Raw genomic sequence first — 175,989 nt, forward strand, 5'->3', positions numbered from 1 at the left:
GCGTTTGGGTGTGGTGGTGACCTTTTTGGCGGTGATGGAGTTAATCAAGGAATCACTGGTAGAAATTGTTCAGGGTGAAGCCTTTGGGCCTATTCACGTTAAGGCTCGTGTTCAGTAGGCAATACGGCCCCCGCCCGATTAATTGATTGAGAGTGTGTGATAGACAATGACCATGGAATCCAAGCAGCTGCGGAATATTATCGAAGGCGCGCTTCTGGCTGCGGGTGAGCCGCTGAGCCTGGCGCGACTGAATACGCTTTTTGAAGAGGACGCCGCGCCAGCCAAGGAAGAGTTGCTTGCCGCTCTGGAGCAGATTGGCGCCGATTGTGAAGATCGAGGCTTTGAACTCAAAGAGGTCGGGTCCGGCTGGCGCTTTCAAGTACGCGCCGAGACGGCACCCTGGGTCAACCGTCTGTGGGAGGAAAAGCCGCAAAAATATTCCCGTGCGGTGCTTGAGACTCTCGCCTTGGTGGCGTACCGTCAGCCCATCACCCGGGGCGATATTGAAGAAATTCGGGGCGTCGCGGTTAGCTCCCACATTATCAAGAGTCTGAGTGAGCGTGACTGGATCAAAGTGGTCGGTCATAGAGACGTACCGGGGCGCCCGGCGCTCTACGCCACAACCCGTCAGTTTTTGGATTATTTCAACCTGAAGAGCCTGGATGAGCTGCCTTCTTTAGGTGATATTCGCGACCTGGAGGAGATTAACAATCTGCTGGATTTGGGCGACGCCGCCTCAGATCAGCCATCGGACGAGCCACAAGGAGAGGAAATGGACAATTCAGATCCGCACGCGGTTACCGATTCCCAAGACATTCCTGACGAGCCCGGTCAACCGGAACAACCGGAAATTCCTGAGCAGCCCGAGAAGCCAGAAGTGCCCGACGAGCCGGCGCCAGAGCCGGAAATCACCCCGGAGCCGGACAATCCGGAAATCCCGCGCCAGCCCGTAACCCCCGAGGCCCCTGAATCACCGGAAATACCGGAAGTAGGGCCAGAAGACACCGATCCCACCAAAACGGTGGATAGCGAGGAGCCCCACAGCGCGTAAGTGCTGCCACCCCTATGACTAAGCAACCTCGTAGTAAATCAGCGAAGCCCGACGTTGAATCCCCTTCGTCGGATGAGAAGCTCCAAAAAGTTTTGGCGCGTGCCGGCCTCGGCTCGCGGCGTGAAATGGAGAAGATGATCGAAACCGGTCACGTTCAGGTAAACGGTCGCCCCGCGCGCCTGGGTGATCGCGTCACCGCCACAGACAAGATTTTTTTCCGCGGCCAACGGATCCTGGTCAGTCAGCAGGTGCCGCGCCGTCGGGTACTTCTGTACAACAAGCCAGAAGGGGAAATCTGTTCCCGTTCCGACCCCGAAGGCCGGCGTACCGTATTTGACAGCCTGCCGTCCCTAAAAGGCGAGCGCTGGGTCTCCGTTGGGCGTTTGGACTTCAATACCAGCGGACTCCTGTTGTTTACCAATGATGGCGAGTTGGCCAACAAACTGATGCATCCCTCGTCCGTGATCGATCGGGAATACTTGGTGCGTATCCAGGGCCACGTCGATGATGAAATGAAACGGCAACTTCTGGAAGGGGTGCTGCTGGACGATGGCGTGGCGCGCTTTACCGATATCGTGGAAGGCGCCGGGGAGGGCCAAAACCGCTGGTTTTACTGCGTGGTTATGGAAGGTCGAAACCGGGAGGTTCGCCGTTTATGGGAATCTCAGGGCGTGAAAGTCAGCCGGCTAAAGCGCGTGCGGTACGGTAATATTTTTATCCCTTCCCATGTCCGCGTGGGTCAATGGACGGACTTGAACGACAAGGAAATTCGAGATTTGTGCATGACCGCTGGGCTCGACGATCTGCCTAAAGTCAAAGCGCCCACGCCGGAAGAAAAGCGCCAACGTGAACGTCACGAAAAACGTTTGCGCTCCTCAACCGGTCGACCCCCGCGTAAGCCACCAGCCCGTAAAGTCTGATATTAACCTGCCCGGTTCATGACCGGGCAGGCGTGTTTAACTGGCGTGTTCAGCCAGAGCGCCGCTCTCCGTCTTAATGCAGTTGCGGCCGTGGGCTTTGGCTTTATAAAGCGCTCGGTCGGCACGTTCAAACAGGGCGTCCACGTGTTCTTGCTGACCGGCGTTTCGGGTACTGATGCCGATGCTGACGCTGATACCCGGTTGCGCGTCAGTGGGTAGGGCGTTCACCTCCGCACGGATTCGTTCGGCGATGATTCTCGCCCCTTCCTGATGAGTGTTGCTTAGCAACACTACGAACTCCTCCCCACCATAGCGGAAACTCATGTCCGTCGAACGGCACACGTTTTTGATGGTGTCCGCAACTTGACGCAAAATCTGATCGCCATAGCTGTGACCCAAACTGTCGTTGATGCGTTTGAAGTGATCCAGGTCGATGGCGAGCAGAGACAGCTCGCGTTGATGACGCTCCGCCAATTGCAGTTCCCGATGCAGGGTATTGTCCAGAGCAGCGCGATTACCCAAGCCGGTTAGCGTATCTACCAGCGCCAGGCGCATGGCATTGTGGTAGTTCAAGGCATTGCGTAAGGGAAACACCACAGTACCAAGGAGCTCTTCCAGTACTCGGCGCTCACTTTCGCTGAAGCGCCGGTCGCGGCTGAAAATCAGCTGCCCCAGCGTTGTTTGCTCGCAGGTTAGGCTGTAATCACACCGGTGCCGCCCCGAGCTGCCAAACACCTCTCTCTCGCCGCACTCTGCGGGCAGGTACTCGAGGCCTGTGACGGAGACGAAGTTGGGGAGTTGGTTGAAAAACAACTGGAGAATTTTTTGGCAGCTTAAAGTGGTTTGCAGACTTCTGGCTAGCGCGAGGTGCGCTAGGGCTGTGTCGGCTACCGATGGTTCTTCCCTACTACTATTGGTGGAAGGGTAGGAGGAGAGACCGTGCAGCTCTTTAGCCATGGAATTATCCCGTTCTTGTTTGTTTTTTGCTGGTTTCCTAAAGCCCGCAGTGACCTAATTGGAAGTCGCGGATCGGTCCCAATGCTGAACAGTGTTATTTCTTCCGGAACTGCTCAAAGTCGCCTTGGAGTATTCTCAGGTGGATATACAGCAAAATGGCGGCCAACTCTGCTTTTTATAAAAAAAGAGTATAGTTATCAGTATGTTAAAAGGGTTGTGGATTGATTTCAAGGATTGGCGCGACATAAGCTTGGCGTAGTTTTGGCCGCCAGGCGGAATAATCTTGCCGCCTGTCAAAGAATTGTCGGGGTTTAGGAAAGCATGATTAGCTTAAAGATTCTCCATGAACGCTGGGAGGGGGCGATTGGGTAAGCTATTCCGTAAACGCGGTGGATACATCCTTGTAGCTCCCGCGCACCTTCCATGGCGCGAGGGTTACGGAACAGCTTCCCCAACCACCCCTGGTGCCTGTAGAGGTTGTTTGTGCTACGTCGGGTTGGGTTGTGGAGATGCTGTAAAACTTCGTAGGTCGTTAAAGGCACAGACGAGGGCCACCGCGCTTCCGAAACTCCGCCCCTGTAGCCGCCGGTACTCAACGGTACGCTGAGCTAACTAATTGAACCCTTTCAGGGTAAAGCACGATATGCCCATAGGTTCTCCATTTGGCGACTCATGAACGCTGACAGGGGGTGGTTGGGTAAGCTATTCCGTAAACGCGGTGGATACATCCTTGTAGTTCCCGCGCGCCTTCCATGGCGCGAGGGTTACGGAATAGCTTCCCCAACCACCCCTGGTGCCTATAGAGATTGTTGGTGCTAAGACTCGGGTTGAGTTGGGGTGAATCTTTTGAACTTCGTAGGTCGCTAGAGGCACAGAGGCGGATGCAGGGGGCGGAGTTTTGGAACCTTCGCGTCATGGCGACTGCATGGATGCAGGAGGTAGGGCAACGGAAGAACAGTTGCCGCAATGGCGCGCAGGAGCCACACGGACGTGTTCACCGCGTTTCCGAAACTCCGCCCGCTGTAGCCGTCGGTCTTCAGATTTACGATGAACTATGAACAAGCTCAAGTCAGCGCAGCTACTGGGCTTCTTCTTCCGCGGGTAGGAAGACGCTAACGCACAGGCCGCCTTCCGGCAGGTTGCGGGCCTCTATGCTTCCTTGATGCAGCGCTACGCTGCGCTGGGCGATGGCTAGGCCCAACCCGTAGCCGCCGCTTTCCCGGTTGCGAGCTTCGTCGGTGCGATAGAAAGGTTGAAAGATATCTTCCAAACTCTCTTCAGGAACCCCGGGTCCGGTATCGCAAATGGCGACTAAGTAGGCTTTTTTGTTTGGGACGAAGCTAAGCTCCACCCGAATTTCTGAATCACGGCTGGTGTAATGGACGGCATTGCGCAGAATATTTTCAAAGACGCCTACCAGCATATTGCCGTGCGTGGCCACCAAGGCTTCACCCAAATCGGTCAGCACCAGCAAGCGCACTTTTTTGCGTTCGGCTTCACCCTGGTAGTTTTCCACCAGCGTGTCGAGTAGCGAACGCAAATCCAAAGTGTCATCCAACTCCCAGCTGCCACTTTCGTGAACGGGCAGTGCCAAGATATCGGAGATGACATCGCCTAAATAATCAGCGGCTTTTTTCACCCGATCCAGCTCCCGGTCGACGCTACCGTCGCTGCGTTGTTTGGCGAGTCCCAGCGCTACTTGTAGTCGGGCGAGTGGCGAGCGCAATTCATGGGAGACGTCCTTGATCAGCCGTTTTTGCTCAAACATGGCTCTTTCGAGGCGCTCGGTCATGTGATCGAAATCGAGTCCCAAACGGGCAATTTCGTCTCTGCGGCCGGCGAGTTGAGGACTTACCCGAACGCTCAGATCACCGTTGGCGATACGATGAGTGGCTTTTTGCAGGGTATTAATGCCCCGAGAGAAGAAGCGGGCCAAGAAGAAACAGGCAAAGCCACAGATTAAAATCGACACCAGCAGAAGCGGCCAGATGTTGCGCAGGAATAGTTGTTGAATGACATCGACGTCCCTGGCCTGATCGGCTGTGGAGGAGAGGGTGACGACCTTCACTCGTTCACCATCATTGAGGGACAAGTAACGGCCGAAAATTTTTCGATGCTCGTCAGTCACCTTGCCAAAAGGACTGTCTTCAGTGAGTCGCGGGAGCAGCTCAACGACGCCCGGTGGCAGGGGGCGGCCCAGCAGGTCCTCTTCCTGGGCATTCACAATATAAAAATATTGAGTGGACCACACGGGCATAGCTTCCATATCGCCAGCCAGCTCGGTGGTGTTGCGATTGATGGCCGAACCGACCATTTGAAACAGCAGCCGGCGGGCCGGCTCGTATTCGCGGTCGTATTGATGCTTGTGCAGCTTGCGATCCGGGGTCAGGTCAAACCAGTGCACAATGACATTGGTAGACACAATGATCAGCGCCGTGATGACCCAGAAGGTGAAAAAGATTTTTAGGTACAGTCGTGTCATTGGGTGCTGTTGTCGCTGACAGTAAGCATGTAGCCGGCACCCCGGACATTGATGATCAGGTCCTTGTGAGCACCGGCGGCGGTAAGCTTTTTGCGAATATTGCTGACATGAACATCTATACTGCGGTCATAGGGCGTCAACTTCCGGTTGAGCGCCTGCTCAGTAAGTTCTTGTTTGCCAATCACTTTGCCCGCCTGGCGCACCAAAAGTTCCAGAACGCTGAATTCTGTGCCGGTTAGGGGGATCTCGATATCCTGCCAGGTGGTGGTACGGCTGCCCAAATGCAGGCTGATGCCTTCGGCATTGAGACGTTCGGCAGAGCTGCCCGTGGGCGTGTGCGGGGAGGTGCGACGCAATACGGCGCGCACTCGGGCCACCAGTTCACGGGGGTCACAGGGTTTGGGGAGGTAGTCGTCGGCGCCGATCTCCAGGCCTACAACACGATCAATGGTGTCGCCTTTGGCGGTGAGCATCAAAACTGGGGTGCTGTACTGTTGGCGCAGTTCTTTGAGTACTTCAAATCCGCTGCGAATAGGAAGCATTACGTCCAAGATTATGACGGCGTAGGGCGCTTTATTCACTTGTTCCAACGCAGCTTGGCCGTCGTGTGCCAAGTCGACACTAAAGCCCTCGGCGGTGAGGTATTCCTGCAAGAGCTGACAGAGCTCTTGGTCGTCATCTATCAGTAACAGCTTGGCCATAACCTACCCGTGTTGTCATAATTTGGCATTCACCGAAGCAAGTGTGCTACAGACTGTCGGTGCTGTCATGACTTGCGGTGGCATTTAACCATTCTTAACACAGGTCTGCTACTTGTCCGCCTTTAGGCTTGGGTCGATTGGGTTCGCCGGTCGGAGGGTGCAACTTAGCTTTCCCGGCTCAATTCTCTTAATTGGCACGCTGGGTCTGACGGAAAGTTTTGTACTTTAGTTGAGCGCTACGGGTGGGTTAGGTACTCCCAGACACGCCGTAAACCCTTCCCTGGGGGCTTGACGCAGACGTCCTGTCTGCGACAGTCCGGGAGCACCTAACCCACCCTCCGCTGTGCCACTTTGCTAAATCCGGGAGATTAGGAAATTGGTATTCTAAGCAGCAGGGTGGAGCAATCAAAGCAACCAGAACCAAGAGCTTAGCGGCACCAATCGGTTCGAAGGGTTAGGGGAGTTACCTCCGGGACCGTCCTCAACACATTCGATCAAAGTACTGGGCTCATCGTTCGAAGCCTCCATTGCTGAATGTGGCGCAGGTAGATTGTTGGGTTTCGCAAGCTCAACCCAACCTACGCGATAGGAATTACAATGGTTTCGCAGAGATCGGCTGGGCTTGTAGCCAGAACTCCTCACGACATCTTATTTCCCCAAGTCCTTAAGAGTGGCACAGCGGAGAGTGGGGTAGGTGCTCCCGGACTGTCGCCGACATGGAGGTCGCGGTGCGGCGTTCCGACGCCAAGTCTACAAGGACGTATTTACGGCGTGTCCGGGTGTACCTACCCCACTCGTAGCACTCGGCTAAAGCACAAAACTTTCCGCCGGACCCAGGGTGACTGCCTTAATCAAAGTTCTAACTCCCGGACCGTCCCAGATAAGAGGTCTGAAAAACAAGGAACCCTTTGAATACTCGATAGGTAGGACTCTTGCGTGGTTCCGGCAATATTGGGAGAATCCGCACTCTGTTCAGGAGGCGTGAGGTAACTGTGGGCGAGATTGGATTGTTTTTTGGTAGTGACGACGGGAATACCGAGCGCGTGGCTCACTTAATTCAGCAGTGTTTCGGCGACTCAGTGGTGGACGTTTATGACATTGCCGACGCCACCCAACTGGAGTTTGGGCACTACCAGCAGGTGATTTTGGGAATCCCCACGTGGGACTTTGGACAAATCCAATCCGATTGGGAAGAGTTCTGGGATGATATCGCCGCCGTGGACTTTTCCGGTAAACAAGTGGCGCTGTTTGGACTTGGCGACCAATTTGGTTATGGCGACTACTTCCTCGACGCCATGGGCATGCTGCACGACGTAGTGGTCTCATCCGGCGCACAAATCGTGGGTCACTGGCCCACCGAAGGTTACGAGTTTGACGCATCGAAAGCGGAAATACCCGGCGCTGGGGAATTTGTCGGTCTGGGCATTGACGAAGATCAACAGGAAGATAAAACCATTGAGCGGCTAAACCAATGGTGCGCACAGATTCATAAAGAGTTTGGATTGACCACCTCTTTGCATCCCCTGGAGGAGTGAATGGCTAAGGGCGATCTGGCGACGGTTCGGCCGCAAACGGCCGCTGAAGAGCTGGCCAATACCCTGAGCCATTTTGTCGGATTGCTCGCGGCCATCGTCGCTTTACCTTTTCTCATTTCGCGCGGTCTGACGCTGGGTGATCCCGCGTTTCTGGTGGGCGTTTCGGTGTTTGGCGGGGCAATGATTGTCCTGTACTTTTGCTCCACTTTGTACCATTTTCTACGACCGGGGCGGGCCAAAGACGTTTGTCAGATAATCGACCATTCGGCTATCTACCTGTTAATCGCCGGTACCTATACCCCGTTTACCCTGGGCGCCCTTAGTGGTCCCTGGGGTTGGACGTTGTTTGGTGTGGTCTGGGGTTTGGCGGCCCTGGGTATGGTGTTAAAAGCCTTTAATTGGCTCAACCATTCGGTGTGGTCCACGGGGTTGTATCTCTTGATGGGCTGGTTGATTCTGGTGGCCCTGCATCCGTTGACCCGAGTCGTGCCGTTGCCTGGGATCTTGTGGTTGGTGGGCGGGGGCTTGGCTTACTCGCTGGGAGTCGTTTTCTACGTCCTGGACAGTCGTATTCGCTTCGCCCACTTTGTTTGGCACTTGTTTGTGCTCACAGGCACCTTGTGCCACTATTTTGCGATTTTGTGGTACGCCCACTAAGTTTCCGCGACGAATACGGCTCGTACCGGAGCGGGGTGGCCCTCCACCGTTCGGCTGGAATCTTCAGGGTCCAGGAAGTCCGATAGTGACTGAAAGCGCATCCAGTCGGTGGCTCGTTGCTCATCTGGGCGTGTGGTGGAACTGTCCACCAAGCGTGCGTTTTTAAAACCCAGCTTGTTCATCCATGAGAGTAAACTTGGGCAGCTGGGAAGAAACCAGACATTGTTCATTTTGCCGTAGCGCCCCTCTGGAACCAGCACCTCGCCTAACTTGCCTTCGATGACCAAAGTTTCCAGAACCAGCTGACCGCCGGGCCGCAGGGCTTCTTTGAGTTCGCGCAGGTGATCCATAGGCGAGCGGCGGTGGTAGAGCACACCCATGGAAAACACCGTATCGAAGGCCTGCATATCTGCCGGTAAGGCTTCGATTCCCACGGGTAACACATCAATCGGGTAGTGGCGCCCCGCCAACTGTTTAATGGCCTGGAACTGCACCACAAAGCGAGGTGAAGGGTCTATGCCGATGACCCGGCGTGCTCCTTCGCCCAGAGTACGCCAGCAGTGATAGCCATTGCCGCAACCGACATCCAGCACCAAGCGGTCCTTCAAGGGTGCCAGATGAGGCTTCACCCGGTCCCACTTCCAGTCCGAACGCCACTCAGTGTCCAGATGAATGCCATAGAGCCAATAAGGGCCTTTGCGCCAAGGGATAAGCCCTTCCAGAGCCGTGCGCAGCGCCGCTCGCGTGGCGTCGTCGCAGTCGTCAGGGCGCCCCACGGTTACGCTGCCGTCCAGTTCCACAACCGAAGGTTGGAGGTCAGGCAACTGGGCCAGTGACTGGCGCCACTTGGGCAAATCCCCATAGCGCTGCTCGCTAAGACCGGCGGCTAGCTGCTTCGGTAATTGGGCTGCCCAGTCCGCCAGGTCCGTGTGGGGCAGGGCGTCGAGTAAGTCTTGATAATATTGAATCATTGACACACGGCTACTTAATGGCGATCAGAGAGGCAAAATTAAAACACTGAAACCAGACGTCCACACTGCTAAAGCCGGCGGCACGCAGGCGATCCCGGTGGGTCGCGAGTGACTCGGGAAGCAGTACTTGTTCCAGAGCAGAGCGCTTTTGGGCGATTTCCAACTCGCTGTACCCGTTGGCGCGTTTGAAGTTGTGGTGCAGCTCAATCATCAAATCGTTGTGGACTTGATCCTCAAACACCACTTTCTCCGAAAGAATCAGTACGCCACCCGGATTCAGCCCTTGGTAAATCTGCTCCAAAACAACGAGGCGTTGGTCCAGAGGGACAAACTGCAAGGTGAAATTCAGTACGGCCATACTCCCATTGGTTGGTTGCAGTGACTGAATGTCCGCGCAAATCAGCTCCACTTCGGGTTCTGCCGGATCTGCCGCCAGAACTTGTTGGCAGCGCTCGATCATCGCCGGGGAGTTGTCCACAGCGACTATTTTGACGTCCGTGGCGCGAATGCGGTGCCGCATCGCCAAGGTGGCGGCGCCCAGAGAGCAGCCCAGATCGTAGCACCGGCTGCCGGACAACACATAACGCTCCGCCAGATCGCCAATCATATTGATAATGGTTGCGTAGCCAGGTACAGAGCGCTTGATCATATCGGGAAACACGTCCACCACGGCCTGATCGAAGGCGAAGCGGCTGACTCCCGCCAAGGGGTCGGCATAAAGCCTGTCGGATCGGTACTCGGGCATTGGGCTTCCCCTGGGCCATTGGTTTGGGCGCATTATAGAGCATGGGCCCTTAGCCGTCAGGGTCAATTCATCCGTCTTCCTTGGGGAAAGTGAGCTATTCTGACACTATTGATGTGCGGTAGAAGAGGGTAATCAATGGCTTATGCTGGTTACGGCAAGCTGAAGGTTTTGATTGTGGACGATTTCGATAACTTCCGCATGACCGTCAGTAAAATGCTGCAGGAGTTTGGCGTACGGGACGTGGACACGGTGGGTAATGGCCAGCAGGCCTTGCACCAATGTAAAGACAACCAATACGACCTGATTTTGTGTGACTACAACTTGGGTAAAGGTAAGAACGGTCAGCAAGTCCTTGAGGATTTGCGGCAACGCCGCTTGCTCGGCAACCAGTGTCTGTTTGTGTTGGTATCGGCCGAGTCCAGTAAGAATGTCGTTATGGCGGCATACGATTGCGAGCCGGACGACTACCTGGCTAAGCCAGTTACCACGAAAGCACTGCGTCAGCGGCTGGATCGATTGCTGTTGCGCCGCGCCGTATTGGCGCCCATACACAAGGCCATCGACGGTGGCGATTTGGATACCGCGATCGGCCTGTGCCAGAAAGAAATTAAATCCGACAGCCGTTATGCCGGCGCCTGCCAGAAGTTACTGGGGCGTTTGTATTGCGAGCGTGGCGATTATGATTCCGCGGAAATGGTCTACCAGAAGGTGCTTGAGCAGCGCTCGCTGGATTGGGCGTTGGTGGGATTGGCTGAAGTGAAAAAAGCCCAAGGCGATTTGTTGGGCGCTCAGCAATGGTTGGAAGAGGCCGTTTCCACCAACCCTTTTTACATGAAAGCTTACGATCTGCAAGTCGATATCCTGCGCGAACAAGGCTCCACCGAGCGTCTTCAAGACGTGCTGCAGGAGTCTGCGGCGGCTTCCCCATTATCAATCTTACGGCAACAACAATTGGCCGATATCGCCATGGCCAACAACGACATGATTACCGCGGCGAGTGCCTACAAACGCTCGGTACGGCTCGGTGAGCATTCCTGCTTTGAGCGGGGAGGTGACTACCTCAACCTGGGGCGAACCGCCGCCGGTTTGTGGCACCAAGACAGAGATAAAGCTAAAGCCATTAGCCGCGATGCCGTCAAGGCGCTGGGAGAATACGACCAGCGTTTTGGAAAAAGCCCCGAGGACAAACTGCAGCGGATGTTGGTGGAGAGCCAGCTCTACTCCGGTCAGGGTGATACGGCTAAAAGTGAGCAATTATTGGCGGAGGCCGAAACTTTGCTGCAGTCTGAACCCATCAGTCGTGTGGATACTGAGATTGAACTGGTGCAGGCTTATCATGCGTTGGGTCAAAAGGAAAAGGCACAAAAGCTGCTGCGTGAGTTGGTAAAACGCCATGAGGGAGACGAGAATCAACTGCAGAAGCTCGATCATTTGCTAGAGGTTCCAGCGAGCAATAAAAACCGAAAGCTGGTGGCCGAAATCAATAAAAAGGGAATTGCTTGCTACGAAGCAAAAGAGTATGTCGGTGCTATTGAGCATTTTGCGCTGGCGCTGAGAAAGTTTCCGCACCACTTGGGCGTTCGACTGAATATGGCACAAGCCCAGATCGATCAGATGGAGGCCCAGGGCATCACCGAATCCACACTGGCTGAAGCGAGTGTAACCTTGGATTTCGTTGGCAAACATATTGATGCCAGGCATGAGCAATTACAGCGCTATCGACAGTTGCAGGATCTGCTCAAGCAATGTGAGCGAAAAGGTTCTGCTTAAACTCGGAGTAAAGTATGTACGATGACCCTAACGGCCGAGCCGACAAAGATCAGGTAAACACATTGGATTTCAGCTTCGTGTTAGCGTCCAGTGTTCACGACATGAAGAATTCCCTCGGAATGCTGCTGAATTCTCTGGAGGTTATGGTCCAGGAGGCGCCACCCCAAAATGACGCGCAAAAGAAGTACTTTTCCACGCTTAGCTATGAGGCCTCGCGCATAAATAACGAACTTGTGCAGCTTCTGGCGCTGTATCGTATGCAACATGAAAAGATCATGGTGCAGGTGGATGAGCATGTTGTTGTTGATGTCATTGAAGATCAATTGGCGCGTAACGATATGCTTTTTCAAACGCGTAACGTGCAAGTGGATGTGGTGTGTGACCCAGAGCTGCGTTGGTATTTCGACTGTGATCTGATTGGTGGCATAATCAATAATATCTTAGTAAATTGTGTGCGTTACTCGCGCCAGCGTATGGAGGTTCGTGTACAGGTGGTCGACCGTATGCTGTGTCTTGCGATAGCGGACGATGGTCGAGGCTACCCGCAGGCGATGCTCGACGCGCCCTTGCTTGAGAATGCCGGCGTTTCTTTTAGTACCGGCAGCACAAATTTAGGTTTACTGTTTGCCCATCGGGTAGCGGCTTTGCATCACGCGCATGGACGGCAGGGCTACATACACTTGGCTAACGAGGGGCCGTTAGGCGGCGGGGTATTGTCGCTTTATCTGCCCTAAATGGCTGGAATGGATTATCCAACCACAGGTACAGCGGCAATGCTAAAACTTCGCGATCCCAAGAACCGATACGGTGCCATTTGGCTGGTGGAGCCCGGCGTCAAAGTGGGTAGAAAAGCCGGTAACCACTTGGTTATCAACAGTCCAGTCGTTGCGGATTGCCAGTTTGAGATTCGGGTCAAGGGCGATCAGCTTATTTTAAAAAACTGCGCCCCTGATCACCCGTTAAACGTCAATGGCCAACCAGTGGCAGATGGCTATGTACTGCGGGAAAAAGACCTCATAGCGTTTGGCGAGATCGAGTTGCAGCTGGTTGACCCCAAGAAATCCGCGCCGTCCCTTAGTACGAAAAAAACGACTTGGACACTTAAAGCCAATAGTGTAGCGCTGGGTGGGCGAGTGTATCCAGTGCGTAACCCGACTCTTGTAGGCCGCTCCAGTGAGTGTGATATCACATTAGCCGTGGCCCATTTGTCCCGCCGCCATGCCCGCCTGGAAATCCAGGATGGGCTCCTGTACGTTAAGGACCTGGGCTCCGCCAATGGCACCTATCTCAATGGCGTAAGAGTATCCGAGGCGCGGGTGCGGCGGGGTGATGAGCTGTCCTTTGATACGTTGAGTTTTGGTGTCATTGGTCCCGTTGAAGATTTGGGCCGAACCAGCGTGCGGGCGATGCCTTCCAAAATTTCTGTACCTCCGAGGCTGCAGAGTCGACCGCAACCGGCTCCATCTGTCGAACGGCTCAGCACGGCTCATGCCCCGATCCATCGGTCTCGCCCGGTCACTCACTTGCCGCCGCGATCTTCCGTCGAAGTCTCGGGCCCGGGGCGCGCTTCCAGTGGTTCTGGCCGGCTGTGGTTGACGCTTTTAGTGCTGATTGCGTTGAGCTCCGTGCTCAGTTACCGCTATTGGCTTTAGCGCTGACGCCCCCCTTTTTTGTGGCGCGCCTGTTGCTCTTTTACCCGACCTGGATGTGTGGGTTACCATAGCCACTTAAGGGGCTGGCCGACTTTTCTGTTCTTTATGTGCGCGGAAACATAGCGGAGAACGGGTCAGCCATCTCGCGGACAACAGTCGATTGCGTTAACACATGAAGCAGATAATCCTTTACACGACGAGCGGTTGCCACCTTTGTGAACAAGCGCGCGCCTTAGTTGAACCGCATTTGGCCTCGCGGCGCCTATGGTTGAAAGAGGTGGAAATTGCAGATTCGGATGACTTGATTGAACGCTATGGTGTGCGGATCCCCGTCATTGCCGTGGCTAATTCGAACGCGGAACTGAACTGGCCATTTGACAGCCAGGAGTTGGAGGAATTTGTCCGGCGTCAGGTGCAAACTTAGGTTGCAGCCCTGTTCAGTGCGGACTCAATTGCGGCTGATGGCCATATTATCCATGGTGTCAGATACCCAGGCGAGGGCATCTAGGTACATGTGCGAGAGCACATCCGGCGTGATCTGTTGTTTTTCTAAGTAGTTCCAGTCGATCAGGTCCCACTCTCCGCGCTCGTAGTGTGCAACGATATTCAGAACCACACCTTCATCCCCTTCGTGTTTCAGTAATGCGGTCGTGATCTCTGGGCTGAGTGAAATGTTGGTTAGTAGGGATTCGAGCGGTACATCCATGAATGCGTCCAAGGTGGATAGCAAGCCAACCGTAAAGAACGTGTCGCATCGGGCTCCTTTGTGGCCAGCTTGAGCGATCGTTTCGCACATGCGAGCCCTGGTGAGCGCTGCCACGCTGAGCTCCAAGGGTTTATCTCCCAGGTTCGCCATGGCTAACAGGTTGACCCAATTTTTGATGATATTCATGCCCAGAAGGGTGATGGCCTGACGTAAAGATTCAATGGTGCGGGGAAGGCCAAACGCTGCGGAGTTCACCAGCTTCAATAGTTTATAGCTCAGCATGGGGTCCTGAGAAATCAGGCGTTCCACTTGGGTTGTCGAAACGTTCGGGTCGTGCAGTACGCTGAGTAACTGAAGGACGGCTTGTTTGCTCTCAGCAACCTTGCGCCCCTTGATGATTTTTGGGCGCGCGAGAAAATACCCCTGAAACAAATCGAAGCCCACGCGCTTACAAAACTCCAGCGTTTCGTACGTTTCCACTTTTTCCGCCAGGAGGATTTTTCCTTTCGGTTTCAAATAATCAATATGCTCTTGGAGCTGGCGCTCATTCAGGGCGAGCACGTCGAGCTTTACGATGTCGGCATAGGGGAGCAGAAGTTCAGTTTCAGGGCCCAGCACGAAGTCATCAAGGGCAATGGTGTAGCCCTGGTCCTTTAAAATTTTAAGGCTATCCAGCATTTCGGCATCGATTTGTTGGCCTTCCAGGACTTCAACGACCAACTGACTGCGATCAAACGGCGGCGGAGTCAGTAGCAGAGTGCGGGTGAAATTGATGTAAGCCTGGTGCTGCCCGACCACGTTGGCAATGGACAAGTCAGTGAAGGTATGCAGAATGACTTGGGAGCTAGCCCTGTCGCCATTATCGAAGATGGCCTGGTTTACATCGCTGGTCCGACACAGTAACTCATAGGCGACCACCTGCATTTTCCGATTGAAAATCGGCTGACGGGCTAACAGAGGGAGTAGCTCAGACATTGAAGTTACTGCCAAGTCCAGTGCAAAGTTAGAGCGTGAGCCCAGGGAAGGTTATACGACGGAGTGCCGACCGTCATAGTAGAGGCTATCGCCATCTCTGCCAAGGGTTTGGTGTCGATTGTCGTTTCGGATCTGGCCGCCACTGTGCAACTTCGCATTACACAGTGGGCAGCCGGGCCAGGTTACAATCGATTTTGAGCTTCTTCGGGGGTGATGACCGGGCTGAGCTCTCCCAGTCGATAGCCGTAAATAACGGAGAAGGCTAAGACGTTTTGCACATAGCCGCGGGTTTCTTGGAATGGAATGGTTTCGATCCAGACATCGTAGGGAAGCTTCCGCTCAGTGGCGCCGAGCCACTGCCGAACACGGGTGGGGCCGGCGTTATAGGCGGCGGCGGCCAAGATCCGGTTACCATTAAACTCGTTGAGCAGCTGGTGCAAATAACGGCTACCCAGGTCAATGTTAGTTTCCGGACTTAACAGGTCGTGCTTACGGTAGGGGATGCCGGCCCGCCGTGCCGTATATTGGGCTGTGGTGGGCATGAGTTGCATCAGCCCCAAAGCGCCGGCAGGGGAGCGAGCGTCGGCCATAAAGGCACTTTCCTGGCGGGCGATGGCAAACAAAAGATGCGGATTGATAGACGTTGCTTCGGCGGCAATGTCCATCTGCTCCCGGTAGGCCAGGGGGAAACGCATTTGCAAGTCGTCCCAGGAGCGGGCACGAATGGTGGCCTGAATGCCGGTGCGGTACCAACCCCAATGCTCCGCTAGCTTGCCAGCGGCAATGACGGATTGGGCATCCAGTGTCCGCGTGGTGTGGAACCACTCCCGGCTGGCATTGGTTACGTCTCCTGTTAGCAGGAGTTCACGCGCACGCGTTATGCCAGGCATTTGCTCTACGTTTTTCAGCATAATCTCGGTCACTTCCACCGGGCGGTCCAGCAACCGATATTCATAACCCAGAATGTCCGCTGACAAGAATCCGTAAAAACCGCGTGTCGCGGCCACCATCGCGTACAGATCTCTGGCGCTTGGGCGGCCTTGTTCCGGTTCCAGCTCCAATTCTTCCATCAGGCGTGCGCGCCAGTAGCGCCAGCGATCTGTCTGCTGACTGGCTTCCGGCAATTGTTCAAGCCAATTATAGGCACTTTGCCAATCCTGCTGGCGTAAAGCATTTCGAATCAAACGTTCAGTGAGATCGTCGCTTGTTAAGTAGGGGCTCTGCGCCAGCAGTTTTTCAGCTTCGCCATGCCTGTTTTGGAAAACCAACCGTGTGGCAATGTGCTGCTGTATTTCCAGTCGGTCATGGTCCTCAAATAACTGCTGAGCGTCGTAGCGATGCCACAGATGCAGAGCTTTGGGGGCATCACGACGGGCCAATCGATCCAGTCCATGCAGAATGATTTCGCGCATCTGGGGAGATTGGGTACTAAAACGACCCATTTGACTCAGGCGGTCGGGGTTGAGGTCAACTTCTCGGTAGAGTGCAGCCAGGCGCTGCTGCTCCTCGGACATGAGTCGTCCCACGTAGGCGGCCAAGCCCCGATTGCGAGCTTTTAGAGCTTTGCTGTGGCGCTCCCAGGCGATTTCTGGCGTGAGCCGGCCAGCTTCCATCCAGCGTGCAAACAACGGATCGCAGGCGTTTGGCTGGGATTGCCCGACATTCCACAGTGGCGCCACTTCATCCAATGCGCTGATGTCGTCATTGTGTAGGCGTGCGAAAAGTTGGTAACAGTTAAGGCGCGTGTCTCTGAGGTCGGCATGGTAGAACTGCCGGTACTCGTCCCAACGCTCTTGTCCGGCAAGGTGGTGTAGCCAGCGCTGGCGGAGCTGTTCGCCCAGGTAGCTGTACGGATGCTGATACAGAAAATTAGCCACTTCGTCGCTGGTGAGCCGGCTCAGGCTGCGGGTCATTTCCTGATATTGCAGGTAGGGCAACAGTGGGTAATCTTCCAGCTCGGCGGCTAGGCTTTGATAGCGCTGCATCTGCCGTTGGCCCAGGGCGCGCTGGGCTTCAAGGTAAGTTTCGCGTTGTTTCTCTAAAGTGGAAAGCGCCGAGCCTTCCTCGGCCTGGACGCCATGAACGGCCCAAAGGGAACTGAAAAATGCCAGGGCAGCCCAGGTTCCCCGGTAGCTTCGTCCAGCTCTCAAAATCGCCCACATTGACTATACCTCAGCTGTGTGACCTGTTATTGAATCTTTATTTTAGACGCTCGTCGCTTGCGGTGACGGTTATTTCGCCGGAGTATTTTTCCCCTGTGAGAGGGGTCCCAAACCCTGTATGATGCGCGTCGAGGCGTCTGGGCACCCGAGTGCCGAAAGTGTTCATGAGCATAGCAGCCTCCGCGTTAAGCCGCCAGCCCCTCCTAAGCTAATTCTATTTTTAAAAGTAGCCCCTATGCCCCTGATTAATATCGAAAAAGCTACCTTGAGCTACGGATTACAAGTTCTGCTCGATGGCGTAGACCTCAGTATAGAGCGCGGTCAGCGGTTGTGCCTGATCGGGCGCAACGGCACGGGTAAATCCACCCTGTTGAAAGTTCTGGCGGGTGAGGTTGATTTGGACAGCGGCACCGTCAGCCGCGATCCGGGTATCCGCATGGCGCGTCTGGAGCAGGATCTTCCCGAAGCGGATGATCGGCTCGTGTTTGATGTGGTCGCCGATGGCCTGGAAGGCATGGGCGCCTTGTTGAGTGAATATCACGCTTTGGCGATGCGTGGCGACGAGAACAGCCTGACCCGGATGGCTGAGCTGCAACAGCAAATCGAAGCCCGCGATGGTTGGCAGCTTCAGCAGCAAGTGGATACTGTGTTGACGCGCCTCGACCTGCCAGGGGACCGCTACATGCGTGAACTCTCCGGTGGTTGGCGTCGGCGGGTGGCTCTGGCCAAAGCGCTGGTGCTGGAGCCCGACTTACTGTTGCTGGATGAGCCCACCAACCACCTGGATATTGCCGCCATCGAGTGGTTGGAGAACCAGCTGCTGAACTACACCGGTGCTCTGGTGTTTATCACGCACGATCGCTCTCTGCTGCAAAATTTAGCCACCCACATCGCTGAGTTGGACCGGGGCCACCTGCGTACCTGGGCAGGAGACTACCAGCGTTATCTGGTGTACCGAGAGCAAGCGTTAGCCGAGGAGGCGCGCCACAACGCCCTGTTTGACAAGAAACTGGCCCGGGAAGAAACCTGGATTCGCCAAGGAATTAAGGCGCGCCGGACTCGTAATGAAGGGCGTGTACGCGCTTTGAAAGCGTTGCGGGAAACACGCACTCAGCGGCGGGAATTAATCGGCAGCGCAAAATTTTCCATCAGCTCTGGGGAGAATTCCGGGAAATTGGTGGCGGAGCTCAAGCATGTCAGCTACGGGTTTGCCGATAAGCAGATTGTGCGTGACTTCTCCACTGTCATTATGCGCGGCGACCGTATCGGCCTGGTGGGCGCAAACGGGGCGGGCAAGAGCACCCTGTTGAAGCTTATTTTGGGCGAGCTGGAGCCGCAGGAGGGCAGTGTCCGTCTGGGGACCAATCTGGCCGTGGCCTATTTTGACCAGCTGCGTGATCAGGTGGATCTGGATAAAAGCGCGGTGGATAACATCGCGGAGGGGCGTGAATACATTGAGCTCAATGGCCAGTCCCGACACATTATTTCGTACTTGGGGGATTTTTTGTTCACCGGCGAGCGCGCGCGCACACCCTTGCGGGCGATGTCCGGGGGTGAGCGCAATCGGGTTTTGCTAGCGAAGCTGTTCAGCAAGCCGGCCAACTTGTTGGTGTTGGACGAACCTACCAACGATTTGGACGTGGAAACCCTGGAGTTGCTGGAAGATATTTTGATGGACTACGACGGCACCGTGTTGTTGGTGAGCCACGACCGAGCGTTTCTCAACAATATCGTTACCAGCGTTATCGCCTTTGAAGGGCGCGCACAGGTACTCGAGTATGTGGGCGGCTATGACGACTGGCTGCGTCAAGGCGGCCGCTGGACGGAAGAGGGGCCTGAAGAGGGCGCGAAGGATGAGACACCCACGCCAGTGGCCCCATCCAGCGCGCCGAAGCGGCCCAAGGCTAAGAAATTAAGCTATAAGCTGCAGCGCGAGTTTGAGGAGCTACCCGGACGCATCGAGGCATTGGAAGAGCAGCTCAGTACACTGCAAAAGGAAGTCGCTGAACCGGATTTTTACTCAGGTTCAGCGGAGGATATCGACGCTCATATGAAACAGTTGGCGCAACTGGAACATGAGTTGGAGCTCTGTTTCGAGCGCTGGGCAGAGCTGGAAGATTTGCAGCAGGACGACGCTTAGTTATCTGGAGTGGTGGGCTGTCTGACCAACACCGCCAACACATCACAACCAGCGCCGTGCAGCACACTGTTGGAGGTGGAGCCCAGTAACAGTGCAAAGCCTTTCCGCCCGTGGCTGCCCACAATGATTAAGTCAGCGTTCTCCTGAGCGGCCAGGTAGTGCAGTTCGGTGGCCGCCTGACCCACCAGTACGTGTTCTTGTTGCACGGGGTGTTTGACCAGTTGGCACAAGCGTCTCAATTCCTGTTCGGCTTTGAGTTGAAGCTGTTCCTGGACTTCCGAGAGGTCGACCGGCATGTCCCCGCCGTAGGCGAAGGTCAGCGGCTCTATCACGTGCGCAACACTGAGTGTGGCGCCACAGGCCCGCGCCAAATCCCCGGCTCGTTCCAGCACTTGGGAGGATTCGTCGGAGAGGTCTAAACCGGCGATAATGTGTTTGTAACAGGGCATCGTTTTCACTCCCGTGTGTCGAACCTAAAAAGACAGGTAACCAAAGAAACCACGTGATTATACTAGCACGATGTTACCTCGGATATTCACGCGCCGTGGGGGTATCTGCTGATCAGCTTCCTGCAGTCGAGACACTATGAATATTTGGATTTTGGCGACGCTAATTGGGGTCATTGCAATGGCCTTTGGTCCCGTCATGATGTTGCAGCCAAGTCGCGCTGAGCGTCGCCAGGCTGACCTGCGCAACCGAGCCATGAAGCGGGGCATCAAGGTGTCCATAGGTGCGCTACCCAGGCAGGCCACGGACCTTGATGCACCTGAGCAGATGGCCATTTACCGCTTGCCCAAACATCATACCCGCGTACCGGAACGACGTTGGCTGCTGGTGCGAGCCGCCTACGACCACGAGCAACACTTTCTGCAGCGCTGGGCCTGGCAGGATAGCGGCCGCCCAGATCCGGCGGAAATGGACTGTCTGGAGCAATGTGTTCCAGAGCTGCCCACCTCGGTGCTGGGAATAGGTGCAGACTCGGATGGCTGGTACTGCTATTGGACCGAAAGTCGCGAAGCGGGGGAGCTGGAGCAGCTGTGCGAGATGCTGACGGCTCTGAGTAAGGCTCACGCTGGGTTGTAGCCGATTTCAGGCATCAGCTCTGGGCTTAGTGCCTTACGTTCACCCAGGATGATTTGGCTGAGCTCCTGGATCATCTGGCTCCGTTGCGGGTCCGGGTGAGCATGCCCGACCAGGAGGCTTTGCGCTTTCTTATAAAAGGACTGCCCAACTGAGTAATCGCCGCGCCGAATGGCTTTGTGGCCTTGGGCGACAAAGGAAATCACACTGATCATCAGTTGCGCCCAGGACAGTTGTTTCAGATAGAGGTCCAGTGCTTCGCGCTCAAGCTGGCCCCGCGTATGCTGGCGGCGTAGCAGCTCCCCGGCTTTCTGTAAGCCCTGTTGAGCGCGGGCAATCTGGCTGTCACTTTCCCGAAGGCGATTCAATGCTTGCGGTGTGTCCCACTCGGCCTCTCGCGCTTGTGCTTGACGCAGGCGCGCCTCCCAAGGCTCCGGGCTGTTGCGCTCGTAAAGGCGGATCTCCTCCAATAGGGTCATTACCTCCTGGTTCACGCGGCGCGCGACGTCCCGCTCTGGAAGAGTGTCTTCCAGGCAGATCAGTATCTCTTCCAGATCCTGCAGCTGAATGCGCAGACGCTTACGCCGCAGCTGGCTGCGTCGTTGACGCTTCTGCCAACGGTCAGCCAGGTGGGCCCCTATGAGCGCCAAAAGAATCACTACCAACAGCAGTGTGATCGAAAGCATGAGTCGGATCCGGTCCCAAAAAGGTCAGGGTTAAAGCAGATTTTGACGCCATCAGTGGAAAAATCCTAGCGAGAATTTCAGATCCGCGCCAGGACTCCGCAAACCAGGTTCTTGTTAGCGTAAAAAACCATTTAATATCAATAAGATACAACTCGTATGAAAGGTGCGGGCCCAGCTTGGTTAGAGTCGTTGCAAAACCTCCGTGAGACGCTGAAATCTATCCCTGCGACCTATCGGCTGGCGGTTACTGACTTGACCCTGAGGGAATCAGGTCTTATATATGCGCACCTCTGAGCCTGTTTTATTACAGATTAGCTCACTCCGTAGGCACCAGCTCGCCCATTGACGGGGGTGTTCGGTCGGCCCAATTCACTGTTACGGGAATATAAGAAGAGCGCTATGGGGAAATCCTTAGTTATAGTCGAGTCGCCCGCCAAAGCGAAGACGATCAACAAGTACTTGGGCAGCGACTTCGTGGTCAAGTCCAGTATTGGTCATATTCGCGACCTCCCAACCAGTGGTGGCTCCAAGCCGGTGGACCCCAAAGAGCGTGCGCGCCAAGCCGCCCAAACCCGAAAAATGGCACCGAAGGAAAAGGCCGCCTACAAAGCGAAGAAGCAAAAACAGCAGTTGATTAACCGTATGGGCATTGACCCTGAACACGGTTGGGAGGCGCACTACGAAATCCTCCCAGGCAAGGAAAAAGTAGTCGATGAACTCAGGAAGCTTGCCGCTCGCGCTGACACCATTTATCTGGCGACGGATTTGGACCGCGAGGGGGAGGCCATTGCCTGGCATCTTCAGCAGGCGATCGGCGGCAATGAAGATCAGTACCGCCGGGTGGTGTTCAACGAGATCACCAAAAGTGCGATCCAAAACGCGTTTAAAACCCCAGGCCGTATTGATGAAGACCGGGTTCAGGCGCAGCAGGCACGGCGTTTCCTCGACCGAGTTGTTGGTTACATGGTGTCGCCCCTGTTGTGGGAGAAAGTGGCCCGTGGGTTGTCCGCTGGCCGGGTTCAGTCAGTAGCGGTTAGGTTGGTGGTGGAGCGCGAGCGGGAAATCCGCGCGTTCGTCCCAGAGGAGTACTGGAGCCTGTTTGCCGAGCTGCGCGCAAACGATAATAAAGACGTGCGCTTTGAAGTTAAAAAGCATCGCGGCGAAGCATTTAAACCCATCAACGAAAGCCAGGCCATGGCGGCCGTTGCGGACTTAAAAGAAAGTCATTATGAGGTAGTCGATCGGGAAGATAAGCCCACCCGTTCCAAACCGCCTGCGCCCTTTATTACCTCGACTTTGCAGCAGGCCGCCAGTACCCGGCTCGGGTTCGGGGTGAAGAAAACCATGATGATGGCGCAGCGCTTATACGAAGCGGGCTACATCACCTACATGCGTACCGACTCCACCAATCTCAGTAAAGAGGCGGTGGAAAACTGCCGGGAATTTATTCTCGATGAGTATGGCAAGCCCTACCTGCCTGAAAACCCCGTAACCTATTCAAGCAAGGAGGGCGCGCAAGAGGCGCACGAAGCGATCCGTCCTTCCAGTGTCGGTATTCGTCCCAACCAGTTGAGCGGCATGGAGCGTGATGCCGAGCGGCTGTACAATTTAATTTGGCAGCAGTTTGTGGCCTGTCAAATGAGCCCTGCCGAATTTACCAGTACCTCAATCGTGGTCAAAGCCGGTGAGTACGAACTGCGCACTCGCGGCCGAGTTATCCGGTTTGACGGCTTTTTGAAAGTCCTGCCGCCCGTGGCCAAGAAGGACGAGGATGTGGTGCTTCCCGATCTGAAAGTCGGGCAAGACCTGCCGCTGACCAAACTTGACCCGAACCAACATTTTACCAAGCCACCTGCGCGTTACAGTGAAGCGAGTTTGGTGAAAGAGCTGGAAAAACGCGGCATAGGCCGTCCTTCTACCTACGCATCCATTATTTCGACCATTCAAGATCGCGGCTACGTGCATCTGGAAAACCGCCGTTTCTATGCAGAAAAGATGGGGGATATCGTCACCGAGCGGCTGGTGGAGAGCTTTGATGACCTCATGGACTACGGCTTCACCGCCAACATGGAAGAATCACTGGATGAGGTTGCCCAAGGGCAGCGCAACTGGCGGCAAGTGCTGGATAACTTTTACGCGAACTTCTCTAAAAAATTGCAGCAGGCGCAAAGCACAGAAAACGGTATGCGCAGTAACAGTCCCACGGATACGGACATTGCCTGCGATAAGTGCGGCCGGCCCATGCAGATTCGAACCGGCAGTACAGGTGTGTTTTTGGGTTGCTCCGGCTATGCGCTTCCGCCCAAGGAGCGCTGTAAAAATACCATGAATCTCGTCTCCGGCGATGAAGCGGTGGATGCTGATGCGGACGAAGAAGCCGAGTCTCGCTTGCTGCGTACCAAACGTCGTTGCAAGCTGTGCAATACGGCCATGGACAGTTATCTCCTGGACGAAAAGCGCAAGCTCCATATTTGCGGCAACAATCCCGATTGTCCCGGTTATGAAGTGGAGGAGGGCACCTTTAAATTAAAAGGTTACGAAGGGCCCACCCTGGAGTGCGACAAGTGCGGCAGTGAGATGCAGCTTAAAACTGGCCGTTTTGGCAAGTACTTCGGTTGCACCAACAGCGAGTGTAAAAATACCCGCAAGTTACTCAAGAGCGGCGAAGCAGCACCACCGAAAATGGACCCAGTGCCCATGCCTGAGCTTAGCTGCGTCAAAGTGGACGACCACTATGTGTTGCGCGATGGCGCTTCGGGACTGTTTCTCGCCGCAAGCCAGTTTCCCAAAAACCGGGAGACGCGTGCACCGCTGGTTGAAGAGCTTCTGCCGCATAAAGATGAGATCGATCCCAAGTATCGCTTTTTGTTTTCCGCTCCCACTAAAGACCCAGATGGGAATAAGACCCTAGTGCGTTTTAGCCGTAAAACCAAAGAGCAATACGTGCAGTCAGAAGTCGATGGCAAAGCCACTGGCTGGAAAGCGTTCTACAAAAACGGCAAGTGGGTGACCAATGAGAAATAGCCTGGCAGCTGACGCCAGGCTCGTTTAAACGGGAGTGGGGATGATGAGTGCGACCAGCCTGGGCATGGTCAACCAAAAGCTGGCGTATGCGCGCGCCGTCTTGGCGCAGCTGGACGGGCTGCCGGAAGGAAGCGCGAGCGAACGACTGCAACGCCAGGCTCTTCTGGATGCTGGCGCGTTCCACCTGATGTGTGCCTACAGCCATTATCTGCGCGAATTGGGTGAAAATTATGCGCTGACCCAGGTTGCTGGCATTCATAATGAAAGCGATTTGCACAAAGCCCTAATGGCTCAAGGCAAGTCCCCGGCCGAAGTACGTGAGCTTCAAGAGCTGCGTCGCCAGCCGGCCAGCTGGCTGACTCAACTACATGCCAGCTATGCCGCCTGCTGGCAGTTTCCCGAGAAACCGACCGCGCATCAGGATGCAGCCCGCATTCAGGCTGTTGACCTGGAAGCGGTGGCCGCGCCCTTACCGGTCACTGCCGAGCGCTTGCAGACGGCCTACCGAGCGCTTAATGAGTTGATCGTTAGGCAGAGGGAAAGCACCACCGAGTGGTAGTGTCCAGTCGCGCATTTCCCCTTGGCATGGTACAATCAGCCCCACATTGGTGCCTGGCGATTCAGCCTGGTGTGCGGAGTTTTTATGTCATCACCCCTTTACGAAATTGTTGAGTTGGCCAATGGCGACGTGGTGTTGCAGCGCGCCGATGAGCAAGGTGAACCTCTGGTCAGCATCCGCTTTTCCACTGAATCCCTTTCGTACATGCAGCAGGGAAAGTTTGACGTTGCCAAAGCGATGATCGAAGCGGGTATGGAAGCGGCCAGTGATTTGGCCGATGAAGGTATGGAAGACTTTATGGGTGAATTTAAAGACAACGAAACGCCCGTTTATCACTGATATTCAGCACGGGTGCTTGCACCTGCCCTCGTAGCCGAACCTACTCCCGAAGCCAGATAAGTTACTTTCCCACCTTTTTGAGTTGGCGGGTTGTAAGTTGTACGGGATTGGTCGCTAGCGCATTCTCAGCATCAATCCCTGGCACTCTCCGCGCTGAGCAGCTCCCTCCAATAAGTGCATTTCCCGCTTTGTCAGCTTGCCAGGAGCGGCAATGACCGTATGACTGTTGCCCTTGGCCAGTGCCTCCCAGACGATCCAGCGAGCATCGTGCTGGTCATTAATGTGAATTAAGCGGATGCGAGTGGTGTCGACGCCATAGCGCTCCAGCAAGCCGCGATCAACTGGGCCGGGGCTGATCCAGGTCAGCCACCGGTCTTGGCAGCTCCGGCTCAGGTGCGCCACCATAGGCAGTAGGAGTTGGGTTTGGTCCGGTGCGTTCTGAGTCAGAACCAGCTCGGTGATACCGCCTTTGGCGAGCGGCTGGGGTGCGCCATGCAAGCTTGCATTAATCACGACGAATCACTCCCACGCTCAGCCCCTCGATGGAAAACTCCTGGTCCCTGAGGTCTACTTCAATCACATCAAAATCCGGGTTTTCCGGCCACAGTTCGACCTGCGCCCGGTTGCCAATCCGCTTAAAGCGCTTTACCGTGACTTCCTCGCCAATGCGCGCCACTACGATCTGTCCATTGCGGGCCTGCTCGGTACGATGCACGGCTAACAGATCTCCGTCGAGAATGCCGGCATCCTTCATGCTCATACCGTTCACGCGAAGTAAAAAGTCGGCGCGGGGATTGAAGAAGCTGGGAGGCACATCGCAGTAATCTTCGATGTGTTCCTGGGCGAGAATGGGGTTGCCGGCGGCAACTCGGCCCACCAGGGGGATCCCCTGTTGGGTGTCTGGGAGCCTTATACCGCGAGAAGCTCCCGGGATAACCTCAATGGCGCCTTTACGTGCCAAGGCCTTAATGTGCTCCTCCGCCGCATTGGCCGATTTGTAGCCCAGGATACGGGCAATTTCGGCCCGAGTGGGCGGGTAGCCGGTTTCTTCAGCATAGGTTCTGATTAGCTGTAAGACCTGTTCCTGTCGACTGGTGAGGTTGTACATGGCGTCCCCCAAGTATTTTCTGTGTTTTTGTACAGTTAGTGGGATTATATACAGTATTGGGCGGTGTGCAACAGGAATTTTTAGAACGCGAGTTTGGTGGAGGGGGGAAGGCACTTCCCGCTCCGTGACGGGCTATGCGGCTGGCCGCTTGAAAGTTACCCTTCCGTGGATCTATCGCTCGTATTCGAAAAGGCCTTTTTTGGATAGGCCACTCATGGCGATCAAACGGTCGCGATAGCGGGCAGGATGGGGTCAGTCGTCGTCAGTGCCCGGAAACAGTTCCGGCTCTATATGATCGAGAGGGTCGTCCCAAGGGCTGAAAGAGGCGCCCTGATCGCCTAGCCAGCGATCTTCCCGGCTCAAACTAAACGCAGCGTCGGCGTCTTCAGGGGGTGATGCCGCCAGCAAGGGCAAGCGGTGCCAGGCGTCTAGATCGAATTCGCCAATGGCACCATCAAGGTATTGAATTTCGACGGTACCCCGTTGTTCGTCGATGGCGACTACTTCAAAGGTCTGCTGTTCCTCCCGATCCTTGTACCAGGCACCAATGATTGGATAGTGAAGCACCATAACTGTACTCCTGCGTCGTGCTGGTGAGTTTTCGGTACCTTAGCACGGCTTTTCCTTGCCGAATATTGCTGCCCGTTGCCAGGGCGGGGGTCACTACATTCGAGAATTTTATTCAGTAATGCTCCTAATTGTTTAATTTTTCAGTAGGTTTTGGTTTTTGTTTGGTGAACTGTATACTCCTGACAGCACGAATAAATCTAGCCCTGGCCGGCCAAATAAAATATCGGTCTAAGTGCGGCTTGGCAAAAATGCAGTCAGGGCTTTCGCAAGTGGAAATACACTAATGGCTTTATGGGAATGGCTACTGGATCTCGCGGATAGAGACATGCTGTGGATAGTGCACGCGTTCGGAGTGGTGTGCTTTACTCTCGTGGCCGCTATTGTGGCCTCCAAGGTGGTGGTTCGCATCGCGCGAAAAGCAGAAGACACTAATGGTCTTTGGTTTGCGTTGGTGCTTAAAGCTTTACAACCGCCACTCAAATGGCTGATCTGGCTCGTGGGCCTGAGTTGGGCAAGTTACCTCACGCACCGGGGTGCTCAGTTGGAGCTCCTGGAAGCGGTTCACCTGGTTCGCCAAGTGGGTGTGTTTGTCCTGGTGGCCTGGTTTTTGGTACGCCTCGTGGGTTTGGGGGAGCAGGAGTTTTTAGCGCCCCATCGAGGTGAACCCTCAGACCCGACAACGGTGCTGGCCGTCGGCAAGCTACTCCGTATCGCCGTGGTCATTACCGCTGGACTGGTGCTATTGCAAACACTGGGTTATAGCGTTGCGGGTGTGCTGGCCTTTGGCGGGGTAGGGGGGCTGGCGGTAGGGTTTGCCGCACGAGACTTGCTCGCTAACTTTTTTGGTGGGCTGATGATCTACATGGATCGACCGTTTGCCGTGGGAGAGTGGATCCGCTCGCCAGACCGGGAAATCGAAGGCACCGTGGAAGACATCGGCTGGCGTTTGACCCGAATCCGCACGTTTGACCGTCGGCCGCTCTACGTGCCCAACTCCATATTTACGCAGGTAGCGGTAGAGAACCCGTCGCGTATGGAGCATCGTCGTATTTATGAAACCATAGGTATCCGCTATGCCGACGCGGACAAAATGGCGCCGATCGTAGCCGACGTCAAGGCCATGTTGCTGGAGCATCCGGACATAGAAACCGAAGAGCGGGTCTTGATCGTGAACTTTGTGACGTTCAACACCAGCTCACTGGATTTCTTCGTGTACACCTTTACCAAGACCCGAGACTGGGTTGACTACCATGAGATCAAGCAGGATGTCCTGCTGCGTATCATGGCTATCATTCAAGGGCACGGAGCCAGCGTCGCATTCCCCACTTCCACTTTGCACCTGGCTGATCCCATTACTCTGGCTCGGGAGGCGTCTGCGCCGGCAGTGTCTCACGAAGGCAAGGACTTCCCCCGTGGATAGTGCCCAGTGGATGATGCCCTTGCTGGCTAAAGGCGTACGCTGCCTGTTCAGTGAAGCCGAAGTGCACGAGGCTTTGCAGCGCATGGCGGGAAAGATTAACGCCAGTTTCTCTGCGACAGAGCCGGTACTGGTGCTTGGGGTGATGAACGGTGCCCTGGTGACCCTGGGGCAGCTGCTGCCCCAGCTTCAGTTTCCACTGCAATTGGATTACGTCCACGCCACCCGGTATAACCAGGGGGAGGCAGGAGGCTCCTTGGAATGGCGACGCCATCCCCAAGAGGCGCTTGATGGTCGTCAGGTGCTGATTGTGGATGATATTCTGGATCGGGGTATAACTCTGGCCGCGATTGTTGATTACTGTCAGCGAGCGGGCGCCGCCGAGGTAAAAACCGCTGTGTTAGCACGTAAAACATTGCCTTCGGCGCCAGTGGTGGAGGCCGATTTTGTGGCCCTGCGAGTGCCGGATGAGTATGTGTTTGGGTTCGGCATGGATTACCGAGGCTTGTGGCGTAATCTGTCTGGTATTTACGCTCTGCCGCCGGGAGGTTGAGTGTGCAAGCAGCTGGCGTGACTTGTGCGGTAATCGGAGGTTCCGGCCTGGAGCAGCTGCCAGAGGTGGAGGTCGTGTCTCGACACTCTGACGCGACCCCTTACGGAGAGACCTCGGACGACATTCTTCTGGTGCGGCTCGCCGGGCAAAACGTCGCGTTTTTGCCGCGTCACGGGCGTGATCATCGCTTAGCGCCTCACGAAATCAACTACCGGGCTAATCTTTGGGCTCTGTCCCAGTTGGGCGTTAAACAGGTTTTGGCGGTCAATGCGGTCGGTGGTTTGGCGCCTACACTGAATCCCGGAAAAATCGCCGTGCCGGATCAATTGATCGACTACACCTGGGGTCGGAAGCACACCTTCAACCTACGCGACAACGGCATATTGCAGCACATCGATTTCACCCACCCTTACAGCCCATCATTGCGATCGCACCTGCTTCAGACGCTGGAGAAAATGGGCGTGGCTCATAACCCGATGGGAGTTTACGCTTGCACCCAAGGCCCGCGTCTGGAAACCGCCGCAGAGGTGCGTCGGCTGGTGCGAGATGGTGTGGATATGGTGGGCATGACGGGAATGCCGGAAGCGGCTTTGGCCCGGGAGCTGGCTATGGAATACGCCTCCGTGTGCTTGTGCGTAAATTGGGCCGCAGGTTTAGAGGCTGAGCCCCTAAATCTACCGCAAATCTACCAAACGTTGGAGGCCGGGATGGAAACAGTCCGAGACGTTTTGGTGGCCGCGCTGCGTAATATGCCCTTGCGCTATAACGAAAACGGCTAAGAGTGTCGCAAAAACAGCAAGTCAGGCTGGACATTGGGGCTTATATGTCTTAAAACAGCAGCGCGTCTGGCGTAAAAGCTCCAACTGATGGGGTTTTTGAAACGGGCTTCTTGGGGGAGCTTTGCCAGACCCAGTGAGAATTGAGCCAGCTTGTCACTGACGATACAGTGGGTTCACAGTAGAACGTTCAATAAGAATAATGGGGTATATCAGTATGTCTGAGCGCCAGTCAGGTACCGTTAAATGGTTTAACAACGCTCGTGGCTACGGCTTCATCACTCGTGGTGAGGGCAGTGCCGATGTGTTTGTTCATTACCGTAACATTCGCGGCGAAGGCTTCCGCTCCCTGAGTGAAGGGCAGAGTGTGGAGTTTGGAATCCTCGAAGGTGAAAAAGGTTTGCAGGCAGAAGACGTAGTGTCTTTAAATGAAGCCGTGATGACTGCAAACGAAGAACCGGAAGCCGTAGCGCACTAACCGCTGGTCAAAAAACGACGGCCGCTTGGCTCTGTGTAACTCATGCCTGGCACGATGTTTTCAATAGCCGTACAGCAGCGCAAGCGGCAAAATCTCTGCATCCCTTCAAGGCGGCCGACTGCTTAGCGGGCCGCTTCGGGTCGATCATAGGGCGTTATCCGGATCAGCAGTCCCATTAAAGGGTGATCCAGGTAATGCAACTCTTCACTGCGCATACGCCGTTGTTGATCCATGGTTACGATGCGAGTGGGCAAGTAGGGTTCTCGCAAAAACTCTGGCAAGCTGGCGTCATTGAGCAGCGCTAGGCCCCAGGCATTGTTGTCTCGCGTGTTAAAGGGAGAGGCGAGTCCGGAATTGACTACGGATGGCACCTCGGCCACCCGCTGACCGGGTCGATTGGGTAGCTGCGGCCAGCTGCCCGGCGCCTGCCCGGTATTGGGTTCAAAGCGCGTCAGCCACAGGTTCGTGTTCAAGTGCAGATAACGCGACAAGGTCAGTCGAATGCTGCCTTCCAGCTCGTAATGACTCCCGTAGATATCGCCACCGGCAATGATTAAGGCGGGAGTCTCCCGGTTGGCCGTAAACGGCTGACGCCAAGCCTCGTGAAATAATACTCGATGTCCCCCTTGGCGGCGCAGGGCGTTGGCATGGCGGTTTAACTGGCGCTCAGCGCTGGGCAGCTGGTAATAAGGGTCGCGTTGCAGGTCAGGCAATGTGACGCTGTCCGTCAAAGGATCCCGGATTGAGCGGGTGTCGCCCCAGCGTGAAGAGCCGCGTTGTGGCGGCTGAGGGTCTTCCGGGTCGCGTAGCTCTACCCAATTGAACGGGTAGTTCAATGTGAGGTTGCGTGGCCAGTTTTCCTCTCCCGAGTCGCCGCTGCCACGGGCGAACACGATCACTTCAATCTGAAACCAGCGCGCTTCTTCGCTGCTGTGACCGATGTGGCTGAAAAGCAGCAGCGGCAGCATGGCGAACAGGCTGATCAGTGCACGCCGCGCTGGGCGATTGAAACAAAACTGTATCATGGGGCGGTGGTTTCCTTTGGTGTAAGCACGTCCAGCAAGTCGGTAACGGCTGTCAGGCGAGTTTCAGTGTCGTCCATATCCTGCTTGAATTTTAGCTGATTCGCACCTGCCAATTGATAAATCTGCGGGTGAGTTTGCACCAGTTTCACTATTGTCATAGGGTCGACCCGCGTTCCCTCGGAAAATTCAATGCGGCCAGCGTTGCTGCCGGCTTCCAGCTTGTCTACGCCGATGGCTTGAGCCTTGAGCTTGAGGCGAGTGACTCGGAACAAATTTTTGGCCGGTTCGGGCAATAGCCCGAACCGATCGATCATTTCCACTTGCAGCTCCCGCAAATCCTCGTCGGATTCGGCGTTGGCGAGCCGTTTGTAGAGTACCAGGCGGGTGTGCACATCGGGCAAATAATCGTTGGGAATCAGGGCCGGAATGCGCAGATTGATGTCTACCGCACTTTCCAGGGGAGCGTTGATGTCCGGCTCCTTGCCCTGGCGAATGGCCTTGATGGCCCGGTCGAGCATATCCATATAAAGAGAGAAACCGAGGGTATGCATTTGCCCGCTTTGTTCTTCCCCCAGCAATTCCCCCGCACCGCGAATTTCCATATCGTGCGTCGCCAGGGTAAAACCAGCACCCAGGTCGTGAGCTGCAGCAATTGCTTCCAGGCGCTTAATGGCATCGCCGGTCATGGCGCGGCGTTCGGGCGTCAGTAGATAGGCGTATGCTTGGTGGTGGGAGCGGCCCACGCGACCCCGCAGCTGGTGCAGCTGTGCCAGCCCGAACTTATCCGCCCGATGAATGACGATAGTGTTGGCGCTGGGTATGTCGATACCGGTTTCGATGATGGTGGTACACACCATAATATTGAAGCGCTTGTGGTAGAAGTCCGACATGACCCGCTCCAGGTCCCGCTCACGCATCTGCCCGTGGCCAATCCCGACTCGGGCTTCAGGCACCAGCTCGCTGAGCTCCCGGGCCACGCGCTCGATGTTTTTGACTTCGTTGTACAGATAGTACACCTGACCGCCACGCAGAATTTCCCGAAGTATGGCTTCTTTTATTACCGCCTGATCGTATTGCCGCACAAACGTTTTAACGGACAGGCGGCGGGCGGGCGGGGTGGCAATGATCGAAAGATCGCGAATGCCCGCCATGGACAAATTGAGAGTCCGCGGGATGGGAGTCGCGGTCAGCGTCAGTATGTCGATCTCGGCTCGCAAGGCCTTCAACTGCTCTTTTTGCCTAACCCCGAAGCGGTGTTCCTCGTCAATCACCAGCAGCCCGAGATTTTTGTACTTAATGTCTTTGCTCAGCAGCTTGTGGGTGCCCACAATGATATCCACTTTGCCTTCCGCCAAGCGCTGCTGCACAGCCTCAACTTCTTTTGGGGTACGAAAGCGCGACAGAACTTCGATGGTGATGGGCCAATCGGCAAACCGATCCTTGAAGGATTCGTAGTGTTGCTGGGCGAGTAGGGTGGTGGGGGCCAGTACGGCCACCTGTTTACCACTGTGGCTGGCGATAAAGGCTGCGCGCATGGCCACTTCGGTTTTGCCGAAACCCACGTCTCCGCACACCAAACGGTCCATGGGTTGTGGTGCCAGCATGTCCGCGCGTACCGCTTCGATGGTGCGCTCTTGATCGGGTGTTTCTTCAAAAGGGAAGCCGGCGGCAAAGCTGTCGTAGGCGCTTTTCGGATCCTCAAAGGCGAAGCCCTTGCGGGCGGCACGCAGGGCGTAGATGTTCAGCAATTCCGCCGCCGTGTCTCGGATCTGTTCAGCGGCTTTGCGCTTGGCTTTTTGCCATTGTTCGCTGCCCAGGCGGTGCAGCGGTGCCAACTCTTCCTCGGCACCACCGTATCGGCTGATCAGATGCAGGTTGGTAACGGGAACGTAAAGTTTCGCCCCTTCGGCGTATTCCAGAGTCAAAAATTCTGTGGTTTCGCCATCGATATCGATGGTTTCCAGGCCGCGGTAGCGGCCTACCCCGTGGTCTATATGGACCACAGGTGCGCCGAGTTTCAGTTCGGTCAGATTTTTGACCACCAGGTCTGTGTCCTGGGTCGCCTTGCGGCGGCGTTTTTGCTGAACTCGCTCCCCAAATAGCTGTGACTCCGATATCAGTGCCAACCCGGCTTCCGGCAGCATCAGTCCCTGCTCTAGGGGGGCAATCAGCAGTGCCAGTCGGTCCGACCCGGTTACGAAGTCTTGCCAGTTCTCTACCAGGGTTGGGTTGACGCGGATGCGGCCCAAAAGCTCCAGCAGGCTTTCCCGTCGGCCGGCGGAGTCTGCGCAGAACAGAACGCGCCCCTCAAACTCCAGAAGAAAGCTTTCCAGCGCTGTTAGCGGATGTTCCGCTTGCGCGCGCACTGGCAGTTGTGGCGGTGGCTCAGTCGCGAAATTGTGGCGTCCCGCTCCGGTCTCCAAAGGCTCCGACTGAATAAAGGTTCGGCAATGACTTTTAAGCTGAGCAAAAAGGTCGTCAGGGGTCAGATAGATGGAGCGGGGGGGGAGCAATGGCCTCTGCGGGTCCACGCGCCGGCTTTGGTAGCGGTTTTCCAACTCATTCCAGAAGTGAGTCGCGGCATTACTGAGCTCGCCAAGAGCATACACCTGGGTTTGCTCGGGCAAATAGTCAAAAAGCGTACTGGTGGCTTCAAAGAAGAGTGGTAGGTAGTACTCCACTCCGGGCGGCGCAATGCCCGCGCACACGTCCTGATAAACAGGGCAGGCGCGGTGGTCGACGTCGAATTGCTCATGCCAGTGTTGGCGAAAGCGATTGATGCCGGCTTTGTCCAGAGGAAATTCCCGGGCGGGCAGCAGTTGGATGGAATCCACTTGCTCCAGGGTGAGCTGGGTTTCCGGGTCGAAGGTGCGCAGGGTTTCCACTTCGTCATCAAAAAGGTCGATGCGATAGGGGTGGGCGCTGCCCATGGGGAAAATGTCCATTAGCGCGCCACGCACCGCGAACTCGCCATGCTCATAGACGGTGTTAACGCAATGGTAGCCAGCTTTCTCCAGCGTGCGCCGCATGGCCTCCATGTCCAATTGCTCGCCGGGAGAAAGCATTAAACTGTTGCCGATTAAATAGTCCTGAGGCATGAGTCGCTGCAGGATGCTGTTTACCGGTACGACGAGTATGCCTCGCTGTGTTCGGGGCAGCCGGTACAGGGTGTTGAGGCGTTCGGAGATAATGTCCTGGTGGGGAGAGATACTGTCGTAGGGGAGCGTCTCCCAATCCGCCAGGTGCAGCACTGGCAGGCCCGGATCATCGGCGGAGAAAAAGCGCAGTTCGCTCTCCAGTCGCAGGGCGCCGCTGGTATCTGGGGTAATTACCAGGCTCAGGCCATCATAGGCACGTGCTGCGCTGACAATTGCCAGGGCTTGCGCGGCACCGTGCAGTTGTCCCCAATGCTGGCGGTTGCCGGGGCGGGTGGAGACGGGCGGTTGCGTGGGCTGGTGAGCAGTCATGGTTCTCCGCTATCGCGCAAAAAAGCGCTCATTGTAACCGACTATGAGTGAGCCGTGGGCGGCGGGTTGGAGCTGAATGGTTTGGAATGGATACCCTGCCTTGTGAGACACGCTGTGGATACATCCATGTACGCTCCGCGTCGGCTTCCTGCCTCCGAGGGTCTCACAAGGCAGGGTATCCATTCCTTCCATCTTGGTGGATTGCGACTGCATTTTTGGGTGTTTAGAGTGCCTTCTTGTGCACTCCTCGACGGCCTTCCTGTCTTGGAGGGGCCTCAAAACGCCGGGGATCCATTTCTTTCTACTTTGGTAGGAATTTTTTGGGGCGTTGTAGGTACTCCCTGTTGCTCCTTGTAGACCCGCACCCTCTGTGGATCCTGTGGATCCCAAAACGCAGGGCATCCTTTCCGTCCGCCGCGACAGCGAATTGTTAAAAAAACCGCCGTTTGGACTGGCCAGGAGTGGCCGCGATCTTTATAATTGCGGCGATTTTCTGATTGGCCTGCAACTTGTTCACTACAAATCGGAGCGCGGCAACCTGTGTGCGCACCGAAGTGCAGCTAACTGCATCGGTAGTGGCATCTGGGGCTTCGGGGTAAGTGCAAGGAACACCCGGAGAAACCGGTGTTTTTGAGCCCGCCCTACGGAGAGCGTTTGCGGCACTTCTGTCTTTTCCAGTACTGACCAGTTTTCATCCCGCTACTGGGCAGCGTTAAGGCAACCGGGTGTCCGTTCGGCACTCCTCTTCAATTGGCTCTGGCGGCAGCTAGAGCTCAAGACTATCCAACGAGTGATTAGGCAGAGACGTATGATAAAGATCCGTCGGGGATTGGATTTACCTATATCCGGTGCTCCCGAGCAGACCATCCAGAAGGGTCCCAGAATCCGCTCTGTGGCAGTGATTGGCTTCGATTATCATGGAATGAAGCCAACCATGGCCGTACAGGTGGGGGATAAGGTCAAGCTTGGGCAGTTGTTGTTCACAGATAAGAAGACCGAGGGTATTCGCTATACCGCACCCGCAGCAGGTACCGTATCCGCCATTAACCGTGGCGAACGCCGGGTGTTGCAGTCGGTTGTGATCGACGTGGACGGCAGCAACGATGCGGAAACCTTTGCATCGTACGCGGATGTCGACTTGAACACTGTGAGCGCCGACGCGGCCCGTGATCTGCTCAACGAGTCTGGTTTGTGGACCGCTCTGCGCACTCGCCCGTACAGCAAGGTACCGGCGCTCGATAGCACACCGAATTCCATCTTCGTCACTGCCATGGATACCAATCCTCTGGCTGCCGACCCCGCCGTGGTCATCGCCGATCAAGCCAAAGCGTTTACTCAGGGTTTGAAAGTCCTGACTCGCCTGACTAAGGGTAAAGTTTACCTGTGTAAAGCCGCTGGCGCCGACATCCCAACTCTGGAGAGCGATCAGGTTAGCGTGCACGAGTTCGGTGGTGTGCATCCAGCCGGTAACGCTGGCACACATATTCACCACCTCGATCCAGTAAGCGTTAGTAAAACCGTATGGACTATTGGTTATCAGGATGTCATCGCTTACGGGAAACTCTTTACTACTGGTGAACTCTACACAGACCGCGTGGTGTCTTTGGCCGGTCCGCAGGTGGAAGCTCCTACTTTGGTGCGCACACGTTTGGGTGCCAACCTTGAAGAACTGACCGCTGGCGCTCTGAAGCCTGCCGACAACCGCCTCATTTCCGGCTCCGTCTTTGGTGGCCGTACCGCGAACGGCCCGCTGGCTTACTTGGGCCGCTATCACCAGCAAGTCAGTGTTTTGGAAGAGGGCACTGAACGCCCCATGTTCCATTACTTGCGCGCTGGGTTCAATTTCTTCTCTGTCATGAGTATTTACATTTCCAAGCTGTTTAAAAACAAAAAGTACGGTTTCACCACCACTACTTTCGGCAGCGAAAGGGCCATGGTGCCCGTGGGTAGCTATGAAAAAGTGATGCCCCTGGACATTCTGCCTACGCAACTGCTGCGCTCTTTGATTGTCGGCGATACCGAGGTTGCGCAACAGCTTGGTTGTTTGGAACTCGACGAAGAGGACTTGGCACTGTGCACGTTTGTTTGCCCCGGCAAATACGAGTATGGCCCGATTCTCCGTGACAATCTCACCCGTATTGAGAAGGAGGGTTAAGCCATGAGACCTCTGAGAAATTTCCTCGATAAAATCGAGCCCGACTTTCACAAGGGTGGTAAGTGGGAAAAGTGGTATTCACTCTATGAAGCGGTAGATACGGTCTTCTATCGCCCCGCGGATGTCACCAAAACCACCGCTCACGTTCGCGACGGTATAGACCTCAAGCGGATCATGATCACCGTTTGGTTGTGCACTTTCCCCGCGATGCTCTACGGCATGTACAACTTGGGCTTCCAGGCCAATGCGGCCATGGCTGAGTTGGGTATAGCCGCCGTGGAAGGCTGGCGTGGCAGCTTTATCGAAATGTTTGCCGGTTATGATCCCAACAGCGTTTGGGACTCTTTCTGGCACGGCGCTGCTTATTTCTTACCGATTTACTTTGTCGTATTCGTTGTGGGTGGCTTCTGGGAAGTGCTTTTTGCCACCGTGCGCGGCCACGAAGTCAACGAAGGGTTCTTCGTTACCTCGGTGCTGTTCGCCCTGATTTGTCCGCCAGACCTGCCTCTGTGGCAAGCGGCGCTGGGTATCAGCTTCGGCGTTGTAGTGGGTAAAGAGATCTTTGGTGGCACCGGCAAAAACTTCCTTAACCCGGCACTTACCGGGCGGGCGTTTCTGTTCTTCGCCTATCCTGCCTACATCTCTGGTGACGAAGTGTGGACCGCTGTAGACGGCTATTCTGGTGCCACAGCCTTGTCAGTAGCCTTCACCGACGGTATGGCCGGTCTGCAAAATCAAATGACTTGGTTCGATGCCTTCTTCGGTAGCATCCAGGGCTCCATTGGTGAAACTTCGACACTGGCCATTCTGATGGGTGGCGCCGTGTTGCTGATCATGGGCATTGCATCCTGGCGCATCGTCGGCGGCGTTATGCTCGGCATGATTGCTACAGCGTTGCTGTTCAATGTCATCGGCTCGGACACGAATCCCATGTTTGCCATGCCCTGGTACTGGCATTTGGTTGTGGGTGGTTTTGCTTTCGGCATGATATTCATGGCGACTGACCCGGTATCGGCCGCCATGACGAACGCCGGCAAGTGGTGGTTTGGCATATTGATCGGTTTTATGGTGGTCATTATTCGAGTGGTAAACCCCGCTTTCCCGGAGGGCATGATGTTGGCGATTCTGTTTGCCAACCTGTTTGCGCCCTTGATTGACCATGGTGTTGTGCAGGCGAATATTAAGCGGAGGTTGGCACGTGGCTAGTAAAGATACGGTTAAAAAGACCATCACAGTTACCATACTGTTGTGTTTGGTCTGCTCTGTAGTTGTATCCGCCACTGCGGTGCTTCTGCGTCCCATGCAGATTGCCAACCAGGAGTTGGACGTTAAACGCAATATTCTCGCAGCCGTGGGCTTATTGGATGCTCAGCGTGGCATTGAGGAAATCTTTCAAGAGCGCGTCGTTAGCCGGGTGGTAGATCTACGCACTGGCGAGTACACCGATGCGATTACGGTAGAGGAGTACAACCAAAGCCGCATCGCCAGAGACCGTGCAACCTCGACTGGGCTGAGCCGGGCTGAGGATGTGGCGGGTATTCAGCGGCGCGAAAATTACGCCATTGTGTATCTGGTAGAAGACCTGGATGGTGAAGTCGAAGCCATTGTTCTACCGGTTCGCGGTTACGGCCTCTGGTCCACCATGTGGGGCTTCCTCGCGCTGGATGCTGACGCCAGTACAGTGCGCGGGTTGAGCTTTTTCGAGCATGGTGAGACACCGGGTCTCGGTGGCGAAATTGAAAATCCTCGCTGGCAAGCTCGCTGGGAAGGCAAGCAAGTCTATGATGATCAAGGTGAAGTCGCTATCAGCGTAATTAAAGGCAGTGTGGACCCTGACGCTCCCGGCGCTCAGCACCGGGTGGATGGCTTATCCGGTGCCACTTTGACGGCTCGGGGTGTGCATAACATGATGCAGTTCTGGCTTGGCGAACGAGGCTTCAAGCCTTATTTGATGAGTCGGAAAGAGGAGGCTTAAGCCATGAAGACTAAAGAGCTTTTGATAACACCGATTTTCAAGAATAACCCCATTGCCTTGCAGGTGCTGGGTGTTTGCTCGGCGTTGGCGGTAACCGTCAACCTGGCCGTTACTCTGGTGATGTGTGCTGCGGTAATTGCCGTAGCGGCGTTCTCCAACCTGTTTGTGTCCATGGTTCGGGAGCACATCCCGTCCAATATCCGCATTATTGTGCAGATGACTATCATCGCCTCATTGGTAATTGTGGTGGACCAAGTGCTTAAAGCTGTCGCCTATGACATGAGCCGTCAGTTGTCGGTATTTGTTGCACTGATTATCACCAACTGCATCATCATGGGCCGGGCGGAAGCCTTCGCCATGAACAACAAGCCCATTCCGAGCTTGTTGGATGGTATCGGCAACGGTTTGGGTTACAGCGTGGTGTTGGTTGCGGTAGCGACTTTCCGGGAGCTTTTGGGATCGGGTACTTTGTTGAACTACACGATTTTGCGCCCGGTAACCGAGGGTGGCTGGTATGAGCCCAATGGCTTGTTCATCTTGCCGCCCAGTGCCTTCTTTTTGATCGGCTTCTTTATCTGGGGTCTGCGCGTCTGGAAAAAAGAGCAGGTAGAAGAGCCGGACTTCAAGATTGCCCCCAACACTAAACCCCAGGAGGCCTAATAATGGAGCATTACTTAAGCATATTTATTAGCACCATATTCGTAGAGAATATGGCGCTGGCCTACTTCCTGGGGATGTGTACCTTTTTGGCTATCTCCAAAAAGATTGGTGCAGCTTTTGGCTTGGGCGTTGCCGTTATTGTGGTACAGATCATTACCGTTCCGGTAAACAATCTGTTGTTTACCCATGTGCTGTCTGAGGGTGCGCTGGCTTGGGCCGGTCTGCCGGATGTGGACTTGAGCTTCCTGGGGTTGGTGACCTATATCGGTGTTATTGCCGCGTTGGTACAGATTCTGGAAATGGTGCTGGATAAGTTTGTACCCAAACTCTATAGCGCTTTGGGCGTGTTCCTGCCTTTGATTACCGTGAACTGCGCCATTCTGGGTAGCACCATGTTTATGGTCGAGCGCAGCTATACCTTTAACGAAAGTCTCGCCTTCGGCGCCGGCTCGGGTGTGGGCTGGGCGTTGGCCATTACGGCATTGGCGGGCATCCGCGAGAAGATGAAATACAGCGATGTGCCCGAAGGGCTGCGTGGTTTGGGTATCACCTTCATCACTGTCGGTCTTATGTCACTTGGCTTCATGTCCTTTGGCGGCATTGACCTGTAATCAGCGAGGTAGGTTTAGATGAATTTGGAAATTATCCTAGGCGTCGTCATGTTCACAGCCATTGTGCTGGTGCTGGTGGCGGTAATTCTGAGCGCACGGTCGAAGCTGGTTAGCAGCGGTGACGTGAAAATTGAAATCAACGGTGAGAAGACGCTGACAGTGCCGGCCGGTGGCAAGCTGCTGCAGAGCCTGTCCAGTGCTGGTTTGTTCCTGCCGTCGGCTTGTGGCGGTGGCGGTACCTGCGCCCAGTGTAAGTGTGTGGTGGAGTCCGGTGGCGGCGCCATGTTGCCCACCGAGGAGTCTCACTTCACCAAGCGCGAAGCTCGCGAAGGCTGGCGCCTCTCCTGCCAGACTCCGGTCAAGCAGGATATGGTCATTGAAGTACCCGAAGATGTGTTCGGCGTAAAACAATGGACTTGCACGGTAGAGAGCAATCCCAATGTGGCCACGTTTATTAAAGAGCTGACGCTGCGTTTGCCCGAAGGTGAAAACGTGGATTTCCGGGCGGGCGGTTACGTCCAGCTGGAATGTCCTCCGCATCACGTGAAGTTCAAAGATTTCGACATTGAAGAGCAATTCCGTGGCGATTGGGAGCGGTTCGGGTTCTTTAACCTTGAGTCCAAGGTCACCGAGACAACTCAACGCGCTTACTCCATGGCCAACTATCCGGAAGAGAAAGGTCTGGTGAAGTTCAATATTCGTATTGCGACTCCACCTCCGGGAAGCAAGGGCATTCCCCCCGGCATAATGTCGTCCTATGTCTTTAACCTAAAGCCTGGAGATACCATTGAAGTGTTTGGTCCCTTTGGTGAGTTTTTTGCCAAAGATACGGACAACGAAATGGTGTTTGTCGGTGGTGGTGCCGGTATGGCGCCCATGCGTTCGCACATTTTCGATCAGCTGTTGAGACTCAATACTGACCGGAAAATGACCTTTTGGTATGGGGCGCGTTCGCTGAAAGAGCTCTTTTACAAAGAAGAGTACGATAAGCTGGCGGCCGAACACGATAACTTTGAGTGGCACGTGGCACTGTCAGATCCGCAGCCCGAAGATAACTGGGAAGGACCTACCGGTTTCATTCACAACGTCATGTATGAAATGTATTTGAAGGACCATCCGGCACCGGAAGACTGCGAATTCTACATGTGTGGTCCGCCGATGATGAATGCGGCAGTTGTCAAGCTACTCAAAGACTTGGGTGTTGAAGACGAAAACATCATGCTGGATGACTTTGGTGGTTAAACTGTCCACTTGGATGATAGAAAAGAAAACGAGGCTGGCACTGCTAGCCTCGTTTTTGTTTTTATGCGTCGCCCTCGTCGGTTGCCAACAGCGCGAAGTGCGCGACCATGTGCGGTTGGCAGGTCACACAATGGGGACCCATTACAACATCACCTTGGTGGCCAACGAAGGGGAGTCCCTGAATGTGGACTCTGAAGCCCTGCAAGCGGCGGTTGATGCCGAATTTCGTTATCTCAATCAGGTGTTTTCCACCTACATCCCCGATTCCGAATTGATGCAGTTGAGCCAGGCTGAGGTCGGCGAGTGGCAAAAAGTTTCCGATCCGTTGATGCAGGTCCTGCAAATCAGTCAAACGATTAGTGAGCGCAGTGACGGCGCTTTCGACATCACCATTATGCCCCTGGTTAGGCTTTGGGGGTTCGGCCCTGCCCCTGAGCCCGATCAAATTCCCAGTGCGGAGGAAGTGGCTTCGCTGCGCGAGCGAGTCGGATACCAGAAGCTGGAGTTGCAGGACGGACAGGCGCGCCGGCTGGCGGATGTCACCCTGGATATGGGCGGTGTTGCTAAGGGCTACGGCGCCGACTGGATGCTAGCGTTCCTGGAACAGCAGGGGTTCGATAATATCCTGGTGGAAATTGGCGGAGATCTCTCGGTACGAGGGGAGAGCCCTAGAGGAGATCCCTGGCGCCTGGCCATTGAACAGCCCAGTATGCTGCAGGGTGAGGTCCGCTTGGTGGTACCGCTGGTTGACCAAGGTATGGTCACGTCGGGGGAATACCGCAATTTCTATGAGATCGATGGCGAGCGGTTCTCCCACACCATAGATCCAAGCACCGGTTATCCGGTTAGACACAAATTGGTTTCAGTATCGGTGATCGCCCAGACGGCAGCCGAGGCGGACGCTTGGGCCACGGCGATCAGTGTTTTGGGTGAAGATCGTGGCATGGCATTGGCAGAGCAGGAACAATTACCCGTCTATATGATTCTAATTGAGGATGAGGGTTTCTCTGACCGTCATTCGAGCGCGTTTAAACCTTATTTGTACGATCAAAAGCACTAGGAAATGATAACCTGGGTTTAAAGATCTTGGTAGGCATGGAGCCGGAGGAGAAAGGGCCGGGCGGTTTCATCATCCAGCTAATCTTTCTTGATAATTCAGTGGGTAAAAAGCTCTTCGGGAGACTGCTATCGTGGCTATGTTGTTAGTGACTTTGTTGGTAATGCTGCTGGTGGTGACAGCCATGTCGGTGGGTGTCATTTTTGGGCGTAAGCCGATAGCGGGTTCTTGCGGTGGCGTAGGCAAGGCGCTCGACGAAGAAGATTATGTCTGTGAGCTGTGCGGCAACGACGAAAACAAGTGCAGCGAGATTAATGCCGAGGCCGCCGCTCCGGAGGTTAAGCAAGATCTGAGTTATGAGGTGGGCGCCGAGCCCGATTCAACTAGCAGAAGGAGTTAGACACGCGTGGCGGATCACACCTACGATGTGCTGGTTATCGGTTCTGGACCAGCAGGTGAAAGTGCGGCGATAGCAGCGGTTAAGGCCGGAAAAAAAGTGGCTGTAGTGGAACGCCGCCCTCTGGTGGGCGGCAACTGTGCACACAAAGGCACCATACCTTCCAAGGCGCTTCGTCATGCGGTGAAGCAAATTATTCGCTTCAACAGTAGCACCCTGTTTCGTGACTTGGGCGATACACGTTGGTTGTCTTATCCGCGAGTGTTGCAAAGTGCTTCCAAGGTCATCCCCAAACAGGTGGATTTGCACACCGAAAACCTGATTCGCCATAGGGTCACTTTGCATACGGGCGCAGCGTCTTTTTTGGATTCGCACACCGTAAGCGTGTCGATGGAAGACGGCCGCCGCGAAACCATTAGCGCCGAATACATTGTTTTGGCCACCGGCTCCCGACCCTACCGACCGGACGATGTTGATTTCACCCATCCGCGCGTTTACGACAGCGATACCATTTTGGATATGCGTCACACGCCCCGTCATATGATTATTTATGGTGCCGGGGTCATTGGCTGTGAGTACGCTTCTATTTTCTCCGGCTTGGGTATCCATATTGATTTGATCAACAACCGGGATCGACTGCTGTCGTTCTTGGATGATGAGATTTCTGATGCTCTCAGTTATCACCTGCGGGATAACGGCGTTACGGTTCGGCACAGCGAGGAATATTCCCGAATAGAGGCCGGAGATCACAGTGTGACGCTACACCTGCAATCCGGCAAGCGCCTCAAGGCCGACGCAATTCTTTGGTGCAACGGTCGCAGCGGTAATACCGACCGTCTTAATCTGGAAGCTGCCGGTTTGGAAGCGGACGGGCGTGGTAACCTGAAGGTCACACAGGACTATCGCACCGGGGTAGATAATATTTTTGCGGTTGGAGATGTGGTGGGCTGGCCGAGTCTCGCCAGTGCGTCTTACGATCAGGGCCGTGCTGTGGCGGCGGTGATTACGAATCAACCCAGCAAACCGGTGACCGGCGTGCCTACGGGTATCTATACGTTGCCAGAAATCAGCTCCATAGGGAAAACGGAAACGGAGCTGACCGCCGCTAAAGTACCTTACGAGGTGGGTCGCGCGTTGTTTAAGAATACGGCGCGCGGGCAGATTAGCGGTGAAGACGTAGGCATGTTGAAGCTGCTATTCCATGCGGAAACTTTGGAGCTTTTGGGAGTGCACTGCTTTGGCGCCCAGGCCGCGGAGATTATTCACATTGGCCAGGCGATTATGAGTCAGAACGGGGAGGGCAATACCATCCAGTACTTCCTGGATACCACGTTCAATTATCCCACCATGGCCGAAGCCTATCGGCTTGCGGCGTTGGATGGAATAAGTCGTATCAATCGCCGGTAGCGGCAGGGTGTGCGGCCCGGCAGATGTGCCGGGCCAGTCTTCGGGGTGATTAGTCTTCAGAGCGCTGAGGACGGTGCTTTAGCACGCTGTGCAATACAGTGTTGTGTTCGAAGTAGACCACATAATCACCATAGTCCCACTTGGATATGGGCGGGTCGCCCACTGGCCGGCCACGTTCAGCGGGAGCGCCAAACAGCTCTTCAACTCGCTCTTTACTCATTCCCGCTGAGGGTCGTTCCACATTGGCGCCCGGTTGCTGGCTGACGGGAATGCGTACCTGATCGGCGTGCGCTCCGTACGTTAAAGTGGCAATCAGCACCAGTCCCAACCATTTAGCCATTTTCATAGTCTTCCCCTTTAGGATGTTTTTTCTTCTAGGCGACGACGCTTGTCCGCCATCTGAGCGCGCATGATCTGCTGGCTCAAGACCTGCTTTTGGGTGCTGGTCGGTTGATAAAAGTTTGCCGCAATTTCGAATTGCCCGTTGCGATGTGGTTCACAGCGCGCCACTTGAGCGAAGATTACCACGCCAGCGTAACTGGGTAAAAAAAGTAAATGCAGCGCTAAACATTGGCCTTCTTCCAGTGCGGTGGCGTTGCTAAAGGCCACGCCACCCTCACTCAGGTTGACTTCTCGGCGTTGTGCATCAGTCTCGGTGGGCTCTCGGCTGGCCATAATTTGTTGCGACAGAAGCTCTATTTTACGGTTGAGCAAATGCAGGTAGTCGCCCAAGCGTCGATCATGATCTTTAATCTGGAACAGCAACTGCGCCGATTCGCTGTCGAGCTTTTTGAGTTCCGCTTGCAGGCTGAGCAGGCCAGCGTCTGGAAAGAGGCTCTCCGGCTGCACGCGATCCAGGGTATCCCGATCCACGGTTTTATAGGTTAACTCGACGTATTCGTCGATGCGAAAATAGCGGCGGCGTTCAGACATAACAGACTCCTGTGATAACCATAGCATAACCCGCGCCAGGTGCCAGAGGAATAGGGTGCTGGCGCCATTCTCAGGCTTGTGCACTGCTGTCCGGAATAATTTTGGTGAGATGGTGGAGATATACGAGTTGCCGGCGTCGCACCAGTTTTAGAACTCAGAGACTCGAAATTAGCTGCTAGCGAGTACTTCGTAAGGGAATCTTAGGCGTTCTCTTTTAGAGTGCCATAGTTTGAAGGTTACTGGGGGCGTGCAGGGTGAGTGTTCAGCAAGCCTCAAAAGAGGGGTGAGGCAAGCGTAGTATGCAAAGCACTGCTTTGCGCGCAGGCGAACGACCCCAATTTGCGATTGGGGGCAGGGCCGCTTGCGGTTTTGAGGCAGTCCCCATGGAAGGGTTTACGACGTTTGCTGAACACTCACCCTGCGCGGCCCGTGGGCTTGCTTACGAAGCTTTCCAGAGTAGTGCAGGCTTGTGGGAGTTCGGGCAATAGGGTTAAATGCGCGCATGCCCAATTTGATTCCCGTGAAAATCGGCCTGCGCTACACCCGAGCCAAGCGCCGCAATCAGTTCATTTCTTTCGTCAGCGGCTTTTCTCTTGTGGGAATGGCTTTAGGCGTTATGGCATTGATTGTCGTGCTCTCGGTGATGAACGGTTTCGACCGGGAAATGAAAGAGCGCATTCTTAGCGTAGTACCCCACGGCTTTATTGATCATCCTCCCGCTTTGGACGACTGGCGAGCCCTAGCGCAACGGGTTGAGGCCCATCCGGAAGTAGAGGCGGCGGCCCCTTACATCGAAGGTTTTGCCCTGGTTACCCATGCGCGCGGGGTAGAGGGTGTGCAGCTGCAAGGGATCCTTCCCCGTGAGGAGCAGCGGGTGTCCGTGGTGGAGGAGCATATGCTCGTGGGCTCCACGGACGCACTGGCGCCGGGCGAGTACGGCATCGTCATGGGCCGCTTGCTCACGCGTCACCTAGGCCTGGCACTGGGCGATCAGGTACGCGTCACTTTACCCGATGTTTCCATCACTCCGGCCGGCGTGTATCCACGCGTGCGGCGCTTTACGCTGGTGGGTGTGTTCGAGGTGGGTGCTCAGATGGACCAAAGTCTGGCGATGATCCATCTGGAGGACGCTCAGCGCCTGCTGCGCCGTACTGGCCCTCAGGGGCTGCACTTGAAGGTCAGCGACATCTACCGGGCGGCCCCGGTGATGGCAGAGTTGCGTGCGCAGTTGGGTGAAGATTATCTGTACAAAGACTGGAGTCAGACTCAAGGTAGCTTGTTCCAGGCCGTGCAAATGGAAAAGCTGGTAATTGCCACATTGCTGAGCATTATCATCGCGGTAGCCGCCTTTAATATTGTCTCTAGTCTGGTGCTGATGGTGGCGGATAAGCGGGGTGATATCGCGGTGCTGCGCACCTTGGGCCTGACCGCACGGCAAGTTATGGTGGTATTCGTGGTGCAGGGCAGTGCGGTTGGGTTTGTGGGGACTGTGGCGGGTGCGTTGATCGGCAGCCTGTTGGCCATTTACATCGGCCCCTTGGTGGCGGGGCTGGAATCGTTATTGGGGATGAGGGTGTTCGATCCATCAGTGTACTTTATCAGCTACCTGCCGTCCGAATGGCGCTGGCAGGATTTGCTCGCCATTTGTGCGACAGCGCTGATCCTAAGCTTGCTGGCGACGCTCTATCCCGCGTATCGTGCCGCCCAAATCGAACCGGCTGAGGCTTTGCGTTATGAGTAGTGAACAAGAGGCGGTATTGGTGTGCCGCCAGGTGCACAAAATTTACCGTCAGGGTCCGTTGGAAGTGCCGGTGTTGAAAGACGTCAACATGGCGGTAATGCGCGGTGAACGCGTTGCCATTGTCGGCGCGTCCGGTTCGGGTAAATCGACGTTGTTGAACATTCTCGGGGGACTGGATGTGCCCTGTTCCGGAGAAGTGCGTGTGGCGGGGGAAGCGCTGTCCAGTTTGAGCCCCGATGAACGCGGCCGGCTGCGCAATCGCAGCCTCGGATTTGTGTATCAGTTTCATCATTTGTTGCCTGAATTCACAGCGCTGGAGAACGTAGCTATGCCTTTGCTCATTGGCCGTCGCCCCAAGGCGGAGGCTCACCAGCGCGCGACCGACATGCTGGCGCGGGTCGGATTGGCGGAGCGCCTTGAGCACAAACCGTCCGAGCTATCCGGAGGCGAGCGCCAGCGTGTGGCCATTGCCCGGGCGCTGGTCACCAACCCTGCCTGCGTTTTGATGGACGAGCCCACCGGTAATCTCGACCGCAAAGCCGGCGATAGCATTCAAGCGTTGATGCTCGATTTGAACCGCAGCATCGGCACCAGTTTTGTGGTGGTTACCCACGATGAGCAGCTGGCCTTGCGTATGGATCGGGTCCTGACGCTGAGCGACGGAGTGCTTCATGGGGTCAAATAAACTGATGCTGTTGGTGGGGCGGCGTTACGCCGTGTCCCGGCGCCACAGCCAGTTGGTTTCGTTTATCTCCTCTGTGTCCATTGCTGGCCTGATCATCGGCGTCGCGCTGTTGATTTTGGTCATGTCCATTATGAACGGCTTTGACCGGGAGTTGCGCGATCGCATCCTGGGCATAATGCCTCATGCGGCGGTGTACCACCGGGAAGGCATTGCTGAACCTCAGCCGATGCTTGATGAAATCCGGCGTCACCCGGAGGTGCAGAGTGCGGTGCCGTTTGTGCGCCTGCAGGGTCTGCTCTCCCGGCACCGGCAAGTGGCTCCAGTGGAGCTGTACGGCGTTGAGGCAGATGACCCGCACCAACGGGACATGCTGGGGCGCTTCTTGCCGGAGGGCGTTATGGAAACCTTGGCTGACAGCCCTCAGGGCGTGATACTGGGAGCGGGTTTGGCACGCGCCCTGGCGGTGGAGCCGGGTGACCGACTAACACTGGTAGTGCCGCGTCGTGGCCGCGAAACGGTGGCGCCCGCGGTTAGCGCGTTGGAGGTGCTGGCCATTTTTGATAGCGGCACCGAAATTGATAACAATTTCGCCCTTACCGGTCTTGAGCGAGCTTCCGAGCTTTCCGAATTTCCCGGTTCTGTGACCGGCATTCGGCTGCAAATGCACGATTTGTTTCGCGCGCCGGTGGTGGTTACGGAGCTGGTGCGTGAACTCCCCATGGGTTTTTACTCGTCCGATTGGACCCGTACTCACGGCAACCTCTATCAAGCCATTCATATGTCCAAACGAATGGTGGGCTTGTTGCTGTTTTTGATTATTGCTATCGCCGCTTTCAACCTGGTGTCCACGCTGATCATGGTAGTGGTGGATAAACGTGGGGATATTGCGATTCTGCGGACCTTGGGCGCATCCTCGGTCGAAATTATGGGTATTTTTCTGGTGCAGGGCGGCTTGATTGGTCTGATCGGTACCGGGCTTGGCGTTATGCTCGGAGTACTTTTGGCACTTGGAGTGACGGATTTTGTGCTCTGGCTGGAACGTCTTCTACATATCCAGTTTTTGCATTCGGACGTCTATCCTATCAGCTATTTACCCTCAAGTATCCACTGGCCCGATGTCCTCCAGGTAGCGCTTACCGCTTTTGTGATTTGCCTGTGTGCGAGCCTATATCCGGCATGGCGTGCCAGCCGGGTGCAGCCTGCCGATGCGCTCCGTTACGAGTGACTGCCCTTGTCGCTGTTTTGCTCACGGCGTTGGCGGCGCCGCAGTTTGCGTAGCTGCCAACTCTTGGCTACCTGCCAGCGCCAAAACAGCTGCATAGTGATGTACCCCAGCCCGCCAAAAAACAGGCCGCTTAATATTGAGCCGGCCAGCAAGGGTTTCCAGATCAGAGCGAACTCGTTTGTCAGCCAGTGCCAGGAAAACTCCAGTGACACGTTCATCGGCGGGGTTTGCAGCAGCCAGCGCCCCAATTGATAGGTGGCGAAAAACATCACCGGCATGGTGAGCGGGTTGCTGATCCAAACCAACGCCACGGCGAGAGGAAGGTTACAACGCACCCATAGAGCAATAACCGCCGCCACCGGCATCTGGAATGGCATGGGAAGGAACGCCACGAATATGCCGACAAAAAAAGCCAGTGAAACCGAATGTCGATTTAGGTGAAACAAGTTGGGGTCGTGCAGAAGATCACCCAGGAAACGCAGCGCACGTTGGTCCTTCACGGCAGCGGGGTGGGGAAGAAAGCGTCTGATCAACTTACGTGCCATGCCAGAGTCACATTACTGCGGGTGAAGCGGCCATTATGCCTTGAATAGCGGCCAAAAAACACTGGGGGTCAGTGGCTGGGCCTGGGCAGGTTTTCCAGCTGCTCTAACAATTGAGTGCAAAGTTGATCGAGGGATTCGTCGCCACCGAAGACTTGGTCAATGCGGTGCTGGCATTCGCTGACGGCATTGGCAAGGGCGGCCTGTGCACTGGCGCTTAGGTCTAACGTGCCAGTCAGTTGCTGTAATTCCTCCCGCAAAGTCTGTAGTTGGCGCAGCACGTCTTCTGCCTGGTAGGCGTAACGAATTTCCAAGCCCATCAGATGTTCGCGAGTGGTGTTGGACCACTCATCCAAGGCGCGATTTTCTAGCGCCATGTCGGTGCTCACTTCCAGGTAGTGAATGCGCGCAGAACATAGGTTTAACAGTTCGGTCAAAAGAGTTTCAGTTTGAGCCAGCTCTCGTTCCTCCTCCGGCGGCTCTTTCAACAATAGGTGCATGTGGTTGCTGGCAAAAAATATTCCTTCGTTGAGGTAGGCCACCGGCGCCGCAATGGTAGTCTTTTTGATTAAGCGTCGCTCTTGGTCGGTAAATTGATTGCCCCGGTAAAAGTCTGCCTTGCCCAGTTTGGATTGCATGTAAAACCCAACAATGAGTTCTGAGGACTTGATGGCGTCCACCAGGGCGCTGGCCAAATCTTCTAAACCGTGGGCGTGGAGTATGTCCAGAGCAAACTTTTTCACAATGGCTTCCTTGCGATTGTGGAGCATGTTGTCTTCCAGTTTTTGAGACACGGCATCCAGTTCGTCGGTTAGCGCTCCTGGGTCGCTGCCGGTGGTTTTTTGAGCCTTTTGTTCCGCCTCTTCCTTTTCCCTCAGGCGGGTGTATAAAAATTCCACTTCGCTTTCCAGGGCACTGATGCAGTGCTCGCACTCTTTGACGAGCTTTTCCAGGCGTAGCATCTCTAGAATTTTCGCTTCCCGTAACTCCTCATCCTGGGTTGTATCAATGGAGTTGCGTAGCGTGCCGAGCTGTTTTTCCAGATCCACGATCAAACTGCGTTGTTGGCGGTTGTTGTTGCGTAGGTGCCGGAGTTCTTCCAGTGTGTAGTTCTTGTGCGTGAACTCCGCCTCTGGTTTGGGCTTGGCGCCCATTTGTGCGCGCTTGTCAGCCACGTTGCTGTGGATGATGTGCAGTGTTTCTTCTATTTTTCCCAAGGCGGCCTGTTCTGTCTGAACGAAGGGTGCCTGCGAGTGAGCCGCTTCAGCTTCAGTGCCTGACCGGACCTGAGCGGGTATTACAGCACTTTTTACTAAGCGCTGTTTCAGCGTTTCGATGTAGGCTTGGGACTTCTCCAGTTCGCGTTCCAGTCGCTGTACTAATTGCTCCAGTTGTTCGCTCCCGGGGTGCTCCTGTTTCCGGGACAAGTCGAGTACGCCTGCCGTAAGTTCAGAGTTCAGGTTGTGGTACTGCACCGAGAGCTGGTCCAGATTACGAACGGAGCGCTCGTTGCTTCCAAAAGGTTCGGGCGATTCATCGCCGAATGCTTCTTCCCCGACGGTTAGAGTCTGGCGGAGGGTGGCAGAAGACACTGGATCTTGGTTTTGAGCCACATGTAAAGCGTAATTGATGCGCCGAAGCTTATCGATGGTGCTCTGGCTTTCCTCCTGATACGCCTGTAGCTGAACCTGTTTCTCCTGGGCCAATTCCAACTTGTGCTCAAGGCGATGGGTTTCCTGTTCGAAAGGTTTAAGTGCTTGCACGCGTTGCTGTAACAGGCGGACTTGATTCCTCAAGTTTTTGTCTTTACTGGCTTCTTTGCGCTCTACCACCCAGCGCGCGATATCGTAGAGTTTGCGTTCCAATAAGCTCCAGCTGTGCTTGCCGGATTTTCCCCGTTGATAGGCTTCCATTTCTGCGCTGACGTAGATGTAGCGCAGGGCGGCTATCTTGGCGTTAAAGGGGGTCTCCGCGGAGAGTTTGGGGACACGGTTCTGGGTCACGGCGTGGTACCGCTTGCGTGCCGACTGTTGGCACTCGTACAAGTGCAGGGCCACCGGATCAGTTTTGGCGCCAGGCTCGGATTCAGACCCTTCGAATGTGCTCGGCAGGGGAGTAGAGCCCACCTTTATCGTACTGCGTATGCGCTGGTACTCAGCGCGCAAGCGTTTGTGGGCGCGTCTCTCACGGCGCAAGACGACCAGGAGGATTCCCGCCAGCAGTGCCAGAGCAACGATGAACTCGACCAGTACGATGTGTGTGAGCGTAATTGATTCTGGCATTCACTACCTCAATTGGAGCAGCGCGGGATCCAACAGCGGAAAGCGGCAAGGCCTTCATAGATCGCGGGCATCAAGCCGAGTATAGACGCCTGACGGCACCAAGGCCCTTGTTTGTGCTTAAATCCCTGCCATAATGTGGCGATAACCGCTTGATACTGGTGGTTTTCGCCAAGGAAGGGACCATGTGGAACGCAAGGTTGCTGTTATTCTGTGCTGGCATCTTAAGTGCCGCCTATCTATCCCGCTTGCCGGCGCCCGCTTGGCTGCTCGTATTGCTCTTGCCTCTATTGTTCTGCATCTGGCCGCGAATCCGGCGCTGGTTGAGTATGCCGGCCTCCTTCTGCGCCGGTCTTGCCTGGGGCATTGTTAGTGGCTACTGGCTCCTGTCTCCACTTCTACCCGTCGAGCGCAGTGGCGAGGACTTTTTCGTGCGTGGGGTGGTGGTTGGTTTGCCCGACACCGATTTCCGACGAACCCGCTTTGTGCTTGAGCTTGAGGCGCTTGAACCGATGGAAGGTCCACCGCTGGCTCGCTCACCCAGACGTGTGCAGGTCAGTTGGTATCGTGGCGAGGTGCCGGCGAGCGGCGAACACTGGCAATTGCGCTTGCGGCTCAATTCCCCGCGAGGTTTTGTTAACCCAGGAGGGTTTGATTATCAGGGGTGGCTGTTGCGCCAGGGGATCCATGCCAGCGGTTATGTGCGCGCCGATGGTGATAACCGGATCCTGGAAGGCGCCGGGACGGGTACGGGCGTCTGGCGGCAGCAGCTGAGACAGTGGCTAGTGGACTCCAGCGACAGTGACCACAAAGACCTTCTTCTAGCGCTGCTCATAGGGGACCGATCGATGATCGGTCCGGTCCAGTGGCAGCAGTTGCAAAGCACGGGCACCAACCATCTGGTGGCCATTTCCGGTCTGCATGTGGGGTTTGTGGCACTGCTGGGGTTTGTTGTAGGTTCCGGGCTGGGGCGGGTGGTTAATCTGCTCTGGCATCGGGTGCCGGCGGCTATCCCAGCGCACCTGTGTGCCAGCGGCCTGGCCTTTACGTATGCCGCACTGGCGGGTTTTAGTCTGCCAACTCAGCGGGCACTGATTATGGTGCTGGTAGCCCAATGGGCCTGGTTGCGGCGACGTACCTTTAAGCCTGTGCAGGGGTTACTGGTCGCGTTATTGGCGGTGGTGTTGTTGGACCCGTTGGCGAGCCTGGATTTGGGTTTTTGGCTGTCATTTGGTGCGGTAGGCGTTTTGATGCTTGCCTTCAGTGGTCGCCAGCCGACTCGCGCTCCTTGGCCGGGCCAGCGTCTGGTGCAGGCGCAGTGGGTTATTTTTATCGGCCTGATGGTACCGCTTGCCGTATTGATGCACAGCATCGCGCTGCTGGCACCGGTCGCCAATCTGCTTGCCATTCCCTTGGTTACTTTTGCGGTAGTGCCTTGGTTGCTTACCGCTGCGGCCTTAAGGGAGATTTGGCCTTGGTTAAGTGACCTGAGTCTCCGCATGGCTGAGTGGGGTATTCACGGGCTCGCTCAATGGTTGGATTGGTTGGTCCAACTGGGGGGTGCGGCGGTCAATCCGGTACTCAGCCTCGCTCCCGTCAGTTTGTTACTGGCGACACTGGCGGTGCTAATGCTTCTGCTTCCCAAAGGGATTGCCGTCCGATGGCTCGGTTATCCGGCGCTGCTGTTGGCGGTGCTGGCCCCTCCACGTGTGGCGCCTGCGTTGACCGTTACGACACTCGACCTGGGTCAGGCCCTGGCCATGGTCATACGCACACCCAACCACACGTTGGTTTTTGACACCGGGCTGGCGTACAGCGAGAGAATGGAGGCGGGTGGGGCGATCATCGCCCCTTATTTGCGTAGCCGGGGTAGCTCGCACGTGGATAAAATTGTGATTAGTCACGACCACAGTGACCATACCGGTGGGCTATTCGGTTTATTGGCACAGATGCCGGCTCGACGACTACTGGTGGGCCAGTCTTTAACTGACCCTCCTCCCTCTATTAAGAGCGAAAGTTGCCACACCACACCTCCCTGGCGTTGGGACCAGGTGGATTTCCGCTTTCTGACCTGGACGGGGCTTGAGGATCCATCCAGCAATAACCAGTCCTGCGTGCTGTTGATCGAGTACGCCGGTGAGCAGATTCTGCTTACGGGTGACATCGAGCGGGAAGTGGAGTGGCGGCTTTACGGGCAGGGGCAACTACCAGAGGCCATTCGACTGCTGCAAGTGCCTCATCACGGCAGTCGAACGTCCTCCACCCGGGCGTTGGTACAGCGCCTAGCGCCTCACTATAGCGTGGTCAGCGCCAGTTACCTCGGGCGCCATGGACATCCTCATGCCGAAGTTTTGGAGCGCTACCATAAGCAGGGGACGCAGGTGTTAAACACCGCAGACTCAGGGGCGGTCATTGTAGAATGGCACGCCCCCGGACAGCCGCCTGCGGTCATCCGCGCCCGGGAGCGTTGGCGCCGATACTGGTACCAATAAGGTCTTTCGGCTGTCTGACGACGAACTTATGGGCACTTCGCCCCTCCTAGTGAGTACAAAAACGGAAGTGGCGCATGGTTTTGTGGTGCCCTTGCCTATATGCTTACGCGCGCGTCCTGACAGCCCTTTCAACCTCGGGTATCATGGCGCCACTGAGAAATACGATAAGAGGAAAGCCCGAGTGTTCGATGTTATCGCCGCAGGCGGCTGGTTGATGCTGCCTATCCTGCTCTGTTCCCTATTTGTAGTAGCTATTGGCGCCGAGCGTTATTGGACGCTGAATCCGGCCAAGGTGGCGCCCAAGTCTTTGTTGGCTCAAGTCTGGAGCTGGATTAAGAACAACCAACTGGACGGCAGCAAACTGAAGGAACTGAAACAGTCCTCGCAATTGGGCCGAATTCTGGCGGCGGGGCTGAGCAACTCCAAGCACGGCCGCGAAGTGATGAAAGACAGTATTCAGGAAGCAGCCGGACAGGTGATCCACGAGCTGGAACGCTATATGACGCCACTCGGAACCATTGCCGCCATTGCGCCCCTGTTGGGTCTGCTGGGTACCGTAATCGGCATGATCAAAGTGTTTACCGCCATTATGTTGCAGGGCACCGGCAATGCTGGAGTGCTTGCGGGTGGCATCTCCGAAGCCTTGATCACCACGGCGGCAGGGCTGACGGTAGCGATTCCCGCCATGATCCTGCACCGCTATTTCTTGCGCCGCATCGATACCCTGGTCATCACCATGGAAGAGGAAGCGGTGAAGCTGGTGGATGCTTTGCACAGTGACCGACGCGTCGACGTCAGAGGCGGCTAGGCCGGGAGACTATCAGTGCAATTTCGTCGTCAGCCTCGTGAAGCCGAAGGTATTAACCTCACCCCCTTGATCGATGTGGTGTTTCTACTGCTGATCTTCTTCATGGTATCCACCACGTTTACCAAGGAAACCCATCTGAGCGTGGACCTGCCCGAAGCGGAAGGTCAAGCCAGCGCCGAGCGCGCCGAACAGGTGGTGATTCTCATCAGTGCCGAAGGGGATTATTCGGTCAATGGCCAAAGCTTGGTGAACAATCGCATGGCCACTCTCAGGGCCGCCTTGGAGGAAGTATCCGGCGGAGACAACCAACGTCCGCTTGTGATTACTGCCGATGCCAAAGCCTCCCATGAAACGGTAGTGCGTGCCATGGACGCCGCGGGCCAGTTGGGCTTTGTGCACCTGAGCATCAGCACCCGACACCCCGAAGCGACGGAGTAGGGCAGTCGTGGCCAGGAGGGCGGACAATCGCTGGCTGCGCGCCTGGTACCAAGGCGGTATTTGGGTGTACGTACTTGTGCCCCTTACGGGCCTGTTCAAAGCTCTCTCGGCACTGCGCCGATTTTTTTTGTGCCGTTTTGGGCAGCGCCGTTTGCCAGTGCCGGTTTTGGTGGTGGGCAACATCAGCCTTGGCGGTACGGGTAAAACACCGGTCATTATCGCGCTGGTTCAGTATCTGCAGAGCCGGGGTTATAAGCCCGGCGTGATCAGTCGTGGTTACGGTGGCCAAGCGCCCGCATACCCCTTAGTTGTCAGTCAGGAAACACCTGTGACCCATAGCGGTGACGAACCGCTTTTGATTGTGCAAGCAACCGGCTGCGCCGTATGCGTGGATCCAGATCGAGTGGCCGCTGGCCAGTGCCTGATCAACTTGGGTTGCGACTTTATCCTGAGCGATGACGGTTTACAGCATTACCGTTTGGCGCGGGATTTGGAAATCGCCGTGGTCGATGGCGAACGCCAGTTTGGTAACGGCTGGTGTTTGCCTACGGGTCCTTTGCGGGAGCCCGTCGGTCGTTTACGGCGTGTAGACTGGATTCTAGTGAATGGTCGTGCCGATAAGCTCAACATTCCGGGCGCACCCGAGTACTTTGAAATGAAGTTGGAGCCTGACCACTGGCGCCGCTTTGAAGACCATAACAAAGTGGGACTCGAACACTTTGCGGCGGGAAGCCAGGTGCATGCGGTGGCCGGAATTGGTAATCCCAAGCGGTTCTACCAAACCCTGCGCACACTGAGTTTGTCTCCGCAGGAGCACGACTTCCCGGACCACCATCAATACGCACCCGAAGATTTTCAGTTTGAAGAATCTTTGCCAGTCGTGATGACAGCCAAAGATGCGGTTAAATGCCGTGAGTTTGCGCAGCCCCACTGGTACTGGCTGGAGGTTAACAGCCGATTGCCGGAGCGCTTTTGGCAAGCGCTCGATACGCGTTTGGCGCGACTGAAAGAAAAATCAGAATCCGTACAAAAGGAGCAGTGATGAGTTTTTACGTGGTGATTCCTGCACGCTACGCATCCACGCGTTTACCAGGTAAACCCTTGCGGGAAATTGGTGGTAAACCCATGGTGCAGCACGTGTACGAACGCGCTCTGCAAAGCGGTGCTGAAAAGGTCATCATTGCCACGGATGACCCTCGCATTGAAGCAGCGGCTCACGCGTTTGGCGCGCCGGTGTGCATGACATCCGCGAACCACCAATCGGGTACGGATCGCTTGCAGGAAGTGGCCCAAAAAATGGGGCTTGAACCGGATGCTATTGTGGTGAATGTTCAGGGGGATGAGCCTCTCATCCCACCATCGGTTATCGATCAGGTGGCCACCAATCTGGCAGCTCATACCGATGCGAGCGTTGCCACCCTGTACGAGCCCATTAATCGCCTGGAAGATTTCCGCAACCCTAACGTCGTCAAAGCTGTGCTTGACCATAATGGTATGGCTTTGTATTTTAGCCGCGCACCGGTTCCCTGGCCTCGCGATCTCTTTGCGAGCGAGGACGTCACATCACTTCCAACGGACTTCCCCGCCCGGCGACACATTGGCATTTATGCTTATCGGGCGTCGTTGTTGGATCGCTTTGTTACCTGGCCCCAGGCACCGCTGGAACAAATTGAAGCGCTGGAGCAGCTTCGGGTACTTGCTCAGGGTGAGCGTATTCATTTGGCCGCCGCCTGCGCTGAAGTTCCCGGAGGTGTGGATACGGAGGCGGATCTGCAGCGGGTTCGTTATTTGATTGAGGACGGAGAGTAAGCCATGACCATCAACGTCATGTTCGTCTGCCTGGGTAATATTTGCCGCTCGCCTACCGCCCACGGTATTTTTCAGCACAAGGTCGAGCAAGCCGGACTCGCGGATCAGATCTATATCGAATCGTCCGGCACCGGAGGTTGGCATGTGGGCAAGGCCCCAGACCCACGTACCTTGAGTGCTGCCAGTCGGCGGGGCTACGATTTTTCAGCACTGCGGGCGCAGCAAGTGACTGAACAAGACTTTCAACGTTTTGACTACATTCTCGCCATGGATGAGGTCAACCTGGAAGATTTACGGCGCATGGCACCAGCGGATTTCTCCGGGCATTTGGGGTTATTTTTGAATTTTGGCAATCGCCGTGACTATCGTGAAGTGCCCGATCCTTATTACGGTGGTGGGGATGGTTTCAATTTGGTTTTAGATCTGGTGGAAAGCGCTGCCGAAGGCCTGCTGGATCATTTACAGCAGGACTTCGCTCGGCCGCCGCTTCGATAAAATAAGGATTTTACTCTTGCCTGACTTCTTAACCGACGTAAACCTGGAAGGTTACAACACGCTAGCTGTGCCCGCCCGGGCACGCTATTTCACCAGCCTAGACGATGAGCGGGAGCTGGCCACCGCTGTGGCGTTTGCGCGCGAAAAAGGGCTCCCGGTGTTGGCGCTCGGTGGTGGCAGTAACATTGTCTTGCGGGGTGATTATCCCGGCCTGGTCATTCACTTGAATTGGCGTGGACGGGAAGTCGTCAACGAAACCCGCGAGCATGTGTGGCTCAAAGTGGCCGCTGGTGAAAACTGGCACCAGCTAGTGGAGTACTGTTTGCAGCAGGAGTATTGGGGGCTGGAAAATCTTTCCCTAATTCCGGGCAGTGTCGGTGCCGCTCCTATCCAAAATATTGGTGCTTACGGCGTGGAGTTGAAGGAAGTCTTCGCCGAACTGGAAGCCATGGAAATTCAATCGGGGCAGCGCGTACGCTTTAATCGCGATCAGTGCGGTTTTGGTTACCGGGACAGTGCCTTCAAGAATGGTTTGCGAGACCGCTACATCATCACCTCGGTGACCTTGAAGCTCAATCGGTTACCACACTTAAAGTTATCATACCCCGCGCTCAGGGAGGCGCTGGCCGACAAGCCTATAGCTGACTTAACGCCTGTGGATGTGAGTCGCGCTGTGTGCTCCATACGTCAGGCTAAGTTGCCGGACCCGAAAGAAATACCCAATGTGGGCAGCTTCTTTAAAAACCCTGTGGTAGATGTAAAGACGTTTCTACGCTTGCAGCTAGATCACCCGGGTTTGATTTCCTACCCTGTGGATGCATTGCAAGTAAAGCTGGCGGCTGGGTGGCTGATCGAACGCGCGGGCTGGAAAGGTTTCGTGCAAGGTAACGTGGCGGTCCATGACCAACAGGCCTTGGTGCTCATTAATCCGGGTAGGGGTTACGGTCACGAGGTGCTGAGGTTAGCGCAAAGAATTCAAGACTCCATCGCTTCTGAGTTTGGGATTAGGCTGGAGGCGGAGCCGCGGATTTATCCTTAGATTTGCACGGCTTACTGTCCAGAATAAATTGAGTTAGCAACTTCGTAAGCTAGCCCTAGGGCCGCGCAGGGTGAGTGTTCAGCAAACGTCGTGAACCCATCCGTGGGGACTGCCTCAAAACCGCAAGCGGCCCTGACCCCAAATCACAGATTGGGGTCGTTCGTCTGCGCGCAAAGCAGTGCTTTGCATACTACGCTTGCCTCACCCCTCTTTTGAGGCTTGCTGAACACTCACCCTGCACGTCCCTGGCCGCCCCAAACTAACCGAGTTCTTTGCCGTAAGCCGACCTCATAACAGGAGTTTTGGGGCGTAAGAATGCCTTAGCTGGGGCTGTAAAGGTGATTTGCAGGAGGCTTTTCGAAACTCTCAAAAGAGGGATCTTTTGGGAGAGCCCCCAGGGACGGGTTTACGGCGTTTTCGAAAAGCCTCCTGCGAAGCGCCTGGGATTACCTTACGAAGCCCATCACCTGAACCTGCGTTTTTCGAGTCTCTGGCAGTAAACCTACTATCTGAGATCGCGCAAATTGTGGCGCTGCACTCCAAACAGCAGTGCGCGTACGCGGGAATGACGGAGTGGAGTTGGCAGTGTTTAGCCTAAATGGGTTAAACACGTCCAAGTCAATGTGGTAGGGAAGGTTTACTCCTTAGGATCTTCCTTTCGTTTACCGGTATCTTTATTTTTGGTTTTGTCTTCGTTGGAGGCAAAGCGTTTGAACAACTCTATCCATAAATAGGCGTAAGCGACCCCGACGCCAAAGGCGGCGAGATAGCTGAGCCAGTGACCGGTGTTGAGACCGATTTGCACGAACACAGCCAAGATCAGCAGTATAACTAGCGATCGGCGGAACAGTTGACGGTCGGTCCCACTGATCAGCCAGGCGTGAAATTTTTTCAATAAGTCGTCCATAAAAATTCTCAATGACAAAGCCAGCGTAAGTATGCCAGACGAAGAGTTTGGCGTAAGTACGCGCGTATGTTAAACGAGTTTAATAGAGTTCTACCACGACCCGTATGCCAATGTAATCTTCTCGACCATTAGCATTGTGGCCTTTGCGGGCGTGATTGGAAATGCGGCCAACGCTGCTGTTTTTGGAGCCGCCGCGAATGGTCCGTTCGCTACACTGTTCCACCTCCACGGCACGCCCGTCCCGGCGCGCGTCCAGGTGATGATTTTGATAACAATCCTGCACCCATTCGGCGACGTTACCGGCAGTGTCATGGAGGCCAAAGTCGTTTTCCGGGTAGGAGCCGACGGGAGCGGTTTTGCTGGTAAAAACACCCGCGAAATCGCTCTGGCAGCCGCGCCGACAGTTGGCGCGACCGCTCGCTTCATCGCGCTCCTCTCCCCACCAAAAGGTACTGTCCACGCCGCCGCGGGCCGCGTATTCCCACTCTGCTTCCGTGGGTAAACGGTAACGGACGCCGGTTTGTTCGCTGAGCCACTCTACGTACGCTTGGGCATCGTGCCAGCTCACGTTTATCACCGGGCGATTGTCGCGGCCCCAGGATTTGTCGTCGGGCAGGCGACGGCCGGTAGCGCGGGCAAAGCGGTCGTATTCTGCAAAGGTCACCTCGTATTTGCTCATACCGAACGGTTGCCTGATGCGCACTTCGCGCTCCGGCATAGTGTTACTTTCGAGCCGGCTACCCAGGGTAAATCGGCCTTGCGGGATGATAACCATTTCCGGGCCGCGACCACCATCGCTCAATGAATTGTGAAAGGTAGCGCCGGCCACAGGTGTACGCAAAAGCCGAACATCCACAGTTAAGGGTTCGCTTTCAATTTCCACCCATTGAGTTTGGCTGTCGTAGCCCGGATGAGCGACTTCCAAATGGTAGCGCCCCGGTACCAGTTCAATGCCGGGAAAGTAGCGTTCGGTAATGTTGAGAATACGGATTCGGGCGTTCTCCGGTAGCGGATTCACTCGAAGAGAATAGCGCGGTGGCGGTGCGGCCGCGGGAATATTGTCGGGAAGTGCACCCGCCAAGTTCGGAATCGATTCGGGCACGGGCACTGAGTTGGCCGGAAACTCGGTGCCGAGTAACAGCTGCAGACCTTGCTGGAAGTTTCTCTGCATGGCCGCTTGTTCAGGTGTTGTGTGTCTAGGGAAGAGGGCGCCCAAATCCTCCGGCAGTTCTTCTTCCTCAACCACCGGTTCGCCCGTGGTGAGCAAGGCCGCCGTGGCTAGGGCACCTCTATGCACGGCATCGGGTAAAAACCGCTCTCCGGGAATATCGAAGCGCTCTACGGAAAGGGCAAACGCCCCCCAGATAATACCGAGAAACAATACCAGGGTAAGTCCGCGTGCCACGCGCCGGGTACCGGGAAAAAGGGGCTGAAAATGGGCCGCTTGTTGAACACGGGTCGACACTACCGTGGCTTGCTCGCTGAGCCGCTCGCTGGAGTAGCTTTTTATTTCCGTGACGCTGGTGTTCGGGTGTCGGTACAGACCTCGTCGGGGTGTCCAGCGTATGGAGCGCAGCCATCCCAAGTATTGGTTAAACACCATGGCCAGGGCGTGGAAAGTGGTGCTGAGCAAAGCTCTCAGCAGCGACAGAATCTGCACGCGGCTGGAATCGGTGTTAGTCAGCAGGTCGTGAGGCAAGCCGACAGAACCCTCCAGCGCATCAATCGCCTGAACCAAATCGCGGCCACGCTGATAGCGATCCTCTGGTTCCTTGGCCAACAGCTTGTCGATGATTTTTTGATACGGCTGGTACTGTGCAGGCAAGCGTGGAATGGGGGCGGTTAAGTGTTTCACCGCCACGGCCACGGCTTCTTCCGCCTGATAGGGGACGCGCCCAGTCAGCATTTCGTAGAACACCACACCCAGGCTATAAATGTCAGCGCGCCCGTCAACGGGTTTGCCGCGAGTCTGCTCCGGGCTCATATAGTGCGGTGTGCCCACCACTGTACCGGCGTTGGTCATCCGCGAAGCGCTGCTAACGGTTTTGGCAACGCCAAAGTCGGTCAGCACGGCGGAGCCGTCTTCGCGAAATAAAATGTTTTCCGGCTTAATGTCCCGGTGGATATAGCCTTTTTCGTGCGCGTGATCCAGCGCTTTGGCGACCTCCCCCGTAATGCGCAGCGCTTCCTGAACGCTGATACCGCTGGCCATTTTGTCATGGACCGAGCCGCCGGCCAGGTAATCCATGGCGATGTAGTTGAAGTTCTCGTGGCGGCCGATGTCGTAAATGGAAACTATGTGAGGATGAGACAGTTGGCCGACAATGTTGGCTTCGCGCTGAAAGCGTTCACTGAACACCGGGTCACTGTTTAAAGCGGGCGACATGACCTTCAATGCCACCTCGCGACCCACACTCAACTGGATCGCCAGGTAGACACTGGACATGCCTCCCTGATTGATTTTGCGAATAATGCGGTAACCGGGTATCTGCATCAGCTGAGTATCCAGTAAAGCATTAAGGTGAGCGAAACCAGCGCGGCGCCATACAAACCGGCGTCCCACGCGCGCCGACCGGTGATGGTCGGAATCCACTGCCAGAGCGTATTCCAGCGAGAACTCGGAGTCAGAGGTGACTGCACCAGTTGCACGGTAATATTGTCCCGGCCACCGCGAGCCAAGGCTGTGCGCATGAGACGATGCAGCGCCCGGCGGTGGTTTTGGCGGCTATCACACAAAATCCGTGCAATATCCTGGTCGTCCAGCTCGTCCGTCAGGCCGTCACTGCACAGGAGGATCCACTGGTCCGGGAGCCACTGTCCCTGAACCGAGTCCACTTGTACCTCCGGCAGTTCGCTAGAGCCCAGGCACTGAGTGATGATGTTTTTCTCTGGGTGATCGTTTACCTCCTCTTCGCCTATGGCTCCGGATGCCAACAACATCTGCACATAGGAATGATCAGTGGTGAGACGTTCTAGGCGACCTCCGTCGGCCGTGTGCGTCCAGAGATAAGCGCGGCTATCACCCACCCAGGCCACTTCGTACTGATGTCGCTCACTGCGCAGGGCCACCACGGTCGACCCCATGCCTGGGGCCCCCTGGCCTTCAGCCGCCGCATGGACGACGGCGCGGTGCGAGTTCTGTATGGCGTCGGAAAGCTTCCGATAACTCTGATTGAGTAGAGTATCCCGCACGATGGCGCTGGCGACTTCACCGGCCTCGTGCCCCCCCATGCCGTCGGCAACCAACCAAAGTCCCTGTTCGGGAAGGCTTAGGTAAGTATCCTCGTTGTTGTCGCGCTTGTGGCCAACGTTAGTGGCGGCGCTGTATTCGAGTATGCGTTGGGACATGTGTTGGGGTTGTAACCTCGGTATTCGGGCCTTTGGATGCTAAAACACTTTGCCGTGGAACACCACGCAACCCTGTGTTTTTTATTTGGGCGAGAGCGCTGCCTTAGCAGCGTTCCCTCGCGTTCACGGTCATAGTGCCCGAATATTCAGCCCCAGCTCCTGCGCGGTAGACTTGTGTCCACTGTGCGTCACCACAGCAATGCTGGCGTGTTCAGGTTTTAAATATTGGTCCGCCACCCGGCGCAAATCGTCCAAGGTGACTTCCAGTACCCGGTTGCGGAACATCTCTCGCTTTTCCCGAGTGCGGCCGAATAGCTCGGCCTGATACGTCTGCTTGGCTTCCCCAGCCGGGGAGGCGGGCTTATCGATACTGCTAATAACCCCCAATATGGCTTCTTCCACTGGCTGCCAGCCGTGGTCTTCCGAGTGCAGCCACTCCAGGGCGCCATCGAAATCATCCAGTGTCTCGGTCAGGCGTGGATCCCGGTAGGAGAAGAACCGGAAGGCCGCACTGTTGCCGTCCTGACTGGCGCCGCCGCCGTAAGCACCGCCCTGTTCGCGAATGGCCCGGTGCAAATAGCCATTGCGCAGGAATCCGCCCAGAACCGTTAGCGCAGCCGAATCCGGATGCTCGCCGGGTACGGTGGGGTAGGCTTTGGCGCAGAAATTTACCTGGGTGTTGGTAATCCACGCCTCGCGAACCTGCTCCGAGACCGGCTCCAGAGTGAAGGCCGAAAAGTCTTCCCCTTTCGGCGTTTCAGGCCAGTGAGCCAAGAGTTCGTCCCGATACCGATCCAACTGCTCCGGCTCACCCACCAGTAAAAACTGTTTGGGCGCTTGCAGAACCAAACGGTGAATAGCCTGCAGTTGCTGGGAAAACCGCGCTAATTGCTCGGCATCTTCCAAGCCCTGGTCAAGCTGTTTCAATTTGGCGATACCTGCCAAACCCCCAAGCTGATGACTCAGCTTGGCTGCCGGGGCCATGCCTGCGGTAGCAGCCGCCATGGCGAGGCTGTGACCGCTGCCCGTAATGGATTGTTCCCGGCGCGCGCGAGTTTGCGCTATCAGTTCACGTAGGCGCGGTAATTCGTCAAAGCGCACCTGCTCCAGGGTGGCCTTCATCAGTTCGGTCATGGCGTTGTGATTGCGCGCCAACGCTTTTGCAGACAGGGTCAAATAGGCATCAATGCGCTGCACGTCGTCCGTGGCTCCGCGCACGCTGCTGGAGGCACTGATGGCGCCTACGGCGCTCGCCTGCCAGCGTTGGGTTTCCAAGTAATCACGCTCGCCCACGCCCAGTTCCGTCAGGCAATGACAGTAGTAGGGCAGCAGGGCTTGTTGCTCTTCGCTGAGCGCCGGTAGCTTGCAGTTGAGTTGTTGGTACACCAGGCCGTTGGTCCCGGCGCTGTAGCGGCGGAGGGGATAGCTGTTGGAATCTTGCGGATCAAGCGTTTCCCGGCTGCCATCGACGTAAGCCATGGCGTGAGGAATATCTTCCAATCCCACTTTGGGCAGCAGGCTGTCATCAACCTTGGCGTTCTGACGCTCTTCCAGGGCGCGGGCGCGCTCTATGATTTCCTGGCGACGTTCATCACTCAAGCCGGTACGAATGGCTTCCAGGCGCCGTTCTTCATCTTCCTGTGCGTGGCGCGTATAGGCTGTATCCGGGCGCAGAGTCAGGCGCAGACGGTGCGGGTTTTCGAGCAAAAGCGTGCGCACCAGGTTGGGAATGAAATCCGGCTGGTGAATTTTTTCCCGCAAGCGGGTCAGGGCGGTTTCTTGGTCCAGCAGTGCAATGGGGTCACCGCGGTGGGTGGCTGCGCCCAGGCCAGTCATAATCAGGTGCAGGCCATAGGGCATGCCGTCGCCGGTGACTTCCCGTTGTTCCAGCTCCAGTTGGTGCAGTGCAGATTCCACCAGTTCCTGGGGAACGCCTTCTTCGGCTACTTTGCGCAGCGTGTCCAGAATCAGTTGTTCCACTTGCGGTACTTGTTCCAGGGCGCAGCCTTCCAGACCACAAGCGAAGGCCATTTCGTAATGAGAGTCGTCTAGGCCACACAGGGGTGATGGAGCCTGGCCCAATTCTGTCGTTTCCAGCGCCTGCAGCAGAGGCGAGGCGCTGTTGTCCAGCAAAATGGCTGTGAGCAGTTCAGCTTCCAGCGCTTCCTGAAGGTTGGTACTTTTACCCAGCAGCCAGCTCATCACCACATGGGTTTTGCGCGCCGGGTCTTCACCTTCCTCAAGCGGATAAGCTTGCTCAACGGCAATGGGCGCGTGATAGCGTTTCTCTTCACCCACAGCAGTAACTGTATCCAGTGGTTCAAAGCGGCTTAGCACGCGCGCTTCGAATACCGCTTGATGGTCTGCGGCCGAAATGTCGCCGTAAGTCATAAAAATGGCGTTACTGGGATGGTAGTGGGTCCGATAAAAGGCTTTTAGCTGTTCGTACGTGAGATCTGGAATGTGCTCAGGATCGCCACCGCTATTGTGATGATAGGTGGTGCTTGGGTAGAGGTGGCGGCTCAGCGCCTGCCAGAGTTGGGCGGGCACAGAACTCATGGCGCCTTTCATTTCGTTGTACACCACGCCCTTGTGCACCAGTTTGGAGTCGGGGTTGTCGGGCTCGGCGAATTCCAGGCGGTGACCTTCCTGAGCAAAATCCAGTTCATCCAGATTGGAGAAAAACACCGCGTCCAAATAGACATCCAACAGGTTGTCGAAGTCTTTGCGGTTTTGGCTGGCAAAAGGGTAGGCGGTCCAGTCAGAGCTGGTGAAGGCGTTCATAAACGTATTGAGCGAGCGGCGAATCATCATAAAGAAGGGATCGCGCACCGGGTATTTTTCACTCCCACACAGCGCCGTATGTTCCAACACATGAGCCACGCCCGTAGAGTCGTGGGGCACGGTTCGCAATGCGACGAGAAAAACGTTCTCCGGATTATCGGCGGCCAGGTGAATGTGTTGCGCGCCGGTTTTTTTGTGGCGATATTCTTCCACGCGCAGTTTTAGCGCCTCGATGGTTTGGCTGCGCAGGTGTTCAAAAGCTGGGTGGGTATCCGGAGTCATTAGTTCTCTCTGCTTGATTGGTCGATGCGCTGTTTGGTGGCGTTCAGCGCCGCATGTTGGTCAATAAAGTCGTCAAAGGCCGCCAGTATTGGGCGGTAGGTGTTCTGGTCATTTTCCAATAGCGTTAAAGCGTAACAACTTGCTTCCAGTGTGGAAAGGTGGCCGGGCTTTGGAGCCCTTCGAATGCGGTAATTTGATGGCGCCGAGTTCGTTAATGCCATGCGGGGCAGTTGTTGTAGCGCTGGATTAAGGTAGAGCATCTTCTGGCTTTTGCGCCAGGTTCCGTCCAGCACGATCAGGCGCAGGTGTTCGGGCTCCAGGTCTTTCCAATCAACGTGAGGAGGCTCCGGTAGCGCCGGATCGGTGTTGCTCGGGTAGAGCAGCAGATTGGTTTTGTCGCCCGACAGGATTTGATTGAGTAGTTCGGTAGAAAACACTTCGCCCACATGGAGTTCGCTGTTGCTCAAGCTCAGGTGCAACAGACCGGCGGTATTTTTGGCTGTACCCGCTTCTTTTGGATGCTGCAGAATAATGACTTGCACACGGTTGTCCTGCCGATTGATCCAGGAGCAAATGCATCTGACTTTGGGTACGGCGCAATCAGGGCAAATTGGACGTGTGCGTGAGATTGTTCGGTTGGTGGGAGAGGAAAGGGTGCCCGGTGTTTCGAGACACGCAGAATAACGGCCCCTACGCGCTCCCGGCGCTTCGGGACACTCCTCGCTTCCCTGCGAGTCGTCCATGTACGCTCCGCGTCGGCTTCCTGCCTCCGAGGGTCTCGAAACACCGGGCACCCTTTCCTGGTCCTTGGGCAGTACATCTTCAAGGGCTGGAGAAACAGTTGTTTCGATTAGCTGTTCTTTGGAGCGCCGGTTTAGTTGTTTGATGGCTATTTCCCGTCGGGTGGCGCTGCTGCGGTCCGGGTGTTGTTCGAGTAAACACAGCTCTTTGGGCGTGCGACCGCGAAAATAGCGCGCGCCGGCAGGACCCTTGGTGTGCTCCTGCCAACGGCGTTTTATATCTGTGGTAATGCCAGTGTACAGCTGATCATCGTCGGTGCGAATGATGTACACAAACCAAGTGGGGGCAGTCATGAAGCTCGCGGGTTGTGAAAAGGTGGGTCAGGATACTACTGAATACCTACGAAAGGATACACCCTAACGGGGTTTAACGGGAAGCTCCACCGAAAGCCGTCATCCCCCGAATGCTTGCATACGAAGCTCTTGATTCGATCTTTTGTAAACGCGCAGTATTGCTGACCACATTGGTAACAGACTAACGCTTAGGTGGCGCGTACGAACTTTCGACAGCTGCATTAATCAATGCGCCCGATGGCGATACAAGGGGGGCAGATCGCCGGTTTCCCGTTGCTGTTTGCGTCGGCGTACACGAAGTGCATCCACTTCTTGAAGCAGCGTTTCGCGGCCCAGCTCTGGGCTCTCCCGATCACTGAACAGGCTGCGGTCCAGAGCCTGAAGTTGTTGTTGCAAGCCCGGCCGTTCGCTTCGTTGCGCAATGGCGGTGAGGCTGTGAATGGGTTCGTCCGGCCAGTGGCTGCGTGCCCAGTTCAGGAGTGCGTCGCGCACCTGTGACAAACTGCCGTCTCGAGTTTGGCGCTTGAGATTGGCCCACGCGGTTTTTTCTCGCGTGCGGTCCTGGCGCTGATTTTGAGTATGGCCCTCCACCAAGCTGTTCAGCTGTTGGCGTAGACGGAAGTAGCTGGCACTCAGGAACAATAGCAATAAAAGCAAAAGGGCACTGCTGACGATAAGCCACCAATGCAGAGTGGTGAAACCGGGCTCAGCGCGCGGCGAGATCGGCAGCTCGGTCGTGATGGGTGTTGGGTCCTGCGCAGCCTGGGGTGAACTGCCGGGGGGAGGCGCGAGGCCCGCAGGTGGGGTTACGCGCACTTGCCGCGCGGGCAAGGTTGCGTTACGCATTTCCCCAGCTTGAGTATCCCACCACGCGAGATTGACTTCCGGCAGCGTCAGGCGACCGGTTTGGTTGGGTACCAGCGCTAAGGTTTGGGTCACGGTGCTTTTGACGCCCTCGGAGGTGACTTGCTCGTCCGTTTGCGGTTGATCGGGGTAGAGGTTAACGCCGGCAACTTCGCCCACCGGAATAGCGGGCAATTGCGCAGCCGTAAGCCCCTGAGCGGTCAGGGTAATGCGTCGGGTGACCGGTTCGCCCTGGATCAGATTGTCCGGGTCTGAGCTCCAGTGTTCACTTAAGCGGATGTCGTCCGCCGGTAGCCAAATGTCTCCGGTAAAATCGCTGGCGGTGGGTTGGACGGGAACGCGTACTTCGTCCGTGCGCAGGCGCTGGCGCTCTCTGCCTCCGTAGACTCGGCTCCAGGGGTCCTGGCGGGCGCGGCTGGGGGCGACATCGTACACCAGGGGAGGGATGACCAGTTCGCCGCTGCGCTGGGGAAACACCGCGAATGTGGTTTCCAGTACCAAGTGGTCGCGGTTGTCGATTTCGGTGATGTAACTGTTCTCGTCCACCGCCTTCATAACCGCGTCTTGTAAATCCAGCGGCTGCATTTCGGCGCCATCAAGGTTAACGCGGCTGAACAGCCTGACAGTAAACAGCAGCTGCTCCTGAACGAAGACGCTGTCTTTGTTTACTTCAGTTTCTACAAAAATATCCTGGCCGCGGCTTCCCGGCCGGGCGCGGGTTTCGCTGACTTCAATCGTGATCGGTTGACTGCGTACGCCCTCGACTTCCAGTGCCGGTATGGTCAAGGTTCCGGTCTGGCGAGGCACCAGGCGCAGGGTCCATTCAAGCCAAGCTTCCTGGCGTCCGTTGATGATGGTGAGGCGGCGTTGGCTCTGGTTACTGATAATGTCGAAATCGCGTCTGAGCTCGTTTAGATCTGGAGTCGAGCCGGAGTGCGCTCCATCCAGCCGAAGCGTGAGGGTGATTCTGTCATCGATACTGACTTTGGTGCGGTCCACTGAGGCGGTCAGCTCGTTGGCCATAGCGTGACTTGCCAGCAAAATGCTCAGCAGGAGCAACGCAACCAAGGCTTTCCAGGTCTGTAACAGCTTCACGGTCATAGTGTTTAGGGCTCGTAGGTTTTCCTGGTGGTTCTAAGCTACCAACGCTCTTCCCGGTTTTGTGGGTCAGCTTGTCGGCGCAGGCGCTCGCGCTGTTGTTGTTCGGCTTGATACTGAAACTTGCGCCGTAACAATCCGCTTGGGTTGTCGGGTACGCGGCGCAGCCATTGCTCCAAGGCTTGCTTTTCTTCGTCGCTCAGGGTGTCTTCCTGGGCTAAATCGGCTTGGCGCTCTTCTTCGGTTTGTTCGTCTTCTGGGGTATCGGGCGCTTGTTGCTCCGCTTCGGCTTCTGGCTGGTCAGTATCGTCTTGCTCCTGGCCCTCGGCGTCTTCGTCCTGTTCTGGCGGCTGCTGGTCGGGACCATCTTGTTGGTCCTGCTGGGTATCGTCTCCCTGCGAGCCTTGTTGTCCCTCCTGCTCCTGAGAGTCTTGTTGATCCCCGTCTTGTGGTTGGTCCTGATCCTGTTGGTCCTGATTTTGGGAATCGCCATCGTTCTGTGACTCGTCAGAGTCCTGTTGCTCCTGCTGCTGGAGCAGTTGCTCTACCAGTTCTCGGTTGGCGATGGCGTCTTGCATATCGGGTGCATGACTCAACGCTTGGTCATAGGCATCGAGGGCGGCTTCCAGCTGGCCAGCGCGAGCCAGGGCATTGCCTCGATTGTAATGTGCCCTTGGGGTGTCGCTTTGAGCGAAGGCTTCGGCAGCCGCTTCATACTCACCCGCCCGGTAGTGAGCGGTGCCGCGCCATTCGGGATTCTTGAATTCACGTGCGGCCTGGTCCGGTTCACCTCGCTCCAGCAAACGCTCGCCGCGCTGGTCGGGATTAAACCACAGTGCTTCGAGTCCCTGCGCCTGGCTGGTTTGCGGTGCGGCAATGAGCACAGGCAGGAACACTAAGGCTAAGAGTACGCCGGGCCGAAATGCGTACAATATGACCGGCAGCATCAATAACACCAGCCAGTGCCCTCGGTCGTACCAAGTATCAAATTCGCGTTCCAGCTGCCGGTATTCAGCCAGCGCGGGAGAGGCTTGGCTCAGCAACCATTCCACGTCATCGTCTGAACGGGTCATGGTGTGATACCGGCCGCCACCGTGCCGGGCCACTTGGCGCAGCTGATCCTCATCGAGGCGGGGGATCACGATATTGCCCTGACTGTCGCGCGTGAAACCACCTCGCTCATTCGGAATGGGTGCCCCTTCAGGGGTGCCTATGCCGAGTATGGACAGCTGCACATTGCTTTCATCCAGTTGCCGAAACAAATCGGCCTGTGCGGATTCGGCAATGCCGTCCGTTACGAAGATGACACGCCCACCGTTGGCCGCGCCCCGGTTCAGTAACTCAATCGCTTTGGCCAAAGCTTCTTCGGCGTTACTGCCGGGCAATGGCATCATGTCCGGGTGCAGGGCGGGAACCAGATTGCGGATGGTGTTAACGTCGTCGGTCAGGGGCGTCACTACGTGGGCACTGCCCGCGTAGGCGACTAAACCGGTAAGGCCTTCAGCGCGTTGCAGCATGTCGGCGATTTTGAGACGAGCGCGGGCGAGCCGAGAGGGGGAAACATCTTCCACCAACATGGAGGGGGACAGATCCAGGACGATAACCATGGCGTCTTGCTGCCCGTGTACCGGCATCGGGCGCTGCTCCCAAGTGGGACCAGCCAGAGACACGGCGGCGAGCATCCAGGCAAATAACAAGGCCCAGACACCCCAGCGGCGGCGGCGAGCATGCTCACCGTCAACCAGGTAATTCAATAATTCGGGGGCGATCAGGGCGTGCCAGTTTCCGGCGCTATGGGCTTGGCGCCAAATCAACAAGGCCAGTATAGCCGCAGGCACCAGGGCCAGTAACCACAGTGGCCGCAGCCAATGGAACTGCTCGAAAAACAGCGATATCTCACTCACGAGGCCGCCTCCATCCGCGTAAGGTTCACGGCTCGGCCCCGGTACCAGTGGCCCAGAGCCAGGAATCCGCTCAAGCCGAAGGCAAACGCCAGCGGCCAATGGAAGAGGCTGCGGGTGGGCCTGAATACCTGGGTGTCGAATTCAATGGCTTCGATTCGATCTAACTCCGCGTGGACTTCGCTCAGTTCGGTGAGATTCCGGGCGCGGAAATATCGGCCGCCCGTTTGCTCGGCCACTGCGATCATCGCTTCTTCGTCCAAGTCGTGGGACGGGTTGATGCGGCGGGGGCCGAAAATCCCTGGGGTGATCATTTCTTCGGCGCCGAAGGCAATGGTGTGGATTTTTACGTTGTGCTGCGCGGCCAGGTAAGCGGCTCGTTCCGGTGTCAGCACACCGGAATTGTTGGCCCCATCTGTAAGCAAAATCAGGACCCGATTGTTATCCGGTCGTTCGCGTAACCGCTTGACGGATAGCCCAATGGCGTCGCCAATAGCGGTGCGTTCGCCGGCAAAACCAATCTGAGTTTCTTGGAGTAGGGTGTTTACGGTTTGCACGTCGTAGGTTAAGGGCGCATGCAGGTAGGCGCCGGTGCCGAACAGCACCAAGCCCAACCGATCCCCCTGGCGGGAATGGACGAAATCTTCCACGACAATCTTCACGGCTTGCAACCGATCAATAGGTTGCCCCTGGTACTCCATGTCCTGGATTTGCATGCTGCCGGATAAATCGACGGCCAACAAAAGGTCACGACCGGAGCTGCTATGAGTGATGGGGTCGCCATACCACTGGGGGTTGGTAGCCGCGAGCAGGGCAAAGGCCCAGATAAGCCAGAGCAGGCTGTAGTTGAACCAGCGGCGTGTGCCCTTGCCAGCCTTAGTCTCTTTAAGGTGTGCGACACGCTGATAAAACGGCACTCGCAGCGCTGGGTCCTGCCGTTGCGCTGAGGGCAGGAACGCAGCCAGTAGAGGCAGCGGCAGCAGGAACAGCAGCCAGGGCCACTGAAACTCAAGCATTGGCGCCCTCCAACAAACCTGGCGCCTTGCCAGCGGGCGATGTGCGCTTGTGCTCCTTAACCCACTGTTGGGCTAGTTGGTGCAGTGCTTCCACATCGACTTGCGGCTTAGGCTGGTAGGGGCCCTGCAGCAGTGCGCGGCCGACACCCTGAGTAAATTCATGCGTGTTGTTGACCAGGGTCGCGTCGAGAAACATCAACCAGTCAGTGCCGCGCATACCGGCGACGCCCGGCTCGGGAAAGGCCGCCAGAGCGGTTCGGCGCAGAATAATCGCGACATCCTGCAAATACCGAGCTGCATCTTCGTGTCGGCGGTACTCTTGCAGGGCCCGGTCCAACTCCTCTGCGGCTTGTAGGCGGTAGCGGTTTTTCCGCCGCTGCTGAACAAAGGTATAAATACCCGCCAGTATGGCGCACAGGATAACGGCCAGCAGCAACCACCAGCCCCAGGCCAGGGGCCAGAAACCTGTGGATTCGGGCAGGTGAATATCCCGCAATTGTGCCAGTGGATCAGTCATTTAAAGTCTTATCTATCCGTTGCTAAATAGGACGCTCGCTCAAGCCGATGGTTTCGTCGACGGTTTTCCGGGCCGGCTCTTTCGGCGTTTGCCGAACCGCTCCCGCATCAGCGTCTGAATGGGGTCGGTGGTGGAATAGGTCAACAGGGGCAACTTTAATCGCTGACAGCTGAGTACAAGTTGCTCCAGATTGTGTTCGAAATTGGCGCGGTATGCCTGCTGAAAGCCTTTGTCCTGGGCCGGTATCTGACAGCGCTCCCGGCCGTCACTAAGTGCTAGGCTGGCGGAGCTGGCCAGATGCTTTTCTATGGGATCGTAAACGTGAATCAGTGTCAGATCGCTGTGCCGGGACAGCTCAAACAACTGCTGCTCGCAGTGCGCATCGAAATCGTGAAAGTCGCTGATGATAAACAGTGCACTGCCGGGCTTGGCCAGTCGGCGTGTGTCTGCGAGCACGGCGGCCAAGGGCTGGCTGGGCTCTTCGGCCACGGGATTGTTAAGCTGGTGATTGAAATCGTGAATCCGGTGCAGCAGTTCTAGTACGGCGTGCTTGCTGCGTCGGGCGCGAACGTCCCGTTGCTGCTGGTCGCCAAATATCAGTCCGCCGATTCGGTCGCCCTGTTCCAGCGCGGCCCAGGACAGAAGGCTGCCGATGTGGGCGCCTAGAACCGATTTAAAACACTGGCGGCTACCAAAGAACATGGGGGAGCGTTGGTCCAAAATCATAAATATGGGCCGCTCGCGCTCCTCGCGGAATATTTTTGTGTGGGTAACTTGCGTGCGTGCTGTAACGCGCCAATCAATGGTGCGCACGTCGTCACCGGCTTGATAGAGACGCACCTCTTCGAAATCCATACCTCGGCCGCGTATGCGCGTGCGCAAGCCGCCACTGAGTTGACTGCGCGCTGGCGTGCGGGAAAAGAGGTTCATATCGCGAGCGGCAAAGCGCAGCTGACACAGCGAGCTCAGCTCGCAGTAGGCCCCTTTTGGATCCAGATCGTCGTGCTTCATATTAAGCGACAGGCACTGTGTTCAGAAGCTTGTTAATGACCTGGTCCCCGCTTACACCCATGGCTTCGGCCTCAAAGCTGAGGATTAACCGGTGCCTCAGACAATCGTGAGCCACCGCTTGAACGTCGTCGGGGCTGACGAAATCTCGGCCGTTTAACCAGGCGTAGGCGCGCGCTGTGCGGTCCAGGGCAATGGTGCCGCGAGGGCTGGCGCCGTACTCCAGCCATTGGGCCAAGTCGCTGTCGTAGTCACTTGGCCGACGTGTGGCATTGATCAATTGCACAACATACTCTTCCACGGATTCTGCCATGTGCGTGGAAAGAATTTCCCGGCGTGCGGCCATGACGGTTTCCTGGGTCACATGGATGGGCGTTGCCGGTGCTTCCTCGGCGGCCTCCGCACGTGCCAAATGAAGTATACGCCGCTCCGCTTTTACGTCCGGATAGTCAACGGCAACATGCAGTAAAAAGCGGTCCAGTTGTGCTTCGGGTAAGGGGTAAGTGCCTTCTTGCTCTATAGGGTTCTGAGTGGCCATCACCATAAACAAAGGTGGCAGCGGATAAGTGCGGCTGCCGACGCTCACCTGCCTCTCGGCCATAGCTTCCAACAGCGCCGACTGCACTTTAGCGGGCGCGCGGTTAATCTCGTCGCTGAGTACCAGATTGTGAAAAATGGGACCGGGCTGAAACTCGAAGCGCCCTTCTTCAGGACGGTAAATATCTGTGCCGGTAACATCTGAAGGGAGTAGGTCAGGGGTGAACTGTATACGGTGAAAGTCCCCTTCAATGGCTTGCGCCAGCGTTTTGATGGCTTTGGTCTTCGCGAGACCTGGCGCCCCTTCCACCAACAAGTGTCCATCGGCGAGCAGGGATATAAGCATGCGTTCAACCAAATGTTCTTGGCCCACAATTTGTTGATTGAGCCAAGTGTTCAGCGCTTGAATGTCATCGTATACCGGCATGGGGTCCTACTTTCTTAGTGTTGTTGGTTAAAATGTGAGCACGAGTGGCAGCAAAGACCACCAAAAGCGACTGGGTCGGTAGACTCGTTAAGTTGATGGCGGTTCCGTCATTTTTCAATGGGGCACGCATCGTAAAGGTTTTTAATGGTGGGATTCGTGGCTTCTTCCGTTGGTTTAGCTGAGAGAGCCAGCTCAAAGAGCAGCACGACAAGGTAAGTCGTAAACCGGAAAGGGGTCGACAAGTGGCTTTGTGCGAGCCACACTAAAGACAGGCGCTTGCCCGTCGAGGACGATATGAACTGGGCTTCACCCAAGGAGAAACCTAAATTCTACTCCGGAGGGATTTGTGGAAAGACTCATAGCGGACGTTGACACCCCGGCGTTGCTGAAAAAGTTACACAGCTTGGCCAGTGAGTCGCTTGGCGACGAGGAGCTGGCGTCCTGGGAAGAATTCGCTCGGCAGTTCTTTGATCGTTTTTTGCTCAGCGAATGGGCTGGGCGGGAAGTCAAAGATATCTACGGTGCCGTGCACAGCTGTTGGCGCATGCTTAAGCACTACAACCCCTCGGCTCCCGATATTCGCTTATTCAATCCCACGTTAGAAGAAGACGGATGGCTCTGTCCCCATACGGTGCTGCAAGTGCAGCAGAAAGACATGCCCTTTTTGGTGGACTCCATTCGGGTTGAGTTGAATCGGCGCAATATCGCCATTCACAGCATCAAGAGCACGTTGCTGCAAGTGAGTCGTGACTCCGAGCAGAAACTGGAGCGATTGTACCCACCGCCCGTTGCGAACGGGAATGTGGTGCATGAAGGAAAGCGTCCCGTGATTCCCGGAGCCAACCGGGAAGCCCTGATTTATATGGAAATCAGTCTGCACACCGAGCCAAAGTTTTTACGCTCGGTGATACGGGAGCTGCGCGAGGTGTTGAGAGAGGTAGAGGCGGTGGTGTCAGACTACCAGCCACTGCTGGATGTAACAGAAGAAGCGGAGGAAAACCTCCAGCGTGTTTCCCAAGTTCCCTTGAATCAAAGAGTCGACGAGAGCCGCGCCTTTTTGACCTGGTTACGGGACGATCACTTTACGTTTCTGGCGTACGCCGAATACGATTTGGTGAGCAAGAAAGGCATCCAGGAACTGCACGAGAACAAGAGCAAGCGTCTAGGCCTGTTTCGGCTTGAGGATACTCCGCCGGACATCAAAACATTGGACGACGACAAACCGGGTATATCGCAATTTTACCTTTCTCCCAAACTGATCGCGTTTTCCAAATCCGCTACCCGCGCGCGCGTGCACCGTCATGCCTATTCTGATTACGTGGTCGTAAAGCGGTTTAACGAGCAGGGAGAAGTGTGTGGTGAGGCCCGAATCTTAGGGCTCTATACGTCCAACGTCTACACCGTCAGTCCGCAGTTGATCCCACTGATACGCGAAAAAGTGGAGCAGGTCTTTTTGCGTACTGGCCTGGACCGGACCAGCCATGACGGCAAGGCGCTCCGGCAAATCCTGGAAACCTTTCCCAGAGATGAACTGTTCCAGAGCCGGACTTCCGAGTTGTATGAAATTGTGACCGGCGTGGCGTCCATCAACGAACGCTATATGGTGCGCTTGTTTATGCGGCCGGATACCTTCGGTAAATTCGTCAATTGTCTGGTGTATGTTCCTCGGGATTTGTTCAACACGCGTGTCAGAATTCGCATACAGGAGCTTATTGGCCGCTCGATTCAGGCCGAAGAGTTGGACTTCACAACCCATTTTTCCGAGTCCATTCTCGCTCGGGTGCACATGGTGTTTCGCATCGATCCCAACCTGAAGCTTAACTATGATGTGCGACGCCTGGAGCGGGAAATTGTTGAGATTACGCGCTCGTGGGAAGATCGACTGCTCACAGCGCTGGTCGAGGCAAAGGGTGAGGAGCGAGCGACCCAGCTATTGGAGCAGTACGGTGAAGCCTTTCCCGCCGCTTATCGAGAACACTTCGATGCCCGGACAGCGGTGCAGGATATCGACTTCATTACCGCCCTTGGAGATACCCACGATCTGGGCATGAGCTTTTATCAACCCGTGGATGTGGATGCCCGCAGTCTACGCTTCAAAGTCTTCCGTCGCGGTGAGCCGATGGAGCTTTCCGATGTGATTCCGGTGCTGGAGAACCTGGGGGTGAGAGTCGTCTCCGAGCATCCGTACCATATCGTCACACGGGATCACAACTCCGTGTGGCTGCACAAATTTAACCTGTTTTACGACTTGCCGGTTAGAGTCGATGTGCAGGCGGTAAAACACTCCTTCCAAGATGCCTTCGAGGCTGTCTGGCACGGCCATGCGGAGAGCGATGCCTTCAATCGGCTGGTGTTGGGTGCGCGCCTGAGTTGGCGTGAGGTGATGCTGCTGCGCGCGCTGGCGTGCTACATGCGGCAGACGCTCTTTAACTTTACCGACAGCTACATTGCCAGCGCATTGGTCAACCATATGGCCATTACTCGCAACTTGGTGGCTTTGTTTAAGGCTAAGTTTGATCCGCGTTTGAATCGCAGCAGTCGTAACCAAGGGCGCGTGGCCCGCTTACAAGAAAAAATTATCGCCGGATTGGATGCGGTCCCGAACTTGAATGAGGACAGAATACTGCGCCGCTACCTGGCTGTCTTAGAGGGAACGCTGCGCACCAACTATTTCCAAACCAACAGCCTGGGTAGCCACAAAGACTATTTGTCCATCAAACTCAGCCCAAGATCCATTCCGGACATTCCCGAGCCTAGGCCGCTGTATGAAATTTTTGTGTACTCCCCGCGTATCGAAGGGGTTCACTTGCGTGGCGGTAAAGTGGCGCGGGGCGGTTTGCGGTGGTCGGATCGCCTGCAGGATTACCGCACAGAAGTGTTAGGACTGGTAAAAGCCCAGCAGGTCAAAAATGCCGTCATCGTGCCCAATGGTGCTAAAGGTGGATTCGTCTGCAAAAGACCTCCCGCTGAGGGCAGCCGTGCGGCGCTTCAGAAAGAGGCTATTGCGTGTTATCAGATTTTTATTCGAGGCCTTCTGGACATCACGGATAACCTGAAGGGCGATGCTGTAGTGCCCCCCAAAGATGTCATTCGGTTAGACGATGACGATCCCTATCTGGTAGTGGCAGCGGACAAAGGCACCGCCAGCTTCTCGGATATCGCCAATGAAATTTCTCTGGAGTATCAACACTGGCTAGGGGACGCGTTTGCCTCAGGTGGCAGTCAGGGCTATGACCATAAAGCCATGGGCATTACGGCCCGAGGCGCCTGGGTCGCCGTACAGCGTCACTTTCGAGAAGTGGGTGTGGATGTTCAAAAAGAAGACTTTACCGTGGTCGGCGTAGGGGATATGGGCGGCGATGTATTTGGCAACGGCATGCTGCAATCAAAACACATACAGCTCGTGGCCGCCTTTAATCATCTGCATATTTTTGTGGACCCCAACCCTGATGCCAGTTCCAGCTTTGAAGAAAGAAAACGCTTGTTTTCCGCCGAGCGCAGCGGTTGGTCTGAGTACTCGACGCGTTTAATCAGCTCCGGTGGCGGCATATTCACTCGCGACGCTAAATCCATTCGTATTACGCCCGAGATGAAAGAGCGTTTTGATATCAGTGCTGAGGAGCTGGCACCCAATGATTTGATCCGGGCTATCCTTAAAGCGCCAGTGGATTTGCTGTGGAATGGCGGTATTGGCACTTATGTGAAGTCGCGCTCTGAGAGTCATGGGGATGTTGGGGACAAGAGCAACGACAGTCTGCGGGTTAACGGTGAGGAGCTGCGCTGCAAAGTTGTCGGCGAAGGTGGCAACTTAGGCATGACGCAGGCAGGGCGAGTGGAATACAGTTTGAACGGCGGTGCCTGCAATACCGATTTTGTCGATAACGCGGGCGGCGTGGATTGTTCGGACCACGAAGTCAACGCCAAGATTTTACTGAATACGGTTATGGCGGATGGCGACTTGACGGAAAAGCAGCGGAACCGGCTGCTGGAATCCATGACCGACAATGTTGCGCGTCTGGTATTAAGTAACAATTACCACCAAACCCAAGCTATCAGTTTGGCGCAAACCGATGCGCTGAAGCGCAACGCCGAGTATCGCCGAGTGATGAATACGTGGCACAGTCAGGGGCGGCTGGATCGAGAACTGGAGTTCTTGCCCGACGATGAGACGCTCGATGAACGCTACGCGCAAGGGCAGGGGCTAACTCGGCCGGAATTGGCTATTCTGATTTCCTACGCCAAAGTCATTTTGAAAAACGATCTGGCGGAGGCGGATATTGCCAGCGACGACTACGTGGCTCGTTTTGCCTACAACGCCTTCCCGGAAAAACTTCGCCAGCGGTATCCCGAGCAAATTGACACCCATCACTTGCGGTGCGAGTTAGTGGCGACGCAAGTGGCTAATGATCTGGTTAACCACATGGGTATCAGCTTTGCTCAACGCCTTATTGACTCCACCGGTGTTGGTGCCGGTGATGTTGCAAAAGCCTACATCATTGCGCGGGATACCCACCGTTTAAGTGAATGTTGGAAGTCACTAGAGGATTTGGATTATCGGGTGGACGCCAATATTCAAATGGCCCTAATGACAACCATGATGCGCCGTGTGCGCCGCGCCTCCCGATGGTTTCTGCGCAATCGTCGCAGCCATCTTGATCCGGCCGAAGAAGTTGCCAAGTTCGCGCCGGCCGTGCATGAACTCATCCGCAATTTACCCGACTTGTTGCGGGGGGAAGCCCTGCAAGAATGGCAGGCAAGCTGCCAGGGTTTCAGCGAGGCGGGTGTGCCCGAGGCGCTGGTTTCTGAGATCGCTTCACCGGGCTATCTGTACGGTGGTTTGAGCGTTGTGGAGGTGGCGCAACAGCTGGATATAGAGCTGTTGGTGGCGGCCCAAATGTATTTTGACCTGGCCGAGTTGTTACAGTTACACGGCGTAGCGGGGCAGATCTCCGATGTCAACGTTGAAAGCTATTGGCATGCTATGGCGCGGGAGACCTATCTGGATGACCTGGAATCGCAATTGCGCAGTTTGACCAAAGCGTTGTGTCGGTTCGTCACTCCTGAGTTTCACGTGGATGCGGTGATTGAACACTGGAGCCGGCAGCAGTCCTCGCAACTGGAACGCTGGAGGAACATGGCCAACGAAGTTCAGAACAGCGCGGGCAATGATTTCGCAATCTTTTCCGTGGCGTTGCGAGAGCTTTTGGATTTGGTGCAAATTGCACAACACACGGAAACTTTGGATGGCGAGCTGGTTGAGTTTTCGGCTCGAGCTTCTGCATGATGAGGTAAAGCACAGACAATTGGCAGCGCGCCCCAATTCAAACACGACAGGAAGGAGTGGCAAATGAACAGGCCAAAGTTAAACTCAGCTGAACTTTTTCGGGAAAGCTGTTTTGTCGGGGGAGAATGGATAAACGCTGACAGTGGAGCGACCCTGGATGTCGATAATCCGGCGACTGGGGAGGTCATCGGCCGTGTACCGAATTTCAATGCTAAAGATACGGCCATGGCCATTGCCGAAGCTGACAAAGGCTTTCACGTTTGGCGGGACATGACCGCCAGCGAACGCGGTGACCTGTTGTATCGTTGGTACCAACTCATGGAAGAGAATGTCGATGATCTCGGCGCGATTATGACCCTGGAACAGGGCAAACCGCTCGCCGAAGCAAAAGGCGAGGTGCATTACGCTGGCGCTTTTTTTAAGTGGTTTGCTGAGGAGGCACGCCGAGCCTACGGAGAAACCATTCCCGGTGCCAAGCCCGGCCAGCATATTGTGGTTACACGCCAGCCAGTAGGCGTTTCCGCAGCCATTACGCCCTGGAATTTCCCCGCCGCCATGATCACTCGTAAAGCGGGCGCCGCCCTGGCCGCCGGCTGCTCTATGGTAGTCAAACCTGCAGAAGCGACGCCTTTTACCGCACTGGCGCTAGCGCACCTTGCCCAGAAAGTCGGGATACCCGCCGGGGTCTTTAACGTCATAACCGGCCAGCCGCAGCCTATTGGTGAAGCCCTCACCAGCAGTCCAGTGGTGCGTAAGTTGAGCTTTACCGGTTCCACCGGGGTCGGGCGCAAGCTTATGGCTCAGTGCTCCCAGAACGTTCAAAAAGTGTCTCTAGAACTTGGCGGCAACGCCCCGTTTATTGTCTTTGATGACGCTGATTTAGACAAAGCCGTCGAAGGTGCCATGGCGTCCAAGTTTCGCAATACCGGTCAAACCTGCGTTTGCGCCAATCGCTTTTTGGTGCAATCGGGCGTGCACGACCGCTTTGTAGAAAAGCTCTCAGAGGCCATGAAAAAACTCAAGCTTGGTGACGGCTTTGAGGAGGGCGTCAATCAGTCGGCGTTGATCAATCGCGCAGCGGTGGAGAAGGTCCAACGCCACTATGAAGATGCTTTGGGCAAAGGTGCACAACGCGTCGCTGGCTCCGTTCCCGATGGCGGCAACGGTAATTTCGTGGCACCCGTGTTACTCACCGGAGTCACGCCGGAGATGCAGCTTTGTCACGAGGAAACCTTTGGCCCTCTAGTGGGTGTGATACGTTTCGACAAGGAAGAGGAAGCCATTCGTATTGCCAACGATACGCCTTATGGTTTGGCTGCTTATTTTTATAGCCGGGACGTTCATCGAGTCTGGCGTGTTGCAGATGCATTGGAAAGCGGTATCGTTGGTATTAACGAGGGTGCAATCTCTAATCCCACAGCGCCGTTTGGTGGTGTAAAAGCTTCCGGGCTAGGGCGGGAAGGTTCAAGACACGGGATGGAGGAGTACCAAGAGATCAAATATCTGTGCATGGGCGGGGAGTAGCTTTCGCTATGAAGAGATTAGCCCTAATGCCGGGAGACGGCATCGGCGAGGAGGTCATGGACTCGGCGCAAGCCGTTCTAGCTTGCCTGCGAGATAAGTTTGATTTGGCTCTGGAGTGGGAACGCTTGCCCTGGCCAAGTACCCGCTGGCATCACGAACACAACGAAATGATGCCAGCCGACGCACTGGATCAATTGCGCAACTACGACGCTTTGCTGCTCGGTGCATTGGGAGATCCGGGCCCCAGCAGCGACAAGTCACGCTATCGTTTGCCGGATGGCATATCCCTCAGCCCGTTGCTGCAGTTTCGTAAAGGCCTGGACCTGTGGGCCTGCGAGCGGCCAGCTCGCTTGCTGGACGGTGCACCTCAGTATTTAGCTGATGCGCGGGCGAAAGACGTGGACATGCTGGTCATTCGCGAAAACAGCGAGGGTGAGTACGTTAACCAAGGTGGCCGACTGCACCCGGGCACTGCCATGGAAGTTGCAACGCAATTAGAAGTGTTCACCCGAGCGGCCACCGAACGGTTGATCCGGCATGGCTTTCGGCGCGCGCAGGAGCGTTTACAGCAAAGGCGCGAGCAGGGCCGGGAGCGCCAGTATTTGTGCGATTGGGCGGACGCGCGGGAAGCACAGGTGTGCCTGATCACCAAGCGAAATGCCTTGCCAGCCTGGGGCGAAATGTACACTGAAGTATTCGAACTGGTAGCCAGAGAGTTTCCCGATATTGGTGTGCACCATGAACTGGTGGACGCCGCCTGCATGAAGTTTGTGCAGAGCCCGTGGCAATTCGATGTGGTGGTGGCCAGTAACCTGCACGGCGATATTCTGACCGACTTAGCCGCTGTTTTGGCTGGCGGCTTGGGGGTTGCGCCCTCGTGCAATATCAATCCCGATGATCGGCGTTTACCGGCGCTGTTTGAGCCCACCCATGGCAGCGCCCCAGACATAGCCGGGCAAGGTATCGCCAATCCCTCGGCCATGTTACTCACCACCGCGATGATGCTTGAATGGCTGGGTGAGCGGCCGGCCAGCGAAGCCTTGCGCCAAGCGGTGGCCAAGGACTTGGTTAACAGTAAAGACAAACCATCCCGTTCGACCACGCAAATTACCGAGGCGATAACGGCTTGTCTTCCGGACTAGCAAAGCCAGAGCAAACTTCAATGATATAACGTCATGCACGGTGCCCCTAAGGTCACCCGCAAAGCAAAATAGGAGCTCCAGCTATGAGTCATTTGTCTCCCTTAATACAACAAGCCACTGGCGTATGTGCGCACCATGGCGAGGGTGCCTGGCTGTACGATACCAAAGACAACGTGTACCTGGATTTTACTTCCGGCATTGGTGTGACCAGCACTGGTCACTGTCATCCCAAAGTAGTCGAAGCGGCGCGAGAGCAAATTGGTAAAGTGATTCATGCTCAGTACACCACCGTCACCCACGAGCCTCTGCTCAAGCTCAGTGACGAATTGGCGAATGTGATGCCCAGTGGGCTGGACTCCATTGCGTTCAGTAATTCCGGTTCGGAAGCTGTAGAGACGGCGGTTCGTCTTGCTCGCCATGCCACAGGTCGCTCAAACATCATTGCCTTTCACGGCGGTTTTCATGGTCGCACTATGGCGGCCGCCTCCCTGACCACGTCGGGCACAAAAGTGCGCACGGGTTTCCACCCCATGATGGCGGGCGTAGTCGTCGCGCCGTTTCCTCACAGCTATCGATACGGGTGGAGCGAAGAGGAAGCCACGGAATTTTGCTTGCGCGAACTGGACGAGATTTTCCGAACTGAGTCGGCGCCCAGTGACACCGCCGCCATGATCATAGAACCAGTACAGGGCGAGTATGGGTATTACCCGGCCAACCCGGCGTTTATGCAGGGACTGGCCGAGCGTTGTAAAAAACACGGCATACTGCTCATTGCGGACGAGATCCAAGCGGGCTACGGGCGCACCGGCAAGTTTTGGAGCATGGAGCACTTTGAAGTGAAGCCAGACGTAGTGATCACCGCCAAAGGGTTGGCGAGCGGCTTTCCGCTCTCTGCCGTCGCCGCTTCAGGCAAGCTTATGAAACAGGGCTTCCCAGGCTCTCAAGGGGGCACCTATGGGGCTAACGCGGTAGCCTGCGCGGCGGCACTGGCGACGCTGGAGGTGATTAAAGAAGAATCGTTGGTGGAAAATGCACGTGCGCGTGGCGAACAATTGCTTGAACGCCTGGAAGCCTATCGCGACGAGTATGCCTGGATCGACGAAATCCGCGGAAAGGGACTGATGCTGGGAATGGAAATTGCCAATGGACCTCAGCGTCCTCGCCCCGATGTCGCTGAAAAATTAGCCGCGGCGGCAGAGCAGCAGGGCTTGCTCTTGCTGCGTTGCGGTACGCAAGGACAAATTGTTCGCTGGCTGCCTCCATTGGTGGTGAAGGAGGACGAAGTGGATGACGCTGTGAAACGTTTTGGCAAAGCCTTAGAAATAATTTCGGAAACACTATGACACACGTATTGATACTGACTGCCGAAGATGAGCCGGAATTGCCGGGACTGGAAGAGCTTCCAACATCTGTGCAGGTGAGCTACGCTCGGGATGAATCGGCTTTGCGAGAAGGTTTGCAGCAAGCCGATGTGTTGGTGGTGACCGACTTTCGCTCCGGCATGATTGAGCGCTGTTGGCCCAAGCAGCCCAGTGTTCAATGGGTGCATGCCACCAGTGCTGGCGTAGACGCGCTGATGTTTCCCGCTTTGGTGAATAGCGATATTCCGGTGACTAACGCCCGTGGTGTCTTTAATCGGGGCATTGCCGAATACGTGCTGGGCGCAATCCTTATGTTCGCTAAAGACACCTTGGGGAATTTACACAATCAACGCCTGCACCGCTGGCAGCATCGGGAAACCCACTTGATTCATCGCAAGCAGGCACTGATTGTTGGTGCGGGCTCCATCGGCTCGACCGTCGCCGAACTGTTATCCGCTACTGGACTGGAGGTTGTTGGCACAGCGCGTAGTGCGCGAGAAATCAGTGGTTTTAAAGCCGTCTATGCTCAGCATCAACTGCCGGAACTGTTGCCGAACGCGGACTATGTGGTGATTACCGCTCCACTCACTCCCGAGACCAAGGGCTTGTTTAATTCAGATTCTTTTGCGGCCATGAAGCCTAGCGCCTACCTGATCAACGTCGGTCGCGGTCCCATTGTGCACACGGAGGATTTGCTCAGTGCTCTCAGAAGTGGGCATCTGGCTGGTGCAGCGCTGGACGTATTTGAAGAGGAGCCGCTGCCGGAGAATCACCCCCTGTGGGATCATCCCAATGTGATGGTGTCTGCGCATATGGCGGGAGATTTTATTGGTTGGCGTCACGCCCTGGGTGAACAGTTTGTGGACAATTTCCGCCGCTGGCAGGCCGGAGAATCGTTATTCAACAAAGTCGAAAAAAAATAGCCATTTAATGCTGGAGTCCGTATTCAGTTCGAGTTACTAAGGAGTTGCCGATGAAGCAAGACGTGCTGCGAATGACCGCCACAAACCTGCGCGAGCAGTACAACAGCAGGGGACTATCTCCTGTGGAAGTGGCCACGGCTATGCTGGCGCAAATCTCACGAGTGGATAAGGTCACAAACGGGTTTAGCCTTGTCGATGAGGAAACGACCTTGGCCTTAGCACGTCAATCGGAACAACGTTATCAGGAAGGCCGGCCAGTGGGCCTGTTGGATGGTGTGCCGGTCGCCCTCACGGATGTTTTTCTCACGCCTATGTGGCCTACCGTCCGGGGCTCTAGAACCGTGGATCCAGCATCAACATTGGACAAGTCGTCACCTGCCACAGCCGCTTTGGCCCGTCACGGTTATGTACCTATGGGCAAGACCACAACCTCTGAGTTGGCTTGGAAAGCGGTTACCGATAACCCGGTGGATGGCATCACCAACAATCCCTGGGATCCAGACAAAACCAGCGGTGGTTCCAGCGGTGGCAGTGCGGTAGCCGTCGCCCTGGGGATGGCGCCCTTGGCGTTGGGAACCGACGCGGGCGGCTCCATTCGCATTCCCGCATCTTTTTGCGGCGTGGTCGGTTTCAAACCTTCTTTTGGTGAAGTGCCGTACTGGCCTCAGAGCCCGTTTGGTACGCTCTCTCACGCCGGGCCTCTGAGCTGGACGGTCGCGGACTGCGCGTTGATGATGAATGTTTTAACCGAGGCAGATCATCGGGACACCTACGCCATTCCTCGTCGTGGTATCGACTACACGGCCAATCTCGAGGACGGCGTGAAAGGTCTGCGTATCGCTTATAGTCCAAACCTGGGTTATGTGGATGTCGACTCCGACGTGGAAAAGGCGGTTGCACAAGCGGCCGACGTGTTCGCGGAATTAGGTGCCCACGTAGTGCGCGCAGACCCAGGCTTCAGCGATCCTTTACCAGCTTTCGGGCATTTGTTTTATGGTGGAGCGGCCAACGCGTTGCGCGAGTTGGGCCCCAAAAAACGTTCGTTGATGGATCCGGAGCTTGTTAAAGTTGCGGAGAAAGCCGGGCGTTTGAGTATGTTGGATTATTTGGGAGCGCTTAATGAGGCCAGAATGTTGCGCGAGCGCATGGCGAACTTCTTTAACAAATACGACCTATTACTGACTCCCACATTGCCGCTGACAGCGTTTAAAACCGGTCGAGAGGTTCCTCCGGATTGGCCTAGTACTCGCTGGCCCACCTGGACGCCGTTTACCTATCCGTTCAATATGACCGGCCAACCCGCACTGTCGGTGCCCTGTGCGTTTGACAGCGGCGCCATGCCCATTGGTCTGCAATTGGTGGGGAGGAATTACAACGATGCTCTGGTCTTGCAAGCCGGTCACGCATACCAGCAAGCCGCACCACTGACGGACAAGCGGCCATCCCTGTTTGATACTGTTTAGTGACTCACGCTTTTTTGTACGACGCTTAGGAGAACGCCATGGCGCTTAGCAGTCTTGACATCGACATGTACGAATCGGAAGACCCGATCTGGAATCCGGCGCTGCTAACCATTCCGATTCCCGGTATTCGGCGTATGGTTAACATGGCAGCACACCTGGATGATGTGATTCATCTGTCTATTGGCCAGCCGGATTTGCCGGCACCGAAAATTGTCGTGGATGCAGCTCGAGACGCACTGGAAGCCGGACAAACTGGCTATACCATGGATGCCGGGTTACCTGAGCTTTTGGATTCCCTGGCAGCCTATTACGGCGCGCGCAGCCATCGAAAATTGTCGGCGGAAAATATTATTGTCACCACGGGTGCAACCGAAGCCGTGTACTTGGCTTTGACCGCCATGTCGGCACCGGGGCGACAGTTTATTATTCCTGATCCTACCTTTATGTTATACGCGCCACTGATTCGCATGAATGGCGGGGAGGTGGTTCCCGTCGCAACACGCGCGGAGAACAATCATCAACTGGATCCGCAGGAAGTGATTGACGCTATTGAGCCTCAAACTCACGCCATAGTGCTCAATTCTCCCAGCAATCCTACGGGTACCGTATACCCCAAGGAGACGGTAGAGGCCATTGTAGAGGAGGCCGCCTACCGAGGTATCTATGTCATTAGTGACGAGGTGTACGACCATTTGATTTACGACGGCAAAGAATACCCGTCGGTGCTGTCGTGCTGTAGCGACTTGGATCACGTCATGGTCATCAGCAGTTTTTCCAAAACCTATAGCATGGCCGGAATGCGTGTGGGCTGGTTAATTGCCAGCCAGGGGGCGATCAAAAAACTGCGTCGCTACCACATGTTTACCACCACCGTGGCCAACACCCCATGTCAATGGGCCGGCGTGGCGGCACTGCACAGCGGCAAGGATTTTGTGGATGGCATGGTGGCCGAGTACACGCGTCGGCGTGACCGTTTGGTGGAGTTGGTGGCACAAACTCCACATTTATCCGGCTACAAACCCGAGGGTGCGTTTTACCTTTTCCCATCACTACCGGAAGGTGTAAACGGCACCAACGTGGCATTACGGCTGCTTAAGGAAACCGGCGTCTGTACGATTCCGGGAGAAACCTTCGGCGCGAGCAGCACAAATTCGCTACGGATTAGCTATTCCACTTCCATGGAAAACATTGAGCGGGCGTTTGAACGCATTATCCCGTGGATGGAAAAGCAGGACTTTGATTAAAGGTTTGCTAGTCCTAATGTATAGCCAGTGGCTCTGGGTAGTCAGCGACGGAAGTGGGCAAGAGCGTAGAGTGACGCTGAGTGCAAGAAGTAATCGAGGTGTTCAGTAGTGGCGTAAACTGAGGGTCATCCCGCTCGCGATACCCGCGAGCGTAATGCAGTCCGGTATAAATAATCGAATTCACAACTTCGTAAGCGAGCCCTGGCCGCGCAGGGTGAGTGTTCAGCAAACGTCGTAAACCCCTCCCTGGGGACTGCCTCAAAAGGTCCCTCTTTTGAGGCTTGCTGAACACTCACCCTGCACGCCCCCAGTAAGCTGAGGCTATGGCAATCTTTTCTCAAAGAACAAAGGCAAGGATGCCTTAGTTGCAGCAACGGAGGCGATTCGCAGAAGGCTTTTCGAAACTGTCAGAAGAGAGACCTTTCGGCCGGCGCTCCGGTGAGGCAGTCCCTATGGACGACTCACAGGGAAGTGATGAGTGTCCCGAAGCGCCGGGAGCGCGGAGGGACTGGGTTCACGACGTTTGCTGAACACTCACCCTGCGCGGCCCGGGAGCTTGCTTACGAAGCGGTAGTACGCCTTAGCGGGAATGACGATGACTAATGACTTTCGGTAAAGTAAAGGCTACCCTGAGTTTTGAGATTCCCGGAAATAGTGAGCCGACGAGGCGCCTACAAGAGAGTCTCTAAATGCAGAAGGTCCTCTCCCGTTAATTTAACCGTGAACTGCCATGAATGCGGTTTTTGTCAATATAGTCATCTCCCCTGAGGAGTATCAGCGCTGGTACCAGGGCACCGCCCGGGACGTACTTGCCAAAACCGTGGACGGACGCAGCGTGCGCTTTCCCGCGCCCATTCTCCGGCGCTTTGTTACTCGTGAAGGTATTCGCGGCCGCTTCAAAATCACCTTTGATGCGCAAAACCGCTTTCAGGACATTGAAAAAATCGACTAGGGTAGGGTAATCCAGTATCCTAGCGCTTTTGATTGTCGGAATCATTCCATGTACTCCCTGATCCGCAAGCTTCTGTTTTGCCTCGAACCTGAAACCGCTCATGATCTGACCCTGGATATGCTGGGCGCCGCTGAACGTCTTAAACTGTTGAAACTTCTGGCGCCGCGCGTCGATTCACAGCCCGCTGAAGTCATGGGGTTGCAGTTCCCGAATCCGGTTGGGCTGGCAGCAGGCCTGGACAAAAACGGTGATTATTTTAATGCCCTAGGGAGTTTGGGTTTTGGCTTTGTGGAAATCGGCACGGTAACCCCCAAACCTCAACCGGGTAACCCCAAGCCGCGTATGTTTCGACTTCCCGAGCGCGAGGCGATTATTAATCGCATGGGCTTCAATAACAAAGGTGTGGACCACTTGGTGCGGCGGGTCGAACGACGTCGTTACCAGGGTGTACTGGGAATCAATATTGGCAAAAATGCGAGCACTCCTGTGGAGCGCGCCGTGGATGATTATCTTCTGTGTCTCGATAAAGTCTATGATCACGCCGATTACATTACCTTTAATATTTCCTCCCCCAATACACCCGGACTCAGAGATTTACAGTTCGGTGATAATCTGAGCCGAATGCTCGAAGCCCTGAAAAACGAGCAGCAAAAGCGCTTCCATGAGTTTGGGCGCTATGTGCCACTGGCCGTTAAAATTGCCCCCGACATGGATGACGCGGCTATTGAGCAGGTGGCCACCGTCTTGTATGAGCAAGGTATGGATGGGGTTATCGCCACCAATACCACCGTATCCCGCGAAGGCGTAGAAGGCCTGAAGCATGGGGAGGAAACCGGCGGACTGAGTGGTACTCCTGTGCAGGAAAAAAGTACCCGACTAATCGCTACTTTGCATGGCCACCTGGGAGGCCGGCTGCCCATCATTGGTGTGGGTGGAATTATGGACGGCGAAAGCGCCGCAGAAAAAATCGATGCGGGTGCTAGCCTGGTGCAGTTGTACACCGGGTTTGTCTATCGGGGGCCAGCGCTGATCAGAGACGCGGCGCGCGCGGCCGAGCTGGCCTTAAATGATAGACGGGCTAATAGTACAAATTGATTGTACGTTTCTCGTTAACTCCCTTAATCCTAGGGGCTCAAATCACAGGTATCCGATCCTTTCGCTTCGATAGTCAATAGCCAGAGTGACAGAAGGAATCATTATGGAATACAAACAAGTAACCTTGCCTGCGGACAAAAGCATCGCTTTGGTCGCGCACGACAACAAGAAGCAAGACCTTCTGGCTTGGTGCGAAAAGCACCGGGAAACCCTGGCTACGCATAAACTGTACGCGACGGGTACCACCGGCACGATCATTGAAAAAAACACCGCCTTGCCCATCACGAAGCTGATTAGTGGCCCCTTGGGCGGCGATCAGCAAGTGGGTTCACTCATCACCGAAGGTAAGGTGGATTTCCTGATCTTCTTTTGGGACCCGTTTGAGCCACTGCCTCATGATCCGGATGTGAAGGCATTACTGCGTATCGCCGCCGTGTGGAATATTCCTGTTGCGTGCAATCAGGTGTCCGCGGATTTTATGGTGGCATCGCCGCTGTTTAACGGCACAGTGAGCCGTTCGATCCCGGACTATGAGAGCTATATGCGCTCGCGTGCCAAATCTTGAATGGCCCCCGCCACTAACCACCCGCGCGCCGAAGGAGCCAATCCATGGCGCGACTACTCAGTAGTCGTTTCGCATAGCCCATAAGATACGTGGGCGTGGTCACGTAGTAGCGCGCTTTGGGGCGACGGCTTTCCAGCGCGTGCCGCAAGGGTTTGTAAACGGCTTCCGGGCCGAGGGTAAAACGAGAGTTGGGGCCGGTTCTGGCCAACCTTTCAAACGCAAGCTCGTAAGTCTCTTTCAAGCGGCTTTTACTGGGATCGACGTTGGCTTTCAATGCCGCTAAAGCGTTTTTGCGGAACGCGCTGGTAATGGGGCCCGGCTCTATTAGGGACACATAAACTCCTGAGCCCTCCAACTCCAGGCGCAACGTATCGGTAAGGCCTTCCAGAGCGAACTTGCTGGCGTTGTAGGCGCCGCGAAACGGCATGGCAGCAAAACCCAGTACGGAACTGTTTTGAATGATCCTGCCCTGGCCTTGCTCAAACATGGCGGGGAGTAGGGCGTTGGTGAGTTCGCACAAGCCAAAGAGATTGGTCTCAAACTGCTGACGCAATGCCTCACGGCTTAAATCCTCCACGGCGCCGGGTTGCCCATATCCGGCGTTGTTAAATAATCCGTACAGTTGCCCCTGGCACAGCTGCAGAACTTCCCGAGCGGCCTCCTGTACACTTTCTGATTTGGCCAAATCCAACTGGATGCAGCTCAGTCCTTCCGCCTGCAACCGCGAGACATCGGCAATCTTTCGGCAGGCGGCAATGACCCGGTAACCGTCACTCAACAAAGCCTTCGCGCAGTAGTAGCCAATGCCTGTAGACGCCCCGGTTACTAGTACGGTTTTTGAGTGTTCCATAAACGGCCTCTGCTGCTGACTCTGCGTGGGCGCCGATGCTAACACAGCCAGGGTGGAGGGCACCACGGAACCCTGCCGAGCGTTATTGACGGATAATTCGTTGTCTGCTACTTTGGCTTGCGAATGGGCTTGTCTATGTTGTTTCTTTCGACGTTCTGTTGCCCAGTGATCAGTGATATATCCAAATCCGAATAAAAAAACAGATTCTTAATAAGGTTAAGGTATTTAGCCCTTCTCTTCCATTGCTTTCCAGAGTAGTGCTCGTCCCATAGTCGTGCTTTCGTAGCCGGGAACCGTAAAAGTCGATAGATAAAGGAAATATGCTATGCGTCTGTTTCAGTCAGAACTCCATTTTTCTCGCGCACTTGTGGTGCTTTCGATTTTGTTGGCCGCGATGCTGCTCACTGGCTGTGGCGGCAGCCGCGGCGGTACACCTTTCGAACCAGGTACGCCCACACATCAGCCTCCAGTCAATGACGGTGGCAGTCAGCAGGACGACGACCAGAACAACGGTGATGACTCCAGCGATGGCGGAGACACCGGCGGCGAGGGCTCGGGTGGCGATGAGGATCAGAACGGTAACGACGGCGATCCCAGCAGTGGCGGCGATCAAGACAGTGACGACGGGTCCGGCGATCAGGGCGGCGACTCCGGCACTGGCGATGATGACCAAAGCGGCGACGATGATTCTGGTACTGGCAGTGAAGACCAGGGCGGTGACGATGACTCTGGCACCGGCGGCGATGACCAAGGCGGTGACGATGATTCTGGCACTGGGGATGATGACCAGAATGGTGATGATTCTGGCACCGGCGATGACCAAGACAACGACGACAATTCAGGCAACGATAGCGACGACGCGGGCAGCGATGACGAAAACAGTGACGACGAGAGCAATGATGATGACCCGGCCCCGGTCAGTTACTCGGTAACCGTAAATACCGACGAAGGCGGTAGCGTAGATCCAGGCTCACTGGACGTGGCCGAAGGCGAAAGTGCCAGCTTTACCATTGCGCCCGATCCCGGCTTCGAAATCGGTCCAGTGACTGGCTGTGGAGGTTCGCTGGACGGAAGCGTTTATCTTATTAGTGAAGTCACTGAAGCCTGTCAGATCGATGTCACCTTCACGCCCTTAAGTTTTACCGTAACCGCCAGCGCGGAAGAGGGTGGCAGCATCAGTCCCGGCAGTGTTCAAGTCAACTACGGTGCTACCGCAGACTTTACTGTGGAAGTGGATGCTGGTTTCCTGCTACTTGACGTGGAAGGTTGTGGCGGTACCTGGAACGAGACTCCTAACTACATCACAGGTGAGGTTACCGGAGATTGCGAGGTGCAAGCCAGCATCAAAGATTTACGCCACACGGTTACGGCAACCGCCGAACAGGGCGGGACCTTCCACCCCACCAGTAAGCGGGTGCCCCCAGGTGAAACCACGACCTTCACTCTTGAGGTGCGCACAGGCTATACGTTTGAGGGGGTCCACGGATGTGGTGCTGTTATTGACGGAGATACCGTTACGACGGGACCTGTGGACGAAGCCTGTGAGATCACCGCCAGTTTCTCTACCCTGACCGTTGCGGCGCCGCTGAACCTAATGGCTACGTCTGGAGATAGTCAGCTAAGTTTGATGTGGGACGGGGTTGAGAATGCCAACGGCTACATGGTGTATTACGCTACCGAGCCGGGTGTTGTGCCCGGCGGTACCGGTGGGGACGTGGTCGAAACCGCTGAACCTGGGGCTACCCTCACAGGCTTAACTAATGGCACCAGCTACTATGTCGTGGTAACGGCCATCATTGACGATCAGGTGGAAAGCGATCCCAGTAACGAAGCCGTTGCGCTGGTCCATGAAGACATTCAAGGCTATTCCTATTGGCCCACCGATACAGGAATCTGGTGGTGCGCCGACAATGATGAGAGTGACCTGCTTTGCCCGGTCGAAGACTTCCCAGGCCAGGATGGCGACTACCCGGGTTCGGGCTTCAGCTTCACCAAACTGGATGCCAACGGCAATCCGCTGGATGATTCCGCCACCGAATGGCGTTGTGTCGAGGACAACAACACCGGACTGGTGTGGGAAGTTAAGCTGGATGACAGCAGCAGCTTACATCACTATTCACATCGGTATAGTTGGTATCAGCCGGACGGTCAAAATGGTGGGCACTCCGGCACCCAGGATGCCGGGAATTGCAAAGCAGGCACAGACTGCGATACCCACGCTTTTGTAGCCGCGGTCAATGAAGCCACTCTGTGCGGAGCTGCGGATTGGCGTTTGCCAACTCGGCAGGAGCTGCTGACATTGGTGGACAGCGGTACGACCAGTCCGGCCACCGATTCCACGTATTTCCCTCGCGTACAGTACAGCGGTACTCATGTTTACTACTGGACGGCAACCAGCGTAGCGGCCGATGGAGAACGTGCCTACCAAATCCACTTTGACTTAGGCTACATGGAAAGCTCTACGAAAAACTATGCCGACCATGTTCGCCTTGTGCGTGGCACTGGCCAGTAATTAAGCAGCCATCGAAACGGAGATTGAGCGATGAAAACTATTAACACGCAATGGGTTCGACTGGGTGTGCTTTTACTGGGCATGGGGCTTCACAGCGCCTATGCGGATAGCTGCGAAAACAGCAACACCAGCATCGATGTGAGTACACCCACAGAAGATTTTGCCATTAACGATAATGGTACAGCGATTCACAGAAAAACCGGACTAATGTGGATGCGCTGTCCACTTGGGTACGAACTAAGTAGCGAAGGCGATGTGTGCAGTTTAGTCGACGACGATGAGTTCACCTGGCAGCAAGCCCTGCAAATAGCTGAGACAACGGAATATGGACATTACGGCGACTGGCGCCTTCCGAATCGGAATGAGCTTGAATCCATTGTTGAGCTCTCCTGCTGGGAACCCAGTATTAATACTGAAGTATTTCCAGGGACACCGGACGCCGCTTTCTGGTCCTCATCACCACTGCAATCCGACGGTGCCCGGGCGTGGCGGGTTAACTTTATCAATGGCATCGTCAGTGACGACAACAAAAGCATCGCTTATCCCGTGCGTTTGGTTCGGGATCTCAACTAAGCGCACAGAAGCGAGAGCGACCAACGTTGCCGCTCTCGCTCCCTTCACTTGTCTTTAATGGATGCTGCTTTGATAGGGTACTCATGCGCTGCCACTTGCATTTTACCAAGTCAGGACTAAACGCCCTGGCTTAGTTTTCTGCGAAAAAGATCCACCGCCATCCGATAACACTGCAAGGCGAGCTCAGGGTCGTATCGATCTCCCTCATCACGCATAAACGCGTGCTGCCCGTTAACTTCCATCCAGCTAAACGTGCAGCCGGCGTCTCGTAAGGCTTGGTTGATCTGCGCCCGTGGTTCGTCCGGTACATGCGGGTCTTGGCGCCCCCAGATCAACAGCAATTCCCCTTGGATTTCTCCCGCGCGTGTCAGAGTTTGATCGGCGGGTTCGGCGGGCAGGGTGTTCGAGTGCAAATCCGTTGCGTAGAGACAGCACGCGGCTGAAATGTGTGGATTCAAGGCGGCACGGAAGGCCAAGTGACCACCGAGGCACACCCCCATGCTGCCAACGCGGCCGGAGTAATAAGACTGCTGGCCCAGAAAATCAATCATCGCTTGCGTATCGGTATCGTGATCTTTCAGCGGTTTGGCGAACTTGTCATTGTTGCCTTTTTCTTTGCCCGCATCGTCATAACCCAGGACGGTACCAATAGGGTTGAGTTCGTGCGCCACTTCCGGGACTAGCACCACAAAACCGTGGCCAGCCATAATGGCAGCGGAGCGCGCGATGGGTGCGGTCTGCTGAAAAATTTCCGAGTAAAAGATAATGGCGGGGTAACGGCCTTCGTCCACCGGACGGTAGATATAGGTGCGCATTGTGCCGGTAGGTGTGGACAAGTCAACGTAGTCGTTTTGGATAATCATGCTTTGGCGGACTCAAGTAACAATAATCGGATGCTGTTAAAAACGTTCATTCAGCGGGGCATATATCGGCTCGCAGATTAACCCAGCCAGACCGGTCTGACAAACGCCAAGGGCCGCGGGTACCTTGTGCTAGGATATAACGTAAATTAATTCACACACTTGATACGGAGGCTTTATGACGCGCACTCCCGGCAAAGGCGCCAAACTGAAGCCACAGGTGCGCGTATTGCTCGACGAAGAAATTGCGTTGGGACCAGGTAAGGCCGATCTTTTGGAAGCCATTGCACACACTGGGTCCATATCCGCTGCAGGCAAAAAACTGGGTATGAGTTATCGGCGTACCTGGTTGTTGGTGGATACCATGAACCGGTGCTTCAAACAGCCTTTGGTGGAGACCTCCACAGGAGGCAGTCGCGGTGGCGGTGCACGGCTGACGCCGCTCGGGTCTGAGGTTCTCACCGAGTACCGAACCTTGCAGGCCGAAGTGGCGGCCGCGAGTCAAGCCGGCTTTCTGCGGTTAAAAAAACATTTGCGCGCCAAGCCCCTTGAAGCTCAGTAGCCCTCAGGCTGCGTTCCCGTTACCCGGGTGACTTGTGGGTGGGGTGTGCGCTCGACTATACTCTTTCTCGTTATTTCCGCTCGTATATAATGGGATGCCGTATGCCCCATAGACCTTCAGGCCCGCTACGCCGCTACTCAACGCTGATAACAGCTTTGTCGGTGCTGCTCTGGGCTTCCTATGGGATGGGGGCCGAGCTGCGCATTGCCGTGGCCGCCAACTTTAATCACACCCTGCGCAGCCTGGTGGAAGAGTATCAGACTGAAAACCCCGAATTCAGGGCAAGCGTCAGTAGCGCCTCATCCGGTAAGCATTTTGCCCAGATTCGCCAGGGCGCGCCTTTCCATGTGTTTTTCTCGGCGGATGATCAGCGTACTGCGGACTTAGTGGCCAGTGGCGACGCACTCGCCGCTAGCCGCACTCCTTATGCGCTGGGGCAACTGGTGCTTTGGAGTTCAGATCCTGCGTTGATTCCAGAGGATGGCCTAGGGTTTTTACGCTCCGGTGAATTCAACCGCTTAGCTATCGCCAACCCACGCGTCGCTCCGTACGGTGCGGCGGCCGAAGCCTTACTGGAGGATGCCGGCATTGAGCTGGCGCGAGGACAACGGGTAACCGGACAGAGCATTGGTCAAGTGTTTAACTTTGTCAGTTCCGGTAATGCGGATGTGGGTTTTATTGCGGCATCTCAAGTCATCCTGCATGAGCGTCGGCAGCCGTCCGGCTCCCGTTGGCAGCCCCCAGCTGACAGTTATCCGCCCATCGTGCAGGAAGTTGTACTTTTAAAAGCCGGTGCCGATCATCCCTGGGCGAGCGATTTTTTATACTGGGTCGTGTGTGATTCAAAGGCTCACGCTCTGATCCAAACTGACGGCTACCTGATTCCCGATGACGAGGCGCGCCATGTCTGCACTGGGAATCAGTGAGGCTGACTGGGCCGCGCTTTGGTTGACCTTGCGCCTTGCCGGGGTCACAACCTTAATTCTGCTTGTGCTGGGTACACCTCTGGCTTGGTGGCTGGCCACCAGCCAGCGGCGAATCAAAGTGGCGGTGGAGTCTGTTGTGGCTTTGCCGCTGGTGCTGCCCCCCACGGTGCTGGGTTTTTACGTGCTAATGCTACTGGGTGCCCAGGGGCCAGTACAGGCACTGGGTGGGCCGGCGCTCGCGTTTACTTTTACCGGATTGGTGATTGGCTCCGTACTGTATTCCTTACCGTTTGTGGTGCAGCCGTTGCAGAACACCTTTTCCGGTATTGGCCGGACAACGCTTGAAGCCGCATCGACACTTCGAGCCAGCGCCCTCGACCGGTTTATCACGGTAACTTTGCCGCTGTCGCGTCGGGGGTTCTTAACCGCTGCCACCTTGGGGTTTGCTCATACTCTGGGGGAGTTCGGCGTGGTGTTGATGATCGGCGGAAATATTCCCGGTGAAACTCAGGTGATTTCCATCGCCATCTATGACCATGTGGAGGCGACCGATTACGCCTCGGCACATCGGGTATCCGGGTTTCTGTTGGTGCTGTCATTCACCATGCTATTTGCACTCTACGCCGTTAACGGGCGCTTTAGGGTGAGCGTGGCATGATCGAGTTCGACTTCACACTTGAGCGTCCAGGCTTTCGATTAGCGCTGGAAGGACAGATCCCCGATCGGGGGATAACCTCACTGTTTGGCCGCTCGGGGTGCGGTAAAACCACCTTGCTACGCTGTATCGCCGGACTTGAGCCACACTGCAAGGGGCAGCTGATCGTTAACGGAGTGCCCTGGCAACATGCTGAGCTTTTCGTGCCTGCGCATCGGCGGCCGGTGGGTTACGTGTTTCAGGAGGGTGCGCTCTTTTCGCACCTGACGGTAGAGCAAAATCTTCGGTATGGCTACCAACGCATCCCCAAAGCTGAACGGCATTTACACCCAGAGGACGTGGTTGAGTTACTGGGTTTGGAGTCGTTTTTAGACCGGTACGCTTCTGAGATGTCGGGCGGGCAGCGCCAGCGCGTCGCCATCGGCCGCGCCTTGCTCACCAGCCCGCAACTCCTGCTGATGGATGAACCCCTGGCTTCGCTGGATGAGCTTAGCAAAAACGATATCCTGCCGTGGTTGGATAAATTACATCAATCTCTCTCCATCCCCGTGATCTATGTGACGCACGCCCTCGAGGAGGTTGCGCGGCTAGCCGACCATATGCTTATGCTGGAGCAGGGGCGTTTACTCGCCTCCGGCACGCCGGCAGAACTCATGACACGCACGGATTTGCCCCTAGCGCACGCGGACAACGCTACCTCAGTGATTGATGCGCAGGTGACCGATTTTGACGAGTCCTACCATTTGCTCAGTCTAAGTTTTTCCGGCGGGCAGATGCAGGTGCCTGCTCGCGTGCGGCCGCAGCAGGATCGGGTACGGGTAAGGGTAGCAGCCCGCGATGTTGCCATTAACTTGGTCCAACAGCAGCAGGGAAGTGCCTTAAACCAAGTGCCCGCGCGTATTACTGCCCTGTGTGATGATCCACACCCGGCCCACCAGTTGGTGGTTCTGGCTTTGGGTGAAACAAAGCTGCTGGCTCGCATCACCCGTCGGTCCCGTGACCTGCTTGAGCTGGCGCCAGGTATGGCGGTTGTCGTGCAGTTCAAGGCGGTGGCGGTATCTTGAGCGTATTGAATACGGCTGTCTAAATTAAAATTTGCTAGTCTGCTTGTCCCAGGTTGATTTGCCCCATGCCTACGGCTATACCTTACTCATCACCCTTCAGTAAACGGTGGTAATAACCGGAATCGTAAATTTATCCCGCCCTTATAGCTTGAAAGACATGGAGTAGGTGCTTGTCGTCGGCACCTGCTTGGTCGTAGCAGGACTCCACACCGCTCGTCGCTATCAAACAACCACTTGTCGGGATATGGGATAAAAATCCCACGCCGTGCTAAAGTTTATGTACTGATAAGAGGAGTTCAGTTCATGCGGCAAGCTGGTTTTACACTCATCGAATTAATGATGGTTTTCGCCATCATAGCCATCCTGGCATTGATCGCTTTTCCCAGTTACCAGGATCACATCACTCGCGGCCACCGCACCGCCGCTCAAGCGCAGATGATGGATATAGCCAATCGCCAGCAGCAGTATTTCCTGGCCAACCGAACCTATGCCACGAAAGCCCAAATCGAAGACAGCGGCTATGCGCTGCCTAGCGATGTGAGCAGCCATTACGGCTACACAATTACCCTGGGCACCACGGCGGTGCCTTCTTTCACCATCACGTTCGAACCAAAAGGTTCACAGGCCAGTGACGGCAACCTGACTCTAAATCACGAAGGAAGAAAGACCCCTGCGGAGAAATGGTAACCATGCGCACCTTCGTCCCGAAACCTGCTCAGCGCGGCGTTACGCTGATAGAACTGCTGGTGAGTCTCATTATTTTGGCCGTTGGCTTACTCGGTACTGCCGCACTGCAAGCGCGTCTGCAAATGTCAGAGATGGAAGCTTATCAGCGCAGCCAGGCACTGATTTTGTTGAATGACATGGCTCATCGTATCGCCGTCAATCGGAACAACGCTATTGATTATGTCACCGGAACAGATAATCCATTGGGCGTAGGTATGACTAACTGTCCCGCCGCTACCAGCACCAGCACACGCCAGCAAATTGATGCGAAGGAGTGGTGCGAGGCTCTTCAGGGTGCGGCAGAAACAATCGATGATGCCCGGGTCGGCGCCATGGTGGGTGGGCGCGGTTGCATAGAGAATCTCGGCAGTGGCAGCTTCCAAATTACCGTGGCCTGGCAGGGCACTGGCCCAATTTCGGCACCGCCGGACAGCGTTGCCTGCGGCAAAAACAGCTATGACGGTGAGCCTGGCTCGAGCTGCAAGAACGATCTTTGCCGGCGTACCGTTACCACAGTAGTACGGGTGGCCACGCTATGATCAACTTCAAAGCCAGAGCCCAGCTCAATACCTCTAGCGGAATTGCTGCAAAAGTGCAGCGTGGTTTCAGCTTGATCGAGATGATGGTTGCCATCACCCTTGGGCTGGTGCTGACGACGGGCATTCTCCAGCTCTTTCTCAATACCAGTCGAAACAACGACGAGTTGGCCAAGACCAGCGCCTTGATTGAAAACGGCCGCTTCGCCATTCAATTGCTCCAAACGGATCTTACCCACGGTGGTTTTTGGGATACTCATGTGCCGCAATTCGATGATCTGACGTGGGAAGAAGTTCCCACCGACGTCCCAACAGCCGTTCCCGATCCCTGTTTAGCTTATAGCGAAAGTGATTGGGATGCGGATCACAAGCACAACCTGTTAGGCATCGCGGTCCAGCTTCACCAAAACGTTCCTGGAACCTGCGCCGGCATTATTAACAACCGCAAGGCCGATACCGATATTCTGGTGGTTCGCCACGCGGGCGCGACCCGTTGTGACCCTAACGTTACTGGATCCTGTGCCGCAAATCAGCTCTACTTTCAGGCATCCTTGTGTAACGATGACACATCGCCTTTCAAACTCGTCGATGACGTTTCAGAATTGGACCTGCGGGTAAGAACTTGCACCGATTTTGCTACGGCTCGCAGGTTCGTCTCCCACATTTACTACATCCGCGATTATGCGATCACTGAGGGTGACGGCATCCCCACACTTATGCGCTCGCAGTTCGGTCACAACGCTGCCTCCGGAGAGCTGACCCACCTGCCCGCAGAGGCACTTATTGAAGGCATCGAAGACCTAAAAGTTGAGCTGGGGATTGATCATCTGAGCGCCTCCGGCTCAAGTGTGAACTACGACACAGCAGTCAACTGGCCCAACCCAAACAACAAGGTTTCCCCTACCAATCGGGGTGATGGCGCACCCGACGGAGCCTTTATCCGCTGTGCAACCCCCTGTGATGAAGACCAACTGACTAATGTAGTTGCAGCCAAGATTTATTTTCTGGTGCGCGCTACCCAAGGCACCACTGGGTACACCAACACGAAGAAGCACGTACTAGGCTCCACCGAACTTGGTCCATTCAACGATAATTTCAAGCGGCATGTGTATTCCACTTCCGTACGCCTGATCAATGTCTCCGGAAGGAGGGAAACACCGTGAAGCCAATGGTTTTAATGAAGGCTCAGCGAGGTGCGACCTTGATTATCGCGCTCATTATGCTGTTGCTGTTCACTTTAATGGTTGCCAGCGCTTTCTCGCTCAGCAGCACTAACCTTAAGGCCGTAGGCAATATGCAGATGCGTGATGAAGCCATTGCGGCGGCCAATGTCGCCATAGAGCAAGTCATCAGCTCGGCCTTTACCACAGCTCCCTCTGCTCAAACTCTTGAGGTTGATCTTAACGGCGACGACACTCCGGACTATATTGTTTCGATTGCCACGCCTGAATGTATCCGCGCCACGCAAGCCACTCCTGCCGCTCTCAGTAGCGTAGCGTTGGCTGCAATGTCAACCGCATCCTCGTGGAACACGGTGTGGAGCCTCGACGCCACTGTAAATGATCCCGCCAGCGGCGCTCTGGTACGGGTACGCTCCGGCGTGCGTGTACTGCTCTCACAGGCGGAAAAAGACGCTGTGTGTCCTACTACTTAATGTTGGCTAGGCCAGAGGAAGTTAAAATGAACTCAAAAATGCTCAAAAGCCTATTCGCAGCGGCCTTGCTGATGGCATATTCGTTTGTGACGGCGGAAGACATCGACCTGTTCGTCTCGCCGCCACTGACTCCGGGTGATGCCCCTAATGTGCTGATTATCCTCGACAATACGGGGAACTGGAACGACGCATTCGAAAACGAGAAAGCAGCGCTAGTACGCACTTTTGAGTCGCTGCCCTTAGATGGTGTCAATGTCGGCCTTATGATGTATGGCGCTCCAGAGGTGGGTTACGTCAGAGCCGCAATTCGTCCAATGAATTCAGACAACCTACCCAAATACACAAAAATGATAGACAAGCTGGATAGGGTCGACGACAGGGCGTCGGCCCGAACCCTGGCGAGAACCATGTCGGAAGCCTACCGCTATCTCAACGGTATGGAGACTACCGCCGCCAGTGTGACCTTGTCGAATGATCTGCGTGACTACGCCGGTAACACCAATGACGACAACAAAGTCACGGATGAGAGCCGAGCTGTTTGGGCGCTTGAGGGTAATGCCCTTAGCTCTTCTACTGCCACAAAATACATTAGCCCGATCGATTCCGCGAGCTGCGACGGCCGCACGTTTATCATTTACATAGGCAACACCACTTCAGGCGGCAACGTCACGAAAGACAATTCCAATCGCAACAGAGCTGCGGGCGACGAACTTTATGCGGCGGGGGGAGACAGGACTCAAATCCAACTGTCCGAAAGCTCACACCAGGACAATTATGCCGACGAGTGGGCACGGTTTCTCCACCAGAGTATGGGCGTCGTTACCTATACCCTTGACGTAGACCCCGGTACCGGTGGTAACGGCCCGGGCAATAGCGCACTGCTAAGAAGCATGGCTGAGATCAGTGGCGGGAAGTATTTTCCGGTTTCCTCTGGCTCCGATGATGAGAACGAAGAAACCGCTGGCTCTGAAATTTCCGACGCGTTACTGACAATCTTTTCCGAAATTCAATCTGTCAACAGTGTGTTTGCCTCGGTCAGTCTGCCCGTCAGCGTGAACACTCAGGGTACCTACCTGAACCAGGTGTATGTGGGCATGTTTCGCCCGGACCCGCAGACACTGCCACGCTGGGCGGGCAACCTGAAACAGTATCGGCTGGCTCAGGTCAACAATGAACTGAAGTTGGTGGACGCTTTCCAGCCGCCTGAAGGTTCTGATGCTTACCGTCAAGCGGTTAACACCTCGACCGGTTTTATTACCGAGTGTGCACGGAGCTTCTGGACTCCGGAATCTGTGGACAGCTACTGGTCCTTTATGACCCCAGGGTTCGAGCAAACCTGTATGGCTGTGGCCGGGTCAGCAAATTCAAATTACCCCGACGGCAATATGGTCGAGAAGGGGGCGCAGGGCTATGTGCTTCGTGACAGTACCACGCGCAACCTTAAAACCTGCTCGCCCAATTTCGGTTCTTGCACAACCTTGACTGACTTCAATGTCGACAACAATGCAATTAACAAGGGCTTGCTTGGTGCTTCGAACGATGAAGAGCGTAGTGAACTGATCAACTGGGCACGCGGCTTCGATGTGGATAGCGAGAGGAGCGAGGATGCAAATAAAATGCGTCCCTCCGCACACGGCGATATCGTGCACTCCCGTCCCGTCGCTATTAACTTTGGTACGCCCGGCCAGCCGAAGGTGGCTGTATTCTACGGTGGTAACGACGGCATACTACGAGCAATCAATGGTAACCGATCCGAATCTATCGACGCGGTACCCGCGGGTGGCGAGCTCTGGTCCTTTATGCCACCGGAGTTCTACGGCAATCTAAGACGTCTGCGTCACAATGACGGGTCGGAAGATGGAAAGTATATTGACTTTCCTGGCTCGGCCGTAACCCATCGCGCACGCAAGGACTACGGCATGGACGGCGCCGTCACGGCTTACTGGTCAGATGCAAACAACAGTGGCGATCTCACAGGCCCGGACGATAAGGCTTGGATCTACGCCACCATGCGCCGTGGCGGCCGGGCTTTTTACGCCTTCGACGTAAAAGACCTGCATAACCCTACGCTGAAGTGGAAGAAGGGCTGCCCCAATCTGGACAATGACACAGGTTGCACCGACGGCTTCAGTGGCATCGGACAAACCTGGTCAGCTCCCCAAAACCTGAAGGCCGCTGGCTACGATTCACCTTTGCTCATCATGGGTGGCGGATACGACCCTTGTGAAGACAAAGAAATTGTTGAAACTGAGGTAGAGATTGATCTTGAGACTGACACTGAGATTGTGACTGTGACTAAGGCCGCCAATCATAGCTGCACAGCCAATCCCAAAGGCAGCGAAATCTATGTGCTGAACGCCGATACCGGTGAATTGTTGAATACTTTGAATACTACCCGCAGCGTGATCGGCGATATCTCAATCGTGAGGGATAGTAATGGTCGGGCCACATACGCTTATGCGGCAGACACCGGCGGCTACGTTTATCGTATAACTATCGGTGTTAATGAGCCGGAGGATTGGACCATTACCACGATTGCCTCGCTCGGCTGCGGCACGACAGCAGGCTGTAACGCCAATCGGAAATTTCTGTTTTCCCCGGATGTGGTGGTGGACACCAGTACCGGTACCCACTATCTGATGCTGGGGTCCGGTGACCGGGAAAAGCCCCTGGCAAGTTACGAGATAACTTACAACGTCCAAAATTACTTCTTTATGATCAAGGATAAGCCGGCGGACGAGGAGTGGTTGAGCAATGAAAGTAGCAATTGTTCGGATGAGCCCACAATTTGTCTAAATTCGCTGGTGATGATAGACGACGAGAATGACCCGGACCTGAGCGAAGTGAACGCGAAGAAGGGCTGGGCGTTGCGTATGGCTCCGCACGAGCAGGTCGTGACCTCTGCTATTACTGTCTTTGGTGTCGTAACCTTCAGTACTCATCAACCTGAGCCTCCGGTGCCACCAGAGGGCCATTGCCCGAGTCTTGGTAACTCACACGTCTACAACATTGATTACCGCGATGCCGCCAGTGCCAATGGCACCGGACTCCGAAGTGAAAGCCTTGTTGGTGGCGGTCTACCGCCTTCTCCGGTGGCGGGCATGGTCACGCTGGACGATGGCAGCACGGTGCCCTTTATCATCGGCGCTAGCCCTAACTCGCCGCTCGAAGGTTCGACACCGCCAACTCCGGGTTCCGCAGGGCAGCCCAAGGCTCGCGTGTTCTGGAATGTTGAGCAGCCGTGATGGGAGGGGTTGTTATGAGTCCCACTCAAACTTCGATGGGAACAGTTTCTATGATGAAACGTAGACAGCACGGTTTTACGCTGATCGAGTTGATCGTCACTATGACGGTATTGTCAATTTTGCTCGGTATGGCCGTGCCGACTTTCCAGGAGGTTTCGCTTAACAGCAAGCTCCGTTCGCACGCCAACAGCCTGGTTGCCAGCGCTATGCTGGCGCGTAGCGAAGCAATCAAACGCAACGGCGTTGTCAGAATGTGCGTGTCCACCAACGGCACTAGCTGTTCGAGCGACGCTGATGCGAGCTGGGAGCAGGGCTGGGTAGTGTTACACGAAAATACCGTGATTAGACACGAGTCACCGGCCTCCCCAGGATTCAAAATCCTATCCACAGTCAACAATATTGCGTTCCAGCCATCCGGGGTAGGTGCGAGCCAGGCAACGTTGAAGGTCTGTCGCGCCACTCCGAGTGTCGGCTCTCAAGACCGACAGGTGACCATCAGTGCCACCGGTCGTACTTCGGTAGACACGAAATATACGGCGACCTGCTCTTAACAATCCTGTCCTGTTTTTTAACAGCAATTATCTGATCCGTTAGACGTTACACAACAAAAAAGCCCATCAGTCACCTGATGAGCTTTTTTGTTTTAGACAGTTAAAACCGTCGAGCTACACTGCGACGCTTTCGATCTGCACCGCTGCAATCCGTTTACCTTCATCCGCAGACTTCTGGTACTGCTCGATCTCGTTGAAGTTCAGGTAGCGATAGATTTCCGCACCCATACTGTCGAGGTCTTTGGCGTAGGCCAGATACTCTTCCGGGGTGGGGAGTTTGCCCATAATGGCCGCTACGGCCGCCAGCTCTGCAGAACCCAGGAACACGTTGGCGCCGTCGCCCAACCGGTTGGGGAAGTTACGAGTCGAGGTGGAGATCACCGTGGACTTAGGGGCGACTCGCGCCTGATTGCCCATGCACAGGGAGCAGCCGGGCATCTCGGTGCGCGCACCTTTGCGGCCGAAGATGTTGAAGTAGCCTTCTTCCATCAACTGGTGTTCGTCCATCTTCGTGGGCGGTGCGATCCAGAGGCGGGTGGCCAATTCGTCTTTGGTGGCGTCCAGCAGTTTGCCGGCAGCGCGGAAGTGGCCGATGTTGGTCATGCACGAACCGATAAACACTTCATCGATTTTGGTGTTGGCCACTTCGGACAGTAGTTTTACATCGTCCGGATCGTTGGGGCAGGCCACGATGGGTTCCTTCACCTCGGCCAAATCGATCTCGATCACTGCCGCGTACTCGGCGTCGGCATCGGCTTCCATCAGCTCGGGGTTGGCCAGCCAATCTTCCATTTTGCGCGCGCGGCGCTCCAGGGTGCGCACGTCACCGTAGCCTTGCTCAATCATCCAACGCAACATGGTGATGTTGGACTTGAGGTACTCGATGATCGGTGCTTCGCCCAGCTTGATGGTACAACCGGCGGCGGAGCGCTCAGCGGAGGCGTCGGAGATTTCAAATGCCTGTTCCACTTTCAGATCGGGCAGACCTTCCACTTCCAGAATGCGACCGGAGAAAATGTTCTTCTTGCCTTTCTTATCCACGGTCAGCAAATCTTGTTGGATGGCGTAGTAGGGGATGGCGTTGACCAGATCACGCAGGGTGATACCTGGCTGCATCTCGCCTTTAAATCGCACCAGTACCGACTCAGGCATATCCAGAGGCATAACTCCGGTGGCTGCGGCGAAGGCTACCAGGCCGGAACCGGCCGGGAAAGAAATGCCCAGTGGGAAACGGGTGTGGGAATCACCACCGGTACCGACGGTGTCGGGCAGCAACATGCGGTTCAGCCAGCTGTGAATAATGCCGTCGCCGGGGCGTAGGGAGACACCACCGCGGGTCATGATGAAATCAGGCAGAGTGTGCTGAGTGTCGATATCCACCGGCTTGGGGTAGGCGGCGGTGTGACAGAAGGATTGCATGGTCAGGTCGGCGGAAAAGCCCAGGCAAGCCAGGTCTTTCAGTTCGTCCCGGGTCATGGGGCCGGTAGTATCCTGGGAGCCCACGGTGGTCATATGGGGCTCGCAGTAAGTGCCGGGGCGTACGCCTTCCATACCACAGGCCTTGCCGACCATTTTTTGGGCCAGGCTAAAGCCTTTGCCGGTATCCTCGGGCTGCTCAGGCGTGCGGAACAGCTCGGAGACGGGCAAGCCCAAAGACTGACGCGCTTTGGTGGTCAGGCCGCGCCCGACGATCAGCGGAATACGGCCGCCGGCTTGTACTTCGTCCAACAGCACGTCGGATTTAAGGCTGAATTCACAGATCACATCGCCACTGTCGGCGTTTAGGATTTTGCCTTCGTAGGGGCGTACTTCGATCACATCACCCATGTTCAGATCATCAACGGGGGCTTCGAACACCAGCGCGCCGGCGTCTTCCATGGTGTTGTAAAAAATCGGCGCCACTTTGCCGCCGATGCACACACCGCCAGTGCGCTTGTTGGGTACGCCCGGAATGTCGTCACCGATGTACCAGAGCACGGAATTGGTGGCCGATTTACGGCTGGAGCCGGTGCCTACAACGTCGCCCACAAATGCCAGTGGGTGGCCTTTTTCTTTCAAGGCTTCGATTTGCTTAATGGGGCCGATGCTGCCGGGCTCTTCCGGGTTCAGGCCTTCGCGTTCCATTTTGTACATGGCGCGGGCGTGCAGGGGAATGTCCGGGCGGGACCAGGCATCCTGGGCCGGGGACAGGTCATCGGTGTTGGTTTCACCGGTGACTTTGAATACGGTGAGCTTGATGCTCTCGGGGACTTTGTTTTTCTTGGTAAACCACTCGCCATCCGCCCAAGACTGAACCACAGCTTTGGCGTACTCGTTACCGGCTTTGGATTTTTCTTCCACGTCGTGGAACGCGTCAAACATCAGCAGGGTGTGCTTGAGCTGCTCAGCAGCCAGGGGGGCCAGTTCAGCGTCGTCCAGCACGTCAACCAGGGTCTCGATGTTGTAACCACCGAGCATCATGCCCAGCAGTTTGACAGCGTGGGGCCTGTCAATCAGAGGAGAGTTGGCTTCGCCTTTGACGATGGCGCTCAGGAAGGCGGCTTTCACGTAAGCGGCTTCGTCGACACCGGGGGGAACGCGGTTGGTAATCAGATCCAGCAAAGTCTCTTCTTCACCGGCGGGCGGGTTCTTCAGCAAATCCACCAGGCCTGCAACTTGCTCGGCATTCAGGGGTTTGGGGGGTACACCTTCAGCGGCGCGTTCTTCCACGTGTTTACGATAGGCTTCAAGCACAATTGACTTCCTCTGGTTGTGGGCTTACTCCCTTGGCAGGATCTCTGCGGCGGGAGACTATCCATGACCGACATGGATTTGGCGACCTCTTGCCGCCGGTGTGTCGCGCGGGTAGGGAAAGGATTGGCGCGACAGATCGGGCGCGAATTATACATGAACCTCCCTTAGCTGTTAAGGGACGCCAAGTGTCGCCGGAGTGTTTGCTTTGTTTAGGAAAGTCGATTAAAACCGGCTTCTTTCTGCACCAAAAAGGTGCTTGCCGTTGAGCGTGACACGAGCGCCGCTTTCGCGCTCAGGCTTATCGGTGGTATTGTGGCGCTGCAAAGACGCCTGCCATGGTAGGCACAAACCCTTTAGGGCTGACCCCAGGGACAGACTATCCAAATTACAGAGCTTTCGAGTACGGAGCGCTAGGTGCTGAAGAGGACATCGGTATGAAAACAAATAAGATCTTAATGGGCCTGATAATGGCGAGTTTTCTCGTGGCCTGTGAACGTGACCCAGAGACTCCGGAAACTCCCGGTGGCGATCCGCGCGGTGCGACCGGCCCTGCGGCTGAGGGACCCATACCAACCACTGCAGCGGATCCTGCAGAGCAAGAACCGCGTCCGCAGGAGTGGACTTGCCCGGCTGAGCCAGGTACGCCGCCATCTGGCGAGTTGGTGGCCGAGCGTATCGAGGCCACCGCGACCACGCGTGACGCGCCCGGTTTGTATGAGGGGCCGGCATGGCTGGACGGCGCTTTGTATTTTTCCGATTTCACGTTTGAGGACGGGTTTCCCTCGCGCATCCAGCGCTATTCCCCGGGTGCCGAAATGGTGACGGCGATTCCTAACAGCGGCACCAACGGTCTGACCATCGACAGTGAAGGGTACTTGTTGGCCGCGACCCATGACCGCAAAGAAATTTCCCGCTACAACCCTTATACCGGTGAGCGGGAATCCATCGTCGGTGAGTTTGAGGGCAATGTGTTTAACTCCCCCAATGATTTGACGGTAACCCACGATGGCGTTATTTACTTCACCGATCCTGATTTTCAGCGTTCGGCGGCACCGGGCGGACAGCCGGAGACGCGCGTGTACCGCGTTGAAAACGGCGAGGTAACGGTGGTGGATGACACTATGGCCAACCCTAACGGCATCGCGCTCTCCCCGAACCACGACGTTTTGTATGTGGCCGGCGGCGGTGAGGAAGGTACTCTGCGCGCCTATCCCATTGAAAACGGCGTGCCCGGCGAAGGTGTCGACATTGCCGATGTCTCGGTTCCGGATGGTATGGCCATTGACTGTGCTGGGAATATCTACGCCACCGAGCACACCTTGCAGCGGATCCGGGTGTTCTCTCCTCAAGGCGATGAGTTGGCCACTATCAAAGTGGATGCCAATGTCACCAACCCAACCTTCGGGGGGCCGGATCACCGCACACTTTACATTGCGGGCGCCGGTACTATCTGGAAGGTGGAGTTGGACATTGCCGGGTTTCCGAATTAAGGCTGGCGATGGCGATATTTAAACCGGTTAAAACTCCCTGCATCGGTGTGTGTTCCACCGGAATTGGTGATGCGGTATGCAGGGGGTGCAAGCGTTTCAGTCATGAGGTGATTGACTGGAACGCTTATGATCATGATCAGCGGCTGGTGATTGCTCAGCGGTTGGAGAGTTTTCTCAGTCAGGTGGTGCGCAACCATATAGAAATAGTGGATCCGAAGTTGCTGCACCAGCAGCTGACACTTCAGCAGATCCGTTTTAATCCTGACCAGGATCCCCATTGCTGGGTATTTGAACTCTTGCGCGCGGGTGCCAGTCAGATCCACAACCCCGCTCATTTCGGTGTCCGGGTTTTACCACCGGGTGACGCTGTCTCCCTCGCGCAATTACGCGATCTGATTGACCGGGAGTATTACGAGCTGTCCTGCGCCTATTACGATCGATATATTTCGCCCGGGTTTTCCACGGACGAATCACGCTAGTATTTTAGAATCAAGAACCTTCCATGACCGCAATTGCTCATATCCAGGAATTTCTCGCCTGTGAAACCCCAGACAGCTGGGTTCGCTGGGCTTTGGAAAACCAAAGCCTGTTGTTGCTCGATCACGCCAACTGCGAAAAGAAAGCCGCCTCTACCGCGCTGACCTTAATGTATCGCTACGTGGAAGATTTTGAGCTGATGCACAAAATGTCCCGTCTGGCCCGGGAGGAGCTACGCCATTACGAACAGGTTATGACGCTCATGGAAAAGCGCTCCGTGGCCTATGCACAGATTACTCCGTGCCGCTACGCCTCAGAGCTTCGCAAACCCGTGCGCACACACGATCCCGCGCGCCTTGTGGATACGTTGATTGTAGGTGCGATTATTGAAGCTCGTTCCTGTGAGCGTTTTGCTAAGTTAGCGCCGCATTTGGACGAAGAACTCAAAAATTTCTATCTGTCTCTTTTGAAATCCGAAGCGCGTCACTATCAGGACTACTTGGCATTGGCCCGTAAGGCCGCCAGGGACGAAAGCATCGACGAGCGCATTGCTCTTTTTCTTGAATTGGAAAAATCGCTCATTGAATCGCCCGACGATACCTTCCGCTTTCACAGCGGCGTGCCGCAGGCCGCCTAAGTCCTATGCCCAAACAACGTGCATTAGAAGACCGCAACTTTGACGATTTGGCCGCGCGTTTTCAGCGTAACGTCTACGGTGGATTGAAAGGTAAAATTCGCCTGGCGGTACTGCAGCGGGATTTTGCTCGTCACTGGGCCCAGCCGCCGTTTGTTCCCAAACTTCCGAATCAAAAGCCCCTGCGCATATTAGATGCCGGTGGTGGCCAAGGTCAGTTTTCCATACAGTTTGCGCAAGCGGGCCATGAGTTGGTGCTGTGTGACATTTCCGAGGAGATGCTCAAGCTGGCTAAGATTCAGGCCGTATCGGCCGGAGTTGAAGAGCGGGTTAGGTTAGTGCAAGAGTCAATACAGGCGTTATCCGAACAACAGGCGGAGCAGGGTGGGGCCTTTGATTTGGTGCTTTGTCACGCCGTTATGGAGTGGGTGGTTGATCCGCAGGCACTGTTGTCCGCACTCACCGCCATGGTGGCCCCTGGCGGTTATTTGTCTCTGACGTTTTACAATGTGCACGCCATGGCCTACAAAAATCTCTTGCGCGGCAATTTTGCCAAAGTTCAGAAGCAGGATTATGGCGGCTTTCGCGGCAGTCTGACGCCCATTAACCCTCTGCGCCCGGACGATGTGCACGGCTGGATGGAAGGTCTGCCGTTGCAAACCGTTTGCACCAGCGGGATTCGGGTATTTCACGATTACATACTGGACAAGGCCTTGCGGGAACAGAACCCCGATCAGCTGTTGGAATTGGAGTTGGCGTTATCCCAGCAAGAGCCGTATCGCGCTTTGGGCCGCTATCAGCATGTGTTAGCCCAGCGTCTTCAATAGGACTTCTTTGGCTTCGTTGATTTTCGCGGCCAAATAGTCGCTACCGCCGCGATCCGGGTGCAATCGCTGCATCAGGCGTCGATGCGCATCTACCACCACCGGGCGAGTCAGCTCTTCGCGTTTGAACTTCTCTTTTAGCCCCAGAGTGGCCATGGCTTCGTCAGTGGTCATTCCCTGTTGGGCGGGACTATGGCCTTGTTGCTGCTGTTGTTGACGACGTTGGCGCCAGAGTGGAAACATCTGCAAACCAATAGCCAGGAGAAACTTCACCACTGGGACCATAGCGCCCAGTACAGCCACCAGCCAATGCAAGCGGCCCGTCAACGCCATAAAAATCAACACGCCCAACAATGCCCAGCCGCCGTATTTTAACAACTGCTTGCGCTGGATTTCCGGAGGCAATTTACGCAACTTTGCCAGCCATATCCACGCGCCAATCACAGCAATCAGCGCCAATAAAACTTTTATCATAAAGCTCACTCGAACATGAAATGTTGGCACCCGGCTGTGCGGATGTCATTATACCGATTGGGACCTAAGGGTTATAGCCTAATGCCGTGGAGCTTGGATGAAGTCGTGTGGACTGGTTGTTTTCGCTATCGGATTCTCGTTCGTCTTGGTGTCCTGCGACAGCAGTCGCGGCTCGGAGACCGAAAAGCCCACAGTGGGCGAGCAGGAGCTGTCGGGCCGGGTCACGTATGATTTTGTGCCTTTTGCGACGAGTTCGCAATCGGGGTTTGGCGCGGGGTTAGACTACAGCGCCTCTGAAGAGCGGCCAGTACGCGGAGCCCAGGTTCTGCTGCTCGATGATCAAGGTGAGACGCTCGACCGAACGTTGACGGACAACGATGGCGAGTACCGCTTTTCCGTACCGGCGCAAACTCAGGCGCAAATTCGTGTTTTGGCGGCGTTGGAGCGAGAGGGAACCCCCGGTTGGGATCTAACCATTCGGGACAACACGCAAGGCAATGCCTTGTACGCGCTCGATGGCACTTTGCGCTCAACGGGTGACGGAGACTCGCGCCGTAACCTCCATGCGCCTTCAGGATGGGATGGTGAAGCTTATTCCGAGTCCCGCGCCTCAGGGCCTTTCGCGGTGTTGGATACGCTGTACCTGGGTAAGCAGCGGATTTTGGAATATGCGCCCGAGCAGATATTCCCGCCTTTGACCGTCTTCTGGAGTCCAGATAACCGCCCCGCTCAAGGCGAGATTGAAGATGGCGACATTGGTACCAGTTATTACCTAGACGGTGAAATTTATCTGCTCGGCGATGCCGACCTAGACACCGATGAGTTTGATCGCCATGTGGTGCTGCATGAGTGGGGCCACTATCTTGAGCATCTTCTATATCGTACTGATACGCCGGGCGGGCCGCATAGCCGTCAGAATATTCTCGATATGCGCGTGGCCTTGTCTGAAGGTTTTGCCAACGCCTTCGCCGCCATGATGCTGGATGACCCTCTGTATCGCGACTCGGTGGGTCCTGGCCAAGCCTTGGCCGGAGGGTTTGTACTGGGCCAGGATGGTGGGACTCAGCCCCAAGGCTGGTACAGCGAAGCGTCCGTGGGCGATATTTTTTACCGTTACTACGCGTCTGAAAACAATCAGCGGGAGTACGGTATTTTCCATCAAACACTCAGTGGCCCGGACTATCGTCAGGCGCAAAGCCTCACTTCCATCTACTTATTCGCCGATCAATTCGAGCAGAATCGACCGGGCGGGTTGGATGACTTTCTACTCCAGGAGAATATCTTTGCTAGAGGTGAGTGGGGCGCAGGTGAAACCAACAGTGGCGGTATCGAAGATAGCTTACCGGTTTATCGTGAACTGCTTCCTGATGGAGTCCCAGTGATCGCCTGCAGTCGAGCCGACTATGGTCAGTACAACAAGCTCCTCAATCGCCAGTATCTGTCGTTGAGCATTGGGGCAGCCGGGGACTATAGAATTGAATTGACCGCAGAAGGTAGCCCCTCTGCGAATCTCGGCTTCAGCTTATTTAAACGTGGAGAGCTGCTTGCCCGCCCCGCTCAGGAGGGCGCCTCCCTATTACAGAGGCAGGTGACGCTAGCGCCTGGCGAATACGTTCTTGAAGTGTACGATTGGCGAAACCTCAATGCCAATACGGCCGGTGTTAACACCTGCTTAGCGGTGCGTGTCCACCTCTGATGAGAGATTCTGCATGAAGAAATTTTGTGAAAAAACTAAGTGGGCAATACTGGTGACATTGACTTGGGCCGTTGTCGGATGTACGGGCGGCTCGGTCGCCGCAGGAGCGGAGGAAAGAGAACGGCATGCACATGACACCCACGAGCATTCCGGTGGCGCCGGTAAGCCAGTGGCGCACGTTGAGCTGGCGGACCTGGAGCCCGTGGAGCTTAAACCGGGAGAAGCACAGGCCCTTACCGTGACCCTGCAGTCTGCTTACACGCAAGGGGAAATGGTGGTGCAAGTGGCCGGTGCGAACTCTTTAGAAGTGCTCGGTGGTCCTCAAGAGTTTACCTTCGAATTATCCGCAGGCGGTGAATACCATTTGCCGGTGGAGTTGTACGCGCCTTCGCCCGGCCGCCACTACTTAAATCTTGCGGTTCAGGTTAATAGCCCTGAAGCACAGGTGGAGTTTAGGGCGCTGGCGGTAATTGTTAATGCGGGTGATGCGGCTATGGCGCAACCTCACATGGAGCCGCCCGTCACCACTTCGAGTAGCGGCGAGAAAATTCATTCACTGCCCGCCCGAGAGCGAGTCGACGAACCCTGATTTAGTTTACAATGGCGCCGCCGCGGGTAGGCCGCGCTAACTCCGTTTACTGAGGTGTGTATATGTCCGAGCAGCGTCTGCCTGCCGAGTGGGAACCGCAGGATGCGGTACTGCTAACCTGGCCGCACAAAAACAGCGACTGGAAGGATCTTCTGGACGAGGTGGTGCCGCTTTACGAAGCGCTTGCGGCGGTGATTGTGGATTACGCGGATCTCGTGATTGTGACGCCGGCCGACGAAGTCGCAACCGTGCGCGCGCGCCTGGAAACCATGAAGGTGCCTTCCGAGGACGTGCATTTGTATCCTGTCCCCAGTAACGATACCTGGGCGCGGGATCATGGTCCGATCACAGTGGGCACCCCCAACGGCCCCAAATTGCTGGACTTCCAATTTAATGGCTGGGGGCGCAAACACCCCCATCAACTGGACAATGCCGTTACACTCACTTTGCACCAGTCTGGCGCCTTTCCCGGTGCGACTTTGGAAGCTCAAAACTGGGTGCTGGAAGGGGGTTCAATCGAAGTGGATGGGCGCGGCACCTTGCTCACCACCAGTGCCTGTTTGCTCAACCCAAACCGCAATCCGGATTTGTCTCGGGAGGAAGTGGAAGCGCGCCTGAAAACGGCTTTTGGAGTACGCAAAATCAACTGGCTAAATCACGGCTACCTGGCCGGGGACGATACCGATAGTCACATCGACACGCTGGCACGGCTGTGCCCGAACGATACTATTGCCTACATGCAATGCGACGATCCCGACGATGAACACTTTGAAGAGCTTCAGGCCATGGAGGCAGAGCTTAAAGCCCTAACCAACGCCGATGGACAGGCCTACCGCCTGGTGCCTTTGCCTTGGCCGGGTGCCGTGTTCAGTGACGATGACGAGAGCAGGCGCCTGCCGGCCACCTACGCGAATTTTTTGATCATTAATAACGCCGTGCTGGTTCCGCAGTATGATCGCCTGACTGACGAAGACGCTTTGGAGCAAGTTTCTAACGCGTTTCCCGGTTATGACATTCTGGGGATTCCTTGCCATACCTTGATCGAGCAAGGCGGCAGCCTGCACTGCATTACCATGCAGATTCCGGAAGGAGTGCTTTACCAACATGACTGAATTGCCCATCGGCCTAGTTCAACAGGCTTGTAGCGCTGATCTTAAAAGCAATCTTGAAACCACCGTTGCCGCTATTCGTGACTTGGCAACACAAGGTGCGCGACTTGTGGTTTTGCAGGAGCTGCATCGCAGTGTGTATTTCTGCCAACAGGAAGATCCCGCCATTTTCGATTTAGCTGAGTCGATTCCGGGCCCCACGACAGATGTCCTGGGCGCTCTGGCGCGTGAGTTAAATTTGGTTATCGTGGCTTCCCTGTTTGAGCGACGTGCGCCGGGCTTGTACCACAACACGGCCGTTGTGCTGGATTCCGACGGCTCAATTGCAGGGCAGTATCGTAAGATGCACATTCCCGACGACCCGGGATTTTACGAAAAGTTTTACTTCACTCCCGGCGACATGGGGTTTCAACCCATCGCCACGTCTGTGGGAAAGTTGGGCGTACTGGTGTGCTGGGATCAGTGGTTCCCGGAAGCGGCCAGGCTAATGGCCATGGCCGGAGCCGAAGTGCTGATTTACCCCACCGCCATTGGCTGGAGCCGTGAGGACGACACCGATGAGCAGGAGCGCCAGCGCCAGGCGTGGGTGACTATACAGCGCTCTCATGCCATCGCTAACGGCTTACCCGTCGTAGCCGTGAATCGGGTAGGGTATGAGGACAACCCCTCGGGGGGCGAGGGCATTGATTTCTGGGGCACCAGCTTTGTGGCAGGCCCCCAGGGCGAAATCCTATACAGCGCCGGCACAGGCTCACCCGAGAACGCCCTGGTGAAGGTGGACCTGGCGCGCAGTGAGTCCGTCCGACGCATCTGGCCCTATCTGCGCGACCGACGAATCGATCACTATGGTGACCTGCTTAAGTTGTACCGCGACTAAGCACTGTTTATCAGCTTCGTCATCCCCGCGTAGGCGGGGATCCAGCTTTTTGAACTCGCGTTTTAGTGTCTGTCATGGATTCCCGCTTTCGCGGGAATGACGAGGAAATGCTGTCATTTCTTTTTAGTACAAATAACAGGAGTTTTGCTTTATGGCTTTTCCGAAAATCGGCAATCTTGCCCCCGCATTCAGCTTACAGAACCAAAACGGCGAAACGGTCAGCCTCAAGGATTTTAAGGGTAAGAAAAACGTGGTGTTGTATTTCTACCCTAAAGCCTCTACACCGGGATGCACCACTCAGGCGTGTGGGTTAAGGGATGCCATGACGGATTTGGCGGAGCTGGATACCGTGGTGCTTGGCGTCAGTCCCGATCAGCCCCCAGCACTGCAGAAGTTCATCGACAAAAAGGGCCTGAACTTCGATCTGCTTTCGGATCCCGACCACGCTGTTGCGGACAAATACGGTGCTTGGGGGCCGAAAAAGTTTATGGGGCGGGAATACGACGGCATACTTCGGACCTCTTTCCTCATAGACAAACAGGGAAAACTGCGCCATATTCTGGATAAGGTGAAAACCAAAACGCACGATCAGGACGTCTTGGCCTACCTTCGGGAGCATTTTTAAAGAATATTGCGCCAGCAGGTGACATTTTTTGGCGAAATGTGACATTTGTCCCGCAAAGAGTCGAAATTTTTGACACTCTAAGCGACAGATTTAGTATGTTGACCTATACTAGATTGATGTAAGTCAGGATTTAAATGCGCAAAGTAGCGTATAAATGATTCCGGGAAACGCTGGAACCCTGATAAGGCTTCTAGGTCCCAACTTTGGCAGGTAAGCCTGAGTTTGGTTGTAAACTTGGCTGGTGCGGCGATAATCGCCCGAGCGATAACGCAATAGCACCGGAATTGTTCACTCAAAAAAATGCCCGTTAAGTTTGGCAGAAGGAGACGCCGTATGATTCAGCTACAACGTATTGATGATCGTTTGGGAGAGGGGACACCCTACGCATTCGCGACCCCCGGGGTACTGTCGTACCACGAGTATCTCGAATTAGCAAAAATCCCCGAAGCTGAGGGAATTTCCGCTAAGGTACTTGAGGTACTGCATCGCCGGGTTGGCCAATCCTCATTGGCAATCGATCACATCGCCGAAGACCTTGGCTTGTCCAAGCGTACCCTACAGCGCCGGTTGCAGCAGCAGAACGCAAATTTCGCTCAGTTGCGCGACAGCCTACGCTTTCACTACGCGATAAAATACCTTATCGACCGGCACATGAGTGTGGACGCAGTCTCCAAAACTCTGGATTTCTCCGATCGGACCAGTTTTACCAACGCCTTTAAGCGCTGGACTGGTTTGTCGCCCAGCGTGTTCCGCAAGCTGTTCCGCGATTACGCCTGAGTTTCAACCATCCGGCCACAGGCAGCCGGACGCCTTGGACCCGCCTTCGGGCGGGTCGCATTCTTTTCTTCCCTCCTGTTTGCCTCCTCACTCCCCAATTGCCTGGACTACCCAAACAAGGTAGAGTTAGCGCTTTTCAAGAATGACGAGAGGCTAGTTTGATGGATTTCTTTATTCCCGCCGCCATGGCTCAAGATGCCGCCCCCCAAGGCGCCAACCCCATGGTTACACTGCTCATGTTCGCCGGTCTGTTTGTGTTCATGTATCTGTTTATCATCCGCCCTCAGCGGAAGCGGCAGAAAGAGCATCAGAACTTGGTGTCGTCATTGAACAAAGGTGACGAAGTGATTATGACCAGCGGCATGCTGGGTAAAATCAACAAAGTAGATGACAACTATATCGTGCTGCAGGTCAACGACAGCACTGAGCTGAAATTTCAAAAAGTGGCCGTTCACGCGGTGCTTCCGAAAGGCACAATTAAGTCCGTTTAAGATGCACTATCTCGGGCCGCTTCGCGGTCCGAGATACGTCAGGAACTTGCCATGACGAACTCTTTTCGGTTTCCTACCCGTTTATCCCTCGCTCAAACGCCTACGCCTTTACAACCTCTTGATCGAATCTCCGCCCGCTATGGTGGACCCCGCATTTGGGTAAAGCGCGACGACCTTACAGGTTGCTCACTGAGTGGAAATAAAATCCGTAAACTGGAATTCGTTCTGGCCAAAGCGCTAGACGAAGGCTGTGATACGTTAATCACTTGCGGTGGTCTGCAGTCCAATCACTGTCGTGCAACGGCCCTGTTAGGCGCGCAGCTCGGGCTTAGAGTGTGTTTGTTATTGCGCGGAGAATCCGAGCAACCTCCGGATGGAAACTATTTGTTGGATCAATTGGCGGGTGCAGAGATTCGCACTTATCCGGCGAGCGTATATCAAGCAAAGCAGCAGGAACTACTGGATGGTTGGGCACGGGAGTGTCGTGGGCAAGGGCGCAATCCTTGGGTAATACCTACGGGTGCAAGTGACGGACACGGAGCCTGGGGTTACGTGCAGGCCAGTCAGGAGCTGAGCGAAGATTATACTCGTCATAATATTTCACCGGAGTATGTCATCAGCGCGTCCGGGTCGGGCGGAACACTCGCCGGATTGCATTTAGGGCATCGACTCTATTGTCCGACGACTCAAGTTCTTGGCATGGCTGTTTGTGATGACGCGGAGTATTTCCGCACTAAGGCGCTTGCCGATATTGAGTCTCTTTGCCGCTTATATTCCGTGTCAGCACCAGCGGGGCTGGGTAAGCCAGAGGTGATCGATGCGTACATAGGTGAGGGTTACGCTAAGGCGGGTAGGGAGGTCTTCGATACCATTCGTCAATTGGCTTCAACAGAAGGCTTGGTGCTTGATCCCGTCTATACGGGTAAAGCGTTTTACGGCATGCTGCGGGAAATAGCGTTGGGGCGTTTTCAAGGCTGTCGGGATATCGTTTTCGTTCATACTGGCGGCGTGTTCGGTCTGTTTCCCTACCGCGAATTTTTTAACCAACAATAATTAACGAGAGCTTTTCTATGGAAAGTGCCCTGGAGTATCTCGAGCACAGTCTGCAAACCATCCAGTCCCTTGTGTGGGGAGAGTTTATGTTGGTGCTGATCCTTGGCACTGGCTTGTTCTTGATGCTGCGTTTGAAAGGCATGCCGTTGCGCAACGTGGGCCCCGGTTTTCGTCAGCTGGCTCGAGGGCGCAAGCCGCAGGGAAAAGGGGATATCAGTAGCTTTAACGCTCTTATGACCGCGCTGTCGGCCACGATTGGTACCGGCAATATTGTCGGGGTGGCCACCGCAATTGGCATCGGTGGACCGGGTGCGCTTTTTTGGATGTGGTGCAGTGCGTTGGTGGGTATGGCGACCAAGTACGCCGAAGCGGTGTGCGCCGTGCATTATCGGGAAACAGATGCGCAGGGACGCCATGTGGGCGGCCCCATGTACTACATCAAGAACGGTTTGGGTAAACGCTGGGCTTGGCTCGGCGTAATGTTTGCGGTGTTCGGTACCTTGGCAGGCTTCGGAATAGGCAATACCGTGCAAGCGAACTCTGTGGCGGACGCCTTGCAGGGGAGTTTCGGGTTAAGTCCCTGGATCACCAGCGTGGTACTTATGCTACTGGTGGGGATTGTGTTGATTGGCGGCGTCCGACGTCTGGCCAATGTTGCCGGTAAACTGGTGCCCTTTATGGCAACGGCATATTTGCTGGCGGGGTTTTTGATTCTATTGCTGCACATCCCAGACATTCCAGCAGCGGTTGCGCTGGTGGTCAGCAGTGCTTTCACGGGCTCGGCTGCCCAGGGCGGCTTTGCTGGCGCGACGGTTATGATGGCCATCCAGTTCGGGGTGGCGCGCGGTGTGTTTTCCAATGAGGCGGGCTTGGGGAGTGCGCCTATCGCCCATGCCGCTGCGAAAACCGACAGCCCTGTTCGCCAGGGGCTTATTGCCATGCTGGGCACGTTTATAGACACCCTCGTAGTGTGCACAGTCACCGGTCTTGTTTTGATTGTCACGGGTGCTTGGTCAGGCGGTGCTCAGGGCGCCAGCATGTCCCAGGAGGCGTTTGCCGGGGTCATCCTCTATGGTGACGTTCTCATCTCGATCTGTCTCGCGCTGTTCGCGTTTACGACGCTTTTGGGGTGGAGTTATTACGGTGAGCGTTGTGCACAGTACCTTATGGGGGAGCGGGTGGTCGTGCCGTTTAGGGTTGTTTGGCTTCTTGCCATTCCGGTGGGAGCCAACATGAGCCTGGGGCTGGTGTGGATCAGCGCGGATATTCTCAATGGCCTGATGGCACTCCCGAACTTGATTGCTTTGATTTGTCTGTCTGGGGTGGTGGTCGCGTTGACGCGTGAGTATTTTACCGCTGAGCGCAGCGAGCCGCTGGGGCTCTGATCACAGGCAATTAGTGGGGCGGGGTAAGCCGGCGATCTTGCTGGCCACCTTAGCTGGGCTGGGCGGAAAGAGTTGCATCAGATAAATACTGCGGCCTTTGTCCGGGCCCAGTTTAAGCGCAACCTGCTTGACCAGCGGCCGCATGGCCGGCGCTAATTCGTACTGATGATAAAATTCACGCAATAGTTCCAGGATTTCCCAGTGCTCCGGCGTGAGAGTAATTTGTTCCTGAGTGGCCAGGGCCTCGGCCACGGTGGGGGACCATTCTTCCCGGTGTACCAGATAACCGTCCTTGTCGGTTGCGAATTCCCGCCCGTTTACCACCAACGGCATGAGCGTCAGTACCAGCTCTGGACGCAGCGCAGCTCGCTACTCAGACGCACGAAGCCTGCGTAGTCGGACAACTCCACTTCGTCCAAACGTCGTCCCACTAGCCCCCGTGCTTCTATGTCCGGTTCCAAAGCATACACGCGAACGCCCTTGGCGTGCACAGCGCGTAGCTGTTCAGCTTGGGGGGAAGACGCCAAAGCTCCGTAGACGCCGTCTTCAATCAACAGCAGAGCGTCTCCGGGCTGGCATATCGACAGGCAGGAGGCCAGCGTCGAATGACTGAAGGGCGACTTGTTCACGGTATGCAGTGTGCTCATGGCGCTTCAAAAGCTCAAAAGTTGATCCTGTTGATTCATCAGCTCGGCCACTTCCTGGCTACTGATCACTTTAAATAATTTCGGCTCAAGCACCAGATCGTCCGCATGCAGCGCGCGAGCGCGCAAGGATTCGGAGTGCACAAAAATATTTTCTACGTCGTACAACGGCAAGGCGGGCAAATTGGCGCTTAAATTCTTTTGATTAAGCTTACTGGGATTTTGGGCATTTAACAATTGGAAGACCCCATCGTCCATAAACAGCAGGCTGAGATTTTGCCCATACGCGCTGGCCCCGAGTAGGGCATCCAGAGCTTCCCGAGCGATGCCCGTCCCGTAGGGTGCATGACGGCTGACAAACAAAAGGTTTTTCATGCCGTTACGCTCCGAAGGTTATCAGACGATCACTGGTGACAGCCGCCTCTAGCAGCTGACCCAATCCGGCGATCTCAAAGCCTGGGGCCAAGTTGCTGGCCGGTTTTCCGTAGCGCTGGGCTTCCTCGCCGTTCAATAATCCTCTCCGCAGCGCGGCTGCAATGCAGACTACCAGCTCCACCTGGTGCTCTCTGGCCAAACTGTGCCAGGCTTCGGTGAGGTTCTCTTCATCCTGGGGCGGCACGGCCAAAACGTTGGCGGCGTGAATGCCGTCCTGGTAAAAGAACACGCGTTCGAGCCGGTGACCGACGTCGATGAGAGCCTTTGCGAAAGCGTAGGCTGTCTGACTCGCCTGGGCGGAAAAAGGAGCGCCATAGACAGCGAGGGAAAAGACTAAAGGGCGACTGACCACAATGCGGCCCCTCCACGTAGATGCTCTGAAACGAAAAAGCCCCGCGGAGCGGGGCTTACCTGCTAAAGAATTCTCGAAAATTCCTTTAGTCGCTGCTAACGCCGAGCAGATGCAACAGGCTGGTGAAAATATTCACCACGGACAAATAAAGGGTAGTGGTGGCCAACAGGTAGTTGGTTTCTCCACCGTGAATAATGGCGCTGGTTTGGAAAAGTATCAGTGCAGACATCAGCAGGATCACACCTGCAGAGAATGCCAGATGGAACGCCGATACGTAGTAGCCAAACAGGCTGGCGCCCATGAGCACCAGCATGGCGAGAATCATGACCACAATGCCGGTTACCACAAACCCGCGCAAGAAGCTGAAGTCTTTACGTGTGGTTAAAGCGTAACCGGATAGAGAGAAGAAAATGATGGCTGTGCCACCAAGAGCCTGCAATACCAATGTGGGGCCATTGGAGAGCGCCAAATAGTGGTTCAGCATGGGGCCAATGCCAGCACCGATTAAACCGGTGAAGGCGAAGACCACACCCAGGCCGGCAGCAGAGTTGGCGGTTTTAGGAAGTACAAACCAAATTAAACCCAGCGCCGCGATGGTCATCATCAAGCCAACACCGTAAGGCAGATTAATTGCCATGGCGATACCGGCCGTTAACGCGCTGAACGCCAGAGTGATGGCCAAGAGCATGTAGGTGTTGCGCAGAACTTTGTTGATTTCAACTTCGCTGCTGGCTGCGCTGGTGTACCCAGTTTGGGTGTGAAGCTTGTTCATTGACGTTTCTCCAGTTAACGCGTGGTCGTGCTTGAGGCAATCATACAAAGGTAGGGGTTAAAAGCCAAGCTGTGTTGGGGGTAGCCGCCTTGCCAGCAGTTTTCCGTTCGTGGCGCGAACACGAGAATAGGAGTTTGGGAAAAGAACTCGGTAGTCTGAGACAACCAAGGGGCGTGCAGGGTGAGTGTTCAGCAAGACTCAAACGAGGGGCCTTTCGGCCGGCGCTCCGGTGAGGCAGTCCCCATGGACGACTCGCAGGGAAGCGGGGAGTGTCCCGAAGCGCCGGGAGCGCGTAGGGACTGGATTCACGACGTTTGCTGAACACTCACCCTGCGCGGCCCGAGGGCTAGCTTACGGAGCTGCTCGACGAACTGCACGTCGTCCTAATTGTAGCATCAAGCGGTAATCGGGGCGGAAGTGCAGGGATGTACCAGCGCACATCCGTGTGCGCTGCCCTTCGGGCGCCTGCGGCGGTACCGATCGTTCCGGACGATCGGTCGAACCCGCCAGGGTTCTCAAGCCTGCCCTTCCGCCATAAAAAAACCGCCCCATTTTCATGGGGCGGTTTGTTTATGGCGGAAGGGCAGGGATTCGAACCCTGGGTAGGCTATTAACCTACGGCGGTTTTCAAGACCGCTGCATTCAACCGCTCTGCCACCCTTCCGGAGGGGGCCGATTATACAGGGGATATTGTACGGGGCAAGATGCCAGGGCAATTTTTCCTCCCAGTAGAAACAAAAAAGCCGAGCTGCTAGCAGCTCGGCTTGGTTGAGTGCTTACCTAAAGGGCAATTACTCTTCCTGTTCTGGCTTTTCGGCACTTTCCGCAGCCCGGCGCGCTAGGCGTGGGTCATTGGAAGGGCGAGTCAGAGGTCTTGGCTTGTGCTCAACCGCCGGAGGCTGACTGGTGTCCAGCGCTCGGCTTGTATCCCGCACTACAGCTTCCGTTTGTATACGAACGGGAGCCGCTTTTTTAGGCGCTAGGCGAGGGTCGTTACTGGCGCGCTTGGGTGTGCCGCCGTCGGCCTGTTCTTCAACTGCCTTGGGCTCAGCGGGCGCTGGTGCCTGAGGAGCTGATTTAGGAGCTTCCGGAGCCTTAGGCGCTGCTGCTTCGACCCCCTGCGGCTGAGACTCAGCGGCTTCGGCTGGTTTGGCGGCTGGCTTGGGCGCTTCGGTTGCCTTGGTTTCTTCGGCGGCTTTGGGCGCCTCCTTCACTTCTGGTTTAGCTGCGGGGGCTGCCTTTGGGGTCTCTGGTGCAGCCGCTGGCTCTGCGGCTTGCGGCGCAGAGGAGGGTTCAGCCGGCTTGGAGGCGTCCGCTATTGGCGCGGTGTTTTCCGGTGCCGGTTTTTCCTGTTTTTCACGAGGTGGCTGCGCTTCAGGGCGGCGCTTTTCCCGAACGGGCGCGGCGCTTTCTTGGGCGCTTTCCTGTGTTCCCTCCTGTTTCTCCGCAGACCGAGGTTTTCTTTCTGGCCGAGGCTGCTTGGGCTCTTGCGGCGCTGCTTGTTCAGAACTTACTGCTGCAGCTTGCTCAGGCGCCGATGCAGGGGTTTGATCTGCACCATTGGGAGCTTGCTCTGCTTTTTGGCTCTGTTCTGCTGATGCTTCGCCGGTTTGCTGATCGCTAGTTTGACCGTTCGCAGCACCACCTCGGCGGTTGCGGCGGCGGGAACCGCTGCGGGTACGGCGACCGCTGGGCCGCTTGGGCGGACGCTGATCGTCGGATTCGCCAGCAGAGTCTGCCTCGGCAGTTTCTTTGGCTTGAGCAGGCACTCGTTCGGCAGTTTTCTCGGCAGCCTTGTCTTGGGGTTTTTGCTCTGGGCCTTTATCGGTGCCACGGGTGTCTGTGACACGAGCTTCAGGTCGACCACCTTCACGCTGTTCGTCACGACCGCCACGGCGGCCACGACCACCGCGTTTGGCTCCGGCACCGCGTGTTTCTCTGCCTTCTTGCGTTTCGGAATCGCGTTTGCCGCGTTCTTCAACGCGCTCTTCTCTGGGGCCGCGCTCATCTTTGCCACCGCGTCCGCGTCGACCGCGGCCGCCACGACCACCGTCGCGTCTGGTGCGATTAGCTGCGTCACCGCGCGTTGAGGTTTGCACGCGTCCGGACCGGTTTCTGCCCTTGTTTTGCTTGCTCGTGTCCTCTTTTTCTTCACCTTTGAAGAAAGTGGTGAGCATAGCGATGATGCGTTCAAACAAGCCGGGCTCTTTTACCGACTCGGTGGGCTTCGGTGGAGGCGCCGCCTGAGTGGGCGCTGAGGGTTGCACGGCCGGTTGCGGCGGTGCGACCGGTTGAGTTGGGGATTCGCCCTCGTCGTCATGTTCCTCAACGGTAGAGACGATTTTGTAACTTGTTTCCAAGGTGCCTTCGTCGTCGTCGCGCAGACGCTGTACCTCAAAATGCGGGGTCATCATGTCGGCGTTGGGGACCACAACCACACGGGTGTTATTGCGCTGCTCGATCTTGGAAATGGTTTTGCGTTTTTCGTTGAGCAAATAGGTGGCCACGGACAGCGGAGCAATGGCCCGAATCTCAGCGCTGCGTTCTTTTTGCGCTTCATCTTCCACCAAACGCAGAATGGACAGGGCGAGAGAGCGGGTGCCGCGAATGGTGCCCTGGCCATTACAACGTGGGCAAATTTTCGAGTGAGTTTCCCCCAGTGACGGACGGAGCCGTTGGCGGGACATTTCCAGCAAGCCGAAACGAGAGATGCGACCTACCTGTACTCGAGCGCGATCCATGGTGAGTGCGTCGCGCATGCGGTTTTCTACTTCCCGCTGGTTGCGCACCGGCTGCATGTCGATAAAGTCGATCACCACCAGGCCGCCCATGTCGCGCAGACGCAGCTGTCGGGCGATTTCATCGGCCGCTTCCAGGTTGGTTTGCAAGGCGGTTTCTTCAATGTCACCGCCTTTGGTGGCGCGGGAGGAGTTGATGTCGATGGACACTAGAGCTTCGGTTACGTCGATGACAATGGAGCCACCAGAGGGAAGCTTGACCTCACGCTGGAAAGCCGTCTCAATCTGGCTTTCAATTTGATAACGGTTGAACAGGGGGATGTCGTCCTGATACAGCTTAACTTTGCTGCCAAAGTTAGGCATAACCTGTTGGATGAAACCCGAGGCCAAGTCGTAGGCTTCCTGGTTATCCACCATGACTTCGCCCACGTCCTCGCGTAGGTAGTCGCGGATAGCGCGAATGATGACGTTGCTTTCCTGGAACAGGAAGTTGGGGGCTTTGGAGCTCTGCGCCGCCTTGTCGATGGACTCCCACAACTGCATGAGGTAATTGAGATCCCATTGCAGCTCTTCGGTGCTGCGGCCAACGCCTGCGGTGCGGATGATGATGCCCATACCAGAGGGCACTTCAACGCCGCTGAGGGCTTCTTTAAGTTCGGTGCGATCTTCCCCTTCGATGCGGCGGGAAATGCCGCCAGCGCGGGGGTTATTGGGCATCAATACCAGGTAGCGCCCGGCGAGGCTGATAAAAGTGGTCAGGGCTGCGCCTTTGTTGCCGCGCTCCTCTTTGTCCACCTGAACAATAACTTCGGTGCCTTCTTTAACGACTTCTTTGATTTTGACTCGCCCTTCGACTTCGTTGGGCTGCTTGGCAAAGTATTCGCGGGAAATTTCTTTCAGGGGAAGGAAGCCGTGCCGTTCAGCACCGTAGTCGACAAAAGCCGCTTCGAGGCTGGGCTCGACACGAGTGATACGACCTTTATAAATGTTGGCTTTTTTCTGCTCGCGATTGCGATTTTCGATGTCCAGATCGTACAGCCACTGGCCGTCAACCAGAGCTACGCGCAACTCTTCAGGGTGAGTTGCATTGATGAGCATTCTTTTCATGCGTTACCTAATCTTGTTAGTTCGGGCGCAGAGCGAACGAATAACCAAGGTTAACGCTGTTGTGTTTTAGGCAACCAGTTAAAGCGCCGCGACGTATAGCTCGTCGGGCGCGCGGTTGATGGCAGAAGTATCCGCACCTGGCCGGCTGCAACGGGCTCTAGCGTGGTGCTGAGCGCCGGGCGTGGCCTGGTTGTAACAATGGGATCAGTCTGCTCCATTAAACTCTCTGTGGGGTTGGGCTGAGCGAATCAGCTTCTCGCCGGTTCTAATCGGGTTGTGCTGGGGTCTGAGGCGAGGCAAGAGCGGCACGCTAATTGGATTCGGCGTCGCGGCTCATTGGTCTCGTGGGCGCTTATAGATTTGACCGCTTCGTGGGCGGTGGCCCAAATCAGAATCCGTCCAACAACACGTAGAAATTCAGAGTTCTACAAAACACTTACAGTTTTAACGATGGCTATCGCGCGGTTTGCGCAATGGTCATGGGGTGCCTGCAGGTTCTAGTCACTCTTGCAGTTACACCTTTTGTCAGTTTCTCTGAGCCGCGCCGCTGCGAATCGTTTGTGCAGCTCTGGAGGGGCTCTTTTGCTGGCAGCGGTATTTCCTAGCGACACGCCTGTAAATGCGCTGTCCGGAAACCTGCCTGTCCCAGCAGTCGCGAATATACCAGTATTTGCAAGCCCGTTCAATCAGGAATCCCGCGCCATGCGTGGCCGTCAGCCGCATAGCGCTCAGCGTTGAGCGGGATTTTGCGCTATGATGGCGGCTATGACCGATCAGCCCATACCTTTACATCCTCCCTCATCAACTGCTCAGCAGGTCCAGTGGCTCACCATCAGTGAAGACCAAGCTGGGCAGCGGGTGGACAATTTCCTGATGGCTCGCTTGAAAGGTGTGCCCAAAGCCCGTGTGTACAACATTTTACGCAAGGGGGAGGTGCGGGTTAATAAAGGGCGGATTAAGCCGGATTACCGGCTCCAACCCGGTGACTTGGTGCGCATCCCCCCAGTGCGCGTCGCCCAGCGTACCCCGCCGGGTAAGCCCAGTGATCAGCTGTTGCGGCTGCTTGAAAATAGCATTTTGTTTGAGAATGAGGGTTTGTTGGTCATCAATAAGCCACCCGGTTTGGCGGTGCATGGAGGCAGCGGCGTCAGCTTGGGACTTATCGAGGCGCTACGCTTGATGCGCCCGGAGGCCAGTTACCTGGAGTTGGTTCATCGCCTGGACCGAGATACCTCGGGCTGCATCATGGTGGCCAAAAAACGCAGTACGCTGCGTCACTTACAGGCGGCTTTGCGCAATAAAGGGGTCAGTGGCGTGCGTAAAGTCTATCAAGCCCTGGTGTTGGGGCAGTGGCCAGCCCGGCGTCATCGAGTTGATGTGCCATTGCTCAAGCTGGAGCTCAACAGTGGCAAAGAGCGTATTGTTAAAGTGCATCCCGAGGGTAAGCCGAGTCTGACGGAGTTTCGCGTCCTTCGGGCGTACGGGGACTGCACCTTGGTGGAGGCGCGCCCGATTACCGGGCGCACGCATCAAATCCGGGTTCATGCACAATACGCGGGGCACAGTCTGGCGGGCGACGAGAAGTACGGCGATGACGACGCTAATGACCGGCTTCGTAAGGTGGGGGTTAAGCGGTTGTTTCTGCACGCTACCGAGCTGGGTTTTTACTTGCCTGGCGAGTCTGAGCTGACCGTGGTTAGCGCGTCTTTGAGCGATGATTTGGCGGCCGCACTGGTCAAGTTGAGCTAAACGGCGACGGTTAGCGTTGTTAACGAGGTAAACCTTGCTTTTTATATTCGATTGGGACGGCACCCTGAGTGATTCCACCGGTACCATTACCCAAGCCATGCAGCAGTCTGCCCGCGACTTGGGTTGGCAGCCGCCAGAAGATCACCAGGTGCACAATATTATCGGGTTGGGTATGCCTGAGGCGTTGGCGCGACTGTTTCCGGACCGTACTGCTCACGAGCACGTGCAGTTGCGGCATCACTACGCTGAAAATTACTTGGCGGCGGACTTGGCGCAACCTGCCAAGCTGTTTCCTGTAGTGATGGAAACGCTTACCCATTTGCGGGAGCAGGGCCATCAGTTGACTGTAGCCACGGGCAAAAGTCGCCGGGGGCTGGATCGGGTGCTCAAGGCCATGGACTTGGACACCTTCTTTCACGGTTCCCGCTGTGCCGACGAAACCGCCTCAAAACCCCATCCACTGATGCTGCAGGAATTGCTGGAGCAGTTTCGCGTTCACCAGCACGACGCTGTAATGATTGGCGACACCGAATACGATATGGACATGGGGCGGCGAGCTGAAATGGCCCGAATTGCCGTCAGTTACGGCGCCCATCACATCGATCGGCTACGACCCTTCGGCCCGGAACTGTGCATGGATGGCTTCGGGGAGCTCTTGAGCTGGCACCGGCTTTAAGCGGGTGGGTTCAGAGGATCAACCCCCTCAGTTTGCAGCAAATCAATCAGAGCAATCAGCGGTAAACCGATTAAAGCGTTCGGGTCTCTGCCTTCCAGGGCTTGGAACAATCGAATTCCCAGTCCTTCTGCTTTGAAGCTGCCGGCACAGTCGTAGGGTTCTTCCTTCTTTATATACATTTCCACTTGTTGCGGGCTCAAATCTCTGAAGTGGACGCGAAAGGGTTCGCAGTGCACATGGCAGGTGCCGGTGTCGGTGTTGAGCAGGCATAGCCCGGTCAGAAACTCCACGCTTCGGCCACTGGCGGCCAGCAGTTGCGCTCGAGCCCGTTCAAAATTTCCCGGTTTGCCCAGTATTTGCCCATCCAGTACTGCCACCTGGTCGGAGCCGATGATCAGTTTGCCAGGATGCGCTTCGGAGAGCGCGCGGGCTTTGGCTTCGGCGAGTCGTTTAACTAAGGCTTTCGCCGGCTCACCGGGTGCAGGGCGCTCGTCAACATCGGGCGATTGACTGCTGAAAGGCAGGCCCAGACGTTCGAGCAGCTGGCGCCGGTAGGGGGAGCTGGAGGCCAGAATGAGTGGGCGCATGGGTGAAAAGTCTCCAAGGATCAGCGAATTTGCTGGGGATTTTACCTCAATGGGGCTCCAGAGCGCGCAAACAGCGCACTTCCGGGTTTTTTTCTTTGACAGAAGCAGGCCAGATCCCTATTATTGCGCGCTTATGTTTGAAGCGACTCCCAATAAGCCTTTGCCGCGCCTGGGCGACCCGCGCAAGTTTGCGCAACAGGGGGTTCGTCTCAGTGGCCATGTACCGCTCTCTGCGTTTGAACGCGTGTGCGAGGTACTGGCCGATACCAGCGGCAACGCGGGGGTAGAGTTGGAGTTCGGTATCAGTGCCGAACGCAAACTCGTCGTTACGGGGCGGGCGCACGCTGATCTGGTGTTAACTTGTCAGCGCTGTCTAAATCCTGTCACTGTGCCGATCGAGGCGGATATAGCCTTGGCTATCGTGATCGATGAGGAAGGCGCCAAAAACTTGCCTCGGCAGTTGGACCCCTGGATTTTGGCAGACGAAGGAAACGCTGATCTCTACCAGATGGTAGAGGACGAATTATTATTGAATTTACCGGCGGTGGCTTACCACCCGGAACCCTGCATCGAGGTTGAGTTTTTGAGCAGTGGTGAACCAGAGGTAGCCCCGGCAAAGCAAAACCCGTTTCAGGTTCTGGAGCAACTTAAGGGCACGCCGAAGAAATAGCTGCACTTTCTTGTGTGGTTAACGAGGCGCCCCGGCTTCAGTTGTTATGTAAATAGGAGAACACCATGGCCGTTCAACAAAACCGTAAAACTCGCTCCAGACGTGGCATGCGCCGCTCTCACGATGCGCTAACCGGACCTACCTTGTCCGTTGATCCCACCACGGGTGAGAAGCACCTTCGCCACCACGTGACCGCCGATGGTTTTTATCGCGGCCGCAAAGTGGTAGACAAAAGCACCGACGAGTAACTTTGCTTCGTCGTAAAATCAAGCTGTTTGTCATGCAATGATTCGAATAGCGGTAGACGCTATGAGCGGGGACTTAGGTCCCCGCGTTGCTATCCTGGCCGCGCTTCAGCTAGCCGAGGCGCGCGCTGGGTTAGAGCTAATCCTGGTGGGTGACCAAGCCCAGCTTGAGGCTATGCTGCCACCGCAATACCCTCCCGCCATAAAGATTCACCATGCTGCCGATGTCGTCACCATGTCCGATGACCCTCGCCTGGCTCTCAGGCGCAAGCGTGAATCGTCCATGTGGCAGGCGTTGAGTCTAGTTCAGCAGGGGGAGGCAGATGCTTGTGTGAGTGCTGGCAACACCGGGGCGCTTATGGCCATGAGCCGCTTTCTGCTAAAAACTCTCCCGGGCATCGAGCGGCCTGCGATCTGTAAGGCTATGCCAGTCATTGCCGGGCAAACCTATATGCTGGATCTGGGTGCAAACCATCAGTGCACGGTGCAGCAACTGCACCAATTCGCACTTATGGGGCATGCGTTGGCCCGCTCAGATGGTATAGATAAGCCCAGTGTGGCACTGCTCAATATAGGCGTGGAGCCGGGTAAAGGCACGAATCTGGTGGTGGACGCCCACGAACGCTTTGAAGCGGATGCTCAGCTGAACTACGTGGGGTTTATCGAAGCGGACACGATTTACAACGGCGTTGCCGACGTCATTGTGTGCGATGGTTTTAGTGGCAATATCGCGCTCAAGGCGAGTGAAGGTGTGGCCCGATTGATCAACCACAAAATTGAAACAAGTTTGGCTGAGCATTGGAGCTACCGTTTTCTTGCCTGGTTGGTGCGTCCTTTATTGCTGCGGTGGCGTCGTGAGCTCAACCCTGGTACCTATAATGGCGCCTTGTTTTTGGGCTTGAATAAGGCAGTTATTAAAAGCCATGGCAGCGCCGACCAAATTGCGTTCTGTCAGGCGATCGATGTGGCTGTGGAGCAGGTACGCCATCCACTTTCAGAAATCATAGAGGCTGAGCTGCGTACAAGATCGAATGCAGACTAAAAGATTATAAGTTTCGAAATAATAGCTTAGACAATCAAACCAGAAGGGATGATTTATGACTCAATCCAGTCTTGCCATTGTGTTTCCCGGACAAGGTTCCCAGAAAGTGGGAATGCTGGCGGAACTTGCAGATACTTTTGCCAGCGTTAAGGCCACATTTTCGCAAGCGTCGGACGTGCTCGGCTACGATCTTTGGGATTTGTCCCAGAGCGGCCCCCAGGAAGCGATCAATCAAACAGAGCGGACCCAACCTTTGCTATTAACGGCCAGTGTCGCCCTGTGGCGAGTTTGGCGTGAAGAGGGCGGAGCTCAGCCGGCGTTTTTATCCGGGCACAGTTTGGGTGAGTGGTCTGCTTTGGTATGTGCGGGCGTGGTTGATTTTTCCGCGGCTGTAAAATTGGTTCAGCAGCGCGGCAAATTCATGCAGGAAGCCGTTCCGGCTGGGCAGGGCGCCATGGCGGCGATCATTGGTTTGGATGATGCCGTCATTATTCAGGCCTGCGAAAACGCGGCTCAGGGCGCCGTGGTGTCACCGGTTAACTTTAACTCTCCGGGGCAGGTGGTGATCGCTGGCGAAGCGGCGGCCGTAGAGAGGGCTATGGCGGCGTGTAAAGAAGCGGGTGCCAAGCGCGCCTTGCCTCTGCCGGTCAGCGCGCCGTTTCACACGTCCTTAATGCGCCCCGCTGCCGAGCGTCTTGAAGCGCAAATTCAGGCCACGCCATTTCGCGCCCCTGAGATTCCCGTGGTGCACAATGTCACGGCCCGCACCGAGGCTAACCCGGACACCATCAAAGCTTTGATGGTGGAGCAGATTTACAGCCCGGTACGCTGGGTAGAGTGCGTGCAAGAGCTGCGTGATCGGGGCGTGGAGACCACCCTGGAGTGCGGTCCTGGCAAAGTACTGTCCGGACTGAATAAGCGCATCGACAAGGCTCTGACCGCCTTGGCCATCGAAACCCCCGACGACGTGCGTACCGCCATTGACGCGGTATGACTCTGATCAATCGAGAGCGAGATAACTATGACGATAAAAGATAAAGTAGCCCTGGTAACAGGCGCCAGCCGCGGTATAGGTGCCGCTATTGCTCAGCAGCTGGGCGCTGCAGGTGCTGTGGTGATCGGCACCGCGACCAGTCAGTCAGGTGCGGAGCGCATTACGGCCCGTTTGGCAGAGCAGGGTGTCACTGGCACCGGCATGGTGCTTGATGTAACCTCCGCCGAGTCGGTTACTGCCTTGCTGGCGGATATTAAGTCTCAGTACGGAGATCCCGCCATTCTGATAAACAATGCAGGGATTACCAAAGACAACCTGCTGATGCGCATGGGCGATGATGAGTGGTCCCAAGTGATTGATACCAACCTGAATTCTGTGTTTCGCTTGAGTAAGGCTGTACTGCGGGGCATGATGAAGGCCCGCTGGGGTCGGATCATTAACATCAGCTCCGTGGTCGGTGCCATGGGTAACCCCGGCCAGGCCAATTACGCGGCCAGTAAAGCCGGTATGGCTGGTTTTGCCAGGTCTCTCGCCGCTGAGGTGGGCTCCCGCGGCATTACTGTGAATACCGTGGCGCCTGGCTTTATCGACACCGATATGACTCAGGCGCTGGCGGAAGATCAGCGGAAATTGCTGCAAGAGAAGATTCCCCTGGCTCGTTTGGGGCGTCCAGAGGAAATCGCTGCGGTTGTCGCATTTCTTGCCGGGGAGGCCGGCTCTTACGTCAGCGGTGAGACAATTCATGTCAATGGCGGCATGTATATGGCTTAAAAGCCTGTTTAACTTGTTGATATATAAGAGAAAAGAAAAAATTTGGTGAGATGCATTACAAGCCGGCGCAATTCGATGTAAAATGCGCGTCGTTTCGCTTGTAGCATAATTACAGGAGGTCGCTCGAGTGTAATTATCGAGTAGGCTTCGTCGATTCTACCTATTAGGAGTTATATAACATCATGAGCAGCATTGAAGAACGGGTTAAAAAAATCGTTGCGGAGCAACTGGGTGTTAAAGAAGAAGAAGTGAAAAACGAAGCTTCTTTCGTTGAAGACCTGGGCGCCGATTCCCTCGATACCGTAGAGCTGGTTATGGCTCTTGAAGAGGAATTCGAGACCGAAATCCCGGATGAAGAAGCGGAAAAGATCACTACCGTTCAGCTGGCGATTGATTACATTAACGCCAACCTGGCATAATCTTCCCTTTTGCTGATTACCGTCTTTCCAAAGCCGTATTATTACCAATAGTACGGCTTTTCTTTTGGGTGCCCGTTGCTCCATTTTTCGCAGGAGCTAAAGTTCGTCGTCCGGAATTCCGGATGTTCGGCCGGGCTGGGCTTGCGCCCGGTGTTTGCTTCGGTATCCGGGTTACTTTTGTCGGAGAATAGTCGTGTCCCGTAAACGAGTAGTAGTGACCGGTCTTGGTATGGTTAGTCCTGTGGGCAATACCGTCGAAGATACATGGCGAGGGATTGTTAACGGCGTTAGCGGCGCTGCGACCATTACCAAGTTTGACACCTCCGCTTTCGCCACACGCTTTAGCGCTTCCGTGAAAGACTTCTCCGTGGAAGGTTACTACCCCGCTAAAGACGCCCGAAAGATGGACCCTTTTATTCAGTTTGGGATGGTCGCGGGTATTCAAGCCATGCGCGATTCTGGTCTGGAGGTCACTGAGGCCAATGCCCAGCGTATTGGTGTTTCTGTGGGCTCGGGTATAGGCGGTATCGGTGCTATCGAAGATGGCGCTCTGCTGATTGAACACAAAGGCCCGCGGCGCATGTCGCCGTTTTTTGTGCCGGGTGCCATTATCAATATGATCGCCGGTAACCTCTCTATTATGTATGGCATGCGCGGCCCCAACATCGCCATGACCACCGCATGTACTACGGGTACCCACAGCATCGGTTATGCGGCGCGCAGCATTATGTACGGCGACGCCGATGTCATGCTGGCCGGTGGTGCGGAAATGGCGACGACCCCCGTTGGCTTGGGTGGTTTTGCGGCAGCACGGGCCCTGTCTACCCGAAACGACGCGCCGGAAGCGGCTAGCCGCCCTTGGGATCGCGATCGCGATGGCTTTGTTCTCGGAGACGGCGCTGGAGTGCTGGTGCTGGAAGAGTATGAGCATGCGCGTGCCCGTGGCGCCAAAATTTACGCTGAATTGGTCGGTTTTGGTATGAGCGGTGACGCTTACCATATGACCTCGCCCCCGGCCGATGGCGCAGGTGCTGCCTTGTCTATGCGCAATGCCATTACCGATGCCGGCCTGAATGCCGAGGACATCAACTACATCAATGCCCACGGCACCTCCACCAACGCTGGCGACCGCGCCGAATGTTGTGCTGTTAAATCGGTGATGGGCTCCGCTGTGGACCAGGTGGCCGTCAGCTCAACAAAGTCCATGATCGGGCACCTTCTGGGCGCTGCCGGGGCTGTAGAGGCGATTTTCAGCGTTCTGGCCATTCGCGATCAGGTGGCACCACCTACCATTAATCTGGACAATCCAGATGAAGAGTGCGATCTGAATTTGGTGCCCCACACGGCGCAAGAGCGCAAAATCAACGCCGTACTGTCCAACTCTTTTGGTTTCGGTGGTACCAACGGTTCTCTGGTCTTTAAGCGCCTCGACTAGCCGTCCGAGAAAGCGTTCCTCGTCCCTAAAACGCCGGGAGTTCTGCTCGCCGGCGTTTTTGTATAGACTTCCGCCATGTCTGAGCTAAAGCAACCCCTTGTGTCCGTCAACGGCGTCCTTGGAGCGATGATCTCGCCTTTGGACCGGGGTTTCGCCTATGGAGACGGGCTTTTCGAAACCATACGCGTTCAGAGCGGGGGAGTGCCTTTGTGGCCTTTCCATGAACAGCGTCTAAGCTTAGGGGCAGGGCGGCTTGGAATTCGTTTTTCCCGCTCCGATCTGCACCAGTATCGGGATGACATGCTTGCCCAGGCGGCCAGCGGGAACGCGCCCGACGGGGTGCTAAAGTTGATTCTCACCCGCGGTGCTGGTGGGCGAGGTTACCTGGCGCCGGAGAATGGTGAACCGACCCTGTGTTTGATGCTTTATCCACAGGCGGTGCCTCTCGGTGACAACCATGGCGTGACCGTTAAGCTGTGTCAGTATCGGCTGGCGGATAACCCCGCATTGGCTGGAATCAAACATTTGAATCGGTTGGAGCAGGTGTTGGCTCGCAGTGAATGGCGAGATGGTCCCTGGACCGAAGGCCTGTTGTTGAATCAGCGGGGAGAGGTCGTCGAGGCCACCGCCAGTAATCTGTTTGCCGTGCTCAATGGAGAATTGCTGACGCCCGACTTGTCCAATGCCGGGGTCGCCGGGGTGGCGCGACGTTTGATCATTGACTGTCTGGCGCCCTCGATCGGACTTGTGGTGAAAGAGGTGCCCCTACCTTTAGATGCGCTGAGCACCGCTGAGGAGGTGTTCCTCTGTAATAGTGTCAAGGGTATTACACCTGTGGCGGTAATGGATTTAGGGGATCGGGTCAGCTTGCCAGTCGGGCCTGTCACCCGTCGCCTGCAAGAGGCTTTCAATCACCAACTGGAGTGCGGATTGGTTTGAGTAGTAATCCAAAAAAACGTAAAGGGCTCAATTTTTGGGTCCGTGTGTTCATGGTTCTGGTTGTCGTCGGTCTTTTGGGTGCTGGGGTAGGTGTCGGCTATAGCTACCACTGGTTGCACAGTCCTATGGAGGTTCCCGCGGAGGGGCGCGTCTACGAATTGCCTACCGGTCAATCGCTCAGTCATCTGAGCGCGCGCTTGAATCGCGACGGTGTATTGGAGTACCCCCGGCTTCTTCGCCTCTACGCTCGCCTAACCGAAGCCACCCGCGCTCAGGCGGGGGAGTACTTTCTTCAACCCGGCACCACGCCGGTCGAGTTGCTTGGCATGCTAAATCGTGGCGATACGGTCTTGCATCAGGTCACTCTCGTGGAAGGTTGGACCTTTCAGCAGGCCCTTACTGCTCTTCATGCTAGGGATACCATAACGCCCACTCTCAAGGGGCTGACCGCTGAAGAGCAGTTGCAGCGCCTAGATTTGGACATCGAGCACCCCGAGGGCTGGTTTTTCCCGGACAGCTACCGTTACACGCGGGGAACCAGTGATGTGGAGATTCTGCGCAAGGCACACCGTCGCATGGAGTCTTTGTTGGCCGAACTCTGGGAGCGACGTGCGGTAGGTTTGCCCTACGAATCTCCGTATGAGGCGCTTATTATGGCGTCCATTGTCGAACGCGAGACAGGCGCTCCTTGGGAGCGAGACGAAATTGCTGGCGTATTTGTGCGTCGTCTCGATAAGGGCATGCGTTTGCAGACCGATCCCACAGTGATCTACGGTATGGGAAGCAATTATCAGGGTCGAATCACTCGCCGGGACTTGCGTACACCCACACCCTACAACACCTATACCAATCATGGCTTACCGCCAACTCCCATCGCCTTGCCTGGAAAAGGTGCCCTTGAGGCCAGCCTTAACCCTCTGGACGGCGAAACCCTCTTTTTTGTCGCCAGGGGCGATGGCACCCACGTGTTTTCCCGTACTTTGGAAGAGCACAATCGCGCGGTTCGTCAATATCAACTCCAGCGTCGCGAGAATTACCGCTCGACGCCCCCCGCGCAACCGCCAGAACAGCTACTTCGAGACTAGCAGCCGCAAGTTTTTCTACCGCTTATTGGTGCCGCAGCCCGCTTCTACAGCTTCCGGTAGGAAAACCGGCACCGAGTGTTTACAATAAGCGGTTTTCCGAATCACTCCCGAGCCGGATTAACCTTCCGTTTGGTCAATTGGAATCCCAGCAGTATGAGCGATAACGACGCGTCCGCCACGAAAGAAAAAACGGCCGCCAGGCCTGCGCACTTTATTCAGAACATTATCCGCAAGGATCTGGAGCAGGGCACCGTCAAGCAAGTCATCACCCGTTTTCCGCCCGAGCCCAATGGTTACCTACATATTGGGCATGCGAAATCCATTTGTCTTAATTTCGGTATGGCGGAAGAGTTCGGCGGCTTGTGCAACCTGCGCTTTGACGACACGAATCCCGAGAAAGAAAGCGAAGAGTATGTAAATGCCATCAAGGCTGACGTGCACTGGCTCGGTTTTAGCTGGAACGGCCAAATCCGCTTTACCTCGGATTACTTTGAGCAACTTTATCAGTGGGCGGTGCACCTGATTGAACAGGGTAAAGCCTACGTTTGCCACTTGAGCCCGGATGAGGCACGGCAGTATCGGGGCACTTTGACCGAGCCTGGCACCAACAGCCCCTACCGGGATCGCACTGTCGAAGAGAATCTTGAGCTGTTCGAACAAATGCGCGTGGGTGAATTGGCTGAAGGAAGCTGCGTGTTGCGTGCAAAAATTGATATGGCAGCCCCCAATATCAATCTACGTGATCCAATTATCTATCGCATAAAAAAGGCACATCACCACAACACTGGTGATGCCTGGAAAATCTATCCGTCGTACGATTTCGCTCACGGGCAAAGCGATGCCATTGAGGGGATTACCCACTCAATTTGTACGCTGGAATTTGAAGATCACCGCCCCTTGTACGATTGGTTTCTGGATAATCTGCCCGTACCGGCGCGACCGCGTCAGTACGAGTTCGCGCGCCTGAATGTCAATTACACCATTACCAGCAAGCGTAAGCTCAAGCAGCTGGTGGACGAAGATCGTGTGGACGGCTGGGACGATCCGCGCATGCCCACATTATCGGGGATGCGGCGGCGAGGTTTTCCCGCCGAAGCCTTGCGCAACTTCTGTACCCAAATTGGCGTGACCCGCGCGGACAGCGTCGTGGATGTGGGTATGCTGGAGTACACCGTGCGGGACCATCTCGATAAAAATGCCCCGCGAGCCATGTGCGTGCTGCGGCCTTTGAGGGTGACATTGACCAATTACCCCAACGACAAGATGGAGGAAATGCGCGCACCGGGTCACCCCAACCGGGAAGACTTGGGTGAACGTGTACTGCCTTTTACTCACAACATTTATATCGACCAAGACGACTTCCGTGAGGAGGCCAACAAAAAGTACAAGCGTTTGGTCTTGGGGAAACGCGTACGTCTGCGCAACGCCTATATCATTGAAGCGGACGAAGTCATTAAAGACGAGCAAGGCAATATTGTCGAAGTGCTCGCTCGGGTCGTTGAAGACACCTTAGGCAAAGATCCTACTGATGGCGTAAAAGCCAAAGGGGTCATTCACTGGGTATCTGCCACGCATCACTTGAATTGCGAAGTGCGGCTCTATGATCGTTTGTTTACTGATCCTGCGCCTGATGCGGGAGGCAAAGACTTTATGCAGAGCCTCAATCCGAACAGTCTCGAAGTTCTGTCCAACTGCAAGGCGGAAATTAGCCTGGCCAGTGCAAAGCTACATGACCATTTTCAATTTGAACGGGAAGGATACTTTTGCCTCGATAGCCGATACAGCACGCTAGAGAAGCCCGTTTTTAATCGCGCCATTGGACTCCGTGACTCCTGGGCAAAAATTGAACAAACGCAGTAAGCCGGAAACCTTATGTCGTTGCAAATATACAACAGTTTGACTCGTAAAAAGGAAGCTTTCACCCCTTTGCAGCCGGGCAAGATCTCTATGTACGTCTGCGGTATTACGGTGTACGACTACTGCCATTTGGGGCACGGCCGATTGCTTGCTGTTTTTGACGTAGTGAGCCGCTTTTTGCGTAGCCAGGGGTGGGACCTCACCTACGTGCGCAATATTACCGATATTGACGATAAGATTTTGGCCCGTGCCGCTGAGCGCGGCGAAGACTATCAGGAGCTGACTCGGCACTTCATCGAAGCCATGCTGGAAGATGAAACCCGGTTGGGCATTCTGCGACCGGATATTGAGCCCCGCGCTACCGATCATATCAATGAAATCATCGTCATGATTCAACAGTTGCTGGACAAAGGTCACGCCTATTTGGCGAGCAATGGCGACGTGTATTACCGCGTGGCCAGCTTCGAGACTTACGGGCGTTTGAGCAACAAAAATCTTGATGATTTGTTGGCGGGTGCACGGGTAGAAGTGGACGATGCCAAAGAGGACCCGCGAGATTTCGCGCTTTGGAAAAACGCCCAAGCAGGCGAAGTCGGTTGGGATACTCCTTGGGGGCGAGGCCGCCCCGGCTGGCACATCGAGTGCTCTGCCATGAGCAAAGGCTGCCTGGGCGCCACCTTCGACATTCACGGGGGCGGGCCCGATTTGCCGTTTCCACACCACGAAAACGAAATTGCCCAGAGCGAAGCGGCCAATGGCTGCAAGTATGTAAATTATTGGATGCACGCCGGCGCCTTGCGCGTCGACGGGGAGAAGATGTCCAAGTCACTGGGTAACTTTTTTACCCTGCGTGAGGTGTTAAAAAGCTATCACCCGGAGGTCATTCGATACCTGTTGATCAGCAGCCACTACCGGAGCCCGATCAATTATTCCGAGGATAGTTTAATTGAGGCACGTGCCGGTCTGGAGCGCTTTTACGCCACACTGCGTCACTACAGCGATGTACTTCCAATTGGGCTTGAGGAATTGACGGATAGCCCGAACTATCAGCAATTCGTGCGCGCCATGAATGACGATTTTAATACCCGTCAGGCGCTGGCGGTTATGTACGATCTGGTGCGGGAAGTTAACTCAATCGCCGATGCTCAGCCGGAACAGGCACACGCTCTGGTGGGTGAACTCAAAGCCATGGCCGGAATACTGGGAATTCTTCAGGAAGACCCACAAAGCTTTTTGCACGCTGGCGCCGCCGATGCGATCAGTGCCGAGCACATTGAGCGATTGGTGGCCGAGCGGGCTCAAGCGAAGAAGGACAAACAATACGCCCGGGCGGACGAGATTAGAGCCTCCTTGCTGGAGCAAGGGGTTGTGCTGGAGGATTCACCTGCAGGAACTCAGTGGCGTCGTGAGCAGTCGCAGTCCAAGTAATACATTACGTGTCAACTGAGTAGGATTGACTATGTCGTTTCGAAGATGGTACCGGCGCCATCGCATGCTCTGGGTAAGTTTGTTTGCGTGCGTGGCTTTTCTGGCGCTGGCGGTCTACGGCTGGGGTGTTACCTGGCGGGATTTGTTTGTTGGGTTATCTCTGCTTCTGATCCTGTTGGGCTTGTTGGTGGCCTGTGCGGCTGGCCTCGGCTGGGTAATCTATAAAATCAGGAATCGCTGACTCCGTCGGTTATTCCTCTTCCTCGTTTTGAAGTTGGTGCACTTTTACCCACGCAATCATCTTCTCGGTAATCTGAGTTGTTTCCAGGCGGTAGTCCCCCAAGTCGAAGCAGATATTGCCATCGGGGATGCTTTCCAGGTACTCCATCGCCAAACCATTCAGAGTCTTGGGACCGTCCAAGGGTAAATCCCAGTCAAGATTGCGGTTGATATCGCGGATAAACGTACCGCCGTCAATTAGATAGCTGCCATCGTCCGCCGGGATAATGTCCTGATCGGCCTCTTCCGCCACGTTGGTGGTGAAATCGCCCACAATCTCCTCAAGCAAATCCTCCAAGGTGACAATCCCTTGTACTTCCCCGTACTCATCCACGACAAGCGCCATGCGGCTTTTTTGTTGTTGGAAGTTGAGTAGCTGGGTGTTCAGCGGCGTGGATTCCGGGACGAAGTAGGGCTCGCTGGAGAACTGGCGAATCGCCTCAATGGTGATGTCCTTGTCGTCGCCGAGCATAAAGCGGGCTGCGTCCCTTAAGTGCAGTACCCCAACGACATTATTGATATCACCTTCGAACAGTGGCAGCCGAGTGTAGTCGCTGGTACGGATTTGTTGCAGTAGGTCAGCGACCGGCCGCTCAAGGTCCAGTCCTTCCACTTCGTTGCGGGGAATCATGATGTCTTCAACGGTGGACTTTTCCAAGTCCAAAATGTTGAGCAGCATGCCCTGGTGTTGATCGGGAATCAGGTCGCCGGCTTCATCCACAACAGTGCGCAGTTCGTCCGGGTGCAAGTGCTCCATCGAGGTGTGGGTCTTCTTAATGCCGAAAAGGCGGGAAATACCGTTGGAAATGGTGTTGATCATAACCACCACTGGGTGCAGGAGCACGGCCAGGGGTTTGAGAAACCAGCTGGCGAAAAAAGAAATGCGTTCCGGGTACAGTGAGGCCACCGTCTTGGGTGTGACCTCTGCAAAGATTAACACTACTAAGGTAAGCAGCAGGCCGCCTATGGCCACGCCAGCATCGCCGTACAGTCGCATGGCGATCACGGTGGCAATGGCGGTTGCAAAGATATTGACCAGGTTGTTGCCGATCAGAATTAAGCCCAGAAGCCGATCAGGGCGCTGGAGTAGGTCGGTGACCCGGCGAGCGCCACGGTGACCTTTTTTGGTGAGGTGCCGCAACCGATACCGGTTGATGGACATCATGCCCGTTTCCGAGCTGGAGAAGAAGGCGGACAGCGCCAGAAGACCAACCAGTGCGGCGAAGAGTATTTCTAGCGGTGCGTCGTTCAAGGAAAAGGGTGCCCGTTTTGCCACAAGGCCCGGTATCTTGAAGGACTTTTAGCTCCGAATCAACACGTTAACGCTACTTTAGGAGCGACCCAGAATCAGTTCCAGAACCAGCTTGCTGCCAAAATACGCCAGCATCAGTAAGGCGAAGCCCACCAACGTCCATCGAATCGCCGTATAACCCCGCCAACCTTGCCGGTGGCGACCCCAAAGCAAAACCACATAAATCAACCAGGCGGCTAGAGAGAAGGCTGTTTTATGGACCAAATGCTGAGCGAACATGTCGTCCAGAAACACGAAGCCCGACAAGATGGAAAGGGTCAGCAGCACAACACCAGCCCATAGCACTTCAAACAGCAGGGCCTCCATGGTCTGTAGTGGCGGTAGCAGGCGGACACTGCCGCTGGGGTGCTTGTGTCGCAATTGGTGGTTCTGCCACGCCAGCAGCAGCGCTTGAAGTGTAGCGATGGTGAGCAAACTGTAGGCGAGAATCGACAGTAGGGCATGGCTGGCAAGCCCGAGCCGCAAGTCCACGTGGGTACCGCTTTCTCGGCCGAGCAGCGACGCGCAAATACCGAGTACCGTCAGGGGTAGCAGCAGGATAAACAAGTTGTGCAGCGGCTTGCGCAGGCAACTTACCAGTACAATGGCATTGATAACCCAGAAAATCAGTGTCGAAACTGGAAAGAAGCCCACCCTGACGCCGTGCTCACTGATCGTCAGAGCGTAAATTCCTACGCCGTGCGCCACTAGCGCGGCGGCCACCCAGCTCAGCAACCAGTGCCGGTTGGCGGGAGCCTTTTGCTTCAGGCAGTAGACCAAATAGCCACTGGCCCCAACATAAAGGAGCAGGGCAATGATGTTGGCGGCGAAACTGATCATGCGGTTAGGGCGGCCTCACGCATTGGCACAGGATAGGGTCCGCAGTTTGTCACAAGGAGGAACTAAAGAGAAGCATGTAGCCTCTCAATGGCGCGGCCCGTGTCCCCTGGACCGGCCCCCCGGTATTGGGGGTATAATCGCGGCATCACCTGTTACCAACTGTGGGAATTTTCATGTTTGATTCGTTAAGTGACCGGCTTTCCCAGTCGTTGCGCAAAGTCAGCGGCAAGTCGCGGCTGACTGAAGACAATATTAAAGACACCTTACGTGAGGTTCGCAAGGCGCTGTTGGAAGCGGATGTGGCCCTGCCGGTGGTGAAAACCTTTGTCGATCAGGTGCGTAGCCGGGCATTGGGGCAGCAGATCAGTAAGGCACTCAACCCCGGGCAGCAGTTCCTCAAAATTGTTGAAACTGAGCTGGTTGAGACCATGGGCAGCACCAGCACGGGGCTGGACCTGGCGGTTAAGCCCCCGGCCGTAATACTGATGGCGGGGCTTCAGGGGGCGGGTAAAACCACCTCGGTCGCCAAGCTGGCGCGTTACCTAAAAGACCGGGAAAAGAAAAAGGTGCTGGTGGTCAGTGCCGACGTTTACCGCCCCGCAGCTATTCAGCAATTGGAGACTCTTGCCGGTGAGGTGGGGGTCGACTTTTTCCCCTCCAGCAGCGATCAGGATCCCGTGGCCATTGCCAAGGGTGCTATTGATCAGGCACGCCGTCAGTTTGCCGATGTAGTGATTGTGGACACCGCTGGCCGACTGCATATTGACGAAACCTTGATGCAGGAAATCAAGTCCCTGCACAGCGCCGTAACGCCTGCTGAAACCCTGTTCGTGATTGATGCCATGATCGGTCAGGATGCCGTTAATACAGCCAAGGCGTTTAACGATGCTTTGCCACTAACCGGTGTCGTGCTCACTAAAGTGGATGGCGACGCCCGCGGCGGTGCTGCGCTGTCGGTTCGGCAGGTGACAGGCAAGCCCATTAAGTTCCTAGGTGTGGGTGAGAAGGTGGATGCACTTGAAGTGTTCCACCCAGACCGGATCGTCTCCCGCATATTGGGTATGGGCGATGTGATGTCGCTCATCGAAGAAGCGGAACAAAAGATTGACCGGAGCAAAGCCGACCGTTTAGTCAAGAAGATGAGCAAGGGCCAGCGTTTCGATCTCGAAGATCTGCGCGACCAGCTCCAGCAAATGCAGAACATGGGTGGGCTCGGTTCGATGATGGAGAAAATGCCGGGTATGGGCAACATGAGCCAAATGGTTCAACAGGCCAATATGGGCAACCAGTTCAAAGTTATGGAAACCATCATTAATTCCATGACCCCAGCGGAGCGGCGCAACCCCGATAACCTCAATGGTTCTCGTAAACGTCGCATCACCCAGGGCTCCGGGACACAAATTCAGGATCTCAATCGTCTGCTTAAACAGTACAAGCAGATGGCTAAGATGATGAAGAAAATGAAAGGCGGCGGCATGCAAAAAATGATGCGCGGCATGGGCGGCATGTTTCCAGGCGGTGGTGGAGGAGCCGGCGGCATGCCACCCGGTGGCGGTTTGCCGCCGGGCTTTCCGCGTAAGTGATTGCCTTGATGGCCTCATTAAGACTTGCGCTTGTACTGCTTTTGGGCGCTGTGTTGGTGGCCTGTCAGGCTGCGGGCGCGGTGCCCAGTGCTGCAGAGTTGCAGGGCTCATGGCGGGTTGAAACGATCGGCGGTGAGCCCACGGTTTCAGAAAGTCGGGCCAGCCTGACGTTTTTGGAATCCGAACTGAGCGGGAATGCCAGTTGCAATCGATTCTTTGGAAGTTACCGTTACGACGACGGAGAGCTGTTCATCGATCCGGAGTTGGCGGGCACGAAAATGATGTGTAGCCCCTCCGTTATGGCCCAAGAGAATGAATTTCTTGCGTTGCTTCCTCAAGCGATACGAGTCGCTATAAGCGGCGATGTTTTGCAACTGATGGATGGCGATGGTCAGGTGTTGATCAGTGCCAAACGGGCTGAGGAAAAACAGTGAAGGCTATGGCTAAGGATAAGAAAGCCAGCCGGGACCTGAAAAGCGAGGCCGCCAAAATCGTTCGAGCAGTCAATGCTCAGGGAGAAAGCCGAGCCGAAACTCAACGTATCAACGCCGCGGTTCAGCGCGCCATGGAACACCATTTACGCCAGCACAGTGCCAAGGCACGTGAGCTGGATAAAAAGGCGAAGAAAGTGCAAAGGCTGCAAGCCTCAGATGACACTGCAACGGATGACTCTATAGCCAATGTTACAGAGCCCGGTGTGGCGCCAGGTGCACGATTACCCTGGGCGTTGCTGGCAGTGTCATGGATTTTATTTGCGGCATACTTTCTGTGGGGCTAATGTGATCACGTTTTTTAAAACACGCTATATTATTGCTCGGCCACCTGGGGCCGTTTACCACTTTCTCTCCGATTTCCGGCACTACTTTGACCAACTTCCGGAGTTTCACGGCGCCCAACTCAGCACCGACGACGCACCCGTAGCGCCCGGCAAACGATTCATCATGCGCACGGATAACGAATCTCACGAATACGAGACGCACGTTTGCATGCTGCGAATGGAAGAGCCGACGCTGATTGAGTACGAATACACCTATCGGCATAGGGAAGCTGATGGTGAGCACAGTCCCATGCCTTGGCAAAAAGCCCGGGTGACTATGCAGCTTCAACCTTATGAAGATGGCACCCAGGTAAACGCCGAAATGCATGTATTTGGTGTGCAGGGTTTTTTCGCCCGTTGGAAAGTTTCCGCCTTGAAAACGGCGTGTGCTCGGGCGCAAAAAGTCGCCAACGACAGTATGGTGCGCGTCGCGGAGCGGGCGATTCCTGACGCTAGCGAAGCCGTCCAAATTTAAGCTGAACGCTTAGTCGCACTCACCGCCTACATAGCCCTTCACATTCTCATCCGCGCAAGCCACGCATGCGTTGCCGTAGGTTCGCCACTCATCTTCGTTTGCCATGCCACACACGGGTCTGTACTCGTGTGTACACATTTCTGGTCGCTGTTCGGGACACTTTACAAAACCGGTATCCTGAGGCGTTCCCGCCCGTTCTAGTTCGGCGTCGGGCTGCGTTATTTGACACGCGGATAGCAGCGCTGCCAGCGTGATCATTCCCACCAAATGTTGCATCTTTTTGTACTCCATAATCGGTAGAATCAGATAACTCAGAACAAGTGGTACGGGCGAACAGTAGAAATTGTGCCTTAACGGGCGACGTTTCACAAAGTTACAAGCGCAAATGGTAGCGCTACCTAGCCTGCCTATGCTGCCAAGGCTGTGTTAACATGCCACGAAAGTCGCGCCGGGGCATCCTCGGGCTGCTAGGATGCCGCCGCCAACTTAGAGTAACGGATTGAATGGTACAAAAACGCCCAATATACATTCCTTTTGCTGGACCCGCTCTGTTAGAAGCGCCGTTGCTTAACAAAGGCAGCGCGTTCAGTCGTCGTGAGCGCCAGCAATTCAACCTCGAAGGATTGTTGCCCCACAGTATTGAAGCTATTGAGGAGCAGAAGGAGCGAGCCTATCAACAGCTCTGTTCGTTCCAGACTGACATCGATAAGCACATCTATTTGCGCAATATTCAAGATACCAACGAAACACTGTATTTCCGGCTGGTAACGGATCATCTGCAGGAAGTCATGCCGTTGATCTACACGCCCACAGTGGGAGAAGCCTGCCAACAGTTTTCAAAAATTTACCGTCGCAAGCGTGGCCTCTTTATCAGTTATCCGGATCGCGACCGTATTGATGACATGCTGCAGAACGCCACCAAACAGAACGTCAAAGTCATTGTAGTCACTGACGGTGAACGCATCTTGGGGCTCGGCGATCAGGGCATCGGAGGCATGGGCATTCCGATCGGGAAGTTGGCGCTCTATACTGCTTGCGGAGGCATCAGCCCGGCGTATACGCTGCCTATCGTGCTGGATGTGGGCTGCAATAATGAAAATCTCATCAAAGACCCGATGTATTTGGGGTGGCGCCATGAGCGCATTAGCGGCGACGCTTATTATGAGTTTGTTGAGGAGTTTATCCAAGCGGTGAAAGTGCGCTGGCCGCAGGCACTGCTGCAGTTTGAAGATTTTGCGCAGACTAACGCCACGCCACTGTTAGAGCGTTATCGGGACGATCTTTGTTGCTTTAATGATGACATACAGGGTACCGCGTCGGTTACAGTAGGTACTTTGTTGGCCGCCTGCCGGGCCAAAGGCGAACGATTGAGTGATCAGCGAGTTGTATTCGCAGGTGCAGGTTCGGCCGGTTGCGGTATTGCTGAACAGATCGTCAATCTCATGCAACAGGAAGGACTCTCGGAGGTCGAAGCGACTGGGCGCATGTTTATGCTCAATCGCAGCGGTTTGCTGCTTGAAGGTGCTCAAGGGCTGCGGGATTTTCAGAAGGGCTTGGCAACGCCGCGGGAGCAAGTGCAAGATTGGACGCTGGCGCACAGTAAAGAGCCTGAAAATATTCGTCTGCTGGATGTTGTGATTAACGCTCGGCCCACGGTGCTGGTCGGCGTCTCGGGTCAACCGGGGCTATTTGATAAATCGGTGGTGGAAGCTATGCTTGGGCATGTTGAGCGGCCCATTATCCTCCCGCTATCGAATCCGACGTCTCAAGTTGAGGCGACGCCGGTAAACATATTACGCTGGACAGGTGGAAAAGCCATTGTGGCCACAGGTAGTCCCTTTGACCCAGTGGAGATCGCTGGCCAGCGGCATGAAATTGCACAGTGTAACAACAGTTATATTTTTCCAGGTGTCGGGCTTGGTGTTATCGCCGCCAAAGCGACGCGGATTACAGACAGCATGATGATTGCCGCCAGCCGCGCGCTGGCCGACTCATCACCAATGGTTAAAACGGGGCAAGGAGCGCTACTGCCACCACTGGGCGAGATTCGCCAGGTCAGTAAGCTCATTGCCCGCGCCGTGTTTATGCAGGCCGTGGAAGACGGTGTGGCCATGCCCGTACCGGAGGAGCTGATCGACGACAAGATCGCCGCCAATTTTTGGGAACCTGCGTATCGCGATTATCGCCGCACCTCTTTTTAAGGTGGTGCGAACGTGCTTTTTTCGAAACCTACTGAGTAAATACTAAGTCACGAGGCTAATCCAATGGACTATGAGAGCGCCAAAGAGTATATCTTGGCCAAACCAGAGGCTAAGGAACTTCATCCTTCGGGTGCAGAACTGCCAGTTTTCAAGGTGTGTCACAAACTTTTCGCCACATTAGGAGAAGAAGATGACGTGCCCTTTGTAAACTTGAAGTGCGATCCCGATTGGGCGCAGGAGCTGCGGGATAATTATCCCGGCATAGAGCCTGGCCGACGCATGAACAAAGTGCATTGGAACACCGTTCTGCTCGACGGTAGTGTGCCCGACGATTTGGTGCGCGAGTTGGTTGATCACTCTTACCAACGCGTGATCGAGAATTTGCCAGAGGCGGATCAACGGCGACTGCAGAGCTAGCGGGCTGTTAAAAACTATCTGCGAGGAAGGATTATGGGCTGTGTAGTGATTACTGGCGCCAATCGTGGTATTGGCCTCGAGTTGTGTCGGCACTATGTCAAAGCCGGTTATGAAGTCTACGGTGCGTGTCGTAAAGCATCGAAGGCACTCGGCGACAGTGGTGCCAACGTCATAGAGGGCGTGGATGTTAGTCGTGCCGCTGGCATCGGCGAGCTTGCACGCACACTGGATGGTAAAAGCATCGACATCCTCATAAACAATGCCGGAGTCTTGAAAAGCCAGAGCCTGGGCGATATTGATTACGCCGATGTTGAGCGTCAGTTCGAGGTCAATGCCATTGGTCCCCTGCGCGTTACAGAGTCGCTTCTGCCCAACTTGCGTAAAGGCGCTAAGGTGGCGCTGATTACCAGCCGGATGGGTTCCATTGCTGACAACACCTCTGGCGGTTCCTATGGTTACCGCATGAGTAAAGCCGCCCTTAATGCCGCTGGCATGAGCTTGGCTCACGATTTGGCGCCAAGGGGCGTTTCCGTAGCGATTTTGCACCCGGGGTTTGTTCAGACCGATATGGTAGGGGGCGCGGGCGATATAACTCCCGCTGTAGCCGCAGAGCGGCTGGCTCAACGAATTGAGGATCTCAGCCTCGAAACCACCGGCGGTTTTTGGCATTCCAATGGCGAGCGACTGCCCTGGTAGGGCGGAACACGTCAATGGCCATACCCGATAATATCGAATTCGACCTCGGCCAGCGGCTGAAATTAGTGCGGGAGCTCAATGGACTCTCTCAGCGCGAGTTGGCCCGCCGGGCCGGCGTCACCAATAGCAATATCTCCATGATCGAGCAGGGCGCAGTAAGCCCATCCGTAAGCTCCCTCGCTCGATTGCTTGATGCTATCCCTCTCTCTCTCACCCAGTTTTTTGCTTGCGATCCGAGTCAGGAGCCCAGGGCCATCTATCGAGCCCGCGATTTACGGCAAGACGTTTGCGGGGCTTCAGGTATTGAATGCGCCGCTTTGCCCTCGGAGGCCGACGGCGCTCACCTGACCATGCGCCGTTATCGATTGGCTCCCGGCAGTGACAGTGGGCCCGAGTGCCGCTCAGAGAGAGTGGGATTGGTAGGCTGGCTGGTAGAAGGGGAGTTGGAGTTGAGTCTTGGCGCGCGAGTGTTTGCATTGGCCGCTGGTGATGGGTTTTACCTGCCCGCATCTCAACCCTACCGAGTGCGCAACGCCGGTACAATCAGTGCTCTGGTGTTTGCTGCGCAAGCCGTAATCGCCGAGTAATGCCAACGTACTATTCTTGTCACCTGCAAGCCAGTAAAAACCTGTTACGCTATTTATAGGTATTCATTCTTAACTGATCGATAAGTGGGCCGCCCATTGGCCCGGTCAAGCGGAATAAGAGGCGCAGCTATGTACCAGGGAAACACATTGAGACTCACAGCGTTAGATGACGGTGTTGTGGAACTTACGTTTGATCTGCAGGGCGAGTCCGTTAATAAATTTAATGCTCGCGCGGTAACCGAGTTAAGCGAAGCGCTGGATCTCCTTGAGGCTCGAAGCGAGCTAACCGGTGTGCTCGTCACCAGCGCCAAGTCATCGTTTATGGTCGGTGCGGACATTGCCGAATTCGAGGCAGTATTTGCGGCCGGCGGTGATAGCGTAAAGGCCCATTTGACGAAAAATATTCGCAATTTTAATCGCCTGGAAGATTTGCCCGTGCCCGTGGTGGCGCTGGTAGATAGTCATGTACTCGGTGGTGGCATGGAATTGTGCCTGGCCTGTGATTACCGCATTGCAGCGCACGGGGCGCGCTTGGGATTGCCGGAAACCAAACTGGGAATAATCCCAGGCTGGGGCGGCACTGTGCGCTTACCTCGGTTGGCAGGTGTGGACACCGCCGTCGAATGGATCGCGTCAGGTCGAGACTACAAAGCAGATGCGGCGCTTAAAGTCGGGGTAGTTGATGCAGTAGTGGACAGTGGGCAGCTTCACGCGGCTGGCCTACATACCCTGGCTCAGTGCCGCTCTGGGCTGATGAGTTTTCAGGCTCGGCGCAAAGCCAAAACCGAGCCATTGAGATTAAATCCCACTGAGGCCGGTTTAGCGTTTGAATCTTCCAAAGGCGTCGTTGCGGCGCAGGCAGGGAAACACTATCCCGCGCCACTCGCGGCCGTCAAAGTGATGCAAAAAGCCGCTGGCCTCTCTCGTGAGCAAGCACTGGAACTGGAAACGGAAACGTTTGCGAAGTTGGCGAGCACCCCAACGGCTCAGGCGCTTGTGGGGTTATTTCTCAATGACCAAAAGCTTGGGAAAAAAGCCAAACAATGGGCGAGTAGGGCAGAGAAGCCAGTGAACCGCGCCGCCGTCCTGGGCGCTGGTATTATGGGTGGAGGCATCGCTTACCAGTCAGCGGTCAAAGGAACGCCCGTGAAACTAAAGGACATTGCCCAAGCGGGAATCGATCAGGGACTCGCCGAGGCCAACAAATTATTGGCCAAACAAGTGGAGCGGGGTCGGCTCGACGTGCGGGCCATGGGGGATGCACTCAATCGAATTGAGCCCGCGTTAAGCTACGACGGTTTCGAACAAGTGGATATCGTTGTAGAAGCCGTAGTCGAGCGCGCCGACGTCAAAAAAGCGGTGTTGGCAGAAACAGAGCGCCAAGTTTCTCAAGATGTCATTTTGGCCAGCAACACCTCAACCATTTCCATTACCTCGTTGGCTGAGTCGTTACAGCGGCCGGAAAATTTCTGCGGCATGCATTTTTTTAATCCTGTACACGCAATGCCATTGGTGGAAGTTATACGGGGCGAGCGCAGTTCGGATGAAGCCATTGCGCGCACGGTCGCCTATGCGCAGGCGCTGGGCAAAAAACCCGTAGTGGTGAAGGACTGCCCAGGCTTCTTGGTCAACCGGGTGCTTTTTCCTTATTTTGCCGGCTTCGCTGAATTGGTGCGTGAAGGTGTGGATTACCGGCGCATTGACCGGGTCATGGAGTCCTGGGGTTGGCCCATGGGGCCCGCCTATCTGCTCGATGTGGTGGGACTGGACACGGCGCTGCACGCGGAAAGCGTTATGGCGGAAGCTTTTCCGGATCGCTTGCAGCGAAAGTTTGTTTCCTGCACCGAAGCTTTGCACAACGCTGGCCGACTGGGACAAAAAAATGAGCGCGGCTTCTACGATTATCAACTTGATCGTAAGGGTAAACCGCAGAAGGTGGTTAGCGAGGAGGCCGAGCAGCTGATCAATGCGCAGGTGGAACACAAAGGCGCTGATATCGATGACGAAACCCTTATCGCTAGAATGATGGTCCCTATGGCAACAGAACTCATGCGCTGCCTGGATGAGGGCATCGTTGAAAGCCCTGCCGAAGCCGATATGGCGTTGATTTATGGGATTGGTTTTCCTCCGTTCCGTGGCGGGGTGCTGCGCTGGATCGACAGCTTAGGCGCCGACGCTTTTTCTGCAATGCTGTCCGCATGCGAATCCTTGGGTCCTCTTTACCAATTGCCTCCGAGTTCGCGCGAGCGCTTTAAGCAAGAACCGATTTTTTACCCTCGCCCCAGTTAAGCCAAGGAGACTGATTGTGAGCTTACATCCAAGAGACGTGGTTATAGTGGATTACGCCCGCAGTGCTATGGGGCGTTCCAAAAACGGCTGTTTTCGTCATACCCGTGCCGACGATATTTCGGTCGCCGTGATTCAGGGTTTACTGGCTCGTCATCCGGCACTGGATGCGGGCGAGGTGGACGATTTTATCTGGGGTTGTGTGCTCCAGCGCGAGGAGCAGGCCTTTAACATTGCTCGTAACATCTGGTTGTTGGCAGGGCTGCCGCACCACGTGCCGGCGCAAACCGTGAATAGACTGTGCGGCTCGTCCATGTCCGCCTTGCACACGGCCACGGCCAATATTCGTGCCGGGATTGGCGAGGTGTATCTGGTTGGTGGTGTTGAGCACCTGGGGCATTTGCCCATGTACGACGCCGTAGACCCCAACCCCTTGCTCGGGCTGACGGTCGCCAAGGCGGCGGGCAATATGGGCATTACCGCCGAGTATCTGGCGCGCCTCCATGGCATCGAGCGGCGCCAGATGGATGAGTTCGGTGCCCGTTCACACCAGCTGGCTTATCAGGCGCGCGAGCGCGGTGCTTTTGGACGGGAAATTATTCCTGTCCCGGGTCATACACCCGATGGCTATCCGGTACTGGTGACACAGGACGAAACTATTCGCGCCGATGTGACCGCCGAGAGTTTGGCCGATTTGAAGCCGGTGTTTGATCCGGTCAATGGTCAAGTCACGGCGGGGACGTCGTCACAGTTATCGGACGGCGCTTCCGCCATGCTGGTCATGTCGGCGGAGCGGGCGCAAGCCTTGGGACTACCGACACTGGCAAAAGTGGTTTCCACTGGCCTGGCCGGCGTCGACCCCTCCATCATGGGCTATGGCCCGGTACCCGCGACGGAAAAAGCCCTGCGCGCGGCTAACCTTACCATGGAGGACATTGAGTGCCTGGAATTGAACGAGGCATTTGCCGCCCAGGCGTTACCGGTTTTGAAGGACCTTGGACTGCTGAATAGCGTAGACGAGCGCTTTAACTTGAATGGCGGCGCCATTGCACTGGGTCATCCGTTTGGTTGCTCCGGTACACGGATTACCGGTTCTTTGTTGACGGTTATGACCGAGAAAGATCTAACCCTGGGTGTGGCCACCATGTGCATCGGTTTGGGGCAGGGGATCAGTACCGTTATTGAGCGCATTGACTAGTCAGCCGTAACTTGGCTTAAGTGCGGCTGCTTTGCCGGCGTTCAGCTTCGCGCCATTAATGGGAATCTTTGTCCTCGCAAACGCTTCTGCTAGACTGCGCCCCCAGCGCCGTTTGCGAGGAAGGTCCTTACTTGGTCATTATCGACTCCCGTCCCAGCCCAGAGCAGGCTCTGGATGAGCAGATTGCCGCCTTGGCGCAAGTCGGGCCGGCCGAGCGCTGCTTTGCCTTAAGTTTTTCCTGTCAGCAGTACTACCTTCCCGGTGAGCCCAGGTTGCGCCTGCTGGCACTTCTGGTGCTATCCCGATCCGAAGCGTCAAGCAGTCCCCGTATCGAAGTGGCGCTCCTGCCATACACTCCCGTACTGGCTGATCAGGTTGCGGCGCTGCCCCCCGATCGAGGTGCTTTACTTGAATTCGCTAACAGCAGTGGCGCTCCTTGGCTCAGCCTGTCCGACCCTTTAGAGCTTGCCTCGGTTAGCATCCCCAAACCCTGGGGCAACGAAATCTGGTATACGGGTATTGAAGCTCGTGGCCAATCTGCGGTGACCGCCAATGGGTTGCTGACCCCACTGCCCTGGTTGCTCGAGCTGGCCCCGCGCCGACTCTCAGCGGGAATGCCCCGCCAACTCATACTGTTGAAGGAGCTTGACCCTCATCCTGCCCCTGTTTTTGGCGATCTTTACTTTGAGGTGCACCGGAGCAAGCTGGAAGTCTATGTGGTGACTCACCTAGACTCCGGAGCTTGGCCAGGGGGTGTTGGTGGCGTTCGCTATGGTTTTAGCCCCCAAAAGCGTGCCCGCTATGCCAGTGATCGGGCGTTTAAGCGTGCCTATCTTCGGGCGGTGCAGGAGTACGAAGCGGTCCGCAATAAAATCGACGCTTTGTTGGATGAGCGCCGACTACAGGAGGGGTTCAGTGTCAGTGCCCCGGTTCCCGTTGCCATGCTGGCGGGTTGGCTGGCTGATTTGCCGCCCGAGCTCAATGAAGCTGAGCGACAGCTGCGTGAAACCATGGAGGTTTTCACCGCCGTGCGTCCTGTTCGACCTGGCGATGTGGTCACTGTGACCCCGCTGACACCGCACTCGCTTTTGCATGGCGTGCGCGTGATTGAGTTGCAGACTCCGGATTACGAGCGACAGATACTCTCCTTTGGTCAAAAAGTATTGAATCAGCCTCGGTGGGACACGTCGGAGATTCTGGAGGAGATTCCACTGGAGTCGCCAATCCAGCATCCTCCACAGCGCTGGGTACTTTCCCCCGGGGTAAGTGCTGAACAGCTCGCGCAATTCCCCAGCTTTGAGGTATTGCGTATCGTGTTGGATGCCGGAGTGTCCTTGCCCTTAGCGCGCCTTAGGCGTGCCTTTTCCAGTTACGGAAAGGACGCCAATTATCTCCTCATTATGGGCTTAAAGGGTGGTGTCTCCTGGGATCAGGACGTTAACCAGCCTTTGCAGCCGGGTAGTGCTCGGCTGCTGGCTTCCTGTTGCCGAGAGGGGCACTTCCATACCGACGCTGGCGGCACCTTTTTGGCGGCTATGCCCAGGGAGGCGCTATGAGTAGATGGCTTACTGGGGCGTTAATTCTAAGTCTTCTGTCCCTGTTCAGTGCTCCAAGCTTTGGCGCCGAACCCGCACTTTGGCGAGTCGAACAACCTCAATCGGGGGCGCGGCTGTATTTGTTTGGCTCTCTGCATTTCGGGGCTGAGAGCTTTTATCCACTTCCAGGGCGTGTGCTGGCCGCTTACCAAGAGTCGGACGTACTTGCGGTAGAGTTGGACTCGGACTCGCTCCCCCCCAATCTTGCTCGACAAGCGGTGCGCCGCTTGGGGCAGTACTCCGAGAACCGCAATCTATCCCAGCACTTGGATCCCGAACTTTGGTTTCAGCTACAGCACCAAAGTCAAGCTCTGGGTCTCGACCCCGAGCAGTGGCTAAACATTAAGCCCTGGTTAGCCGCCTTACAGTTGGTCAGTCTGCAGGTGTCCCTAAGTGGCTATCAACAGAGTCTGGGGTTGGACAGCTATTTTCTGGGGTTGGCCCGGGCTGACCAGAACACAGAGATTCGAGAGCTGGAAACCCTGGAGCAGCAATTGGCGCTATTTGCGGGTTTAAGTGAACGCCAACAAAACGACTTTCTTGCCCGTACTCTGCAAGATTTCGATGCGGGTAGCGCTTACCTGAGTGCTCTGGCCCAAGCTTGGCAGGTGGGTGACGTGGAGGCCCTGGAGAAGGCCGTGCTCGGTGCATTCAATGAGGAAGACTACAGCCAGAAGCTCTATCATCGGGTTTTCCGTTTGCGTAACAAGGCCATGGTTGAGGTGCTGGACGGATACCTAAACCAGGGTGAGAAGGTATTCCTGGTGGTTGGCGTTGGGCACCTGCTTGGGGAGGACGGCTTGGTTAACCTATTGGGGCAGCAGGGCTACCGAGTCAGCCGTGTGGATTGAGGGATTGTTGAACCTCCCGGGTGCTTATGGCACAATCACCAGCCTTCGCGCCAGTGCTCGCGTTGATTTTTTGAGTTTCCCCATAAAAATCAACAACTTGTGATCTTTGCGAAAGAAATCGTCAAGCGCCCTAGTGCGCCTTGGCTCTTGCGGTCGTGGTGGAATTGGTAGACACGCCAGATTTAGGTTCTGGTGCCGAGAGGTGTGAGAGTTCGAGTCTCTCCGACCGCACCATATTTATTGTTCCGTGCCTCATCCTGACGCGCGGTTAGAACGCGAATTCATCGCCTTTATGCTACGAGGAAGATATGCAGGTTTCCATTGAAACGACGTCTGGTCTTGAACGCCGCCTGACCATTGGCGTGCCCGCCGAAAAGGTGGAAAGCGAAGTACAAAAACGTCTGCAAGAGGCCGCCAAGAACATTCGCATGAATGGCTTCCGCAAGGGCAAGGTGCCGATGAAGGTGGTCAAGCAGCGCTATGGCGCCGGCGTCCGTCAGGAAGTTGTAGGCGAAGTTATCAGCAGTTCGTTCTACGAAGCCGTGCGGAAAGAGTCCGTTAAGCCGGCTGGCCAACCCGCCATTGAGCCTAAAGAAATTGGCGAAGGTAAGGACCTGGAATTCGTAGCGACCTTTGAAGTTTACCCGACCGTGGAATTGGGCGATTTTTCCGGTTATGAAATCACCCGCTACGACGCCAAAGTAACAGACGAAGATGTCGACAAGATGGTCGAAGTTCTGCGCGAGCAGCAGGCCAGCTTTGAAGAAGTGGACCGTGCCGCCGCCGAAGGTGACCAAGTTAACATCGACTTCGTCGGCACCAAAGATGGTGAAGAATTCTCCGGCGGTTCAGCCGAAGGCCAAAACCTGGTATTGGGTTCTGGCTCCATGATCCCCGGATTTGAAGACGCCCTGGTGGGTCTGAAAGCCGGCGATGAAAAAGTGGTTCCCCTCACGTTTCCCGAGGACTACCAGGCTGAAGAACTGCGTGGAGCTTCCGTAGAGTTCAAAGTCAAGGTCAACAAAGTATCCGAGAAAAAACTGCCCGAACTTAACAAAGACTTCTACGCAAAATTTGGCGTAGAGAAGGGTGGTAAGACTCAATTCCGCAAGGAAGTAAAAGCCAATATGGCGCGCGAACTGGGTCACGCTCTTAAAGCCAAGACTAAAGCTCAGGTTATGGATGCACTGCTCGAAAGCCACAAGCCCGAGCTGCCTAAAGCGCTAGTTTCTAGTGAAATTGACGTTTTGCGCAATCAGATGATGCAGCGCTTCGGTGGTCAACAGCAAAACTTCGATATCAAATCTTTGCTGCCGGACGACATGTTCCAGAAGGAAGCCGAGCGTCGCGTTGCTCTGGGTCTGATCGTTGGTGAAGTCATCAAAGAGAACAAAATTAAGCCTGACGCCAAACGTGTGCGCTCCATGGTGGAAGAGCTTGCCTCCACTTACGAAGAGCCCGAGCAAGTGGTTGAGTACTACTACAGCAACCGCGAGCTCATGTCCGGAGTCGAGTCAGCGGTGCTTGAAGACCAGGTGGTCGATCACATTCTTGGCGAAGCCAAGGTGACCGATGAGAGCAGCAGCTACGATGACATCGTCGCCAACAAATCGGAAAATGCCGGCTGACGGATCAAAGTTGGATAAAAAAGCCGCGAAACGGTTGTTTCGCGGCCAGTCTCTCCTCCAAACACGCCCCAATGCTGGCATCCAGCGGTTTCTCAGGTTAAGCTCCTCTAGACGATTTACGCAGTCCACCTCTCACGGGGCGGACTGCCGGATGATGAATAAGGACACGCCTCTATATGTCGAATGAATTCCCGAACCGAATCCCCGAGGTCACTGCGTCTGGTCTAGTGCCAATGGTGGTGGAACAAACCGCCCGCGGTGAGCGTTCCTATGATATTTACTCGCGTTTGCTGAAAGAGCGGGTAATTTTTCTGGTGGGCCAGGTCGAAGATCACATGGCGAACTTGGTCGTGGCCCAGCTTCTGTTTCTTGAAGCCGAAAACCCCGACAAGGACATCCACCTGTATATTAACTCACCCGGTGGTGCGGTTACCGCCGGCATGGCCATATACGACACCATGCAGTTTATCAAGCCGGATGTCAGCACCATGTGTATAGGTCAAGCCTGCAGCATGGGTTCATTCCTGTTGGCGGCTGGGGCTAAAGGTAAGCGCTTTTGTCTGCCCAATGCCCGGGTCATGATCCATCAGCCCAGCGGCGGCGCGCAGGGCCAGGCATCGGATATCCATATTCAGGCTAAGGAAATCCTCAGCATCCGGGAGCGCCTGAACGAACTAATGGCCTTCCATACAGGTCAGACGGTGGAGAAAATCGCGATTGACACCGAGCGCGACAATTTTATGACCTCCCAGCGCGCCCAGGAATATGGGTTGGTAGACGAGGTCATTCAAAGCCGCGCAGGTAAATAACGGTAAGTCCGGTTTGAATGCTGGGCTCGCAAGCACTAAGATAGCCTTAACGATGGTTTTTTCCTGGAAATAGCCGGAATAAGACGCATCTTGCGCCAACTTGGCGATTAACAGGGGTTGGATCGGGTTCTCCATGAGCCATCCCCTATTTGGACCGGCCCAGTGCGGGCGGTCTCTGAATTTTGGAACAGGGAACGGCACCTTGTTCTATGTCTATTTGACGGAGTGGTTTAATGACCGATCACACCAGTGACAACGGCGACAAAAACGGCAAGCTGCTGTATTGCTCTTTTTGTGGCAAAAGTCAGCATGAAGTACGCAAGCTGATCGCAGGGCCTTCAGTGTTCATCTGCGATGAATGCGTTGATTTGTGCAACGACATCATTCGGGAAGAGATTCAGGAAAGTACTTCTGAGGGTGGCTCTGAAAAGCTGCCTAAGCCTCATGAAATTTCCGCGATTCTTGATCAGTATGTGATCGGGCAGCAACGCGCCAAAAAAGTATTGGCCGTAGCGGTGTACAACCACTACAAGCGTTTGCGCAGCGTCGATAAAAGCAAAAATCCCGTAGAGCTCGGCAAGAGTAACATCTTGCTCGTGGGCCCAACCGGCAGTGGTAAGACCCTGCTGGCAGAGACCTTGGCCCGGCTGCTGGATGTACCTTTTACCATTGCTGATGCCACGACTCTGACAGAAGCTGGCTACGTCGGTGAAGACGTTGAAAACATCATTCAAAAATTGCTGCAGAAATGCGATTACGATGTCGATAAAGCCCAGCAGGGCATTGTTTATATTGACGAGATCGACAAGATTTCCCGCAAGTCTGATAACCCCTCAATCACTCGCGATGTGTCGGGTGAGGGTGTACAGCAGGCTCTGCTAAAATTGATCGAAGGAACCGTCGCCTCCGTGCCGCCTCAGGGTGGACGCAAACATCCGCAGCAGGAATTCTTGCAGGTGGATACGGGCAGCATACTGTTTATCTGTGGCGGCGCTTTTGCCGGTTTGGATAAAGTGATTCGAGACCGCTCTGAGAAAGGCGGTATCGGGTTTGGCGCTGAAGTCAAAAGTAAGGACGACAGCAGTAAGTTTGGTGAGATTCTGCACCAACTCGAACCGGAAGATTTGGTGCGCTACGGACTGATTCCAGAGTTTGTGGGGCGGCTACCCGTCATCGCTACGCTGGACGAGCTGGACATGCCAGCGTTGGTTCAAATACTTACAGAACCCAAGAACTCACTGACCAAACAATACGAACGCCTGTTCGAAATGGAAGGCGTAGAAATTGATTTTCGCACCGACGCGCTTGAGGCTGTGGCTAAAAAAGCCATGGATCGCAAAACCGGCGCGCGAGGCTTGCGTTCCATTATGGAATCTGTACTGTTAGATACCATGTACCGTATTCCGTCTGAGGAGAATGTCGTCAAAGTTGTAGTCGACGAAGCGGTTATCCGCGGCGAGTCTGAACCTTTGCTGGTGTACGAACGTGCCGAGACGCCAGCGAAAGTAGCGAAAGAGGACTGATTGAACATGGCGTTTTTGCGTAGTTAAAGCGCCTTTTGGCGCTTTTTTTTGGTATTTTTAAGGCGATTACTTGCATTTTCGCCTGTTCGCCCCAACTTTCATCCTTTAAGCCCGAATTGCGGTTTGCTTATCCAGAACGAGGGGAAACTCGATGGTTGATCAAGACCCGAAAGCTGTACAAACCAATGAATTGCCTCTACTTCCATTGCGTGATGTAGTGGTGTATCCCCATATGGTGATCCCGCTGTTTGTCGGTCGGGACAAATCAATTGAGGCGCTAGAGAGCGCTATGTCTGCCGACAAGCAAGTGTTGCTAGTCGCGCAGAAAAATCCCGCTGAAGACGACCCCAAAGCAGAAGACGTTTACGGCATTGGCACCATTTCCACCATTTTGCAGCTATTGAAGTTGCCCGACGGTACTGTGAAGGTACTTGTGGAGGGGGGCGAGCGTGCCCAGATTGATCGTATCGACACGGTTGATCATCACTTCCGGGCCCAAGTGAGCGCATTACCTGAAGAGCCGCTAGACGAGCGTGAAGCAGAAGCGCTCATCAACTCCACCATCAATCAGTTCGAACACTACGTAAACCTAAGCAAAAAAGTGCCTTCCGAAGTCATGACGTCGTTGAGCGGTATTGACGACGCTGGACGACTGGCCGATACCGTGGCCGCTCATATGTCCATGGAGTTGCCCCAAAAGCAAAGCATTTTGGAAATGGTCGGTGTGCGTGAGCGGATTGAGCACCTGCTGGGTTTGATGGAAGCGGAAATCGATCTGTTTCAGGTTGAGAAAAAAATTCGCGGTCGCGTTAAACAACAAATGGAAAAAAGTCAGCGCGAGTACTATTTGAATGAGCAAATGAAAGCCATTCAAAAAGAACTCGGCGACATGGGTGACGAAGCCAACGAAGCCGATGACCTTGAGGCGAAGATTGCCGAAGCCGGTATGCCCAAAGACGCGGAAGAGAAAGCCCGCGCAGAACTCAATAAATTGAAGATGATGTCCCCGATGTCCGCTGAAGCGTCGGTGGTTCGAGCCTACATCGATTGGATGGTCAAAGTACCCTGGATCAAGCGCAGCAAAGTGCGTCACGATCTCGGGCGTGCGGAGGCTGTATTGGAGGCTGATCACTTCGGACTTGAAGAAGTCAAAGAGCGAATTCTTGAATACTTGGCTGTGCAACAGCGAGTCAAGAAAATGAAAGGGCCGATCCTGTGCTTGGTGGGCCCCCCCGGTGTGGGTAAGACCTCTCTGGGTGAGTCCATCGCTCGCGCCACCAACCGGAAGTTTATTCGTATGGCTCTGGGTGGCGTCCGTGACGAAGCGGAAATCCGCGGGCACAGACGAACCTACATCGGTTCTCTCCCCGGCAAGTTGGTCCAAAAAATGGCCAAGGTTGGAGTCCGCAACCCGCTCTTCTTGCTTGATGAAATCGACAAGATGGGGATGGATAACCGGGGCGATCCCGCCTCCGCGTTGCTGGAGGTATTGGATCCAGAGCAGAACAAACACTTCAATGACCATTACTTAGAAGTTGACTACGATCTATCGGATGTCATGTTCGTTTGTACTTCCAATACCATGAATATCCCCGGGCCGCTTTTGGATCGGATGGAAGTGATTCGAATCCCTGGCTACACAGAAGTTGAAAAACTGAATATCGCCACTCGCTACCTGATTCCCAAACAGCTTAAAGCCAATGGTTTGAAGGAGCAGGAAATTGAGATCAAAGACGAGGCCATTCGGGATGTGATTCGTTACTACACTCGTGAAGCGGGTGTGCGCGGATTGGAGCGCGAAATTGCCAAGCTGTGCCGGAAGGTGGTGACCCACCACGTTAAGTCCAAGGAAACCACGTCAGATGTCATTGACTCGGATTCGTTGGAAAATTATCTCGGTGTGCGCAAGTTTGACTTTGGCCGCGCTGAGAGCGAAAACCAAGTGGGGCAGGTGACCGGTTTGGCGTGGACCCAGGTCGGCGGTGAGCTGCTCACCATTGAATCATCGGCCGTGAAAGGTAAAGGGCGCGTGATTAAAACCGGTTCGCTAGGCGATGTCATGCTGGAGTCCATCCAAGCCGCACTCACAGTCGTTCGCTCCAGGGCGCAAATTCTCGGTATCGCCCCGGATTATCACGAGAAAGTGGATGTGCACATTCACGTTCCAGAAGGCGCAACCCCCAAAGATGGTCCGAGCGCGGGGATCAGTATGTGCACGGCACTGGTATCTGTGTTGACGGGCATACCCGTTCGGGCCGATGTGGCTATGACGGGCGAGATCACCCTGCGAGGCGAAGTGCTGCGTATTGGAGGCTTGAAGGAAAAACTTCTGGCGGCTCACCGCGGCGGCATTAAAACGGTGATTATTCCCAAGGACAATGAACGTGATTTGAAAGAAATTCCAGAAAATATTAAGGAAGATCTGCACATCAAACCGGTACAGTGGGTTGACGAAGTACTTCAGCTTGCTCTTCAGGAACTGCCCAAGCCGCTTTCGGATGAAGAGTTCCAGGCCCTGGAAAAACAAGCTCAACAGGAGGAGAGTGGAAACAGAATAAACACCCATTAAGGGAATTTTTGTTTCTACAGTTACTCCAATAAAGCACCCGGACAGCCGCTGGTTGGCAATAAGCGGTTTCCGGGTGAATTTACGAAAGAGGGTGGTGGTCGATGAGGTTTTCGAGGATATTTGCTCAAAATACAATCAAAGTCGGTAAGAATGAGTTAAAGGCCACAGAAAGCTGCATTGTCTTCTTGACCCGCTTAATATCAGTTGGTATAAATCGCAATTCATTCGCCGAACAGGCGGCATTGGGGCCTCAGTAGTCCGCACCACAGAAGCATACCTGTATATAATCGATTTCTGAACCAATAATCAAAAGGGGTTAAGTGTGAATAAATCCGAGCTAATCGAAGCCATCGCCGCATCTGCGGATATTCCAAAAGCAGCCGCCGGCCGCGCCTTGGACGCCATGGTAGACAACATTACCGGCGCTCTGCAGAAAGGTGATCAAGTGGTGCTGGTTGGTTTTGGCACTTTTGCGGTAAAAGAGCGTGCTGCACGTACCGGTCGCAACCCGCAGACTGGCGCTGAAATACAGATCGCAGCAGCTAAAGTACCGAGCTTCAAAGCAGGTAAAGCGCTGAAAGACGCCGTTAACTAAGCGTTTTGGGCCGCCAGCCCGGCCAGAGTGGCCGAGCTGAAACAGCACCATAAAAGCCGCCGGTACTTGGATGTCGACTGATGGTTTAACGACTAAACAGTATCCTTCCATGAAGGGCGGTAATATGAAAGGGCGCATCTGAACGGTGCGCCCTTTTTATTAGCTAAACCGGTGAGGTCGAATCCATCATTCGGCACTGCCAATTCAGAGTAGCACTGAACCAGGGATTCCCCGAAATCAGTGATCGTTGGCCAGCGGGCAGTGGACTGCCGCCGTTGGTCGCATAGCGCGGTCAGATACTGCGGCTATGCCAAATAATAGGAGCACACACACATGTTGCAAAGTCTTCGTGACAACACCAAAGGGGTTGTGGCGGGTATCTTAATCGGCCTTCTGGTGATTATCTTTGCCTTGTCCGGCGCTGAGGCGTTGTTCACTGGTGGGGGGTCGCCTAATACCGTCGTTACGGTGAATGGCGAGGACATCACCGAGCAGGAGGTCAGCCGACAGGTCAATATGGAAAGGCGTCAACTGCTGAGTCGTTTTGGCGATTCCGTGCCGGACGAATTTCTCAGTGATGAAAGGCTTCGCCCGGCTGCCATTGATACCCTGATTCAACGCAGCGTCCTGGTTCAGGAGGCTCGCTCCAAAGGTATGGCCATCAGTCCAGAGACACTCGACAGCATGATCGTCGCCACCGAAGAGTTTCGGGGCCCTGACGGTCGCTTCGATGCAAACCGCTATCAGCAACTGCTCCGCTCTGCAGGGTTTACGCCGTCCACTTATCGGCGAGCCTTGGAAGAAGAGATGCTGATTAACCAGCTTGCCAATGGCATATCCGGAAGTGGGTTTGTGACGCCCGCAGAGCTGGAACACCTGATCGCGTTAAGCTATCAAACGCGCGACTTTCAATACGTCACCCTGAACGCTGAGAGAGTGGCCGACGAAGTCAGTATTACTGATGAAGAGATTATTGAGTATTACGAGAATAATCAGGCCGAGTTCACCCAGGAAGAACAAGTCGCCGTGGACTATGTGGAACTGAGCGTGGAACGGTTGATGGATGACATCGACATTCCGGAGTCTGAACTGCGGGCACAGTTTAAGCAGAATATGGCTGCAGCCGAGCGTGAGGGCGTTCAAAGACGCGCTGCGCACATCTTGATCGAAGACGGTGATGAAGAGCGTCTTGAAACTGTGGCTTCACGATTGGCTGCTGGCGAAGATTTCGCCGAGGTCGCGCGTGAAACTTCAGATGATTTTGGTACACGTAACCAAGGCGGAGACCTGGGCTTTATTGAGCAGGGTGAATTCCCGGAGGCTTTTGAAGATCGCTTAGCCGCACTGTCCGTGGGTGAAGTGTCTGAACCCGTTGAAACAGAGTATGGCGTACATTTCATTAAGCTGATGGATGAGCGTCGCTCGGATCCGGTTCAGTTTGAAGACCAGCGTGATGAAATTGCCCGACAGCTAAAACGAGTGCAGGCAGAAAACCAGTTCGTTACGATGATGACTAGGTTGAGCGAAGTCTCCTTTAACGCTGAAGACTTGGCAGAAGTCGAGGAAGAGTTGGGTCTGCCGGTTCAGAACACCGGTCTTTTCGGTCGCTCTGGTGGTGAAGGTATTGCGGCCAACAGACAAGTTATCCAGGCCGCCTTCTCAGAAGAGGTGTTGGAACACGGTAATCCCAGCGATGTACTTGAGCTTAGCCCAAGTCGTGTTGTGGTGGTGAAGAAGACTGATCGACAAGAAGCGTTCGTTCGGCCTTTGGACGATGTCCGTGAGCAGATCGCGACTTACCTGGAAGAGGAAGAGACGCGTCGCTTGTTAACAGAGCGTGGAGAGCAGGTGGAAGAAGCGCTGCAAAGAGGCGAGCCGGTAGACGCTGTAGCTGAGCGCTGGAACCTGGACGTGCAGGAAGTGCAAGGGATCAGTCGCGATGAAGCCGATCTGCCTCGCCAATTGGTCAATCACGCCTTTGCAATGCCTCGCCCCACGACCGACGAGCCTGTAGTGGGCGGTGTTCATGTTGGTTTGGATTACCACGTAGTGGTATTGGCTAATGTGGATCCCGGCACGCTGGAAGCGTTGAGCGCTGAAGAGCGCGATGCCATGGCACAGAACCTTCGTCGCATGTTCGGTCAACAGGACTATGCGGCTTATCAAGATATGCTCCAGGAGCGTGCTGATATTCGTCGTCGTTAAGACGTAACACGCCACGCCCAATGTCCGCTTTTTTAGGCGGGCATTGGGCGTTTTCGTTTCGGTGGGGTTTGACTGGCGGAGTTGGTGCTGGTCACTTTTCGTTCCTTGCGCTTTCCCTGCGCTTTTTTATCTAGCTTTCACGCGTTATGCGGCGCGAAACAGATTGCCAGCCTAAAGCTTACTTAACCGTTCTAAATTCAGTTGCCAGTAACGTCTACGAACAGGGTTAAAGACTGACCCGGATGGATGTAGCTGTTTTCAGGAACCTGATTCCAGCTCAGCACATCGCTGACGCTAACATTAAAACGATTGGCAATCCGGGCAATGGAGTCTCCCTGCCGGACTCGGTAATTCACTCTGCGCACAGTCGATCGGTTGTTGAAGGCTGGGCTCTGCTCAGCACTAGCACTGGCGACTGCCTGATTTCTCGTCCAAACCACCAGTTTTTGCCCCGGCATTAAACGATCCCCTGGGGCCATTCCGTTCCAGTTGGTAAGGGCGCCGACCGTTACACCATGCTGACGGGCAATCCTCCAAAAACTATCTCCAGAGCGAACGGTATACTCGATTCGCTGACTGCCGTCTGCACCGCGCGCGCGATTTTGTTGTCGTTCCAACCGCTGGCCAGCGCTATAGGCATAGTGCTCATCCGGTTGAGTCGCGGTGGGAATCATCAGTGTTTGACCGACGCGAATAATGTGACCGTTGAGGTCGTTGACGCTCTGCAAAGTCCCAACGCTGGTTCTGTGCCGCCGGGCAATGGTGCTCAGGGAGTCGCCCGACCTAACCTGATAGCGTGTCCAACTGACTCTTTGTTCAGGAGAGAGCTCTGCCAGGCGCTGGGTAAACTGGCCTGCGTTCTGAACCGGGATCAGAAGGCGATGCGTGCCTTCCGGGTCTGTCGCCCAACGGTTGTACCCGGCGTTCAACAGGTAAAGCTCGTCGATGTCGATGCCGGCCATCTCGGCCGCCTGCGCCAGGTCGATCTGCGAGTCCACCATGATCTCGGCGAAATAAGGCTCGTCAGGAACAGGTTGCAGAGTAATTCCGTGGGCTTCGGGGTCCCCAATGACTCGGGCTAGGGCGATGAGCTGGGGAACGTAATTCCGGGTTTCCCTAGGTAACCTTAGGGACCAGTAATCTGTGGGTCGGCCTTCTCTGGTATTGCGGCGAATGGAGCGATTCAGATTGCCTCCGCCGGTGTTGTAAGCCGCCAGAGCCAAAAACCAGTCGTTGTCAAAACGGGCGTGCAGGCGCGAAAGGTAAGTCAGAGCTGCGTCGGTGGAAGCCACTACATCCCGACGTCCGTCGTACCACCAGTTTTGATCCAATCCGTAGTAACGGCCGGTGGCCGGCACGAACTGCCAAATGCCGGACGCGCGGCTATGGGAGTAGGCAAAGGGATCAAACGCACTCTCGATGATGGGCAACAGCGCCAACTCCAGAGGCATGTCTCTGGCTTCCAGCTCGTTGACGATGTGATAGAGGTAACGGCTGCCGCGCTCCACCACACGATCGATGTAGTGAGGGTGGCGTTTATACCAGTCTACGTACGTCTGAATGCGTTCATTGTCCGCTTCAGGAAAACCATAGCCGGCCCTTAATCGCGGCCAAAGATTGCCCAAATCGGCAATTTCGTAGTCGCCATGAGTCTCTGGGTCAAAATGACAGTATTCATCCGCGATGTTGATACGCGCGCTGGAGGGCAGGGCAAAGGAATCATTTGGCTGACTCACGAGGGAGCTGCACCCACTTACGCTAATCAAGCCAAAAGCGATTACTACGGGGTTTTTTAAGAACTTCATGAAGTCACGTATTTGTTATGGGTCACGGCGAGTGGCGCTAGGCTCACCCGCTCGGAGGATTTATGCGATTCTAGGTGCTGGTCAAACCCTGGTCAAGGTAACTTGGGCGCCTAGCCTCAGATGGCGCCTAGTGCCACAAGTTCCAAATTAGCGCCTAAATAGAGTTTAGCAGGCGGTTGAAAAACAACCTGTTCGGGGAGGGAAATTAGTTGGCATCCTTCCAGCTTCTAAGGGCCGCAAAAACGTCAGCTTCGGTTTTCAGCTCTCGTCCGGCGTGGGCTTCAACCTGTTTTCGTATCGCCGGCTCCCGACAGCGCAGGAAGGGGTTGGTGGCCAGTTCTTCGCTCATAACGGTGGGTAGTGTGATGCCGGTGCGGGCAAGGGCTCGTTCTTCCCGGCCCCGGCGGCTTTCCAGTGCGGGATTGTCGGGGTCGGCCAAGCGCGCAAAGCGCAGGTTTGCCAAGGTGTATTCGTGAGCGCAGTAAACGAGCGTGTCGGGAGGCAGCTGCGTGAGTTTTTTTAGGGAGTGTAAGGCCTGCTCGGCCGTCCCCTCAAACAGTCGTCCGCAGCCGCCCGCGAACAGTGCATCTCCACAAAATACGACCGGCGGCTGGTTGGCGCCTGCCGGAGAGTAGTACGCAATATGGTCCAAGGTATGGCCGGGCAGGGCAATCACCTCAAAGGTGACATGCTCCAGGGTGAGGTGCTCGCCCTCTGATAGTGGCTCCGACACCTGCCGCACAGAGCTGGGGCCGTAAACGGGCACTTGAGAGTACGCCAAAAGGTCGTCGAGTCCGTCTGTGTGATCCCAGTGGTGGTGTGTGATCAGTACGCCCGCCAGTGTCAGCTGGCCTTCCTGAAGCCGCTCTATCACCGGAGCCGCCTCGCCGGGGTCCACTATGTAGGCTCGGCGATCGGTGCCCTTGAGCAGCCACACGTAATTTGTATCCAGGGTCGGAATGGCTTCTATGTCAAACATGGGGCCTCACGTCTCTGGTTGTATGGCGATGTAACTGGCATGATAAAGAATCTGATCGCCAACACCAAACTGTAGCCTGGACGACCATGCCTAATCGCTTGATTCGCCGAATGCGCGTTTTTATGCGCCAGCGCTTTGGTGTGGTGCCCCTGCGCCAGTCCTTACCGGATGTAGAAGCTTGGCTGGAAACGCCGCTCGGCCAGGCGTTGCTCGAGCAGGAACGCATGTTATTGGAGCCAGAGCTGCAGGATTTATTCGGCTACCACCTGCTGCAGATGAGTGTCGATCCCGCGTTGGATCTTACGCGGGGCAGTCGCATTACCCACCGGTTTACCCTGGCTCCCACCACGGCCACCCAAGGGGCGCTGTCGCCACTGGTAGCGGAGTTTCATTCGCTCCCCTTATCAGCGGAATCACTGGATTTGGTGTTGTTACACCACCTACAGGATTATTCCCAAACCCCGCACCAACTGCTCAGGGAGGTGGCGCGTGTACTGATACCGCGAGGCCATTTGGTCATCGTGGGCTTTAACCCATGGAGTCTGCTGGGAATAGGGCGCTGGGTGGCGCGCTGTTTTAGCGACAGCCCCCGCTGGCGACATCAGTCGTTGCGCTTGGGCAGGGTACTGGATTGGCTTCAGCTGTTGGATCTTGAGTTGGTGAAGGTCAATCACGGTTTTTACCGCCCACCGATTCAGCGCCCCGGAGCATTGCGCCATTTGCATTGGTTGGAGCGCTGGGGTAAAAAGCTGCCCATGTTTCCGGGCGGGGTCTATATCATCGTGGCCCGGAAAGACCTAGGTGCGCCCATTCCGCTGAAGCCTAGCTGGGAGAGCGTCAAAACCGCCCCGGGCCTGGAGGGCGTCAAATCGATAAGAAAAGAGCAAAAGGCTTGCAAATCAAGCCAGTAGAGGCGATATCTTGAAAAAAGTTGAAGTGTTTACCGACGGTGCCTGTCGTGGCAATCCTGGCCCAGGCGGGTGGGGGGCGTTGCTTCGGTTTGGAGACGTCGAGCGCTCCCTGTACGGGGGAGAAGCACAGACCACCAATAATCGCATGGAGTTGCGCGCGGCCATTGAGGCGTTGGCCGCCCTGAAAGAGCCCTGTGAAGTGACTTTAACGACCGACTCCCAGTATGTTCGACAGGGCATCAGTGGCTGGCTGGCCGGCTGGAAACGCAATGGCTGGAAAACGGCCTCCAAGGCGCCGGTTAAAAACGTCGACCTCTGGCAGGCTCTCGATGCGGAAAATCAACGCCATAAGGTAGTTTGGCACTGGGTCAAAGGCCACAGCGGCCACCGGGAAAACGACATCGCCGATCAGTTGGCCAACCGCGGCATTGATGAATTGAGGAGTTAAACGTGCGTCAGATTGTGTTGGATACGGAAACCACGGGTTTGGAAACGGCGCAGGGCCACCGGATCATCGAGATAGGTTGCGTTGAACTGGTGAATCGACGCCTCACGGGCCGCCACTACCACCAGTACATCAATCCCGAGCGGGAGGTGGACGCCGGGGCGATGGAAGTCCACGGCATTACCAATGAAATGCTGGCGGACAAGCCTCTGTTCAGCCAGATCGCCGATGAATTTATGGCGTTTGTGGACGGTGCTGAACTGGTAATTCACAACGCCCCCTTCGATATTGGCTTTATCGACGCCGAGCTAAAGCGGCTGGGCGGTAAGGTTTCGACCATAACCAGTGTGTGTACCGTGATGGACACGCTCCTGCTGGCGCGCTCCAAGCACCCAGGGCAGAAGAACAATTTGGATGCCTTGTGTAAACGCTACGGTGTTGACAACACCCAGCGTGAACTTCACGGCGCGTTGCTGGATGCTGAGATTCTGGCCGACGTTTACCTACTGATGACTGGCGGTCAGACGGCTTTGTCTCTCGGTGGAGAGGATTCCAAGAGCGGGCGATCCGGTGTCGCCGGCAGCGAACCGCGACCACTGCCTGCCAACCGTCCGGTGTTGCCGGTGATAGAGGCGGTCGCAGAAGAGTTGGCTGAGCACCGGGAAAAGCTGGAGGCAATCGCCAAAGCCAGCGGCGGCATTTGCCTCTGGGCTGAATAAGGGTCCAATCAGCGGCAACTGTGAGACGTATTTAACAATCAGGACAAGGACTTACGCCGGGTTTGTAAAGTTGCCATAAAAACTTGGGTAAGTGGCGTTACATTGCTATTCTTAGTGGAATAGAGGTCTTAGTGGCCTGCTGGGGGCGAGGGAAGTGAACATCATTCAGTCCTCGGAGAATAAGCCAAATCAACAGGATAGCCGCAGTGACCGGAGTCGAAAAAGTCAACCTGAGTTCACTCAAGCTGGTACAGGATGAGCTGATTGCCACCATCGAGCAATCGGCCGTGCACTTGGAGCAGTTTGCCTCTGAACGTAATAACGCCGAGCTGTTACAAAGCTGCATTGATGGCATCAAGCAAATCAGCGGTACCTTGAGCTTGCTGCAACTTAAAGGCGTGGATCTTCTGGCGCAAGAGCTGGTGGAGCACATCACCGATATTCCCCTGGGCGAAGAGCCCAACAGCGACCGACAGCTCGACGTACTCACTTCCGCTTTCTTTATTTTGCCCCGTTACCTCGAGTACTGCCTACAAACGTCACGCAGCATGGCCATGCTGTTAATCCCGTACATTAATGAGCTGCGCCAGATTCGCAAAGCGCCTCTGCTCCCAGAAAGTCATTTCTACGTATTCGATATCCCCAAGGTGGCGCGCACCGAGCAGCAGAGTGCGGCGGTACTGGGTGAAGATCTGAATAGCGTGGTGCGCCGCTTGCGACACATGTACCAAGTGGGCTTATTGAAAGTGCTACAGGGCAAGGGTACTGGCCCAGCGCTAAGCATGATGGCACGTTCCATGGAGCGTTTGGACTCGGCTTGCGTTGGTTACCCGATGGGGGAGCTCTGGCGAGTTGGCAGCGCCTTTCTGGAAGCCGCAGCCGAGAAAAAACTGCACCTAACGATGGGACGAAAACGCCTGCTCAGCACTTTGGATCGTGAAGTGAAAAAAGTGCAGGCGGAAGGGAAAAGCGCTCTGGATAAAGCGCCAGATCCTGCCCTGTTAAAGGAGATGCTCTACCTGGTGGCCCTGTCTCGTTCCGACGCGCCTAAAGTAGTTGCGGTAGCCAAAGCTTACGGAGTTGAACACTTACCGTACAACGATGCGGAGCTAATCCGGGAACTGGAGTTTCTTAAAGGCCCCAGCGCCAATACCATCGACTCTATGAGCGCCGTACTCAAAGATGAGTTGCGTAGCACCAAAAATATTCTTGAGCGTGCCGCTCAAGGTGGTACCGAGCTTCTGAACGAAAGCCCCGAGTTGCTGGATACGCTAAAGAAAGTCGCGGACATTCTGGCCGTGGTCGGGTTGGTTTCCGCCAGCAACAGCCTGCGCCAGGAGATCCAGAAAATCGCCGGCTGGCAGGAAGGCAAAGTACAAATAGACCCCGAAGAGCTGCTCGCCGTGGCGGACACGCTTTTGTACATTGAGAGCTCGGTGTCCGGCTTGGGTAAGACCAGTCTTTCCGATGAGCGTCTAGCGGAGATCAACGCCACCTCTCGTCACGACATCATCGCCCATAGCCAATTGGCGGAAGCGGAACAACTGGTGTTTGAAGAGGCGGAATCAGGCCTTTCCCTGGTCAAAAGGGCGCTAAGCTCCTTCGCTGAATCCAATTACGATGTCGGGCACATCAAGAACGTTGCCAACACCTTAAATTCCGTTCGTGGCGGTATGACTCTATTGAACCTGCCCCGTGCGGCCGCCTTGGTGTCCGCTTGTGTGCGCTTTGTTGAGCAATCGCTGCTCCAAAACGAACAGCCCGCTGCCGTGCAACACATGCTGGAAACGTTTGCGGATGCCGTCATCAGCCTGGAGTACTACTTGGACACCATCAAGTACGAGCGCGATGCAGACGACAGCGTGCTTAAGGTGGCGGAAGAAAGCGTGGAGGCGTTAGGGTACCCGGTCCGTTAGCGGCCCACCACCATGAATCCGACCGAACCTAAATCAGTCCGGCCCCAAGGCGCATATCTACTGGTGTATGACCAGCAGCTCCTGTGTCGCGAGGAGGGAGGCCTGTACCTGTGTTCTGAATCGGAACTGACCGCAGTTCAGAGCGTCATGGGCAGCAAGCCTCAACTGCTGGGCTATGTACGCGGACGCCCACACTTTTTGGTTAGCCTGTCGCAGCCCCAATCTTTCGCTCATGCCCAATGGCAAGGCCTACGCAGCCAACTGGGCGAACTGGATGACCAACTATTCGCCCTGGCAGGGCAAGCCTTACAGTTGAGCCGCTGGCGTAGCGAGCACCGTTTCTGCGGCCGCTGTGGTGGGCCCACGCAGGATGTTCCCGGAGAACGGGCTACCTTATGCACTCAGTGCGACCTTCGGTTTTATCCGCGCTTGTCCCCGTGCATGATTACCCTGGTCACCCGTGGTGACCACTGTTTGCTGGCGCGTCACGCCCGGTCCAAAAACCCGATATTCACTGCTCTAGCGGGGTTTGTAGAGGTAGGCGAACGGGTGGAGGACACAGTCCATCGGGAAGTTAAAGAAGAAGTCGGCCTGGAGGTCGAGGGGCTGCGCTACTTTGGCAGCCAACCCTGGCCCTTTCCCGGGCAATTGATGCTGGGCTTCCATGCCCGGTATGCGGCCGGAGCGATCCGGGTGGATCAAACGGAGATCGTGGAGGCAGACTGGTGGCGCTACGATCGCCTGCCCGAGGTGCCCCCACCGGAAACTCTTTCCGGTCAGCTGATTGCGCATTTTGTCGCGGAACAGCAGAATAAGAACCAATAATGACGAACAGACTGTTATAAAACGCTGTAGCGGCTCGGAGCTAGATCCCAGGAAACGTTTCAGCAGGCGGTTAGTGAGTCCAGATTTGTCTGAAAAGGGCGTACCATGTTCTACACAATACTTGCGGTGTTCGTGCTGTTGCTGGGTGGCCTGTTAGTCTATAGCGCAGTAAAGACCCTGGCGCGAAGTCGCTGGTTCCTGGGTTGGTTAAGAGGTATGTTCGGCCTGGCTCTAATGGGCGGTGCAGGAGCGCTCGCCATGGTAGCCTATGACATCATCAGTTATAAACAACTGCCTAAAGAACAGCCAGTGGCTACCTTGAGTTTTCGCCAAATGGGTAAGCAGAATTACCTGGCGACTTTGGTGCACAGTAACGGCAAAGAAGTGGAGTTTGATTTGCGTGGCGATCAGTGGCAACTGGACGCCCGCGTTATTAAGTGGCAAGGTTTTGTCGCTAGCATGGGTGTAAAGCCCGGCTATCGCCTGGATCGAATCAGCGGCCGCTACTTTATGCTTGAGGATGAGCGCAGTGTTGAGCGTACCGTTTATGATCTCAGCGACAGCCAATGGCGCCTGGACACATGGCAATGGCTGCGGCGTTACCCGCAGGTAATGCCGCTGGCGGATGCCAATTACAGCAGCGCCACGTTTGTACCTATGGCGGACAACGCCCTGTTCGAAGTAAGCCTGTCCAGCGCCGGTTTACTGGCAAGACCTTTGAACGGTCCAGCGCGCGATGCGCTGGCCATCTGGGACGATTAAATTTACCCATCTAAAGACGGAGTCTGACTTTGGAATTTTTAGCGGAGTACGGTTTGTTTTTGGCCAAGACCTTGACCTTTGTTCTGGCGCTGGCGGTGATCGTGAGCCTTATTGGAGCGCTGGGAAGCAAAGGAAAGAAAAAGCACGACAAAGGCCATATTGAAGTCACTAATCTTAATGACAAGTTCAAAGAGATGGCGGATTCGCTCCGCCACGCGGCCTTGGATAAGCTGACCCTAAAGCAAGAAGAAAAAACCGAAAAGAAAAAGCGCAAGCTCGAAGAAAAAGAGCTTAAAAAATCCCTTAAAGAACAGGGCGGCCAGCGGGAAAAGACCACGCCGGTGCCAAGCCCTAAAAAGCGCGTTTTTGTACTCGACTTTCACGGCGACATTAAAGCCTCAGCGACCGAGAACCTGCGTCAGGAGATTACCTCCGTTCTGAGTCTGGCGACGGAAAGTGACGAGGTGGTGGTGAAAGTGGAAAGTGGCGGCGGTATGGTCCACAGCTACGGCTTAGCCTCCAGTCAGCTGGCCCGTATTACCGACCGAAAGATTCCCCTAACCGTGTGCGTAGATAAAGTCGCTGCCAGTGGCGGTTATATGATGGCCTGCGTAGCCGATAAAATCCTCGCCGCACCGTTCGCCATTCTCGGCTCCATTGGCGTACTGGCTCAGGTGCCCAACTTCAACAAATTGCTGAAAAAGAACAGCATCGACTATGAGATGTTCACGGCCGGTGAATACAAGCGTACCGTTACCATGTTTGGTGAGAACACCGATAAAGGCCGGCAGAAATTTAAAGAAGACCTGGAAGACATTCACGTGCTGTTCAAGGAGTTTGTCTCCGAGCATCGGCCCCAGGTGGACATAGCCAAAGTGGCTACTGGTGAGATCTGGTTTGGTCGCCGTGCCACCGAAGTGAATCTGGTGGATGGCCTGCAAACCAGCGACGAATACCTGCTAGCTCAGCACCCGGAGGCAGACATCTACCAAGTGGAGTTTGTGCACAAAAAATCCCTCCCTGAAAAATTCGGCTTTGCCGCCCAGGGCGCTGTCGATCGCCTGCTGCTGACCTGGTGGGAGCGCGGCAGTCAAAACCGTTGGTTTTAATACCCAATAGCCGTCATCCCCGCGAAAGCGGGGATCCAGTTCAAGAGTTTACTGGGTGTTAGTTTGGTTTGAGAAAAGAGTGCCATAGTCTGAGACTACTGAACACTCACCCTATTCCGGACAGCACTGCGCTTTCGCGGGAATGACGGCGTCTAAGAGGGTGGTGCTTTTCGTTGTCGCGCTTGGGCACGAGTCGGGCGAGTAGACAGCGCGGCAGCGCTTATCAACAGCAAGTAGGTTCATCGGTTTATTTGCTTTATCGGGAGGTGCGTCATGTTTTTCTCCGAGCGTAAAACCCAAATGCCCAAGCCCGAGGATGCGCTACCCGGGCGATCTCAAGCTGTGCCTGTCACCAACCGCCACGCCGTAAAAGGTACGCCTCTGAAGCCGCCGTTTCCGAAAGGCAGTGAGCGATTGATTGTGGGCATGGGGTGTTTCTGGGGTGCCGAACGCGCGTTTTGGCAGCTGCAGGGCGTCTACACCACCGCCGTCGGTTACAGCGCCGGTTATACGCCCAATCCCACGTACGAAGAGGTGTGCAGCGGTCTTACCGGTCACAATGAAGTGGTGTTGGTGGTGTACGACCCTGAGCAGGTAGCGTTTAACGAGCTACTGGAGTTCTTCTGGGAAGAGCATGACCCCACCCAGGGGATGCGTCAGGGTAATGATCGCGGCACCCAGTATCGCTCCGGTATTTACACTTTCAGCGACGCTCAATTGACCAAGGCCAAAGAGAGTGCCGTAGTTTATCAGCCCGCGCTGACGGCAGCCGGTTTTGGCGAGATTACAACGGAAATTAAACCGGCGTCTGAGTTTTATTACGCTGAGGATTACCACCAACAATATCTGGCCAAAAATCCGGGCGGTTATTGTGGTTTGGCCAGTAACGGAGTCGAGTACCCCAGAGCGGGATTGTAAGAAGGGGTAGGGTGCTGTCGCGGGCGGTTTAGGATGTGGAGCGTTTACGAAAGAGGGCGGCTTATTGCCGCCCTTCGTTTGTACTGGGCTCCAGGACCTCTTTCACTAACTTCAGGTAAACCGTATAAATTTCCGGCTTCCGGTTTTCTCGTTCCACGATAAAAAAAGGCGCTTTGTTTACCTGATACTGACGTGCCAACTGCATGCCGGGGCTGTCGGGGTCGGTCTGGTGTGCTTCCAACACTTCATCGATTTTTTTTATCCACCCGGATGTTCTCAACTGGTTTTCAACGTCTCGGCATTTCCGACAGGGCGAGCCGTCCGGCAGAATCTTTTTCACCAGGGTGATTTTCATTCCAGCCTCCGCGTGGCAGACAGTTAGCTCTCAATGTTTTGAGCGTGTAGCCCACACTCCTTCTTGGTTGCTTCCTCCCACCACCAACGGCCTTCCCGCTCGTGCTGCCCTGGCCCAACCGGGCGGGTGCACGGTTCGCAACCGATAGAAATAAAACCGCGGTCGTGCAGTTCATTGTAAGGGACTTCCAGGGCTCGAATGTAGTCCCATACCTGCTGGGAGCTCCAGTTAGCCAAGGGGTTGAACTTCACCAGGCGATCGCCGGGGCGGGCGAACACTTTGTCATCCTGAATTACAGGAATGCCCGCGCGGGTGCCAGGGCTCTGATCTTTGCGCTGACCCGTCACCCAGGCGTCAACCTCAAGCAACTTCCTGCGCAGAGGTTCAATTTTGCGAATCCCGCAGCACTCGTGGTGGGTGTCTTCATAAAAACTGAACAAGCCCTTTTCGCTAACCATTTGACGCACCGCTTCGGCATCGGGGGCCATCACGTCAATCTTGATGCCGTAATGTTTACGCACACGCTCGATAAAGCGATAAGTTTCCGCGTGTAGACGACCGGTATCCAGAGAAAAGACTTGTACGTCAGGGTTAATCTGGTGAGCCATATGCACCAGCACTACGTCTTCGGCGCCGCTAAAGGAAATGGCCAAATTCTCGTACTGTTCCAGAGCGTACTGGAGAATCTTTTGGGGCGATTGCTTCTGCAATTCAGCGTCCAGATCGACGGTGGTTACCAATTCATTGCTCATGGCGAGGGTCTCAGCTGCATCCAAACAAAGGCCGGAAGAATACCAGAGCGCTCGCCAAGTTCCCAATACCCAACGTTTATGACCTTATAGCCAATGGCGTCACCATCATTATCCTTTCACGTCCAGGTGCTCGTCACCACGAGCAGGAACGACTCAACAGCATCGGCTCGAACTGGATTCCCGCCTGCGCGGGAATGACGAGGGGCGGTAGAACCGTAAAGAGTGACGGCGTATCCGCTCGAGTCGTCATCCCCGCGAAGGCGGGGATCCATTTTGAAAGGTACTAACCGGGCACATGGGTAACAGATAAAACCGGGCACATT

Annotated in this window: 159 protein-coding genes and 2 tRNA genes (1 of these 161 running past the window's edge); 113 read left to right on the forward strand and 48 right to left on the reverse strand. The window is 55.4% G+C overall.

Annotation, left to right across the window (positions count from 1 at the left end; genetic code table 11):
* The 3 genes in view from RBH33_RS02555 to rluB are tightly spaced (at most 54 nt apart) and all read left to right on the forward strand, a layout consistent with a single transcriptional unit that may run on beyond the window.
* On the forward strand, window positions 1-118 hold the 3' end of the coding sequence (locus RBH33_RS02555; protein ID WP_306730716.1) for a segregation and condensation protein A. It extends 716 nt beyond the left edge of the window; 118 of the gene's 834 nt are visible here — the last part of the coding sequence; its start codon lies beyond the left edge, outside the window; the stop codon is at window positions 116-118.
* 54 nt (window positions 119-172) lie between these two features.
* Complete coding sequence (scpB, locus tag RBH33_RS02560) at window positions 173-1,051, forward strand: SMC-Scp complex subunit ScpB (RefSeq protein WP_306730551.1); 879 nt, start codon at window positions 173-175, stop codon at window positions 1,049-1,051.
* Window positions 1,052-1,065: 14 nt separating this feature from the next.
* Entirely contained in the window at window positions 1,066-1,971 is a 906-nt protein-coding gene (gene rluB / locus RBH33_RS02565) for a 23S rRNA pseudouridine(2605) synthase RluB (RefSeq protein ID WP_306730552.1), read from the forward strand.
* 36 nt (window positions 1,972-2,007) lie between these two features.
* On the opposite strand, the gene RBH33_RS02570 is transcribed toward rluB, so the two are convergent.
* The 3 genes from RBH33_RS02570 to RBH33_RS02580 all read right to left on the reverse strand — a co-directional run bounded on the left by RBH33_RS02570 (window position 2,008) and on the right by RBH33_RS02580 (window position 6,111).
* Window positions 2,008-2,928 (reverse strand): GGDEF domain-containing protein, encoded by a 921-nt coding sequence (locus tag RBH33_RS02570; RefSeq protein WP_306730553.1) that lies wholly within the window; start codon window positions 2,926-2,928, stop codon window positions 2,008-2,010.
* Window positions 2,929-4,006: 1,078 nt separating this feature from the next.
* Window positions 4,007-5,410: an ATP-binding protein gene (locus RBH33_RS02575; RefSeq protein WP_306730554.1), complete on the reverse strand. Its 1,404-nt coding sequence runs from the start codon at window positions 5,408-5,410 to the stop codon at window positions 4,007-4,009.
* Window positions 5,407-6,111 (reverse strand): response regulator transcription factor, encoded by a 705-nt coding sequence (locus RBH33_RS02580; RefSeq protein ID WP_306730555.1) that lies wholly within the window; start codon window positions 6,109-6,111, stop codon window positions 5,407-5,409. Before RBH33_RS02580 ends, RBH33_RS02575 begins: the two co-directional genes overlap by 4 nt.
* A 992-nt stretch (window positions 6,112-7,103) precedes the next feature.
* On the opposite strand from RBH33_RS02580, the gene RBH33_RS02585 reads away from it, so the two are divergent.
* Both RBH33_RS02585 and trhA read left to right on the forward strand, forming a co-directional pair.
* Window positions 7,104-7,646 carry a flavodoxin gene (locus RBH33_RS02585; protein WP_306730556.1) on the forward strand — a complete coding sequence of 181 codons (543 nt, stop codon included), beginning with the start codon at window positions 7,104-7,106 and terminating at the stop codon, window positions 7,644-7,646.
* Window positions 7,647-8,303, forward strand: coding sequence for a PAQR family membrane homeostasis protein TrhA (trhA, locus tag RBH33_RS02590; protein WP_306730557.1), 657 nt, complete (start codon window positions 7,647-7,649; stop codon window positions 8,301-8,303).
* Here the strand turns inward: trhA and cmoB are convergent.
* Together cmoB and cmoA are read right to left on the reverse strand one after the other, a co-directional pair.
* Window positions 8,300-9,274 (reverse strand): tRNA 5-methoxyuridine(34)/uridine 5-oxyacetic acid(34) synthase CmoB, encoded by a 975-nt coding sequence (gene cmoB, locus RBH33_RS02595; RefSeq protein ID WP_306730558.1) that lies wholly within the window; start codon window positions 9,272-9,274, stop codon window positions 8,300-8,302. The genes trhA and cmoB overlap by 4 nt on opposite strands.
* A gap of 10 nt (window positions 9,275-9,284) precedes the next feature.
* Window positions 9,285-10,019, reverse strand: coding sequence for a carboxy-S-adenosyl-L-methionine synthase CmoA (gene cmoA, locus RBH33_RS02600; protein WP_306730559.1), 735 nt, complete (start codon window positions 10,017-10,019; stop codon window positions 9,285-9,287).
* Window positions 10,020-10,154: 135 nt separating this feature from the next.
* Here cmoA and RBH33_RS02605 point away from each other — a divergent pair, with 135 nt between their 5' ends.
* The 4 genes from RBH33_RS02605 to RBH33_RS02620 all read left to right on the forward strand — a co-directional run bounded on the left by RBH33_RS02605 (window position 10,155) and on the right by RBH33_RS02620 (window position 13,865).
* Window positions 10,155-11,789 (forward strand): tetratricopeptide repeat-containing response regulator, encoded by a 1,635-nt coding sequence (locus tag RBH33_RS02605; protein ID WP_306730560.1) that lies wholly within the window; start codon window positions 10,155-10,157, stop codon window positions 11,787-11,789.
* Window positions 11,790-11,803: 14 nt separating this feature from the next.
* The gene (locus RBH33_RS02610) at window positions 11,804-12,523 is read left to right on the forward strand and encodes a sensor histidine kinase (protein WP_306730561.1); all 720 of its coding nucleotides are present in this window, start codon (window positions 11,804-11,806) and stop codon (window positions 12,521-12,523) included.
* A 39-nt stretch (window positions 12,524-12,562) separates the two neighbouring features.
* Window positions 12,563-13,441, forward strand: a complete 879-nt coding sequence (locus tag RBH33_RS02615; protein WP_306730562.1) for an FHA domain-containing protein — start codon at window positions 12,563-12,565, stop codon at window positions 13,439-13,441.
* Between the two features lie 172 nt (window positions 13,442-13,613).
* Entirely contained in the window at window positions 13,614-13,865 is a 252-nt protein-coding gene (locus tag RBH33_RS02620; protein WP_306730563.1) for a glutaredoxin family protein, read from the forward strand.
* Window positions 13,866-13,889: 24 nt separating this feature from the next.
* On the opposite strand, the gene RBH33_RS02625 is transcribed toward RBH33_RS02620, so the two are convergent.
* Both RBH33_RS02625 and RBH33_RS02630 read right to left on the reverse strand, forming a co-directional pair.
* Window positions 13,890-15,122 (reverse strand): EAL and HDOD domain-containing protein, encoded by a 1,233-nt coding sequence (locus tag RBH33_RS02625; RefSeq protein WP_306730564.1) that lies wholly within the window; start codon window positions 15,120-15,122, stop codon window positions 13,890-13,892.
* 182 nt (window positions 15,123-15,304) lie between these two features.
* On the reverse strand, window positions 15,305-17,284 hold the full coding sequence (locus tag RBH33_RS02630) for a transglycosylase SLT domain-containing protein (RefSeq protein ID WP_306730565.1): 1,980 nt from the start codon (window positions 17,282-17,284) through the stop codon (window positions 15,305-15,307).
* A gap of 235 nt (window positions 17,285-17,519) precedes the next feature.
* Here RBH33_RS02630 and RBH33_RS02635 point away from each other — a divergent pair, with 235 nt between their 5' ends.
* Window positions 17,520-19,424 carry an ATP-binding cassette domain-containing protein gene (locus tag RBH33_RS02635; RefSeq protein ID WP_306730566.1) on the forward strand — a complete coding sequence of 635 codons (1,905 nt, stop codon included), beginning with the start codon at window positions 17,520-17,522 and terminating at the stop codon, window positions 19,422-19,424.
* Here the strand turns inward: RBH33_RS02635 and RBH33_RS02640 are convergent.
* Window positions 19,421-19,873: a universal stress protein gene (locus RBH33_RS02640; protein WP_306730567.1), complete on the reverse strand. Its 453-nt coding sequence runs from the start codon at window positions 19,871-19,873 to the stop codon at window positions 19,421-19,423. The two genes, RBH33_RS02635 and RBH33_RS02640, sit on opposite strands and share 4 nt — an antisense overlap.
* A gap of 136 nt (window positions 19,874-20,009) precedes the next feature.
* On the opposite strand from RBH33_RS02640, the gene RBH33_RS02645 reads away from it, so the two are divergent.
* Window positions 20,010-20,507: a hypothetical protein gene (locus tag RBH33_RS02645; RefSeq protein WP_306730568.1), complete on the forward strand. Its 498-nt coding sequence runs from the start codon at window positions 20,010-20,012 to the stop codon at window positions 20,505-20,507.
* On the opposite strand, the gene RBH33_RS02650 is transcribed toward RBH33_RS02645, so the two are convergent.
* Complete coding sequence (locus RBH33_RS02650) at window positions 20,492-21,190, reverse strand: hypothetical protein (protein WP_306730569.1); 699 nt, start codon at window positions 21,188-21,190, stop codon at window positions 20,492-20,494. The genes RBH33_RS02645 and RBH33_RS02650 overlap by 16 nt on opposite strands.
* Before the next feature lie 399 nt (window positions 21,191-21,589).
* Between RBH33_RS02650 and topA the strand changes: the two genes are divergently transcribed.
* From topA to RBH33_RS02665, 3 genes are all read left to right on the forward strand, one after another.
* A complete protein-coding gene (topA, locus tag RBH33_RS02655) occupies window positions 21,590-24,214 on the forward strand; it encodes a type I DNA topoisomerase (RefSeq protein ID WP_306730570.1) in 2,625 nt (874 codons plus the stop codon).
* A gap of 40 nt (window positions 24,215-24,254) precedes the next feature.
* The gene (locus tag RBH33_RS02660) at window positions 24,255-24,773 is read left to right on the forward strand and encodes a DUF6586 family protein (RefSeq protein ID WP_306730571.1); all 519 of its coding nucleotides are present in this window, start codon (window positions 24,255-24,257) and stop codon (window positions 24,771-24,773) included.
* 84 nt (window positions 24,774-24,857) lie between these two features.
* Window positions 24,858-25,112, forward strand: coding sequence for a hypothetical protein (locus tag RBH33_RS02665; protein WP_306730572.1), 255 nt, complete (start codon window positions 24,858-24,860; stop codon window positions 25,110-25,112).
* 114 nt (window positions 25,113-25,226) lie between these two features.
* Here the strand turns inward: RBH33_RS02665 and RBH33_RS02670 are convergent, their stop codons facing one another.
* The 3 genes from RBH33_RS02670 to RBH33_RS02680 form a co-directional block, all read right to left on the reverse strand.
* Window positions 25,227-25,625: a cell division inhibitor SulA gene (locus RBH33_RS02670; RefSeq protein ID WP_306730573.1), complete on the reverse strand. Its 399-nt coding sequence runs from the start codon at window positions 25,623-25,625 to the stop codon at window positions 25,227-25,229.
* Window positions 25,618-26,220, reverse strand: coding sequence for a transcriptional repressor LexA (gene lexA / locus RBH33_RS02675; RefSeq protein WP_306730574.1), 603 nt, complete (start codon window positions 26,218-26,220; stop codon window positions 25,618-25,620). Before lexA ends, RBH33_RS02670 begins: the two co-directional genes overlap by 8 nt.
* Window positions 26,221-26,472: 252 nt before the next feature.
* Window positions 26,473-26,790, reverse strand: a complete 318-nt coding sequence (locus tag RBH33_RS02680; RefSeq protein ID WP_306730575.1) for a DUF6763 family protein — start codon at window positions 26,788-26,790, stop codon at window positions 26,473-26,475.
* 283 nt (window positions 26,791-27,073) lie between these two features.
* Here RBH33_RS02680 and RBH33_RS02685 point away from each other — a divergent pair, with 283 nt between their 5' ends.
* The 4 genes from RBH33_RS02685 to RBH33_RS02700 all read left to right on the forward strand — a co-directional run bounded on the left by RBH33_RS02685 (window position 27,074) and on the right by RBH33_RS02700 (window position 30,014).
* Window positions 27,074-28,210: a mechanosensitive ion channel family protein gene (locus RBH33_RS02685; RefSeq protein WP_306730576.1), complete on the forward strand. Its 1,137-nt coding sequence runs from the start codon at window positions 27,074-27,076 to the stop codon at window positions 28,208-28,210.
* Window positions 28,203-28,760, forward strand: coding sequence for a hypoxanthine-guanine phosphoribosyltransferase (locus tag RBH33_RS02690; protein ID WP_306730577.1), 558 nt, complete (start codon window positions 28,203-28,205; stop codon window positions 28,758-28,760). Before RBH33_RS02685 ends, RBH33_RS02690 begins: the two co-directional genes overlap by 8 nt.
* A gap of 2 nt (window positions 28,761-28,762) precedes the next feature.
* Window positions 28,763-29,539, forward strand: coding sequence for an S-methyl-5'-thioinosine phosphorylase (locus RBH33_RS02695; RefSeq protein WP_306730578.1), 777 nt, complete (start codon window positions 28,763-28,765; stop codon window positions 29,537-29,539).
* Window positions 29,540-29,753: 214 nt separating this feature from the next.
* Window positions 29,754-30,014 carry a cold-shock protein gene (locus tag RBH33_RS02700; protein WP_306730579.1) on the forward strand — a complete coding sequence of 87 codons (261 nt, stop codon included), beginning with the start codon at window positions 29,754-29,756 and terminating at the stop codon, window positions 30,012-30,014.
* Window positions 30,015-30,136: 122 nt separating this feature from the next.
* Here the strand turns inward: RBH33_RS02700 and RBH33_RS02705 are convergent, their stop codons facing one another.
* Window positions 30,137-31,039, reverse strand: coding sequence for a CsiV family protein (locus tag RBH33_RS02705; RefSeq protein ID WP_306730580.1), 903 nt, complete (start codon window positions 31,037-31,039; stop codon window positions 30,137-30,139).
* Window positions 31,036-34,506, reverse strand: a complete 3,471-nt coding sequence (gene mfd, locus RBH33_RS02710; RefSeq protein ID WP_306730581.1) for a transcription-repair coupling factor — start codon at window positions 34,504-34,506, stop codon at window positions 31,036-31,038. Before mfd ends, RBH33_RS02705 begins: the two co-directional genes overlap by 4 nt.
* An 808-nt stretch (window positions 34,507-35,314) precedes the next feature.
* Here mfd and RBH33_RS02715 point away from each other — a divergent pair.
* The 9 genes from RBH33_RS02715 to sthA all read left to right on the forward strand — a co-directional run bounded on the left by RBH33_RS02715 (window position 35,315) and on the right by sthA (window position 44,010).
* Window positions 35,315-36,661 (forward strand): Na(+)-translocating NADH-quinone reductase subunit A, encoded by a 1,347-nt coding sequence (locus RBH33_RS02715; RefSeq protein WP_306730582.1) that lies wholly within the window; start codon window positions 35,315-35,317, stop codon window positions 36,659-36,661.
* A 3-nt stretch (window positions 36,662-36,664) separates the two neighbouring features.
* Window positions 36,665-37,867 (forward strand): NADH:ubiquinone reductase (Na(+)-transporting) subunit B, encoded by a 1,203-nt coding sequence (locus RBH33_RS02720; RefSeq protein ID WP_306730583.1) that lies wholly within the window; start codon window positions 36,665-36,667, stop codon window positions 37,865-37,867.
* Entirely contained in the window at window positions 37,860-38,636 is a 777-nt protein-coding gene (locus RBH33_RS02725) for a Na(+)-translocating NADH-quinone reductase subunit C (RefSeq protein ID WP_306730584.1), read from the forward strand. Before RBH33_RS02720 ends, RBH33_RS02725 begins: the two co-directional genes overlap by 8 nt.
* A gap of 3 nt (window positions 38,637-38,639) precedes the next feature.
* Window positions 38,640-39,296 (forward strand): NADH:ubiquinone reductase (Na(+)-transporting) subunit D, encoded by a 657-nt coding sequence (locus RBH33_RS02730; protein ID WP_306730585.1) that lies wholly within the window; start codon window positions 38,640-38,642, stop codon window positions 39,294-39,296.
* A 2-nt stretch (window positions 39,297-39,298) separates the two neighbouring features.
* Complete coding sequence (gene nqrE, locus RBH33_RS02735) at window positions 39,299-39,907, forward strand: NADH:ubiquinone reductase (Na(+)-transporting) subunit E (RefSeq protein ID WP_306730586.1); 609 nt, start codon at window positions 39,299-39,301, stop codon at window positions 39,905-39,907.
* A gap of 18 nt (window positions 39,908-39,925) precedes the next feature.
* Window positions 39,926-41,149, forward strand: a complete 1,224-nt coding sequence (nqrF, locus tag RBH33_RS02740) for an NADH:ubiquinone reductase (Na(+)-transporting) subunit F (RefSeq protein WP_306730587.1) — start codon at window positions 39,926-39,928, stop codon at window positions 41,147-41,149.
* Window positions 41,142-42,209 (forward strand): FAD:protein FMN transferase, encoded by a 1,068-nt coding sequence (locus tag RBH33_RS02745; protein WP_306730588.1) that lies wholly within the window; start codon window positions 41,142-41,144, stop codon window positions 42,207-42,209. Before nqrF ends, RBH33_RS02745 begins: the two co-directional genes overlap by 8 nt.
* A gap of 136 nt (window positions 42,210-42,345) precedes the next feature.
* Window positions 42,346-42,606 carry a (Na+)-NQR maturation NqrM gene (gene nqrM / locus RBH33_RS02750; RefSeq protein ID WP_306730717.1) on the forward strand — a complete coding sequence of 87 codons (261 nt, stop codon included), beginning with the start codon at window positions 42,346-42,348 and terminating at the stop codon, window positions 42,604-42,606.
* 6 nt (window positions 42,607-42,612) lie between these two features.
* On the forward strand, window positions 42,613-44,010 hold the full coding sequence (sthA, locus tag RBH33_RS02755) for a Si-specific NAD(P)(+) transhydrogenase (RefSeq protein ID WP_306730589.1): 1,398 nt from the start codon (window positions 42,613-42,615) through the stop codon (window positions 44,008-44,010).
* Between the two features lie 49 nt (window positions 44,011-44,059).
* Here sthA and RBH33_RS02760 read toward each other — a convergent pair whose 3' ends face one another.
* Both RBH33_RS02760 and RBH33_RS02765 read right to left on the reverse strand, forming a co-directional pair.
* Window positions 44,060-44,356 (reverse strand): hypothetical protein, encoded by a 297-nt coding sequence (locus RBH33_RS02760; RefSeq protein ID WP_306730590.1) that lies wholly within the window; start codon window positions 44,354-44,356, stop codon window positions 44,060-44,062.
* 11 nt (window positions 44,357-44,367) lie between these two features.
* Window positions 44,368-44,943, reverse strand: a complete 576-nt coding sequence (locus tag RBH33_RS02765) for a PilZ domain-containing protein (RefSeq protein WP_306730591.1) — start codon at window positions 44,941-44,943, stop codon at window positions 44,368-44,370.
* A gap of 502 nt (window positions 44,944-45,445) precedes the next feature.
* Here RBH33_RS02765 and RBH33_RS02770 point away from each other — a divergent pair.
* Genes RBH33_RS02770 through RBH33_RS02780 form a run of 3 tightly spaced genes read left to right on the forward strand, consistent with a single transcriptional unit; the run spans window position 45,446 to window position 48,594 of the window.
* A complete protein-coding gene (locus RBH33_RS02770; protein WP_306730592.1) occupies window positions 45,446-46,684 on the forward strand; it encodes a lipoprotein-releasing ABC transporter permease subunit in 1,239 nt (412 codons plus the stop codon).
* Window positions 46,677-47,369: a lipoprotein-releasing ABC transporter ATP-binding protein LolD gene (lolD, locus tag RBH33_RS02775; protein ID WP_306730593.1), complete on the forward strand. Its 693-nt coding sequence runs from the start codon at window positions 46,677-46,679 to the stop codon at window positions 47,367-47,369. Before RBH33_RS02770 ends, lolD begins: the two co-directional genes overlap by 8 nt.
* Entirely contained in the window at window positions 47,356-48,594 is a 1,239-nt protein-coding gene (locus RBH33_RS02780) for a lipoprotein-releasing ABC transporter permease subunit (RefSeq protein WP_306730594.1), read from the forward strand. The genes lolD and RBH33_RS02780 overlap by 14 nt, the downstream gene beginning before the upstream one ends.
* On the opposite strand, the gene RBH33_RS02785 is transcribed toward RBH33_RS02780, so the two are convergent.
* Both RBH33_RS02785 and RBH33_RS02790 read right to left on the reverse strand, forming a co-directional pair.
* Complete coding sequence (locus tag RBH33_RS02785; protein WP_306730595.1) at window positions 48,585-49,139, reverse strand: DUF2062 domain-containing protein; 555 nt, start codon at window positions 49,137-49,139, stop codon at window positions 48,585-48,587. The two genes, RBH33_RS02780 and RBH33_RS02785, sit on opposite strands and share 10 nt — an antisense overlap.
* Before the next feature lie 68 nt (window positions 49,140-49,207).
* Window positions 49,208-51,418, reverse strand: a complete 2,211-nt coding sequence (locus tag RBH33_RS02790) for a coiled-coil domain-containing protein (protein WP_306730596.1) — start codon at window positions 51,416-51,418, stop codon at window positions 49,208-49,210.
* A gap of 182 nt (window positions 51,419-51,600) precedes the next feature.
* Here RBH33_RS02790 and RBH33_RS02795 point away from each other — a divergent pair, with 182 nt between their 5' ends.
* From RBH33_RS02795 to murB, 7 genes are all read left to right on the forward strand, one after another.
* Window positions 51,601-53,907 carry a DNA internalization-related competence protein ComEC/Rec2 gene (locus tag RBH33_RS02795; RefSeq protein WP_306730597.1) on the forward strand — a complete coding sequence of 769 codons (2,307 nt, stop codon included), beginning with the start codon at window positions 51,601-51,603 and terminating at the stop codon, window positions 53,905-53,907.
* 214 nt (window positions 53,908-54,121) lie between these two features.
* Window positions 54,122-54,715, forward strand: coding sequence for a MotA/TolQ/ExbB proton channel family protein (locus tag RBH33_RS02800; protein WP_373568218.1), 594 nt, complete (start codon window positions 54,122-54,124; stop codon window positions 54,713-54,715).
* 15 nt (window positions 54,716-54,730) lie between these two features.
* Window positions 54,731-55,153, forward strand: a complete 423-nt coding sequence (locus tag RBH33_RS02805; protein WP_306730599.1) for an ExbD/TolR family protein — start codon at window positions 54,731-54,733, stop codon at window positions 55,151-55,153.
* A 7-nt stretch (window positions 55,154-55,160) separates the two neighbouring features.
* Entirely contained in the window at window positions 55,161-56,195 is a 1,035-nt protein-coding gene (gene lpxK / locus RBH33_RS02810; RefSeq protein WP_306730600.1) for a tetraacyldisaccharide 4'-kinase, read from the forward strand.
* The gene (gene kdsB / locus RBH33_RS02815; RefSeq protein WP_306730601.1) at window positions 56,195-56,962 is read left to right on the forward strand and encodes a 3-deoxy-manno-octulosonate cytidylyltransferase; all 768 of its coding nucleotides are present in this window, start codon (window positions 56,195-56,197) and stop codon (window positions 56,960-56,962) included. The genes lpxK and kdsB overlap by 1 nt, the downstream gene beginning before the upstream one ends.
* A 3-nt stretch (window positions 56,963-56,965) precedes the next feature.
* Complete coding sequence (locus tag RBH33_RS02820; protein WP_306730602.1) at window positions 56,966-57,457, forward strand: low molecular weight protein-tyrosine-phosphatase; 492 nt, start codon at window positions 56,966-56,968, stop codon at window positions 57,455-57,457.
* Between the two features lie 16 nt (window positions 57,458-57,473).
* The gene (murB, locus tag RBH33_RS02825; RefSeq protein ID WP_306730603.1) at window positions 57,474-58,496 is read left to right on the forward strand and encodes a UDP-N-acetylmuramate dehydrogenase; all 1,023 of its coding nucleotides are present in this window, start codon (window positions 57,474-57,476) and stop codon (window positions 58,494-58,496) included.
* A gap of 637 nt (window positions 58,497-59,133) precedes the next feature.
* Here the strand turns inward: murB and RBH33_RS02830 are convergent.
* The 11 genes from RBH33_RS02830 to RBH33_RS02880 all read right to left on the reverse strand — a co-directional run bounded on the left by RBH33_RS02830 (window position 59,134) and on the right by RBH33_RS02880 (window position 74,279).
* Window positions 59,134-59,403: a hypothetical protein gene (locus tag RBH33_RS02830; protein ID WP_306730604.1), complete on the reverse strand. Its 270-nt coding sequence runs from the start codon at window positions 59,401-59,403 to the stop codon at window positions 59,134-59,136.
* A 79-nt stretch (window positions 59,404-59,482) separates the two neighbouring features.
* Window positions 59,483-61,897 (reverse strand): bifunctional serine/threonine-protein kinase/formylglycine-generating enzyme family protein, encoded by a 2,415-nt coding sequence (locus tag RBH33_RS02835; RefSeq protein WP_306730605.1) that lies wholly within the window; start codon window positions 61,895-61,897, stop codon window positions 59,483-59,485.
* The gene (locus RBH33_RS02840) at window positions 61,897-62,751 is read right to left on the reverse strand and encodes a PP2C family protein-serine/threonine phosphatase (RefSeq protein WP_306730606.1); all 855 of its coding nucleotides are present in this window, start codon (window positions 62,749-62,751) and stop codon (window positions 61,897-61,899) included. Before RBH33_RS02840 ends, RBH33_RS02835 begins: the two co-directional genes overlap by 1 nt.
* A 129-nt stretch (window positions 62,752-62,880) precedes the next feature.
* Entirely contained in the window at window positions 62,881-65,817 is a 2,937-nt protein-coding gene (locus tag RBH33_RS02845; RefSeq protein WP_306730607.1) for an insulinase family protein, read from the reverse strand.
* Window positions 65,817-66,911, reverse strand: a complete 1,095-nt coding sequence (locus RBH33_RS02850) for a DTW domain-containing protein (RefSeq protein WP_306730608.1) — start codon at window positions 66,909-66,911, stop codon at window positions 65,817-65,819. Before RBH33_RS02850 ends, RBH33_RS02845 begins: the two co-directional genes overlap by 1 nt.
* Before the next feature lie 225 nt (window positions 66,912-67,136).
* Window positions 67,137-68,876, reverse strand: a complete 1,740-nt coding sequence (locus RBH33_RS02855) for a BatD family protein (RefSeq protein WP_306730609.1) — start codon at window positions 68,874-68,876, stop codon at window positions 67,137-67,139.
* A gap of 38 nt (window positions 68,877-68,914) precedes the next feature.
* Window positions 68,915-70,777: a VWA domain-containing protein gene (locus RBH33_RS02860; RefSeq protein ID WP_306730610.1), complete on the reverse strand. Its 1,863-nt coding sequence runs from the start codon at window positions 70,775-70,777 to the stop codon at window positions 68,915-68,917.
* Window positions 70,774-71,790, reverse strand: coding sequence for a VWA domain-containing protein (locus RBH33_RS02865; protein WP_306730611.1), 1,017 nt, complete (start codon window positions 71,788-71,790; stop codon window positions 70,774-70,776). Before RBH33_RS02865 ends, RBH33_RS02860 begins: the two co-directional genes overlap by 4 nt.
* The gene (locus RBH33_RS02870; RefSeq protein ID WP_306730612.1) at window positions 71,783-72,307 is read right to left on the reverse strand and encodes a DUF4381 domain-containing protein; all 525 of its coding nucleotides are present in this window, start codon (window positions 72,305-72,307) and stop codon (window positions 71,783-71,785) included. Before RBH33_RS02870 ends, RBH33_RS02865 begins: the two co-directional genes overlap by 8 nt.
* Window positions 72,308-72,346: 39 nt before the next feature.
* Window positions 72,347-73,318: a DUF58 domain-containing protein gene (locus tag RBH33_RS02875; RefSeq protein ID WP_306730613.1), complete on the reverse strand. Its 972-nt coding sequence runs from the start codon at window positions 73,316-73,318 to the stop codon at window positions 72,347-72,349.
* 1 nt (window position 73,319) lies between these two features.
* Window positions 73,320-74,279, reverse strand: a complete 960-nt coding sequence (locus tag RBH33_RS02880; RefSeq protein ID WP_306730614.1) for an AAA family ATPase — start codon at window positions 74,277-74,279, stop codon at window positions 73,320-73,322.
* A gap of 346 nt (window positions 74,280-74,625) precedes the next feature.
* On the opposite strand from RBH33_RS02880, the gene RBH33_RS02885 reads away from it, so the two are divergent.
* From RBH33_RS02885 to RBH33_RS02930, 10 genes are all read left to right on the forward strand, one after another.
* Window positions 74,626-79,563 (forward strand): NAD-glutamate dehydrogenase, encoded by a 4,938-nt coding sequence (locus tag RBH33_RS02885; protein ID WP_306730615.1) that lies wholly within the window; start codon window positions 74,626-74,628, stop codon window positions 79,561-79,563.
* A gap of 63 nt (window positions 79,564-79,626) precedes the next feature.
* A complete protein-coding gene (locus tag RBH33_RS02890; protein ID WP_306730616.1) occupies window positions 79,627-81,087 on the forward strand; it encodes an NAD-dependent succinate-semialdehyde dehydrogenase in 1,461 nt (486 codons plus the stop codon).
* An 8-nt stretch (window positions 81,088-81,095) separates the two neighbouring features.
* A complete protein-coding gene (locus RBH33_RS02895) occupies window positions 81,096-82,229 on the forward strand; it encodes an isocitrate/isopropylmalate dehydrogenase family protein (protein ID WP_306730617.1) in 1,134 nt (377 codons plus the stop codon).
* Window positions 82,230-82,312: 83 nt separating this feature from the next.
* Window positions 82,313-83,572 (forward strand): aspartate aminotransferase family protein, encoded by a 1,260-nt coding sequence (locus tag RBH33_RS02900; RefSeq protein ID WP_306730618.1) that lies wholly within the window; start codon window positions 82,313-82,315, stop codon window positions 83,570-83,572.
* Window positions 83,569-84,513, forward strand: coding sequence for a D-2-hydroxyacid dehydrogenase (locus tag RBH33_RS02905; RefSeq protein ID WP_306730619.1), 945 nt, complete (start codon window positions 83,569-83,571; stop codon window positions 84,511-84,513). Before RBH33_RS02900 ends, RBH33_RS02905 begins: the two co-directional genes overlap by 4 nt.
* Before the next feature lie 50 nt (window positions 84,514-84,563).
* Window positions 84,564-85,976 (forward strand): amidase, encoded by a 1,413-nt coding sequence (locus RBH33_RS02910; protein ID WP_306730620.1) that lies wholly within the window; start codon window positions 84,564-84,566, stop codon window positions 85,974-85,976.
* Between the two features lie 38 nt (window positions 85,977-86,014).
* On the forward strand, window positions 86,015-87,220 hold the full coding sequence (locus RBH33_RS02915; RefSeq protein ID WP_306730621.1) for a pyridoxal phosphate-dependent aminotransferase: 1,206 nt from the start codon (window positions 86,015-86,017) through the stop codon (window positions 87,218-87,220).
* 730 nt (window positions 87,221-87,950) lie between these two features.
* Window positions 87,951-88,172: a DUF2835 domain-containing protein gene (locus RBH33_RS02920; RefSeq protein ID WP_306730622.1), complete on the forward strand. Its 222-nt coding sequence runs from the start codon at window positions 87,951-87,953 to the stop codon at window positions 88,170-88,172.
* A gap of 48 nt (window positions 88,173-88,220) precedes the next feature.
* Window positions 88,221-89,267 (forward strand): quinone-dependent dihydroorotate dehydrogenase, encoded by a 1,047-nt coding sequence (locus RBH33_RS02925; RefSeq protein WP_306730623.1) that lies wholly within the window; start codon window positions 88,221-88,223, stop codon window positions 89,265-89,267.
* Between the two features lie 103 nt (window positions 89,268-89,370).
* Complete coding sequence (locus RBH33_RS02930; RefSeq protein ID WP_306730624.1) at window positions 89,371-89,832, forward strand: methylglyoxal synthase; 462 nt, start codon at window positions 89,371-89,373, stop codon at window positions 89,830-89,832.
* 13 nt (window positions 89,833-89,845) lie between these two features.
* Here RBH33_RS02930 and RBH33_RS02935 read toward each other — a convergent pair whose 3' ends face one another.
* Window positions 89,846-90,682: an SDR family NAD(P)-dependent oxidoreductase gene (locus tag RBH33_RS02935; protein ID WP_306730625.1), complete on the reverse strand. Its 837-nt coding sequence runs from the start codon at window positions 90,680-90,682 to the stop codon at window positions 89,846-89,848.
* Between the two features lie 325 nt (window positions 90,683-91,007).
* On the opposite strand from RBH33_RS02935, the gene RBH33_RS02940 reads away from it, so the two are divergent.
* Both RBH33_RS02940 and RBH33_RS02945 read left to right on the forward strand, forming a co-directional pair.
* Window positions 91,008-93,194: an Lcl C-terminal domain-containing protein gene (locus RBH33_RS02940; RefSeq protein WP_306730626.1), complete on the forward strand. Its 2,187-nt coding sequence runs from the start codon at window positions 91,008-91,010 to the stop codon at window positions 93,192-93,194.
* A 30-nt stretch (window positions 93,195-93,224) separates the two neighbouring features.
* The gene (locus RBH33_RS02945; RefSeq protein ID WP_306730627.1) at window positions 93,225-93,767 is read left to right on the forward strand and encodes an Lcl C-terminal domain-containing protein; all 543 of its coding nucleotides are present in this window, start codon (window positions 93,225-93,227) and stop codon (window positions 93,765-93,767) included.
* 116 nt (window positions 93,768-93,883) lie between these two features.
* Here the strand turns inward: RBH33_RS02945 and RBH33_RS02950 are convergent, their stop codons facing one another.
* Complete coding sequence (locus RBH33_RS02950) at window positions 93,884-94,630, reverse strand: dienelactone hydrolase family protein (protein ID WP_306730628.1); 747 nt, start codon at window positions 94,628-94,630, stop codon at window positions 93,884-93,886.
* A 175-nt stretch (window positions 94,631-94,805) separates the two neighbouring features.
* Here RBH33_RS02950 and RBH33_RS02955 point away from each other — a divergent pair, with 175 nt between their 5' ends.
* The 10 genes from RBH33_RS02955 to RBH33_RS03000 all read left to right on the forward strand — a co-directional run bounded on the left by RBH33_RS02955 (window position 94,806) and on the right by RBH33_RS03000 (window position 104,546).
* Window positions 94,806-95,189: a winged helix-turn-helix domain-containing protein gene (locus tag RBH33_RS02955; protein WP_306730629.1), complete on the forward strand. Its 384-nt coding sequence runs from the start codon at window positions 94,806-94,808 to the stop codon at window positions 95,187-95,189.
* Window positions 95,190-95,290: 101 nt separating this feature from the next.
* Window positions 95,291-96,115 carry a molybdate ABC transporter substrate-binding protein gene (modA, locus tag RBH33_RS02960; protein ID WP_306730630.1) on the forward strand — a complete coding sequence of 275 codons (825 nt, stop codon included), beginning with the start codon at window positions 95,291-95,293 and terminating at the stop codon, window positions 96,113-96,115.
* Window positions 96,093-96,773: a molybdate ABC transporter permease subunit gene (modB, locus tag RBH33_RS02965; RefSeq protein WP_306730631.1), complete on the forward strand. Its 681-nt coding sequence runs from the start codon at window positions 96,093-96,095 to the stop codon at window positions 96,771-96,773. Before modA ends, modB begins: the two co-directional genes overlap by 23 nt.
* A complete protein-coding gene (gene modC / locus RBH33_RS02970) occupies window positions 96,770-97,834 on the forward strand; it encodes a molybdenum ABC transporter ATP-binding protein (protein ID WP_306730632.1) in 1,065 nt (354 codons plus the stop codon). The genes modB and modC overlap by 4 nt, the downstream gene beginning before the upstream one ends.
* A 303-nt stretch (window positions 97,835-98,137) precedes the next feature.
* Window positions 98,138-98,521 (forward strand): type IV pilin protein, encoded by a 384-nt coding sequence (locus RBH33_RS02975; protein WP_306730633.1) that lies wholly within the window; start codon window positions 98,138-98,140, stop codon window positions 98,519-98,521.
* Window positions 98,522-98,523: 2 nt separating this feature from the next.
* Window positions 98,524-99,099, forward strand: a complete 576-nt coding sequence (pilV, locus tag RBH33_RS02980; protein ID WP_306730634.1) for a type IV pilus modification protein PilV — start codon at window positions 98,524-98,526, stop codon at window positions 99,097-99,099.
* On the forward strand, window positions 99,096-100,259 hold the full coding sequence (locus tag RBH33_RS02985) for a PilW family protein (RefSeq protein ID WP_306730635.1): 1,164 nt from the start codon (window positions 99,096-99,098) through the stop codon (window positions 100,257-100,259). The genes pilV and RBH33_RS02985 overlap by 4 nt, the downstream gene beginning before the upstream one ends.
* On the forward strand, window positions 100,256-100,750 hold the full coding sequence (locus RBH33_RS02990; protein WP_306730636.1) for a hypothetical protein: 495 nt from the start codon (window positions 100,256-100,258) through the stop codon (window positions 100,748-100,750). Before RBH33_RS02985 ends, RBH33_RS02990 begins: the two co-directional genes overlap by 4 nt.
* Before the next feature lie 26 nt (window positions 100,751-100,776).
* Entirely contained in the window at window positions 100,777-103,995 is a 3,219-nt protein-coding gene (locus RBH33_RS02995; protein WP_306730637.1) for a pilus assembly protein, read from the forward strand.
* 50 nt (window positions 103,996-104,045) lie between these two features.
* On the forward strand, window positions 104,046-104,546 hold the full coding sequence (locus tag RBH33_RS03000; RefSeq protein ID WP_306730638.1) for a GspH/FimT family pseudopilin: 501 nt from the start codon (window positions 104,046-104,048) through the stop codon (window positions 104,544-104,546).
* Between the two features lie 114 nt (window positions 104,547-104,660).
* Here the strand turns inward: RBH33_RS03000 and acnB are convergent, their stop codons facing one another.
* On the reverse strand, window positions 104,661-107,279 hold the full coding sequence (acnB, locus tag RBH33_RS03005) for a bifunctional aconitate hydratase 2/2-methylisocitrate dehydratase (protein WP_306730639.1): 2,619 nt from the start codon (window positions 107,277-107,279) through the stop codon (window positions 104,661-104,663).
* A gap of 434 nt (window positions 107,280-107,713) precedes the next feature.
* Here acnB and RBH33_RS03010 point away from each other — a divergent pair, with 434 nt between their 5' ends.
* From RBH33_RS03010 to RBH33_RS03025, 4 genes are read left to right on the forward strand one after another with little or no spacing between them, the layout of a single operon-like run.
* Window positions 107,714-108,769 (forward strand): SMP-30/gluconolactonase/LRE family protein, encoded by a 1,056-nt coding sequence (locus RBH33_RS03010; protein WP_306730640.1) that lies wholly within the window; start codon window positions 107,714-107,716, stop codon window positions 108,767-108,769.
* 8 nt (window positions 108,770-108,777) lie between these two features.
* Entirely contained in the window at window positions 108,778-109,248 is a 471-nt protein-coding gene (locus RBH33_RS03015) for a DUF1289 domain-containing protein (RefSeq protein ID WP_306730641.1), read from the forward strand.
* Between the two features lie 23 nt (window positions 109,249-109,271).
* A complete protein-coding gene (locus RBH33_RS03020; protein WP_306730642.1) occupies window positions 109,272-109,883 on the forward strand; it encodes a MiaE family protein in 612 nt (203 codons plus the stop codon).
* Between the two features lie 5 nt (window positions 109,884-109,888).
* Window positions 109,889-110,707, forward strand: a complete 819-nt coding sequence (locus RBH33_RS03025) for a methyltransferase domain-containing protein (RefSeq protein WP_306730643.1) — start codon at window positions 109,889-109,891, stop codon at window positions 110,705-110,707.
* Here the strand turns inward: RBH33_RS03025 and RBH33_RS03030 are convergent.
* Window positions 110,687-111,178: a J domain-containing protein gene (locus RBH33_RS03030; protein ID WP_306730644.1), complete on the reverse strand. Its 492-nt coding sequence runs from the start codon at window positions 111,176-111,178 to the stop codon at window positions 110,687-110,689. The genes RBH33_RS03025 and RBH33_RS03030 overlap by 21 nt on opposite strands.
* Before the next feature lie 97 nt (window positions 111,179-111,275).
* On the opposite strand from RBH33_RS03030, the gene RBH33_RS03035 reads away from it, so the two are divergent.
* The 9 genes from RBH33_RS03035 (at window position 111,276) to RBH33_RS03075 (ending at window position 119,780) form a co-directional block, all read left to right on the forward strand.
* A complete protein-coding gene (locus RBH33_RS03035; protein ID WP_306730645.1) occupies window positions 111,276-112,874 on the forward strand; it encodes a hypothetical protein in 1,599 nt (532 codons plus the stop codon).
* A gap of 13 nt (window positions 112,875-112,887) precedes the next feature.
* Window positions 112,888-113,463, forward strand: coding sequence for a hypothetical protein (locus RBH33_RS03040; protein WP_306730646.1), 576 nt, complete (start codon window positions 112,888-112,890; stop codon window positions 113,461-113,463).
* A 62-nt stretch (window positions 113,464-113,525) separates the two neighbouring features.
* Window positions 113,526-114,575, forward strand: a complete 1,050-nt coding sequence (locus RBH33_RS03045) for an agmatine deiminase family protein (RefSeq protein ID WP_306730647.1) — start codon at window positions 113,526-113,528, stop codon at window positions 114,573-114,575.
* Window positions 114,568-115,449 carry a carbon-nitrogen hydrolase gene (locus RBH33_RS03050; protein WP_306730648.1) on the forward strand — a complete coding sequence of 294 codons (882 nt, stop codon included), beginning with the start codon at window positions 114,568-114,570 and terminating at the stop codon, window positions 115,447-115,449. Before RBH33_RS03045 ends, RBH33_RS03050 begins: the two co-directional genes overlap by 8 nt.
* A 151-nt stretch (window positions 115,450-115,600) precedes the next feature.
* Entirely contained in the window at window positions 115,601-116,074 is a 474-nt protein-coding gene (gene bcp, locus RBH33_RS03055; protein ID WP_306730649.1) for a thioredoxin-dependent thiol peroxidase, read from the forward strand.
* Window positions 116,075-116,407: 333 nt separating this feature from the next.
* Complete coding sequence (locus tag RBH33_RS03060) at window positions 116,408-116,851, forward strand: helix-turn-helix domain-containing protein (RefSeq protein ID WP_306730650.1); 444 nt, start codon at window positions 116,408-116,410, stop codon at window positions 116,849-116,851.
* A gap of 161 nt (window positions 116,852-117,012) precedes the next feature.
* Complete coding sequence (gene yajC / locus RBH33_RS03065) at window positions 117,013-117,342, forward strand: preprotein translocase subunit YajC (protein ID WP_306730651.1); 330 nt, start codon at window positions 117,013-117,015, stop codon at window positions 117,340-117,342.
* 51 nt (window positions 117,343-117,393) lie between these two features.
* Complete coding sequence (locus tag RBH33_RS03070; protein ID WP_306730652.1) at window positions 117,394-118,395, forward strand: 1-aminocyclopropane-1-carboxylate deaminase/D-cysteine desulfhydrase; 1,002 nt, start codon at window positions 117,394-117,396, stop codon at window positions 118,393-118,395.
* 17 nt (window positions 118,396-118,412) lie between these two features.
* The gene (locus RBH33_RS03075) at window positions 118,413-119,780 is read left to right on the forward strand and encodes an alanine/glycine:cation symporter family protein (RefSeq protein WP_306730653.1); all 1,368 of its coding nucleotides are present in this window, start codon (window positions 118,413-118,415) and stop codon (window positions 119,778-119,780) included.
* On the opposite strand, the gene RBH33_RS03080 is transcribed toward RBH33_RS03075, so the two are convergent.
* The 7 genes from RBH33_RS03080 to rne form a co-directional block, all read right to left on the reverse strand.
* Window positions 119,781-120,113, reverse strand: coding sequence for a TusE/DsrC/DsvC family sulfur relay protein (locus RBH33_RS03080; RefSeq protein ID WP_373568213.1), 333 nt, complete (start codon window positions 120,111-120,113; stop codon window positions 119,781-119,783).
* Between the two features lie 5 nt (window positions 120,114-120,118).
* A complete protein-coding gene (gene tusB / locus RBH33_RS03085) occupies window positions 120,119-120,427 on the reverse strand; it encodes a sulfurtransferase complex subunit TusB (RefSeq protein ID WP_306730654.1) in 309 nt (102 codons plus the stop codon).
* Window positions 120,428-120,433: 6 nt separating this feature from the next.
* Window positions 120,434-120,799 (reverse strand): sulfurtransferase complex subunit TusC, encoded by a 366-nt coding sequence (gene tusC / locus RBH33_RS03090; RefSeq protein WP_306730655.1) that lies wholly within the window; start codon window positions 120,797-120,799, stop codon window positions 120,434-120,436.
* A 4-nt stretch (window positions 120,800-120,803) separates the two neighbouring features.
* Window positions 120,804-121,211, reverse strand: coding sequence for a sulfurtransferase complex subunit TusD (gene tusD, locus RBH33_RS03095; protein ID WP_306730656.1), 408 nt, complete (start codon window positions 121,209-121,211; stop codon window positions 120,804-120,806).
* Window positions 121,212-121,296: 85 nt separating this feature from the next.
* Window positions 121,297-121,983 carry a Bax inhibitor-1/YccA family protein gene (locus RBH33_RS03100; protein WP_306730657.1) on the reverse strand — a complete coding sequence of 229 codons (687 nt, stop codon included), beginning with the start codon at window positions 121,981-121,983 and terminating at the stop codon, window positions 121,297-121,299.
* A gap of 573 nt (window positions 121,984-122,556) precedes the next feature.
* Window positions 122,557-122,647, reverse strand: a tRNA-Ser gene (locus tag RBH33_RS03105).
* A gap of 127 nt (window positions 122,648-122,774) precedes the next feature.
* Window positions 122,775-125,828 (reverse strand): ribonuclease E, encoded by a 3,054-nt coding sequence (gene rne / locus RBH33_RS03110; protein ID WP_306730658.1) that lies wholly within the window; start codon window positions 125,826-125,828, stop codon window positions 122,775-122,777.
* 765 nt (window positions 125,829-126,593) lie between these two features.
* Here rne and rluC point away from each other — a divergent pair.
* On the forward strand, window positions 126,594-127,577 hold the full coding sequence (rluC, locus tag RBH33_RS03115; protein WP_306730659.1) for a 23S rRNA pseudouridine(955/2504/2580) synthase RluC: 984 nt from the start codon (window positions 126,594-126,596) through the stop codon (window positions 127,575-127,577).
* A gap of 34 nt (window positions 127,578-127,611) precedes the next feature.
* Complete coding sequence (locus tag RBH33_RS03120; RefSeq protein WP_306730660.1) at window positions 127,612-128,253, forward strand: HAD family hydrolase; 642 nt, start codon at window positions 127,612-127,614, stop codon at window positions 128,251-128,253.
* Here the strand turns inward: RBH33_RS03120 and RBH33_RS03125 are convergent.
* Window positions 128,250-128,840 carry a Maf family protein gene (locus RBH33_RS03125; RefSeq protein ID WP_306730661.1) on the reverse strand — a complete coding sequence of 197 codons (591 nt, stop codon included), beginning with the start codon at window positions 128,838-128,840 and terminating at the stop codon, window positions 128,250-128,252. The genes RBH33_RS03120 and RBH33_RS03125 overlap by 4 nt on opposite strands.
* Before the next feature lie 133 nt (window positions 128,841-128,973).
* On the opposite strand from RBH33_RS03125, the gene RBH33_RS03130 reads away from it, so the two are divergent.
* From RBH33_RS03130 to RBH33_RS03185, 12 genes are all read left to right on the forward strand, one after another.
* The gene (locus RBH33_RS03130) at window positions 128,974-129,510 is read left to right on the forward strand and encodes a YceD family protein (protein ID WP_306730662.1); all 537 of its coding nucleotides are present in this window, start codon (window positions 128,974-128,976) and stop codon (window positions 129,508-129,510) included.
* A 65-nt stretch (window positions 129,511-129,575) separates the two neighbouring features.
* On the forward strand, window positions 129,576-129,758 hold the full coding sequence (gene rpmF / locus RBH33_RS03135; RefSeq protein ID WP_306730663.1) for a 50S ribosomal protein L32: 183 nt from the start codon (window positions 129,576-129,578) through the stop codon (window positions 129,756-129,758).
* Between the two features lie 37 nt (window positions 129,759-129,795).
* Window positions 129,796-130,797 carry a phosphate acyltransferase PlsX gene (plsX, locus tag RBH33_RS03140; RefSeq protein WP_306730664.1) on the forward strand — a complete coding sequence of 334 codons (1,002 nt, stop codon included), beginning with the start codon at window positions 129,796-129,798 and terminating at the stop codon, window positions 130,795-130,797.
* A 55-nt stretch (window positions 130,798-130,852) separates the two neighbouring features.
* Complete coding sequence (fabD, locus tag RBH33_RS03145) at window positions 130,853-131,791, forward strand: ACP S-malonyltransferase (RefSeq protein WP_306730665.1); 939 nt, start codon at window positions 130,853-130,855, stop codon at window positions 131,789-131,791.
* Window positions 131,792-131,818: 27 nt separating this feature from the next.
* On the forward strand, window positions 131,819-132,562 hold the full coding sequence (gene fabG / locus RBH33_RS03150) for a 3-oxoacyl-ACP reductase FabG (RefSeq protein ID WP_306730666.1): 744 nt from the start codon (window positions 131,819-131,821) through the stop codon (window positions 132,560-132,562).
* A 182-nt stretch (window positions 132,563-132,744) separates the two neighbouring features.
* Complete coding sequence (gene acpP / locus RBH33_RS03155; RefSeq protein WP_012487300.1) at window positions 132,745-132,981, forward strand: acyl carrier protein; 237 nt, start codon at window positions 132,745-132,747, stop codon at window positions 132,979-132,981.
* A 193-nt stretch (window positions 132,982-133,174) separates the two neighbouring features.
* On the forward strand, window positions 133,175-134,416 hold the full coding sequence (fabF, locus tag RBH33_RS03160; RefSeq protein WP_306730667.1) for a beta-ketoacyl-ACP synthase II: 1,242 nt from the start codon (window positions 133,175-133,177) through the stop codon (window positions 134,414-134,416).
* A 75-nt stretch (window positions 134,417-134,491) separates the two neighbouring features.
* Window positions 134,492-135,355, forward strand: a complete 864-nt coding sequence (gene pabC / locus RBH33_RS03165; protein WP_306730668.1) for an aminodeoxychorismate lyase — start codon at window positions 134,492-134,494, stop codon at window positions 135,353-135,355.
* Window positions 135,352-136,440 carry an endolytic transglycosylase MltG gene (gene mltG / locus RBH33_RS03170; protein ID WP_306730669.1) on the forward strand — a complete coding sequence of 363 codons (1,089 nt, stop codon included), beginning with the start codon at window positions 135,352-135,354 and terminating at the stop codon, window positions 136,438-136,440. Before pabC ends, mltG begins: the two co-directional genes overlap by 4 nt.
* 153 nt (window positions 136,441-136,593) lie before the next feature.
* Window positions 136,594-138,300 carry a glutamine--tRNA ligase/YqeY domain fusion protein gene (locus RBH33_RS03175; RefSeq protein ID WP_306730670.1) on the forward strand — a complete coding sequence of 569 codons (1,707 nt, stop codon included), beginning with the start codon at window positions 136,594-136,596 and terminating at the stop codon, window positions 138,298-138,300.
* A gap of 12 nt (window positions 138,301-138,312) precedes the next feature.
* On the forward strand, window positions 138,313-139,725 hold the full coding sequence (gene cysS / locus RBH33_RS03180) for a cysteine--tRNA ligase (RefSeq protein WP_306730671.1): 1,413 nt from the start codon (window positions 138,313-138,315) through the stop codon (window positions 139,723-139,725).
* A 31-nt stretch (window positions 139,726-139,756) separates the two neighbouring features.
* On the forward strand, window positions 139,757-139,966 hold the full coding sequence (locus tag RBH33_RS03185; protein WP_306730672.1) for a hypothetical protein: 210 nt from the start codon (window positions 139,757-139,759) through the stop codon (window positions 139,964-139,966).
* 9 nt (window positions 139,967-139,975) lie between these two features.
* Here RBH33_RS03185 and RBH33_RS03190 read toward each other — a convergent pair whose 3' ends face one another.
* Together RBH33_RS03190 and RBH33_RS03195 are read right to left on the reverse strand one after the other, a co-directional pair.
* Entirely contained in the window at window positions 139,976-141,256 is a 1,281-nt protein-coding gene (locus RBH33_RS03190) for an HlyC/CorC family transporter (RefSeq protein WP_373568219.1), read from the reverse strand.
* Between the two features lie 78 nt (window positions 141,257-141,334).
* The gene (locus RBH33_RS03195) at window positions 141,335-142,135 is read right to left on the reverse strand and encodes a cytochrome C assembly family protein (RefSeq protein ID WP_306730674.1); all 801 of its coding nucleotides are present in this window, start codon (window positions 142,133-142,135) and stop codon (window positions 141,335-141,337) included.
* A gap of 173 nt (window positions 142,136-142,308) precedes the next feature.
* On the opposite strand from RBH33_RS03195, the gene ffh reads away from it, so the two are divergent.
* Genes ffh through RBH33_RS03215 form a run of 4 tightly spaced genes read left to right on the forward strand, consistent with a single transcriptional unit; the run spans window position 142,309 to window position 145,010 of the window.
* Window positions 142,309-143,718 (forward strand): signal recognition particle protein, encoded by a 1,410-nt coding sequence (gene ffh, locus RBH33_RS03200; RefSeq protein WP_306730675.1) that lies wholly within the window; start codon window positions 142,309-142,311, stop codon window positions 143,716-143,718.
* 8 nt (window positions 143,719-143,726) lie between these two features.
* Window positions 143,727-144,152 carry an META domain-containing protein gene (locus tag RBH33_RS03205; RefSeq protein WP_306730676.1) on the forward strand — a complete coding sequence of 142 codons (426 nt, stop codon included), beginning with the start codon at window positions 143,727-143,729 and terminating at the stop codon, window positions 144,150-144,152.
* Between the two features lie 5 nt (window positions 144,153-144,157).
* Complete coding sequence (locus RBH33_RS03210) at window positions 144,158-144,496, forward strand: DUF2956 family protein (RefSeq protein WP_306730677.1); 339 nt, start codon at window positions 144,158-144,160, stop codon at window positions 144,494-144,496.
* Window position 144,497: 1 nt separating this feature from the next.
* Window positions 144,498-145,010, forward strand: coding sequence for an SRPBCC domain-containing protein (locus RBH33_RS03215; RefSeq protein WP_306730678.1), 513 nt, complete (start codon window positions 144,498-144,500; stop codon window positions 145,008-145,010).
* Window positions 145,011-145,019: 9 nt separating this feature from the next.
* Here RBH33_RS03215 and RBH33_RS17720 read toward each other — a convergent pair whose 3' ends face one another.
* Entirely contained in the window at window positions 145,020-145,301 is a 282-nt protein-coding gene (locus tag RBH33_RS17720) for a hypothetical protein (RefSeq protein WP_373568214.1), read from the reverse strand.
* Between the two features lie 212 nt (window positions 145,302-145,513).
* Between RBH33_RS17720 and RBH33_RS03220 the strand changes: the two genes are divergently transcribed.
* From RBH33_RS03220 to RBH33_RS03290, 15 genes are all read left to right on the forward strand, one after another.
* On the forward strand, window positions 145,514-147,211 hold the full coding sequence (locus RBH33_RS03220; protein WP_306730679.1) for an NAD-dependent malic enzyme: 1,698 nt from the start codon (window positions 145,514-145,516) through the stop codon (window positions 147,209-147,211).
* A gap of 63 nt (window positions 147,212-147,274) precedes the next feature.
* The gene (locus RBH33_RS03225; protein ID WP_306730680.1) at window positions 147,275-147,628 is read left to right on the forward strand and encodes an MmcQ/YjbR family DNA-binding protein; all 354 of its coding nucleotides are present in this window, start codon (window positions 147,275-147,277) and stop codon (window positions 147,626-147,628) included.
* Window positions 147,629-147,661: 33 nt separating this feature from the next.
* Window positions 147,662-148,324: an SDR family oxidoreductase gene (locus RBH33_RS03230; RefSeq protein WP_306730681.1), complete on the forward strand. Its 663-nt coding sequence runs from the start codon at window positions 147,662-147,664 to the stop codon at window positions 148,322-148,324.
* A 14-nt stretch (window positions 148,325-148,338) separates the two neighbouring features.
* On the forward strand, window positions 148,339-148,911 hold the full coding sequence (locus RBH33_RS03235; protein ID WP_306730682.1) for a helix-turn-helix domain-containing protein: 573 nt from the start codon (window positions 148,339-148,341) through the stop codon (window positions 148,909-148,911).
* Between the two features lie 129 nt (window positions 148,912-149,040).
* On the forward strand, window positions 149,041-151,200 hold the full coding sequence (fadB, locus tag RBH33_RS03240) for a fatty acid oxidation complex subunit alpha FadB (protein WP_306730683.1): 2,160 nt from the start codon (window positions 149,041-149,043) through the stop codon (window positions 151,198-151,200).
* Window positions 151,201-151,216: 16 nt separating this feature from the next.
* The gene (fadA, locus tag RBH33_RS03245; protein ID WP_306730684.1) at window positions 151,217-152,395 is read left to right on the forward strand and encodes an acetyl-CoA C-acyltransferase FadA; all 1,179 of its coding nucleotides are present in this window, start codon (window positions 151,217-151,219) and stop codon (window positions 152,393-152,395) included.
* Window positions 152,396-152,526: 131 nt separating this feature from the next.
* On the forward strand, window positions 152,527-153,951 hold the full coding sequence (locus RBH33_RS03250) for a cupin domain-containing protein (RefSeq protein WP_306730685.1): 1,425 nt from the start codon (window positions 152,527-152,529) through the stop codon (window positions 153,949-153,951).
* Window positions 153,948-154,841: a TraB/GumN family protein gene (locus tag RBH33_RS03255; RefSeq protein WP_306730686.1), complete on the forward strand. Its 894-nt coding sequence runs from the start codon at window positions 153,948-153,950 to the stop codon at window positions 154,839-154,841. The genes RBH33_RS03250 and RBH33_RS03255 overlap by 4 nt, the downstream gene beginning before the upstream one ends.
* Before the next feature lie 149 nt (window positions 154,842-154,990).
* Window positions 154,991-155,075 (forward strand) — tRNA-Leu (locus RBH33_RS03260).
* Between the two features lie 74 nt (window positions 155,076-155,149).
* Entirely contained in the window at window positions 155,150-156,469 is a 1,320-nt protein-coding gene (gene tig, locus RBH33_RS03265; RefSeq protein ID WP_306730687.1) for a trigger factor, read from the forward strand.
* A gap of 176 nt (window positions 156,470-156,645) precedes the next feature.
* A complete protein-coding gene (gene clpP, locus RBH33_RS03270; RefSeq protein ID WP_306730688.1) occupies window positions 156,646-157,278 on the forward strand; it encodes an ATP-dependent Clp endopeptidase proteolytic subunit ClpP in 633 nt (210 codons plus the stop codon).
* A gap of 233 nt (window positions 157,279-157,511) precedes the next feature.
* Complete coding sequence (clpX, locus tag RBH33_RS03275) at window positions 157,512-158,801, forward strand: ATP-dependent Clp protease ATP-binding subunit ClpX (protein WP_306730689.1); 1,290 nt, start codon at window positions 157,512-157,514, stop codon at window positions 158,799-158,801.
* A 151-nt stretch (window positions 158,802-158,952) separates the two neighbouring features.
* Window positions 158,953-161,370 (forward strand): endopeptidase La, encoded by a 2,418-nt coding sequence (lon, locus tag RBH33_RS03280; RefSeq protein WP_306730690.1) that lies wholly within the window; start codon window positions 158,953-158,955, stop codon window positions 161,368-161,370.
* Between the two features lie 322 nt (window positions 161,371-161,692).
* The gene (locus RBH33_RS03285) at window positions 161,693-161,965 is read left to right on the forward strand and encodes an HU family DNA-binding protein (protein ID WP_024460227.1); all 273 of its coding nucleotides are present in this window, start codon (window positions 161,693-161,695) and stop codon (window positions 161,963-161,965) included.
* Between the two features lie 333 nt (window positions 161,966-162,298).
* Window positions 162,299-164,170 carry a SurA N-terminal domain-containing protein gene (locus RBH33_RS03290; RefSeq protein WP_306730691.1) on the forward strand — a complete coding sequence of 624 codons (1,872 nt, stop codon included), beginning with the start codon at window positions 162,299-162,301 and terminating at the stop codon, window positions 164,168-164,170.
* A gap of 197 nt (window positions 164,171-164,367) precedes the next feature.
* Here the strand turns inward: RBH33_RS03290 and RBH33_RS03295 are convergent, their stop codons facing one another.
* Both RBH33_RS03295 and gloB read right to left on the reverse strand, forming a co-directional pair.
* Window positions 164,368-165,906: a lytic transglycosylase gene (locus RBH33_RS03295; RefSeq protein WP_306730692.1), complete on the reverse strand. Its 1,539-nt coding sequence runs from the start codon at window positions 165,904-165,906 to the stop codon at window positions 164,368-164,370.
* 274 nt (window positions 165,907-166,180) lie between these two features.
* Window positions 166,181-166,954 (reverse strand): hydroxyacylglutathione hydrolase, encoded by a 774-nt coding sequence (gene gloB / locus RBH33_RS03300; RefSeq protein WP_306730693.1) that lies wholly within the window; start codon window positions 166,952-166,954, stop codon window positions 166,181-166,183.
* Window positions 166,955-167,040: 86 nt separating this feature from the next.
* Between gloB and RBH33_RS03305 the strand changes: the two genes are divergently transcribed.
* The 8 genes from RBH33_RS03305 to msrA all read left to right on the forward strand — a co-directional run bounded on the left by RBH33_RS03305 (window position 167,041) and on the right by msrA (window position 174,559).
* The gene (locus tag RBH33_RS03305; protein WP_306730694.1) at window positions 167,041-167,865 is read left to right on the forward strand and encodes a class I SAM-dependent methyltransferase; all 825 of its coding nucleotides are present in this window, start codon (window positions 167,041-167,043) and stop codon (window positions 167,863-167,865) included.
* A gap of 10 nt (window positions 167,866-167,875) precedes the next feature.
* Window positions 167,876-168,313, forward strand: a complete 438-nt coding sequence (rnhA, locus tag RBH33_RS03310; RefSeq protein WP_306730695.1) for a ribonuclease HI — start codon at window positions 167,876-167,878, stop codon at window positions 168,311-168,313.
* 2 nt (window positions 168,314-168,315) lie between these two features.
* The gene (gene dnaQ, locus RBH33_RS03315) at window positions 168,316-169,029 is read left to right on the forward strand and encodes a DNA polymerase III subunit epsilon (RefSeq protein ID WP_306730696.1); all 714 of its coding nucleotides are present in this window, start codon (window positions 168,316-168,318) and stop codon (window positions 169,027-169,029) included.
* Between the two features lie 206 nt (window positions 169,030-169,235).
* On the forward strand, window positions 169,236-170,945 hold the full coding sequence (locus RBH33_RS03320) for a FimL-related protein (RefSeq protein WP_306730697.1): 1,710 nt from the start codon (window positions 169,236-169,238) through the stop codon (window positions 170,943-170,945).
* A gap of 12 nt (window positions 170,946-170,957) precedes the next feature.
* Window positions 170,958-171,770, forward strand: coding sequence for an NAD(+) diphosphatase (nudC, locus tag RBH33_RS03325; protein WP_306730698.1), 813 nt, complete (start codon window positions 170,958-170,960; stop codon window positions 171,768-171,770).
* Window positions 171,771-171,875: 105 nt separating this feature from the next.
* A complete protein-coding gene (locus RBH33_RS03330) occupies window positions 171,876-172,532 on the forward strand; it encodes a cation/multidrug efflux pump (RefSeq protein WP_306730699.1) in 657 nt (218 codons plus the stop codon).
* A 29-nt stretch (window positions 172,533-172,561) separates the two neighbouring features.
* Window positions 172,562-173,641, forward strand: a complete 1,080-nt coding sequence (gene sohB, locus RBH33_RS03335; protein ID WP_306730700.1) for a protease SohB — start codon at window positions 172,562-172,564, stop codon at window positions 173,639-173,641.
* Window positions 173,642-173,914: 273 nt separating this feature from the next.
* Complete coding sequence (gene msrA, locus RBH33_RS03340; protein WP_306730701.1) at window positions 173,915-174,559, forward strand: peptide-methionine (S)-S-oxide reductase MsrA; 645 nt, start codon at window positions 173,915-173,917, stop codon at window positions 174,557-174,559.
* 61 nt (window positions 174,560-174,620) lie between these two features.
* On the opposite strand, the gene RBH33_RS03345 is transcribed toward msrA, so the two are convergent.
* A complete protein-coding gene (locus RBH33_RS03345; RefSeq protein WP_306730702.1) occupies window positions 174,621-174,914 on the reverse strand; it encodes a hypothetical protein in 294 nt (97 codons plus the stop codon).
* Between the two features lie 23 nt (window positions 174,915-174,937).
* The gene (locus tag RBH33_RS03350) at window positions 174,938-175,666 is read right to left on the reverse strand and encodes a phosphoadenylyl-sulfate reductase (RefSeq protein WP_306730703.1); all 729 of its coding nucleotides are present in this window, start codon (window positions 175,664-175,666) and stop codon (window positions 174,938-174,940) included.
* Between the last annotated feature and the right edge of the window lie 323 nt (window positions 175,667-175,989).

Origin of the sequence: Marinimicrobium hydrolyticum (genome assembly GCF_030848505.1) — a bacterium.
GTDB lineage: Bacteria > Pseudomonadota > Gammaproteobacteria > Pseudomonadales > Cellvibrionaceae > JAVDDU01.

What these genes read in the sequence shown, in the direction of transcription:
- plsX (WP_306730664.1), top strand. Translation starts at nt 129,796, where the DNA reads ATGATTCGAATAGCGGTAGACGCTATGAGCGGGGACTTAGGTCCCCGC.
- RBH33_RS03050 (WP_306730648.1), top strand. Translation starts at nt 114,568, where the DNA reads ATGACTGAATTGCCCATCGGCCTAGTTCAACAGGCTTGTAGCGCTGAT.
- nudC (WP_306730698.1), top strand. Translation starts at nt 170,958, where the DNA reads ATGAATCCGACCGAACCTAAATCAGTCCGGCCCCAAGGCGCATATCTA.
- RBH33_RS02575 (WP_306730554.1), bottom strand. Translation starts at nt 5,410, where the DNA reads ATGACACGACTGTACCTAAAAATCTTTTTCACCTTCTGGGTCATCACG.
- RBH33_RS02615 (WP_306730562.1), top strand. Translation starts at nt 12,563, where the DNA reads ATGCTAAAACTTCGCGATCCCAAGAACCGATACGGTGCCATTTGGCTG.
- pabC (WP_306730668.1), top strand. Translation starts at nt 134,492, where the DNA reads ATGTCTGAGCTAAAGCAACCCCTTGTGTCCGTCAACGGCGTCCTTGGA.
- modC (WP_306730632.1), top strand. Translation starts at nt 96,770, where the DNA reads ATGATCGAGTTCGACTTCACACTTGAGCGTCCAGGCTTTCGATTAGCG.
- gloB (WP_306730693.1), bottom strand. Translation starts at nt 166,954, where the DNA reads ATGTTTGACATAGAAGCCATTCCGACCCTGGATACAAATTACGTGTGG.
- RBH33_RS02660 (WP_306730571.1), top strand. Translation starts at nt 24,255, where the DNA reads ATGATGAGTGCGACCAGCCTGGGCATGGTCAACCAAAAGCTGGCGTAT.
- RBH33_RS02865 (WP_306730611.1), bottom strand. Translation starts at nt 71,790, where the DNA reads ATGCTTGAGTTTCAGTGGCCCTGGCTGCTGTTCCTGCTGCCGCTGCCT.
- RBH33_RS03130 (WP_306730662.1), top strand. Translation starts at nt 128,974, where the DNA reads ATGTTTGAAGCGACTCCCAATAAGCCTTTGCCGCGCCTGGGCGACCCG.
- trhA (WP_306730557.1), top strand. Translation starts at nt 7,647, where the DNA reads ATGGCTAAGGGCGATCTGGCGACGGTTCGGCCGCAAACGGCCGCTGAA.
- RBH33_RS02995 (WP_306730637.1), top strand. Translation starts at nt 100,777, where the DNA reads ATGAACTCAAAAATGCTCAAAAGCCTATTCGCAGCGGCCTTGCTGATG.
- RBH33_RS02625 (WP_306730564.1), bottom strand. Translation starts at nt 15,122, where the DNA reads ATGTCTGAGCTACTCCCTCTGTTAGCCCGTCAGCCGATTTTCAATCGG.
- RBH33_RS02570 (WP_306730553.1), bottom strand. Translation starts at nt 2,928, where the DNA reads ATGGCTAAAGAGCTGCACGGTCTCTCCTCCTACCCTTCCACCAATAGT.
- RBH33_RS02685 (WP_306730576.1), top strand. Translation starts at nt 27,074, where the DNA reads ATGGCTTTATGGGAATGGCTACTGGATCTCGCGGATAGAGACATGCTG.
- lolD (WP_306730593.1), top strand. Translation starts at nt 46,677, where the DNA reads ATGAGTAGTGAACAAGAGGCGGTATTGGTGTGCCGCCAGGTGCACAAA.
- RBH33_RS03205 (WP_306730676.1), top strand. Translation starts at nt 143,727, where the DNA reads ATGGCCTCATTAAGACTTGCGCTTGTACTGCTTTTGGGCGCTGTGTTG.
- RBH33_RS02715 (WP_306730582.1), top strand. Translation starts at nt 35,315, where the DNA reads ATGATAAAGATCCGTCGGGGATTGGATTTACCTATATCCGGTGCTCCC.
- RBH33_RS02730 (WP_306730585.1), top strand. Translation starts at nt 38,640, where the DNA reads ATGAAGACTAAAGAGCTTTTGATAACACCGATTTTCAAGAATAACCCC.
- RBH33_RS02645 (WP_306730568.1), top strand. Translation starts at nt 20,010, where the DNA reads ATGAATATTTGGATTTTGGCGACGCTAATTGGGGTCATTGCAATGGCC.
- RBH33_RS03045 (WP_306730647.1), top strand. Translation starts at nt 113,526, where the DNA reads ATGTCCGAGCAGCGTCTGCCTGCCGAGTGGGAACCGCAGGATGCGGTA.
- RBH33_RS03100 (WP_306730657.1), bottom strand. Translation starts at nt 121,983, where the DNA reads ATGAACAAGCTTCACACCCAAACTGGGTACACCAGCGCAGCCAGCAGC.
- RBH33_RS03030 (WP_306730644.1), bottom strand. Translation starts at nt 111,178, where the DNA reads ATGATAAAAGTTTTATTGGCGCTGATTGCTGTGATTGGCGCGTGGATA.
- lon (WP_306730690.1), top strand. Translation starts at nt 158,953, where the DNA reads ATGGTTGATCAAGACCCGAAAGCTGTACAAACCAATGAATTGCCTCTA.
- RBH33_RS02890 (WP_306730616.1), top strand. Translation starts at nt 79,627, where the DNA reads ATGAACAGGCCAAAGTTAAACTCAGCTGAACTTTTTCGGGAAAGCTGT.
- RBH33_RS02940 (WP_306730626.1), top strand. Translation starts at nt 91,008, where the DNA reads ATGCGTCTGTTTCAGTCAGAACTCCATTTTTCTCGCGCACTTGTGGTG.
- RBH33_RS03035 (WP_306730645.1), top strand. Translation starts at nt 111,276, where the DNA reads ATGAAGTCGTGTGGACTGGTTGTTTTCGCTATCGGATTCTCGTTCGTC.
- RBH33_RS03060 (WP_306730650.1), top strand. Translation starts at nt 116,408, where the DNA reads ATGATTCAGCTACAACGTATTGATGATCGTTTGGGAGAGGGGACACCC.
- modA (WP_306730630.1), top strand. Translation starts at nt 95,291, where the DNA reads ATGCCCCATAGACCTTCAGGCCCGCTACGCCGCTACTCAACGCTGATA.
- RBH33_RS03305 (WP_306730694.1), top strand. Translation starts at nt 167,041, where the DNA reads ATGCCTAATCGCTTGATTCGCCGAATGCGCGTTTTTATGCGCCAGCGC.
- RBH33_RS02955 (WP_306730629.1), top strand. Translation starts at nt 94,806, where the DNA reads ATGACGCGCACTCCCGGCAAAGGCGCCAAACTGAAGCCACAGGTGCGC.
- RBH33_RS02795 (WP_306730597.1), top strand. Translation starts at nt 51,601, where the DNA reads ATGTGGAACGCAAGGTTGCTGTTATTCTGTGCTGGCATCTTAAGTGCC.
- RBH33_RS02580 (WP_306730555.1), bottom strand. Translation starts at nt 6,111, where the DNA reads ATGGCCAAGCTGTTACTGATAGATGACGACCAAGAGCTCTGTCAGCTC.
- rluB (WP_306730552.1), top strand. Translation starts at nt 1,066, where the DNA reads ATGACTAAGCAACCTCGTAGTAAATCAGCGAAGCCCGACGTTGAATCC.
- RBH33_RS03015 (WP_306730641.1), top strand. Translation starts at nt 108,778, where the DNA reads ATGGCGATATTTAAACCGGTTAAAACTCCCTGCATCGGTGTGTGTTCC.
- RBH33_RS02770 (WP_306730592.1), top strand. Translation starts at nt 45,446, where the DNA reads ATGCCCAATTTGATTCCCGTGAAAATCGGCCTGCGCTACACCCGAGCC.
- bcp (WP_306730649.1), top strand. Translation starts at nt 115,601, where the DNA reads ATGGCTTTTCCGAAAATCGGCAATCTTGCCCCCGCATTCAGCTTACAG.
- clpP (WP_306730688.1), top strand. Translation starts at nt 156,646, where the DNA reads ATGTCGAATGAATTCCCGAACCGAATCCCCGAGGTCACTGCGTCTGGT.
- RBH33_RS03175 (WP_306730670.1), top strand. Translation starts at nt 136,594, where the DNA reads ATGAGCGATAACGACGCGTCCGCCACGAAAGAAAAAACGGCCGCCAGG.
- RBH33_RS03070 (WP_306730652.1), top strand. Translation starts at nt 117,394, where the DNA reads ATGACGAACTCTTTTCGGTTTCCTACCCGTTTATCCCTCGCTCAAACG.
- RBH33_RS02680 (WP_306730575.1), bottom strand. Translation starts at nt 26,790, where the DNA reads ATGGTGCTTCACTATCCAATCATTGGTGCCTGGTACAAGGATCGGGAG.
- RBH33_RS02620 (WP_306730563.1), top strand. Translation starts at nt 13,614, where the DNA reads ATGAAGCAGATAATCCTTTACACGACGAGCGGTTGCCACCTTTGTGAA.
- RBH33_RS02665 (WP_306730572.1), top strand. Translation starts at nt 24,858, where the DNA reads ATGTCATCACCCCTTTACGAAATTGTTGAGTTGGCCAATGGCGACGTG.
- RBH33_RS03010 (WP_306730640.1), top strand. Translation starts at nt 107,714, where the DNA reads ATGAAAACAAATAAGATCTTAATGGGCCTGATAATGGCGAGTTTTCTC.
- RBH33_RS03000 (WP_306730638.1), top strand. Translation starts at nt 104,046, where the DNA reads ATGATGAAACGTAGACAGCACGGTTTTACGCTGATCGAGTTGATCGTC.
- rne (WP_306730658.1), bottom strand. Translation starts at nt 125,828, where the DNA reads ATGAAAAGAATGCTCATCAATGCAACTCACCCTGAAGAGTTGCGCGTA.
- RBH33_RS03290 (WP_306730691.1), top strand. Translation starts at nt 162,299, where the DNA reads ATGTTGCAAAGTCTTCGTGACAACACCAAAGGGGTTGTGGCGGGTATC.
- cysS (WP_306730671.1), top strand. Translation starts at nt 138,313, where the DNA reads ATGTCGTTGCAAATATACAACAGTTTGACTCGTAAAAAGGAAGCTTTC.
- RBH33_RS02870 (WP_306730612.1), bottom strand. Translation starts at nt 72,307, where the DNA reads ATGACTGATCCACTGGCACAATTGCGGGATATTCACCTGCCCGAATCC.
- clpX (WP_306730689.1), top strand. Translation starts at nt 157,512, where the DNA reads ATGACCGATCACACCAGTGACAACGGCGACAAAAACGGCAAGCTGCTG.
- RBH33_RS02720 (WP_306730583.1), top strand. Translation starts at nt 36,665, where the DNA reads ATGAGACCTCTGAGAAATTTCCTCGATAAAATCGAGCCCGACTTTCAC.
- tusC (WP_306730655.1), bottom strand. Translation starts at nt 120,799, where the DNA reads ATGAAAAACCTTTTGTTTGTCAGCCGTCATGCACCCTACGGGACGGGC.
- acpP (WP_012487300.1), top strand. Translation starts at nt 132,745, where the DNA reads ATGAGCAGCATTGAAGAACGGGTTAAAAAAATCGTTGCGGAGCAACTG.
- RBH33_RS02880 (WP_306730614.1), bottom strand. Translation starts at nt 74,279, where the DNA reads ATGCCGGTATACGATGACATTCAAGCGCTGAACACTTGGCTCAATCAA.
- RBH33_RS02950 (WP_306730628.1), bottom strand. Translation starts at nt 94,630, where the DNA reads ATGATTATCCAAAACGACTACGTTGACTTGTCCACACCTACCGGCACA.
- kdsB (WP_306730601.1), top strand. Translation starts at nt 56,195, where the DNA reads ATGAGTTTTTACGTGGTGATTCCTGCACGCTACGCATCCACGCGTTTA.
- RBH33_RS02630 (WP_306730565.1), bottom strand. Translation starts at nt 17,284, where the DNA reads ATGTGGGCGATTTTGAGAGCTGGACGAAGCTACCGGGGAACCTGGGCT.
- msrA (WP_306730701.1), top strand. Translation starts at nt 173,915, where the DNA reads ATGTTTTTCTCCGAGCGTAAAACCCAAATGCCCAAGCCCGAGGATGCG.
- rpmF (WP_306730663.1), top strand. Translation starts at nt 129,576, where the DNA reads ATGGCCGTTCAACAAAACCGTAAAACTCGCTCCAGACGTGGCATGCGC.
- cmoB (WP_306730558.1), bottom strand. Translation starts at nt 9,274, where the DNA reads ATGATTCAATATTATCAAGACTTACTCGACGCCCTGCCCCACACGGAC.
- RBH33_RS02700 (WP_306730579.1), top strand. Translation starts at nt 29,754, where the DNA reads ATGTCTGAGCGCCAGTCAGGTACCGTTAAATGGTTTAACAACGCTCGT.
- scpB (WP_306730551.1), top strand. Translation starts at nt 173, where the DNA reads ATGGAATCCAAGCAGCTGCGGAATATTATCGAAGGCGCGCTTCTGGCT.
- RBH33_RS02605 (WP_306730560.1), top strand. Translation starts at nt 10,155, where the DNA reads ATGGCTTATGCTGGTTACGGCAAGCTGAAGGTTTTGATTGTGGACGAT.
- RBH33_RS17720 (WP_373568214.1), bottom strand. Translation starts at nt 145,301, where the DNA reads ATGGAGTACAAAAAGATGCAACATTTGGTGGGAATGATCACGCTGGCA.
- RBH33_RS03020 (WP_306730642.1), top strand. Translation starts at nt 109,272, where the DNA reads ATGACCGCAATTGCTCATATCCAGGAATTTCTCGCCTGTGAAACCCCA.
- RBH33_RS02900 (WP_306730618.1), top strand. Translation starts at nt 82,313, where the DNA reads ATGAGTCATTTGTCTCCCTTAATACAACAAGCCACTGGCGTATGTGCG.
- topA (WP_306730570.1), top strand. Translation starts at nt 21,590, where the DNA reads ATGGGGAAATCCTTAGTTATAGTCGAGTCGCCCGCCAAAGCGAAGACG.
- nqrF (WP_306730587.1), top strand. Translation starts at nt 39,926, where the DNA reads ATGAATTTGGAAATTATCCTAGGCGTCGTCATGTTCACAGCCATTGTG.
- yajC (WP_306730651.1), top strand. Translation starts at nt 117,013, where the DNA reads ATGGATTTCTTTATTCCCGCCGCCATGGCTCAAGATGCCGCCCCCCAA.
- RBH33_RS02760 (WP_306730590.1), bottom strand. Translation starts at nt 44,356, where the DNA reads ATGAAAATGGCTAAATGGTTGGGACTGGTGCTGATTGCCACTTTAACG.
- RBH33_RS02610 (WP_306730561.1), top strand. Translation starts at nt 11,804, where the DNA reads ATGTACGATGACCCTAACGGCCGAGCCGACAAAGATCAGGTAAACACA.
- rluC (WP_306730659.1), top strand. Translation starts at nt 126,594, where the DNA reads ATGACCGATCAGCCCATACCTTTACATCCTCCCTCATCAACTGCTCAG.
- pilV (WP_306730634.1), top strand. Translation starts at nt 98,524, where the DNA reads ATGCGCACCTTCGTCCCGAAACCTGCTCAGCGCGGCGTTACGCTGATA.
- RBH33_RS03125 (WP_306730661.1), bottom strand. Translation starts at nt 128,840, where the DNA reads ATGCGCCCACTCATTCTGGCCTCCAGCTCCCCCTACCGGCGCCAGCTG.
- RBH33_RS02780 (WP_306730594.1), top strand. Translation starts at nt 47,356, where the DNA reads ATGGGGTCAAATAAACTGATGCTGTTGGTGGGGCGGCGTTACGCCGTG.
- RBH33_RS03345 (WP_306730702.1), bottom strand. Translation starts at nt 174,914, where the DNA reads ATGAAAATCACCCTGGTGAAAAAGATTCTGCCGGACGGCTCGCCCTGT.
- RBH33_RS03195 (WP_306730674.1), bottom strand. Translation starts at nt 142,135, where the DNA reads ATGATCAGTTTCGCCGCCAACATCATTGCCCTGCTCCTTTATGTTGGG.
- RBH33_RS02785 (WP_306730595.1), bottom strand. Translation starts at nt 49,139, where the DNA reads ATGGCACGTAAGTTGATCAGACGCTTTCTTCCCCACCCCGCTGCCGTG.
- RBH33_RS02975 (WP_306730633.1), top strand. Translation starts at nt 98,138, where the DNA reads ATGCGGCAAGCTGGTTTTACACTCATCGAATTAATGATGGTTTTCGCC.
- RBH33_RS02935 (WP_306730625.1), bottom strand. Translation starts at nt 90,682, where the DNA reads ATGGAACACTCAAAAACCGTACTAGTAACCGGGGCGTCTACAGGCATT.
- cmoA (WP_306730559.1), bottom strand. Translation starts at nt 10,019, where the DNA reads ATGCCCGAGTACCGATCCGACAGGCTTTATGCCGACCCCTTGGCGGGA.
- RBH33_RS03075 (WP_306730653.1), top strand. Translation starts at nt 118,413, where the DNA reads ATGGAAAGTGCCCTGGAGTATCTCGAGCACAGTCTGCAAACCATCCAG.
- RBH33_RS02945 (WP_306730627.1), top strand. Translation starts at nt 93,225, where the DNA reads ATGAAAACTATTAACACGCAATGGGTTCGACTGGGTGTGCTTTTACTG.
- modB (WP_306730631.1), top strand. Translation starts at nt 96,093, where the DNA reads ATGTCTGCACTGGGAATCAGTGAGGCTGACTGGGCCGCGCTTTGGTTG.
- RBH33_RS02895 (WP_306730617.1), top strand. Translation starts at nt 81,096, where the DNA reads ATGAAGAGATTAGCCCTAATGCCGGGAGACGGCATCGGCGAGGAGGTC.
- RBH33_RS02915 (WP_306730621.1), top strand. Translation starts at nt 86,015, where the DNA reads ATGGCGCTTAGCAGTCTTGACATCGACATGTACGAATCGGAAGACCCG.
- RBH33_RS02640 (WP_306730567.1), bottom strand. Translation starts at nt 19,873, where the DNA reads ATGCCCTGTTACAAACACATTATCGCCGGTTTAGACCTCTCCGACGAA.
- RBH33_RS02920 (WP_306730622.1), top strand. Translation starts at nt 87,951, where the DNA reads ATGAATGCGGTTTTTGTCAATATAGTCATCTCCCCTGAGGAGTATCAG.
- RBH33_RS02800 (WP_373568218.1), top strand. Translation starts at nt 54,122, where the DNA reads ATGCTGCCTATCCTGCTCTGTTCCCTATTTGTAGTAGCTATTGGCGCC.
- fabG (WP_306730666.1), top strand. Translation starts at nt 131,819, where the DNA reads ATGACGATAAAAGATAAAGTAGCCCTGGTAACAGGCGCCAGCCGCGGT.
- RBH33_RS02850 (WP_306730608.1), bottom strand. Translation starts at nt 66,911, where the DNA reads ATGACTGCCCCCACTTGGTTTGTGTACATCATTCGCACCGACGATGAT.
- RBH33_RS02855 (WP_306730609.1), bottom strand. Translation starts at nt 68,876, where the DNA reads ATGACCGTGAAGCTGTTACAGACCTGGAAAGCCTTGGTTGCGTTGCTC.
- RBH33_RS02790 (WP_306730596.1), bottom strand. Translation starts at nt 51,418, where the DNA reads ATGCCAGAATCAATTACGCTCACACACATCGTACTGGTCGAGTTCATC.
- ffh (WP_306730675.1), top strand. Translation starts at nt 142,309, where the DNA reads ATGTTTGATTCGTTAAGTGACCGGCTTTCCCAGTCGTTGCGCAAAGTC.
- nqrE (WP_306730586.1), top strand. Translation starts at nt 39,299, where the DNA reads ATGGAGCATTACTTAAGCATATTTATTAGCACCATATTCGTAGAGAAT.
- RBH33_RS02875 (WP_306730613.1), bottom strand. Translation starts at nt 73,318, where the DNA reads ATGAAGCACGACGATCTGGATCCAAAAGGGGCCTACTGCGAGCTGAGC.
- RBH33_RS02835 (WP_306730605.1), bottom strand. Translation starts at nt 61,897, where the DNA reads ATGCAGATACCCGGTTACCGCATTATTCGCAAAATCAATCAGGGAGGC.
- RBH33_RS03210 (WP_306730677.1), top strand. Translation starts at nt 144,158, where the DNA reads ATGGCTAAGGATAAGAAAGCCAGCCGGGACCTGAAAAGCGAGGCCGCC.
- RBH33_RS03080 (WP_373568213.1), bottom strand. Translation starts at nt 120,113, where the DNA reads ATGCCGTTGGTGGTAAACGGGCGGGAATTCGCAACCGACAAGGACGGT.
- fabD (WP_306730665.1), top strand. Translation starts at nt 130,853, where the DNA reads ATGACTCAATCCAGTCTTGCCATTGTGTTTCCCGGACAAGGTTCCCAG.
- RBH33_RS03025 (WP_306730643.1), top strand. Translation starts at nt 109,889, where the DNA reads ATGCCCAAACAACGTGCATTAGAAGACCGCAACTTTGACGATTTGGCC.
- RBH33_RS02765 (WP_306730591.1), bottom strand. Translation starts at nt 44,943, where the DNA reads ATGTCTGAACGCCGCCGCTATTTTCGCATCGACGAATACGTCGAGTTA.
- RBH33_RS03350 (WP_306730703.1), bottom strand. Translation starts at nt 175,666, where the DNA reads ATGAGCAATGAATTGGTAACCACCGTCGATCTGGACGCTGAATTGCAG.
- RBH33_RS02820 (WP_306730602.1), top strand. Translation starts at nt 56,966, where the DNA reads ATGACCATCAACGTCATGTTCGTCTGCCTGGGTAATATTTGCCGCTCG.
- RBH33_RS02905 (WP_306730619.1), top strand. Translation starts at nt 83,569, where the DNA reads ATGACACACGTATTGATACTGACTGCCGAAGATGAGCCGGAATTGCCG.
- RBH33_RS03330 (WP_306730699.1), top strand. Translation starts at nt 171,876, where the DNA reads ATGTTCTACACAATACTTGCGGTGTTCGTGCTGTTGCTGGGTGGCCTG.
- RBH33_RS03220 (WP_306730679.1), top strand. Translation starts at nt 145,514, where the DNA reads ATGGTACAAAAACGCCCAATATACATTCCTTTTGCTGGACCCGCTCTG.
- fadB (WP_306730683.1), top strand. Translation starts at nt 149,041, where the DNA reads ATGTACCAGGGAAACACATTGAGACTCACAGCGTTAGATGACGGTGTT.
- RBH33_RS03040 (WP_306730646.1), top strand. Translation starts at nt 112,888, where the DNA reads ATGAAGAAATTTTGTGAAAAAACTAAGTGGGCAATACTGGTGACATTG.
- RBH33_RS03230 (WP_306730681.1), top strand. Translation starts at nt 147,662, where the DNA reads ATGGGCTGTGTAGTGATTACTGGCGCCAATCGTGGTATTGGCCTCGAG.
- tusB (WP_306730654.1), bottom strand. Translation starts at nt 120,427, where the DNA reads ATGAGCACACTGCATACCGTGAACAAGTCGCCCTTCAGTCATTCGACG.
- RBH33_RS02830 (WP_306730604.1), bottom strand. Translation starts at nt 59,403, where the DNA reads ATGGACGACTTATTGAAAAAATTTCACGCCTGGCTGATCAGTGGGACC.
- tig (WP_306730687.1), top strand. Translation starts at nt 155,150, where the DNA reads ATGCAGGTTTCCATTGAAACGACGTCTGGTCTTGAACGCCGCCTGACC.
- RBH33_RS02840 (WP_306730606.1), bottom strand. Translation starts at nt 62,751, where the DNA reads ATGTCCCAACGCATACTCGAATACAGCGCCGCCACTAACGTTGGCCAC.
- nqrM (WP_306730717.1), top strand. Translation starts at nt 42,346, where the DNA reads ATGTTGTTAGTGACTTTGTTGGTAATGCTGCTGGTGGTGACAGCCATG.
- RBH33_RS02985 (WP_306730635.1), top strand. Translation starts at nt 99,096, where the DNA reads ATGATCAACTTCAAAGCCAGAGCCCAGCTCAATACCTCTAGCGGAATT.
- RBH33_RS02650 (WP_306730569.1), bottom strand. Translation starts at nt 21,190, where the DNA reads ATGCTTTCGATCACACTGCTGTTGGTAGTGATTCTTTTGGCGCTCATA.
- RBH33_RS02705 (WP_306730580.1), bottom strand. Translation starts at nt 31,039, where the DNA reads ATGATACAGTTTTGTTTCAATCGCCCAGCGCGGCGTGCACTGATCAGC.
- RBH33_RS03255 (WP_306730686.1), top strand. Translation starts at nt 153,948, where the DNA reads ATGAGTAGATGGCTTACTGGGGCGTTAATTCTAAGTCTTCTGTCCCTG.
- RBH33_RS02635 (WP_306730566.1), top strand. Translation starts at nt 17,520, where the DNA reads ATGCCCCTGATTAATATCGAAAAAGCTACCTTGAGCTACGGATTACAA.
- RBH33_RS02910 (WP_306730620.1), top strand. Translation starts at nt 84,564, where the DNA reads ATGAAGCAAGACGTGCTGCGAATGACCGCCACAAACCTGCGCGAGCAG.
- RBH33_RS03225 (WP_306730680.1), top strand. Translation starts at nt 147,275, where the DNA reads ATGGACTATGAGAGCGCCAAAGAGTATATCTTGGCCAAACCAGAGGCT.
- RBH33_RS02930 (WP_306730624.1), top strand. Translation starts at nt 89,371, where the DNA reads ATGGAATACAAACAAGTAACCTTGCCTGCGGACAAAAGCATCGCTTTG.
- RBH33_RS02845 (WP_306730607.1), bottom strand. Translation starts at nt 65,817, where the DNA reads ATGACTCCGGATACCCACCCAGCTTTTGAACACCTGCGCAGCCAAACC.
- RBH33_RS02925 (WP_306730623.1), top strand. Translation starts at nt 88,221, where the DNA reads ATGTACTCCCTGATCCGCAAGCTTCTGTTTTGCCTCGAACCTGAAACC.
- RBH33_RS03235 (WP_306730682.1), top strand. Translation starts at nt 148,339, where the DNA reads ATGGCCATACCCGATAATATCGAATTCGACCTCGGCCAGCGGCTGAAA.
- RBH33_RS03185 (WP_306730672.1), top strand. Translation starts at nt 139,757, where the DNA reads ATGTCGTTTCGAAGATGGTACCGGCGCCATCGCATGCTCTGGGTAAGT.
- mfd (WP_306730581.1), bottom strand. Translation starts at nt 34,506, where the DNA reads ATGACTGCTCACCAGCCCACGCAACCGCCCGTCTCCACCCGCCCCGGC.
- lexA (WP_306730574.1), bottom strand. Translation starts at nt 26,220, where the DNA reads ATGTACAACCTCACCAGTCGACAGGAACAGGTCTTACAGCTAATCAGA.